This is a genomic window from Streptomyces sp. NPDC002564 (assembly GCF_042889645.1).
Taxonomy (GTDB): Bacteria; Actinomycetota; Actinomycetes; order Streptomycetales; family Streptomycetaceae; genus Streptomyces.
Genome location: NZ_JBIARE010000001.1, coordinates 903,210 through 1,128,285 on the forward strand (window position 1 = coordinate 903,210; position 225,076 = coordinate 1,128,285).

The following is a 225,076-nucleotide window of genomic DNA, read 5'->3' on the forward strand; positions in this document are numbered from 1 at the left end:
CAGGTGGGAGCGGGTCACCGACGAGCGGGAGGACGCCGAGCCCGAGCCGTCGGGAGAGTCGGCCGCCGAGGCCGCGACCGCCCCCGAGAGCGCCGCTCAGGGCGAGGGCGAGGGTGAGGGGCCCAAATGGGAGCGGGTCACCGACAAGGGCCTGCCCAAGCGGACGCCGAAGATTTCCGCGCCCGTGGCCGCGGCGCCCAAGCCGCGTTCCGGGTCCGTGGACGCCGAGGCCCTGCGCCGGCGTCTCGGCGGCTTCCACCGGGGCGCGATCAGCGGCCGCCGGGACGTGGAGGCCGAGATCGCCGGGGAGGAACCGGCGACACCGGCACGGGGAAACGAAGAGAACGCACGAGCCGCAGACGTAATGGGGGACCCAGTCGAGGAGGCAAGCAGTTGACTGCGCCCATGCGCACGCCCAGTTCTTCCGCCGAACCCGCCACGTACGGCCTGAGCAGCGAAGCCCGAAACCTGCACTGGCTCCTGACGAACCTGGTGGAGGAGGTGCCCGGGCTCCTCTCCGTCGCGGTCGTGTCCTCCGACGGGCTGCTGCTGCTCTCCTCCGACCCGGGCCGCAACGCCGAGGTCCCCGCGGACCGGCCCACCGGGCCCAAGGGGTCGAGCGCCGACCTGGCCACCATCGTGTCCGGGCTCGGTTCCCTCACCATCGGCGCCGCCAAGCTGATGGACGGCGGCGGGGTCAAGCAGACCGTCGTCGCCATGGAGGAGGGCAGCCTCTTCGTCATGGCGATCAGCGACGGCTCGCTGCTCGGCGTGCACGCCACCCCGGACTGCGACATGAGCGTCGTGGCATACCACATGGCGCTCTTCGTCGGCCGCGCCGGGCACGTCCTCACCCCCGAACTCCGCAGCGAGCTGCGCCAGTCGATGGAGAGCGCCCGATGAGCAGCAGCAGTGGGCCCGCGAAGCTGCCGCAGCGCGGCGGCGACAGAAAACCCGCCCGCGTCCGCCCCTATTCGCTGACCGGCGGCCGGACCCGGTTCGGGCACGTGCTGCTCGTCGAGACGTTCGTCGCCGCGCTCGAAGCGCCCGAGGAGCGCCTGGAGCTGCCCAAGGGCTCGCTGGCGCGGGTCATGCCGGAGATGCGGGCGATCGTCGAGATCTGCCGCCGCATGCGCACGGTGGCGGAGATCGCGGCCCTCCTCAAGATGCCGCTCGGCGTGGTCCGCGTGCTGCTCAGCGACCTCGCCGACCAGGGAAAGATCCGCGTGTACGGAACGGGCCACGGCCCGGGTCAGCCCGACCGCGCACTGCTGGAAAGGGTGCTGAGTGGACTCCGCCGTCTCTGAACTCCTCGAGGACGAGGGTCAGTTGCAGGCCTGGCAGACGGACAGGTCACGTGCTCCGATCGCCACGAAGATCGTGGTGGCGGGCGGTTTCGGCGTCGGCAAGACGACCTTGGTGACCGCCGTCTCCGAGATCACGCCCCTCCAGACGGAGGCGCTGATGACGCAGGCGAGCGCCGACACCGACGACCTCAGCGGCACCCCGGACAAGACGACCACGACGGTCGCGATGGACTTCGGCCGCATCACGCTCGACGACGACCTGGTCCTCTACCTGTTCGGCACGCCCGGCCAGCAGCGGTTCTGGTTCATGTGGGACGACCTGGTGCGCGGCGCGATAGGCGCCGTCGTGCTGGCCGACACCCGCCGCCTGTCCGACTGCTTCCCCGCGCTCGACTACTTCGAGAGCTGCGGCCTGCCGTACGTCGTGGCCGTCAACCACTTCGACGGCAGCACCGAGTTCGCGGCCGCCGACGTGCGCGAGGCCCTGACGGTGCCGCCGCACATCCCCGTGCTGATCATGGACGCGCGCCGGCGGATCTCGGTCGTCGAGTCGCTGCTCGCCCTGGTCGCGCACGCGCTGGACGTCACCCCCGAGTAGCCGACGCCACCCCCCACGGCATCCGCCCGTCAGAACGTACGTAGGAGAAGTGCCCCCATGCGGAAGATACTTGTCGTCGGAGCCGGCCAGTCCGGGCTCCAGATCGCCCTCGGACTCCAGGCACAGGGGTACGAGGTCACCCTGATGTCCAACCGCACCGCGGACGAGATCCGGTCCGGCCGGGTCATGTCCACGCAGTGCATGTTCCACACCGCGCTCCAGCACGAGCGCGACATCCAGGCCAACTTCTGGGAGTCGCAGGCCCCGCGGATCGAGGGCGTCGGCGTCTCGGTCGCGGGCCCGGACTCCTCCCGCGTCATCGACTGGGTCGGCAAGCTGGACGGGTACGCCCAGTCCGTCGACCAGCGCGTGAAGATGGCGGGCTGGATGGAGACGTTCGCGCAGCGCGGCGGCCAGCTGGTCATCCACGGCGCGGCGGTCTCCGACCTCGACTACTTCTCCCGCACCTACGACCTGGTCCTGGTCTCCGCGGGCAAGGGCGAGCTGGTCTCCATGTTCGAGCGCGACGCGGCCCGTTCGCCGTTCGCCGAGCCGCAGCGTGCTCTCTCGGTGGCGTACGTGCACGGCCTCGGCCCGCGCCCCGAGCACCCCGAGTTCGACGCGGTGCGCTGCAACCTCGTGCCCGGCGTCGGCGAGCTCTTCGTCATGCCGACGCTCACCACGTCCGGCCGCGCGGACATCCTCTTCTGGGAGGGCGTGCCCGGCGGCCCGCTCGACGCCTTCCAGGGCGTCAAGGACCCCTCGGAGCACCTGGCGCTGACGCTGGAGCTGCTGGAGAAGTTCCTGCCCTGGGAGTACGCGCGCGCCACCAAGGTCGAACTGACCGACGCGGGCGGCACGCTGGCGGGCCGCTACGCCCCGACCGTGCGCAAGCCGATCGGCCGGCTCCCCGGCGGCGGCCTGGTCCTGGGCGTCGCCGACGTCGTCGTCGCCAACGACCCGATCACCGGCCAGGGCTCCAACTCGGCGTCCAAGTGCGCCGCCTCGTACATCTCCTCCATCGTCGAGCACGGCGACGAGCCGTTCGACGAGGCGTGGATGCAGTCGGCGTTCGACCGCTACTGGGACACCGCGCAGTGGGTCACCAAGTGGACCAACGCGATGCTGGGTGCCCCGCCCGAGCACGTCCTGAACATCCTCGGGGCGGCGGGGCAGCTGCAGCCCGTCGCCGACCGGTTCGCCAACGGCTTCGACAACCCGGCCGACTTCGAGAACTTCTTCTACGACCCCGGGAAGGCCGCCGCCTACCTGGAGTCGGTCGCGCCCGGCGGCTGAGCCCTGCTGTACCCGAGGTCGCTGCCGGACGCGGCGCCCGCGGGCAGCTTCGGCGGGGTGTAGCCGGACATGGCCCGGCCCCCGGGGTCGGGCCGCACGGCGCCGAGCACCGGGTTCGCCGCGATGGGGGAGACCTTGACGCGCGACCCGGGGCGCGGCGCCTGGACGACCTTGCCGCCGCCCAGGTAGATCGCCACGTGCGTGGCCTTGGGGAAGTAGACGACCAGGTCGCCCGGGCGCAGCTTGGACAGCGGTACGCGGCGCAGCTCGGCCCACTGTTCCTGGCTGGTCCGCGGGATCTTGCGGCCGGCGTGCGCCCAGGCCCGTGAGGTGAGCCCCGAGCAGTCGAAGGCGTCCGGGCCCTCGGCACCCCACTCGTAGGGCCGCCCGATCTGCCGTACCGCGTAGTCGAGGGCCGCGTTGCCCTGCCGGGACGGGGGCCGGGTGGCCGGGCTGCCGCCGAGCGCGCCGGAGGACAGGAAGCGCCGCTGCGCCTCGGCGGTGCCCGCCTCCTCCGCCTGCCGCAGCGCGACGAGCTCGTCGACGCTCAGCGAGGAGAGCAGTTCCTCGACCTCCCTGAGGCCGCTGTCGGCCGCGTCCCGCTGCTTCTTCTGCCGGGCGGCCAGGGCCGTCTCGGTGGCCAGGGCCCGGCGGGCGGCGCCCGCGAGCACGCCCGCCCGCTTCTCGCCGCCGGTCAGCCGGCGCACGGTGGCGGCCCGGCCCGCGGCCACCCGCTGGATGACGTGGCCCTGGTCGAGGGCGCGCTGCGGGTCGCGGGCGAGCAGCAGGCGCATATAGGGGGAGAGCTCGCCGGCGCCCTGGTACTGCTGCCGGGCGAACCGTCCGGCGGCGCCCCGGCTGTCCCGCACCGAGGCGCGCGCCCTGGCCAGCTTCCGGTCCAGGTCCGCGGCGCTCGCCCGGTGGGTGCGCAGCTTCTCCGCGGTCGCCTTGTACGTCTCCGCGGCCTCCTCGGCCGACCGGTACCGGCGCTGAAGGTCCGTCAGGAGCTCGGAGACGGGGCGCTGTCCGGGGTCCGGCGCGGGCGCGGGGGCCGCGTGTGCCCCGGGAGCGGTCATGACCAGGGCACCCACGACGGCACCCGTACAGACCCACCGCAGCAACCTTCCTGACACGTGATCACCTCCGGTGCGGGACGGCCTCTCCGTCACGCACCGCGAGCATCGGCCCGCCCCGGCCGGTCCGCCTCCGGGCGGTGGGCGGTCGGCCCAATGAGGTCACTCGTCCAGGCGCCGCGCGGCGCGGGACGTTGCGCCGCGGCTCAGGATCGGCCCGGCTTCGACCACGGCCACTTCAGGCCGCCGCCCCGGTCGCCGTGGGCGTCGTACTCGTAGCGCCACTTCGGGGTCAGCGAGAGCCGCCTGCCGGTGTCGACGGCCACCCGGCGGTAGACCAGGACGGTCGGCGGGCCGCCCGCGTCGTCCGGGACGGGGACGCGGTACACCTTCGGCGGGTGCCCGGTCGGCCCGAGCAGCACCGGGAGTGACCGGCCGTCCAGGGGGCCGCCCACGAAGGGGGTCTCTTCGCTCTTCACGCCCCCAGTGTCACACCGGCACCGTCAGAGCAGGTGCGCCGCGTCGGCGACCACGGGCAGCACCTGGCGGGCGAGGTCCCCGACGGGCCCGTCCGGGGTCTCCAGGGTCAGGGCCCACCGCACGACGGCGGCGGTCTGCGGGTCGCGTCCGGCGGTCGCCACGAGCACCGCCATGAACTGCTGCACCAGCATGTCCCGCAGTTCGTCCAGCGGCGGCTGCTTGTCCTCGTCGAGCCAGATCAGCGAGGCCGCCTCGACCGCCGTGATCCACATCCGGACGGTCATCCGCAGCCGCGGCCCGGGGTCCGGCACGTCCAGGTGGCTGAGGATGTGCCGGGCGGCGGCCCTGCGCACGCCGTCCACGATGGCGGTCGTGCGCGAGGTCTCCACCACGCTGCCGCCCTGCAGCAGCGCGCTGAACCCCGCGTCGTGCTGGTCGACGAAGGCCAGGTAGCGGTCGAGGGCGCGGGAGAGGCGCTGGGTGAGGGGGCCCTGCGGGGGCTCGGCGAAGCACTGCTCCAGGTCGTCGGCGGCCGACCGCAGCGCGGCCTCGTACAGCTGCTGCTTGCCGCCGGGGAAGTAGCGGTAGACGAGGGGGCGCGAGACGCCGGCCGCCTCCGCGACGTCGTCGAGGTTGACCTCCTCGGGCGCGCGGTGCGCGAAGAGGGTGAGCGCGGAGTCGAGCAGCTGCCGCCGCCGCGCCTCGACGCTCAGGCGGCGGTACGCGGGTGTGGTGGCGGGCGAGGTCATGCCTCGCAGGGTAACTCGGCCCGCGCCCCGCCAGGGGAGCGGGGAACGGCCCGATCGGCCGCACACCGCCCGCCCGGTGCGGATGCTCAGGCCAGCAGCCCCGACGACCGCCACAGCCGCCGCCCGACGCCCTGCAGCACCCCGATGTCGTCCAGGAAGTCGGTGAGCCGCTTCGCCCCGGTCTGCATGACCTCGCGGCGGTGGCCGCTCGCCTGCACCTGGGCGACGGCCTCGCGGCGGTCCAGGCCGACGTTCGTGTAGACGTCGGGGTTGACGAAGGCGAGGGAGAAGACCCGGGCCGCCTCCCCGCAGCTGACCCGCGTCAGCGCCCGCTCCCAGCGGGGCGCGGTGACCATCTGGCGCCGCAACTCCTCACGGGCGTACCGCACATGGCGGGCCTCCTCGACGACGTGGATGCGGGTCACGCCGCGCACCAGCGTCTGGACGCGCTCGTCCGGGAACGTGAGGCGCTGCATCCAGTCGAGGATCTCCTCGCCGAGCAGCGTGCAGGCGAAGGAGCCGGGGGTGGTGGAGACCGTCTTCAGGATCCGCGCCAGGTTGTGGTTCAGGCGCGTGACCGGGTAGGTGGGGGCGCCGCCCTTCTCGATCATCCGCGCGAACATCATCGAGTGCCGGCACTCGTCGGCGATCTCGGTGAGCGCGTACCGCACGTGGTTGCTGGTCACCGACTTGTCGTAGATGTGCCGCACCAGCAGCTGCATCAGGATGATCTCGAACCAGATGCCGAGCGAGGCGAGCGAGGCGGCCTCGTGCCGGGCCAGGTCCAGGCGCTGCTCCTCGGACATCCGCTTCCACAGCGGGGTGTCGTAGAGGGAGACGAGCTCCGGCGGCCAGAACCACTTGCCCTCCTCGACCGGTGCGTCCCAGTCGAGTTCCCTGTCGGGGTCGAAGGAGTGCTTGGCGGACGACTCCAGGAGCCGGGCCGCCACCTGTTCCCGGTCCTTGAGCAGTCCGAGCGCGTCCCGCAGGCCCTCGAGCGAAACGTCTTCCGTCACGGTCGTCATGACTGTTCCTGCCTTGTCGCGGGTTACCGGCGGTCAAGTCTTATGAGACTGCTTGTCAGCAAGGCCGTCAATCCCTTGCGCACGACTTGTTGACCCCTTGTCCAGTAGCGTGTGAGCCTGCCGTCATGGCGACGCACGAGCTTTACACCAGTCCGCCGGCTGGACTCAACTGGCAAGTACCGTCAGCCAGTTCGGCCCGCTTCAGCTGGGAGTACGACGAAGGGCGCGACCGGCTCCTGGCCCTCTACCAGAAGGGCAAGGACAAGCAGTGGGACGGCGCCAAGCGCATCGACTGGGACCTGGAAGTCGATCCGTACGATCCGCTCGGCACCCCCGACGAGGCGATGACCCTCTACGGCACGCCCCACTGGGCGAAGATGACCGACAAGGACAAGGGCGAGCTGCGCAAGCACTACACCTCCTGGCAGTTCAGCCAGTTCCTGCACGGTGAACAGGGCGCCATGGTGTGCGCCGCCCGCATCGTCGAGTCGGTCCCCGACCTGGACGCGAAGTTCTACTCCGCGACCCAGACCATGGACGAGGCGCGGCACGCGGAGATCTACGGGCGCTTCCTGCACGAGAAGATCGGGATGCTGTACCCGATCAACGACAACCTGCAGTCGCTGCTCGGCGACACCCTGCGCGACTCGCGCTGGGACATGCCCTACCTGGGCATGCAGGTCCTCATCGAGGGCCTCGCGCTCGCCGCGTTCGGCATGCTCCGCGACACCACCGACAAGCCGCTGCCCAAGCAGATCCTCGCCTACGTCATGCAGGACGAGGCCCGGCACGTCGCGTTCGGGCGGATGGCGCTGCGCGACTACTACCAGCAGCTCTCGGACGCGGAACTGCGCGAGCGCGAGGAGTTCGTCATCGAGGGCTGCTACCTGATGCGCGACCGGCTGCGCGGCGTGGAGGTCCTGGAGAACTTCGGCATCCCCAAGAAGCAGGCCGAGGAGTACAGCGAGCAGTCCGAATTCCTGGCGCTCTTCCGCCAGTTGCTCTTCTCCCGGATCGTGCCCTGCGTCAAGGACATCGGCCTGTGGGGCAAGCGCCTGCAGGAGGCCTACGTCGACATGGGCGTCTTCGAGATGGGCAACGCCAACCTCGACCAGCTGATGGCCCAGGACGAGGAGATCGCCGAGAAGCTCGACGCGGAGCGCTTCGCGGCCGAGGAGCACGCGCGCGTGGCGGAGGTGTCGGACGCGATCGCGTCCGGCGAGTCGGTCTGACGGCCGGGACCGCCCGCCCCGGTCCCGCCCTCAGTGCGCCAGCGCCGCCTCCATCACGGCCTTCGCGATCGGGGCCGCGCTGCCGCCGCCGCTGATGTCCCCGCGGTCCGCCGACGCGTCCTCGACCACCACGGCGACCGCGACCGCGGGCTGCCCGGCGTCCTCGGCCTGCGCCCAGGAGATGAACCAGGCGTAGGGCGTCCCCGTGTTGTCGATGCCGTGCTGGGCGGTGCCGGTCTTGCCGCCGACCGTGGCGTCGGGGATCGCGGCGTTCGTGCCGGTGCCCTCCTCGACGACCTGCGTCATCATCTCGCGCAGCTGCATCGCCGTGCCCGGGTTCATCGCCTGGCGCGAGGTGGCGCCCTTCGTGTCGACCACGTCGCCGTCGTCCGTGGTCGTGCGGTCCACCAGGTGCGGCGACTCGACGATGCCGCCGTTCGCCACGGCCGCCGACACCATCGCCATCTGCAGCGGCGTCGCCCGGGTGTCGTACTGCCCGATCGCGGAGAGCGCGAGCTGCGCGCGGTCCATCGAGGTGTCGAAGTTGCTGGCCGCCACGGACGAGGGGATTTTCAGGCCGCGGTCGTTGAACCCGAAGCTCCGCGCGGTGCCGAGCATCGGGCCGAGGCCGGTGTCGGCGCCCAGCTTCGCGAAGACCGTGTTGCACGACCACTGGAAGGCGTACCGCAGCGAGGCGTCGGTGCAGCCGTCGACCTCGTTGGTCAGCTGGGTGCTGGTGCCCGGCAGCGTGAACGGGTTCGGCGACTTCGTCGGCGCGTCCAGGTCGGTCACCGCGCCGGAGTCCAGCGCCGCCGCGGCCGTCACCACCTTGAACGTCGAACCGGGCGGGTAGGTCTGGCGGATCGCCCGGTTCAGCATCGGCTTGCTCGCGTCGGAGTTCAGCTCCGCCCAGGAGTCCGCGACCGACCGGCGCGTCCCCGACAGCCGCTCCGGGTCGTACGAGGGGGCGCTGACCAGCGCGAGGATCTTCCCGCTCGACGGCTCGATCGCGGCGACCGCCCCCCGCTTGCCGCCCAGACCCGCGTACGCGGCCTGCTGCACGGCCGCCTTGATGGTGGTCTCGACCCGGCCGCCGGGGTTCTGCGCGCGGGTCAGGTCGTTCCACAGCGGGAGCGGGGCCAGCATCGGGTCGGTGCCGGACAGGATGCCGTCCTCGGCGCTCTCCAGGAAGGTCGTGCCGTACACCTGCGAGGCGAACCCGGTCACGGGGGCGTACAACGGCCCGTTCTTGTACGTCCGTTCGTAGCGGAGCTGCTCGCCGGTGTCCCGGGAGCCGGTGACCGGACGCCCGTCGACCAGGATGTCGCCGCGCGGCTGGTCGAAGCGGACGATGGCGCCCCGGCGGTTGGCGGGGTTGGCGTCGAGGGCGTCGGAGCGGACGACCTGCACGCGGGTGGCGTTCACCAGCAGCGCGAGCAGCAGCAGCGCGCAGAAGGCGGCGGCGTGCCGGATGTACCTGGTCACGCGCTCTCCCCGGGGACGGGCTGGCCGCGGGCCGAGTCGCTGAGCCGGATGAGCAGCGCGACGATGATCCAGTTGGTGACGACGGACGAACCGCCCTGCGCGAGGAACGGCATCGCCATGCCGGTGAGCGGGATGAGCCCGGTGACGCCGCCCGCGATGACGAAGACCTGCAGCGCGACGATCGAGGCGAGCCCGATGGCGAGCAGCCGCCCGAAGGGGTCGCGCAGCGCCAGCCCGGCCCGGAAGCCCCGCTCCACGAGCAGCGCGTAGAGCAGGAAGATCGCGCACAGGCCGGTGAGGCCGAGCTCCTCGCCCGCGGTGGCCAGGATGAAGTCGGACTTCGCGGCGAAGCCGATGAGGATGGAGTGCCCGAGCCCGAGCCCGGTGCCGAGCATCCCGCCGGCCGCGAACGCGAAGAGCGACTGGGCGAGCTGGTTGGGCCCCTGCCCCGCGTCGATGGAGGCGAAGGGGTGCAGCCAGTCCTGCACCCGGCCGTGCACGTGCGGCTCCAGCGAGCCGACCGCGAAGGCGCCGAACGCGGCGAGCACCAGACCCACCGCGATCCAGCCGATGCGTCCGGTGGCGACGTACAGCAGGATCACGAAGAGCCCGAAGAACAGCAGCGAGGTGCCGAGGTCGCGCTCCAGGACCAGGACGCCGACGCTCAGCAGCCAGATGGCGACGATGGGGCCGAGCACCCGGCCGGTGGGCAGCTGGAGGCGCGTGAACCGCCAGACGGTGCGGCCGGTGTAGGCGAGCGCGTTGCGGTTGGCCGCGAGGTAGCTGGCGAAGAAGACCGCGAGCAGGACCTTGGCGAACTCGCCGGGCTGGATGGAGAAGGCGCCGGCCCTGATCCAGATCCGGGCGCCGTTCACCGAGGGGAAGAAGATCGGCACGATCATCAGGATCAGCGCGGCGACGACGGAGAGGTAGGCGTAGCGCTGCAGCAGGCGGTGGTCGCGCAGCAGGAGGACGACGGCGACGCACAGGCCGACGCCGACGGTCGACCAGATCAGCTGGGCCGGCGCCGCCTCGTCGTGCGGGGTCTCCAGGTCGAGCCGGTAGATGAGCACCAGGCCCAGGCCGTTGAGGAGCACCGCGATGGGCAGCAGCAGCGGATCGGCGTACGGGGCGCGGAAGCGGACGGCGAGGTGCGCGAGGAGGGCGAGCGCACCGAGCCCGGCGCCGTAACCGGCGGCGCCGGGCGGGACGGTGCCGTTCTTGGCGAGACCGACGTCGCAGTAGCCGTACACCGAGAGCAGGACGGCGACGACGAGCAGGACGAGTTCGGTGCCACGGCGCCGGGGGACGCGCACAGCGGGGACCGCGGGGGGTGCGGTGCCCGTCCTCGTTCCGGCCATGACCGGAACGTAGCAAGCAATCGGAGGGAATTCCGCTTATGCCTGCTATGTCGGCCACGTGGCCTGAAGGGGCGTCAGCACCAGCGCGGCGCCTGCCCGATGTTCTGGATGTAGTACGCGGCGCCCCAGGCCCACGTGCCGTCGGTGAGCAGGTACCAGAGGTTGTTGTGGCCCACCCGGTCGCCGGTCGTCTTGCAGTAGATGGTGACGACCTTGCCGTAGGGCTCGCTGCGGATCACCCGGCTGCCCCGGGTCGGGGCGTCGCGGAGCAGGAGGCCGGACTTGGCGGTGACGCGGCCCTTGTAGACGGGCGGGTGGTTGTTGGCGTCGTCCAGGGCGACGGCGGGACCGGCCGCGGTGAGCGCGGCGAGGGCGCCGCCGGCGGCGAGTATGCCGAGCCGGATGGTGGTGGTCCGCAGGGACATGGGGGCCTCCTCGGGGAAGGGCGGATCGGATGGCCCTGACGCCTGGTCAAAGGCCGCATAGCACACTAAAAGCGGCCCGATGGGGAGGCGCAACCGGACGTCACACGGGCGGGCGCACCCCCGAACGGGGCACGGAGCACCTCCGAACGGAGCACGGAGCACCTCCGGACGGGGCACGGCGCACCCCCGACGGGGCACAACTCACCCCTCCCGACGGGGCACGGTGCCGCGCCGTCCGGGGTTCCGTCACCCGGCCGGACGGCGGGACGTGCGCGGCGGGTCCTGGCGCGGCTCGGCGCCGTCGCCGCCGCCCTCGGGCGTCTCCTCGAAGGGCAACCGCAGCGTCGCCACCGCCCCGCCGTCCGCCGCGTTGGCGAAGGTGAGCCGCGCCCCGAGGACCCGGGCCTGGCCGAGCGCGATCGTCAGCCCGAGGCCGTGCCCCTTGGTGGTGCCCTCGGTGCGGAACCGCTGCGGCCCGTGCTCCACGAGGTAGCCGGGGTAGCCCTCGCCGTGGTCCCGCACGGTGACGACGGGCCCGTCGACCGTCACGAGGATCGGCGGACGGCCGTGCTTGAGCGCGTTGCCGACGAGGTTGCCCAGCACCCGCTCCAGCCGCCGCCGGTCCGTCTCCACGCACACGTCGCGGACGACGGCGAGCTCGGCGGCGCCGCCCGAGGAGCGCACCACCCGCTCCGCCAATGGAGCGAGCCGGTGGGCGTCCAGGTCCACCCGCTCGCTCTTCGCGTCGAGCCGGGAGATCTCCAGGAGGTCCTCGGTCAGCGTGCGCAGCGCCGCCACCCGGTCGCGCACCAGCTCGGTCGGCCGGCCCGGCGGCAGCAGTTCCGCCGCCGCGTGCAGCCCGGTCAGCGGGGTGCGCAGCTCGTGCGCCACGTCCGCGGTGAACCGCTGCTCGCTCAGGAGCTTGCCCTGCAGCGTCGACGCCATGGTGTCCAGCGCCCCGGCGACCGCCGCCACCTCGTCCTGGTGGCGCGGCGCGCCCGTCGCGTCCGGCCCCGAGTGCGGGTCCTTCACCCGGGCGTCCAGGTCGCCCGCGCTGATCCGCCGGGCCACCTGTGCCGTCTGGTGCAGCCGCCGCGTCACGCGCGTCACGGCGAACGCGCCGACCAGCAGCGTCGCCCCGATCGCGAGCACCGAGGAGCCGAGGATCGCCCGGTCGAGCCCGTCGATGGTGCGGGCGCCCTGCGCGTAGTCGACCTGCACGGCGATGGCGCGGCCACCGTCGGCGGGCCCGGCGGCCCACATCGTCGGCCGGGTGTCGTGGGCGGCGACCATGGTGCCGCGCTCCCCGCTCGCCGCGAGCTCGCGCAGCCGCGGGGGCAGCCCGTCCGGGTCGATGCCCGCGCCGGGGCCGAGCCGGTCACCGGCCTCGTACCGTTCGGTGACCTCCTTGAGGTGGGAGAGCGCGCGCTCGCGGGCCTGGCCCACGGTCTGGTTGGTCACCGAGACGTGCACGAGCGCGCCGAGCAGCGCGGCGAGCGCGCAGCACATGACGGTGATGAAGACGGCGGCCTTCCACGTGAGGGTGGCCGTCCAGGCGGGCAGCCGCGGCCCGCGCGGCGTACGGCGGCTCACCGCGTGCCGTCCCCGGAGGGCGAGGCGCTGGCGGAGGGCGAGGCGCTGGCGGAGGGCCGGGCGGGGGAGGGGCGGGGCGACGCGGGCCGGGGCGCGTTGGCCGAGCGGACGATCTCGTCGCGGGTCGGCAGCATCGCCTTCTGGTGCGCGTCCCAGGACCAGACCGTGTGGTACTCGTACCCGGCGAGGCTGGAGATGGCCCGGATGATCAGGTCGCGCCCGGCCAGTTCGACGCCGAGCACGGCGTCGCTCATCTCCATGATCTGCGTCAGCTGCCGCTTCTCCTCGGCGTAGACGCGGATGTCGAGGTTGTCGTCGGGCGTGGAGACGCCGACGATCAGGTCGTCCCTGCCGTCACCGGTCAGGTCGCGGTAGTACGCCTTGAGGACCGGACACCGGCCGCTCTCGCCGGAGTTGTCGGCGGCGCAGTCCTTGAGCCGCGCGACGGTCTGCCGGTACGCGGAGTCCGAGCGCTCGTACGTCCCGGGGTTCTGGGTGAAGTCCGCGCGGACGACGTCGGCCGGGTCCACCTTGTGCAGGTCGCCGTCGGGCACCCGGACGCCGTCGACCTTGACGCTCTCTATGGCGCCGTAGTCCTCGGCGGGCGCCGAGGGGGAGGGCAGGTCGGGCCAGAGATGGGTGGGGCCCTCGGCGGTCGGCGTCGCGCCGGCGCCCCGCAGCCCGCCCGGGTCGCCGCACCCGGCGACCACGAGGGCGGCGAGCACGGCGAAGGCGGCGGCCGAGAGCCGGCTGCGGTTCACTGCACTCCTGCCCGCCGCGGAACGCGGCCTGTCGTGGCACCAGGCCTGTTGTCACGTCACCAGGTCGGCGTAGAGGATGATGTTGTCCGAGCGGTGACCGTCCACGATGGGGCCGCCGCAGGTCAGCAGGCGAAGTTCGGGCCGGTCGGTCGTCCCGTACACCTTATTGGTGGGGAAGTCCTTCTTGTCGACCTGCTGGATCTCCCGCACCTTGAACGTCGCCGTGCTGCCGTCCGCGCGCGGCACCTCGATGGTGTCACCCACCTTGACCTTCGCGACGTTCTTCATCAACGCGGGGCCGTTCGCCGTGTCGTAGTGCGCGACGATCACGGCCGCGCCCTTCTCGCCGGGCGTGACCCCGCCGGTCCACCAGCCGGGCTCGTCGGCCTTGTCGGCGGGCGGCACCTCCAGCTCGTCGTCCGCGCCGGTCCTGAGGTCGAGCATCGACTTCGCGTCGACGCCCGCCGCGGGGATGCGCAGGCCGGTCGGCTTCGACTTCTTCAGCGGGGCGACGGCCTGCTTGGCCTGAGCCGTGGCCGCGTTGTGCACCTTGACGTCGGGGGCCGGGTCGCCGTTGCCGCCCTGCCCGCAGGCGATCAGGCCGACGCCGAGGGCGACGGTGAGGGCCGCGGCGGCCGCGATGCGGGTGGTGCGGCGGCGCTGCCGGGCCGTGTCCTGCGTCTCGTCGGGGGCGTCGGGCTCGGGGCCGGTGGAGGTGCGCACGGGGAACTCCTGTGGGGGAGGGGAGGGACGGCAGGGCTGTGGCCGCCGGACGGTGAGGGCCGTCCGGCGGCCGGCGGAAGGGGCGGGAGCGGGCGCGGGGCCGGAGGTCAAGCGTCCGTGCGGCCGCGGCGCAGCATCGCGAAGCCGAGACCGGCCGCGCCGGCCGCGGCCATGCCGCCGCCCGCCACCAGGAACGCCGGGTCGCCCGCGCTCCGCACGTTCTCGGCACCGGCCTTGACGCCGCCCTTGGGGGTGACGGTCTTGTCGCCCGCGCCGCCGGTGTGCGGCTTCGGCTGCGGGGTGACCTTCTGGTCCTTCTTGCCGTGGTCCTTGTCGCCCTTGCCGTTCAGGTACGTGATCCCGATGTGCCCGTTGGAGGGGTGCAGCTCGTACTTCACGCCGCCCTGGGTGACCGTCGGGTGGGTGGCGGAGAGGGTTGCGATCTCCTTGCCCTTGAGGGAGATCGTCGCCACGTACGAGCCGCCGCGGTTCTGGATCCTCGCCTTTGCGCCGTTGCCGAGCGTGACCTCGTAGACCTCGCCCTTCTGCGGCTTGTGCGTCGGCTTCTCGGACGGCTTGCCGGAGGAGGCGTCGTCCGGCTTCGGCGGCTGGCTCTGCGACGCCGAGGCGTCGGGCGCCGGGGAGTCCGCGAAGGCGCCCGCGGCCGGGAGCAGCAGCGCTCCGCCGACGAGGGTGGAGACGGCGGCGGTACGGAGGAGGGTGTGGCGGCGGTGGGTGCTCACGGGGTGTTCCTTACCTTCGGTCGGCTGATCGCTCCGGCGTGATCGGGGGGACAGCTACGAAGTTAGATGTCCGCTATTGCGGCAATTCGTCGGCTATGTAACAGGGGTCCATAGCTGTGCGGGCGGTGCCGTTACGGGACCAGGGGGGCGTCCCGCCCGGACCGGGTGGACCCGGTGCGGAGCCGCATCGGCCCCGCTCCGCGGCGGCGGGCTTCTTGCCGGGGGCGCGTGCGGGCTGTTCCCATGGTCGAGGGGGTGGTGGCGCATGACCGGACTGCGCGTCGTACCGGCTTGGCAGCACGGCCGGGAGCGGCTGTACGTGTGCCTCGCGGACGGCAGGAGCGTCGCCTGGTACGACCGTGAGTCGTCCCGCGTCAACCTGCTGAGCGAGGACCACGAGGGCGACGTCCTGGACGCCCTCGCGCCCTTCCTGACCGGCCAGGTCACGGTGGGCCCGCCGCCCGCGCCCACCCCGGCCGAGCTCGCCCGCCTCGCCCTCCACCCGGACGACGACCTCGCCCCCAACCGCCCCGGCGAGGCCCTGGTGATCGCCCTGGACCGGGACCCGGCGCCCGCCCGCAGGCTGCGCGCCGACCCCCGGCACCGCGCGCTGGCCGCCGAACAGGGCGTCGGCGCGGCCCTGGACGCGCTGGAGGGCGCGGGCTGGCGGGTGCTGCACTCCGTGCCGCTGCCCGGCGGCGCCCGCATCCACCATCTGCTGATCGGCCCCGGCGGCCTGTTCTGCGTGGCGACCCTCGCGGTCCGCAAGCACCGGGTGCGCATCGCCGACCCGATGGTCGCCGTCGGCCGCGGCGAGCCGGTCCCGCTGCTCCGCACGGTCCGCGCCGACGCGGGCCGCGCCTCGTTCGCGCTGACGGCCGAGGTCCGCCCGGTGCTCGCGCTGGCCGGGACGGGCACCGCCGACCTGGCGGTGGCGGCACCGCCCCGTGACGTACGGGTGCTGCGCGAGGCGGACGTGCCGGGCCTCGCCCGGCTGGGCGGGGTGCTGAAACCGGCCGACGTGGAGGCCCTGCACGCGCTCGCCAGGGACCGCCGCACCTGGGAGCGGGTCTGACCCGCCGGGGCGGGCCGCCCCGGGCCGTCAGAGGTTGTCGCCCCAGCCCCCCTGGATCATGGTCTGGAAGGCCCAGGAGCCGCCCCGCCTGATCAGGATGTCGGCGTAGCGCAGGTGCTGCGTCTCGCCGCCCGTCGTCATCGCCGAGTCGGTGAAGACGACGGCCATCGCGGGGGAGAGGAAGACGGGCGTCCGCGTCGACTCGAAGCGGATGTCCTCGCTCCCGTCCCCCATCACGTGCGTCATCGTCCCCACGAACTGCTCCCGGTCCCACTGCGCCGACCGCCCGTCGCCCGCGGAGTCGTCGCTGACCAGGTTGAGCGGGAAGACGGCCAGGTCGGCCATGCGCTCCACGTCGCGCTGCGCGCTGTGCGCGTCGTACGCGGCGAACCAGGCGTCCAGGCTCGCGCGGTCCTCGGCGGTCGGGACGTATCCGGTGTCGGGAAGATCGGGAAGAGGGGTCACGCGGTCTCCTCTGCTCGTCGTGCGCCGGGCCTGCCGACTCATCAACTTTGACTACTGACGCAGAGGGTATGCCTCGTCCGCTCTCTGATCAAACTTGATTAGACGTGATACGGGTCACGGTCACCCGGCGGGCAGCGATCCCGCCCGGGCCGGATCCAGCAGCGGGGCGAGCAGATCGCCGTGCCGTGCCAGCCGCGGCGCGATGTCCCGTGCGGTGAGGGCCAACCGCGCCGCGTCGTCACACTCCTCGACCTCGGCCCACGTCACGGGCGCCGAGACGGTCGGCTCGGGGCGGGCCCGCAGGGTGTAGGGCGTGGCGGTGGTCTTGGCGGCCGCGTTCTGGCTGAAGTCGACGAAGACCTTGCCGGGGCGCAGGCTGCGCGTCATGCGGTGCACGACGAGGTCGGGCAGCTCGCGCTCGGCCTCGACGGCGAGGTCCTTGGCGTACGAGGTGACCCGTTCGGAGGGGGTCGGCTCCAGCGGCACGAGGAGGTGCAGGCCCTTGCTGCCGGACGTCTTCGCGTACGCGGTCAGACCGTCGGCCGCCAGCCGCTCCCGCAGCCAGCTCGCGGCCCGGCAGCACTCCACGACGGTGGCCGGCTCCCCGGGGTCCAGGTCGAACACCAGTCGGTCGGCCCGCCCCGGCGCCTCGTCCCGCCACTGCGGGGTGTGGAACTCGGTGACCAGGTTCGCCGCCCACATCAGCGAGGGCAGGTCCTGCACGACGACCTGGCGCGAGACGCCGGCGGAGCGCGGCACGTCCGCGGTGTGCACCCAGTCGGGTGTCCCCGGCGGCACGTTCTTGGTGAAGAACCGCTGCCCGTCCGGTCCGTCCGGGTAGCGCAGGAAGGAGACGGGCCGGTGCGCGAGGTGCGGGAGCAGGGCCTCGGCCGTGCTCGCGTAGTAGTGCAGCACCTCGCCCTTGGTGAAGCCGCTCGCGGGATACAGGACCTTGTCCAGATTGCTGAGCGTGAGCCGTCGCCCCTCCACCTCTGTGATCGGCGTCATAGGATGAGAGTCCCATAAAACGCTCATAACGCCATGAAGTGTCTGACGGATCCCCTGGTCCTTCTCCGGCTCCGGCCTTGTCTCTTCCTTACCTCCCTTCTCTTCCTCCTCCTTCTTCCCCATCCCTCCCCTTCGCGAGGTGTCGGACTGTGCGATCCATATGGAACGGCGCGATCTCCTTCGGCCTGGTCAGCATCCCGATCAAGGTCGTGAACGCCACCGAGAACCACTCGGTCTCCTTCCGGCAGGTCCACACCGAGGACGGCGGCCGCATCCGCTACCGCAAGGTGTGCGAGCTGGAGGACCGCGAGGTGCCGACGGCGGAGATCGGCAAGGGGTACGAGGACGCCGACGGCTCGATCGTCCCGGTCACCGACGAGGACCTGGCCGCGCTGCCCGTCCCGACGGCCAAGACCATCGAGATCGTCGCCTTCGTCCCGGTGGACCGGGTCGACCCGCTCCAGATGGACACCGCGTACTACCTGGAGGCGAACGGCGTCCCCGCGGCCAAGCCGTACACGCTGCTGCGCGAGGCGCTCAAGCGGAGCGAGAAGGTGGCCGTCGCCAGGTTCGCGCTGCGGGGCCGGGAGCGGCTCGGCATGCTGCGCGTGGTCGACGACGTGATCGCCCTGCACGGGCTGCTGTGGCCGGACGAGATCCGCGCGCCCGAAGGGGTGGCCCCCGAGGGGAAGGTCACCGTCCGCGAGGCCGAGCTGGATCTGGCGGACGCCTTGATGGACACCCTCGGCGAGGTCGACATCAGCACCCTGCACGACGACTACCGCGCGGCCGTCGAGGAACTCGTCGCCGCGAAGGCCGACGGCACGGCCCCGGCCGAGCCCGCCCCGGCGGACGAGGACGGCGGCAAGGTCATCGACCTGATGGCCGCGCTGGAGAACAGCGTCCGGGCGGCCCGCACGGCCGGGGGCGGCGGATCGAAGGGCGGCCGGGCCCCGGCCGGCGGCAAGAGCGGCAAGAGCGGCAAGGGTGCCAAGGGCGCCGACGGCGACAAGGACGAGGTCGCCGTGGTCACGCCGCTCGCGCGCCCGTCCTCCCGGGCGTCCCGGACGTCCCGGACGACGCCCAAGGAGGTGGGCGGCAAGAAGTCGACGTCGTCCGCGACGAAGAAGAAGTCCGAACCCGCCCGGAAGCGGGCGACCAAGGCGACGGCGCCCGCGAAGACCGCGACGAAGGCCACGGCGAAGACCGCGACGAAGACCGCGACGAAGACCGCTCCCAAGGCGACCGGCAGCAGGACCACGGCCAAGAAGGCGGCGACGGGCAAGAAGACCGCCGCGGCGAAGAAGACGACGGCCAAGCGCCGCAGCTCGGCGTGACGGGGGCCCTGGAAACAGCGCGCCTCTGGAGACAGCGGACCCCGAAACAGCGGCCCGCGGTAGCGGGGCGAGGCGCCGGGGGCCGAGGCCGGAGCTCGTACTCCCGCCCCCGCCCCCCTCAACCTGCCCCCGCCCCCACGCCCCTCAACCCGTCAAGGCGCCCCCGCCCGTCAAGGCGTCGCCCCGCTCCGGTCGCGCAGCGCGGAGGCGATGACCTCGGCGACGTACGGCAGATGACCGTCGAGGAAGAAGTGCCCGCCGGTCAGCACGTGGCAGGAGAAGTCGCCGCGCGTCTCCTGCTCCCAGAGCCGGGCGTTCTCGACCGTGACGCGCGGGTCGGCGTCACCGGTGAGGACCACGACCGGGCAGTCGAGGGGCGGACCGCTCCGGTGGACGTGCCCGTCCAGGAGCCGGTAGTCGGCGCGTACCGGCGGCAGGATGATCGGCAGCAGCTCCGGGGAGGACAGCAGTTCGTCGGCGGTGCCGGACAGCCTCCGCATCTCCTCGACGAGCTCGCGGTCGTTCATCTCGTGCACCGGCCGCACCAGGGCGGCGGGCCGCCAGGGCAGCGAGGGCGCCTGCCGGCCGGAGACGAACAGCGCCACCGGCGGCCGCCCCGCCGCGCTCATGCGGCGCGCCGTCTCGTACGCGAGGACCGCGCCCATGCTGTGCCCGAACAGCGCCGTCGGCTCACCCCTGTCCCACCCGGGCAGCGCGGCGAGCACGGCGTCGACGACCTCCTCCGAGCGCTCGGCGAACGGCTCGCCGAACCGCTCCTGACGACCGGGGTACTGCACGACCAGCGGGTCGACGACACCGCTGACGGCGGCCGACAGCGGGTGGTAGGCGCTGGCGGAACCGCCCGCGTGCGGGAAGCAGAGCAGACGGGTCCCGGCATCGGGTGCGGGGTGGAAGCAACGTATCCAGTCGCCCACGAGCGCGCCCTCCTTTCGCGTGCCGCGCGCGGCGGCGGTGTTCTGCGTACCCGTGCCGGGCACGGCGTACGGCGTTCGGTCTGCGGGGCGGCCGGCCGTGTCGGGACCGCCGCCGACCGCCAGCATGCCCGATGCCCGGGGACCCGCGGCACCGGGGACGGCAGGCCGCGGCCCCGCCTAGACTTGCCCGGTAACCAGCGGAGACGATCGGGAGGTCGGCAGGTGACGACGGGTGTCGGCGGCCACGGGGCCCACGGGGATCCGCCCGCCGAACTGCTCACGGAGGCGGCTGCGGCCTTCGGCCTGCTCGCCTCGACCGCGCGCCTGCACCTCGTGTGGGTCCTCGCCCAGGGCGAGAGCGACGTGAGCGGCCTCGCCGAGCGGGTGGGCGGTGCGCTGCCCGCCGTGAGCCAGCACCTGACCAAGCTGAAGCTCGCCGGGCTCGTCGGCGCGCGCCGCGAGGGCCGCCGCATGGTCTACTTCGTGGCCGACCCCGACGTCGTGACGGTCGTACGCCTGATGGTCACCCAGCTCGCGTCCCGGTCCGAGGCCGCCGCCCCGGCCGCGGGCCTGCGCGGAACCGGTGCCTGAGGGGCTCCGCCTCGTGCCCGACGGCCCGGCGTCCCCGGCGCCGAGGGCCGTCGCCGAAAGCGGCCCGGCACCGGCGCCGACCACCCTCCAGATCCTGCGCTCGCTGGACACCGGACCGCGCGGCCTCACCGACGAGGAGGCCGACCTCCGGCTCGCCCGGCACGGCGAGAACACGCTGCCCGCCCGGCGGACCCCGCCGTGGCCCGGCCGCTTCGTCCGCGGCCTGCGCGACCCCTTCACCGCCGTCCTGCTCTGCCTCGGCCTGGTCTCCGCCACCGTGTCGGCGTGGGGGACGGCCGGGGTGATCACACTCCTGGTGGCGGTCAGCTGCGCGCTCCGCGCCACCGGCGAACACCGCGCCGACCGCGCCATGGACGCCCTGCGCGACCTCGTGCCCACCACGGCGACGGTCGTGCGCCGCCCCGCCGCCGACGCGCCACCGGCTCCCCGCGAACTCCCCGTCGACCAGCTCGTGCCCGGCGACATCGTCCGCCTCGGCCCCGGCGACCTGGTCCCGGCCGACGTCCACCTCGTCGCGGCGCGGGGCCTGTACGTGAACCAGGCGCCGCTGACGGGGGAATCGGAACCGGTGCCCAAGCATCCGGTGCCCCCGCTCCCGCCCGCCTCCACCACCGCCCCGTCCGTACCCGTAGCGTCCGGCGAGTCCCACCGCTGCTTCCAGGGCAGCAGCGTCACGGCGGGCGGCGGCACGGCGGTGGTGACGGCGACGGGCGGGCGCACGCGCTTCGCGGCGGCGACGGGGGGCGTCGGGACGGCCGGTGCGGCCGGGACCGGAAGCCCTTTGCCCGGGGCCGGGAACCCTTTGCCTGGGACCGGAACCCCCTCACTCGGGACCGGAAGCCCTTTGCCCGGGGCCGGGAACCCCTTGCCTGGGACCGGGCCCCCCTCACTCGGGACCGGAAGCGCCTCATCCCGGACCGGGAACCCCTCACCCCGGACCGGAAGCGCCTCATCCCGGACCGGGAACCCCTCCCCCCGGACCGGGAACCCCTCCCCCCGGACGACCGGAACTCCCACACCCCGGACCGCAAAGGGCGCAAGCCCCGGTGCCCGGGCGGCAGGCTCCCGCCCCGCCGCCACCGCCTTCGACCCCGCTGCCACCGCCTTCGACCCCGCCGCCACCGCCTTCGACCGCTCCGTGCACGGCATCTCGTGGATCCTCATCCGCTTCATGCTGCTCACGCCCCCGCTGGTGCTCATGGCGGACGCCGCGCTGCGCGGTCGCGGCCTGGAGACGCTGCCCTTCGCCGTCGCGGTCGCGGTCGGGCTCACCCCGGAAATGCTGCCCGTCGTCGTCACCACGTGCCTCGCACGCGGCGCCGCCCGCCTGGCCCGGACCCACGGCGTGATCGTGCGGCGGCTGCCCGCCCTGCACGACCTGGGCGCGATGGACGTCCTGTGCGTCGACAAGACCGGCACGCTCACCCGGGACCGCCCGGTGGTGGAGCGCGGCGTGACCGCCGACGGCCACGACGCCCCCGAGGCCCTGCACTGGGCGGCCGTCAACGCCTGGTGGACGCTCCAACTGGCCGACCCGCCCGCCCCGGACGCGCTGGACGAGGCGATCCTCGACGCGGCCGGCGAGGACGCCCTCACCTCCTGCGAGGGCGTCACGGCGCTGCCCTTCGATCCGGTACGCCGCCTCGCCACCGCCGTCGTGCTGCGCCCCGGCGCCGGCCTCGGCGTGCACACCCTCGTGGTCAAGGGCGCCGTCGAGAACGTCCTGGAGCACTGCGCCCTGTCCGACGAGGAGCGCGCACCCCTGCACGACCGCGCGGCCCGCCTCGCCGCGGACGGCCTGCGGGTCCTCGCGGTCGCCACCGCCGACCGCCGCGCGCGCCACCGCGACTGGACCCCCGCGGACGTCCGCGGCCTCACCTTCCGCGGCTTCGTCACCCTGCGGGACGAGCTGGCACCGGCCGCCGGCCCGGCCCTGCGCGCCCTCGCGGATCGCGGGGTCACCGTCAAGCTGCTCACCGGCGACCACCCCGGCACGGCCGCCCGCGTCTGCCGCGACCTGGGCGTGGCCCTCGCCCCCGACGACGTCCGCACGGCGGCGGACATCGACGCGCTGACCCCCGCCGAACTGGCCGACGTGGCGCACCGCACCACCGTCTTCGCCCGCTGCACCCCCGCCCACAAGGCCCGCGTCGTCGAGGCCCTGCGCACCCGCGGCCACACCACCGGCTTCCTGGGCGACGGCGTCAACGACCTGCCCGCGCTGCGGACGGCGGACGTGGGCGTGGCGCCGCACGACGCGGTGCCGGTGGCGCGGGAGACGGCGGACGTGGTGCTGCCCGACAGCGGCACCGCGGGGACCCCCGGCCTCACGGCGATCGACCACGCCGTCACGGCGGGCCGGGGCAGCAGCGCGAACATCGCGACGTACCTGCGCATCACGCTCTCCTCCAACCTGGGCAACGTCATCGCGATGCTCACGGCGGGCCTCCTGCTGCCCTTCCTGCCGATGCTCCCCGCCCAGGTGCTGGCCCAGAACCTCTGCTTCGACGCGGCCCAGCTGGCCTTCGCGTACGAGCGTCCGGCCCGCGCCGCCCTGCGCCGCCCCACCGCGTTGCGCCCGCGCGCCCTCCTCCGCTTCATCACCGGGTTCGGCGTCCTCAACGCCGTGGCGGACCTGGCGACCTTCGCGGTCCTCGCCCTCGCGGTGCCCGGCCCGACGGGCACGGAGGACGAGTCGGTGTTCCACTCCGGCTGGTTCACCGAGAACCTGCTCACGCAGGCCCTGGTGATGCTGCTGCTGCGGACCGTCCGCGGCAGGTCCACCCCGGTCACGTGGGCGGCGGCGGCCCTCGCGGTCACGGGCCTGCTGCTCCCGCTGTCACCGCTGGGCCCCCTGCTGGCGATGACGGCGCTGCCGCCGCTGTACTACGGCCTGCTGGCGGCGGTGCTGGCGCTGTACGCGACGGCACTGTGGCTGCTGGGCCACCGCACCAGGCGGCGGCTCGAACGGTAGGAGGGCCGCGCCGTTCTCCGCGGAGGCCCGAGCCATGGGAGGGTCCGCACCGCTCCACGGCGGATCGATCCGCAGAAGGGGCAGGCCGCACCGCTCCACGGCGGTCTCAGCCGTAGGAGAGGTCGGAACAGGGCCCGTCATCGGCGGACCGGGCGTCCTCCCGACCGCCGCTCGCGGCCCCGCCCCCCTCCTGCCCTTCCCGCCCCATCTCCTTCCCCTTCCCCTCCTCCTTCTCCTTCTTCTTCTCGACATACGACTGCCCGAGGATCACGCTGACCCCGGACCGCCCACCGTCACCGCCACCATCGCCGTCCTTCGCGGCCCGGACATCGGCTCCGGGGAAGGCGCGGGCGACGGTCTCGGCCCGGGACTTCAGCCCGGGGGCGTACTCGACGACCGTGGTGGCGTACTCCCGACCGGTGACGGTGCCCGTGCCGGTGACGGTGAACCCGTGGGAGGAGAGGGACTTGGCGGCGTCGGCGGCGAGCCCGGCGACGGTGGTGCCGTTGTAGACGCCGACGGAGACGCCCTCACCGTACGAGGCACGGTCCGCGCGCCCCTTCTTGCCGCCGTCACCGTCACCGTCCCCGCCCACGGGCTCGTCGTTCTTGAGGGCGGTCCACAGTTCGGAGGCGTCGGGCTCGACGACGGCGACGCGGGCACCTTCGTAACGCCAGGGAATGGTGACGAACTTGGTGTTGTGCAGGTCGATGTCCTTCATGGACATCGCGAAGGAGATGAGTTTGTCGGCGGAGCCGAGCCCGGGGTCGACGGTCATGGAGCGCACGGCGGCGTCGGCGAGCGGGAACAGCTTGCCGGGGCTGAGACCGTCACTCTTGACCTTCTTCAACAGGGCGCTCACGAAGGCCTGTTGGCGCTTGATGCGCCCGATGTCGGAGCCGTCCCCGATGCCGTGCCGGATGCGGACGTAGTCGAGGGCGCGCTGCCCGGCGACCTCCTGGACGCCCTGCCGGAAGATCTGCTTGCCGCGGTCGGTGCGGTTCGGGTTCAGGTCCCGCTCGTACACGTCCTTGGGCAGGCAGACCTTGACGCCGCCCACGACGTCGGTGAGTTCGGAGAAACCCTTGAAGTCGACGACGACGGTGTGGTCGACCCGCAGCCCGCTCAGCTTCTCGACGGTGTTCTGCGTGCAGGCGGGGTTGCCCTTCGCGGTCTCCCCGACGGAGTACGCGGCGTTGAACATCGTCCGCTGCCGCGGCTCGGTCCACTTGCCGTCCGGGAGCTTGCAGGGCGGGATGTCGACGAGGGTGTCGCGGGGTATGGAGACGGCGACGGCGTGCCGCTGGTCGGCGTACACGTGCAGGAGGAAGGCGGTGTCCGACCGCCCGACGTCCTGGGCGTCGCCGCCGCCGAGGGCCTTGTTGCCGCCGGTACGGGCGTCCGAGCCGATGACGAGGATGTTCTGCCCGCCGGAGCTGCCGGCGGGCCGGTCCCCGGAGACGCCGTCGGCGCTGAACGTGTCGATGCTCCGGTCCAGCTTGAGATAGATCCACCCGCCGCCGCCCACACCGAGCACCACGAGGGCGCCCAGCACTCCCAGGCCGATCCGCCGTCCGCGCCGCCCGCGCCCGCGCTTCCGCCGGACCCCAGCCATCCCGCCCACCTCACTGCCGACCCCGCCACGGTTGTACAGTTGCGCAATATAGCAACTGTCGCGCAGCAGAAGAGACCCCCGAACCCACGAAAGGCGAGGCCCCCCATGATCCGCAACGCCCTGGAGCCCTGGCACCTACTGATCGTGGCGATCGTGGTGATCGCCCTGTTCGGCTCGAAGCGGCTGCCCGACGCGGCCCGCTCGGTGGGCAAGTCGATGCGCATCCTCAAGAGCGAGACGAGGGCACTGAAGGAGGAGGGCGCGCGGAGCCGTCCCACGGACGACTGAGCGCGCCCCGCCTCGGCCTGACCCGATCCGACCTGACCCGATGCAACCTGACCCGATCCAACCCGGCCCGATCCGGCCCGGCCCGATGCGCCCCGAGGCGATCCGCCCCAACCCGTGACGGCCGCGGAGGGCGTCGGAGCCGGTGCGTTACGCCGCGGGGGCGCCGGCGGCCCGCACGGCCGAAATGTCGAACTGCAGCCGGACCTTCTCGCTGACCATCGTGCCGCCGGTGGCGAGCCGCTGGTTGTAGACGAGCCCCCAGTCGGTGCGGTCGATGGTGGTGGTCCCGTCGAACCCGACCCGCTCGAACCCGAAGGGGTCGACGACCGACCCCAGGTAGTCGAGCTGCAGCTCGACGGGCCGGGTGACGTCACGGATGGTCAGGTCCCCGGCCATCCGGAAGCTCTCGCCGCCCTCGTGGACGGCGGAGGTGCTGCGGAACACCATGTCCGGGAACCGGCGCGCGTCGAAGAAGTCGGCCCCGACGAGATGCGCGTCGCGCTGCTCCACGCCGGTGTCGACGCTGCCGACACGGATGACGATCTCGGCCCGCGAGGCGGCGGGCCGCGCACCGTCGAAGTACAACGAACTCTCGTAGTCGGCGAAGGCCCCCCGCACGGTGGTGACCATCGCGTGCCGCACGGAGAACCCGATCCGGCTGTGCGGCCGGTCGATGGTCCACTGCCCGGTCAGATCACCGAGCGAGGGATCGAGCGCGACCCCACCCCCCGAGGGCCCGCCCGCCGGCGTCGGCTCGATGGTGGCGGTCTGCCGCCGACTGAAGATGCCCACGAGGTCGTCCCCTCCTCCGCATTGATCACTCCGTTTGACCGCCCTGTTCTATCCCGCCCCCCACCCCCACAACACACCGAGACGTCCCCCTCGTCCGTCTTCCATGGCATCGGCGACAAGGATGCACAGGATCAACAACTTGTGGATGTACGCGGGGAGGGGGCGGGGTCACGCAGAGTCATGACGGAGCGTCACTCCTGCGCCGAGAGGCGCTCGGCGCGGCAGACCCCTGAAGTCGAGCCGTGGGGGAGCGGGGCCTCCCTGATCAACTTGTAGCGACCCGCCCCCTGACGCCGGCTAGGTCTGCCGCAGCCCCAGATCTGCCCTGACGGCTTCCAGCACGCTCATGGCTGCCGTGCTGTCGATCTGGAGCACCTCAATGGCGCCGCGCACAGAATCTGAGACTTTTACGGACGTACTGGCAGAGGGCTCCGCATCCCATTCTCCGTTTGTCCGGCTGACCGCAAAATGGCTGCACAAGGTCGAGATGCAGGAAAGGTAAGTGGCTGCGTGCAAAGCCAACGGAAAGTCCTCCGGAGCCGCAGCTCGGATACGCCCCACTGCGTCGTCCAGCGCCGATACCAGCGCGCCTTCGTCGTCAGCTCTCCTGACCTCGACCAGTGATTCGATGACCACAGCGAGCAGTGCGCTGTGCGAATCTCTGACTTTCGCGCCGAGGGCTTCGACGACCGAGATCGCTTGCTGCTGCGTCACGGTCCACACAACTGTTTCCAGCGGGACGGCCCGATCGTCGGCTCGCCGCACACTTACACATTGCCGAGCGATTCTGATCAGATCGCGTGGCAGGCCACCGCTCATTGCGTGGCAGAACAGGATGAGCGGGAACGGAAATCCGACAACTCTCCTTTGGAGGAGATTCTCCGATTCGGCGATGGTGAAGCGTTTGACGGGAATGATCGCATCAAATGAAGAATCGAACGCATCTCGCAGGGGGACGCCCCGCAGTGAAAAATTGTGAAGAGCGTCCTCTGATACTGAAATCAGGAAGTGAACGCCATCGATGTGCAGCAGATCCTTCACGCTGTTGACGAAGGCGAGAGCGTCCTCTCCTGCCTCCATCTTGTCGAGCTCATCGAGGACCACGATGATTTCTCGCGGTGCATCTTGATAAGAGTATTCGAGCCGTGAGCGCGTATAGGCGGTGACAAATCCTTTGAACTTGGCCACCAGCTCGGGATGGGTCAGCTCCCGTTCGGCGCGCTCCACCTGGCTGGAGTCCTCCATACTGAACAGGTTCACGGTGAACGTGTTCTTGCTCGCCGTCTGCTGTGTGGTGGAGAATTCCAGGCTTTCCAGGACATTGATGGCCGAGACGGCCATTCCTTCTCTCCTCCGAGGGGACAGGGCATCGGAGACGAGTGACACCAGGAAGTTGCTGGATCTGATGGAGACGATCAGCGTCGCCACTCCTGTGAGGACGAGCAGCAGGCCGGGAACGTCGGAGGCCTCGAACGGTCCCACGCCCTTTGACCGGCCGATGGCGATCAGCCCCAGCCCGGCCAGGGCGAACAGGAGGCTGACGACGAGCCGGGTCAATTCGACTTTGAACATCTCCCGCCTACGTCGCTGGAACTGATAGTGCTCCGCTCCGTAGGAAGCAAGTACCGCCTCGGCCACCGCTCTGAACAGTACGCGGAAGAATTCGGGTGCCGAGTACTGCACCGGAATGGGAAGGTAAACGCTGAGGTATCGCTCGGGATCGCGCCGGCAAATCCAATGCATGAGAGTGGACTTGCCGATACCGCGAGTGCCGCTGATGCCGATCGCGGAGGTTCTGTGCTCCTTGATGAAGTCCATCACTTCACGAGCTGATGATGAAGGAACCGCATCCATGGTGTCGAGCTCCACCAGGATAGGCGCCTTCGTGCTGTCGAGAGTCGCCTGCTGGCTGCTGCCCCGTTCCCTGCGTTCATTGACAACGCTTGAAAGAGTGGCTTGAGCTTCGGTCCGAAGCGCTGCGGCGAGACGGTTCTCGTGGTCATCCACTTTCGTGGAAGCCCGACCGAGTTCCTCGAGCAGCGGGCGTCGGCGGGCCCCGAGGAAGGAAACGAGGAAGGCGGAGGCAATCAGAGCCAGAGCGCTTACCCACCAGTTCAGATACTCGGGTACCGGAAGGGTGATTTCCTCGAGTGTTGCCAGTAGGGAAGTGGCGAGGATCGCGACGGAAACAAAGAACCCGACGATGATCCGGATACTCTCGGGCCGTCTGCTCCTCAAGTCACGCTCGGCGGCTATCACGGCCAAGAAGGCGGAGCGCCAATTCGAATATTTCTCCAGGGCGGCCGATCCTTCCAATCTCGACCTTGCCGCAGCGCGATCACTTTCGGTAGGAAGGGGGAGCATCCCCTCTGCGGCCTCACTCAGTGCCCTGTCCAGCAGCTCATTCTCCTGCTCCTCGAATCGTTCCAGCTCCTGAGGTGTGAGCTGGGAGGAGGTGAGTGACGAAGTGACCAAGGCAGTTCCCCACGTCGAGTGACGGCAAAGTCAGCGCCATTATGCCGACGCAAGGAGATTGGCGTGGCGGCTTGGGCATATCCCCTGCGTTCCCTCCGGCCACGGGCTGACGTGAGCCACGAGACCCACGCCGCCCGCGGGCCGCAGGACCGGCCGGCCGAGATCAGGGACCTCTCCGCCCTGCCAGGTGTAACCACTCAGGACGTGGGGTGCTGCTGTGCACGACGAGTGCCGAAAGGGTTGTCGATGACGTACCGCCAACGGCCGTCCGGGCCGCGCCGGGCGACGTCGGTGGCGGTGCCCCCGATGTGCACGTCCCGGCCCTCCGGGTCGGTTCCGTCGATGGCCCAGTCGACTATGAGCAGCGCCAGGTCTCCGTTGCGGTACACGTGCCGCGGACGGACCGAGAGGGGAATTCCGAGCTTCTGCAGGCGGCTGTTGGCGGTGCGCAGGTCCGGGCCGGTCACCGGCGTTCCCGGCTGGGGGACCAGCACCGCGGCGTCTTCGTAGACCTGTGCCAACGCGGTGGCGTCACCGCTGTTGAACCGCTCGGCGAACACCGCGGGCATCTCTTCGGGCCGATCGGCCAGTTCTCGCATGATCGACGGACGTCCTTCCGGGCAGGGAGAATCGGGATGCCCACACGCTAGGAGGCGATCTCGTGACTCACCGAACGGTTGGCCACTCGGCAGGCCTCCCCGACGACCCGCGGGCGAACGTCACCGAGCCCACTCCCGAGTGCCCCGTCGAGATCGCGCTGGCAGCCCTGCGCGGTCGCTGGACGACGCTGGTGGTCCGCGAGCTGCTGCGCGGCGACCGCTCCTACAGCGAACTGCGAGAGGCCCTGCCCATGTTGTCGGACAAGGTGCTGTCCGACCGGCTGGCCCAGCTCGGCGAAGCCGGAGTCGTGGAGCGCGACCGTCGACGGGGCTGGCCGCCGCGAGTGCGCTACGCGCTCACCGCAAGTGGACACCGCCTCGGCCCGGTCCTCCAAGCGCTGTGGGACTGGGGGACGGAGGCCTCAACGCAGCACGGCGAGGCCAGGGCCGACCGCGCGACAACCTCTCCCCGCTGATGAACCGCCCCGCCCCCGCACTTGCTGCGACGCCCCAGAGGCCGTTCCACACCTCGTTCGCAGCCCCCCGGACCCACGCCCGCCCCCGAGCGACACACGCCCGCACATACGCAAAGACCCCGGCCTCAGCGTTTCCGCTGGTGACGGGGTCTTCGGGCACCTACTACAAGGTGCCCCCGGCAGGATTCGAACCTGCGCACACGGCTCCGGAGGCCAAAGGAGCCCGAGCGCTCGCACACCCTCTGACCTGTGCGGGGGAGTGCCTGCCGGGATCCACACTCCATGATCATTACGTCCCTATTACGCGGGCGGCCTGTCAGCCTCTGCCCGTGCCCCGTATGGTCGTTGGCATGATCTCGGGCAGCGACGGCGGCGACGATACGGGGTTCACGGCCGAGAGTACGGCCCGCATCCTCCGTGACGCCTGCCGCTCCGCCGGCCTCGACGCGACCGGCGCCGAACTCCTCCGCCTCGGCTCGAACGCCGTTTACCGCCTCGCCTCGGAACCGATCATTGTCCGCATCGCCCGGGACCCCTCCGTGCTCTCCGAGATGGAACGCGCCGTCGGCGTCGCCCACTGGCTGGAGCGCTCCGACTTCCCCGCGAACCGGGTCCCGCCGCATGCCACTCAACCAGCCGTGTTCGGCGGCCGTGTGGTCACCTTCTGGGAGAGCGTCCAGGACCACGAGGAGTACGCCACCGTAGGCGAGCTGGCTGACCTCCTGCGCCGCCTGCACTGGCTGGAGGAGCCCGAATCCCTCGGCCTCCCGTACTTCGACCCACACGCCAAGCTGGCCGCCTCCCTGGACGGCCTGGACGCCGTCTCGGACCAGGACCGGGAGTTTCTGGAGGAACGCGCGGCAAGGCTCGGCAAGGAGTACGAGCGTCTGGACTTCGTGCTCCCCTTCGGCCTGATCCACGGCGACGCCAATATCGGCAACATCCTCCGCCACCGCGACGGTCACGCGGTCCTGATCGACCTCGACGGCTTCGCTCTCGCTCCGCGTGAATGGGACCTGGTCCTCACCGCCATGTACTACGAGCGGTACGGCTGGCACACAGCGGAGGAGTACCGGGACTTCGTCTTCCGATACGGCTTCGACCTGATGAACTGGCCCGGCTACGAGACCCTTGCTGATCTCCGAGAACTCATGATGGTCGCGTGGGTTGGCCACCAGGCGAAGGACAGCGAGCGTTCGGCCGCCGAATTCCAGAAGCGCCTTCACTCCCTCAGGTCAGGCGAGGGTCGGAAGACCTGGGGCGCTTTCTGAGTACCCCGTAGAGCTGGAGCCAGTGCGCCTACGTGGACGAACGGGCCCCGCTCTCCGCAGTCACCCACAACCGGTGCTCGCGTACCTGCTCCGCGAACGCCCGTGACACGGCGTTGTCCCCGGCAGTGAGAAGGTCCGTCCGGAACTCCGCGAGGTAGCTCACGCACCGTGCCGACTTCAGGTTCTCCCCGAGATCGAGCGCGTCCACAGCCACCCGGCACGCCTCCTCGATGTCGCCGGCGCGAAGGTGGGCATCGGCCAGCACCATGGAGGCGAAGAAGTCGCTTCGCACGTGGCTGCCGCTCATCGCGTTCTCTGCGTGCGCGACGGCCTGGCGGGCGCTGTTCACATCCCGGAAGCAGTGCGCGGCCTCGGCGGCCAGTTCAGCGGCGTCGAAGTAGGTGATCCACTCCGGCTCGTCCTCCGCGTTGCAGCTCTCCAACGCACGCGTTGCGGCCGTCAACGCTGCTTCGCAACCTCGTACGTCGCCGGTCCTGGCAAGTGCGCGTGCCTCCATGGCGTGGAACTGAGCCCGAAGCGTCGGGGTGGCCACCGCCGAGATCCCCATGAGCGCGGCGCGGGCGAGAGTAGCCGCCTCCGTGTACCGACCGAGGAAGGTGGCTTGGTGGCTCATCGCCGACAGGATGCTTCCGGCAAGGCGCCGGTCGCTCCCGTCCTGGGCGAGCCGGAGGGCCTGGAGGAAGTAGCGTTGCGCGAGTCCGTGATGGCATGCGTCGTACGACATCCACCCGGCGAGAAGCGTCGCCTCCGCCACCGTGGAGTAGAGCGCACGTCCCACGGCGTCGCTGTAGCTGCCGCGCAGCAGGGGAACCACGTCCGTGCTGAGGTACTGGATCACGGAGCGCCGTGCGTGGTCGCCCCCGAACCGGTCGTCGAGTTGGGCGAACATGTCAGCCGTCGCCTTCACCGCGGCTACGTCACCGAGCCCCACCCGCACTGACCCCGGTCGCCCTGATCGGGGTGCGGGCCCTGGTGCGACCAGCCATCGCAAGGAAGCCTCGTTCCATGCGGGCTCGGCTGCTTCGGCCTGCAACAGCGGCTCGTACCGGTTCAGGTCCGCCGTCCAGAGCCGTTCTACGGTGCCGATCGCGGCATCGGGGCTGTCCGGATAGCCGGCGTCGAGAAGTACAGCGTCCTGGCTTCCGCCCTGCTCCAGCCCGAGTGCATCCGGCCCGAGCCCGAGCGCGTCACCAAGCAGCGCTCCGTAGAACGAGTCGGGTGTGCTGTGCCCGTTCTCCCAACTCGCGATTCGCCGCTTCACGCTCTCGTCGGAAGGGATTTGGTGTCCGCGTGCGGCGGCTACCCGCCGGATCTCACGCACCAGCCGGAGCTGGCTCCAGCCGCGTTCGGCTCGCGCACTGCGTAGACGTTCGTTGACCGGACCCATGGCTGACGTCTCCCCGCCCTCCTCGACGCATGGCAAAGGGTGGTGCGTGGTGCTTGTCCATCATGAACGTACGTGACGCAACAAGCCTGTTGGCACGGGCGAAGGGAATTGGATCGACTCCATTTGCGGATGACGCGGGGTGACGCTCCCTCGTCCCGTGCGTCACCCGACGTCGTCTCTCGTCATCTGCCCAGCTCAACGCCCACACCGGGAGTGTGGAACCACCGAGCCGCAGGAAAGTGCGACGGCGGAACCGAGGTGGGGAGATGACGTGCAGACGGTGACCAGGAGAGGCATCGAGTGGCTTTCCGCAAGCGCCGACGACCCGGTGACATGCCGTGCTCACTGGGCCTACGACCCGCGCCAGCCGACGATGCTTCGCACCGGACGCTTCTTCGACGTGGTGTCCGTCGGGCAACGCCTCGGCCTGGAGACCTTCAACCAGATGTGCCGCCAGGGGTTGCCCTGCGGCCCGGCGATGGTCGATCGCGCGGCCCAGCGCGTGGGCTTCTTCCTCGGCTCCAACAGCCGCGACTGGTTTGCGCACTTCGTGAACCGCGAGAGCACCAACCCCCTGGCCTACCGCTACCTCGGCGCGAACGCGGTAGTCGTAGTGCCGGGCCCCATGCCCTTGACCGGCGATCGCTACGAATGGCTCCGCGCACCGATCCGCCGGCCGGAAGCCAACCCCCTCCGACCGATCGCGTTGGCCATGCTCCTTGTTGCTTCCGCCGAGCTCCTGACCCGGGTCGACCACTACGGAGAGCGTTTCCGCTCTCCCGCCGATGCCCTCGCGGCCTATCCCGAGGAGCCGAGCACTAGTGCATGACGAACCGTCTGGCCGCGTCGATGCTGCCCGTTGGACACCACTGGACAGCGACGGCTGGTACGCCGCCCGCAACGCCACCATGGCCCTCCGGGACGCCCTGACCAGTGCTGGCCTCGACCACGACTTCCCGTACCTACGCGCCGACTTGAATGCCTTCGGCCACGGCCTGGTCGAACTGGGCCGTGTCTCGCCAAGCACGGCCGAGCACCTGGCCGAACTGCTGCGACTGGGCTTGTCGAGCCCTGCAGAATCCCGCCCAGACACCGCGACCGACCACACCCCGGGGGAGTGAGCCATGACCGACCGACACGGAGTCATCGCCCCGCGCGCCGAGAACCTGAACACCGGCGTGAACTACGTCCGCGGCTGGGCGGAGGGCCGGCGCAGCGCGGACAACCTAGCCCAGCAGCTCGCCGCCCTCGGCCTGGAATCCGACTTCCCCGGCCTCAGGGCGGACGTGAACGTGCGCGGCGACGGACTGGTCCGCCTCGGCACGATCCGCCCGGAAGCGGCGGAGCTGCTGGCGCAGCTCATCAGCGCGGGAGCAGAGGCGAAGGTCCGACAAGCAGCCTCGCCTGTCTCGGCTGTTCCCCGCTGAGCGCCCCTGCACCTCATCGCGATCACAAGCCAGGTGGCCTGCCGCCCGGCCGGGACCGGCGCCCCAGCGCCGCAGCCCGGACGGACGACAGGCCACCTTTTGTCGGCCGTATCTCAGTTCGGGAAGCGGGTGCCACTTTGCGCGGTGACCTCTTCGTTCCGAAGCAACTTGAGCGGGGATGCTGCCTTGGGCTGGTGTGCTTCTCACCTGCGCTGACCGTCCGCTGACGTTCGCGGTCGTCCGCTGTTGTCCGTCGGCGTTGTCACGCAGTTACACACTCACCTTCGCTGTTCTTGCGGTGCGGGAAACAACGGTGCGGGAGCGCTGACGGCTGTCCTACTATCATTCTGCCTGCGTCGGCCGGCGCGCTGTAGACCCGCAGCACCGGCCCGTTGTGGAGGGGGCCAGCCCGTTCGAGCCGGGCCAGGTGGGCTGACATCCGCTGGGTGGTCCGGCGCGTGGTTTGTATGTGCTGCAGCCGACGAAAGCCAGCCACGATGGCGGGTGCTCCGACCGATCAGGTGCGCGTGTGCCTCGCTGCACCCCCACTGGCCTCAGCCATGTTGCTTCTTGCTGCGGGCTGGCTGGTTGCTGAATGCCGCTTGCTCAGTACAGCCACAACTGATCACGGGCGGCCGTGACCTGCGGCCGCCTTATCGATCAACGTCCTGACCTGCTGCTGAGCTGTCAGCAGTTGTCGACGTTGGTCATCGTTGAGCGCCCTTCCACGGCCCGAGGACGGCCCGGGAGGGCGCTCGTGCGCTGACCGCCATGATCGCGGAAAATCGGGATACGGCCCCTTCCATGACCGATACCATCTGAGCCATGGGAGGAAAGAACAACACTTGGTGGCTGTGCACTGAGTTCAGTGCCAGCTTTTCAGACGAGGGCTCACGATTTGGCGCCGTCCTGAATCCTGCTTTGAAGCGCCAGGCTGATTCCTCCTTCGCGCACGCCGAATACAGGATTGCAAATCACGCAAGTGAGTTTGACTGTATTGATGCGATTCTCGCCCTCAAGAGGGCCATGCAAACTCGCCTTGATCACCTCGATGAGATATACAAATTTAACCAATACTCCGAGGCCAAGAATCTTGGGTGGCTGGGATTACTGGAGAGCTGGGGAGTGATTCGACAGCGCATGCTACGACGCATGAGGCAGCTGCGAAATGCCGTGGAACATGACGGCGCCGAACCTCCCAGCCTGGAAGAATGTCAAGACTATTGCGAGGTCGCCTGGTGGTTCCTCCGTGGCACCTCCCCACTCTTGATGCCGTTGACGGAAACAACCTTCATATTTGATGAAGGTCATGTGTCCTTCCGTTTCCGATACAGTCCGGTGACCATTTTGGCATCGGGAAGAGTGAATCCGGAGATGCTCTCTGATGCGGAAATAGCTGGCTGGACGAAAATCGAAATGGTTCCCGAGCGGCGAACAGGGGAGCCGAATCGGGAGACCCCTTACGGGAATCCTGAAGACGGTACATACCAGATTTCCTTCAGGGTTGCAGACCCGAGTTCGGTACACTCACTCCTGCGCATGGCTTTTAAGGAGCTTCTCTAAAAGCGTGCAGGTGCGCAACCATGAAGGTCGGCGGAGTCTCAATGGCTGAGTCAACAGGCCGGGCGCCGTCCATCGGCTAAGAACGGCGCCCCGGGTGGCCCTTTGGCCGAGCTACCCCTCGATGCGAACTGCGTGCGGGGCAGTCGTTGAGGTCTGCCGAGCACGTCGGCCGGTCGCCTGGGGATACCAGCGCTCGGTTGCGGCCGTGGCGGTTGCTGTACTTCCGTGCTGTACAGCCCCCGCCACTGAACACCGCTCTAGGAGTTCGATCGGGCCCGCTCCGACTGCTGATGTCGACTGATGCGATATCAGGGCTCGATAGTCGCTATGCGATCGGCACGTATTCGACGCGGTGGGTTCGGAATGCCTGCCTGTCAACCGGTTGCGCTCGCACTAATCTAGCCCTAGGAAATTCTCTTTCTCTGGATCCCATCGTGACCCGTAGATCTTAAAGAGCTTACACAGGTCCAGCCAGAAAGCGAGAAGTGAAATCTGTTTAATGAGGGCCTCGGTGAAAGTGTAATAAGGGACTTCCCTCCCCTTGTAGCTAATCATTCCGTCATGCATTGTATAATCAAATTCGGCGTGCGCGATACTATTGCGCACGTCTCTATTGAAGGCGGCATTCCAGTAGTAGCGAAGAAGGGTATGGCGATCTAGGTAAGCCTCCTTGGTTGCCGCCCTAGCCTTCGCATATTGGTTGAGGTTATTCACCTGGTCGCGTGGGTTAAGCGCCCTCGGCCCCCACCCTTGGGCATCGGCGGGGGCGCGGATGATTTCGGAATCCCGCCCCTCGGCAATATTCTGCATGCGAATCACCAAGGGAAGCATTTGGCAGCTTACCTCGAAATTCTGCCGGTAGGCATCTCGTAGTGAATCGATACGCCCAGCAGGGAATTGCCATCCTTGTGGAATCGGGGCGCCGATGGCGCGAAGATGGACGACCGTCAGGGCAGGTGTCCATTCTTGATTGCTGCGCAGAAGGTTCAAGAACTGCTCGGATGCTCTCTTATTGGCGGCAATGAACTCAGGTTTCGCGATAATTGAGTGAGCGCATTTTGCGAACTCTGCTTCCTTCTTGAATGTTCGCGACCATGTATCGCGTTTGCTCTTGGGGTATGCGCCCTCAGGATCTATGGAAGACACCAGCATATACAGGATCCGATGCAGCACGGTGTGACGGTCCAGTGCGGACGGACTGTCTGGCCACAAATCTTCGAAATTGCGCTTCATTACCGAATCTAGTAGATCCCACTTTTCTCCTAGATAGAATCCGTAGGCGTGCTCCAGTGGGTCGATCCGGTCTCCGAACCATCTAACGATGGATAGACATTGCATGTATCGCGTAAAGTAGTCACCGAATAGTTGGGATGCGGCAAGGAAGGATGAGAACTCTCCGCTTGCTGGATCGCTTGGCAGGTCCCCATAGGTTGTAACCGTGTGCCATTCTGTTCCCGCGCGTTCGGGATCGATTAGGGTGATGCCAGGGAGGGATAGGCGTGGAAGGCCGTCACTAGCTTCGTACGTTTCCCCTCTGATCGCGGAGTGGCAACTAGGGCACGACACAGTGACAAGCTGCCGTTCGCGTGCAATGCCGACTCGTAGAATAATTGCTGCCTGGCATGCCGGGCACTCGATGTAATTACGAAGGATCACTACTCGCCCCCCTGGTGTGAAGAATTGGCTGCCCTTATTCGTTAGATATTCGACCTGATGTGCGATGATCCCTTGTTGGGCTGCGCCAGTCTAGTGCTGCTGCTTTGGCTCGATGGGGCGATTGCGGCCCTTTACCCCGTCAGGTCGGTGGAGCGGCTTTGGGCTGGAGCTGCTTTGGGGCGAGTGATCATGGCCCCGTAAGCTTCCGGCGATTCGGGAAGTCTGTGGACCTGCCCGTTAAAGCACGACGTTGGGGCCATGATCTTCGAGGCTCGCCCCAAAGTGGCTGCCTAAAGCCGCGGAGCCGACCGCCCCAGCCACAACCGTATGAGCCTTGACCTCTGTCAGGTGAGGTTCTCAAGGCCGAGCTTGGCCAGTCGCGACCGGATGGCGCTGGGTTTCCGGCCGAACTGCTTCCCGAGGGCCTCGAAGTCACGTTCCCCTTGCTGGTAGAGCGCAAGGAGGTGGGCGTCGTCCTCTTGTGACCACGGGTGGCCCATCCGCGGAAAGCGAGCCCGTAGCTCTTCCGGCGTCTCACGCTTCCTGCCGGCATCGCTGTGAGGGCAGACGGACTCGATGATGTCGAGTGGGAACTCTCCGACGTGGGTGCCTGTGAGCCAGAGGTTCAGGTGGCCCTCGTCGAACGTTATCCGGTCGGCATGGACGGTCACTGCTCGCCGTAGTACGTCGCTGTCGTTCGGGTCCTGGTGGTAGTCGGTGAACGTCAGACGGAACGCAGTGCGCACGGTGGAATCCCCCATAGGGGCCATCCTGGCGTGCCCGCTGGGCATGCGGTAGATCGTTTCTCGTCCTTGCCCGGTGCACGCAGCGCGCCGCCGGGAGGGGCCGCCGCTGGCGAAGACAGGGCGGCAGCCCCGCCGACAAGGCGGCGCGCGCCCGCGCCGTGCGCGGGCTCTTGAAGAAGTAGAGAAAGTCTGAACCGTGCGCTGAATCTAGCGTGGCTCGCTATAGCCGGAACGCAAGCTCCAAGTCGTGCCCTGGAAGGTGGAACTCCTCTAGGGCTAGCGGCTTGTCCGTGGCCGTGAGCGTGACGCGGAGGATGTGCAGCATGGGTACGCCGTCGGCCAGGCGTAGGGCCTGAGCCTGGTCCGGGAGGGGCATGCGGGTGCGGACGTACTCCGTGAAGTGGAGTTCGTGGCCCAGCTCGGCGAGCGCGTTGTAGATGTGCGGGGCCGGTGGTGGGGGCTGCTCCTCGTACTTGGTGTCCAGGAGTACCGAGAACGGGATGTAGGTGCGGTGGAGTTGACGTAGGCGGCCCTGGTCGGCGGTCTGCAAGGCGTCGTAGGTGAACAGGGGCTCGCCCGGCGGGACGCGGAGTAGATCTGCCAGGGCGAGTGGGGCGTCAGTGCGCGTCGCCGTGGGCTCTTCGGCGTCGGTCCAGCGGATGCCGTCGGCCTCTGCGTATGTGCCGTCGGAGGCGCGGCGGACGCCTCGGGGGAGGGTGAGGCTCGGGCGGTTCTGGGGGGAGCGGGCGAACGTGCCTCGGCCCATGATGGCCTCGACCAGTCCGGACGCCCTTAGTTCGGTAAGGCCCTGACGGACAGTCGGACGCGTCACGCCGAACTGCTTGGCCAACGACTCCTCCGAGGGGAGCGGCTGGCCGGCGGGGAAAGTGCCGTCCAGGATGCCTTCGCGCAGGTAGTCGGCGATCTGCCGGTACTTCGGCTGCGTGTTCTTTGGCGGCATGCCCGGTCCTCCGTGGCCCTCGGCCTTCGCGGCTTGTGCGTTTCCGTAGACGAGCTGTCCACGAACGTGGACAGCTTCTCTTATCCCAACACGGTTGACAACCCGTACTACGGGTCGCCAATCTGGACTCACTCACCCGTACTACGGGTGGTCTAGCAATCCGCAGGGCTGGCCTGCGGGTGCCCATGAGAGGAGTGCAAGAAGTGGCAACCCTTCCGATCGAAACCGCCAAGTTCACGGGGATCATCTGTGCCGTGCCCCCGACTCCGCGGCTCGTCAGCCGTGAGTCCGGGCAGGTCCGGGTGGACCGGGACACCGGCAAGACGCTGTATCAGGTGGGCCTGTGCCTGATGGCCGGCACCTCGGCGGACGTGGTGAACGTGAGCGTTCCCGGTGAGCCGTCCGGCGTGCAGAACGGCACGCCTGTCTCCGTGCGCGACCTCGTCGCCATCCCTTGGGAGAACGAGGGTCGGCACGGGATCGCCTACCGCGCCGCCGAGATTCGACCTCTGCAGGCGGCCTCTGCCGCTAAGGGGGCCGGGCAGTGATGACCCTGGCGTCCTCCGACCCGGCGGCCGGGGCTACCTGGCCGAGTTGGGTCCTTGTGGTCGCCGCCGTCGTGGCGCTGGGCCTGTTGATAGCGGGCCCGGCGCTTCGCCGGAGGCATCCGGCCGCCTGGTGGCTGTTACTCGGCTACCCGGCCGCCGTTTCTCGTGTCGCCCGTACCTGGCGGGCGCTCATGGCAGGGTGCGGACTCGCCGTGAGTCGTCGCCCGGCGCTGACGGTGGTGGCCGGGCTCGTCGGTAACGGGGCTCCGCCGCCCCAACCCCGCGTTCCCCGTTACGGGTTCATCCGGCCCACGCCTACCGGCTTCGTCTTCCTGGCTCGCCTGCTCCCTGGGCAACTGCCCGAGGACTTCGTGAAGGCGGCTCCCGCCATGGCGGAGGACTGGCAGATCCACGCGGTCCGGGTCACGTCCCAGCGGCCCGGTGTCGTACGGATCAACGCCCTGTACGCCAACCCGCTCGCCGCGCCCCGGGCGCCCCGTACCCGCGCACCAGGGCGACTGCTGCGGGTGGTCGTCGGGACGCTGGAGACCGGGGCGGTCTGGGTCATCGACCTGCGCCGGATACCGCACTGGCTGATCGTCGGCGCCACACGCTCTGGCAAGTCCACGCTGATCAACGCCCTCGTCGCGGGCCTCGCGCCGCAACCGGTCGCCCTCGTCGGCATCGACTGCAAGGGCGGCATGGAGCTGTCGCTCTACGGGCCTCGTCTCTCCGCTCTCGCGACCAACCGGAGACAGGCGGTGCGGCTGCTGTCCGCGCTGGTGGATCTCACCCTGGACCGCATGACGATCTGCCGCGCGGCTGGCGTGCGCAACATCTGGGGCCTCGCGGAGAAGGAGCGTCCGGTTCCGGTCGTCGTGATCGTGGACGAGATCGCGGAACTCTTCCTCATCGCCGGGCGCCACGAGAAGGACGAAGCACACGCGGCTGGCACCGCGCTGATCCGGCTCGCTCAACTCGGCGCTGCGCTCGGGGTGTTCCTCGTCGTCGCCGGACAGCGCGTCGGCTCCGACCTCGGCCCCGGAGTGACCGCGCTCCGTGCCCAGCTCGGCGGCCGGGTCTGCCATCGGGTCGCCGACCCCGGAACGGCGGAAATGACCCTCGGCGACCTCAACCCCGACGCGCTCAAGGCTGCTCAGGCCATTGCCCCCGAAGAGGCCGGCACTGCCGTACTCGCCTCCGGCGACGGCTGGGAGCGCGGCCGGTCCCACCTGATCACCGAAGCGGAGGCCGAAGCCGTCGCCGCCGCCCACGCGCACCTGACACCCGCACTGCCCGAACTGTCCGTCGCCCTGGCCTGACAAGGAGAGTCACCGTGCTGGTCACCACATCGGCCGTGTTGCTGCTCGGCCTCGCGATCTGGTTCCTCCTGCGCATCCGGTACCTGCGCTGGCTGGACGTGCTGCTCTGCTGCGCCTTCGGCTTCCTGCTCTCCCGCACCGTCGCCGCGCCGCTTGTCTCGCAGCTGCTCTCCGGCATGAACGGAGTGCTCGCACAGATCCGGTTCTGAGCCCGGCGGCCCCAACGAACCCAACCACCCGAACAACTCAACGGAAGGCATCCGTGCGCATCCGACTGCATCCACCGCCTGCAACCGGCCCGCCGCTTTCCCTCTGCGTAACGGCACCCACCGCCCGATTCACGGGCTCCCGACGGGGCGCGAAGTCGCCAAACCCGACCCCGCCGGAAGCCCTCTCCCTTCGCCACATGAGCAGTGAAAGGAGCACTCACACTGTGTCCACCGCCCACCGTCCGCGCAAATCCCACGCGCCGGACTGCGACCTCCGGGCTCCTGACGACTATTCCGCTACCTGCGCGGGCCGCGAACAGGTCGTCCTGGTCGCCCTCGACGACACCGAACGCCGACTCTGCCCCGGCCACGCCGCTGCGGTCTGGCTGACCGACCCGACGTACCGCTTCAGCGCCAAGACCCCGCCGGATGCCATCGCTGCTGTGATGGGCCACGCCTTCGGCCCCGGGGGCGGTGGTCGGCGATGAACGCGCCGTCCGCACTCTCCCCGGGCGTTACCGCTCTCCTGGAGCGGGCAGTACAGCCGGACTTCCCCGGCTGGCGCCGCGCCATCGTCCGCCTCGGCGGCTGCACCAACCCCGTTCACCTCGTCGGCTCCAGCGTCCTGGTGGACACCGCGACGGGGGAGACCCTGGCCGGTGCCGAGGAGTCCAGCGGTCCGGCCAGCGCGCGGCGTCTGCTGACGGCCTGCGGGAACCGCCGGGCATCGGTCTGCCCTGCCTGCTCCCGCCTCTATCAAGCAGACACGTACCAGCTCGTACGCGCCGGCCTCGTCGGCGGCAAGGCCGTCCCGGAGACGGTGGACACGCACCCCCGGGTGTTCGCCACCCTCACCGCGCCAAGCTTCGGGGCGGTCCACACTCGCCGGGAGCAATCGGGCCGCGTACGCCCGTGCCGCCCCCGGCGGGGTGCCGCGGGCTGCCCGCACGGGCTGCCCCTCGGCTGCGCCCTGCGCCACGCTGCGGACGACCCTCGCCTTGGCGAACCGCTCTGCCCGCGCTGTTACGACTACGCCGGCGCCGTGCTCTGGCAGTCCTGCGCGGGCACGCTCTGGCACCGCTTCGGCATCGAGCTGCGGCGGGAGATCGCCCGCCAGGTCGGGGTGTCCCGTGGGGCGCTGGGAGAGGTGGCCCGGGTCTCGTACGCCAAGGTCGCCGAGTACCAGCGGCGCGGCCTGGTCCACTTCCATGCGGTCGTCCGCCTCGACGGCCCGGACGGACCGGGCTCCCTCCCGCCCGCCTGGGCAAGTACCGCTTTGCTTGCCGATGCCGTTCCGGTCGCAGCCTCCCGAGTGCGGCTGCGGCCGCTGGGTGGCTCGGTCGTCGGAACCCGAATGCTCCGCTTCGGCACGCAGATCGACGCACGCCCTGTCGACGCATCCGCCATGGGGGAGCGGCCGTCGTCGGGGGCTGTGGCCGGGTACATCGCCAAGTACGCCACCAAGGGCGCCGAGTCGGCTGGCGCGGTCGACGGACGTATCCGTTCCCCGCGGGAGTTGGTCCTTCTACCGGTGCGGGCGCACGTGCTGAGGATGATCGGTACGTGCTGGTGGCTCGGCGGCCTGCCCGCGTTCGCCGGTCTCGGCCTGCGCCGCTGGGCACACATGCTCGGCTACGGCGGGCACTTCTCCACGAAGTCCCGCCGCTACTCGACCACCCTCGGCGAACTCCGTCGCGCTCGCGCCGACCACCGGGCCGAGGAGCAGCGGGCAGCGCTCGGGTTCGCCGGCCGTCCCGTGGTCGTAGTCGGGCAGTGGCGATACGCCGGGCGCGGCTACTCCCCGGAAGGGGCGCTGCTCGCGGCCTCCGTACGGGAAGGCGGTGGTGGCCATGGCGCGTAACCGGCCATCGGCCGAACTCCTCACCGTTCGGCAGGTCCTGGAGGAGTTGGGAGGCGTCTCCCGCCGCACCTTCTACCGCTGGCGTGAACTCGAACTCGCCCCGACCTGCATCCGCCTCCCGAACGGCCAACTACGGGTGCGCCGCGACGTGCTCGACGCCTGGGTGGAGGAGCGAGCGGAGGACGTGTACGGGGGCGGCCGATGAAGTCGTACAAGGTCGTCATCTGGAAGTTGAGCGTGAACCGCTCCGCCAAGAAGCCGACGCATCTCGTGCGTTGGTCGGTGGAGGGCGAACCGTTCCACGACTCCTACAAGACCAAGCCGCTTGCCGACCGCTTCCGGGCCAAGCTCTTGCGTGCCACGGAGAGAGGCGAAGCCTTCGACACCGTGACGGGCCTTCCCGACTCCCTGCGGGGTGGAAAAGTCGCGCTGAGCTTCGTGGAACTGGCCGTTAAGTACACCGATGCTCGGTGGGCGGAGGCTTCGGCCAAGCAGCGCGACAGCGTGACCGATGCGCTGGCCACGGTCCTGCCGGTTCCCGTCAAGGCGCTGCGCGGGCGGCCCGAACCATCGGCCCTGCGTCGCGCACTGCGGTCGCACCTGCTGCCTCCGCCTCGTCGCGAACGGGAGCGACCCGAGGAGATCACCGATGCCCTGGCCTGGCTGTCGAAGGCATCTCTGCCGGTGGCCGAACTCTCGGAGGGGTCCCGCGCGCAGGACCTGGTCGATGCGCTCTCCCGGCTCCTCGACGGCAAACCGGCCGCCACGCAGACCTACCGGCGTCGCCGGGCGGTGGTTTTCAACCTCTTGCAGTACGCCGTCGAACTCGGCGCGCTGACCGTCAACCCGCTGACACAGGTACGCCGGACTCGGGGCAAGCGGGCAGTGCAAGAGGTCGACCGGCGCGTGGTGGTCAATCCACGGCAGGCGCGGGAGCTACTGACCGCGCTCACCTACGTCGGCGAGTACGGCCGGGCGAGCGGCCGGCGGCTCCGCGCCTTCTTCGGGTGCCTGTACTACGCGGCTGTGCGCCCCGGCGAAGCACTGGGCCTGCGTCGCACGGACTGCTTCCTCCCAGACAATGGCTGGGGTCGCATCGAGCTGGCGGAGACCCGGCCGACGGCCGGCAAAGCGTGGACCGATTCCGGTGAGGCGCACGATCGTCGCGGGCTCAAGCAGCGGGAAGCCGGTGAGATCCGGACCGTGCCCATCCCGCCCCCGCTGGTTCGACTGCTTCTCGACCACATCAAGGAGTTCGGTACGGCCCCGGATGGGCGCCTCTTCTCCAGTGAGAGAGGCAACGTCGTCGCGGCCTCGTCGTATTCGCGGGTCTGGAAGCAGGCACGGGAACTGGCGCTCCTGCCACACCAGGTCGGATCCGTCATGGCTGCCCGGCCGTACGACCTCCGGCACGCGGGAGTCTCGCAGTGGCTCAACTCCGGTGTTCCGGCGCCTGAGGTGGCCGCGCGCGCCGGGCATTCGGTCGACGTGCTGCTGAAGATCTACGCCAAGTGCATCGACGGGCAGGAAGCAGAGATGAACGACCGGATCATGCGCGGGCTGGGGGAGGGGGACGCCGAGATGTGAGCCCGATGGAGACCCGGTGAGAAAGGCCCTGGAGCCGTTATGCTCCGGGGCCTTCTCCGTGTCCGCGGCCGGACCCCGAAAACGCCCGCTCACCTGCACTGACGGCCGCCAAGATCATTACGTCGCCATTGCGTGATCACTGGCAAACGACTGCTTCCGCCCGCCTCCACCTGCACATACAAAAAGACCCCGTCGTCAGCTTCTCCGCTGATGACGGGGTCTTCAGGCACCTACTACAAGGTGCCCCCGGCAGGATTCGAACCTGCGCACACGGCTCCGGAGGCCGGAACGGTCCCACGCGTTTTCCCAGGTCAGAGCGTTACCTGACGCTTCGTTAGCGGCCTGGTCCCGCGCATGTCCCGCGGGTTGGAAATCGCCACATCCGCGACACATGTCCGATGTGCCGCATCCCGTGTGTCCCGCAGGACGACTCAGGCGACGCGGGGAAATAATCCGGCAACACCGAACGTTGGGCCTCCTCACTGTAGAGATCGGGAGGGGACGGTGTCGGGCCTGAAGCTGTTCAACACGAAAAACGGCATGACGGAGGTCATGCCGCGTCTGGCGGGTATCGAGGCGGATGTGCAGAGCCTCATCGAGGCGCACATGGAGACGATGCTCGGCGTGCGATTCCTCGCGAGCGAGTACGTCATCGGCTGCGTCGACGGCGGGCGGATCGACTCGCTCGGCATCGACGAGAACGGTGCACCGGTGATCGTCGAGTACAAGCGAGGTACTGATGCCGGTGTGATCAACCAGGGGCTGTATTACCTCTCGTGGCTGACCAGGCACCGGAGCGCCTTCGACGGCCTGGTCCGAGACCGGCTTGGGGTCACGGCCGCGTCCCAGATCCTGTGGAGCGCACCGAGGCTGATCTGCGTGGCCGGCGACTTCACCCGATACGACGCGCACGCTGTACACGAGCACCGACGCAGCATCGACTTGGTCCGCTACCGGTACTTCGGTAGTGACCACATCAGCCTGGAGACAATTGTCTCTGTCACCGGCCGGTCGAATGCTGTGAACCGTCGCACCCGGCGGCACGCACAGCCGGGCGCGCCCCGTGCGCTCCACGAGCACAAGGGCGCCATGACGGAACTGGCTGTGGCTGTCGACGAGACGCTCCGCGGCCTTGGAGACGGCATCACGCGAGTTCAGCGGAAGCAGTACGCCGCCTACCAGCGGCTGCGGAACTTCGCCTGCGTCATACCGCCCCAGCAGACGAAACTGCTCGTCTACTTGAAGGCGGACCCGAAAAGCGTCGATCTGGTGCCTGGATTCACGAGGGACGTGACAGGGCTCGGGCATCACGGCACTGGCGACCTGGAGGTACAGCTTCGTACTGAGCGGGACCTGGAGCGGGCCCAGGATCTCTTCCGGATCAGCTACGCCGCGGCGTGAAAGAGCAATGGCCCGCAGGGCCATGTGCGAAGGGCCGGTCGGATACTTGATCTGTCGTGATGCGTCCCTTCGACGTGCGGTCGGGTGGTGGCGGTGGAGCTATAAGTATTCGGCGGATCCCCGGTTTCGGTAACCGGGGATCCGCGGCTATAGTGCCGCCGTTTCTAGACGGCCCCCTATGGCCCGTTACCTTTCGCGTTCCTCTGCTGGGGTCGCCCTTCTGTGTCGGCCGCGGCCTTTCCCGAGCGCGAGGCGATCCCATTCGGTGGGTTTCCGCTCGGACGGCTGTGGTGGATACAGCACAGCCTTTGCCGCGTCGAGATCACGGACCAGGCCGACCGGCTCCCACTCGGTGCCGTTCCATTCTTGGATCACGCGTGGTGCGTGGGGTTGGACGTGTTGTCCACGGAGCTGTCCCTCGGCGAGCGGTATCGCGCGCCGTTTGCCCTTCGAAGCATCCCGACGTTCCTCTCGTCGGCGGACCCAGTCCTGCAGCGGCTCGTCTTCATCGTGCATTTCAGCATCGTGGCGCAGAGCCGGAGTCCGCTGCCACCGCCTTGCCCGGATCTCACCGCAGCCTTGACGACTGGGTGCGCGGTACAGGCTGCGCGCGGATTTCCGTACGGCTCGCCACATTCGATCCTCGGGGTTGGGCAGCCGCCGGCTTGGAGGTGAGCCCAGCGGTCAACTCGTAGGCGATGTCCTGTAGTACGGAGGCGGCAGTGTGGGGCGAGAAATGCAGCGTCCACCCCGGGGCGTCGGCGTTGCCCTCGCCCCACAAGGTCCAGACAGGCAGGTCGGACTGCCGAGAGGTTGCTGCGAAGGCGTCGAAGAGGATGCCTCTGGGACGATCGCCCGGTGCCTGCCAGCGGATGAAGCGGTTGTCGGTGTCGTGCTCCCAGCCAGCGTCGAACAATGGGTGTGTGGCCTCCCAGACGGTGGCTTCCGCGACTTTGCTGCCCGCCGCTATCTCGGCCGCATCTGTGGAATCGAGGCTGTCGAGGAGTGCTCGCATGATCGTCACGGGGACCGCGGTGCTTGCGGTGGCGTGCCACCGGCGTTCGCCGACTGGGCTCTCGTAGGCCGCGATCTTCCACTGGGTGTCGTCGGGTTCGGCTTCGTGGATGAACTCGACGCGCAGCACGAGGGATTCGTGGACGGCGTGTGTGGTGTCGTCGGACCAGGTGCGCCACTTTTCCCATGTTCCGTGGGATGCGAGGAAGTCGTTCAGGAGCGTCTCGTGGTCGTCTGCGCTTTTCGCTTCGCTCTCGGCGGTGTCGGCCGTGTCCTTGGGCGGATGGACGTCGGACTGAGTTTCGGGGGCCGGCGGGCGGCGTGCTTGCTCGGCTTCCCGTTCGGCGCCTGTGGCGGGTGCGGGTCCGGGGCGTACGGCGTTGCCGTAGAGGCGCTCGAACTCGGCGATAGCGGCGGCCGGGCTCTCGAATTGGAGGGATTCGACGCGGAGGTGGTTTTCGCCATGGAGGTGGATGCTCGGTCCGTCGCGGTAGGTGCCGACGGCGACGGTGGTCCAGCCGTCGTGGGCGTGCGCGTGGATGATCAGGCGGCCGGAGCGTATGTCGTCGTAGATCTTCTGGGCGTCGCCTGAGACCTCGCGGATCTCGTCTCGGGTGCACCAGGGCATGGGGTAGTTGGCCCAGGTCCATTCCGTGTCGATCTCTTCGCGGAGCAGTGGCGTGATGTCCACGGTGACGCCCTCGGCGCGCAGGGCGTGCGCGGCTTGGTCGGCGTAGTAGGGCTCCTCGCGATCGATGCGGGCCATGACCATCGTGGTGTCGTCGAGGGGCTCGAATCCGTGGAGGGCCAGCAGGGCCCGCACGGTGTGGCTGGGGGTGCCCGTGAGGGTGGCGGTGACGGCGCTTGGGCGACCGTTGAGCAGGTCGAGGCGGAGGCGCAGGTCTGCTGCGGGGGTGGGCAATCTGGTCCTCGTTTCACGGCTCCGGCCGGCGCGGGGCCGGTCGGAGCAGGTGGGGTCAGTGGAGTGCTCGGGTGGTGGGAGCTGTGGTGCGCGGCAGTGGGCCGGCGCGCGAGACGGTCGGCCCGCGGGGCGCGCGAGGGGCTGGCGGAGGGCTGCTGCTGCGTGTCCAGCGGGTGCGCAGGGTGGTGAGGTCGGCCAGGGCGCGGCGGCTGCCGGTGATCAGCTGGTGCGGGGTGTTGGCCGGGTCCTGGGCGTAGGCGACGATGCGCGTGCCGACATCGACGGCGCGTCCCAGCAGGGCGCGCTGGAGGACCCGCTCGCCCCAGTATTCGGCCGAGCCGACGGGCGTGGAGAGCAGGTCGATCAGGTCGCGGGGATCGAGGCCGTCGGCGAGGAGGCCGCGGTGCTGGGCTTCCCAGAGCACGGTGACGGCGTCCACGGGCTCCCCGTTGTGGACCAGGGCGGTCAGGCACTGCCAGAGCGCGGCGTGCAGCGGGAGGGCGAAGTCGTCGGGCTGGAGCCAGCGCATGTCGCTCAGGTCTGCCGGGTGTGCGGTGGCCGTGGCGAGGAGGAGCCGTTCCTCGTCGATGGCTTCCTCGCTGCGGTGCTGCGCCCGGGGAGCGGGTACGGCGGTGCGGGGCAGGGAGCCGGGGTGTGAGGCGAACTGCCCGGCGAGCGTGTCGAGGAACTGGCCGAGCGTGTCGGCCTGGGCCAGAGTGATGGCCGACGGGTTGGGCAGGGTGGTGTCCGTGGCGGTCTGGACGAGGCGTTCGGCGTGCGTGAGCACGGTGCGGCGGGCGTGGTCGGCCCGGATCATCCGCCCATACGTCGGCGCGTGCATGGGCCAGGGACAGACCTGGATGAGGGTGTGGAGGTAGGAAGCGGTGAGTCCGGGAGCGTGCGGACGGGCCGCATCGAGCACGGCGTTCAGCCAGGCGGGACTGGAGCGGTGCGTGTCCGGCTCGGGTGGCGGAAGATCGCGCATCGCCTGCCACAGGGCGCCGTGGGCGTGGTTGCTGAAGTGGCCAGTGTCCAGGTCGCTGATGTCGGGGAGCCGGTGGGGTTCGAGGAGGAGCGCGCCGAGCAGGGACTGCTCGGCGTAGTGCACGGGGCGCGGTGCATGCACGTCCTCCATGTCGTCCTCGTACGGGTCGGATCGGTGCTGGGCCATCAGGCGGCCAGGGTGAAGTCGTCGGGATGCAGGGCCTTGCCCAGGTGCGGGGCCAGGAGATGGGCGGCGAGCCGGGGCGGGACCGCGTTGCCGATCTGGGAGAACTGCTGGCCCTTGTTTCCGGCCCAGGGGTAGTCAGCAGGGAAGGTCTGGAGGACCCCGGCCTCGTTCGCCGTGATCCGAATGGACTGGGGCACCGGCTGCTGGTCCGTGGGATTGCTGGGCTCGGGTTCGGCGATCCAGACGCATTCGTTCGCGCGGTGGCCGAAGAAGAGGGTGCCGGCCGGTTCCTCGATGGAGCGGACGGTCGCGTTGGACTGGTTGTTGCTGCGCAACGACCACGACCACCGGTGTGCCTCCCCGGTGAACGTCGGCGCGGGCGCGTGGGCGGGCCGATCTTCCCTGGCCCCGTGACGCGCAGTCCACCCCGCTCCTTCGCGGCGAGACTGCAGGACCACGCTGCTCTGGGGCTTCCATGTTCCGCGGTCGCGCGCGTCGCTGAGGGTCTTGCGTGACCCGGACGGGAACGGTTCGGGCCCGCCGCCTGGCCCGCCGCCGGCGCACACGGTCGGCACGGGGCGGTCGGTGGCGCCCCAGCCGAGGGCTTCGGCCATGGACACCCACTGCCCGCGGCCCGGCCCGAACAACGACTCCGGCTCGGCGACCTTGGCATGGGTGGGCGGCGGCGGCTCGGCGGTGCGGGTGCGCGAGGCGAGCAGGATCGCCCGCCTCCTGGTCTGCGGCACCCCGTAATCGGCGGCGTTCAGGATGCCGGTCCACACCGAGAAGCCCCAGCTGCGCAGGATCGCGGCGTACTGGCGCCACAGCGGCAGCACGTCGGGGACCTCCTCCATGGCGATCCACTCGGGCTGGCCGTACTGGTGGAGAGCACGGAGGTAGCGCATGGGTTCGGCGGCCAGCAGGGAGCGCTCGTCCTGGCAGGCGGCCAGGAGCTTGGCGCGGGTGTCGCGGCCGGCGGCGAGGTCGGCGACGGCCTGGTGGACGAGGGGCTGGTCGAGGAGCCCGAGGCGTTTGCCGGCCATCGACCACGCCTGGCAGGGCGGGCTGGCGATGAGCCCGGTCGTCTTCCCGAGGAAGGGCCACACCGGATACATCGCGACGTCCGTGCGGATGGTCAACTGGCCTGCCGCGGCACGGGTTTTGCACGCCCACTCGTCCCATTCCAGGCCGACGTCGCGCACGCCGAGGACGGTCAGTGCGTGACTCCAGCCGCCCGGCCCGGCGAACAGGTCGAGCACGATCACGTGGCCAGCCCGAAGTCGTCGCGAGTCAGAGCGTCGGCGTCGCCGCGGCAGGCCCACGGCGAACATCCGTCGGCGACGCCGTCCTCCAACACCGTGGCGTCTTCGTCGCTGCCCAGTTCCTGCTGCAGGGCGGCCCACTCGGCGGCGGTGACGTGATCGATGGGGGCCTCGCTCAGGGGGATCCGTGAGCGGTGCAGGAAGGCTTGGCCGAGCAGGCGGTTGCCGCTCGCGTTCGCACGGGCGTTGCCCTGGCGGATGGCAGCATCGAAGGCGACGACGTCCGCCCATTCCTCGGGCGAGGTGTCGCGGATCCCGCGCCACTGTGCGTTGCCATGGAAGGGGCAGCCCAGGCACGACGACTTCGGGGTGTCGGCGAGGCCCAGCGACGTCAGGTAGCGGACGCAGTCGGCGCGGGACCAGCCCATGTCGATGAGCAGCGGGTGCCGGTTGCGCATGTACTTCACGTCCGCGTCCTTGGCGCGGTGGACCTCGTCGGTGGAGATGCCGACCCACTGCTCGACGAACACCTCCCGCGGGATGCGTGCGGGGTAGGGGTAGCCGAGAAGTTCGCGGACTTGTCGCTTTATCGGCTTTATCTTGTACTCGCCCGTGCACTGCCGTCGGGTCATCCCGGGTCGGCCGTCCTGGTTGAGGATGTAGAGCGGCATGGAGGCGAACCGGTGATCGGGGTCGAGGGCGTCGTCGCGGATGTTGCCGGTGGACACGCGCAGGACGGGGATGCCGGCCGGGGCGGCGATCTCGCGCTCCAGACGGTCGAGGTGCGCGTACACCGCGCGGGGTTCCCATCCGGTGTCGGCGAAGATCGCGAAGTCGACCTTGGGGAGGATCCCTTCGGCGGAGAGGGCGAGCAGGGTGCTGGACTGGACGCCCGCGCCAAGGGACAGGGCGCGGAACTGGGGCTGTTCGGTGATGGTCGGTCCTGAAGGGTGTGAGGTCTGGGGGCGCTTCAGCGCGTCGGCGGCGCGGGCACGGCGGGGAGCCCGTTGAGCAGGTCGGCGGCGGAGGCGATGAACTGCTGCGGGGTGGGGCGCAGGAGCACGGGCGGCGACGTCGTGGCGTTGCGCCGGCGGGATTCGTTTTCGACGGCGCGCGACAGCGCGGCGGTCAGCTCGGCGCTCGCGTCCTGGGCGGTCTTCGCGGTGCGTGCCAGATGGTCGAGGTGGAGCAGATGCTCCTGGTCGTGCGCCGCCTTCCGTTCCAGATCGAGGAAGAGGCGGAGTGCGGTGGCGGCGAGTGCCTGGGCCTCGACGATCCGGGCCGTCAGCATCCGGGCGCCGTCGGTGGGGGTGCGGCGCAGGCGCTGCCGCAGAGCGTGTGCGTCGGCCGCGATCTGATCGAGGGCCTCGTGATGGCCGGCGGAGTCAGGCATCTTGGGCCGTGCCGATCCGGGTCTGCAGGGCCTGGGCGAACGCTGCGGTCACGGCGGCGGCCGGGGCCGGATCCGGCAGCAGGGCCCGGACGATGGGCGTGCCGATGACGACGGCATCGACCAGAGGCGCCACGCGGGCCGCGAGGTCGGGGCTGGAGATGCCCACCCCGGAGACCACGGGCAACGGACTGGCCGCACGCAGTCGCTCGGTGAAGGCTGCGAGCGCCGCCAGATCGAGGGGCCCTTGGAAGCCGCTGAGGCCGTTGCTGGCGGGTGCGTAGAGCCACCCGGACGCGCTCTCGACCATGACGGGAAGGTCGGCGTCCGCAGCGGCGCGCGAGATGAGGTGGGACGTGCTCAGGCCGGCGTCGTGTGCGGCGTGGTGCCAGCGAAGTGCTCCGGTGTGGGGTAGGTCGATGACCATGACCCCCGCGGCGCCCGCGTCGGCGAGCAGACGGGCCAGGCGTTCGGGGCCGTGGCGGCGCACGGGCTCCCAGTACGTCATGACCACCGTCGGCCGCAGGGACGCGGCATGTGCGACGGCGCGGACGGTGCGGTCCAGGACGTTCCCCTTGACCAGGGCGCGCTGGTAGGCGGACCGGATGAGACGGCCGTCTAGGACCGGGTTCGCGCAGGGCAGCCCGATTTCGAACAGATCTGCTCCGGCGCGGGCGAGATGGTCGAGCTGGCGGTGCTGGACGTCCGGCTCGTGAACGCCGGCAGGGAGGAACACCCCCAGCGAGCAAGGGGGTTGTGCGAGAAGGCTGTCGAGGGGGTTGGCGGTGGCCAGGGCGTGTCCTTCGAGTGGAGAGGCGGACCGGTCAGCGGTGGCGCACGGCCGGTGCGGTGGGCGGTGCGACGACGCTGCTGGTCTCGGCGCGGGGAGGGGCAGGCCGGGAAGGTGAGGCGAGGGCGGCGGCCGGAGCGTCGGTGAAGGCGGGCCGGATGGTGTCGAGGCCGTCGGCGAGATCGCGCGTACGGTCGGTGGCGTCGCGCAGCCACTCCCAGGCCGGGGCGGGGAGTCGCCGCCAGTGGGCGTGGTTGCGGGCCCATTCGAGGATCTCCGTGGCGTTGCGGAGCTGTTCGGCGAGCTGCCCCAAAATCGCGGCCTGCTGTTCGGGGAGGTTGGTGCTGTGGGCTGCTTGGAGGAGTTCGTCCAGGGCCACCGGCGGGTCGTCGTTGTCTGCGGGCAGGCCGTAGAGCTGGGCGTGGATGGCTCGGGCGTAGACGGTGACGGGACCGCCTCGGGAGCGGTGGCCGTAGTCGGCCGCGACCTGGCGCCGGACGGTGAAGTGGACGCTCACATCGCGCGGTGGAGCACCGGGGATCTGGTCGGCCAGGGCGCAAGCGACGTCGTGGACGGTCGGGTGGTCGGAGGGCGTGAGGTCTCCCGGATGTGAGGGGCGGGCGGATTCAGCGCGTACGCCCGGCGGAAGCGGCGGCGGTGGGCCGAGCGATGGCGGGGCGTGTGGTGGCCAGGGCGGGCGTGCGGGGCCGGGCGAAGGAGGCCGCGAGGTCGGTGCACCCGGCCGCGGTGAGGTGCACGCGTTCGTCCGTGAGCCAGCGGGCGCACTCCTGGCGTGCGATCAGTCCGCGGGTTTCCAGGGAGCGGATCGTGCTGATGCTCACGCGGTCGTTGCGGAGGTTGGCCCGGCCGTCGGAGATGGTCACGTATCCGCGGGCGACGGCCAGCAGGGTGTCGCGCTGCGTGGGCGAGAGCGCAGAGGACTGGTGGTCGGGCAGGTATCCGCGCTTGGCGCGATCCGCGACGTAGAGTTCGGCGCTCGCGACGGCGTCGGTGGCACCCAGGGTGGTGAGTTCGAAGACGAGGGCCATGCGGCGTCCTGCCTCCTGGCGAGCTTCCTTCTCGCTGACGGACGCGATGAAACCGTCACCCGTTTCCACGGGAAGCCCTGCCTGTGCGCTGAGCAGGATGTCTTCGGCGGCGCCGAGGTGTTCGGCTGCGTCGCTGGCGAGGTGGGTCAGTTGGCGCACTCGGGCGTAGGCGGTGCGGATGTCGGGACTGTGGTACATCGACTGGGCGTTGAGCGACGTGAGGACGCCGAGTGCGTTGTGTGCCAGCTCCTCTGCCGCCTCCGTCTGCGGAATCAAGGCGGCTAGGGGGTCGTTGCTGAGGAGCCGGTGGCGCATGTGGGAGTCGCTGAAGCGCGTGAAGTCCGCGGCCAGAGCGAGGAGTTGTTCGGCCGGTTCGAGGGAGAAGGTCTTGTCGATCAGAGGGCATCTCCAGGAGCGGGATGAGGGTCAGCGACGCCTCATCGCGCGGTTGATCTGAGCGAGGGCGTGGTCCGTGTGCGGGTTGATCGAGGCGGGGCGGACTGGGGTCATCAGGTCGCTGTGCCCGTATCGGGTGTGGATGGGCACGTCCGCGACGGCGCGCTCGACCGGTGCCGTCGAGGCGAGGTAGGTGAAGAAGTTCCCGACGAGGCGATCGGGTACGTCGCGGGTGACCGTGGCCAGGGGCTCGTGCTCGAAGAAGGCGTGATGGACCCGCCAGGTGATGTCTTCGGCGTCTTCTGGTGTGCGGATCAGCTGGCAGTTCCAGTCGGGCGAGGTGATGACGGTGTCCTGGACGGTCCAGTCGTGCAGCGCGGCGAGCTGGCCCAAGGACTGGTCGGTGAGCGGGATCCGCTCGGCATGGCGGGCGTCGCCGAGGAGTTGCGGGAGGGCCTGGGTGACGGCGGCGACGGCCTCCAGGGGTGCCTGCCGACTGAAGGCGGCCTGCCAGTAGGGCTCGTGGTGGGAGACCGTGCACCACATGCCGTAGCGTTGCATCGGTGCGAAGTCAACGAAGAGACTTCCGTCCGGGCTGTCGACCTCGATCCGTCCGGTAGCCGCGTCCTGACGGTGCTGCCAGCCGAAGAGGCGGACGAGCGGGGCGAGGACGTCGGCGATCCGGTCCCCGGCGCCGGCCATGTAGCGCGGCGAGACCATCACGCGTTCGTCGAGCGCGTACTGGCTCATCGGCGCACCCCCGGCACCGGGGTGGTCGGCGGCACCGTGACCGCGGCTGTCGTCGGCGGCGAGCTGCTCGGCCTGGACTGGGTCAGTGCCCTACCTCCCTGCTCGGTGACGGTGACTTCCTGTCCGGTGAGCAGGGGTGTGCTGGTGTCCCGGTTGACGAGGCCGCGGTTGTTCAGGGCCCGGAAGGTGGCGATGGAGATCCGTGTCCCGTCGTCGGCGGCGACCCGGGTGACGCCCACGCCGCGTGCCGCGCTCTCAAAGAGCCGACCGCCCTTGGCCAGCGCGGCCAAGGCGTCGTACTGCGGGGCCGAGAGCGACGACACTGTCTGCTGCGTAGCCGACGCCGTCGGCTCGGAGGTGGCGTAGTCGTCGGTGATGCCGCTGGCGAGGTAGTGGCAGGCCGTGGCGCACAGATCGAGCTGGTGGGCGGCGTCGGCAAGGTGGCCGGTCATCTGCGGGATGGCTTCGGCATACCGCGTCCGTTTGATCGCTGCGCTGTCGGGCGGGTATCCGGCGAAGCCCTGCCCTTCCCAGGGGTTGGCGAGCAGGACGTGGGCGAGGTCGGTGCCGGCGAGGGCGGAGGAGGAGACGACCGAGGCCATCAGTTCCAGGCTGGCGCGACTGCCGGCGATATTCGTGTAGGAGCTGTGGTCGAGGGCTGTGAGCCGGGTGAGCGCGGTCGTGGTGAGGTCCTGTGCGCTCAGCAGGAGCGGACCGATGCGGTGCAGAACATCCGTGCCGGGCGTATATGAGACGTCCTGGACGCGGTCATGCAGGGTCTGGAAGTCGTCGGCGAGCTCGCGCAGTTGACGGATGCCTTCGAGCACGCCGGGCGGGGCGGTGGTGATTGAGGTTCTTCTCCAGGTTCAGCGGGAGCGGGCGGTGGCCTGAGCCGGGGACACGAGCGGGACACCGGTGACCTTCGGTGCGGTGCGTACGGGTTCGGGCCGGGTGAGGGCAGCGCCGAGCGCGGTGATGCCGGCGGGTGTCAGCTGGACGCGGTCCTGGAGCGGGCCGCCGACATAGGCGGGAAGGGCGGTGCCAGCGGTGCGGGAGACCAGGTGCTTGGCCTCCAGGCGGCGCAGCGTGCTCATCAGCACCTTGGAGCCGCTGGAGCGCGTGTACTCCCGGCCCAGGGTCGAGTTGGCCACGACGTGCCCGCGGGCGATCTCGGTCAGGGCCGATTTCTGGACCGCCGTCAGATCCGCGCCTGCTGCGTGATGGCCCTTGGAGTGGGCGCGCAGCGTCTCCTCGGCGACGATCATGGTGCTGTCCATCACGGTCTTGGTCGCCAGCGCGGTCAACTCACGTGCCGCGGCCGGCGGCTGGTCGGCCGACGACACGGTCAGGAAGACGAGTTGACGCAGGCGCACCTGGGCGCGCGTCAGGTCGTCACTGGGGTGGAGGCGCTGGTCCTGGATGGCCCGCAGGACCTTGAGTACGCCGCCGCCCAGGTCTCGCGCCGATGTGCTGTGAGCGGCGTCCGGCGCGGTGTTCTCGGCTCGCAGCGCGATGTCGAGGGCGTCGTTGTGCCGGGTGAACGCGCCAGCGAGTCGCAGCAGCTCGTCGACAGGGGTGGGCACCTCGAACAGTGCGGCGTCGGCGGACGGCATGGTTGGGTCTGCTGTCACGGCCGGCGGCGTTGCATCGGGGCGCGGGACGCCGGAGGCGGCGCAACCTCGTCGCGTGACACGGGTGCGCCGAGCGCTGCGGACACGTCATGGACGTGTCGGGTGCAGGCGAGGGCCTGCTGTTTCGTGGCGGGCTGGGTGATCGCCCGCAAGGTGACGTCGGGTTCGCTGTTTCCGCATTCCAGGCAGCAGCGGCCATCGACGGGCCAGTCGTCGGGAACATCGTGAAGGGTCGGCATGTACATCCAGGGGGGGGCAGAGCGGTGGGTGGGGGCGGAGCGGTAAAAGGGCCTGAGCGCGCGGCCGGAGCGAGCGGGCTGCTCAGGCGGCGGGGCCGTAGTCCGCCTTCGTGGGCGCGTGTTTGGCGACCGCGCGTTCGGTGATGCCCTGTGATGCGCGGGCGGAGGCGGCGGAGAGCACGGCGGCGCCGGGCTCGAGATACCAGGGGCGCAGGTCGAGCATGGCCGCGCGCATGCCGGTGGCGAACGCGAGGGCAGTGCCCTTGGGCAGGGCGCGGATGGCGTCGGCGGCCAGGATGCGTTCCTGCCGCATGGACACCGAGGTGGACTTGCCCGACTCCGAGGTTGAGGTGGAGGTCGTCTCGACGTCGTGGTCGCCGATCAGGCGGCTGAGCTTGTCCGCGAAGTCGGGGTCATCGATGCCGGAGCCGATGACCTTGATCGTGGAGGCGGACCACATGGCGTCCATGCCCGCGTCCCCCCAGACCTTCTGTCCCTGGCGGTAGGACTGGAGGATGGTGATCGGGATGATGCCGCGCGAGCCCAGGTGGCTGTACAGGTCCGGCAGGTCGCTGATCTTGCAGACGTTGGCGGCCTCGTCGAGGATCGCGAGCATGGGCGGGTCGAGGCGTCCGCCGGCGCGTTCGGCCTGGGCGGTCGCGGAGCGCATCACGCTGTCCGCGCACGCGGCGATCAGGGCGGAGGCTCCGCCGCCGCCGTCCTTCGACAGCAGGTAGAGCGTGTCGGTCGAGGTGACGAACGTGCTCGGCGTGAACTCCGGCACGTCCTTCTGGGGAGTCACCCAGGCGGCGATCTGCGTGTTCAGCAGCGCGGCAGCGTACTGCCGGGCGGTCTCGTAGATGCCGTCCCTGGTTTCCGGCGGGCCTTCGACGGTGCCCTTGAGCTGGGCGGCGACCGCGGCGAACTGGTGGTCGCGCAGGATGTCGAGGGGCGTGCGGTCGGCGGGGAAGGCGAGCCAGGCCATGACGTCGGTGATCGGCCGTTCGTCGAGGGCCGCTGCCAGGAACAGCTGGCTCAGGATGTTGCTGCCGGCCTTGGACCAGAAGTCGCCCTGCTGGGACGCGTCCACGCTCGCGGCGAGGAAGTGCCCGGCCAGCCGTCCTGCGCCGTCGAGGGTCTTGGCATCGGCCAGGGGGTTCCACCACATGGCTCGCTCAGCGTGGGCGATCTGCTGCGGGTCCATCGACCAGGTCCGGCCGACGGCGGCCCGCGCATCGAGGGTGGCGGTGTAGGCGTCACCGGCCGCTTTGTTCGAGGTGAGCAGGACAGGGCCGGGGGCATTGAGGATCGAGGGGATCGCCAGGCTGGTCGTCTTGCCGGATCGGGGCGCCATGATCGCGACGGCGACGTCCTCGTACCCCATGCGCACCTCGTGCTTGGTGCCCTGCAGGTTGCCGAGGAGGATGCCGGTGTCGGCCGCAGCGAGCTGCTTGGCGTCCTTCAGGCTCGGCCGAAGGGACCGCGCCTTGGCGGTGATCGCCTTGGACAGCAGCGGTTCGATGTCCTTCTGTTTGGCCATGCCGGTGACGCGCTTCTTGCGTCCGCCGCCGTCCCGGTGCCGCTTGTAGAGCACAGCGGCGGTGATGCCGAGGGAAATGAGCGCTGCGCCCGGCAGAATCCGTGCGCCGAGGAGGAGGGACGTTTCTCCAAGGCCGGGCCATAGCTGATCGGGATGCAGCAGGGCTTGCATCGGCTGGTACGGGGCGCCGGGTCCTGCATGGGTGGCCCAGGAGGTGAGATTGCCTCCGAGCCAGGCGAGGTTGGCCAGGGGCACCGCGACGGCGAGGACGATGCCGAGGACACGGAAGGCAAGGTCGTAGCCGTCGGTGGACGTGGAGTTGGGCTGAGGCAAGGGCTGTTCCAGGGACGGGGAAAGAAGAGGGGGCCGGTCGCGGTGGACCGGTCAGCGTGTGCGGCCTCGTGCCGGGCAGGGAGGCGAGGGTGCAACGCCGCTCGCGCGGCGGTGCCGCTCGGTGAGGGTGGCGATCCGCCGCTCCAGGGCGAACGCGACGTCGGCCGTGGCGACGTGACGGGTGTCTACGCTCAGGCGGTCGCGGGCTCAGCCCGGGATACGGTCAGGGGCACGCATAGCGGGCGCGAGATCGGCAAGAGCCTGTTGTGTCACCGCCGGGCCCTGGACGGCGCGGCGGCAGCCTGGTGTACGGGCCCCGTAGCGGCCAGGGTCGATGGGTGTGCGGTGGAGTTGCGCTGCGCCAGCGCGTGGACGGCGAAGAGCGCCTGTCCGTGGACGGCCCACTGGTCGAGGTAGGACCAGGCTTCCGCGTAGCTCTCGGCGAGCGGTTCCTCGTACGCCGCCGTGCCGGGCCGAGCGCTCTCGGGGAGCGCGGCTTCTACCGCGAGCCAGTCGTTGCGGACGGCGTAGAGGCCCTGTGTGGCATCCCGTAGTTCTCGGGCCTGCCAGGCGTAGCGCCGGGTCCGGGCGGTGGGCGACAGCTGGGCGAGCTGGCGTTCGGCGACATGGACGAGTTCGTCGGCGTGGTAGTACACGCGGCCGAATGCGGACAGGGTGTCTGCGTCACGCTTCTGCTGCCGCAGCCCGTACGCGTCCTCGTCGTGGGGCTGGAACGTATCGGGGTCGGAGTGCCGCTGGGAGTAGTGGTCCCAGGCGGCGAGGATCTGCCGGCTGTGCCGCAGGTAGTAGGCGAGCTGGTTCAGGTAGAGCCGGTGCGCCGGGCTCGCTGGTTCGAGGGAGAAGGTCAAGGAAACTCTCGGAGCAGGAGGCGTGAGGGACGGGGGCGTGGAGCGGCCGGGGCCGCTCCACACGATCAGCGATTTCGAGCCGCGGATCGGGTCGCCTCGGTGGTGGGTGCGGAGGCGGGGCGTGCGGCAGGTGGCGAGGAGCGGCGGGCTCTGCGGGCGGCGGCCCGTATGGCTTTGAGCCGCGCGTCGTGGGCGGCGGCGAGCTGCTCGCCCTGGGCGCCGCGTTCCACCTGCGTGACCAGGTGGGAGTGGGGGACGTCGTAGCGGCCCCGGGAGACGGGAGCCGGATCGATGAGGGCGGCGGCGAAGCCCGCGATCAGGTGGCGCGGGGTGCGGTCGTCGAAATAGGCGCTCCACAGCCTTTGGTGGCCGCCGAGTCCGGTGGGCAGCGCGACGTCGGCAGTCCACGCGAAGTGGTCGCTGGTCAGGTTGGCCCGCCGCTCCATGGTGGTGATGCCGTCCGGATGGCGTGCGTGCTCGTTGCCGCGGTCATCGCGTTCGTAGGTCCATCCGGCTGCTCGCAGCCTCGGCCAGATGTCCGGCTCGTCCGCGGGCGGGGTGTGCACGAGCGCGTCGGTGAATCCGGCGAGGATCTCGACGGGTGTGTTGCCGCCGAAGGAGGCGTGCCATCCGCCCCAGGGCGTCGAGGAGACGCGCCACCAGGAGCCGTACGTGTCCGGCGTGGGCTCCAGGACGAGCGTGTGCTGGTAGTCGGGGCTGGCCAGCACGACGTGGGGGAAATCGGGTTCACTCAGGTTCTTCCACCCGGCGGCCTGCAGGGCTTGGGTGACGTGGCGTGGGTCGCCGGGTCCGGCGAGGTGCCTGGGTGTGGTGTCGCACCACATACGCGACCACGGATCGTGGACTCGGCTAGGAATGTAGGGGCGCGTCATGTGGCCGGCGGCTACCCCACTGCCTCGAACGCGGTGTCGCGCAGGCGCTGCACGTCCCAGTGCAGGACGTGCCAGTCGGTGGCGTCCTGAGCGGCTTCTCGGAGGCCGGCAACGATCAGGTGGATCTTGTCGCTTTCCTCCTTCTCCTCCTTCGCCTCCTGGGCGACGAGGCGTGCGGCGTTGCGCAGGATGTCGCCGAGCAGGATGGGGACGCCGGTGTCCTCGTCGAGGAGTTCGGTGAGCAGCGGCAGCAGGTCGGCTACGGACGGATCGGTGTGGAGGTAGTTCTGGATCTGGGTCAGTGTGGCGGTCGCCTGTGCGACGTCGTCGGCGCTGGGCGCTGAAGGGTTGGGCATCGATGTCCTTGGTCGAGCGGGAGGGTGAGGTAGTGCGGGCACCGGGTCAGCGGCGCCGTTTGTGGCGCGCCGGGCCAGGAGGAGGTGGTGCTGGGGTGGGTGAGTCCGTGGCGGTGCGCTGAGCGGCTTCGATGCGTCGCAGGTGTTGCAGGCGGTGCTGTTCCGGTGTGACGGGGCTGCGGCGGGAGTCGAGGAAGCCGAAGGCGTGCTGCGGTTCCTGCCCCTCCCAGCGCAGCAGCGGGCTGGGGTCGGTGAGCGCGTCGATGAAGCCGGTGAGCGCTGCGGGCGGCGCGGCTTCGTCGATGGAGGCGTTCCAGATCCACCGGAGCCGGTTCTCGGTGTGTGGCACGGAGACCTGAACTGTCCAGCGGTGTACGGGGTTTTCGGCGAGCGACGATTCTCGGGCCAGGTAGGCGGTCCCGTCAGGAGACAGCGCGGCGCGTTGTCTGCCGGCCAGCTGCATGGCCCACCCGCGGCTGGCCGCGAGTCGCCACAGCTCGTCTTCTTCTGGCCGCGGACCGGTGCTGTGCAGGGCATCGGTGAAACCCGCGACGATCTCGACCGGGGTGTGGATGGCGAACTGAGCTGACCAGGAGCGCCCTTGGGCCGGGTGAACGCGCCAGGACGCCATGAACTCCTCCTGGGCGGGTTCGAGGGTGAGGTGCCACCGGTGGTCGGGGCTTTCCAGCAGAACGTGCGGATAGCCCGGGACCGAGTGGTTGCTCCAGCCGGACGCGAGCAGGTACTCGGTCACGTGCCGGGGATCGCCCCCACCGGCCAGGTGGCGCGGAGACATCTCGTCCAGCCAGCGGACCGCGTTGGCGCGGTGCAGGGTGGGCCCGTTGACGCGGGAATAGAAGCGTTCGTGGGTCACCGCATCCGCCCCGACTTGGCGTACGGGCGGGAGCCAGGGCCAGCAGGGCGCGCCCTGTTGGTGGCGAAGGTATTGCTGGCCCAGGTGGCAGCTCGGGCAGCGGTGATCCGGGCCTGCTGCCAGGCACTGAGCTGCGAGGGCAGCACGGACACCGAGGTCGTGCGGATTCTCTGCGACGGCGGGACGTGGCCCAGGGGGCGCATTGCCGGCTGCGGGTCGGCGAGCGCGGTGCTGAACGCTTCCACCAGGTGCATGGGCGTGGTCGGAGTGAACGTCGCCTGCCATACCGTGCCGTGCTCGTTGCGGGCGCCGGCCCACCAGTGCGCCTGTCCGGGAGCGTCCTGGTGGAAGCGGACGACGGCACCGTCGGGACTGCGGGCGGTGAAGTGCTGTCCGCGCTCGGTCTCCCAGCCCTGCGCCTCCAGCGGCGCCCACACGTTGGGGGCGTGGGCGGAGCGAGGGCGGGTCAGCGCGTCGGTGAGGCCGGCCACGATCTCGACGGGGACCTGCCGTCCGAGCGTGGCGTGCCATGCCTCCTGCGTCTTGGTCTGTTTCCCGCTGATGGCCCAGCCGCCGGGCTGGGTGAACGGGTCGTATCCGATGCGCATGGACTTGTCGGGGCTGTCGAAGACGACGGGGCCGCCGGGCTTGGACTTGTCCTTCCAGCCTGAGGCGCGCAGGTACTCGGTGACGTGGCGCAGGTCGCCGCCGCCGGCGAGGTGACGGGGCTCGACGAGGTAGTGCTGCAGGGCCTGCTGACCGGTGGGCCCCCAGCCGGACCACTGCTTGTTCTTCTTCACCGGCGCCGCCGGAGGACCATCGCCGAGGCGACCGGCACCGCGGCCGGTCTGCTGGACGGAGCCGTGGGCACCGCGACCTGCTTGATGGTGCCGGTGTGCTCGTTGAGGTCGACGCCCACGTCGTTGAGCTCGTTGGCGGCGCGGCCCAGCGCGAGCCAGACCTCGGGCGGCAGCACCCCGCGTTCGGAGTGGTCCCTGGCGAAGCGCGAGCCGGTTTCGACGAGGCCGGTGACCTCGCCGAGGAGCCCGGTGTCGTAGTCCAGGACCGTGGCGAGGATCTGGGCGGCTTCGTGGGGCGGCGCCTGGGCGAGGTGGCGGCGGAGCTGTCCGAGCTGGGCGGTGATGGCGCCCGCGAGTTGTATGGAGGGGAGGTTCGAGTCGGTCATGGGCCTCCTGAACAGGCCGGTTCGAGGTGCTAGTCGTGGTGGCGGACGCGGTGGCTGTCGACGAGGAGGAACATGTCGCGCCGGCGGGCTTCGTCGAGGGCTGCCTCGGGGCGCCCGCCGGCCAGTGGGATGGTGCGCTCCCGGCTGCCGGCGGTGACGGCGCGCAGGTAGCGGCGGAACAAGGCGGTGACCAGACGTGGTTTGCGGCTAGGGGTGATGGGCGGGGGCGTGCGGTCGGGCTCGTGAGTGACGGTGGGCTCCTGGTGAGGGTGGGGCCGGCATCGGTGGGCCGGGGCCAGCGAGGATCGTGAGGTCAGCGCGTACGGCGTGCGTGCGCGGCGGGTGACGGTGGCGGTCGATGTGCTGCCTGGTCGGCGAGCGCGGCGCGGTAGGCGGTCCCGCCGAAGAGGCCCGCGTCGATGTCGACCCGGTATCCGGCACGGGCCAGCAGAGGCACGGCCCGGTCGGTCATGGACTTCATGGCGATCTCGTCCATCGCGTCCGGGATCTGATGCCAGACGTCGTCCTCGACCTGGTGCCGGTCTAGGCCGATGCCGTCCAGCAGGGCCAGGAGATGCTCGGGGGCAGCGGCGCGAGTGTCGACGTAGATCGTTCCGTCGCTGTGGTAAACGGTGACGTCGACGTCGCGCTCGTCGGCGAGGGTCATCGAACCGAGCCGTGCAGGGCGGCTGCGGGGCGCAGGCGGGGCTGGGGCGCTGTGGTCGCGCAGGGCCGTGGCAGCGTCGGTGTAGGCGTCGGCGTCCCAGACGCCATCGTCGAGACGGACCACATATCCGGCCTTGTGCAGCCAGGGCACCGCATGGGTGGCGAGCTGCTTCTTCGCGTCCTCGCCGAGGTGGGCGGGTGCCTCGTGCCAGACGTAGACGGGCCCGGGGGTGGGCAGGGTCCGGCGCTCGAAGCCGAGGGTGTCGAGGAGGGCGAGCAGTTCCTCGGGCGCGCCGGTCGGGGTGTCGGCGTGCACGGTGTCGGTGAGGGGCTTGCGGTAGATCGTGACGTCGGTGCCTTCGTCGTCGGCACGGTTTCCCACGTGCGGATACTCCTGTGCGGGTCGGGTCTATCGCCGTCGCGCGGACGGCGAGGACGAGGTCGCGGGCGGCGCGACGGGGGTGGTGCCTGGGGCAGGTCGCGTCCGCGGATGACGCAGCACCGTGTCGATGCCCAGCGCGGACAGCCGTTCTTTGCTGGCTCGTACGGAGGCGGCCTGGTGGGCGGTGTCGTCGCCCGACAGGACGAGGACGGATCGCGCCGTGTCGAGGACGAAGCCGTGGTCGGTGAGTACCTGGGTGACGTCGGCACGGTCGGGCTCCTCGACCACGAGTGCACCGTCCGACCACGTCATGACCAGGTGTTCTGGAGCGGACGATGCCTCATTGAGGTGCTCGGCGTTCTTGACGACCTGGTGGGCTGCGACGTAATAGCGGGGCAGGAAGTCGACGGTGATGTGCTCGGACGCGCTGAACGGGTCGGCCTGGACGGCGATTCCGTCGGGTTCGCGTACGCCGCGGAATGCCTCAGCCGGTAGGTCGCGGGGCGCTAGTGCGGCGATGAGGTATCCCTCGGCGTGGCCGGGCTGTTCCGTGACGAACAGGCGTGTCCCGTCGTGCCGTTGCAGCACAGCGCAGTGGTGCACGGGGTGCTTGGCCAGGGCGTCGGCGACCTCGTTCATGTCCCAGACCGCGTCGGTGAGGACGTGGTGGACGTTGAGTTCGCCAAGGTCAGGGTGGTACGCGCTGGTCCAGCTGCCCGGCAGTTCGCCGGCGAGGACGGCAGCGAATGAGCCGAGGCTGGTGTCGGGGATGGGGTCGTGCATGGGCTCCTCGGAAGGGAAGGGGGAGATCAGCGCCGCGGGCGGGCCGGTGCGGCGACGGTGCTGGTGGGTAGGCGAGGCGGTGCTGGAGGGCAGCCGCAGACGGCGGAGGCTTCGCGTTCCTGCGGTCCGATTTCGGCGGTGCAGGCGAGGCGCTGGGGATGGTCCTGGTGCCGGTCGGCGAGGTCGTTGCGCAGGTGTGCGAGGTCGGACCACAGGACGCCGAGTTGGTGCTCGGCCAGGTCCTGCAACCGTTTTGCCGTGTGCGGATCCGATGGCTGGCCGAGGTCTTGATAGAAGCCGGCGGTGGCCGCGATGACCTCGCCGAGGGCGATCAGGACGCCGTCGTGGGAGGCCGTCAGTTCGGTCAGGACGTCGGCGACCTCGTCGCTGGTGCTGGCTTCGCGGATCTGCTCGGCGAGGTGGGCGACCTGGGAGCCGAGGGGGAGGTAGTGCGGCTCACGCAGCTCGGTGTCGAAGGCTTGGTCGGCCTTGACGTCGTAGTTGACGGCGCGAAGCCGGGCGACGGCGCGGGTGGCGAGACGTTTCTCCTCGGCCTTGTCGAGGCCGACGGGCAGGCGGTGATACGTCTCGTGGAGGCGGACGACGGGGACGAACCCGGTGCGTTCAAGGATGCTGTGGGCTTCGGGATCGCCGCCGCGAGCGAGGACTTCCCCGGAGTGCACATCGCGCCCCAGGGCCAGGTAACGATCGGCGAGGGCCAAGAAGGAGATGCTTTCTGACGGTCAGCGGGCGAGCCGGGTGGCGTTGGGCTGAGCGAGGGGCCCACCCGGCATGGCAGATGGTCTAGTTGGGCGAGATGATGTCTGGCCATTGGCTGGCAGCGTGCCGGCCAGGAAGTCGAGGTCCTGCTGGATTCCATGCAGGCGGCGGGCGATCAGTTCCAGCTGATGTGCGCGGTCGCGGCCGTGCGCACCGGGGAGGCGTTCGAGGCGGTGAGCCGCGTGCTCGACGAGGCCACGGACGGTGGACAGCGGACCGGCGTCCTCGTCGGCGAGTTGCCGCAAGAGTTCGGCGAGTTGCGCGGTGGCGGTCCATGACGGTCGTGCGCGTTGGGAGAACCGTGCGCCCTGCTGTGGATCCGGCCCGCCGACCGATGGCCGGATCAGCCCCAGCTCCGCTTCCAGGCGCCGGCTCTCGGCGGTCAGACGCGACGGGTTCGACCGGTGATCTGTCCATGTGCCGTCGGCTCGGATGAGGTTGGCGATCAGGTCGATGCGGCCGGGCTGCGCTTGTACGGCGATCCAGTGGCAGCCGCGTTCGTCTCCGGGGCGGTGGATGTCCGCGGTGCGGGCGATCCGGTGGGCGATCTCGGACCACTCCGGGCGGGTGAGGTCGCGGTCGTCCGGGTGCAGGCGCGCGGAGGCATGCCAGATGGCCCGGCGGTCGCCTTGTGGGCTGGCCGCGTGGCGGTGCTGCCAGGACGGGCCATTGAGGTGCTGGGCCCACTCGGCAGAAGCCCAGACGCGGTCCTCGTCGTCGAGGAAGTAGGCGTCCAGCCCCGACCAGTGGGCGACCACCGTGTGGTCGGTCAACCCCTCCTGGCGGCTGACGGGCCGGTCCAGGGCCTCGGCGAGGGCTTCGTTGGGATCGAGGCCGCGCGGGTGAATGCGAATGATCATGACGGGGTGGTGTTCCGGGTCGCGCGGGCGTGCTGCGTGAGGTCGTAGGCAAGGGCGATGAGCGCGTGCTCACGGACCAGGTCGGCGTGCACGGCCGGATCGCCGGGCGGCAGCAGGTCCAGGGCGTGCCCGATGGCGGTGAGCGCTTCGGGGTAGTGGCCCAGGCTGCGCCGGGCCGAGGCCATGCGGAACAGAGCGATGGGGTCGCGCAGCCCGCCCTCGGGGAGCAGGCCCACCAGGGCCAGCAGCATGGGAGCCCGGCCGGGAAGCAAGGTGCCCAGCCACACGCCGTGCAGCAGGACGTGCAGCGTCTTGGGGTGGTCGGGAGCGGCGACGAGGACCCGGTGCATGACGGCGAGGCCGTCGGAGCGTGACTGCCCCAACCGTGCGAAGGCGTATAGGGCTTCGCTGTACGGGTCCTCGTTCAGCACGCTCACCGGCACCGTGTTCATCAGGTCCTCGATGTCACGGCAGCGGAAGTCGTAGCGCAGCGTGCTGAGGTAGAGGTGCCGGTGCGTTCGCCAGCTCACCGGGTCCTGATCGGCGGCGGTGACGTGCTCGGGGGTGAGCACGGCCAGCGCGCTGTTGCCGGCGGCGCGGGCCTGCCAGGCGACGTCGGCGCACACTTCGGCCGACTCCTGCCACGTCGCCTCCGTCTCGCGCAAAGCCTCGGCGAGCAGCGTCGGCCACTCGCTCCCGGGGATCGCCTCGATGGCCGCCGAGGCCGCACCGTTCAGGGCCGTGGCGCGCTCCGACCTGAGTGTTCGGGTCACTGGCCGCCCCGCGCGTCGGCGACGTGCACCACCTGGTTGAGGTGGGTGAGCGAGTACCAGCCGCAGTCGACGTCCTCGTCGGCGCCGGTCAGGCGCGGGACCAGGTAACTGCGCAGCGCCTGCTGGTAGATGAGGCAGTCCGGGCACCGGCTGGAGAGGTGGACCAGGTAGCGCGGGTGCGCGGTGATGTACGAGCGTTCGCCGCCGGCCGGGTCGTACAGGCGCCAGCCGTCTTCGTCCGTCGGGGTGTGCCACGAGGGGGTGACGACCTTGTAGGCGTCGCCCCACAGTTCGCTGCCGGAGGTGCCCTTGAGGATCACGACCTGGTCACCGGGCCGGAAATGCTGGTGGGTGATGTCCCGGTCGGGGGTGACGATGTCACCGGGGGCGTGCGGATGGCGGGATGGGGGCACAGCGGGGTTCCTTCCACGAGGTGCGCGAGGAGGCGGTGGGAGGAACAAGGATCCGGACGATCCCCGGTTTCGGTAACCGGGGATCGTCGGGTATACAGCTGCGCGGCCTACCGGAAGGGGTTCTCCGTCCCGGTGTCCTCGGACGTGGCTGCGTCGAGGAGTTCGGGCAGGTCAGAGCCCTCGGCGTCCCGCTGGTCGATCCACCAGCCGGCGCGGGTGACGGTGCGGATCTTGTCTTCCAGGACGGTCCAGTCGGCTTCGTCCCAGGTGCCCTCGCTCACCAGCGTGCTGTACGCGGCGGTGACGAGCTGGTGGCGGGAGCGTCCACCCCAGTCCAGGGCACGCTCGGGTCCTTCGAGCGGCGGCATGTCGAACTGCTCGGCCCACTCGTGGGCGGCCTGCTGCTCCTCGGCGCGCTTGGCGGCGAGCCAGGCTTCTTTGGATTCCGTGTCGGAGTCGCGGGCGGCCTTCCAGCAGTCGGTGCAGTCGCGGCCTTCGAGCCAGCGCGCGTATCCGGCGCGCCGGTCGGCGGGGCGGTTGGACAGGTTGTGCGTCACTTCGTGTCCACAGCTGTGGATGATCTTCCAGGTCGTGCGTACTGCCACGTGGTTGGTCCTGCTTTCTGTCTTCTGGGTCGTCTCAGCGCGTTCTGCGGATGGCGTCTGTGGCCGCCTTGGCGATGGCGACGGGAGCGCTGGAGGGCTGGGGAAGGTGCAGCAAGGTGGTCCCCGGCAAGTGCTGGGATCGCGCGGTAAGGGTGAGTTGGAGCACGGCGCAGCCGGCGGTCGTCAGGCGCTTGACGCGGGTGACGGCTTGAGCGGTCTCGTCGGCGGTGTAGAGGGCGTCGGTGACGATCACGAGGAGGCGCCCGGCACCGGGGCGGCTGAGTTCGAGGCCGTGGTCGAGCGCGTCCAGGGCGTTGGCGAGGTTGTGACTGCGGCCGTTGGCGCCGAACGTTGTCACGCGCTCTGGTGCCCGGTGGGTGGGTCGGGTCAGTGCGGTCAGGTGCGTGTCGTAGGCGATGGTGGCGGTGCGGGAGTCGGGGTCGGTCAGGGCTGCTGCGCGGGCCACGATCCAGGCAGCGGATGCGACGGGCGCGCAGGCGGCATGCATGGAGCCGGAGACGTCCACCGCGATCCCCACCCGCAACGGCGGGGTGGGCGAGTTCCGGCGGCGTGTGTGGGTGAACGGTTCCGCGGTGGGGACCGACCCGGCCGCTCGCTGCGCGTCGCGGGCGAGGGCCTGGCGCATGTTGAGGCGGCCGGGCGGGGTGGGGCTGGTGGTCCGCTCCTCAGTCCGCTCGCGGTAGGCGGCGGCGCGCAGGGCACGGCTCAGTCGCGCGGCGGCCTTCTGCTCGGCGGTGGTGGGTCGGCGGCTGCCGGTGACCGGATTGTTGCGGGGCGCGGGTGTGCCGTCGGGATCGACGGTGGTGCCACGGGTGTTGAAGACCGACTTGGCGCTTGCGGCGGCTTTGCGTCGCTGGTCTGCCCGCTGGGCGCGGTCCTGAGCCTGCGCTGTGGACTTGGCGGCCATGGCGCTGGCCGCCGCTTCGTGTGCTGCGAGGTCGGCGGCGTCGGTAGCGGCCGTCCTGTCCATGACGACCCCCACGGCGCCGGACAGCAAGTCGGCGAGGTTCCCCGGCACTGGCAGGGCGGGAGCCGCGGCGTCCAGAGCGTCGCACCACTCTTGACCGCGCGCGAGCATGGTCGTGGCGTCGTGGTCGGCGCACTGGTGGGCGTCGCTCCAGATGCGGGTGAGGGTGGCCAACAGAGGGGCTCCCAGGACGTTTTCGCACAGATCGGCGACGGCCCGGGTCTCGCCGGCGTCCAGGATGCCGACGTCACGGCGGCCGAGGATCAGGGCCGCCACGGCGGCTGCCTGCTCGATGCCCTGGAAGGTGGGGTGGGCGATGTCGGGCATGACCAGGGTGCGGGCGCTGGTGCGCAGGTATGTGCGGTCCGTGGGCCGCGTGACCAGGTGTGCGCCTTCGACACGGCTCTCCTCCAGCAGGAGCGCGGCCTCGACGACCCGGGGGTCGGCTCCGGCAGGCTCTGTCCAGACGGAGTGGGCCGCGTGGGCGGCCTCGTGGACGAACACGCCCCACGCGGCCGGATAGTTCTGTTCGTCGCCCGCGATCCGCGGATGGATCTCGTGAGGCTTCAGCGGGGCGAACAGGCGGGCGTCGACCTCGACCTCGCCCAGCGCGGGGAAATAGGCGGCCGGTGCGCCGCTGCGCGTGCCGGGGCGGCAGATGACCAGGAGGTCCTGGCGGCCGGAGAGGGCGACCAGCCGGTCGCCGAGTTCGGCGCCCACGCGCAGCCATGCGTCCGGGGAGGTGCGGGGTTGCGCGGGCGGGGCGCCGTCATCGTCCCAGCGCGCGAGGTCGGCGTCGTCCTGGGTCGCGGGCGGCTGGACGTGGTGGTGAGCGCTCATCGCGAGCGGCTCCGGTGTGCGGAGGAGATGCTCGGGGGCTGCCGGACGGCTGAGGCGGGGAGCTGCTTGCCGAGGGCGAGGGGCGCGATCTTCTTGACGCCGACAGCCTTGATGACGGCGTCGGCGACGGCGTCGCGGTCCTCTTCAGGGGCGATGCCGACGAGGTTCGCGAGCGCGGCGTTGGTGCCCAGGACGGCCTCGGTCTTCTGGTAGCTGAGCAGCTCTCGCAGTTGGGGTGCCCAGCCCAGCTCGCCGATTTCGACCTGGCGGGCGAGGTTCCGGGCGACCCGGACCACCCGGGCATCGATCCGCAAGGCCAGGGCGAGGTCGTAGTCCGTGCCGATCTGGATCTGCACGCTGAACCGGGACGACAGCGCCTCCGTCAGAACCGCTCCGTGGACGCCCGGATTGTGGCCCGCCACCACGTAGAAGCCCGGCTCGGCCTTGATGGTCTCGCCCTTGTGGGCCTTGACCTGGATCTGCCGGCGCCCGTCCATCGCGGGATACAGCGCCGCCAGCACCTTCGGTGAGATCAGGGTGGCGTCATCGATCAGCAGGGCGCGGCCCTCGGTCATCGCGGTGACCAGCGGACCGTACTGAAATTCGTACCCCCCGCCATCGGCTTGCGTCCACCCGCCGATCAAGTCGCTGACCTCGGTGTCGCCGTCCCCGGCGACGGTGAGCAGGTCCGGGAACGCCGCCTCCACCAGTGAGGTCTTGCCGGTGCCCGGAGGGCCGTAGAGCAGCACCGGCACGTCGGCGTCGCGCAGGCGATTCAGTGCCTCGACGTCGGGCAGATCCGCCAGCTCGCGGGGGTGGTAGAGCTGGCCCCCCGCGCGGCGGATCGGGCCGGTCTGCTTCGGTGGGGCTGCTGCGGTAGTGGTCCTGCGGGCCGTGGTCGGCTGGGCGCGGGGAGCGTGGGTTCCCGGTGGGCTGATCACAGCGGTCTTCGCTGCTGCGGCGGTCTTCGCGTTCGCGCTGAACTGCGGCTGGCCGCTGCCGCTTTGGTTGGCTTCACCGCGTTGCACCAGAGTGTGGGCGGCGTTGCGGACGGCGCCGTGGGAGTGGCCCAGCTGCCTGGCCATGTCGCCGATGGTGAGCGCGTCCGCAGGCCGGTCGGCCAGCAGTCGGGCCACCTTGGCCCGTAGTTCGCCGCCTTTGGTCCGCGCTGGACTGGTAGGCGGTCCGGATGTGGTCACAACGAGGGTCCTTCAACAGGCTGCGGGGTGGGCGGGGTTGGCGAAGTGCTGGAGGGGCTGGCCGCTCTCGAAACGGATCACGGACTGTGCTGACATCAGCGACTGGGTCAGCCGGGGCGTGCTGTCGGCGCTCACCGGCCGGCCGAGGGCTCGGCCCAGGGACACGGGTCGGTCGACGACGAGCAGCTCGCTGGCTGCCGAGCAGGCCCGCGCGCCTGCTCCGTTCCGGGGCCCCTCGCCCGGCAGGTGCAGACGGGCGGCTCTTCGAAGCCGTCCTGGAGCAGGATCCGCCGGGCGGCCCGGTTGTAGGCGGTGGTCGTGATCTCACCGGTGAAGGCGTGCCGGATCGGCATGAACGGCTCCGGTGCTTCAGGCAAGGCGGATCTCCTATCGGTGGTGGCGGGAAGCGGAGGGTTCAGCGGGCTGCATGAGCCGGTGTGCGGCGGTGCCTGCCTTGGTGACGGGCGGTGGCGCCGGGGACGGCGAGGCGGCGGCGGGCGGCGAGCAGGATGGTGAGGGTGAGCGCGGCGCCGGCCGTGGGAAGGGCGGCGCCGATCGGCGGATGCTCGGCGAGCGCGCCAGCCAAGGCGGTCCCGGCGGCCTGGCCTGTGCCGACTGCGGCGATCAGCCAGGCGTACGCCTCCGTGGTGGTGCCGGTGGGGGCGAGGGCGTCCACGGTCAGGAAGGCGGAGGTGATCACGGCGGTGAGCAGCAGACCCGGCACTGCCGTCAGCATGACTGCGGAGGCGGGCCCGGTGACCGCCATCAGCGGCAGCCATCCGGCAGCGAATAGCAGGGCCGCTGAATGGAGTTGCGCGGTGAGCGTGCCCGGCCAGGCGCGCCGCCCGTACAGGAAGCCGCCGGCGAGGCTGCCGGTGGACAGCGCGGCGGGGATGAGCCCGGACAGCAGGCCGATGCCGAGGTCGTCGGCGAGGGCGACCGCCCAGACGTTCATCGCGCCCAGGGCGAAGCCGACGCCGCTCACCGCCACGAACAACCAGCGCAGCCCCGCGTGCGCGAGGGGCCCCAGGGCGCCGGCACGCTGGCCTTCGGGATCTGGGCGCCAGTGGCGGGAGGGCGCGGCGCTCAGCACGACGGCGGCGCCGAGCAGGCCGAGCACGGCGCTCACCACCATCGCGGTGCGCGGTCCCGTCGTCGTGGACAGTACGGCGACCAGCGGGGGCCCGGTGACGTAGATCAGTCCCTGGGCGCCAGTGTCGAGCGCGAGCGCGGCTCGGCGTTGCGCTTGGTCGGGCAGGACTGCGGGCCACAGCGCCCGCAGTCCTGCTTCCAGCGGCGGGGTGCTCAATCCGGCGAGCGCGACGAGCGCGACGGCCGGGCCCGGCCGTGCGGCGACCTCGACGACGGCCAGGGCCAGCAGGCAGACCGTGGTGAGCAGGACCGCCGTCGCGGTGATCAGGCTCTGTCCGCGCCGGTCGACCACCCGGCCCAGGACCGGCTGCCCGACGGCGGAGGCCAGTCCGTACAGCGCGCACAGCAGGCCGGCGCTCTTCAGAGATCCGCCCTGGTCTGCGACGAGCAGGAGGATCGCGACGGGCGCCATGCCGCCTGGCAGGCGGCCGACCAAGGTGCCGATCAGCAGGCGGGCAACGTGGCGTTGCGCGAGCAGCGGGCTGGAGCCGGTGGTGGGGGTCAACGCGTGCTTTCAAAGGTGAGGCGCCCCGGTGCGGGGGTGCTAGCGGCGGCGGGCGGTGCCGGGGGTGTGGGGCGCGGCCGGTCCGATGGGCGGTGTGGCCGGCGGGGCCGGGGGCGCGGGGGTGGTGTGGAACAGGGGGCGGGGGGTGCGGTGTGGTGGCAGGACGCCGGCACCCAGACCCTCGGCGACGGACTCGATCTCCTGCGTCAGCGCACCGAGCTGCCTGGCGAGGACGGACAGGCGGGCAGCAGATCGCTGGCCCTGCTTGGTCTCCAGTGCGTCGGTGAACTTCGCAGCCCGGTCCAGAAGTTCCGCCAGGCGGGGCAGTGGCCCGCGGGAGAAGCCGGAGTCGTCGATGGCGTCGAGCAGGGCCATATAGACGTCCCCGGTATGTCGCGCCTCGTCGACCTGCCGAACCAGCTTGGCGACCGGGGCCTCCGCTGCGGGAGCATGGGGCGCCAAGGGGGTGACGTCGGGATGCAGGACCCCGGCGGGAACCGCGGGCGGGGACGCTTCGACCGCCTGCTGCAGGGTGTCGTAGTGACCCAGTACCCGCATCTGCTCGCTGCCGACTTCGCCCGCCAACACCACCACGGTCTGCTCGCCGTGTTCGACGAGATACGCCAGGGTGATCAGGTCGTTGCTGGCGCTGTACCAGACATCGGTCGCGTCCAAGTCGCCGCGCTGCCATGCTGCTTGCGCGCGATCTTGCCAGAGCAGAAGTTCTTCACCGCGCAGAGGCGGGGCGGCCGGGCGGTGCTGTCCGGCGAGGTCGCCGATGATGAAGGCGCGCTCGGCCCAGGCCAGGACGTAGGGCCACAGCTGGAGGTGACGCACGCGGGAGGCGTCGGGGTCGTCTTGGCCCGTGGACGTGGAGCGGATGCGGTGGATCTGGTCGGCGGCGTGGACCAGGTCGTCGATCAGCTCGCGCCAGGCCGTATGGTGCCGGGCCGGCGGCATGGCGTCCACTGCGCTGCGCGCGGCGGCCAGCAGCGTGTCGGCGCGCGGCAGCACGTGGCGCTCGAACGCTTCGATGCCTTCCTGGCGCCTGCCGTGTGCGATGGCTGCGGCGGCGTGCGAGGCGTCTGCGGCATCTGCCGATCGGGCCCAGGCACGCTCGTAGCGCCCGCAGATGAGAGCGAACTGCGTTTGGAAGGTGTGCAGTTCATCGACGGCGGTGCTGAGTACATCGGTGGGGACGTCGGTGATGAGGTTCTCCGGAACGGGGCGTGGTCGCGGTGGTTGCGCGCGGGGTTCAGCGGCGCGGCCCGGTGGCTGCCGCTGCTGCCGGCGGGGGTATGGCGGCGGCCAGCGGCTTGGGCTTTGCCGGGGTGATGGCTGCAGGCGGTGTTGCGACGCGGGCCATCTCGATCAGTTCCTCGCCGTCGACGAGCCACACCGCCTCCGCCACGGCGAGGGCCTCGGGATCCGGATCGTCCAGATCGTCGAGAATCAGGACGTCCTCCATGCGATCGAGGAAGAAGACCTGCTCGGCCGAGAGCGTCGTCTTGTCGCGCAGGGTGGCGATGAACGTGATGGCGTGGGCGCGGAACCGGTACAGCGCCGCCTGTAGGTGCGTGGTGTCGTACGTACCGGGCTCACGATCCTGTGCCCAGCGCAGGTCCTCCTCCGCCTCGTTCAGGCGCGAGATGTGGACGGCCCGTTCGTAGTCGGGCAGCAGGCGTGTCTGAATAGACCGGGCGGCGAGCCGGGCGCTGGAGGCGATGACGCTGCGCGGAGCTGGGGCAGTCAGGTGGACGTCGTCAGGGCTCGGGGCCAGGGCGCCGACCAGGTAGGCGCCGTCCGAGGGCCGTTCAGCAAGCAGCAGCTCGGTGCCGCCGCCATCACGGAGGATCGCCGTGCAACCCAGCTGGTTCGTGTCCAGGAGGCGGTGGAGAGCGCCGGTTTCCCACACGAAGTCCCGCAGATGATGCTGGTCCTGCTGCTCTCGCAGCGGCTCGGTCTCCGCTGTCCAGTGGCCGGGCAGCGCCGCCACGATCATCTGGGCGATGTCGCCGAGGAAGGGTCGGGGGTGGGTGGTGACGGTGACCTGGCAGTCGCGGGCGGCTTGGTGGAGATGCGTAAGGGCTTGGCGGGCCTCGGACTGGTCGTCCAGCGCCAGGGTGTGGAGGCGGTCGTGGTTCTGGGTGAAACCGGCCAGGTCGAGGGCGGTCTCGGCCCACCTGCGGCCGGGCCCGCTCGGCAGGGCGATGATCTTGTCGTGGGTGCTGAGGTACAGCGTGATGTGGGCGGAGGAGGTCATGGTGCCTTAACTCGTGAGGAGTTCAGCGTCGGGGCCGCTGGATGGAGTTGGGTGCGGGCTGCGCTGTCATCGCTGCTCCGATGCGTGGCGGCCACCAGTTCACCGGAGCACTGTGCCCGGCGGCGGGGAGCAGGTTCGGGTCGAGGTCGACGTGGTAGCCCGCGGCGCTGAGCATCTGGGCGGCGTAGGTGGCCTTGTGGTTCTCGCGTTCTTGACCGGTGTCGAAGTGCAGCCGGATCCACACACCGCGCAGCGTCGGGCGGAAGATGAACCCCGCGCGGTCCAGGATCTTCGCGGCGAGCTCATCGACGGGGCCCTCGACGTCGACCTCGCCGCCTCGTTTGCGGGCGATGCGGATGGGGTCGGTGCTCATGCTCACCGTCCCCGTCCAGGCCCCGCGCCGGGCGCACGTCCGGCGAGGGGGACTGCGGCCGGTTGAGCCGCGCGCTGTGTCGGGGCGGTGGACAGCGCGGGCGCGCGCTGTGGCGAGGTGGCCGCGGCGGCCTGCGCGATGCGGGTGCGGCGTTCGGTGAGCCCGTCGCGCATGGCCGCGCGCGGCGGTGACGCGCTGCGGCCGGGGTCGAGGCTGTAGTCGGCCTGGACCTCGTAGCCGTGGCGTCGCAGGTCGTGAACGGCCTGGCGGGTGCGGCGCACTCCGTCCTGCTCGGGCTGGGTGAGCCGGTACAAGCCCGGGGTGCCGGGGACAGGCTCGAACTGCTCGCGTTCGAGGAACCAGTGGGCCAGGTGGGCGGGGATGTTCGCGGTGGCGGCGGCCACGAAGCCGTGGTCGGGGTGTGCGCCGAAGCGGAAGTGGTCAGACAGTGGCGAATCCTTCTCTCGTGAGTGGTCAGCGGTGCACTGTCGGCGCAGGCGCGGCGGGGGGTGGCACGGGGCGGGAGGTGAGGGCACGCTGACTGGAGGAGGCCAGAGTGGTCGGCCCGGCCGGCTGGGCCGCGCGGACCTGTCGCTCGAACGCCGCGCCGTCGGTGAGCCACGTCTCGATGGCCGGCAATGCGGAGAGGCCGAACTCGGCCCGCACATGGTGGTATTCGTGGGTGTGCAGCAGCCGACGGAGCGCGTGCAGATCGGTGTTGAGGGCGGTGTACTCCCGCATGGCCGCGTCGCTGTCGCCGAGGGCGCTGCGCAGCCGGACGACTGCCGCGTGGTCACCTGGCCAAGGGCTGGAAGCAGGGTCGCATCGGGCGATCAGATCAGGAGCTAGGTCGGCCACGGTGCGGAACTGGATCCAGGCGAGGTCGGCGAACGAACGTTCCAAGGCGTCCGTGATCCGGCTGGTCAACGGCACGCCATCGGCGTAGTGGCCGGATTCCTTCATCTGCTGTAGCCGCTCGTGCTCGCCCCGGATGCGCTCCAGCGCCGCCAGCACCGTGTTCAGGTCACGGTGATGCACGGCGCTTCGGTAAAGGGGCAGAAAGGTGCCGGCGATGATGGCGGCTGCCCGGTCGGGTTCGGCGGGCAGCACCATGGTGGTCGGCGTGGTGGGATCCTCGAGAACGTCTTCCTTCTCGTGGTCGGTGAGCGCGCCGAGAAGGTAGCCGCTGGGATGACCGGGCCTCTCCATCAGCAGCAGTTCGGTGCCCTGCCCGTCTTTGAGGATCGAGGCGAAGGGCACGTTGTGGTTCTGCAGAGCGGTATGAATCTCCCCCGCTTCCCAAAGCTGGTACCAGAGGTCGTCCTGCCACAGCGGGAGGCTGTAAATCTCCAGCTGAGCGCTCCAGTTGCCGGGAAGCTGGGCGGCGATCTCGGCGCCGACATCGCCGAGGTAGCGGCGGGTGCTGGTGACGAGAGCGAACCCGTGTTCGTGGGCGTGGGCTGCCAGGGCGCTGGCGGCACGCCGGGCTGCCTTCGGGTCGGTAAGCGGGACCGCATAGGCCCCGCCGGGCTGGCGGGTGAGACCGGCGGCTTCGATGGCCTGGTTGGCCTTCTGGTAGTTCTCGCCGACGGCGATCGCAACGAGGCCCAGGGTGGCGCTGGTGCTGAGGGCGATCTCGGTAGAGGGGGGTGTCATCAGGGTCCTGGTGGGTCGATCCAGCGAGCTAACGCGTCCGAACGGACGTGGCTCAGCGGGACTTCGGGGAGCGCTTGAACTGGTGGCCGGGTGCGGGGTCGGCGGATGAGGAGCGGGCAGAAGGGGGCCGAGGCGTCGGAACGTGTTCGATGGTCACCAGAGGAAGGACGGCCTTGGGGAACGGGAAGGCCGTGGTGCGCAGAATGGGACGGGGGTCGAGCGTCTTGGTGACGACCGCGTGCATGAGAAAGTCGGGCGCCTGCTGCGTGAACGAGATGTCCCACAGGTGACCGAGGTCGTCCGGGGAAGCGGCCACGTGCCAGGCGATGGACGCGTCGCCGTGGATCGGAGGCGCTGACGAGTCCGGTGGTCGGCCGATCACCGCGGCCTGCCCGTCACGCGAGATGAAGCCGGACAGCCCGGAGGCGTCGAACGGGTTCCAGGCGTCGATGTCGACCAGCAGCTCGAACGGGCCGGGTTCGGCGCCGATTCCGTAGACGACGTGATCCGGATCGGCGGCCAGCTCGGCCGCCAGAGTGCCGACGAGCGTGCAGACGAATTCGATCGGCGCGGCGCCGCTGACGCTGGTCCGCCAACGCTCGGCGGCGTCCTCGTCGCTGCGGGCCGAGATCACCAGGTGGGGGCCTCGTCCCACGCGCTCCTGCTCATGGCGGATGGTGACGCGTCGGCAGGGGCTGGTGGCGGTGAACGAGGAGCTGTCGGTGTGCGCATCCCACCCTGTCTCCTCGGCGAACACGTCCAGGAATTCGTGGTGGGTGGCAGGGAGGCTGGCGGCCAGGTACCGCGGAGAGATAAGGATCTTCTCCCGGGGGCGGTCCTGGGCCGGTGTATCAGGCATAGGTGCTTTCGGTGAGAGGCGTGTGGGGGCGAGCGGGCTGCCCCGGCTCTGCGGCGGCCGGGTCGGAGTCGCGCGGCGGCAGGCACGCGGCGCGCAAGCTGACGCCGAAACGGTGAGCGAACGACCTCGCCCGCGACTCCAGCTCGCCGTACGAGTCCTGCGCGGTCATCTGCCACGGACCCTTGCGGTAGCGGTAGACCGGCACGGGCAGCACGATGCCCGGGGCAAGGCAGGTGACGGCGAGCGCGCAGTAGTCCTCGCCTTGGACCAGGCCGCCCATGGGGGCTGCGCGCACTAGATCGGTGCGGGCCAGGAGGGTGGTCGGGCCGAGCGGGATTGTGTCGGCCGGGTCCTTCCAGTACCGCCACACGTCCCCGGCCTCGTGCCGGCCCGGCGGCGTCGGAGGTGTCCACAGGGTCGTGGTTCCGTCCGCGTGGAGGTCCTGGCTGTATCCGGCGCACCAGCCCACCCCGGTCTGCTCCAGGACGCGCAGCCGCACTTCCATCGCCTCGTCGGTGAACTCGTCATCGTCGTCGGCCCATTGCACGTACTCGGTGCGTACCTCGTCGAGGGAGAAGTTCCGGGCGCAGGCGGCGCCGACGGGGCGTCGCGGAAGGGCCAGAGTGCGAACACGGGGGTCAGCGGCGAGGGCGGCGGGCAGGTGGGCGGGGTCGGCATCGTCGAGGGCGACAATGGCCTCCCACGGCACGCTCTGACGGCACAGGCTGGCATGCATGGCCACCAGGAACGCGAGGCGCTCTGGGCGCAGTTGGGTGGCAATGACCACCGTGATCTTCGGGTGCGGGGGCAGGGGAATCTCCGGGCGGGGCGGCGGATGCTGGGGCTAGCGTCGGGCGGTCTTGCGGGGCGTCGGCGGCGCGGGCGACGAGGCCGTCGATGGGCGCCGCGGGGTGCGGGGCGGAATGACCGGAGCCCGGGAGCCCGGGGGCCAGGCGCCGGGATGGGCGTTGATACGGCTGCGCGGGTCGGTGTCCCACGCGACGACGGGGCCGCGGTCGTACACCTGCAGGGCGATCACTTCGATGCCGTGCGGGTGCAGGACGTATGCCCACTCCAGCTCGTCGGTGCCGTCCTGCGTGACCAGTAGACGGTCGGCGGTGTCGTCCGGGCCGATGACGATCACGTCGGTGATCTGGCGGCTGGGGTACTCATCGCCGCCGGTGAGGGAGCGGCGCAGGGCTTCGGGAGCGCCGTCGAGGAGATCGGTGCCCAGCTCGTCCCAGCCGTGGTCGACGTCATCGATCAGGTGTCGGGCCATCGCTTCCAGATCACCGTCGAACCGGTGCTGGTAGGCGGCCAGGAGCAGGGGCAGTTTGCTGTCGGGGTAGCCGTCGAAGTGGACGTACATGCCGGCGAAGCCGTCGGCGGTGGGACGGGCTATGACAGAGCGAGTGGACAGGTCGGTCTCCTGAAGAGCGAGCGGGAGGGGTCAGTGCGCGCGGGGGCGCGGCGCCGAAGTTGACACCGGCAGGGGCTGGGCGGGTGCCGTGCTGCGCGTGGTGGCCTGGGGTGGTGTGGTGCCGGGGATCGGCCGGCCGGGCTTCCACAGGCTGGGGGTGTCGCGGAACCGGACGTAGGGGTCGGTGTCCCACGCGACGATCGGACCGCGGGCCGTGCCGGGCGTGCTGATCACTTCGATGCCCTCCGGGTGGAGGACGTAGGCCCAGTTCAGCCGGGAGGCGCTCCGCTCGGTGATGACGAGGCGCTCGCTCGGCGAGCGCTCCGCGTAGCGGCGTCCGGCCTCGTGGTGGCCGCGAGGGAGGGTGTCGCGTAGATGGCCGGGGGCGTGGACCAGCAGGTCCGTGCCCAGGGACGACCAGCCTTCGGGTGCGTCGTCGATGAGGTACCGGGCCAGGGCCTCGGTGTCTTCGCCGAAGGTGTACTGGCGTGCGGCGAGCAGCAGCGGCAGGTGGTGGCTAGGGTGACCGTCCCAGTGCACGTACGTGCCGGTGTATCCGGTGCCGGTGGGGCGGGCGATGACGGATCGAGTGGACAGAGGATCTTCCTGTCGGTGGGGTCAGCGGGAGGAGCGGCGCACGGGCGCAGCCGGTGCGGCGGGAGCCACGGCCGGGGCGGGGGCAGCCCGTACGGCGGCGGGCCGGTTCGGGCGCGGGTAGGTGTTGGCCAGGTGGTCTTCGCTCAGGTAGGCGAGCTGGTCGCCCAGTTCAGACAGCTCGTCGGCGTGCTGCCGGTACCGCTCGGCGATGCGCGGCTCGTGGTGGCGCTCGCACCAGTCGGCCGCGGCTTGGAGGAACTGGTGCAGCTCGCCCAGGGCGCTGTGGCCGTCGCCGAGCACTGCGGACGTGACGGCCTCGAACTCCGCGGTGGTGCGCGCTTCGTGGAGCTTGTCGGCCCACGCGGTGACACCGTGTCCGGCGTCGGCGAGGGTGAACGACTTGGTGAACTGCCGCGCGTCGTAGGCAGCCCAGCGATGGAGGTCCTCGGCGGACGGCCGGGATTCGTGCGGAGGCAGGGGCATGGGGACGCTCCGCTCGCGCTAGGCGCGGTCCGTGGCCGCGGAGCCGACCGGCGGGCCGGAGGCGTCGGTGCGGGCGCAGGTATAGCCGATCAGCTGGGAGGGGGCGGCCTTCGCCGGGACGGTGGCGGCGTCGGAGCACACGAACGTGTAGGTCACCGAGGTGCGCGGGATGCCGTGCAGCCAGGCGTTCTCGTCCTTGTCCGGGTTGATCTGCAGTCCGGAGTGCGCGACGGCGTCGGTCTGGGTGTGGGTGTGGGCGAACAGCAGGAGTGCTCCGCCGTCGCGGGTCTTGAGCGCGTAGGCGTCCTTGAACCGGTTGCTGGCGCCGGCGAAGACGGTGGTGCCCAGCTTCCCGAACTTGCGGGTCGTCTCGTCGTGGACCTTGACCTGCTGCCGGCTGGCCTTGGTCGGCTTGAAGACCTTGGTGCCGGTGTTTGTCCCGCCGGTCGCGAAGTTGTCGATCACGGCGGTGCGCAGCAAATCCGAGTCGGCGGCGAGTTGCTTGTTGCCGGTGGCGTCGACTGCGGTGGCGTGGCCGTCCTTGTCGAGGGCGATGTCCGGCAGCGTCGTCGATTCGAGATCGACGACCGAGACCAGCTCCCACCGCTTGTCCTTCGGCTGCTCGGCGAAGACGGCGATGCGGCTCGGGTCCTTGCCCTTCTCGCTGGAGAGCGCGGCGGCGAACCAGCGATCCTGGCCGGTGGTGAAGCGCGGGATGTACAGCTTGGCGCTGGAGGTGTCGTACGACCACGGCTTGTACGGCTTGCGGTCTGCCTTGGGCCGGCCCTCGGTCTCGGTGTAGTCGGAGACGGACATGGCGTACACCGGGCCGTCTTCGACGGTGTCGAGCCGGGCACGGTCGCGCTCCTTGTTGGCCTCGTTGTTGGTCTTGGAGTAGGTGGTGATGACGGCGCGGGCCTGCGCGTCGCTGAGCGCCGGCGCCGATTTCGGCGCGGCAGGCGAGGGAGTGGTCTTCTTGTCGGCCGCCGTGTCGCCACCGCTGGTGCAGGCGGTGGCGGCTCCGGCGAGCAGCGCGGCGGAGACGAGCAGGGGAAGGGCGCGGGCAGCGTTGCGGATGAGGGTGCTCCAGGGGCTGGGGAAATGGGTCAGCGTGTGCGGGAGGCAGCTGAGCGGGGCAGAGGAACGGGGGCGGGGGCGGTGGCGCTCGCGCGCAGGCTGCGGGGAGCGGCGAGCCGGTCGGCCGCTTGGTGGAGTCGGGCACCCGCCTTGTTGAGTCGGCCGCGGGTGCTGTCGATCCGGGCGTGCAGCAGAGCGCGTGTGGACTCCATCGACGTGGTGCGCTGCGCCGAGCGGGGTGAGGCGGCGAACTGGTGCAGGGCGCCGGCGTGGGCGACGGCGTCACCGAGGTCCGCCAAGGCGTGCCCCAGGGCGCCGGCCGTGTGCGTGAGCTGGGTGACCGCGAGCCGAGTGATCTCCACCTCGGGGTCACGGCCGAGGCGGAGGGTGCGATCGGCGAAGGCCGCCGCGGTGGTGAGGTGCGTGATCAGTCCGGCGACGTCGCGGACGCGGTCGTCGAGATCGTCGAGGCTGTCGCTGCCGGAGTGCACCGCGTCGTTCAGCGGCAGTTCGTCGGCCGCGCTGTGAATGCGCTCGGCCAGCGAGTGCAGCTGACTGATCTGGTCGTAGAGGAAGGGCAGATGGACTCCAGGAAGTGTGCGGCAGTGCCGGCGCGATCAGCGGCTTCGAGGGCCTGGACGTCCTGCCGCGGGTGCGGCAGGAGCCGGTGTCCCTGCGGGCGCCGGAGCGGATACGGCACGTGTCCGGGGCGCAGCCTGGGAGGCTGTTCCTTCCCGGTAGGCGAGGATGGTCTCTCTGAGGTTGTCGACGGCATCGGACCGGCGAGCGGCGAGGATGTCGATCTGTGTGGCGCTGTTCTGCAGGACGCCGAGGCTGTTGATCGTCGTGTTTCCGACGGCGGCGCGCGTCAGGGTGTCGGCCGCCCTCGAAGCGGCGTCGACGAACTGCTGGTGCACGTGATCCAAGTGGCGCGCGGCCGTGTACAGAAGGTCGGCGAGCGCCGTCTCTGGCGCCCCGGCCTGGAGCCGAGCGATGACGTGAGGCGCGGCGCCGAGGGCTTCGTGCACCATCCGGGTGCCGGGGCCCGCAGACGGTGGGAGGCTGGTTGGGTTCTCGATGGGCATCCTCGGGATCGGGGGCGGCGGGCCCGGCTCGACAGGATCAATGCATACGTGCATCCGTGTCGAAAAGAGCCAATTCGTGCTGGTGCAAAAGGTGTTGAACGATGAATGATCTTCCCGCGACCTTCCACAGGCCGCGTCCGCGGTTGAGGTGGGAGATCGCGTCCGTCTCCACCGATGTGAGACCCAGCAACGCGGCGGCAGCGTGGAGTTGGTCGGTTTCCTGCCGGTAGATGATGCGGGTGGAGCAGTCGGCCAGCAGGCCCTCGGCCAGCGCGCGTCCGCGGGATCCGGCGTCTCCGGCGGTGAGCAGGTCGGACAGCCGGTGGATGACCATCAAGTTGGCGATGCCCAGGCCGCGGCTGAGCTTCCACTGGGACTGCATCCGCGCGAGGAGGCCGGGGTGGCGCATCAGCCGCCATGCCTCGTCGTAAACGATCCAGCGCCGACCGCCGTTCGGGTCGGAGAGCGCAGACTCCATCCACGCGGAGGCGCAGGTCATGGCGAGCACCAGAGCGGTGTCGTCGCCGGATCCGCCTAGGCGGGACAGGTCGATGGTGAGCATCGGCGAGTTGGGGTCGAACGCGACGGTGGAGGGTGCGTCGAACATGCCGGCCAGGTCGCCGTGGACCAGCCTGCGCATGGCGTGGGCCAGGTCGCGGGAGGCGTCGCCGAGGCGGCCGGACATGACGCCGCCGACTCGGTCGAGTTCGTCGCAGTTGTTGAGGGTGGCGGCGATGTCGCCGAGCAGGGGGGTGCGACCGCTCGCGGCGGCCTGGGCGACGACGGCGTCCAGGGCGACGTCGAGACCGGTGTGCTCCATCGGCAGGAGGTCCCGCCCGAGGACGGTACGGGCCAGGGAACCGAGCAGCAGCAGGCGGCGCTTGCGGATCTCGGACGCCCAGTCGGCCTCGGAGACGCTGTTGGGGCGCGGCGCGGCGTCCAGCGGATTGAGCTTTCCCGGCAGCCCTGGCCCGAGGGCGATGGAGGTGCCGCCCAACGCCTGCGCCACGGGCGTCCACTCGCCCTTCGGATCGCAAGGGACATAGACCCGGTAGCCGAAAGCGATCGACCGCAGCGCGAAGCTCTTGGCCAGCGCTGACTTGCCCTGCCCGATCACCCCGGCCAACAGCACGTTCGGGTTGGTGAAGCCTTCGATCTTTCCGTACAGCGCGAACGGATCGAAACAGAAGCTCGCTTCGGCGTGGACGTCGCGGCCGATGTAGATGCCCTCGGCGCCGAGGCCGCCCTCGGCGAGGAACGGGTACGCCCCAGAAGCGGTGGCGGTGGTCATACGGTGCGCGGGCAATTTGATCTTGCTGTAGCGGGAGGACGCGGGGCCGGGACGGCCGCCTGCGGGGAGGATCGGCGCCGGCATCTCCTGCTCCTCGGCCCCGGCGCCATGGGGGTGGGCGCCTGCTTCGGAGCGGGCCTTCGCGGCGGCCTCGGCGAGCTGGCGACGGGCCGCCTTGCGGGCGGCGCGATCGGTGCCGTGTGGGGTGAACAGGGGGCTGGCGCTGGCCCGGCGGGCGCGGCGGGCGGGCCGGTGGCTCATGACTCGTTGGCTTTCACGTGACGGCGATCAGGACGCAATGCCTACGGTCAGACGCGCGGGGAGGCGCTGAACAGAAGCGGCTTGCGGTAGCCCGCGCCGTCGCCCTTCCAGTCCAGCTCGATGTAGCCGTCCGCGAGGTACTGGTACTGGCCGCTCGCCTTCGTCTTGAGCGTCCCGGTCTCGTAACTCCCGTTGCCGTTGCCGCTGCTGTGTTCGAGCGCGTGCTCCAGGTACGTGTAGTTGGCGTACTTCACGACCGGGTCCGTGCCCGCGGTGGAGCGCTTGGTCTGCAGGTGGAAGCGCGCCTTGTTGAAGGTGAGGGTGCTGTGCTGGGTGCTTGCGTAGGGGCCGTCCCAGACGACCTTGGCCGTGGTGTAGATGTAGCTGCCGCTCCGCTTGGCGCAGAGCTGCACGTCGAAGTCCCAGTTGTCGGAGTCGGGGCCGGTGTAGCTCGGGTCGTCGACGGTGTAGCTGCTGGTCTTGCAGTGGTACGACGCGGCAGAGGCCGGCGCGGCGGTGGCGAGGGCGGCGGTTCCGGCGAGGGTGGCGACGATGACGGCGGTGGAGGTGGAGCGCTTCAGCTTGCGCATGCAGGGCCTTTCGGTGGTGGGGGCTACTGGCTGCAGGTGGTAGTGCGGCCGGGTGCCGGGGCGTTGAGGTCGGCCGGGGTGGTCTTGCGGCGTACGGCGTGGCCGGCGGCGAGGTGACGCTGGCAGATGGTCAGGACGGGCAGTCCCTCGGGAAAGCGCTCGGGGTGGCATTCGGTGCTCGCCGAGGTCTCCTCCGCTACGGGCAGGAGGTGGAAGGCGTCGTGGACGGCGGCGGTGGCCTGCCACAGCCGGGTATGAGCGGTGGCGAGCTGCCGGCCGGCGGCAGGATGCGCGGGCCGGATGACCTCGGCAAGCTGATCGAGGAGCTGGTGCAGCGCGGTGAGATGGGCGTGCAGCACGTCGAGGTGCACGCGGTCCGCGACCGAGGCCGGGTGTTGGGCGCGCGGGGCGAGGGTGCGCGCGTGATGGCGGATGCCGGCGCTGGCGGCCCGCAGGTACGGGTACGCGTCACCGACGGGAAGGGCAGAGGTCAAAGGGGAAAGGTTCCTTCCTGCCGCGGCGGCAGGACGTCGGCGGGGGCCAGGTGCGGGGTTACAGGGCGGTGCGGGCGAGCGGGAGGGCGCCGAGCGTGAACGCGTCGGGCTGCTGGAAGTTCAGGCGCCGCAGATCGACCTGGGCGGTGACGGCGGCGGTCTCGATCTGTGCGCAGGCGGCGTCGAGGAGGGCGTCGGTCTCGGCGGACACGGTGAGCAGGCCGGTCAGGGCGACGTCGGCGTGCCCGGCGATCAGCTGGCGCTCACGGGTTTTGACGTCCGCGTACTCGACGCTGTCGGCCTCGGAGTCGACCTGTCCACGCCGCGAGCGCTCGTTGGCATCGGCGATGATCGCGGCCTTCTTGCGCTGGACGTCGCGCATCGCTGACTCGAGCCCCTGGGGCACGTATATAAGGGAGAGGGTGCGACGCACCCCGGCGGTGAACATGAGTCCGTGCAGAAAGCCCGCCGAGGTTTCGGTGCGGGGCCAGTCCTCGACCCAGTAGGTGGCGTGCCGGGCGGAATCGGTGGCGAGCCGGTCGTACTCCTCGACTTGCACCACCGGGCCGGCGGCGGCCGGGTCGGCTTCGGCCCGCCCGGACTCTGACCACTGCTGCAGCGCGGAGAGCGCGCCCGGGTCGTAGGCGGTGCGGATGACGGCGGCGATTTCGCGCGCCGAGAGCCAGCCGGTCACCATCAGCCCGGCGCTGCGCGCGGCCTGCGCGATCGAGCTGGTGGTCTGCTCCAGCACCGTGAAGGCGGCGGGCAGCCCGCCGCCGGCCTGCGAGATGAGGCGCTTGGCCGCCTTCAGGTCGAGGCTGATGGCCAGGTATGCCTCGTGTGGGGCGGCGGCCGGACCGGCGGAGGTGACCAGGTCGCTGTAGACCTGCCCGGCTACCGGTGTCTCGGGTCGTCCTTGGTGGGCCCAGTGCCGGGCCAGGGTGTCACCGCTGTCAGGGACGGTGCGCTCCAGAACCTGCACGGTGGCCACGTGTCCGGTGCGGGCGATGCCCGCCAGGGCCCGTCCCCACCCGGTGACGTTGTGGTTCTGCGTCGCTGGGTCCAGCAGGGCGAAGGCGCGCGAGCTGACGCGGGCGATGGCGGTCAGTGTCTGCTGGTGCGGGTCGTGAATCGCGGAGGCGCCGTTGGCGGAGTCGCCGGGGGTGACCACCCGCAGAGAGGCCGCGGTGCCGGGCAGGTGCAGGACGCCGTCCTGGCGGGGACGGGTGACGGGCCGGGCGAGCCACAGAGTCTGCCCGGTGCGGCGCCGCCGCGCGAAGCGCAGCACGATCGGCGCCCAGTCGATCAGGGAGCGGCCGTGCCGGCGGATGGCGACCAAGGCGGCGACCACGGCCCACAGCGGTGTCAGGGCGATGGCACCGAGCAGCCCGGTGGACACCACCGTGATCAGCAGCAGCGCCAACGCGGCGGATACCAGGACGAGTTGCGGCAGGGAGAGGCCGAGCAGGATGCCGCGCTTCGACCTGTGGGGAAATTTGACGGTGAGCGGTTGGACGGTGAGATCAGACAAGGGCCGTTCCGGGGGTGCGCGGGGCGGTGGCCGGGGCGGCACGCGGCGATGGGGTGCGCGGCGCGCGTGCCGCCCCGGAGTCGGGCAGGGGCTACAGGCCGGTGGGCGGGGGCGGCGGTGCTCCGGTCCCGCCGGCGGCGTCGGCCGAGTCCGGTGCCGGCGGGGCGCCCTGCGGTGGCGGCGTGGAGCCGCCGGTGCCGGGTTGCGACATGAAGCCGCTACCGCCGAGGGGGGCCGAGGCGGAACCGCCGCCGCCTCCGGGCGCGCCTCCTACCTGGCCGCTGGTGTCATCGCCGGGGCTGGTCGGGGGCGGCTGGACCGCCTTCTCCAGACCGTTCTTGATCCCCTCGCCTCCGGAACCCTGGGAGCCTTGGCTCTCCTGGCCGCCGCCTCCGGTGGGGTTGGCGGCGATGTCGCCGGGGAATCCGCCGCCGGCCGCCTCGGGTCCTGCGGCGCCCGCTCCGGCTGCCGCGCCGCCCGTACCGGCGGTGGCGGCAGCGGCGACTGCCTTACGGCCCGCCTTCTCTGCGTGCTGGCGTGCGAGCTGCGCTCCGGCGCCACCGGCTCGGTGGATCGATTCTCCGTCCGTGCCTTCGGCCGCCCAGTGGACGAATTTGAAGACGGCGTACGGGCACAACAAGACCAACACCATGACCACGATGCCTGCCATGACGTCGGCGAGGGCGCCGAGGCCGTCCTTGGCCTCGGTCTTGCCCATGGCGGCGATACCGAGGACGAAGATCACGGTCATCAGGAGCTTGCTGACGACGAGGGTGGCGGTGGCTTCGATCCAGCCGCGCCGCCAGCGGCGGGCGACCTCCCAGCCTCCGCCGGCCCCGGCGAAGATCGCGAGCGTGACCATGACGAGGATGCCGACCTTGCGGACCATCATCACGCACCAGTACATGAACGCGCCGATGGCGGCGCCGAGCCCGGCGAACACGGCGACGAGCCATCCCAGACCGGCCAGTGAGGGGATCTGGGAGACCTTCACGATGCGGCGCACGGCCGTTTCGATGGACAGGTGTGATGCCTTGAACAGACCGGCCGACAATGCGTCGACCACCTCGATGGCGACGGTGGTCAGGGCGATGGCGGCGAACGCGAAGATCACGCCGCTGGCGGTGCCGGTGAACGCCTGGCTGAGAGCCTGCCCGTCACGTTTGACGGCGGCCCGGATGAGCTGCGCGCAGAACGTGCCGACGAGGATGACCAGGCCGATCGGCAGCAGCATCTCGTAGTTGTCGCGGAACCATTCGGCATTCAGGTCGACCTTGGTGGTGGCGTCGACTGCCTTGGCGGCCAGGTCGGCTGCTGCGGCGGCGAGTTCGCCGGCGGACTTGGCCATCCAGTCGCCGATGGCTTTGCCGGGATCGGAGGCGAAGTCGACGGCCTCGCCGACGGCGCAGAGTTTGTCCGCTACGGGAAAGTCGCAGAAACCCAAGGTGAGTTGACCTCCTTATCGGTCGGTGAGGTGGGTCACTGCGTGACGCTGGGAGCGATGGCGGCGAGGCGGCAGTCGTGGTTGGGCCGGCACTGCACGGCGAGGGTCACGGCGCGGTCTTCGGAGCCGCCGCCGCCCTTCTTCCACTCGATCTGCTGCTTGCCGTTGACGGTGACGACGTAGATGTACGCCTCGGTGATCGCGGACGGGTCCTCGGCGAGGGCCTGCTTGAATGCGCCGGGGTAGTGGCCTTCGGTGACCGTGCCGGTGGCGTGCTGGTCCTGGTCTGCCATGCGCGACCACAGCAGCGGGTCGGGCACCTGGCCGGAGACGGAGGCCCAGTCGGCGTACTTGGTCTCCTTGGTCATCCACGACCGCATACCGGCGAGTTGCTGGTCGCGGCTGGTGTCGCGGGTGTCGTAGGACCAGAGCATCGCTGCCGCGGCCTTGGCGAAGGCGACCGGTTCGGCGATCTGCGGAGGCTTGGGTACCGATCCCGACCCGGCCGCGGGCTTCGGTGCGGCTTCGGCGTGGGAGGAAGTGGACGCCTGCGACGGCGTGCTGCCGCTGTCGTGGTGTTCGCCGCGGCCGGTGAACCAGGCCGTGATCGCGGCGAGGGCGAGCAGCGCGGTGAGGACCAGGGCGACGATCGCGACGCGCCGGTTGGCCGACCAGGTCACGCCGTACCCGGCCAGGGAGGGGAATCGTTTCGGCATCAGTGGACCTGCGACCCCAGGCTGGAGAAGAACGCCACGACGCCGTTGGCGGCGCCGAGGCCGAGCGCGGCGCCGGCCGCGACGACCGCGCCCTTCTTGCCGTTGGCCTCGGCCTGGTGGCCACCGGTGTGGTGGCCCCAGGCCCACACGCCGAGGGACACGGCCAGGGCGCCGACGACGGCGATGATCCCGAACATGTTGATCGAGTTGACCACGTTCTTCAGCACGGACAGCCCGGGCAAACCGCCGCCCTTGGGCGAGATTCCTGGGTCGTAGGCGAGGAGGACGGCGGCGCGGTCTGCGAGAGGTATGGGCATAGGTGTGGCGGGACTCCTTGCGTGCGCGGGCCGTGCAGGGGCCGGCGGAAGGGAAGAAAGAGGGAGGGAGGAGTGCGCTCGCGGCGCGAGAAGGGGGCCCGGCAGGCACGGCCCGGCAGATGTCCGGGCGGTGCGCGGCGTCAGAGGACGCGGCGGGCGGCCAAAATGTCCCAGTCCTTGATCGGCGTGATCCGGACCGGTTTCGATGTGCGCGGCGCCTCGATGACGAGGCCCTCGCCCATGTACATCCCGACGTGTTCGGGCCGGGCGGCAGTGCCGCGGCTGAAGATCAGGTCACCGGGCTTCAGGTTCTTCGCCGAGACGGCCTTACCTTCGCTGACCTGCGTGTACGTGGTGCGAGTGAGCTTGATGCCGGCGTGTGCGTACGCCTGCTGCATCAGCGAGCTGCAGTCGCAGCGGCCCATCGGGTCGGGGCCGTGGGAGTCGGTGCACGAGCCGCCCCACTGGTACTGGGTGCCGAGCTGGTGCATGGCCCATTCGATGGCCTTGCGGGCCTTCGGGGCGGCGTCCTTGGGGATCTTGTAGCCCTTCGGGACGCTGCCCTCGGGGATCCGCCCGAAGGACGTGCCGTCCTTGTCCGGTGCACAACCGCGGGTGCTGGTCTCGGACTCCTCGTCCTTGCCCTTGGGCGTGTCCTTGACGGGCTTGCCCTTGCCGGCGTCCGGGAAGGTCTTGGCGATGGCCTTTTGGAGCGCGGTGGCGAGGTCTTCCCATTGCGCGTACGCGTCCGGGTAGCCAGATTTTTGGACGGCCTGGGCGGCTTGGGTGACCTTCATCTGCTGCCAGCCATCGACCTTCAGCAGGTGCTTGTAGAACTGCTCGGAGGCGTATACCGGATCGCGGATCTGCTGCGCGGTTCCCCACCCCTGGCTGGGGCGCTGCTGGAACAGGCCGAGGCTGTCACGGTCACCGGAGCCCAGGTTGCGCAGCCGCGATTCCTGCATCGCCGTGGCGAGCGCGATGATCTGGCCCTTCTTGGGCACGTCGAGGCTGATGCCTGTGGCCACGACGGTCTGGGCGTTGGGGACTTGCTCGGCGGGCAGGTCCAGGCCCTGGATGTGGACGTTCTTGCCGTCCGCGCCATCGAGGATGTCGGTGACCTGTTTGGCCACCGCGTCGGTGTCGATGTCGGTCAGGCAGCCGCTGAACGCCTTGGTCGTCGCGGCATCGCTGGAGGACGCCATCATCATGGCGGTGCCGGCGAGCAGGAGCGGAGAGAGGACGACGACGCCGATGCCGGCGGCTATGCCCTTCAATCCGGTCCGCCGCCCGGAAGGCGGTCACGGGCCGGTGGACGGATCGCGGGCAGGGGCGGGTAGAGCGATGTCACAGCGAGGTCCTTGGTGAAGTCCCGGCGGCGCGTGCGGCGTTGAGGAAAGGGCGCGACGTCCGGGTGGTGGGTAATTCGGGTGGCCCAGGTGCCTTAGCGAGTTGCCGCTCGCATCAGCACGGGGTGGCGGGTCAGGTGTGCCAGGACATGGGGATACCTCCACGAAGGCAGGGGCGGGGATGTGCCATCGGCGGTGTTCGCCGGGCAGTTCCAAAACAGTAGGGGCCGATCCCCGGTTGCCGAAATCCTTCGTGATCAAGGCTCTGTTTCGGGGTTTTCGGCGGCGATAGCTGCCAACCGGGGATCGTGCCCTACAGTTTTGCCTTCTCCCCTTGCCCCCTCGCGCAGCAGACCGCGGAGCCGTCGGCCCGCATTCGGTCCCGTGGGGTCATCCAGGCGAGCTGGAGCGTATCTCTCACACGACCCGAATTGGGGTATCTCTTTGCCTTTTTCCCTGCATCAGGGCGACGCGCTCGGCGTCCTTGCCGAACTGCCGGACAACTGCGTCGACTCCGTCATCACCGATCCGCCGTACAACTCGGGCGGGCGGACGGCGAAGGAGCGCACGAGCCGGTCCGCGAAGCAGAAGTACACCTCCGCCGATGCTGGCCACGAGCTGCCGGACTTCACCGGCGAGAACATGGACCAGCGCAGTTACGGCTTCTGGCTGACCCAGATCATGACGGAGGCGCACCGGCTGACCAAGGTCGGTGGCACCGCGTTGCTGTTCACCGACTGGCGGCAGCTGCCGGTCACCACGGACGCCATCCAGGCCGCGGGCTGGCTGTGGCGCGGCGTCCTGGCCTGGCACAAGCCGCAGGCCAGGCCACAGAAGGGCCGATTCACGCAGAACTGCGAGTTCATCGTCTGGGCCAGTAACGGGCCGATCGACGCCTCCCGCAATCCCGTCTACCTGCCGGGTCTGTATAGCGCCTCGCAGCCCAGCGGTAAGGCGCGCCAGCACATCACGCAGAAGCCGGTCTCGGTCATGCGCGAGCTGGTGCAGATCGCCCCGGAGGGCGGCACGGTGCTGGACTTCACGTGCGGATCCGGCTCGACCGGGGTCGCCGCGCTGCTGGAGGGACGGGATTTCATCGGTGTCGAGAAGACCAAGCAGTACGCCCGGGTCGCCTCCGACCGCCTGACCGAAACGCTGCAACAGACCCTTGCCCAGGATGATTTCACCCTCACCGTCTGAGGGTGAACCCGCGACGCGGGATGTGGCCTTGGGGCCAAATCTGCGTGTGCCGTGGCTACGCCGCGCGCGGCGTTATAGCAGCGAAGTCCCGGTTACCGAAACCGGGGATTGTCCGGATGGTTGGAGCCGCAATCAATGCCCTATGGCTGCGGCTCAAGGAGGCCCCTTTTCGTGCCTGAATCCATAAATCCCCCGGAGGACACGGGGGCGGAACCGGCCCACACGCCTGATTCCCACCCCCTTCCGGAGGAGGGAGAACTGGAGCCGGTCCGCGTGCCGGAGGCCGGTCTGGCGAGTATCCAGGCGGACGTCGCCAAGCTGACGGCCCGATTCGCAGATCACGACCGGCAGATCGACACCCTCTCCGCCGCACCGCCCCCCACGGACTCGCCCTTCGGCGCCTACGGATTGCCGGGGTTCGCGGGCCTGCCTGCATTGCCGGCTCCGCCCGAGCCCCGCCCGATCCTTGAGCTGGAGGACGAGGAGTACGAGGACGAACTCGATGCGCTGTCGGATTGGGTCGACGACTTCCTCGTCCGTGTCTACGGCGCGGAGGTCACCACCGCCGCGCCGTGGTGCGAGCAGTGGCAGGAGCACTCCGATGTCGTCGCCTGGCTTCATGCCCTGTGGCTCGCCTACCAGCAGCACAAGGACGCCGAAGCCGGACTGTCCGGCCTGTTCGTGTGGCACCGGGACTTTCTCACCCACGCCATGGCGACCGTCCGGGCGGCCGGCGGGCCGCTGTCGGCGTGCATGACCGATCCGGACCGGCCCGCCCACCGGGTGCTGCCCGGACCTCGTCCCTCGAACCGCACCACCAGCGCCGAGGAGCCCGAGGAGCCCGGCGAGCCGGGCCAGGCGAGCGGATGACCGGCCGCGAGGACCGGCCGCAGTACGGCTTGTCCTTCGATCCACGCGCCCTGACCGACCTCCTCCAGGCACCCGTCGACATCCGAGACCTGGCCCTCGCCCAGCTCCAGGACATCGTCAACGCCCGCCTGTCGGGAACCAAACTCACCCGCGACCTGGCCGGATACCGCAAGGTCTACGTCGATCACCGCAACGCCTGGCGGATCGTCTACGCCCAGCGGCCCGCGCCCACGAACTCCACGCACACCACCGAGATTCACGTCGTGGCCGTGCGCCCACGCGAGGCGCACGACGTGTACGACGCGGCCCGCGCACGCCTCGGCATCCGCCGTCGCCCGCTGAGCGAGCGCACCCATGCGGCACGCACCCGCTCGCCGCAGCTGGGCACGCGCCAGCCTGCCCCCAAACCGGGACCGCCGCCCTACGCGATGCCCGGCCTTCCCCAGCCTGCCCTGCCCCCGACCCTGAAGGGCCCCGTTCGTTGACGCAGTTCCCCACCCTGATCGACCAGGTCGCCGCCGCCGTACTGGCGCCGGCCCAGGTCACCGAGAACCCGCACCACCGCGCCCTCCTCGACGCCTTCACCGAGGTCCAGCAACTCGACCAGCAGCTGGTCGAGTTCACTGATGCCGAGCTTCCCGGTGTCCCTCCCGCCGAGCAGCTGACCACCCTCACCGACCTGCTGGTCGAACGGATGGCAGCCGGTGCCGAGCTGAGTGCGCTGCTGTCCACGGCCTGCTGCTGCGCCGCCGCGCACGAGCCCGTCCCCGAGGACGCGTACGAGCCGTGGGACGACGAGGCGCCCGACTTCGATCCCGACTTCGAAGGCATCGACGGATTCGACGAACCGGACGACCTGGACGATCTCCACGAGGACACGTGCGAGGAGTTCCTGTCCTGCCCCAGCAGCCCGCAGACGATCGTCCACGCATGCCTGACCGTGTTCGAAGACGAGGGCGCCCCGGAGTACGTGAGCACCGCGGAGCTGGTCAGGCGCCTGCGCGATCTGCCCGGCCAGGCCGATGGGCGCTGGCGCTACGCCGACCTCACCCCGCTACGGCTGGGCCTGCTCCTGCGCGGCTACGGGGTCCAGTCCCGCAAGCCGCGTGCGGGTGACGGCAGTCGCTACCGGGCCTACCGGCGCTCCGACCTGCTGGCCGCCCGCCCGACCTGCTCCTGCTGAGACACCCGGCCCTCGCGCAGAGCCGACGGGTGACGGAGGCGGACTGGGACCTGGTCGCTGCCTTCCACGCGCAGTGCTCCGAGCAGAACCTGCTGCGCCGCTGGGGCCGCACCCGCATCACCCCTCGCGACCTGTCCCGGCTGCTCGCCCACACGCAGTGCTGGGTCGGGCTCGGCGCGGACGAGCGGCCACTGGCCCTCGTCTGCGCCGGTCCGGTCAGCAGGGAGCCGGGCGTCTTCGATCTGGGACTGCAGGTCGTCGACCACCGTCACCGTCAGGGCATCGGCACGGCGGTGGCCCGGCAGGCCGCCCTCTTCGCCCGTACGCGAGGCGGCCACACCCTCGCCGCGTTTACGCACGCCTCCAACGCGCCCATGCTCCGACTGCTCGACCGGCTCGGGCCGACCCGGCACAGCCGAGAGGGGCCGTACGTCGAGGTCCGCGTCGCCCTGGACGCGCTCGCGCCGGGCCCAGAAATGGCACCGCCATGACCTCACCCCCGTTCAACCAGCACACACCCACCGCGCTCGACCTGCGCATCGAGACCGCCGTGGGGTACGGCGTCCAGGAGCTGCACCGGCACGGCGACGGTGGGCTCCTCACCGCAGCGCACGCCGCCTTGGCGGTCGCCCACCGCGACCTGGAGGCCGCCGAGCGGGACGTCGCCTTCCATCGCGTCCGCCTTGCGCGTCTCGCCTCCAGCGAACTGCCCGTGGACCAAGCGTTGTTCGCCAGAATCCGGCGCACCCTCGATCAGCTGGCGACGGCTGCCGCCGTCCGCGACGCGAAGCAGGCCGCGGCAACGGCCGTGCTGGAGCCCATCGAAGCCGCCGCTCCTCGGCAGGCGCCACCACAGGTCGCGACGAAGGACATTGCGGCCCTGCTTGCCATCGCCCAGGGCGCCAAGCTGCACGAACACCTCGTCACCCACCGCCTCGCGGTGGCGACTCACGCGCGTACCCGCATCTCCTACGCCCAGCTGCAGCACTTGGAGGCGCTGGGCCTGGTGGAGCGCGACACCTCGCACCCGGTGCAGGCCGGGCAGCCCGTCACCCTCACCGATGCCGGCCGCAGCGTGCTCACCGCACCCCGCCGCTCCGGCCCGCCCAGGATCACGCCCGCGCGAGTGCCGACGGCCGTCTCCGCTCCCCGCCGCTGAACGGCGCCTCCGTGCCTCGCGCCCGAAATCGCGCCACGACCGAAAGCACCGATGCCCAGCTACGAACCTGACTTCCGCCTCGACGGATACGAAGCCGTCAACGAGCACGTCGCCGACCAGTTCTGGGGGCACATCAGCATCGAGCAGGACATGATGACCGTCCTCGCCGAGCACCACAGCGACGACGCCGCGCACAGCTTCTACGTGATGCACAACCGCGCCGTCACGTGGGGAATCCCCGGCGAACCGCAGATCGTTGCCCTGCACCTCAAACGCGACCCGGCCGCGCGCAACTACCGGTTCGACCACAAGATGCTGCCGCTGCCGTCCATGGCCCAGTCCTGGCTGATTACCCGCGGCTGCCCCGAGGACAAGATCCTCCTGCCTGACGGCATGGGCACCGCCGCAGCGGACGAAGCCACCCGTGTCCTGGAACAGCGGCTACGCAGCGACGGCGATCACTTCGCTTACGGCGTCAGCTACACCGACGACTCCAGCGACCCGATGCAGACCACGGTGATGCTCCGCGCCATGGACGAGAAGGCGGCCATGCCCTACCGCGTGCTCCTCGAAGTCGCCGACACCACCGCGTGGACGCACACCCTGCGCGAGGGCGGATTCCGGACCTTCGAGGCCGCCACGCAGTGGTGGGAGGCGCACTGGAACGGCGATAAGCCGCCGCTGCCGACGGCCTCGCCGGCGACGCGGCACACCACCGCCCTCCCCAGCCTGCCGGCCCAACCCGCCCCGCCGAGCGGCCCCGGCCGCTGAACTCCCGCTACCGCAGCCGTATTTGCCTCACAGGCCCCGATGCAATTCCGCCTGCCGCGTGCGAGATGGCGTGGAATGTAGCACGCAATCCCCGGTTACCGAAACCGGGGATTCTCCGGATTCTTGTTCTCAGCCCGCACGGCATCTGCCCGGGGCTGTATCCGCATTCCCATTTCACGGCCCGGAGGTCAAATCCCCATGCGTGCACGCCGCATAGCGCTGTCCGCCGCTGTACTGGGCGCGCTCGCCCTCCCGATCGTCTCGGCCGGCGCTGCCAGCGCGGCCACCACCATCGCCAGCTGCCCGACCACCACCCTGCCGTACGCCGTGCACACCAAGGCGGTGACGATCCGCGCCAAGGCGACTACGAAGTCCGCCGCTGTCGGTCTGCTCTACCGGGACCACCACTTCACCGTCCACAAGAGCAGCGGGAAGTGGCGCTACATCACCGACAAGACCACGGGAATTGCGGGCTGGGTGTCCGGGACCTACGTCTACCGCGACGTCGCCATGTGCCTGGACTAACCCGCCCGAAAGCATTCCCGCATTCCGCGCCGGAGCTGCCGGTGCGGAAATCCCACTCCAGACGCAAATGAAAGGAGATTCTCCCATGCCCGATGCCAGCGACGACGTGATGGGCGTCATCACCGAGCGCATCGAGGAGCGATTCCAGATGCCCCTCGCCGATCTGCGCCGCGCCGTGACGGCCGCACCGGACGCCACCCCCGAGGCCACCGATGTCGTGCACTGGCACGGTCTGCTCGCCCAGGCGCAGCAGGCACTCGACACCGCGGAGGGCGCGCTCGTCCAGGCTCTGGGAGCCCAGCCGCCCGACGTACTCGGTGACTCCGTCATGGAGTTGGCCCACCAGGTCAACGCCGCCGTCGCCTCCCGCGACGGACGGGCCATGGTCGTGAACTACCTCCTGGACCCCAACGCACCCGGCAAACGCGGCCCCGGCGCGTGGCGCGGCGCCTCCGCTGCCGCACGTCGCGCACCGGCTCTCCCGACCGCCGCGCCCACGCTGCCCCGGACACCGGCTACCCCCGTACGCGGAGCCGTCCGGTGAGCGTCATAGACAAGTCCACCAGCCGCGATGCGGCACTGCAGGACGCTTTCGGCGCCGAAGTGGCCGAGCTGTACGCACAGGCAGCCCGGGGCGAGGCCAATGCCGCACTCCAGCGGGCGCTGGAACTGCGCAGCTTCCTCGCCGTCGCCGAGGAGCAGGTGGCCCGCGTCCGGGACCGCGTCCACACCGCGCCGGCCCCCGACGGGGACGTGGACGACCTCTGTGCCGAGGACCTGCGAGGGGACGCGGCCTGGCTGGAGGCGGCTCTGGCCGGCCGGGACAGCTACACCGCGGCGCTCGACGAGCTGCTGCGCACGCTGCCTGCCCCGACTCAAGCACCAGCTGCGGAAGTCCAGTTGCGGCCCAAGATCACCGCCACCGCTCCGCTAGCCCCGGCGGCATCCCGCGCCGCGGCAGTGCGGATGCGACGTCCCTGAAAGCCCGCCGATTGCCTCCATCCGAGACCCCGTCCCACGCCGCTTCCCAGCTCCTCGCCCAGCGGATCGAGGCGCTGTACGCACAGCCACTCGCCGACCTCGAAGTCCTCGCCGATGCCACGCCCGAGGCCAGCCTGCTCGCGGCCCTGACCGGCAACCACAGCGATCTGGCCCTGGCCGAACGCAACATCGACTTCCAGCTGGAGCGGCTTCGTGAACTCACCGCTCCTGAACGGGAGATCGGCCGGTTCGAGGCCGGCCACATCCTCGACTGCGCCCGGCGCATCGCCGAGTCCGTCGCCACCCGCGACGCCTACGCCAAGAGCACCAGCGCGGTCCTGGGCGGCCTGCGCCGAGTGACCGCCCCGGCCCCCCACTCGCCGGCCACGCCGATGCCCGCCGCTCCGACGGCGACCACCTCCCGTACCCGCTGACCCACCCGCACCGCTTGAGGAGCACTTCTCTTGGCCACCACCGCGCCGCCCCCTGCCACACCGCACGACCTCTTGGGCGTCACCAAGACCCTGGACCTGCTCGCTCCGCGCTGGAGCGTGTGGGTGCTGATGACCATCTCCTCCCAGCCGCTGCGCTACGCCGAGTTCAAGCCGCGGCTTCCGTGGCTGGCGGACGGCCAGCTTCACCCCCGGCTGCGCCACCTCACCAACGCGGGTGTGGTCGAACGCACGGAGTACGGCCCGCGCCACGTCACCTACGGCCTCACCAGCCGCGGCGTGGCGCTGCTGCCCGTCCTGGCTGTGATCGCGTCCTGGGGTGACACGTATCTGGAGAAGGACCTGGTCGCCAACAAGGACACCGGCGAGCTGGAGCCCGAGCGGATCGCGCCGGCCCAGAACATCGACGACACCGTCGCTCTGGTCGCTCCCCGGCACGCGGTCCCGATTCTGTTCTCGCTGCAGGCCCGGGGTGCCGCGACCGCGAAGACACTGGCGAGTGAGGCCATGCCCGGATACGGGCTGACCGCCGTCTACAAGCCCCTGGAACGCCTCGTCGACGACGGCCTGGTGGTAGCCAGCGGTACCGGCGGCTACCAGCTGACCGCCAGCGGCCAAGGGCTCATCCCCGTCTTCCAGGCCATCTCCGCATGGGCCACCGCCCCGTCCCTGGAAACCGAAGCTCGTCGGATCCGGGGCCAGGGCGCCGCCCCGTCGCAGAACCCCTCCGGCCCGTGGGCGACCACACCGACCCGCCTTCCGGCACCGGTCGTTCCGGCCGCGCCAGCAGCCCGCCCCGCCCTGGGCACCACGGCCCCCAACGGCCCGGCATGGCAGCCCGGCGACCTCTTCTCCCACCAGATACCCGCCCGCCCGATCTCCCCGGCAGGAGGCCCGCGCCGATGAACCGCTCCCGGCCCGAAACCCTCCTGCCCGAACGCCGCGCGATCCGCACCCTGACCCTGCCAAGTCTGATCCGCCTGATCACCGAGATCGACGACTACGGCCCCATCAGCCATCAGAAGGGCAGCCTGCAGGGCGCCTTCGGCGACCTCACCCCCGGGCAACTGCGCCACGCCATCGACATCGCCCGCGACCTCGGCCTGGTCCACGCCGACGAACAGGCACCGGATCGCTACCGGCTCACTGCGAGCGGCGAAGACCTCGCCGAGGTGTACGACACCGTGGCCCGCTGGGCCCGCGCCCGCCACTTCCCCGACACCACCGTCGACTTCGTCACCCGTGTCCAGCACACCCTCCAGCTGACCAGCCGCAGCCCGCAGACGGGCGTCTCGAATCTTGAGCCGTCGGCTCCGCACCAGGTCGTCACCGAGTTCCTGCAGGCACATCCCCGCGTCCTGAACCGTGCCGGCGTCGGCTCCTCACACGAAGAGGCGTTGGGAGCGGGGCGCGCTGCGTGAGATCCCGTGTCGGACCGCGGCATGCCCGCCGCCCGGTCCCCACAGTGCTGCGCGGCGTCTATCTGCCGCGCAGCACGGACGCCGCCGCGTTCGCCATGACGACGTACGGCATACCGCTGCTGGTCCTGGCCACCACCAACTCCGCCGCGCTCACCGGACTGGCGTTCGCGCTGGAATGGATCCCGCGCCTGGGGGCGTTCGCCGTCGCCGGGGCCCTGGTGGACCGCCACGGCACGACCACCGTGCTCCGCTTCGCCTCCGTGGCGCGGGCCCTGGTGGTCCTGGCCGCCGCGCTCCTCCTGCCAGCGCAGGAGGCGGGACTCGGGGCGACGGTCACGGTCATGGCGCTGGCTGCGTCCACCGGGATCCTCACCGAGTGCGCGTACATCGCGGCCGAGACCGCGGGCGGGGTCGCCAGCCGCGAGGCCGGCGACCGCGCGCACCAGGTGCAGTCGGTGCTGCTCGGCATCGACCAGGTCGCCACCCTGTGCGGCCCGGCGCTGGCCGGCCTGCTGCTGCAGTGGGCCGGTGCGAGCGGGATGCTGACGGTGATCGCCGTCTTCTCCCTGCTCACCAGCCTCCTCGCCCCACGTCAGTACCGCTGGGGGAAGGCCGCCGCGGTGCAGCCCGTCTCGAAGGGGCTGCGCACCGGCTGGTCCACGCTGCGGGCACTGCCGGCGCTGGGTTGGTTGGTCGCCGGATTGACGGTGTCCAACCTCGCCGTCGGCCTGTTGCAGGCCGCCGCCCCGGTGATCATCGTCAAGGAATTCGGCCACTCCACGGCCGACGTCGGATTCGTCTGGTCCATCGCCGCCGTCGCCTCACTCGGCGCCGTCGCCCTCTGCCGCCGGGCGATCGACCGCTTCGGCCTGTGGCCGGTCGGTGCCGTCTCCGCCACGATCGCCGCCACCGCCTGCCTGGCTGTCTCCTTCGCCAGCACCTACCACGCCTATCTCGCCCTGATCGCCGTCCTCATGGCCGGCGAGGGCGGCATGACCGTCGTGCTGCGCACCCTGCGCTCCCACCTCATCCCCGCCGAGGTATTCGGCGCCACCCTCTCCCTCACGATCTTGGTGCTGCTGCTGCCTTTCCCGCTCGCCGGCGTCCTCGTCGCTGTCGTACCGCCCGCCCAGCTCGGCCAGGTCATCACGCTCTGCGCGGTACTCCAGGCCGCGGGTCTGTTCACCGCCTTCGCCCGGCTGCGTGCGACCTCCGCTCTGCACAGCTCTTTCGCCTGACCTCCTTGTCACCCTGCTCACTCCAGGAGAACGCCCCATGCGCACGTCGCACGCCCCGGCCGACCAGCTGGTCCTGCCGATATCCCGACCCTCGTTTCGCGCAGGGGCGCGGCCCACGCTGATGGACCGCTTCCTCGCGTTCGACGCCGAGCACCCGTATGTCTACCGCGCGCTGGAGCGTCTGGCCGCCGACCGGATTGCCGCCGGAGCGACCCGGGTCGGGCTGAAGGCACTGTTTGAGGACCTGCGCTGGCAGCTGCCCGCGGGCGTGCGCGGCCTGAACAACAGCTTCACGTCCTTGTACGCCCGCAAGTTGATCGAGGACCACCCGCACTGGGCGTCAGCCTTCGAGCTGCGCCGACGCCGCACCCCCTGACGCGGATACCTGCCTCAACCACCATTGCCTGCCACTGTTTGGAGCCTTGTTGTCCTCTCGCCCTGTCGTCCTGGTTGTCGCAGCCGCCGACATGGAGGCACAGGCGTATCGGGGCTATTGCCTCGAAAACGTCCACGCCCACTACGACGTCGTCCTGATCTCCGGCGCCGAGCCGACCTGGGAGAAGGAGTTCCTCCTCGACTACGCGGTCGCCGACCCCACCGACCAGGCCGCACTGCATGCTGCCGGTCGCGACCTCGCCGAACGCTACGAGCTGGCCGGCGTGATGACGTGGACCGAGTGGTACCTCGTCCCCGTCGCCCGTCTCGCCCGCCAGCTCGGCCTGAACACCACCACCCCGGAAGCCCTCCAGGGCTGCCGCAACAAGCACACTTCGCGCACGCTGTTCGAACGTCACGGGGTGCCCTCGGCCGTATCCGTGGGCGTGCGCGCCGAGCAGGAGGCGGCCGATGCAGCCGCCCTGATCGGCTATCCCGTCGTTCTCAAGCCCGCCGCGCACGCCGCGAGCATGGGCGTCATCCGCGTCGACACCGCCCGTGAACTTGCCGCCGCGTACGCCTTCGCCGCGCAGACCGCCGGCCACGGAGTCGAGAGCACCCAGGTCCTGGTCGAGGAGTACCTCGACGGGGAGGAGGTGAGCGTCGAGTGCGTCACCTATCAGGGGCAGACCACCGTGGTCGCCGTCACCCGCAAGACCGTCGGGATGCCGCCCTTCTTCGAGGAGCTGGCCCACGTGGTCGACGCGGACGACCCGCTGCTCGCCGCCGTGGCGCCGGTCGCCGTCGCGGCCCTCGACGCCGTGGGCGTATCCGACAGCGTCAGCCACGTCGAAATGCGCATCGTCGACGGCCGCCCCCGATTGATCGAGGTCAACGCGCGCCTCGCCGGCGACATGATCGGCCACCTCGTCCACCTGGCCACCGGTGTCGACCTGGCCCGCGCCGCCGCCGACATTGCCTGCGGCGTACGGCCCGACCTCACCCCAACACGCAGTCAGGCCGCGGCAATCCGGCTGATCTACCCCGCCTACTCCGGCACCCTCACCGGGCGCCGGATGGACGCCGAGCTTCCCGAGCGCATCGACTGGCTCGAGCGCGTCACCTTCACCCGCGACGCCGGCGAGAAGCTCGTGCTGCCGCCGCACGGCGACATGTTCAGCGCCCGCATCGGCTACCTGATCACCACCGGTCCCAGCGCCAAGATCGCCCAGGCGCGCTCCACCGAGGCGTACCGGCACCTGTCCATCCAGGTCACCCCCGCCTAGACCTGCCGCGTGCACCCGCCCCGACCACATCCGGATGGCGCCCCTTGAACGACAAGGCCCAGCTCGTACCCGTCACGCCACCGCCGCCCCCGGTTCCCACGCCCTTCGACGCCCGGCGTACCGCACCCCGCAGGGCTCCTGCACTGACCACGCGCAGCGTGCCGCGCTGGAGCACCACGACCACCCCGTCGGCGGCCCTGCCCGCCCGCAGCTCTGGCCCCCGCCGCTGACCTCCCGCACCCCTGTCCCAGAAGGATCACGTGGCCCTGCACGCACAGCAGTTCTTCGACGACGTCCTCGAACTGCCCTTCCACCAGCACGCCATCGTCGGCAACGCCTTGTACGCGGCCCCGCAGCCGGACACGCCGCTGCGGCTCCGGATCGACTTCGCTCCGACCATCCGCCGCGACGAGTACGACGGACTACGCCTGCGCGTCGTCCACCCCGATCAAGGCGTCCTCGACACCGCCATCCTCCGCTTCGCCGACCACGGCACCTTCGAGCGCCGCGATGCTGCCCGGGGCCTGTCGGCTGGCCGCGACGGCTACGCCGTCATCCGCGACTGGCACAGCAGCGGGCCCGCGTGGCACGGCGCGGACGGCACGGGGCTGCGCACCGCGATCGAGCAGTACGCCCACCTGTGGTTTCCGCCGCCAAAGGCATCGCAACCGGCGCTCCCACCTGTCGCCCGGCCCACACCCATAGCCGGGGCGTCACCCCGTACCCGCTAACCATCCATCGCACCAGAGGAGTTCTGGATGCCACCGCCCCGCTGGCTCCCGTCCCACCGACGACCACCGCCTGCGACCACTCCGCTTCAGGCGCCCCCACCGCCGCCGGGCCCGAACGGCTTCTGGCTCACCGATCCGGACTTCCGCGACCGGCTGCACAGGGCCACGCTGACCCTCCTCGATGTCGTCGAGGACTGCCTCAACGACGGGGATCCGCTCACCGAACTCCTCGACGGCGCCCGCGACCATGCCGAGCAGCTTCTCGGCATCCCCAGCACCTACGGCATCCTCGCTGAAGCCGAGGCCGCCGCGCAGATCGTCCAAGCCGCCGGACTCGACGCAGGATCCCCCTTCGGTCTCGTCGTGGCCCAGGGCCTGGCCGGCGTGGAGCGGCTGCCCGTCGAGCAACAACAGCAGCTCGTACGCGCCGCCGCACGCCGCTATGCGATCACCGCACCGTCCCGCTCGACGCACCCGCCCACAGCCCCCGCAGGACCGGCGCCGCGGCGCTCCCGCTGAACCACCACCCACGCCACCCACCCGCACGCGCTCCGCGCGTTCTTCTCGGAGAGTCCCTACTTGCGCATCCGCTCCGCTCGCACCCTTCCGGCCGCTGTCGCCGTCGCCGCCACGGTGACCGGCAGCCTGTCCTGGGCTCCGACCGCCTCGGCCCAGAGCACCGATCCCAGCCCCTCCGCCTCCACGTCCGCAGCCCCGCGCAACGCAGCCGAGGCGGACACCGGCGGCGTGGCCATCGTGAAGAAGGACCCCGGCGGCGACGCGCTCTCCGGCGCCTCCTTCGCCCTCTTCGACTCTGCCGGCAAGGAGACCGCCAGCGGCAAGACCGATACCCAGGGGCAGCTCGCCTTCAAGGACCTCACACCGGGCGTCTACCGCCTCAAGGAGATCTCCAGCGGCAGCCCGCTGCACGACACGGTCGACGACCAGGACGTCATCGTCACCCCCGGCACGGACACGCCGCTCACGATCGTCGACCCGTTCAAGGACGCCTCGGTCAGCCTGAAGGCCAAGGACGACAAGACCGGAAAGCTGCTGCCCGGATCCACGGTCAACATCGGCAGCGGCACCGAGACCATCCTCACGCTGACCACGGGCCCCGACGGCACGGCCACCGGGAAGCTGCCCATCAACTCCCGAACCGGCACGGACTTTTGGGTCAAGCAGGTGAAGGCGCCCGAGGGCTACGACCTCTACAAGCCGTCGAAGACGTTCAAGGCCAAGCCGGGCGATCCGGTGACGGTGACCACGACCAACGCCAAGACCGCCACCACCCCCACGGAGAAGCCGACCGGAAAGCCTACCGGCAAGCCGAGCCACAAGCCCACCCCGGACAGGCCCGGCAAGGACGAGGACGCACCGACACCGTCGGCCTCGGGGACACCGGCCGCCTCGGAGACGCCGGCCGCCGACGAGACCACGTCGAGGACCGCCGCTCCCGCCCCCGAGGGCGCGCTCGCACACACCGGTGCTGACGCCACCCCGTGGCTGATCGGCGGCGCCGGCGTCTTGATCGCTGCTGGCGGAGGCGCCCTCTTCGCCGTCCGACGGCGTCGCACGGACGACCCGACCGACGAGAGCTAGCTCCTCCCGCACCTCTCCCAAAGGCCCCCGGAATCAACCGATTCCGGGGGCCTTCGCATGCGATCGGAGGAAAGGGCGGATCAGTGACGGCCCAGCGCCTCACTCAGGCTCGCTGCCTCGGCTCAGAAGCCGCCCACGCAGCTAGCGCGCCCGAAGGAGCAGCCCTAGGAGCCGTTCAGCACGCTCCCTGACCGGTGGCTCCGGGTGCGTCAGAGCCACGGCGAACAGCACCGTCAAGAGCGCCAGGAACGAACTGGAGAAGGCCGTGAAGTACAGATCAATCGATGTCATGTGCAGGAAGGTACCCGAACCGCCCCTGACCTGCGCTTTTAACTAATGTACCCAGAAAGTGGGACGAATCAAATTAATAGGGTCGAGCAGTAACTGCCGTGCAGGTCAGCCAAGTTGGCGACCGCCACAGTACGCATGCTCCCGATGCGCGCTATGTGACGCAGGTCATAACGCGACTGGCGTCCAGCCTGGCTGAGACGGCAGACTGTGGCGCCCCCGCAGCCCGACGAGCGTCTCGCTAGGCTTCGGCAGTGAATGAGCCTTCCTCACTGCCCGGTGACCCCTCTGAGCTGCACCTGCGCATCGTCTACGACGACGAGCTCTGGGACACCCCGCAAGCTGACACGCTGGAGCGGTGGAACGTCTCCGTCCTGCACCGCCGACGTCTGCATTTTGCTGCGCGGGACGCATCGGCCGATGAGGACTGCGCAGCCGCGGACTCCCCGTCCTGCACGACGGACGCCACCGTCGGGTCCATGACCTTCTACCGGGTCCATCTGGACCGCGGGCGCAACGCCTACTGGGCGATGGAGGAAGAGTCCGAGGAGCTGTACGAGATTGCCCAGGCGCTCCTCGACCCCGAGACCGGCTCCTTCACGAGGGAAGTCGGCGAGCGCCTGGACTATGTCGGCTCCGCGCTGCTCGTCATGGACCGGGTGACGCTAGATCCGGGGTGGCGCGGGTACGGACTGGCCGCCGTACTCGGCAGCGAGGTAATCCACCGCCTCATGGCCGGCTGCCGGGCTATCGCCTGCTCACCCGGCGTCTCCGACCTCAGCAGCCAGGAACTGAGGAACCGGACCGAGTGGGATCGCGTCAACGCCAAGATCGCCCGCGGGTGGGAGGGCCTCGGATTCCGCCTCTACCGCAATAACGTTTATCTCCTCTCGCCTGCCTCGGAGGTACTGGAGGAGCAGCGCGGCGTACTTCGTGGTCGGCTCGCGGAACTCGGCGCGTCCTGGCAGGCCGCGTCCCTCTGATGGGCCTCACCGCCAGCAGGTCGTGCCTACGATGGCGAGACGTGGTCGTGTGCCGCTATCCGCCGCCGGGAGGGGTGGGGGCGTTGTTCGCTGCGGGACTTTCCCGGGCGAAGACGATGCCCGTCAGGGCGCGCAGCCAGGCAAGGTTCCCGGTCGTGGTGAGCAGCGCGATCAGTGTCAGCAAAAACATCGAGAGCGGAGCGAAGACCAGGGCCGCATCAGTGGTGCCCAGCATGACCAGCACGGTCAGGGTGAGCATGGCTGCAAGTGCGGGAAGGACGAGCAGGCGCCGGGGGAACGGGCCGATCGGGGTGGCGGCGCCGGGATCAACGGGCAGTTCGGCGGCGGGAAGCAGGGAGCTGTGCTCGCTGCGGGCGTGGGCTACGGCGATGTTCGCGACGAAGCGGGCCAGGTTGCCAGCGGCAGCGGTTCGGTCGGAGGTCAGATGATCGGCTTCGGCGAGGAGCTTGATCCTTACCTTGCGGGTGTGGGCGATCACCTGGCGTCGGTTCGCCGTGAAGTGAGATATCCGGTTGGAGCGCCGGGCGCTCTTGGCCAGTGCGGTGTTCAGCGTCCTCAGCAGATGGTGCAAGGCGCCGAGTGCGGTGTGACGTTCGTGCCCGGCCGGCGCGCTGGCCACTTCAGCGCAGGCGGGCAGCACGGCGAGGGCAGCGGTAAGCACTTCGTCCTTCGCTACGGCCGGAACGCCCTGGCGGAGGTTGCTGACTCGCCGTGTCACCGGCCCTAACACGCTGGCCGCGGTCATCACCACGGTGAAGTAGGCGACTTGCACCCACTCGGCGCGCGTGGGCTGGTCGCGCCCCTCCTGCACCACATCCCAGCCGGTCATGGCCATCGCGAACCATCCGCTCACCAGCGCGGTGATGACGGCGACCACGAGGACCTCGCCGGCGAGGTCCCGGTATGAGGAGAGGACGGTGCGCGTCGGGCGCTGGTAGGCGGCGCGGATCGCGGCCCACTCCACGTCTGGCAGGTCCGGGAGGCGCTCCACGGCAGTCTGGCCCTTGGCTATGCGGTCCTCCACGGCCCGGTGGTGTGAATGACGCAAGAAGGCGCGGAGGCGGCCTGGAGTGACCGGTAACGGCACGGGTGTTCCCTTCCGAGAGTGGCGAATCTGCAGACGCACCGCGTGTCACGTGCGGTTCCCCGCCACATGGTCCCTAGTTCGCCGGTGGCAGACAAGGAAGATCGTCCAAAGGACTGGTGGACACCGCAACGCTATGTGAACCTGAACGACCTTCCGGAAGAAACCCCAGGTCAGAGAGGTGATTCTGTGGCGTTGGACGCGACGCAACCTGGATTTGCCACCACGGTCGCGGCCCTGCGGCTGCGCTCCTGGAGGCTCGGTGCCGGCCAGCCGATGGAGGTGATCGACCAGTTCCCGATTGCCGATTTCACCCACATCGTCGACGACCGTGCCGACGTGCACGTCAGCTCGCGCGACGGCCGCTTCTACCTCGGCTACTTCCCGACCGGCCGGCCCGGTGGCCCGGACGAGGACTGGGTGACGGGTGAAGGCTGGGTGATCGCGGTCACCGGCACCGCGAACGTCCCCGGCTACCGCATTGCCTTTGGCACGGACACTCCGGCGGAGATCGTCGCCGGTGTGGTGGCCAGCATCCTGTCCACCTCCCGCCCTGTGTGACGGGCACGTCCGCCCTCCCTATACATACGCACCGCGTACCCTGCCCCTGCTCGCGCGGCTTCGTCCGCCACCGCTAGGAGACCACCTTGGACCCGCACTCGCCCGAGATGACCGTCGGCGACATCATCGACGCACTGTCCGCCTTCGACCGCGACACGACGGCCCGCCTCGCCATCAACCCCTTCTTCCCCATGGCACACAGCCTGGGCGGTGTGGAGAAGTCGGTGGACGAGAACGGCCGGCCGGTGGTCTACATCGCCGAGTCGCCCGATGCCGAGCAGCACCCCCTGCCGCCCGCCGTGGCCGTCGCACTGACCTGGCAGGGCCCGGTCGAGGCACCCCCGCGCCGCCGACGCGGCGCAACCGGCCCGAACAACGGCCGCTAGCACAACCCCGAACTGACGGAGGCGCCCCTGTACCCGCACGACCCCACCGATTCCTCCCGCCCCCTCTCGCCGGACCCGATGTACTGGGTCACCCCGCGCCACCTGGCCGGCGATGACGGCGTCCTCGCCGAACGGATCGGCGACACCCTCACCGACCTCGGCTGGCGCATGTGGCCGACCTCCCGCAACACCCTGCTCTTCGTGAGCCCCGACGGCCTGCGCGGCGCCGAGTGGATCCTCGCCTCCTACCCCTTCGAGCTGGGCGGCTTGCCGGTGGCCTGGCAGATGTCGGCCCGCCCGCACCCGGCCTCGGCGTTGACCGAGTGGAATGCGTACTTCACCGCCGGCGTACCGCACGAGGCACTCACCGACTTCCTGCTCGCGCTCGACGCCAGCGAGACTCCCGAGGCCGGGCTCGAGAGCGCCGAGGCGGTGCTCACCGCCCTCAGCGCCCGCGGGTGGCTGCGCGACATGGACCGCCCGCGCACGACCGCCACCGATCCCGGCTTCTCCACGAACGTGTCGCTGGAGCTTCTGCCGCCGCTCATCCACGACGCCGACCCCCGCGATGACCTTCTGGGGTGGCAGGCGTGGGCGGAGCCCGTCCTCGGGGCCCCGTACCTGTGGTGTACGAGCTTCAGCGCGAGCGCCCCGCACGAACTGGTCGCCGCCTTCGCCTCCTCGCTCGCCGCACCCGGCCCGGTATCGCGGCGGGTACTGCCCGCGGGAGCGGAGGACCGTCTCACCGTCGTCCACCGCGGGTGACCGGCGTCGCGTAGCCCCTGTCCCCGGCGGGATCGACGGGCGCGATGCCTCCTTCTCCCAGGCCCGGTGGTACCGCTCCCTTCACGGGAGCGGTACCACCGGGCCTTCGTCGTACCCGCATCGCAGAAGCTGATATACCCCTGGAACCAAGATCAAGGCCGTACATAGGATCGTCGACGTGGCAGATAAATTGATCCGCATCGGGCCCTTGCGCGGTTACCTCCTGGAGGAGGTGCTGGCCTGGTTGTTGCGCTCCAGCGGCTTCGAAGTCCTCACGGCCGACGACGACCAGGACAAAGAACCGTGGAAGGTGCTGAAGGAGGACAAGAACGGTCTGCTGGTCCGAGGACGTGGCGCGTGGCATCAGGTAGACGCGCTCGGCCAGTTCCGGTATGTCCCGCCGTTCTCCCTTCCGGTGCGCTTGTTCGTCGAGGCGAAGTATCTGACCGCACGGGTCGGTCTTCCCACCGTCCGAAACGGCCACGGTGTGATCCACGACGTGAACGAGGCGGAGACCACCACCCTTACCGCACCCGGCACTGGCCGGCCGCGGACGCGTTACCGCTACAGCTACGCGATCTTCTCCACGTCCGGCTTCACTCCGGAGGCGCAGGACTATGCACTGGCCCACCAGATATCGCTGATCGACCTTTCTGCACCGGACTTTGATGGGCTGCGGAGTCTCGTAAGGACCACGGCCGACGCGATCCACGCAGTGCTCAAAGAGAGCCCGGCCAATGGGCGGCCGAAGATGCGCGAAATGCGCGCGTATCTACGCGGGCCGCTCCTGCAGATGGATCCGGGTGATCTGGAATTGCCCGCCGCGATTCGCCACCCCCTCGATTTCCTCGCGGACGGGTTGCACAGCCGGTCGCAGCTAGGTCTCGTTCTGGCCTTTCCGGCAGCGCCGTTCGTTCTGGGACTGGCCTCGGACGATCTGTACGCCTTCGTGGAATACGCGCGAGAGCACCCCACGCACGCGGTGCGTCTGCGACGCATCAACCAGGCAGCGAAACACCCCGTTTGGGAACTGCGCGCCGCCGAGCACCCCAATGCCTATGCGCTCCGGTTCGGGCTGCCGGAGCGGGTGGAGAAGTGGATCGTCGCGCAGGACGAAGGAATGCCCGCGCGCACCCGGTACGTCAAGCGCAGCATGCTGTCGACCATGACCCTGTACTGGATGCACGGCGAGTACGCCCAGACCTTCCAACTCCGTTATGAGCCCGGCGAACTCCGCCTCGACGGCTGATCGGCGCGAACGGCGAAGCCCCGGTGTCCGGGCCCGTCGGAAGAGCGGGCCCGGACACCGGGGCAGGCGCAGGAGGAGCGGACTAGCGTGCGGTGCGCGCCTTGGCGAGTGCCTTGTCCACGTGGGCGTCCACGAGGCCCGGCGAGCCGGAGACGAGGACCAGGACGTTGCCGGTGCGGATCGCCGTCTGCTTGACGACGCTGCGCTGCCCGCCGGCGGAGAAGGTGAGCCGCTGGCTCCACTGCTGGTCGCCGAGGTCCGGCGCGGCCGACTTCGCGGTGTCGATGTCGACGGCCGTGCTCCCCGAGGCCACCTGGTACGAGGGGCAGGAGAGCATCGCGTCGAAGACCTTCGAGATGCCCGTGGACAGCTTTGCCGGGCGATCGCTGTACAGCTCCTCGCTGACCTCGGAGGAGCTGCTGCCGGTGTAGGCGAAGGACGCCTTTGCCTTGCGGGCGAAGTCGAGGTTGGAGCCGGTGGCGGCACTGCTGCCGAGCTTCTCCAGGGCCGGGCAGCCGATGACGGTGACGTCGTCGTTGCGGCGGGGGGCCTCGGGCTTGCGGGTGTAGCCCTCGCCCAGGTCGCCGATGTTCAGCAGCCGCTGGTTCAGCTGGGCCGAGGACAGCGGCACGGACGCCGCCGCGGTACTGCCACCCCGGTGTGCGGAAGCGGTGGCGGAGGTGTCGGCGGGCTCGGCGTGGCCGGCGCAGCCGGTCAGGGCGAGGGCGGTGAAGACGGCGCCGAGGCCGAGGGCGGTCGTGGTGGAGCGGCGCATACGTGAAACCCCTTGGTGCGAGACGGATGATCTGACCGGATCGGCCCTCCGGGTGCCGATGAACGCAGGGGTGGGGGAAGGGGTTTCGCGTCGTCAGTGGCCGAGGTGGCGCAGGCCGTCTTCGAGGGTGGGGTGGAAGTGGTCGACCGGCCCGGAGTTGCGGTTGTACCAGGCGGTGTCCAGCCGGGTCTCGTGCACCTCGTGGCCGGCCTCGCAGCGCAGCCACACCGAGTCGTCGCGCATGTTGAAGACGATCCAGTTCCGGTACGCACCACAGTGGCAGGCGTGGACTTCGCCGTCGATGACGAGCGGCAGGTCCCAGCGCATCATGAACCCCCTGACGTCCTGGCGGCACGGCGCCCGGAACTCCGGCGGCAGGAAGTCGGGCACCACCGTGGTTTCGGCCGGCGCGGCCGGGGCCGGCGCGGCGACCGGGGCGGGAGCCTCGGGCCACTCGGTGTGCATGGCCAGCAGCGCCTGGCCGGCTCGCTGCGCTTCACGAAACTCTCGGTCCGCTCGGTTGCGTCGGAACATGCCGTCTCCATCTCTGTCGTCTCGCCTGCACGAGGAGAGTGCCGCAAGTCGCTGACCTGCTGCAACTCTAGAATTCGTGAAGTGTGACCGGCATTTCCGAGGGAGTGCCGAGACGAAGCGGACGTGACCGTGCCTCTCGTTACAAATGCATTGCGGCCCGTGCCGTCGGCAGGGACGCGGCGTTGTCCGAGTATGCCCAGCTCCCCTTCGCCAGCCGTCTCGCCGCAACTACGGGGCGCCTATTGGCTGGACTCGCCGTTCCTGCCGCATGCTCCGGGCTGTGCGTGCGACGGCACGCGAGACGATTCATCGCCGTCTGCTCCTCGTCGGGTGCCGGCCACGCGCACCGTGATGCTGTGCATCGCGGGAACCACCGTGGCCGCCGCGATGATCGCCGTCCTGAGCTGAACGCCTCCCTCAGCGCCGATGCTCACGTGTGCCTTCGGCCCCCGGCCCCGGCCTGCGAGAGGACGTCGCAGTGCGGGTCTGCCCGCGGCGGCTCGGCGCCGTAGTGGGCTTGTCCTGGGTGGGAGGCGTTGCGGAAGCGTCAGCGGGCAGATCTGCCATCCGCCGTAGCCGCCACACGAGCACGTCGCTGATCGACTCGGCGGTGCCCAGCTCCCGCCGCTCGGCGGCCTCGGCCAGAAGCGCCGCCGGGTCGTGCCCGGCGCGCTCGACGTCGGCGAGGGTGGACGCCAGGGCGTACCAGCCCGGCTCGGCTAGGACCTGCTCGGCCAGCTCCGGCACCGCCCGGCGCAGGTAGGCCGCCTGCTTGCGCTGCAGGGGCAGGGACATGCGCCGACCGCGGTCGCGCATGACGCCCAGATACCTCGGCGCTGCGGCCTGGTAGGCGGCGCGCAGGTGCTCGGCCGCCTGGCGGGCAGCAGCGGCCTGCTGGGCGTGCCCCTTCATCGCGTGCCACTGGGCGGCAGCGGTGACCAGGAAGAACACCATGTCGATCAGCATGGCGGTCGTGGCACCGTCCTCCACCCGCCCGAGTGCAGGCCCGCCTTGGACGAGGTCGCGGGCGGCCTTGCGCAGATTGCGGGCGTGCTGGCGCTCCGCCCGGACGTGCGAACGGCTCGCCCGCTCGAACACGAAGGCGGCGTCGCGCAGTTCACGCCGTGTGTTCAACGCCGAAGTCTTGGCCAGCGCGTCGAGGACCTCGCCGCCCGCGGCGATCAGGCCAGAAATCTGCCCGTCCTCCCCCTGGTCGATGATGAGTACGGCCTGCCACGACGCCGTCGTCGCTCGGCGGCGCGCGTCCGAGGGGCTGATGCGGTCCGATCCGGAGGAGCGGTCCGTGGTGGCGTCCTCGCCGGGCCCCGAGGCGTTGTTCGTCCAGCGTTCGCGGATGCGGGGCAGGGAGAGATCGGCGGCGAGGGTGGAGCCCGAATAGTAGATCGGCTGCTGGTCCTCGTTCCGGTCGTCGGACAGCGCGACCTTGTAGCCGAGCAGATCACCGGAGGGCGCGACACGCTGATCGACCAGAAGGCCGGCGGCGGTCAGACGGTCGAAGAACTCCTTCTCGCTGGCGACGCCGGCGGCGGCGCGGCGCACCGTCTCGCGCAGCTCCTCGCGTGGCGTGCGTTCCTTGCCCTGGCGGTTGGCTTTGTGGCGTTCGGCGCTGCTCGGGCGTTTGGCGGCGGTTCCGTCGCCGGTGTTCACCCGCCGTAGGCCGTAGTCGATTTCGATCTGCCGGGCTTCCGTCTGGGCGCGGGCGCCATCACGGCGGATGCGGGCCTGGCGGCCGTCGTGGCGGACGACGGTGGCGACGATGTGGATGTGGTCGTCGGCATGGCGGACGGCCGCCCAGCGGCAGGCGGCGTCGTCGCCATCGGGGGCGATCCCGGTGGCGGAGACCATGCGGCGGGCGATGTCCGCCCACTGCTCGTCGGTGAGGATCGGGTCTTCGGGGGCGGCGCGTACGGATAGGTGCCAGACGTGCTCGGAGGGCCTCTCGCCTTCGGGCAAGGCCATGACGGGCTGGTCGAGGAGGATCTGCAGGGCGCGCAGCGTCGCCTTACGGTCTGGGTGGCGGCCGGGGTCGGGAGCCAGGCTGTCCCACGCTGCGACAAGGTGGGGGTCGATGTGTTCCTCGGCCTTGCCAGGGCCGTACAGATACTTCAGCAGGCCATGGGTGTCGTCACCCATGTCGTTCACTGAGGGGATCATGCTGCCGGACGCTCGCTGTCCAGGTAGTGCTGGATGAACGCTTGCACCTCCAGGCGAACCTCGTCGACAGCGTCGAGGACCGCTCTGGCCTGCGGTGCCGGCTCGTCTCGGTTCAGGGCTGCCGCAACTTGGTTGAGGTTGTTGCCGATCCGGCTCAGCGCGGGGCCCAGGGCAAACAGTCGGCGTGTCATTTCGCGGTGGCCGGCGACCTCGGCTTCCGTGCGGGTGAGGTCGTGCGCGGCGCTGAGTGCGGCATGGGCGAGAAAGCCGGACGGCGTCATGGCGCACGCTGCCGCGGCATCCAGCACGGACTGCTTCTCAACGTCGTTGAAGCGGCTGGCGATCAGATGCTTGCGCTTGCTGGACTTGTTCTTCGGTGTGCGGTTACGCGCAGGCGGCTGGCTCTGCGGCGCACTCGCATGCTGGGCGCAGTGCGGGTTGTGGCACGGGTGAGTCGTCTCCTCCTTGGGATGCGAGCCGCCCTCGGTCGCATCCCCCCGGTCCAGTGCCCCCCGGCGCTGGACCGCCTCCGCCACCCCCGGGGCGGAGGACGCGAGAGTAATACTCCCAACGGGAGTATTACTCTCGCACCAACTTGCTCCCGCTGAGGTCGAGTTGGATTCCGGCTCATCGGGCGTGGGAGCGGGGTTTGTCGTCGGGTTCGTCATCGGGTGTCGTTCCTCGTGGTGCGGATGCGGTGCTGGATCTCGGCGGCCAGTTCGACCATGGCGGTCGCGCCGGCGAGGACCTGGACGGGCGATTCGGGGCGCTGCTGGACGAGCCACTGGCCGGTGGGGACCGGGACGGCTGTGTGCAGCAGCTGGTGGCGCACGAGCGCCTCCGCCCAGGCGCCGGCCTCGGCGATCGAGGGGGCGTGCGTACGTGGGTGGTGGGCAGGAATGACGGTCCCTCCGTGGCGGGGGCGGTGGCCGGGCCGAGACCGGGCCACCGCGCGGAATGAGGATCTAGGGCTTTGACCTGCGGTCTTGCAGGTGTCAGCCGCACTCGCGGCAGCGGGCGAGGTGTGTGTTCAGGGCTCGCGCCATGTTCCGTTTCACCGAGACGGCGTTCTTCGCGCTGGTCTTCGCCGCTGGCGATCCCAGATGTCGCTCGGCGTGCCCGCGCAGGAAGCTGACGTCCTTCTCGAAACCGGCCTTGATGCGGTCGAACCTGTGGCAGGTCTTCATCGGCTCGTGCTCCTTGCCGTGGTGGGGATCGTCTCGGACCTCAGCAGCTGCAGGAGCCGCGTGATGTTCGAGTTCCGGCCGCCCGCGAGGTTCAGGGCGCGGAGGATTTCCCGCAGCTGGGGACGGGTGATGACCTCGGTCCCGTCGCGCTCCAGCAGCGCGGGTATGTGAGGACGCACCAGGTCGGCCGTCTCTTCGGGACTCAGCGCCCTGCGCTGAGGACGCTTCGACTTCCCACCGCCCGGACGGCTCCGCTGCGCCTTCGCCTTGGGCTTCGGCTTCCGGCGCACGGGGACGGTGTGGGGACGGCCTTCTTCGGTCCCCGTCCCCGTCCCCGTCCCCGTCCCCGTTTCCGTGTCGGGGTGTTCGCCGTCCCCGTTGTCGTTGGGGACGGCGCGGGGACGGTCCCCTCCGGTCCCCGTCCCCGTTCCCATGTTGGGGTGTTCGCGGTCCCCGTCGCCCGTGGGGACGGCTGCTGGGGACGGTCCCACAGCGCTCTGAGCAGCAGCTTCGCTGCCCTCCGCGGTGCTGACGTCGATGTCGGCGTCGGCTGCCGCGCCCGTGTCCGGCGCGTCGCCTCGGTCCCCGAGCGCCGCAGCCATTTGCTCGCTTGGCAGGCCCGAGGCGGGTTCGTTGACGCCGTCCCCGACGTCGGTGGGGACGGCGTGGGGACCGTCCCCTTCGGCCTCTGTCCCCGTCCCCGATTCCGTACGGTCCCCGTCCCCACCGCTTTGGGACGCGTCGTTGGGGACCGCGCTCAGCCGTCGTCCCATCGGCTTCCCGTCCCCCAGGAGCACCGGCGGGGACGGGACGAGGGGGGACCGGGTTTCGCGCTCGGCGTCCCTGCCGTGCGTGGAGTGGACCCACGGCGAGGGCAGATCGATGGTCGCGAGAGTGGCCGCGTGCCGACGCGCGGCCAGCTCCTCCAAGAACGCTTGGCGCTGGCGAGGATCGGTGCCGACTTCGGCCCGAGTGAGCGCGGTCTGAAGCCGACGGGTGACCCGGGTGTCCTTCTCGCGATCTGCCACCGACATGCCGGCCAGGTGGGAGGCAAGGGCGACCGCTCGCCGAGACGCACGGTCTTTGGTGATCTGTGCGGCATCGCGGTTGCGCGTGGCGATGCCGAGGCGGGAGAGGAGCCGCTCTCGTGCTTCGCGTCCGAGCGTGGCCAGAAGCCCCTGCGAGGTGGCGTCCGGCTTGTGCAGCCGCAGCTCGATGCCCATGGCCAGGTGCCACAGCACGGCGGCCATGACCGGGCCGACGAAGGCTCGCACGGTTCCACCGACCGCGGCCGACTCGGCGTAGGCCGGGATGACCTGCACCCCGGTGATCACCCAGACCAGGGCGCCGGGCAGTCCGGGCGCCCCTTGGGTCTTCAGATTCTGCCGGGCCATCAGCGCGGTCGCGAACAGTGCGGCCTCGCCCGCGCTGAACATCATGGCGCGCTCCACCGTGCCGGCCATGTCGAGGTAGTCGGCGGCGAACCGCCAGCTGGTGTCGGCGGAGTAGACGGTGCAGTTGAGGGCGGCGAGAGCGGAGACCCAGACCGCGGGAGTGCCGACGCGCCTGCCGTCCACGCGGTTCCGGTTTCGCCGGAACGACCAGCCGGCCAGCGCGAGGGCGAGCAGCCCGAGGGCCGCGACCAGGTAGACGGGATCGATGCCGTAGGGCAAGGACATGGCGATGGGGTGAGTCATGCGGCCTTTCGGAGGGCGGCGATCAGGGAGTCGGTCTGCACCTGGCGAGGCACCTGTACCGACGAGCCGGCGTCGTCGTCCTCGGTGGTCTCGGAGTCGGCTGACTCGGCGTCGTCGGCCTGGTCCCAGTAGCGGTCGCGGTCGGCGACGGCGTGGGCGGCGTTACGCATCAGGTCGCGCGCCCAGTCGAGGTCGAGGCGCAGCGTGTACGCGAGGCGCTCGGGGCTCCAGCCGCGCACGTAGGCATGGCGGGTGACGGCGTCTCGCTCGGCGTCGCTGAGGTGGACGTCGCGCCCCTCGAAGGCGGCCTTCACCCGGCTGTAGTCCAGGCGCTTGTTGACCTTGGCGTGCCAGGGGCGGCGTTCGGCCTCGGTGAGCCCGCCCCAGATGCCCTGGCGGATCTCGTTGTCCAGGGCGTAGTCGAAGCACGCCTTCTTCACCGGGCACTGGCCGCAGATCGACTTGGCTTCGTCGATGGCTGCGCGGGCGCGGGCTCCGGGGAAGAACAGCTCGTCGATGTCCTTGGGCGAGAGGCTGTGGCACAGGCCGCGGGCCTGCCAGCTGTGGTCGGCGATGCCCCGCAGGATCGAGGTCGGGGTGTCGTTGGTGGTGATGTGGCGCAAGGCAGTCTCCGGAAGTCGCCTCGGTCGGCGCGGTCGCTCGGCACCTGGGTTGGCTGGGGTGCGGCGTGGGCGCTTCGTGGCGGGCTCGGGGTACGGCGGCGGGCCGTACGCAAGGCGGAACGTTTCTGTGGAGGAGTCGGCTGCGGTCAGGCGGCGGGTGCCTGGGCCTGCGCTGCCAGAGCCCGGTCGATGCGGCCGGGGTGCGCAGTGGCGCGGGGCGCGTTGCCCCGGGCGCTGCCGTCGAGGGTGACGCGCCGGCGGCGGCAGGGCTCGCCCGTGTCGGCGCGACACCACTCGCACGGCACGGCCAGGATGTCCGGGCCGCCGGCGGCGATGGCGGCTTCGCGGGCGGCGCGGGCCGGGCGGTAGGGCGCCAGCTCGGCGCGCACCGCGTCCGGGATGTACGAGCCGACGGTGGCCAGGTGGTCCTTCAGCCCCGGCCGGTGACGCCCCGCGGTAAGTTCGCAGTGCGGCGAGGGCGCGGCGTGTCCGGCGGCCACCGCGTCGCGCGCCGCCAGCAGCTCGGCCCGCCAGGCTTGCGGGTTGTCCGGGTCGGCCATCGGTGTCGGGTCGGTGTGCCGGGCCAGCCGATCGCGGCGGTGCGCGTGCCATTCACGGGCCACATCGGCCGGGAGAATCGGGTATGGCGAGGTCACGATGCGCTTGCGGACGGTCTCGCGCACGTCCCAGCCCTGACCCGTGGTCGGGGGTACATCGCTGAGCAGCTCGTGCCACGTGGCGAGCTGGTCGCGGGCTTCGCCCGCGTCGGTGCGGATGGTGCGCGGGTCCAGTTTGCCGACGTAGGCGATGACGGCAGCAACTTCACGGCGGTCCAAGGCAGTTACTCCGTTCCGGTCGGTTCGTCGACGGCGGCGAGCAGGGCGGCCATGTGCAGGTCGGCTTTGGTCATGCCGGCCTGCAGGGCGGGGCTGCCGCCGGGCAAGGCGTAGAGGTTGGGGCGCTGGGGTGTGGGGGTGTGCTCGCGGGCGATCCAGGACCGCCAGTCGGCAGACCAGGCGGCCGTGGAGCGAGGACTCCAGGCGGAGCGGTAGTGGCGCCACTTCGCGTCGGCGGCCTGCAGGCCCTGCTCGCCGAGGCGTTCCAGGTGTCCCTGCTGCTGGGCCCAGGCCAGGCTGGCGTCGTCGACCTGCCAGTCGGTGGCGGAGGTGACCTCGGCAGCACTACTGCTGCTGTACCTACGGTTCACCTTCGGTTCACTACAGTTCTGGGGGTCAGTTTCTGACCCGGAGGGGGGTCGGTTTCTGACCCTGCGGGGGGTCAGATTCTGACGAGCGGGCGCAGATTTTGACCCGGCCGGATTCTGGCGACGGGGGCCCGATTCTGACCCTGCGATGAACCAGATGCGGTGCTTGCGCAGCAGCTCCTTGTCCAGGTCCTTCAGGTCAGGAGCGGGGTCGGCGTCGGTCAGGGGTTCGACGTCCTCGACGCGCAGCTCGGGGGCGGCCTTCTGCGCCGCCGCGACCTTCGCGAGCCAGGCGGCGGGGCGCGGCATGCGGTAGACCGTGCTGTGCTGCGGGCCCTCGTACTCGTCGCAGATCTCCAGCTCACCGGCGTCCACCAGCAGAGCCAGCGAGGTACGCACGGCGTTACGACTCGCGCGCGTCCGCTCCATCAGATCGGTCACCGAGGCGTACGCGACGCACTGGGCGTCGGGGATCCGGTCGGCGATCGACAGCAGGACCAGGCGGGCGACGCCCTTGCTGGTGCTGCTCTCCCAGGCCCACTTCCGGGCCTGCCCGCTCATCGGGGCACCGCTATTTGGTGGGCGGAGGACGGGCGCGCGGGCAGGTAGGCAGGTGCTGCTGCCGCGCGAGCCGGGAGCACCGGCCTTTTGCGCAGGGCAGGCCGCATGTAAGACTCTCCTCGGTGAAGCCCGTGCCGGTGTGCCCCGTGGAAAGGGCCGGCGCGGTGAAGGTGGGTAAATCTCTGCCCTTGCCGGGGCAGGAGTGCCACTTGGTGTTCGGCGTCCGGGAGCTTGCTCCTCGGGCGCCTTCGCCATTTCCGGGCTAGATCACGGTGCTCGCTCGCGTTGCTGCATGACCCCTCCTCGGGCGGTGGCCGGGCGGGCTGCCCGGCGGGGACGACGAACATATGCACAGGTCGGGGCAAGATCCAGACCTTGCTAAAGGACTCTCTACAACTCGTGTCCGCAGGTGGCCTCGGCTCCCCTGGAGTCGGACGGCCGAGGTCGGCCAGGCTCGGGCACGCTATGAGACGCAGAGCACGCCAGTGCGAGGTGTAAGGCTGGCGTCGTGCGGAGAGAAGCTCCGTGCCCCGCCCGCGAGGCAGCGAGGTGCTGCTCGGGGTGGGAAGATGCGCCATTGGATGGCAAACTCATAAGGATCTCCGGCGACGGGGATTCACCACCCCGGCTTCCGGGGAGCGTGAGGGGCCTGCCGAGGGTGAGGAACTGGCAGCCCGGGGTCGACGACAGTGCGGCGACCTGCATCGATAGGTAAAGTTACGTTACGTGCTTCTGCCTATCAAGTGGGTGGGTGAAGTTTCCTCGTTGTCCGTTTTCGCAGGTCACGCAGCATTTGGAGTCGCATGTCCGCTCGTCAGTTCAGTGGTGCGCGCGTTCGTGCCCGGCGTAGAGAGCTTGACCTCACGCAGGCCGAACTCGGGGCACCGGTGGATGTGGACAGGGCATCCGTGGCCAAGTGGGAAGGCGACAAGTCGAACCCGCCCGCCCATAAGCTCCCGGCCATCGCCAAGGCGCTGCAGAGCCCGCTGGACGTGCTCTTCCCGCGGGACGGTGAGCCGGACCTGGCCGACCTACGCTGCGATGCCGGATACGCGCAGTCGGAAGTCGGACCGTTCATCGGCGCTCGCAGCCATATCCCGGTCTCGAAAGCCGAGCGCGGGATCGAGCGCCTCAAAGACGCTTACGTTGAGCCGCTGGCTGCCGCATACGGCGTGAGCAACCAGGACCTGCTGCGTGCGCAGAACCGGTCCTTCGGAGTCACTGAGACCGCAACGGTCAAGGCGGACGAGAATTCGTTGCCGCGGACCGTGGGCGAGAAGATCAACTATCTGTTGCAGGCCGGATACCTCACCCCCGCGCCCTCGGACGAAGAGATCGCCCGCACCGTGAACGAACGCGCAGGGCAGACGCTGCTCACGCTCGACGGCGTTCGGGCATTGCGCGCGGGCGACCAGGTGGCCGTTCCGCTGGCCGTGCGGGAGGGGCTGGGCGCTGCTCTGTCGATCGCCCCGGACGTCTTCGCCGATGACGCGGACTGGCAGGACATGCCCGCCGCGATCGATGCCCTCAAATTGATGCAGGGGTTCGCGAACGGGCAGATTCTCGGTCTGGCAGCGCGGGGTAATCAACAGGGCGCATCAACCGAGGCCGTCGCCACGATCAACAACCTGATCGCAGCCCTTCAGAAGCTGCCGGGGGCCCGGCCCGGCGGATGAGAACTGCGGCCACTCCCACCGCCCGCTCACGGCTTCTACGGGGATGAGCGGGGGTGTTGGGCCTGGCGCGTGGAGCACAGGCCCAACGCGGTGCATCCACAAGACGCCCGGCTCCAACCTAAGTCACCTGTAGCGCGTGGATGTGAAGGCGCGGCGACGCAGGCCAGCGCACCCGAGCGGAAGCGGGCGCATGCTGCGAGTGCGCCGTGTGCCTACATTGGCTCGGCGATTGCTTGTCCGACGCCCGCGAAGCGCCTGCCGGGCTACTGCGCGCGCCGGCCGCCGCGGCGCCGTCGACCGTGCGGTGGCGGCTCGGCCGGCTCTTCCTCGGCTGGATGGCCGAGGAAGGGGGGCGCAAGGAACAGTCCCTCCCACTGCGGCTTCGGGGCAGGCTGCCGTGGCGGGACGGGCACTGCGGCACGCTGGCGCTGGAATCGATCGTTCAACTTGTCACCTCATGCGGGATCGGCCCGTCCATCGGGAAGCCGGTGCGTGCTGAGGCCCTGGCCGGCGTCTTCGTGATCGGGGCGAACGACGTCTCAGGATCCGGTGAGAGGGATACCGAGCAGAGCCTCCAGCTGCGCGACCGTCTGCTGGGGATCGGTTGCGTGGACCGTCGAGAATCCGAGGTCGGCGGCGGGCTGGAGGTAGTCGGCGGTGTCGTCCACGAAGACGCTTCGGTCGGCCGGCGCATCGAGCTGCTTGAGGACGGCTTCGAAGATGGCCGGGTCGGGCTTGCGCAGACCGAGGTGCTCGGAGATCACGACGGCGTCGTACAGGGAGTCCAGGTCATAGCCGTCGTAGAGGTTCCACGGCGACAGGCCGACGCTGTTGGACAGAATGCCGACCTTGATCCCGGCCCGGCGTGCGGCTGCCGCGGCATGGATGAGGGCCGTCTCGGGTTGGAGGTCGGCGAAGATGCGGCCCATGAGGTTGTCGGCGGGCACGCCGAGTGCAGCTGCTGCGTGCTGGTTCCACTCGGCCTGGGTGATGGCTCCGCGCTCCAGGTCCCGGGTGCGGCGGACGCCCTCCTCGTTGAGGTAGAGCGCGGTGATGCACGCTCCCTCCGCGAGGCCCTCCCGCTGTTCGAAGGCGAGTACCGCGGGCAGCAGGGGCGTTGTCAGCACGCCTCCGAAGTCCAGGACGAGGCAGGTGGGGGGAGCGGGGTGGGACACGAGGTTGAACTCCATCGATCGTCTGTCTCTGCGCACGGTGCCTGTAGACCGAGCGGTCGCCGGCGCTGTACCGGATGACGTCGTCTTTCACGGTAACAGGGCGTTTGGTGGGGTTTGTGGCTGCCGGGATGCGCCTCTGGCTACGGGCGCATCAGCTCGCGGATCATGCGGGCGCTGGTGCGCGGTGCGCGGTGGGCGTCGAAGAGGCCGAAGGCGACGTTGTGTCCGTCGAGCCACTCGTAGTTGTCGATCGCTGTCCACAGGTGGATGCCGCGGACGTCGATTCCGTTGCCGATCGCGTCGTGTACCTGCGTGATGGCGTCGCGCAGGTAGGCGGATCGTGCGCCGTCGTCGTCGCCCCCGTAGCCGATCTCGGCGACGAGGAAGCGTTTGCCCGGCAGCTCCTGGTGGAGCCGGGCGAGCACTTCACCGAGTCCGGGTGCCCAGGCTACGTATCCCTGCGGACCGACCGGGGTGTGGGCTGGGTGCGGCAGGAGGTCGCCTGCTGCGTTGATCGCGGGGGAAAAGTAGTAGCTGAAGCCGTACAGGTCGAAGGCGTTCTCATAGCGGGGGTTGCGCACCAGGTTCAGCCAGGAGTCCCACACCACGGAGTCGATGAGGGCGGCGATGCCGGCGGTCTCGGAGCTGTCGTCGGTCGGGTGGAGCGTGAGCAGGGCCTCGTTGGTGGAGGTGGGCTTCCCGGTCTGGCGCAGGATGAGGGCGGCTTCGAAGTCGGCACGGTGGATGGCCTGGAGTGCGGTGAGGAACTCCTCCTGGGAGGTGTGGCCAGGTGGGAAGGTCCCGGTCAGGTATGCCTTCTGTGCGAAGGCGGTGGGGTTGTTGATCGGCATCCAGCCGTCGGCGAGGTCGGCGAACGTTTCTGCGACGAAGGCCACGTGCCGGGCCCAGGTCTCATCTGCCTGCGGGGAGAGGAAGCCGCCCTGGTCGGCGAACCACTGCGGGAGTGCGGTGTGCAGCAGGCAGACCCACATGGTCAGTCCGGCGTCGCGGCCCGCGGTGAGCATCGCGCGGTACAGCTCGACCGCATGCGGGTCGTGGCGGCCCGGCTCAGGCTCGAGCCGGGCCCAGTCCAGAGACATGCGGTAGTCGCTGAAGCCCCATTCGGAGAGCAGAGCGAAGTCTCCGGCATACCGGGTGCCGAAGGCGTTTCCGTCGCCGCTGCTGGGGACCCTGCCCGCTCGCTCCCACGTCCACCAGTTGTCCGCTGGTGTGGCGCCCTGGCTCTGGGTGGCGGAGCTTGCTGTGCCCCAGGAGAAGGACGCGGGGAAGGAAAGGCGGTCGGTGGGGGGATTCATCGTGGTGCGCTCCGGTGTCGCGGGCGGTCGGGCGACGGCGTTTGTGTGCGGGGTCGCCGAGCGGTATGTCGGGGGCCGCAGGTCAGGGGCTCAGGCGGCCTCTCCCTCGGCCAGGGTGAGCAGGCGCCGTGCCTGGGCTGCGGTGATCTCGGAGTATGCCGCGCGGACTCGCACCAGCCATGCTGACTCGGCGGTGGCGTCGGTGAACGGCTTGCTCTGCAACGGCAGCAGGGGGCGGTCGCTGGGCTCCCGGATTGCGGTGGCCTCGATACCTGCCTTGTACCAGTACGCCTCGGCGGCCGGCTCGGGGTCAGGGTGGGCGGAAACTGCTTCCTCGGCAACGAAGAGCAGCTCGGCCGGGACGACGTAGCGGATCTTGTCCGCGACGTCAGCGATGTCCTGAGTCCATCGGTCCAGGCGCACGTCGAAGGTGGAGAAGGAACGGGTGCACTCGCGCAGCCGGGAGCGCGGCGGGTACAGGCTGGTGCCGGGAAAGGCATCCATCAGGTCGCGCCACAGTGGATAGAGCTGATACAGCGCACGCCAGGTCCTCCAACGGGCGACGGCGGCCTGTGTGGTCGGGATGCTGGCGCCGAGCGCGACGATGAGGAAGAGGGCGTTCATCCAGATCGCGGTGCCGGTGACGCCTGCGTCCAGGGTGTCGGGAGCCAGAGGAGCGACGATGGCGGCCCAGATGATGGCGATCCGAGCTGCTACATAGATCAGGCCCATCCACATGGCGATGGCCATCAAGACCAGTCCCAGGCGCATGCTGGTGGACTCAGCCCGCCGTGAGGCGCGCGTCCACTGGTAGCCGCACACGGCGGTGGTCACCAGCGGGAAGAAGTAGAAGACCGTCATGTAAATGCCGGCGCCGAGCTCACCAGCATGGTCGGTCACGAAATCCGTGCTGTGGGTCGGTCGATCCACCACCGTGAAGAAAAGGATCGTCAGTACGGTGACGCCGACCATGCCGACCTTGTAGGCGACCCGCGCGATCCATCGGGACACGGCGACGTGGCGCGGAACCACCGATGCGGAACTTTTACCGTAACTGGTTGCTACGTAGGTCAAGGCGGCCAGAATTGCCGAAGTGGATGCGAAGTGTTTCAGCAGCGCGTCCAGGTCGACCACAGGTATCCGGGCGACAGCGTCCATCACCGCCCCGGTGCTCAACCAGAGAGCTGCAGCGAAACCGGCATAACCGCCCCAAAGGCTCCGTCGGTGGGCATCCCCGTACCGGACGGCCGGGGCGCGCCAAATCGAGACGAGGGTCATGACGGACGCGGCCAGGTATTCGAAGAAGGCGAGCATGCTCCTGCGCTCCTCAGGATTTCGTTCTGCCGCGGCGAGGCGGGGCGACGGGGTGGGACAGGGAGTGTTCGAGGAGAGTGACCATGTCGTCCCCACCGGCATCGACTGGCTGCCGTCGGCGCACCGATCGCTTGATCAAGTAGGCAGACAGCTCCGCCTGCTGCTCTTCCGGGGTGTCATAGTTGGCCCGTCCCTGCACCAGGGCGCCTGGGAATCGCTCCAACACGGTTTGTCTGATCCGGGCTGGAACAAAGCGCTCGATTTGTTCTCTCGTGAGGGTGGTGCCGTGGTCGAACCATTCGTGGGACAGCTCGTGCAGGATGACGTGATCAGTGTTGTGGCGGCTGGCGCGCTGTCGATACAGCACAAACGTCAGTTCCGGAGTCTTCACACGCAAACCACATGCCGTACTCGGTCCTGCTTCGTGATCGGCCAGCGGTATGAGGACGATTTGCCGCCCGAGTGCGTCCTGCATATTTCGCACGAGGCTTTCGATGTCGAAAGGCTCAGGCAAAGGCAGGTCGGTGAGGAGGCGTTCACACTCTTTTCGCAGAACGCTGCGATGGGTTTCATTGCGCTTGAGACGCCACCACATGCCTATTCCTCACACTCGTTGCTCTGCCTCGGCCCGCCGCAAGAGAAGGCGGAGGGGTGTCGGTCACTGGGGAAGAGCCGTCGATCGCTGCGTTCGACCTCACGGCGGGCCAAAAGATTGTTGAACTTGCGCGGTCAGGAGCGATTTAAGTCAAGTCGCGGCAGGGCGTCAACGGTCGCCATTTGTCCGTTTGGTTCCGTTAGGTCGGACCCGCGAGGCGCTGCCCAGCGCGCGCTAAAGGGAAGGCAACTCCCTTTCGTGGAGCGGGGGGTGGGTGGTCCCGACATGCCACATCGAATGCGGCTACTGGTGGTCCAGACCTGTAGTCACTGGATACGAACGAAAACCGGCAACATTTTGCCGATTCCACGTCACCGCCAAGCGCGAACGTAGCTACTCGCGGTGTGCGTGTGGGGCAGACCACACTCCCTCAAGATCATTCCTTGATTGCGTATGGTTTAAAGGGGAGGGGGCTCGGGCGTGGAGATGCCGCCTTTGCGCTGCGCATCTTCAGGGCGCCCGAGGCTAGGTGTTCCCTCGTGTGTAAGGCAGGTTTCGCGTGGTCGCGCAGCAAAAGGGTCGCGGTGTCAATGCCAGTGCGGCGAAAGGGAATTCGGAAACGGGCGGCATGCGCCTGGCCGGTCAGTACATGGGCTTTGGTGGCCTGCTCCGCGGGTGGCGCAAGGCGGCTCGTGTGAACCAGCCCCGGGCGGCCCGGGCTCTGGGGATCAGTGAGCGTACCTATCGCAAGATCGAGCACGGCGCGACGCCTCCCCGCCTCACCCCGGGGCAGTGCGAGTCGCTGGCCGACGCACTCGGCCTGGACACTGAGCAGCGTCACGTGCTCATGCTGCACAACATCGGCAGCAACCTGATCCCACCGCGCGGTGCCGCCCAGCCGCAGCTTCAGCGCGCACTGCGCCTGCTCATCGATCGACAGATGCCCAGCCCGGCCTACCTGTGCGATCAGCACTGGAACATCCTCGGCTTCAATTCGGCCATGGCGGAATGGTGGCCGTGGGTGATGGAGCCCGGGGCGAACCTGATCCGGTGGGCACTCACCTCGGCGGAGGCCCGCACCCAGTACCAGGACTGGGATCTGCACGCCCACGCTTACGTGAAGATGCTGAAGTTCGCCCAAGCGATCAGGCCCGATGACACAGACCTGCGCGAGCTGATCGAACAGATCAAGAAGGATCCGGACGCCCGACACGTCTGGAACACCGAGCGGGACATGGGCGAGACCCGCGACGGACACACATTCCGCATGAACGTCCCCGCGCTCGACTGGGACACCGTCGAAGTCGTCAGCCACGTCCTCTACCCGGCTTCCATGCCCGAAGCACGCTTCGTCGTGATCACCTGGGTCGAGGGTGGCGAGGAGGAGTGGGACGCGCTCGGAGACGTCCGCAACGCCTGGGCCGGCGCATCCGCGGACGCGGCAGACGTTGAGGCGGCGCAGCGCCACACCCAGGATCGCGTGGCCGAGGACGCCGCCACCCGCTGGCGGCGCGAGGTTGCGGCACTCGCCGCGCGCGGGGTGGTCAACACGGCCGACGAGGCGGCACTGCTGGCGGGTGACCACGCTGTCCCCATGCCCGCCGTCAGCAGGCTCATGGGCCCCGACGCGCACCTCACGCTGGACACCGCCCGCCGCACCGTCATCTGGGCGGTCGAGGAAGCTGCCGGCCTGTGGTCGGTCACCCGGGTATCACCCGCCACGGTGATCGCCCGAGTGCCACGGGACGCCATCACCGACGAGTGCCTCTCCGAGCTGCACCGCCTGGTCCGCGTCGCGCTGCCGACCGACGAGGGCGCGGCGATGTCCCGCATCACCCAGCTGCTCCACGATCGAGCCACGGAGCAGCGCGTCCTGCGTGAAGTCCAGGCCATGATCGCTAGCGGGCCCGCCAACCCTCCGGTGGCCGAGGAGCAGAGCTAGCACGACGCTCTCGTGCAGGGCCGGCGACCCGGCGGCTCTGCACCGCCCACAGCAATTCAGCAAGCCGCACAGGAAGACCCTCCATGCCTGCGTTTACGTACTCGCTTCCGCTGCGCTGGTCCGATCAGGACAGCTACGGACACATCAACAACAGCTGCTTCCTCACGTACCTCGAAGAGGCACGTACGAGGATGGTTCAGGAATTGCTGCCGACCGAGGAGGCCGAACGGCGACGGCACGCGTTCGTGGTCAAGCAGTCAGTGATCGAATACAACAGGCCGCTGGACTACCGAGAGCAGCCCGTGCACGTGGACGTCTGGGTCGTCACCTGCCGGGGAGCCAAGCTGGAGTTGGGGTACGCGATCAGGGACGGCGAGCACACGTACGCTGAGGCCACCACGAAGATGGCCGCCTACAACCTGGAGACGGGCGCCCTGCGCCGCATCTCGGAGGCTGAGAGCGAGTTCTTCGCCCGCTACACAGCAGTGTGATCAGCCTTGCGGCTCACGACATCGCGGCGCAGATCAGCCCAGGCCGGCCAAGACCCGCACCGTACTCGATGCTCACGGCCGTATTCGAGGCGTGCGGGCAGTGGCGCGTCGGTGTCCTCCAGGGGGTGATCAGAATCCGTCGATGCCGATCACGTTGCCGAACGGATCTTGCAGCTGTGCGATGCGGCGACCAGTGCCGTCACCGACGTCGAGGGGCCCGCGGTGGTGGGTGCACCCGGCATCGAGAAGGAGCTGGCGTGCGGCGTCGACGTCATCGACCGACCAGTACGGGACGGGGCCGCGTCGCCGGGCGGGAGTCGACGGGCTGCAATACCGCTGGAGGCTAGGGGCGTCGGACGAGCACGCGGTGGGCGGTGCGCAGTGCTTGCTGAAGCGTGCTGAGCAGTTCTTCGGGCAGTCGGCCCGCCCCGAGTGCGCACGCGTCGACGAGGTCGCGGCATCTGGATGTCTGCTGCTCGCTTAGGAGGTTCACGCATGCGGGATGGGCGAGGAGTTCGCGGGCCGCATAGCCGTCGTTAGCCGCGAACACGCGGGCTGCCAATTCGTGCGCGACGGCGTCGGCTGGGGCTTTGAGCTGGCAGGCGAGATCGAGGGCGGTGAGGCCGAGCCGTATGTCGAAGACGGTGCGGCCGGGTTCCTTGGCGGACTGGAGGTAGGCGGCGACAAGCGCCGTGGCGTCGGCCTGGTGTGCTGCGCCGCTCACGATCCTGACCGCGGTATTGAGGGCGTGCGTGATGCTGCCCTCCCAGGGTTCGCCGGGCTCGGTGTCGGTGATGAGCTGTGCGGCACGTTCGTGGTCGCCCTTGACCAGCGCGGCGATGACGGCGACTTGCCGTCCGTCGAGCATGCGCAGTCCGACCCCGCGGTGGCGCTCGATGTGCGCTTCGGCCTCGCTCCAGCGGCCGGTCGAGGTCAGTGTGCGGGTGCCGTCGGCGAGGAGTACGCGCCACAGCCAGGCCCGTACTTCCTGCCGGTCCTCAGCGGTGTCGACCAGGTTCGCGGGAACGGGGATGTGGCTGTAGTTGAGCGGCAGCCCTTCGCTGACCGCCGCGAACAGGCAGTCAAGCCGGCTCAGTCCTGAGTTCGCCTCTCCGGCGCGGATGTCCAGGCGAGCCAGGTTGACCAGCGGCTCCAGCCCGCGGATGGCGTCCATCGCCGACAGGGGGCCCACGGTCAGGTACGCCTCCGCGTGAGCGTGGCACATCTCGCGGGCGAGCTCGTTGAAGCCGACATCGGAGGCAAGGAGCGCCGCCTGGTTGCACACGGATGAGGCGGCGCCGTGGTCGTTGTCCCGCTCGCTCTGGTCGGCGAGGCGGTTGAGCGCCATGACGCGCTCCGGCAGGGGCAAGCATGCTGGTCTGACGCGTGCGATCAGCGGGAAGCGCCGGGCTATCGGGCTGGTGCCGTCCATCCGTCCTCCAGGGCAGGGGGCGTGTGCCCGGCCGCCGAGACGACCGGGCACACGAGCGAACTACCGACCGCTCACTGCCACTTGATGGCGATCTGGTTCAGCGGCGTGTCGATGGTGAAGTGCCCCGGATGGGGTGCGATGGGGGCCGCGTCGAGGGGGCGCAGCTCGAAGTCGGCCTCCCGGCCGCGGTAGTCGCGGTCCCATTCCTTCATCGCCTCGGCGACGCGGGCGGCCAGTTCGTCACCGCCGGGCCCGTGCCCGATCACGCCGAATTCCCACAGCTTCCCGCCTTCGGACGTCTTCTGGTCGCTCAGGCGGCGGGCCAGGTAGGTGAGCGCGCTCTTGTCGAAGACGGCGGTGGAGCTGGGGTACGGGTCGTCGGTGAGCAGCGTCCCGGCCGTCTTCGCCCGGTCGAAGGACATCCAGTTCAGGCCGCTGGGCAGGGCGAGGGTCAGCCAGAGCTCCATCCACTCGGGCGACTCCATGCCCCGGTACAGGACGCCGGTCCATTCCTGCACGGACGGCTGGTCCAGGACGTCGGCCAGGGCGGCGGCGTCGACCACCTGGTCGGTGTTGGTCTGGAGGTGCACGGTGCCGGTGGCGGTGACCGGGATCAGGGGCCGGTCGTCGTCGGCCACACCGCGCCTAAGCGGCATGAACGTGTTCATCTCGCTGCTGACGGAGATGAACTCGTCATCGCGGCGCTCGTAGGCGATGGACCGGTTGACGCTGCCGCGCAGCCGCTGGGGTACGAGGAGGCGTCCGCCGGGCGCCAGCTGCTCCAGCCAGGCGTGCGGGATGCCGTGCGCGCCGACCGTCGCGATGATCCGGTCGTAGGGCCCGCCCTCGGCATGCCCAAGGGCACCGTCACCGAGCACGACGGTGACGTTGTCGACTCCGGCCGCCGCCAGGTGCGCGCGGGCTCCGTCCACCAGGTCGTCGTCCACGTCGATGGTGGTGACGTGCCCTTCCTTGCCGACGAGGTGGGCCAGGAGCGCGGCGTTGTAGCCGGTGCCGGCGCCGAGCTCCAGGATCCGCTCGCCGGGCTGTGGCTCAAGCTGCTCCAGCATCAGCCCGACGACGCCCGGCTGCGAGGCGCAGCTGATCGACTGGCCGGCCTCGTTGTACTTGATGTGGACGGTCGTGTTCGCGTAGGCGTCCTCCAGCGGCGCCTCGGGCACGAACAGGTGGCGGGGCACGGTCCGCATCGCCTCCACGACGCGTGGCGTGTGGATGCGGCTCTCCGAGGTGATCTGGTCGACCAGGGCGTGACGGAGGCGTTCGGCGGTCTCGGTCGCTTCGATGGTGTGGCTGCTCACCCCGGCGAGGTTAGTGTCCTTGCCGCCGGCTGCCGGGGTGGACGCGGTGGTGTCACTCGATCCCATGACGATCTCTTTCGCTAGTGCTGACATGGCGCTTTGGTCCTCGGTGGAGAGGCCGGCGCGGTTGGCGTGGAAGACGAAGTGGTGGGCGATGACCGCGCGCAGGCCGCGTTCGAGCTGGCCCGCGCGGGCGAGGTAGGCCAGGGAGCGTCCGGCGTCCTCGAAGGCGTCAACCCAGTCGTGGTGGCCGATGAGCGGCCCGCTGTTCGACGGGTCGCAGAGCTTCGTGGCGTTGACGGTCATCAGGCGGCGCATCGCCGTGGAGGTCGCGGCGTTCCACGTCGGGCCGGACACCGGAGCAGGCCGCAGCTGGGCCACCTTGCCCCACACGTCGCCCTGCTCATACCAGTCGAGTCCGGCCGCGCGCATCATGGCGCTGCACAGCACGACGGCGGTTTCCCTGCGGCCCAGGTGGCCGAGGGCGACCGGGTAGGCGAGCAGGTTGCGGCTGTCGCGGTGAAAGAGCTGGTGGGCGGTGTGCATGGCGGCCTGCCCGCCGAAGGCGGCGGTCTCGGGCTCGTAGATGCCCGTGGTCCAGTCCTTGATCCGGTCGTCTGCGGCCAGCTGGTCGAGGAGGCGGGTGATGGTGTCGCGGGCGCGTTCATCGTGCCGGTACCGCAGTGGCCAGGGCTGCTTGTTCATGAACCACCAGGCGTGCAGCAGTCCGTCACGCTCGGCGGCGAGCAGCGCAGGGCCGATGCGTTGGGTGATCAGCTGCTGGCCGCTGTCGCGGTCGTGGAAGGTGATGTTGTGCTGGCACCAGGCGGACATGGCGCGCTCCTCACGGTGGGCGGCGGTCAGGAGATGAGCAGGCAGGCGTCCCATGCGGAGCGCGGCGGGCTGCCGCTGCCGGGCGCGAGGGTGGCCAGGGCCACTCCGGCGGCGCCGTCGAGCAGGCCGGGGCCTGCGTCGTCGGCGTTCATCAGCTCGGTGACGGAGTCGTCCGGATCGGCGCCGGGTGGCACCACGGCCGTGAGGAGCGCGGGGAGCAGGGCGCGGAGTTCACCGCCGGTGTTGGGCAGGGCGTCGTCGGCGATGCGGGATGCGACGTGGGCGAGTCCTGCGAAGCCGTGGCACAGGGCGATGTCCGTGGTCGCGGCGAGGTGCTGGCGGTCGGTGAGCGCGGCGATGGCTTCGCGTTCGGCGGTGAGCTGGCGTTCGCTGTCGCCGAGGGCGAGCGCGGCGAGCTGCTGAGCGCGGGCCAGGCCCGCGGTGCCGTAGCACCAGGACGGGCGCTGGGGGCCGGCGCGCCGCAAGAGGCCGGAGCGCAGCTCGGAGCGGGTGACCCAGTACGGCCAGGCGCTGTTCCGGCCGCTCGGGTCGTGCCAGCGGTCCAGCCAGTTGCAGATGCGCCGGATGGCATCCAGCTGTCCCGCGACGAGGCTGCGGCGTGCGGTGGCGAGCGACAGCAGGCACAGCACACCGCCGATGCCGTGTGCGACGGAGCTGTTGGCGTGCCCGCCGGGGAAGCGGTCGTCCGGCTCTCCGGAAGGTCCCGAAGGGGTCCACCAGCCCGGCAGCGTCATGCCGTCGTGGGTGACCGGGTCGGTCAGGCGCACGAGGTAGGAGAGGATTTCGGCCACGGCCGCGCCGTCGGGATCACGGCGCAGCAGGTAGGCGCCGTAGCCGGTGAGTCCTTGCAGGGCATCGAACTCAGCTAGCCGCGGAAGGTCGCCGCGGTCGATGCGGCGGTGGGCGGCGGACAGGCGCCGTCGGGTGTCGGCGGTGATGCTCTGGTCGATGCCGTCCAGGGTCCGTTTGTAGGCGCCGGGCAGCTGCTCGGTGGCGCAGGCCAGAGCGTGAGCGAGGGCGGGGGCCCCGTAGAAGGGGTGACTGTCCTGCCCGGTGGTGATCGGTGCGGCGGTGGTGGCCGACACCCAGTCGTGGACGCGCTGCCAGGGACGTTGCTCGTTGGCGGCAAGCTCGATGTGCAGCAGAGCTATGCCGGGTACGCCGTGCGCGAGCGACTGCCGCCACCATGGTGCGCTCTGCGACCGGCGCGGCGCCATGTCCGGGGAAGCCAGCGCGTCGGCGGTGCGCATGGCCAGGTTCGAGAGCGGCAGATGGCTCACGGAGTGCTCCCGGTGGTGCGGGCCGTCCACGCCAGGGCGGCGGCGCGTGCCAGGTAGAGGCAGACCGCCTCCTCGGGAAAGTCGACGGCGACGGCGCGGACGAAGTGCTGGTGGAGAAGCGAGCTGAGCACGGCGTCGTGGTCGATGCCCTGTCCGTCAGGTCCGTGCAGGTGTTCGCGGTACACGGACAGCGCCTGTTCCCGTTCCTGCCAGGCGTCCACGATGGCGCTGCCGCCGGGGGCGGCGGTCAGGGTCTGCCACTGGTGGCGGGGGTCGGCTACCTGGACGGCTTCGCGCAGCTCGTTGCGGGGGACGGGTTCGGGGGCCTGGGCCGGGATGTGGTCGATCAGCCAGCGCATCGCCATGGGGATGCTGCCGAGGAAGCCGGACGCGATGGCGATGGTGTGCGCGGCGACCAGAGCCCGGCGCGAGGGGCGTTGGGGTTGGCGCAGTTGGGTGAGCAGGGCCCGGGAGTCGGCGCGGAAGACGTCCTCGGCCGCGTGCCAGGCTGGGCCGGACCCCCATCGTCCGGTCTCCGGGTAGGAGGTGGGGTAGCGCACCTCGCGCAGGAGTCCCGCGCGGTGCAGGTCGTCGGCCCAGGCACTGACCTGCGCCGCGACGGCGCCGAAGGCGTCCGGGCGGGGCAGAGCGATCCGCAGACGCAGGTGCTGGTCGGGGTCGCGGAAGCGGACGTACCACCATGCAGGGCTGTCGAGCTGATCGAGCAGGTCGGGCAGATGCCGGGCCAGGACCGTGTCCTGGCGGCGGATGTCTCCGTACAGACCGGCGAGCAGCACGGTGGAGGCGGCGGGCGCGTCGTGGCGGTCTCGGCCGATGCTTCTCGCCTGGGTGGGGACGGGCAGGCTCGGCCACGCCGGCGGCCGGGTCGCCGTGAGCGGGATGACGACCTCGTGGGGGCGGTGCTCGCCCCATCCGGTGTCGTCGAGGACTTCGGTGAGCTCCGCAACCTTGCCGCGGTCCAGGTGCGAACGCAGCAGCACCCGGTGGCCGCTGTGCTCCAGGTCGAGGACGAGACGCCGGTCGCCTTCCGTCAGCGAGACCGTCGCGGGCAGATGCCGGCGTGCGCGCCAGCCGGCGAAGGCATCGTCCCAAGCCCGCCACGCCTGCGCCCGGCTCGGCAGTTCGGCGGGGTCCAGGCGCCAGCGGGCCGCCGCCAAGATCACACGCCCGTACCGCAGGCGGGGCAGGAACGGCATGGTCCGGGCGGCTCCCCAGTCGAACAGGGTGACGGTCGCGCTCTGGGCGCGGCTCAGCTCGATCAGGTAGCGGGCCAGGGGCGGGGTGTGGGTGCTCAGGCTCAGCGCGTGCATGCCGATCGCCTCGATGCGCCGCCCCCGGGCGGGAGCGGCGAGGTACATGCGGCGGCCGTCGCAGCCCACCGCGAGATCGTCGACGGTCAGGACGCCGTCGCTGGGGAGACGGTGTTCGTCCAGGCTGATCAGCGTGGGCAGGACCTGCGGGGCGCGGGCGACGTGAGCGGTCTCCGCGACCAGGGGCGGGAAGGAGAGCTGCGCGGGCATGGTGTGGCCGTCGGCGGTCGGCAGGTCTGCCAGCTCCGCCTTGAGGAGTCCACGCTGCCCGGGCTCAACGGTGTCGATAAAGCGACCCAGGCCGACACCTGCGCCGCGGGAGACGCTGACCACTTCCAGGTGGAAGTCTCCACGCTCCAGTTGCACGGTGCTGTGCGCGTGCACGCGCACGGACAGTTCCAGGTGCGGTGGGAGCCTGACGGGCTCGGGCCCCTGCGCCAGTTCGGCGATCAACTGGTCGTCGACGAGCACTTCGTGACGGCCGTCCAGAGCGGCTGCCTGCGCGAGCCGGACCAGTGCCTCGTCGCGCTCGGAGATCGGCCGCCGCTCCACGGCCGGCGTTCCGGGATAGCCCTCGGGGAAGCCGATTCCGCTGTCCGCGACGACGTCCTTGACCGGCACCATCGAGCCGATCCCGTACCGCTCGTAGAAGCGCATGTGGTGCGCCTTCCACTCGGCGGTCCCAAAGGGCGCGGCGCTCAGGCGGGCCAGGGCGAGAGCGGCGTGTTCGGCCTCGCGGGCCACCTGGTGGGGCAGCGTGAGTTCGGTTCCGGTCAGGCGCAGGTCCACAGCCAGGGGGTGCTGGCGCCCCGGCATCAGGTCGCCCATCTGCGCGGTGAGACGGGCCCGCCCGGCGCGGGCCTGCCCCAGGGGTTGTGTGCTGACGTGCAGGAGGTCGGCGTGGATCTCACGCAGGGACTGCACCAGGTCGCTGACCGGCGCCACGCGGTCGGCGTCGACCGCCGACAGCTGCTCCACCAGGTGCTTGAGCGCATCCGTCTCGGTGCTCGGCGCGCGCAGGCAGGTGATCAGTACGCCCCGCTCGATCAGTTCGCGGACCAAGGTGTCCACGTGCTCTGGACCGGCCTGCGGGAACTCCGCGCTCAGCTTCTCCTTCACCTCGCCGACGCGGGCCGGCGTCCAGGCAGCGACCAGGACGGTGGACAACGGCGCGGTGTGCGCGAGCGACACCTCCACGGCCCCGGTGCCGTCGTCTCTCGTGTGGGGCTGGTACGGCACGATCACCCGGTCTCCTCGCACCGACAGGGTGTTGTTGGCCATGACGGTCAGGCGGGCCAGCAGTTCGGGGCAGTGCTCTAGGCGCAGGATGATGTCGTCCAGCCAGGCGGCACCCGCGCGTACGACCGCCACGGGCTCTGTGCCCCAGTTCGCCTGTGCCCGCTCGCCGAAGGCCGCAGTCGTGACCCCGGCGAACAGGCCGAAGGGGGTCGGCCGGTGCCCGGCACGCACCAGGTAGCGGGCGACGGAGAGCGCCGCGCGCCGCACGTTCCGCCGATGGGGCCGATCGGCGGCGCACAAGGCGCGGACCTTGGTCATGAGGACGGGGCTGGCGTGGTGCAGTGCCTCTTCCAGCTCCGCGTTCTCAAGCACGGCGCGCAGCCAGACGAGTTGGTCTTGCCCGGCTGTCTTGCAGGACTCGGTCAGGTCGGGCCAGGAGGAGACGGCTGGCGTCGGCTGGGCGACCGCGCGCACGAGCGCCGTGTCACCGGATCGAAACGCGCGAGCGGCTGCGGCCATCGTTCTCCTCCAAGGACGGGGTGGTGGGGGTGGGCTGGTGCTGCCGCACGGGGGGTGTGCGGCAGCACCAGCCCTAGGGTTCAGCCGTGGTGAAGCGACGGCTCAGGCGACACCGGTGGTGCAGGCACCGCAGGTGCTGCCGCAGTTGTCGTTGGTGATGTTGACGAGGCTCGCCGAGTCGGCCACCTCCAGCAGGCTCACGTCCAGCTCGAAGCCGTCCGGAGTCGTCGTGGTGGGGCTCTGGGCGTGCAGTTGGGTGGCGCCGCGTTCGACGCCCGTGTTCATCGGAGCCATGTCCGGATCCTCCAATATGAGATGGGTCGGGTGGTGCCTTTCTGGCCGTTGCTGGGCCAGGGTCCGGGAGCGCCGCGTCCGTGTCGGCCGCGATCCCCCGACCGTTCCCAGCTGCCGCCGCCCGAGAACGTGGCTGCGCCGGCTGGGAGTTGAATCCGCTCAGGAGACCGGGAGCGAGTCGACCGGTTCCCGAGCGGGGTCTAGGTGAACGCCGCCCGCAGGGCCAGCGCCGCGCTGGTGCCGTTCAGGTCGTAGCGCAGGCTGTGGGCCCAGCCGTGGGCGACGTCGGCTATCTGTTCCTCGGTCATCCCTCCGGGCTGTGTGGTGTCCTCGCCGACGACGGGGATCACCGCGTACATGCGTCCTCCGGGGCGCAGCCAGAGGTCGCGGACGCGCCGGACCCAGGCCGTCGGCTCGTGGAGGAAGGGCAGGACCAGGCGGCACACCACCAGGTCGATGCCGTGGGCCGGGAGGCCGGGCGGGTCGCCCTGGGTGAGGTCGTGGTGGAGGTACTGCACGCCGGACAGCGGCGTGCGCCGGGCTGCGGTCAGGGCGCTGGTGGAGAAGTCCAGGCCGGTGACCTGGTAGCCGAAGCGGTGCAGCTGTCGGCTGAAGTGGCCGTTGCCGCAGCCGACGTCCACCGCGGTGTGCCCGTTGTGGAGGGGGAAGTGGAGAGCGAACCTCTCCAGCTCGGTGTCGGTGATGACCTGGAAGCCGCGCCCTTCGTCTTGCCACGCGTCCCAGGTCGTTGCGCTCGGCGCGCTCGCGGAGGTCATCGGGTTGCCTTCCCTGCCGGTTCGGCTTCGTCGTCGTGCAGGTTCCTTGCGGTGTCCTTCACGGCGAGGCCGGCGAAGGCGGCGGAGTGTATGGGCGGGTGGCGGCAAAACGGTCCGTCGTCGGACCACTGGGCGGTCGCGGCCAGTCCCAGCTCCCGATGGATGAAGTTCCCGAACAGTGCCGCGATTTGCTCCCGCGTCCGAGGACGTGCCCGGATGCCGTGCTTGCCGTAGACGGCCACGAGAGCGGACACCGTGGCGGGATCCCAGTGGCCCGTCAGGTGCGTGATGGACAAGGTGCTCCCCTCCGGCAGCCACGCGCGCAGCACCGCCAGCGCCTGCGCCACCTCGTCGTCGTCCTCGTTCCACGGCAGGCAGTCGTGGAGGATGGCCGCGACCGGCTGGGTGAGGTCGAGTGCGCGCGTCACCTCGGGCATGTGCAGGAGTTCCTGCATGTCCAGGAGGTCAGCGTGCACGGGGGTCACGCGGTGCGGGGGGCGTACATCGAGGTCGCACCTTGCGTACCCGTAGACGTGCGGGTCGTGGTCGACGTACACCACCGGGCAGCCTTGCTGGGTCTTGGCGATCATCTCGTGCAGGTCTGGGACTGCTGCCTGCGGCCCGGCCGGGAGCCCGCAGCCCAGGTCGAGGAACTGGCGGACACCCAGAGCAAGGGAGGTGTTGACGGACTGGCGTCCGAACTCACGGTTGATGAGCGCAGCCGTCCTGACCCAGTTCGCCACCCTGTAGAGCTCGACTGCGACGTCCTGATCGAAGCTGTAGGACGCGCTACCGTCCACCAGGAAGTCGTAGATGAACCCCGCCCGTGGGCTGAACAGGTACGTACGGAGTTCTTCACCGTCGGTCGGGATCCGATATCCGCTCATGCCGCGCTCCCCATGAACTCGACGGCTGTGGCCTCTGGGTGCGGGTCGTCGTCACCAGGGTCGTCGGCCGGTCCGGGGTGCGGCTGACGGACAAGGCGGCGACGCAGGGCTTCTTGCGCGGCGGCGAACGGGACAAGGCCGACGCTGGATCTGCGCGCGCCAAGCTGTGCCGGGTCATGGATCGGCAGGACTTCGGGCCCGCTGGGGCCCAGCCGGTACTGGGTGCCGTAGAGCTGGGGCGTGCCGGAGTTGACGCTGCACCGGTCGTGCAGGTGCGCCCACTGCTGAACGGTCGCCTCGCCTTGCTCCACGGCCGGAGCGATCAGGCGCAGCACGAGGCGCTGGAAGTCTGGGCGGTGATCGGCGCGCAGGACCAGCTGCCAGGCCGCGACGGACGCTTCTGCCCCGACGAGGCTGCGGCCCGGCCATCCGTGCTCGCTGACGACGCGGCGCAGGTACTGGGTGTTCGCGTGATCGCTGTGACGCCCCTGGTCGATCTCTGTGGCGCTGAGCAGTCCGCGCATGCGCCGGGTGTGCGCCTCGCGTGCGACGGCGGCGCGATCACGCAGGTTGCGGGCGATGTCGGGGCGCAGGGGCTCGGCGGTCACGATCAGGCTCCGAACTGGAGGGCCGATACGAGCCGCCGGGCGGTGCCCACCGTGACGGCGCCGAGGGTGATAGCGGGGTCCTGGTCGCATCGCTGGCAGTACGGATGCATGCGCATGTCCACGAACCCGCCACGGGTGGCCTGGGTGAGCACGACTTCCAGGCGGTTGAGGACCTCGTGTGCCTCCGGCCAGTCGGGAACATCCGACAGCTCCGGCTGAGGAGGAGCACCCAAGGCCACGGCGAGCCGGTCTGCGGCAGAGATCGAGAAGTCTCCGAGCTGGATGTCCGCGTTGTAGACCCACGGCTCGGGGGCGTCGCTCAGCCCATGCGCCCGCAGCGCGTCCTTCAACGCGGAGGCGACCTTGTAGGTGCGCCGCATCGCCTTATGGATCAGGCGGGACAGCTCGTTCGCGGTGACCGCGTCGATGTCGTTCAGGCTGATACGCGCTGGCTCTCCGTCCCGGACGAGACCAGAGCGCAGGTCACCGAGTCCGGCGGCGCGTAAAGCGCGGTCCAGATCCTGGGCGGCGTCTGCTGTCTCCTGGAGCGTGGCAGGCGGAGCGAAGAGTACTGCGGGGCGGGGCATGTGAACTCCGGGCGTTCGTTCGCGAGCAGAGGGGAAGACGGAGTCGCCGCGCTACGGGGGATCCCCGTTCGCGTGCGCGGCAGCGAACTGGCGGTGCGGGGAGGGTGCTCGGGGGCAGACGTCGATGACGGGCAGGACGGAGAGGGGGTAGACCCTCCACGTCCAGCGGCCATCCGCCACGGGAAGGGAGAAGGTGTAGGACCGCCCCCTCCTCAGCGCCCTGACGCCCATGGCGGACGCCTCGTGGTCGCCGAGCCACGCCCACGCCATGCCGAAGGTCGGGCGGTCGAGGCCGGCCAGCGAGTCCCGGACAGATTCACGCATCCAGCGGACGGCGCGTCCCGGCAGGGGGGTCGTGAGGTCCTGGGGTTCGCAGTGGTCGCGGCCCGGCCCGTCGAAGTCGCGGTGGCACCAGTAGGTGCGCGGCAGCAGGTTCATGCCCACCACCCGCGCGGTGCAGCGTCCTTGGGCTCGAAGTCCGGCGGAGGCTGGTGGTCTTCGACTGCCAGGCACTCGACCAGTTCGAGCATCGCCAGAGCGAGGTGGCGCAGATATACGAGGTCGACCGTGTCCTCGCTGACCTCGCGCGCACAGAGACGGTCAGCCTGCCGGACGGCTTCGCCGAGCTCGGGGCCGACCGGATCCCTGCGCTCCGCCATATCCACCAGGGTGGGGAGCGAACGCCGCATGTTGACGGCACGGCGGTACATGGCCGGGCGGTCCATGGGCGGCTGCCCGCCGGGCGTCTGCTTCTGTCGCGGGCGCTTGGGCCGTAAGAACTGCCTCAGCGACAGGGGGCGAAGCGGCGGACGGCTCCCGGCGATTCCGGTAGGTCCCGCGTCGGCGCCGAGCAAGTCGTCGATGTCGTCGTCCAGGAGGTCGTTGAGGTAGGGGGCGTGAAGTCCCGCCACGACCCTGGACATCGCCTCGACGCTGCGGTCAGCGGTGCCGGACTGAAGCGTTGGCGGACCGATCATGCGGCGACCTCCTCCGGTCGAAGTTCGACCCACACGTCCTTGCCGCTGTCGGTCGGGACGGCACCCCAGGCGGCAGCTGTCGAGTCGAGGAGGAACAGCCCTCGGCCGCACTCGCTGTCCCAGTCCGGTTCGGACATCACCGGGAGTTCCGGGCTGTCGTCGCTGACGACGATCCGCATACCGGACGGCGCCAACTCGACTTGCAGCACACAGTCGTTGGAGTCGGCGTGCTTCCGCACGTTCGTCAGCAGCTCCGTGATGCACAGGACCGCGGTGTCGACTATCGGAGCGCAGTCCCAGTACCGCATGTACGCGGCGACGATGCGCCGGACCCGGCCGAGCTGCCTCGGGTCGACGGTCATCTCTTGCCTGTAACGCTTCGTGCCTACCTCTGCCATGACGGTCATGGCTCCTCCAGCGCCTTGAGCAGCGCATAGCGATGGGCCGACGCTCTGTGACCCCCCAAGCGCCATGTGTAACGCACAACAGAGTGGACCCGCCTATGCTGTTATCGCAACCCGCTCAGACTACAAAGTTGCAGATTCTCGAAAAGCGCCTAACTCACTGGCATATGACGCCTGTTGGAGGGATCGTGTCCCCATACGACACACTGGTGCCCACCACGTCTGGGAGGGGAGCCAAAGTGCCTAGTCATCCACGGCCCACAGTCCGACGCCGCAGGCTCGGCAGCGAGCTCAGAAGGCTCCGCGAGGCCGCCAAGGTCTCAACCGAGAAGGCCGGCGAGCGGATCGGCGGGGACAAATCAAAGATCTCGCGTCAGGAGAACGGCCGTCAGGGCGTCAGCAAGCTGGAGATCGAGGCCCTGTTCGAGCTCTACGGCGTCAAGGACGACAAGCTCAAGACCGCACTCATCACCCTGGCACGCGAAGGTCGACGCAAGGGCTGGTGGGCGCAGTACAGCGACACGTTGCAGGAGATGTTCCAGGAGCAGCTGAGCATCGAGTCGGACGCTGTCCGAATGCTCATCTTCCAGCCCTTGCTCGTTCCCGGCCTCTTCCAGACACGCGAGTACGCTGAGGAATCGATCCGCGGAGTGGAGAAGACGGCTTCCGACGAGGAGATCGAGTCGTACGTCTCCGTCAGGATGGGGCGACAGGACATACTGCGGGAGAACTCGCCGCAGGTCGTCTGCGTGCTCGACGAGGCGGTGCTGCGACGCGTCATCGGCGGCCCGAAGACGATGGCAGGCCAGCTCCAGCGGCTGATCGAGCTGAACAACCCGCCCAGGCTCTCGATCCAGGTCATCCCGTTCAGTGAGGGCTGGCACGGTGGCCTCGATGGCGCCTTCAGCATCTTCAGCTACCCCGACCCCATGGACCTCGACGTGGTGAGAATGGAGTACCTCGACGGGGCTCTGTATCTGGAGGAAGATGGTCCTGTCGAGCGGTACCAGCTAGCTTTTGACCAACTCCGGGCATCAGCTCTACCGTCCCGGCAGTCCATGGACCTGATCTCGCGAGCGAAGCGAGATCTGAACAAGACTTAGAGGCAGGCACCAGATGATGCGGCACGACCTCCCGGAGGACATGTGGACGAAGTCCTCCTACAGCACCGACAACGGGGGGAACTGCTTGGAGAGGCAGACGACCGCCGACGGCCGCGTCGCCGCAGGCGACAGCAAGAACCGCGAGCTGGGCGCCCACACCTTCCGGCCGTCCGTGTGGCAGGAGTTCGTGACGGCCGCGGCGGAGGGCACCCTCTGAGATGAGCGCCGACTCTGCCGAGAAGATCACGCTCTACGCGCTCGACCTGAACGGGGTCGAGTGGCGGGGCGCTCCAGGCAGTGATCCCCGCGACCGCGTAGAGATCGCGTACCTACCCGACGGTGCGGTGGCCATGCGGAACGCGGCCTGCCCCGAGGACCCCCCACTCCGCTACACGGCGGATGAGTGGAGGGCCTTCACCCTCGGGGCTCGCGACGGCGAGTTCGACGTATAGCGCACCTGCTGAGCCCTCCGCCCATCGACGGCGGAGGGTCCTCGCATGCTCGGGCAGGTCAGCGCCTACGGATGGCGCGGGCCTCAGTCTGTGGGCGATTCCGCAGGGCTGAGCGTCCAGCGGTCGTCAGTATCCCGTCGCCCCACGGCGATGAGGCGATCCTGATCAAGGGCTAGCCCAAGCTCCTGAAAGGCCGGCCGGCCGTTAGCAGCCCAGCGGTCGAGTTCCCGTTCCACTTCTCCCCATAGGTCGCGAGGACCCCACTGGTGCACTGCGTGTGGGTGCTGGCAGAAGATCACGGCCCGAGAACGGGCCCCGTCGTCGAGGTGGATTCGGTCGGCGACGCCTCGCTCGAAGGAGTCTTTACGCGATCGGTGCTGCATCCGGATGCGGGGTAGCCGGAGCCCGACGTACGTCTGGGCTCCGCGGTTCTCTGCGATGAGGGCCGGGGCGTGTCCCGCCGTGCTCGTGCGAGCCGCCTCGCTCTCGTCGATTGCCAGGGACGGTCTTGCTGGACGGTTGCCCTGGAGCCACACGAAGTTGGCCGGCGCGCAGAAGGGGCCTTCAGCTGAGTTCCCGTCCTGCGAGACGGTCAAGACGGCTAGGCCGCAGTGGGCGAAGACCGTACGGAACGGCACCACGATGAGGCCGCCAGCCGCAGCCTGTTGGGCCCAGACCCAGGGGAACGAGTGAATGGAGCCGTTGACCAGGATGCGGTCAACGGGCGCGCGGCCGGGGGCGCCGTAGAGGCCATCAGCGCAGATGATCTCCGGGCGGTAGCCCTGGGCGGCAAGCAACCCCCGATGAACGTCAGCCATCTGCTGGTTGATCTCCACGGAGACCACGTTGCGGTCTCCTGCCATCTCGCAGAGCAGCGCGGTCGTCCAACCAGACCCGATCTCCAGCACGGTCATCCCCGGCTTGAGAGACAACAGATCAAGCTGAGTCGCCACGAGGGTCGGCTGCGAACATGTCGAGGTGACGTCGCCGGCCCCGCCACCCCTGCCGTCATCGAGCTGAGTGACGATCTGCTTGTCGGAGTGAACGAGGGGGTACCAGCGGCTTGGGTGCTGGTACCGATCGACCTTCCGCCACCGTCCGTCCCTCTGGTCCCAGATCTGCTGAGGTACGAACCGTTGCCGCGGGGCCTTTTCGAAGGCTGATCGCCACTGCTCGGTCAGGACCCCTTGACCGGACAGGTCGTCGAGCAGCTCCTCGTAGCCCATTCCATCTTCTCCTCGGCGCGGCATCGTGAGGCGATTCGCTTTATTGCCGCGAGAGTTCGGAAGCTAGACGTACGGGAGTGTGGTCGTCTACGAAATTGCGTTTCGTTGCACGGATTCACTCCAGGGCACGGATCGCGCGTCGTACGCGCTCTGTAGCGGCCGCGCCGAAGAGGGCGCTGGTAGCGAGTCGAGCGAAAGCGTCGAGATAGATGGCGATCTCGCCGGGAGTGGTGATGTTGACCTCCGCCGTGAGGTTCTCCACCGCAATCTGGCTGTGGTCGAAAGCGTAAAAGCTCTCTACCGGCCAGACGGTCCTTCGGATGCCAAAGGGCAGGACTCCAACGGATACCCTCTGCCGGCGCATCACCGCGAGTAGCCGGTGGAGCTGCTGGGCCATCGCATCGGGTGGGCAGACCAGGTGGTGGAGGACCGTCTCCTCCAGAAGCACCGCGAGGTTGCGTCGGCCGCGATAGACGACGCCCGAACGAGCGAGCCGCGCCTGGACGGCCTCGGGTACGTCGTCGGGGGTGTGCTGGAAGGCCGTGATCATCTGCAGCAGGCCAGTGGCGTACTCCTCGGTCTGGAGCATCCCTGGGAACACGGAAGAGCTGTACACCCGGAAGGTCCGCGTGCGCTCGTAGAGCGGCGTGGTTCGTTCGTGCACGTGCCGCAGCCCATGGTGATGCAGCCGCTGCCATTCCACGTACATCGTTTCGGCTGACAGCGCCTTGGCGATCAGATCGCCGGCACGCCTTGGTTGCCGGCAGGCATCGCACCAGACCTGAATGTCCCGGGCGCTCGGAAGTTGGAGCCCGCGAGCGATCCGGGACGTCTTACTCGTGCTCCAGCCGCAGCGGAGACTGAGTTCGACGTTGCTCAGCCCCTGCTGGTTCCGCATATCCGCGAGTGCCGCAGCGATGCTGTGACGCACGTCCTGGACGGTGGACAGAGGTGATGAGGACATCGAACGAGGGACGTGCGCTCAGACCGCGAAGCGGGCGTGCGGGATCGCGCGGTCCCAGACCGCCTCGAAGGCGGTACGGCACAGGAGAGCCGTCTCCGGATCGTCGGTCTGGTCGGTGCGCACCCAACGATCCTCGTCGTCAAAGACGTTGAACTGGACGATCTTGCCATCGAAGAGCCAGAAGTCGGTCTCGGGCAGAGCAAGCCCCGAGGCCCGCGGTCGCCGCAACCAACGGACTTCCTCGCCTGCCGCGATGTTCGTGAAGGTGCCGTCGAACAGGAAGCGGGTGTATTCGCTCGCCGGCCCGGAGATGATGCGGGCCCGGCGCATTGCCACACCGCGGCCGGTCACCTCCTGCACGAGGCCGAGCCAGGGCCTCCACCAGGACTCTCGGTCTTCTGGGTCGAGACGTTCTCCAGCGCGCCAGGCATCGAACGCCGCGTGCTCGTTGTCCATGGCGTACCTGTCACGCATCTCCAGGTGTACGGCGGAGTGCCGTGCGGAGCGGATCAGGGTGGCGAAGTCATCCAGCGTCTGCGACACGCAGGACCTCCCGGAGCAGGGGAATCATCCGCGGCGGGATCCGCACGATCGCCTCGTGGTCGGGAATCGGGCCGTCTGCGAGGCACGTCGCGCGAGTCAACTCGTCTGCGGCCCAGCCCTGGACGACGAGGTCGCGCGTGTCGGTGTCGAGCCACAGCGTGGGCGACCCGTGATCGCCGGACTCCGGATCTTTTCCGATCAGGTGCAGGTTCATGGCGTTCCCCCTCGGCGGAGACGAACGGTGATCGACGTGACTGTTCCGCGCCCTGGGGCAGCGCGTCAAGACGGCGCTGGCCCAGAGCGGGCTGAGCGCCGCTACTCCCAGGGCCGCCACGGCAAGAAGCCTGCTGCTGCAAGAAGGGACACCGCCAGTCGGAGGCGTTCGAACCAGGACGGCGTGTGGCAGGGGCAGGAACAGCAGCAGTCGTTCATGGTGGCGTCTCCCTCGTAGCTTGCAACAGCCCGCGCAGGGCCGTGAACTGGCCCGTTGTCGGTAGCCAGCAACCTCGTCCGCGTATCGCTGCAGCGCCAGAGAGCCTTCCCGGCTCGCGGACGAGAGAGCGACGGAGGGTTATCCCCTGCCACGCCGACTTGCTCCCGGCTCCCGTCCGGCGGGACGCGCGGGGCGTCACAAGAGGGCAAGGAGCGCAGGTAAAGTTGCAGCCCTCCGCCCGAGACGGGCTCCGGGCTGCCGCGGTCACAGGCAGCGCAGACTGTTCATAGCTCAGCCTGCAACGAGTCGCGCGGACCCTGACGTGTCCTGCTCTCGGTGGCGGAGCACTGACGGTCGCCCCCAGACATCCGACTCGGCGGCTCAGTCGGCCGCCGCCGGCCCCACCCGGCCGGAGCGCTTGCGAGGCCACCGTGACCGACCTTCCCCTTCCAAGCCGCACCATCATCGCCACCCGCTCCTCCACCATGGCCGTGGCCCAGACAGCCTCGGTCGCGGCTCTCCTCCGCCAGGCACACCCCGGCGTCGTGGCGCACTTCTCGCAGATCACGACCACCGCTGACCGGCACCACGGTTCCCTGGACACCGTCGGCGGCAAGAGCGCCTGGATCCGAGAACTCGACGCGGCCCTGGTCGACGGCCGAGCCGACCTCGCCGTCTCCTGCGCGAAGGACCTGCCGGGGCCCCATGAGCGGGGCACCGCAGTCGTCATCGGCGCGGTCCTGTCCCGGCAGGACGCCCGCGACGCCGTCGTACTGCCAGCCGGAGCCGACGCGACACCCCTCCACGAGCTGCGGCCGGGATCAGTGGTCGGCACCATCGCTCCCCGCCGAGCAGCCCAGCTCCGTACCCGATTTCCCCAGCTCACCGTCCGCCCGCTGCGGGGCAACCTCGACACGAGGATCAAACGGCTGGACGAAGGCCACGCAGGGCTCGATGCCCTCGTGGTGTCCTTCGCCGGCCTGCAACGCATCGGCCTCCCCGACCGTGCTGTCGAAGTACTTCCCACCAACGTCCTCATGCCCGCCACCGGAGCCGGATTCGTGATCGTCGAACACCGAGCCGGCGACTCCATTGCCGCTCGCCTACTCGACCCCATCAACGACCCGACCGCCCAGCGCCTGCTGCATATCGAGCGCGGCGTGCTGGGCGAGCTACGCGGCGACTGCCACACGGCCTGCTCGGTACACGCTGCCTACGACGAAGCAAGGAGCCAAGTGCTGGTCACGGCATCGGTGTTTGCCCCGGACAACGGAGCCAATGCGAACGTGAGCGCTAGTCGACCCGTCGGCGATGACCAGGCCCTGATCGACGAGGTGGTGCAGCTGCTCCGCGCTGAAGGCGCTGGCTCCCTCCTCCCACCGCGATAGCCGAGGCGCGCCTGCCTGCGGGCCCGAGGACAGATTCGCCCACGGCAGACGTGAAAGAGCCCCCAAGGGACTGGAACCACACCGGAGACCATGTCAACGTACAACCTTCCCGGAAAGCACCAGGTCAGAGACGCCTTCCGATGCGGTTCCCCGCGCCGGCTTTCGTCTCCCGTCTCACGCCCTGGTCCCTAGCAAGGAGGCCCTCCTGCCAAAAGCCGCACTGCGATCGGCCCGCGTCACCGCTCCGATCCTCCTGGCGCTCGGCGCCATGAACGCATGGACCGCCCAGACGAACGCCGACTACGCAGCGCTCTCCACAGCCCTGTGCCTCTGTGTCTGCGCCGCCGGCCTTTTCGGAGAGGACCTTGTGCAGCGCGAACAACGCCAAGACCTTTTGGTGCTCGCGCACATCGCGGCCCACCCGGGTGCGGAGGCCCGAGGCATCGCCCGAGCCGTCGGCACTCCCGAACGCGTCGTGGCTCGCAACCTCAGCCGACTTACCGAGAACGGGCTCGTGGTCCTGGTTGAAGATGACGAGCACCCCGCGCTCAAGTCCTACCGGCTCACCTCTTAGCCCTCGGTTGCGCGGCGGAATATAGGCCACGATCCCCGGTTACCGAAACCGGGGATCGTCTGGAGCATTGATGTTGTTCGTATCGGCTGCTTGGCGGTGGACCGGTGCGACAGCAATTCGACGTGCCCCAGATCAGAATCGGCTACTCCCTGGGGAATGTAAGACGCACCCGAAAGGAAGAGCCGTCCCCAGTTCGCTGGATCCTGCGCCCCAGCGATGCCCAGTTCGCCTATAAGGAACCCCGCGTGCACCCTTCCGTGATCCGCCCTGCTCTGAAACAGGGGCCTCTTGGTGTGAAGTCGATTGAGATCCCTTTGCAACCCGCTGCGATCATCCGGCGTTTGCGAGGCATGTTGCGATGCACCTTCGCCGAGGTGGCTGTATGAGAGTCGGCGATAGGCGAGATGAACTGATGACCGTCCCCGAAGTGCTAGCCGAGCTGAAAGGGACGTCGCGCCGCACTTTTTACCGATGGCGTGAACTGGGAACGGGCCCATCCGTGCTTAAGCTGCCCAATGGTGAACTGCGGGTCTGGCGCAGCGTTTTCGTGGCATGGCTGCAAGAAAGAGAGGAAGCGGCTTGAAAACGACCGACGTTCGAATATGGGACGTCCGCAAGAAAACCCGTCGAGGCAAAGACACCTACGAGGTTCGGTGGGTTGTCGCTGGACGTGAAGTCTCGCGTTCCCGGCGAACGGTGGGGCTCGCCAACAAGCTGCGCGCTAAACTGCTCATGGCGCAAGAGCAGGGGGAACAATTCGACACCGAGACGGGTTTCCCGCCCTCGATGGAGGAGAAGGCCGCTGCCCGAACCTGGTACAGCTTCGCCCTCGACTACACCCGCATGAAATGGCCGCACGCCTCGCCTAACTATCGGGACGAGATCAGCGAGGGCCTCACCTGGGTGACCAAGGCGCTTATGCCGCAGCGTCCCGGACGCCCTTCGGAGCAGGCGCTCCACCGTGCACTGCGCGACTGGGCGTTCCTCCTGCCGGGGCCGGGTGACCGCGACCTTCCGCCGGAGGCCAGGGCTGCGCTCGACTGGGTAGAACGCAACACGCCTCCGCTGAGTGACCTGAACGATCCAGCCGTCATGCGGACGGTTTTGGACGCCTTGAAGCTGAAACTCGACGGACAAGCTGCTGCCGGTGAGACGGTTAGGCGTAAGCGAAAGACCTTCGTAAATGCTTTGCGGTACGCCACGGAGCTGGGTGAGTTCGATGAAGTGCCCACGAATAGGGTCACCTGGCAAAAGCCTTCGAAGGTCGTGGAAGTCGACCCGCGCGTTGTATGCAACCCGAAGCAGGCGGCGAACCTGCTCGGATCCGTCTCGTACGTCGGCGGATACCACCGGGCGCGAGGCCGCCGACTGGTCGGGATGTTCGCGGGCATGTATTACGCGGGAATGCGCCCAGCCGAGACAGTCGGTGTGACGCTGCAGGACTGCCACCTTCCCGAAAAGGGCTGGGGCCTCGCGAACCTGCACCGAACTCGGCCGGCGGCGGGCAAGAAATGGACGAAGACTGGTGCGGTTCACGATGATCGCGGCCTGAAGAACCGTGAGCCCGAGGAAGTCCGGCCCACCCCGCTGCCGCCGCAGCTCGTCGCCATCTGGCGTGACGGCATCGACACCTTCGGGACTGCTGATGACGGTCGACTGTTCTTCAACGAGCGTGGGGGTTTGGTGGGTTCGTCCACCTACTCCCGGGTTTGGGGCGAAGCGCGGGAGTTCGGTCTTCCCCCCGAGCTTGTCAAGAGTCCGCTCGCCGATCGGCCGTATGACCTACGACACTCTGCGCTTTCCACGTGGCTGAACGCAGGGGTGGACCCGACGGAAGTGGCTGCGCGCGCGGGCAACACCGTGGAGGTGCTGCTAGCCCGGTACGCCAAGTGCCTACACGGCCGACACGCCGTCGCCAACAAGCGAATCGACGATCTCCTTCTTGAATACGTGTGATCATGATCACACCTAACGCCCCGAGGCTTCCGCCTCGGGGCGTTAGCTATATCCGGGTTGTGCCGATACGTAGCGCAGTGTCCGGTCCCGCGTATGTCCCGCGAGGGCTGTCATAAGGCTGCTTCCGCTGGCACTTGGCTGCACATAGCAGCAGACCCTCTGATCTGGCGTATGGCCTGATCAGAGGGTCTAAGTGGCACCTGAACTGCGGTGCCCCCGGCAGGATTCGAACCTGCGCACACGGCTCCGGAGGCCGTTGCTCTATCCCCTGAGCTACGGGGGCGTATCGACCCGCTTGCGCGGCGACGGGTAGAACCCTACCAGCTCTGTGGGGGTCTCCATGAACAGGTATTTCGCGGCCCGCGCCGGGGGTGGGGCGGGGGCCGTGGCGGGGCCTCGGGGTGCCGCCGGCCGGAGGGGGCCGACGGCAAGCCGTGGGGGTGGAAGTGGGGAAAACCGGGACGCGGCGGTGGGGGCGGACCTACTCTCGAGTTGTGTCAGGCGTGCCCGGCCGCGTGCTTGTTGTGGACGACAACAAGGTCATCCGGCAACTGATCAGGGTCAACCTCGAGCTGGAGGGCTTCGAGGTCGTGACCGCGGCCGATGGTGTCGAATGCCTGGACGTCGTGGAGCAGGTCCAGCCCGATCTGATCACCCTCGACGTCGTGATGCCCCGGCTCGACGGCCTGCGTACCGCCGCGCACCTCCGCTCCGACGCCCGTACGCGGGACCTGCCCATCGTCGTCATCAGCGCCTGCACCCAGTACGAGGTCGAGGGCGGGCTTGAGGTCGGCGTCGACGCCTTCCTCGCCAAGCCCTTCGAGCCCAGTGAACTGGTCGGTGTCGTACGGCAGTTGGTCGAGCGGAGTGGGCAGGTCGTCGCTCGCGATCAGAATCAGAATCAGAGTCAGAACCAGAGCCAGAGCCAGAGCCAGCATCAGAACGGGAACAGCTTCGGGTACGGGTACGCGCGTGATCGCGGGGCCGTCGGGAGCGAGTGCCGGACCGGTGGGGCCGCGGGATCCGGTGGGCCCGGAGCACCCGGAGGAAGCTAGCGCGCCGGGCGCCCCGGCGGCGGACTCCACCCCGTCCACATCCCGGACCATCCGCCCATCCAAGTCGCCTTCCCACCCCCCTCCTCCCCTACGCTTGTGCCGTGACCCCCGTCGAGCTCTCCCGCACCGTGCTGCGCGCCATGCGTCGTGCCGTCGATGCCGGGGAGCTGCAGCTGGATCTCGCGGGGGCGCGTGAGCCCAGGGTCGAGCGGCCGGGGCCCGGAGGGTGCGGGGACTACGCCACCGGTGTCGCCCTGCAGCTCGCCCGCGCCGCCGGGCGGTCGCCGCGGCAGGTCGCCGACGTGCTGTCGCCGCGGCTCGCCGCCGAGCCGGGGATCGCCGGGGTCGACATCACCGGGCCCGGTTTCCTGAACATCACCCTCGCGGGCGCCCGCTCCGAGACCCTCGTCCGCGAGGTCCTGGCGCGCGGCGGCTGCTACGGACACGTCCACCCGGACACGGGCGCCCTCGCCCAGCTCCACGTGCCCCGCGAGGTCCGCGCCGTCGTCCTCGCCGACAGTGTCCGCCGCATCCTGCGCAGCCAGGGCACCCTGGTCCGCGTCACCTGCGACGAGGCCCCGGACCCCGCCTGGGTGGACGCGCTCGGCGTACGGATCGACGCGTACGGGCGGCCTCCCGAGCCGCTCCCGGTCCTGCGCCCCGTGCCCGCCGGCGCGGACCCGCTGGCTCTCGGCAGGGACGCCGCCCGCTGGGCCCTGCTCCACCCCGCGGCCCACGACCACCCCCGCATCACCCCCGAGCAGGGCGGTGACGCGCACCTGGCGCAGCGCGAGAGCAACCCGCTCTTCCGCGTCCGGTACGCCCACGCCCGCTGCCGCGCCCTCAGCCGCAACGCCGCCGACCTCGGCTTCGACAGCGCCCCGGGCCCCCTCGGATCCGACGCGAGCCGACCCCTGCCCGAGCAGCCCCCCGGCGACGGCTCCGCCCCCCACGAGCCCGCCCCAAGGGCCGACAGGCCCCCGGCCCACCCCGGCCCCGCCCCAAGGGCCGAAAACACCCCGGCCCACCCCGCCCTCGCCCCAACGCCCTCCCTGCCCCCGGCCCCCGCCGCCGAGCAGGCCCTGCTCGACGTCCTGGCCGACCACCCCGCCGTCCTCGCGGGCGCCGCGCGCCACCACGCGCCGGACCGGCTCGCCCGGCACCTCGTCACCACCGCCGACGCCTTCCTCTCCTTCCAGAGCGCCCCGGACGCCGGCGTGCTGCCGCTCGGTGACGAGAAACCCTCGGCCACCCACCGCGCCCGGCTCGCCCTCGCCGAAGCCGCCGGGACGGTGCTTGCCGGTGGCCTGTCCCTGCTCGGCATCGGCGCCCCCGAATTCCTGTGACATCCATGAACGACGCCGTACGAGACGACGTGACGGATGTGACGGACGTGACATACCTGAGAGACGAGACCACAGAGCCATGAGCCGTTCCGCACACCCCGCAGGCCCCCGCCACGCCGACGTGCTCCCCGAGGGCCACTACAGCGCGCCGCCCGCCGACCTGAACGCCCTGGACCCCAAGGTCTGGGCGCGCACCGTCACCCGTACGCCCGAGGGCGCGGTCGCCGTGGGCGGCATCGAGGTGACCCGGCTCGCCGAGGAGTTCGGCACGCCCGCGTACTTCGTCGACGAGGCCGACTTCCGGGCCCGCTGCCAGGACTGGCGGGACGCCTTCGGCCCCGACGCCGACGTCTTCTACGCGGGCAAGGCGTTCCTGTCCCGGGCCGTCGTGCGCTGGCTGCACGAGGAGGGGCTCAACCTCGACGTGTGCAGCGGCGGCGAGCTCGCCACCGCCCTCGCCGCGGGCATGCCCGCCGAGCGCATCGCCTTCCACGGGAACAACAAGACCGTGGAGGAGATCGAGCGCGCCGTCGAGGCGGGCGTCGGCCGCATCGTGCTGGACTCCTTCCAGGAGATCGTGCGCGTCGCGCACATCGCGGAGCGGCACGGCAAGCGCCAGCGCGTGCAGATCCGGGTGACCGTGGGCGTCGAGGCGCACACCCACGAGTTCATCGCCACCGCGCACGAGGACCAGAAGTTCGGCATCGCGCTCGCGGGCGGCCAGGCCGCCGAGGCCGTGCGGCGCGCCCTGAAGCTGGACGGGCTCGAACTCATCGGCATCCACTCGCACATCGGCTCGCAGATCTTCGACATGGCCGGGTTCGAGGTCTCCGCCCGCCGCGTCGTCCAGCTGCTCGCCGAGGTGCGCGACGAGCACGGCGTCGAGCTGCCCGAGATCGACCTCGGCGGCGGCCTCGGCATCGCCTACACCTCCGACGACGACCCGCGCGAGCCGCGCGAGATCGCCGCGGCGCTGCACGAGATCGTCACGCGCGAGTGCGCGGCCGCGAAGCTCGCGACGCCGCGGATCTCCGTCGAGCCCGGCCGCGCCATCGTCGGCCCGACCGCCTTCACGCTCTACGAGGTCGGCACCATCAAGCCGCTCGAAGGGCTGCGCACGTACGTCTCCGTGGACGGCGGCATGTCCGACAACATCCGCACCGCGCTGTACGACGCCGAGTACAGCGTCGCCCTGGTCTCCCGCTCCTCCGACGCGGACCCGGTCCTGGTGCGCGTCGTCGGCAAGCACTGCGAGAGTGGGGACATCGTCGTGCGGGACGCGTTCCTGCCGGCCGACCTGGCGCCCGGCGACCTGATCGCCGTGCCCGCGACCGGTGCGTACTGCCGCTCGATGGCGAGCAACTACAACCACGCGCTGCGCCCGCCCGTCGTCGCCGTCGGGGACGGTGCGGCGCGGGTGATCGTCCGGCGCGAGACGGAGGAAGATCTCCTGCGTCTCGACGTCGGATAATGAAATAACCGTCTCAGGATCCGGACAATGGACAGAAAGTCCGTTCCGGTGGGTGAGACTGGTCCCACCCTAGATGTATGAGAAGTGAGGTCGGATGATGCGTACGCGTCCGCTGAAGGTGGCGCTGCTGGGCTGTGGGGTTGTCGGCTCAGAGGTGGCGCGCATCATGACGACGCACGCCGACGACCTCACAGCCAGGATCGGCGCCCCGGTGGAGCTCGCCGGGGTCGCCGTCCGCCGCCCCTCCAAGGTGCGTGAGGGCATCGACCCCTCCCTGATCACCACCGACGCGACGGCCCTGGTCAAGCGCGGGGACATCGACGTCATCGTCGAGGTGATCGGCGGCATCGAGCCCGCGCGGACGCTCATCACCACCGCCTTCGAGCACGGCGCGTCCGTCGTCTCGGCGAACAAGGCCCTGATCGCGCAGGACGGCGCCGCGCTGCACGCCGCCGCCGTCGAGCACGGCCGCGACCTGTACTACGAGGCCGCCGTCGCCGGCGCCATCCCGCTGATCAGGCCGCTGCGCGAGTCCCTCGCCGGCGACAAGGTCAACCGCGTTCTCGGGATCGTGAACGGGACGACCAACTTCATCCTCGATGCCATGGACACCACCGGTGCCGGGTACCAGGAGGCGCTCGACGAGGCCACCGCGCTCGGGTACGCCGAGGCCGACCCGACCGCCGACGTCGAGGGCTTCGACGCCGCCGCCAAGGCCGCGATCCTCGCGGGCATCGCCTTCCACACGCGCGTGCGCCTCGACGACGTGTACCGCGAGGGCATGACTGAGGTCACCGCCGCCGACTTCGCCTCCGCCAAACGCATGGGCTGCACCATCAAGCTGCTCGCCATCTGCGAGCGGGCCGCCGACGGCGGGTCCGTCACCGCGCGCGTGCACCCCGCGATGATCCCGCTCAGCCACCCGCTGGCCTCGGTCCGCGGCGCGTACAACGCCGTCTTCGTCGAGGCGGAGGCCGCGGGACAGCTGATGTTCTACGGCCCCGGCGCCGGTGGCTCGCCCACCGCGTCCGCGGTCCTCGGCGACCTCGTGGCGGTCTGCCGCAACAAGCTCGCCGAGTCCACCGGACCCGGCGAATCCGCGTACACCCAGCTGCCCGTGAGCTCCATGGGCGAGGTCGTCACGCGCTACCACATCAGCCTCGACGTGGCCGACAAGCCGGGCGTCCTCGCCCAGGTCGCGACGGTCTTCGCCGAGCACGGCGTATCGATCGATACGGTCCGTCAGACGGGGAAGGACGGCGAGGCCTCCCTCGTCGTCGTCACCCACCGCGCGCCCGACGCCGCCCTCACCGGCACCGTCGAGGCGCTGCGCAATCTCGACACCGTGCGTGGTGTCGCGAGCATCATGCGGGTTGAAGGGGAGTAAGCAGCAATGACCCACCAGTGGCGCGGAATCATCGAGGAGTACCGGGACCGTCTTCCGGTCTCCGACACCACGCCGGTCGTGACGCTCCGCGAGGGCGGCACGCCGCTCGTGCCCGCGCAGGTGCTCTCCGAGCGCACGGGCTGCGAGGTCCACCTCAAGGTCGAGGGCGCCAACCCCACGGGGTCCTTCAAGGACCGCGGCATGACCATGGCGATCACCAAGGCCAAGGAGGAGGGCGCGAAGGCCGTCATCTGCGCCTCCACCGGCAACACCTCGGCGTCCGCGGCCGCCTACGCCGTGCGCGCCGGAATGGTCTGCGCGGTCCTCGTGCCGCAGGGCAAGATCGCGCTCGGCAAGATGGGCCAGGCGCTCGTCTACGGCTCGAAGATCCTCCAGGTCGACGGCAACTTCGACGACTGCTTGAACCTCGCTCGAAGCCTGTCGGAGAACTACCCGGTGGCGCTGGTCAATTCGGTGAACCCGTTCCGCATCGAGGGCCAGAAGACCGCGTCGTTCGAGATCGTCGACGCGCTCGGCGACGCGCCCGACCTGCACGTCCTGCCCGTCGGCAACGCAGGCAACATCACCGCCTACTGGAAGGGCTACAAGGAGTACGCGGCCGACGCGGTGTCGACCCGTACCCCCCGGATGTGGGGCTTCCAGGCCTCCGGCTCGGCGCCCATCGTGCGCGGCGAGGTCGTCAAGGACCCCTCGACGATCGCCACCGCGATTCGCATCGGCAACCCCGCGTCCTGGCAGCACGCGCTCGCCGCGCGCGACGAGTCGGGCGGCCTCATCGACGAGGTGACGGACCGTGAGATCCTGCGCGCCTACAAGCTGTTGGCGTCCCAGGAGGGTGTCTTCGTCGAGCCCGCGTCGGCCGCGTCCGTCGCCGGTCTGCTGAAGGCCGCCGAGCAGGGCAAGGTCGACAAGGGCCAGAAGATCGTCTGCACCGTGACGGGCAACGGCCTCAAGGACCCGGACTGGGCCGTCGCGGGCGCTCCGCAGCCGGTCACCGTGCCGGTCGACGCGGCCGCCGCCGCCGAGCGCCTGGGCCTCGCGTAACCGCAGGCAGAACCCGCGACTCCGCACAGGGGGTGGCACAGGGGGCTTACGACACGCATCGTGCGCCTCCTGTGCGCCCTATGTCGCCACAGAACCTTCCTTCGATAGGCTGTACCGAACCCGCCCCGCCGCATATGCCGCGGTGCCGCCGTCGTTCGCGGCCTTCGGGTGTTCCGTACATGTGGCACGTACGAAAATTACGCAGCCTCAAAAACACGCAGCTCAAGGAGAGTCATCGAGCGATGGCCGGTCCCGCGTTCCGCGCCGCCGCCGTCCGGGTGCGCGTCCCCGCCACCAGCGCCAACCTCGGCCCGGGCTTCGACAGCCTCGGCCTGTCGCTGGGTCTGTACGACGACGTGGTCGTCCGGGTGGCCGACTCCGGGCTGAACATCGACATCGCCGGAGAGGGCGAAGAGACCCTCCCGCGCGACGAGTCGCACCTGCTCGTCCGTTCCCTGCGCACCGCCTTCGACCTGCTCGGCGGACAGCCGCGCGGACTCGAGATCGTGTGCGCCAACCGCATTCCGCACGGCCGTGGCCTCGGCTCGTCGTCCGCCGCCATCTGCGCCGGCATCGTCGCCGCGCGCGCCGTGACCATAGGCGGCGAGGCCCGTCTCGACGACGCCGCGCTCCTGGAGCTGGCCACCGAGATCGAGGGCCACCCGGACAACGTCGCCGCGTGTCTGCTCGGCGGTTTCACGCTCTCCTGGATGGACGGGGGGACGGCGCGGGCGATCAGGATGGACCCCGCCGATTCCATCGTTCCGGTGGTTTTCGTCCCCGGGAAACCCGTCCTCACCGAGACGGCCCGCGGCCTGCTCCCGCGCACCGTCCCGCACGTCGACGCGGCCGCCAACGCGGGCCGGGCGGCCCTGCTCGTCGAGGCCCTGACCAGGCGCCCCGAGCTGCTGCTGCCCGCCACCGAGGACCGGCTGCACCAGGAGTACCGCGCCCCGGCCATGCCGGAGAGCGCCGCCCTGGTGGAGCGGCTGCGCGCCGACGGCGTGCCCGCGGTGATCTCCGGCGCGGGCCCCACGGTCCTCGCGCTGGCCGAGGACAGTGCGGCCGACAAGGTCGCCCGTTTGGCGGGAGAGGGCTGGGCGGCCAATCGCCTGGCGCTCGACGCCGGGGGAGCGAGCGTGCTGCCGCTTGCGCCCTGACGCAGTGACCACAGGGATTTCGGGGTGTCCCGATCCTGAGAGGGGGAATGTTTGTTGGATCCGGTAGTGTTAATCTCAAGTCCGCACCCGACCTCACCATGGCGAGGTGCTTTGTGTCCCCGTCCGGGACAACCATTCTTCCGGGAGCCTCCCAAACTGCTTCGTGCCCTGCACTGAGCGGTGCCGAGCACGCTCCGGAACCGGCGTGACCGAGCCGAGTGACACCGCACCTCAGTGGCACCGCGCAGGGAATCGCCATCACCAATGAATTCTTCCGCCGCGTTGGCGGACCACCGCCCCGGCACGGTCCATGGAAAGCACGGACCGACCGCCGGACAGCACAACCGGTCGCCGAGCCAGACAGGCCGACGTCCGCTCCAGGGAAGGACCCTTCGTGAGCGACACCACCGATCTGATGGGCGTGACTGCCGACACGCCCGCCACGGACGCCTCCGCGGCGCCTGCCACCGGTGCTTCGGCCGGGTCCCGGCGGCGCCGCGGCACCGGCCTCGAGGGCATGGTGCTGGCGGAACTGCAGCAGGTCGCATCGGGCCTTGGGATCAAGGGCACCGGGCGCATGCGCAAGAGCCAGCTGATCGAGGTCATCAAGGAGGCGCAGGCAGGGGGCGGAGCCCCGGCGAAGACCGCCGCGGCCTCCGGTGAGACCACCGAGACCAAGCCCAAGCGCCGCGCCACCTCGAAGGCCCGTACGGGCGAGGAGGCCGCCGAGCCCGCCAAGGCGAGCGCTTCGGCGAAGTCCGAGGGCAAGGCCGACAAGGCCACCGCCCAGCAGCAGATCGACATCCCCGGCCAGCCGGCCGGCGGCCCCGCCCGCGCGAGCGAGGAGCGGGGCGACGACCAGCCGGCCGGCGAGCGCCGCCGGCGCCGGGCCACCGCCGACGCGGGCAGCCCCGAGACGGTCACCGCCGAGGCCAAGGCCGAGTCGAAGTCCGACGCCAAGGGCGACGCGTCCGAGGCCAGGGGCGACAAGGGCGGCGACGGCTCCGGCGACGGCGACGGCCGCCGCGACCGCCGTGACCGTCAGGGCCGCGGCCGGGACCGCGACCGCCGCGGCAACAAGGGCGACGACCAGCAGGGCGGCGGCGGTGGCGGTCGTCAGGACCGCCAGGACCGCCAGCAGCAGGGCGGCGGCGGTGGCCGTCAGGACCGCCAGGACCGTCAGGACCGCCAGCGGGACAACGGTCCGCAGGACGACGACGACTTCGAGGGCGGCCGTCGTGGCCGTCGCGGGCGCTACCGCGACCGCCGGGGCCGTCGCGGCCGTGACGAGGGCTTCGGCAACGAGCCGCAGGTCTCCGAGGACGACGTCCTGATCCCCGTCGCGGGCATCCTCGACATCCTCGACAACTACGCGTTCATCCGTACGTCGGGCTACCTCCCCGGCCCCAACGACGTGTACGTCTCGCTGGCCCAGGTCCGCAAGAACGGCCTGCGCAAGGGCGACCACGTCACCGGCGCGGTGCGCCAGCCCAAGGACGGCGAGCGCCGCGAGAAGTTCAACGCGCTGGTCCGCCTGGACTCGCAGAACGGCATGGCGCCCGAATCCGGGCGCGGGCGCCCGGAGTTCAACAAGCTGACGCCCCTTTACCCGCAGGACCGGCTCCGCCTGGAGACCGACCCGGGCGTGCTCACCACCCGCATCATCGACCTCGTCGCGCCCATCGGTAAGGGACAGCGCGGTCTGATCGTGGCCCCGCCGAAGACCGGCAAGACCATGATCATGCAGGCGATCGCCAACGCGATCACGCACAACAACCCCGAGTGCCACCTGATGGTCGTCCTGGTCGACGAGCGTCCGGAAGAGGTCACCGACATGCAGCGGTCGGTCAAGGGCGAGGTCATCTCCTCGACCTTCGACCGCCCGGCCGAGGACCACACCACCGTCGCCGAGCTCGCCATCGAGCGCGCCAAGCGGCTGGTGGAGCTGGGCCACGACGTCGTCGTGCTGCTCGACTCGATCACGCGTCTGGGCCGTGCCTACAACCTCGCGGCCCCGGCCTCCGGGCGCATCCTGTCCGGTGGTGTCGACTCGACGGCGCTGTACCCGCCCAAGCGCTTCTTCGGCGCCGCGCGCAACATCGAGGACGGCGGTTCGCTGACCATCCTCGCCACCGCGCTCGTCGACACGGGTTCGCGCATGGACGAGGTGATCTTCGAGGAGTTCAAGGGCACCGGCAACGCCGAGCTCAAGCTCGACCGCAAGCTCGCCGACAAGCGCATCTTCCCGGCGGTGGACGTGGACGCGTCCGGCACCCGCAAGGAAGAGATCCTGCTCGGCAGCGACGAGCTCGCCATCACCTGGAAGCTGCGCCGCGTGCTGCACGCGCTCGACCAGCAGCAGGCGATCGAGCTGCTCCTGGACAAGATGAAGCAGACGAAGTCGAACGCCGAGTTCCTGCTGCAGATCCAGAAGACGACCCCGACGCCGGGCAACGGCAACGACTAGTCGTCCACCGCGGTCCCCGGCCGTCAGCGGCCACCGAAGGGCCGTCCCGTCACAGCTGTGACGGGACGGCCCTTCGGTGGTGTTCCGGTGTGCGTTCCGGTGGGTGCTCCGGTCCGTGTTCCGGCGCGTGCGGTGACCGGGGCGAGACCTTGGCCACACGCATAAGAGATTCTCACGGTCACGGGCAGTAGCCCGGTGGCAGAAAAAACCGCAGGTGAGGGGCTGAAATCGAGGGGGAGGGGTACACGGTCGGTCACGAGTGCGCGCCGGGGCGCGCACGGGTCGCTGTGCAACCCTTCAAACGGTTTTGCCGTCTCACAAGTACGACAAACCGCGCCTGACCCTGGAAGCAGGGGATATCCGACCGACGAGGACTGAGGAGCACATGACCGAGGAGAGCACTCCGGCGGACGCGACCGGTGAGAAGCCGAAGCGCCCGCGCGGCGGAGGCGGCCGACGTCGCAAGCCCCGCAAGCGCAGCAAGGTGCTCGTCGTCACGGCGTGGACCGCGGCTTCGGTGGTGGTCCTCGGCGGAGCCGGTCTCGGCTTCCTGTACTTCAAGCTCAACGGCAACATCAAGGGCGTCGACATCAACGCCGCGCTCGGCACGGACCGCCCGATGGACGTCGACAACGGCTCCCAGGACATCCTCGTCCTCGGCTCCGACTCGCGCTCCGGCGACAACGCCAAGTACGGCAAGGACGAGGGCGCGGCCCGGTCGGACACCGCGATGATCGTCCACGTCTACAAGGGCCACAAGAAGGCCAGCGTCGTCTCCATACCCCGCGACACCCTGATATCCCGGCCCGAGTGCGCGACGGACGACGGCAAGACCGACCCCGGCGGGCAGCGGCAGATGTTCAACACGGCGTACGAGGTCGGCGGGCCCGCCTGCGCCGTCAAGACCGTCGAGAAGATGTCCGGCATCAGGATGGACCACTACGTCGAGGTCGACTTCACGGGCTTCAAGAAGCTCATCGACACCCTCGGCGGCGTCGACATCACCACCAAGAAGGACATCCGCGACAAGGACAGCCACCTCGACCTGGACGCCGGCACCCACACCCTGAACGGCGAGCAGGCCCTCGGCCTGGTCCGCACCCGGCACGGCGTCGGCGACGGCAGCGACCTGGGCCGCATCCAGCTCCAGCAGGCCTTCATCAAGGCCCTGCTCAACCAGGTCAAGGACGTCGGCGTCTTCAGCAACCCGAAGAAGCTGTACGACCTGGCGAACGACGCGACCAGCGCCGTCACCACCGACTCCGACCTGAACGACGTCAAGTCGCTGGCGAGCTTCGCCAACGGCCTCAAGGGCATCGGCGCGGGCGACATGAAGATGGTCACGCTGCCCATCCAGTACGACCCCGCCGACCCCAACCGCGTCCTGCCGCTGGAGAAGGCCGACCAGGAGGTCTGGGACGCGCTCAGGGCCGACAAGCCCATCCCCAAGTCCGCCACCGAGAAGTCGGCCGGCGACAAGGGCGACGCGGGCGACGTGGTCGACAGCCACTGATCCCGGCGGACCCCGGACCCGAAATCCCCGGCCCCGGGATCCCCGCCCCAGGGCCCGGCCCCGGACCTCCGGGGAATAGATCGGCACGCACCCCGGTTTTGGGAGATACGGCCGGTCCTGGCAGACTGGTACGTCGGCCCCGGTTCACGTACGAGCAATCCGCGCGTACGACCCGGTGCCCTCCCGAAACTAGGAGACACCTTGAAGCGCGACATCCACCCCGAGTACGTCGAGACGCAGGTCAGCTGCACCTGTGGCGCGTCGTTCACCACCCGCAGCACGATCTCCAACGGCACCGTCCGTGCCGAGGTCTGCTCCGAGTGCCACCCGTTCTACACGGGCAAGCAGAAGATCCTCGACACCGGTGGCCGTGTGGCCCGCTTCGAGGCCCGCTTCGGCAAGGCTGCAGGCTCCGCCAAGAAGTAGCGAGCCACTGCGCCGGTCATCGGCCGCCCTCGCGAGGGGGTGGCCGGGACCGGCGCTTTTGCCGTCCCGCAGCCAATTCGCGTAGAACCACCGCGTAGAAAACCAGGAGCCCCCGATGTTCGAGGCGGTCGAGGAACTGATCGGCGAGCACGCCGATCTGGAGCAGAAGCTCGCGGACCCGTCGGTCCACGCCGACCAGGCCAACGCGCGCAAGCTGAACAAGCGCTACGCCGAGCTGACCCCGATCGTCGCGACGTACCGCTCCTGGAAGCAGACCGGGGAGGACATCGGGACGGCGCGCGAGTTCGCCGCCGACGACCCCGACTTCGCCGCCGAGGTCAAGGACCTGGAGCGGCAGCGCGAGGACCTCACCGAGAAGCTGCGGCTGCTGCTCGTGCCCCGGGACCCGTCCGACGACAAGGACGTCATCCTGGAGATCAAGGCGGGTGCGGGCGGCGACGAGTCGGCGCTGTTCGCCGGTGACCTGCTGCGCATGTACCTGCGGTACGCGGAGCGCATCGGCTGGAAGACCGAGATCATCGACTCCACCGAGTCCGAGCTCGGCGGCTACAAGGACGTCCAGGTCGCCGTGAAGACCAAGGGCGGCAACGGCGCGACCGAGCCCGGCCAGGGCGTCTGGGCGCGCCTGAAGTACGAGGGCGGCGTGCACCGCGTGCAGCGCGTGCCCTCCACCGAGTCCCAGGGCCGCATCCACACCTCCGCGGCCGGCGTCCTGGTGACGCCCGAGGCCGAGGAGATCGACGTCGAGATCCACGCGAACGACCTGCGGATCGACGTCTACCGCTCCTCCGGGCCCGGCGGCCAGTCCGTCAACACCACCGACTCCGCCGTGCGCATCACGCACATTCCCACCGGAGTCGTCGCTTCCTGCCAGAACGAGAAGAGCCAGCTCCAGAACAAGGAGCAGGCCATGCGTATTCTGCGTTCCAGGCTCCTCGCGGCGGCCCAGGAGGAAGCGGAGAAGGAGGCCGCGGACGCCCGCCGCAGCCAGGTCCGCACCGTCGACCGCTCCGAGAAGATCCGGACGTACAACTTCCCGGAAAACCGGATCTCGGACCACCGGGTCGGCTTCAAGGCGTACAACTTGGACCAGGTGCTCGACGGTGACCTCGACGCGGTCATCCAGGCCTGCGTCGACGCGGACTCCGCCGCCAAGCTCGCCGCCGCGTAAGGCACCCCCCGTAAGACCCTTGACGACCCGCCCCGGAGGACCAGCGTGAACCTGCTGCTCGCGGAAGTGGCCCAGGCCACCCAGCGGCTGGCCGACGCCGGCGTGCCCTCGCCGCGCAACGACGCGGAGGAGCTCGCCGCCTTCGTGCACGGCGTGAAGCGGGGCGAGCTGCACTCCGTCAAGGACTCCGACTTCGACGCCCGCTACTGGGAGACCGTCGCCCGGCGCGAGGCCCGTGAGCCGCTGCAGCACATCACCGGGCGGGCCTTCTTCCGCTACCTGGAGCTGCAGGTCGGGCCCGGCGTCTTCGTGCCCCGCCCCGAGACCGAGTCCGTCGTCGGCTGGGCCATAGACGCCGTCCGCGCGATGGACGTCGTCGAGCCGCTCATCGTCGACCTGTGCACCGGCTCCGGCGCCATCGCCCTGGCCATGGCCCAGGAGGTCCCGCGCTCCCGCGTGCACGCCGTGGAGCTGTCCGAGGACGCCCTGAAGTGGACGCGGAAGAACGTCGAGGGGTCCAGGGTCAAACTCCGCCAGGGAGACGCCAGGGACGCCTTCCAGGAGCTCGACGGCCAGGTCGACCTCGTCATCTCCAACCCGCCGTACATCCCGCTCACCGAATGGGAGTACGTCGCCCCGGAAGCCCGCGACTACGACCCCGACCTCGCCCTCTTCTCCGGCGAGGACGGCCTCGACCTGATCCGCGGCATCGAGCGCACCGCCCACCGGCTGCTGCGCCCCGGGGGAGTCGTCGTGATCGAGCACGCGGACACCCAGGGCGGCCAGGTCCCGTGGATCTTCACCGAGGAGCGGGGCTGGGCCGACGCGGCCGACCACCCCGACCTCAACAACCGCCCCCGCTTCGCGACCGCCCGCAAGGCGATGCCGTGAGGACCAAGACCTCAAGTCAGCAGTACGTTTCAGTGAGGAGTCCGGACTAATGGCACGGCGATACGACACCAACGACGCGACCGACCGTACGACCGGTCTGCGCGAGGCCGCGTCCGCCGTCCGCCGTGGCGAGCTGGTCGTGCTGCCCACCGACACCGTCTACGGCATCGGTGCGGACGCCTTCTCCCCGGAGGCGTGCGCGGACCTGCTCGACGCCAAGGGCCGCGGGCGCAACATGCCCACCCCCGTCCTGATCGGCTCGCCGAACACGCTGCACGGCCTGGTCACCGACTTCTCCGAGATGGCCTGGGAGCTCGTCGACGCCTTCTGGCCGGGCGCCCTGACCCTGATCGCCAAGCAGCAGCCGTCCCTGCAGTGGGACCTTGGCGACACCCGCGGCACGGTCGCCATCCGGATGCCGCTGCACCCCGTCGCCATCGAGCTGCTCACCGAGGTCGGCCCGATGGCCGTCTCATCGGCCAACCTCACCGGCCACCCGGCCCCCGAGGACTGCGACGCCGCCCAGGAGATGCTCGGCGACTCCGTCTCCGTGTACCTGGACGGCGGCCCGACCCCCGGCATCGTCCCGTCGTCGATCGTCGACGTCACGGGCAAGGTGCCGGTGCTGCTGCGCGCGGGCGCCCTTGACGCGGACGAGCTGCGCAAGGTGGTACCCGACCTCGAGGTGGCGAATTGACAGCCCCTGAGACGGGGCGTGGCATAGCGGGCTTCCCGGGCTCTGCGGACGCCTTCCGCATCCTCCACGTCAGCACCGGCAACGTCTGCCGCTCGCCGATCACCGAGCGGCTGACCCGGCATGCCCTGGCCGACCGCCTCGGCGACCCCCTGACCGGCGGTCTGATCGTGGAGAGCGCGGGCACCTGGGGCCACGAGGGCGCGCCGATGGAGACCAACGCCGAGACGGTCCTCGCGGACTTCGGCGCGGACGCCAGCGGCTTCATGGGCCGCGAGCTCCTGGACGACCACGTCATCCGGGCCGACCTCGTGCTGACCGCGACGCGCGACCACCGCGCGCAGGTCATCTCGATGGGGCATTCGGCGGGCCTGCGCACCTTCACGCTGAAGGAGTTCACCCGGCTCGTGCGGGCGATAGACCCGACGACCCTGCCCGACCCCGACGGGGAGGGCGTGGTCGAGCGTGCCCGCGCGCTGGTGCGGGCCGCCGCGGCCCTGCGCGGCTGGCTCCTCGCGCCGAACGTGGAGGCCGACGAGGTGTACGACCCGTACGGGGCGCCGCTGCCGTTCTTCCGCTCGGTGGGCGACGAGATCAACCAGGCGCTCGACCCCGTGGTGACGGCGCTGACCGGGGTGCCCGCGCACATGTAGCGGCGGGCCCGCGCGGACCGGACCGCGCAGGCCTACATTGGATCTGAGGTCACCCCTGCGAGGCCCCGGAGCCCACGATGACGGTCAGCACGGCACCCGCCGCCCCCGCGGCGTACACGGATCTCGACGCGCTGCGCCGCCAGGACCCCGAGCTCGCCGACATCCTCATCGGCGAGGCGGCCCGGCAGGCCGACGCCCTCCAGCTGATCGCCGCGGAGAACTTCACCTCGTCCGCCGTCCTCACCGCCCTCGGCTCGCCGCTGGCCAACAAGTACGCCGAGGGCTACCCCGGCGCCCGGCACCACGGCGGCTGCGAGCTGGTCGACGCCGCCGAGCGGATCGCCGTCGAGCGCGCCAAGGCCCTGTTCGGCGCCGAGCACGCCAACGTGCAGCCGCACTCCGGATCCTCCGCCGTGCTCGCCGCGTACGCCGCGCTGCTGCGGCCCGGCGACACGGTCCTCGCGATGGGGCTGCCGCACGGCGGTCACCTCACGCACGGCTCGCCCGCGAACTTCTCCGGCCGCTGGTTCGACTTCGTCGGCTACGGCGTGGACGCCGAGAGCGGCCTGATCGACTACGACCAGGTGCACGCCCTCGCCCGCAAGCACCGGCCCAAGGCACTCGTCTGCGGTTCGATCTCCTACCCGCGGCACATCGACTACGCCGCCTTCCGGGAGATCGCCGACGACGTGGGCGCCTACCTCATCGCCGACGCCGCGCACCCCATGGGCCTGGTGGCCGGGGGAGCGGCACCCAGTCCGGTGCCGCACGCCGACGTGGTCTGCGCCACCACGCACAAGGTGCTGCGCGGCCCGCGGGGCGGCCTGCTGCTGTGCGGGGCGGACCTCGCCGAACGGATCGACCGGGCCGTCTTCCCGTTCACCCAGGGCGGCGCCCAGATGAACACGATCGCCGCCAAGGCCGTGGCGTTCGGCGAGGCGGCGACACCGGCCTTCACGGCGTACGCCCATCAGGTGGTCGCGAACGCGCGGATCCTCGCCGAGGCGATGGCCGCCGCGGGCTTCGCCCCGGCCACCGGCGGCACGGACACCCATCTGGTTCTGGCCGATCCTGCGCCCCTCGACGTGGACGCGCACACCGCCCGCGGCAGGCTCGCCGCGGCCGGCATCGTGCTGGACACCTGCGCCCTGCCGCTGGGCACCGCCCGCGGCCTGCGGCTCGGCACCGCCGCCGTCACGACCCAGGGCATGGGCGGCCCGGAGATGGTGCGCATCGCCGCACTCCTGGCCGGCGCGGTGCGCGAGGACCCGGTCGTACGGGAAGAGGTACGCGAACTGGTGGGAAGATTTACGCCGTATCCGGGGTAGGACGGGGCGGTCGCGTCAGGGACGCACAGCTACTCGTGCAACCATCGTCGCTACCCGGAAGTCCCCAACCGTATGCGCGCAAAGCTAGGGTGTGGGGCTGAGATGGCCAGCGAGACCTGTGGGGAAGCCCGTGCGTGAATACCTGCTGACGCTCTGCATCACGGCCGCGGTGACCTACCTGCTGACCGGCCCGGTGCGGAAGTTCGCGATCGTGGCCGGCGCCATGCCGGAGATCCGCGCTCGTGACGTGCACCGGGAACCGACACCCCGGCTCGGCGGGATCGCGATGTTCTTCGGTCTGTGCGCGGGCCTGCTGGTCGCCGACCACCTGCCGAACCTGAACACCGTCTTCGAGAACAGCAACGAGCCGCGCGCGCTGCTCTCCGGGGCGGCGCTGATCTGGCTGATCGGTGTCCTCGACGACAAGTTCGAGATCGACGCGCTGATCAAGCTCGGCGGCCAGATGATCGCCGCGGGCGTCATGGTCATGCAGGGTCTGACGATCCTGTGGATCCCGGTCCCCGGCGTCGGCACGGTCTCGCTCACCTCCGGGCAGGGCACGCTGCTCACCGTGGCGCTCGTCGTCATCACGATCAACGCGGTGAACTTCGTGGACGGCCTCGACGGCCTCGCGGCGGGCATGGTCTGCATCGCGTCGGCGGCGTCCTTCATGTACGCCTACCGGATCTGGTACGGCTACGGCATCGAGGCCGCGGCGCCCGCCACCCTCTTCGCCGCCATCCTCATGGGCATGTGCCTGGGCTTCCTGCCGCACAACATGCACCCCGCCCGGATCTTCATGGGCGACTCCGGCTCGATGCTGATCGGCCTCGTGCTCGCGGCGGGCGCGATCTCGGTGACCGGCCAGGTGGACCCGGCCGCGATGAAGCTGAACTTCGGCGGCGGCCGCGACGCCACCCACGCGATGCTGCCGGTCTTCATCCCGCTCCTGATGCCGCTGACGATCATCGCGATCCCCTTCGCCGACCTGGTCCTCGCGATCGTGCGGCGCACCTGGAACGGCAAGTCGCCGTTCGCCGCGGACCGCGGACACCTGCACCACCGGCTCCTGGAGATCGGCCACTCGCACAGCCGCGCGGTGCTGATCATGTACTTCTGGTCGGCGCTCATCGCCTTCGGCACGGTCGCGTACTCGGTGCACTCGACGAGCGTGTGGATCCTGCTGCTGATCGTCGCGTTCAGCGCGCTCGGCCTGGTGCTGCTCCTGCTGCCGCGCTTCACGCCGCGCACCCCGCGCTGGGCCGAGGCCTTCGTGCCGCCGCGCTACCGGCGCCGCCGGGCCACCGTGGCGCAGGACGCGCAGGAGGCCGCGGACGCGACGCATGACGCGGAGCGTGAAGGGCAGGAGCACGGCGGCCCGGAGGACAAGACTCCGGTGACCGCGGGCGTCAACGGAGCGACTGCCATCGGGGGTCGTTCGCGCTTCCAAGAACGACGGGAAGCCGGAACGTCACGTTGACGCCGGGTTCGAAAACGCTCCAATACCAGACAAGTTGCCCCTGCGGATGCACAGACGCGCGGATTACCTCTCATGTGTGACAGTCAGCACACCAAGCAGGTAAAGACCTCATCAAATAGTTTGTGATACGGTTCACGAGATCCCGGGATAGAGCCGAAGGACCGTAGTGCGACGGTCCATTGGCCCGAGGGACCCTCTCGACCCGGGTCTACGCTCGTCCATGACGACACCCTGCCCCCATCAGTAAGCGGAGCTGCCGCCATGCCGTCTCAAGACGCCCGAAATCTCCTTCAGTCCGCCGTGCCCACGGCCGCCGTCGGCGCGATCGTCGCCGCGGTCAGCGCCGTGCTTGCGGGCGGCAAGGGAGCCATCGGCGCCGTCGTCGGCACGCTGGTCGTCATCGCGTTCATGGGGCTCGGTCTGTACGTCCTGCAGAAGACGGCAAAATCGCTTCCGCAGCTGTTCCAGGCGATGGGGCTGATGCTCTACGTCGCCCAACTCCTGCTGCTGCTCTTCTTCGTGGCCCTGTTCAAGGACACGACTCTGTTCAACCCGAAGGCGTTCGCCGTCGGGCTTGTGGTGGCCACCGTCGCGTGGATGGCCTCGCAGGCCCGCGCGCACATGAAGGCCAAGATCCTTTATGTCGACCCCGACTCCGTCAGCGACTCCGAGAAGAAGGACAAGCCGGAGAAGTCGGGGTCGTCGTCGTGAAGGGTAGGGGCGGGATAAATGGCCGTTCGAGATGCTGCTATCGTCCGGTGCCAACTGCGGCACTGCGGGCGCGGGCATCTGAGCTGACGCCTGCACGATCGCGAGGCTCGATGCCTGATTGCCGCTCACACTTCCGAAACACCAGTCCGGTGCCGACCCGCGGCCATGCGCCGCGCCGACACGACAACGAGGTTGCCGTACCTATGCGTCACGCCGAAGGAGCCCGCGGTGAGTGCTGACCAAACTGAGCTCGCCTTTGACTGGAGCTGTCGGATCATGTCCGACAACGGCTGTGGCTTCCCGGCTCCGGGCCTGCACTCGTTCCTCTTCCAGCCGATGTTCACCGTCGGCGGGTTCGAGTTCAACAAGGTCATGCTGCTCGCCCTGCTCACCACGCTCGTCGTGGTCGCCTTCTTCTACACCGCGTTCGGCAAGGCCAAGGTGGTCCCGGGCAAGCTGCAGATGATCGGTGAGGCCGGCTACGACTTCGTACGCCGCGGGATCGTCTACGAGACGATGGGCAAGAAGGAGGGCGAGAAGTATGTCCCCCTGATGGTCTCCATCTTCTTCTTCGTCTGGATCATGAACATCTGGTCCGTGATCCCGCTCGCCCAGTTCCCGGTCTCGTCGGTCATCGCGTACCCGATCGTGCTCGCGGTCCTGGTCTACGTGCTCTGGGTGTCCCTGACCTTCAAGCGCCACGGTTTCGTGGGCGGTTGGAAGAACATCACCGGCTACGACAACTCGCTCGGCCCGATCAAGTGGCTCGTGTCGTTCATCGAGTTCTTCTCGAACCTGCTGGTGCGCCCCTTCACGCACGCCGTGCGACTCTTCGCGAACATGTTCGCCGGTCACCTGATGCTGGTGATGTTCACCGTCGCCTCCTGGTACCTGCTGAACAGCTACATGATCCCGGCCGCCGGTGTCTCCTTCGTGATGACCGTGGTCATGATCCTCTTCGAACTCTTCGTCCAGGCCGTCCAGGCGTACGTCTTCGTACTCCTCGCCTGCACGTACATCCAGGGCGCTCTCGCCGAGCACCACTGAGCAGCCCGCCCTCCCAACCCCCAGATCGTCCGGTGGCCAACCCCCACCGGCCCATGAAAGAGAAGGAAGTAACGGCATGTCCGCGACCCTCGAACTCGCCGCTGGCGTCTCCGGCTCCCTCGGTTCCATCGGCTACGGCCTCGCGGCCATCGGCCCCGGCATCGGCGTCGGCATCGTCTTCGGTAACGGCACGCAGGCCCTGGCCCGTCAGCCCGAGGCTGCCGGCCTGATCCGCGCCAACCAGATCCTCGGCTTCGCCTTCTGTGAGGCGCTCGCCCTCATCGGCATCGTTATGCCGTTCGTGTTCGGTAAGTAAGCACTTCTTACTGACACTTTTCGACGAAAGGCACTGATGTGATCGCCAACCTGGTTCAGCTGGCGGCCGAGGAAGAGCAGAACCCGCTCGTCCCGCCGGGTCCTGAGCTGCTCGTCGGCGCACTCGCTTTCGCCATCGTCTTCTTCTTCTTCTGGAAGAAGCTCCTCCCGAACATCAACAAGGTTCTGGACGAGCGCCGGGAGGCGATCGAAGGCGGTATCGAGAAGGCCGAGGCCGCTCAGACCGAGGCCCAGAGCGTTCTTGAGCAGTACAAGGCTCAGCTCGCCGAGGCCCGGCACGAGGCCGCGCGTCTGCGCCAGGAGGCGCAGGAGCAGGGCGCCACGCTCATCGCGGAGATGCGGGCCGAGGGCCAGCGTCAGCGCGAGGAGATCGTCGCCGCCGGTCACGCCCAGATCGAGGCCGACCGCAAGGCCGCCGCGCAGTCGCTGCGTCAGGACGTCGGCCAGCTGGCCACCGACCTGGCCGGCAAGCTCGTCGGCGAGTCCCTCGAGGACCACGCCCGGCAGAGCCGCACGATCGACCGTTTCCTCGACGAGCTCGAGGAGAAGGCCGAGGCTGCTCGATGACAGCGCACGGAGCGAGCCGCGAGGCCCTGGCCGCCGCGCGCGAGCGCCTCGACGCGCTGACGGACAGCACCTCGGTCGACGCCAAGCGGCTCGCGGACGAGCTGGCCGCCGTCACGGCGCTGTTCGCCCGCGAGGTCTCGCTGCGTCGGGTCCTGACCGACCCGGCGCAGTCCGGTGAGGCCAAGGCCGAACTCGCCGCGCGTCTGCTGACCGGCCAGGTGGGCGGCGAGACCGCCGACCTGGTGGCCGGCATGGTCCGCTCGCGCTGGTCCGCCTCGCGCGACCTGGTGGACGCCCTCGAGGAGCTCGCCAACCTCGCCGACCTGACCGGCGCGCAGAAGACCGGCGCCCTGGACAACGTCGAGGACGAGCTCTTCCGGTTCAGCCGGATCGTCTCCTCGAACACCGGTCTGCGCGCCGCGCTGACCGACCGCGCCGCCACCGGCACGGCCAAGAGCGAGCTGCTGCGCAGCCTGCTCGGCGGCCGCGCGGAGGACGTCACGGAGCGTCTCGTCGAGCGTCTCGTGACCGCGCCGCGTGGACGTAGCCTGGAAGAGGGACTCGAGTCCCTCTCCAAGCTGGCCGCGGACCGCCGCAACCGGATGGTCGCCGTCGTCACTTCCGCCGTGCCCCTCTCGGACCGGCAGAAGGAGCGCCTCGGCGCCGCCCTGGCCAAGGTGTACGGACGCCCGATGCACCTCAACCTCGACGTGGACCCCACGGTCCTCGGCGGGATCACGGTGCAGGTGGGCGACGAGGTCATCAACGGCAGCATCGCGGACCGCATCGAGGAAGCCGGCCGCCGCGTGGCCGGCCAGTAACGCAACAAGCACGACCTACGGCCCTAGTTGGGCCGTGCAGAGGATTCCTGGGGGCTGACCCCAGACCCCCCAAGAAAACTTCGGGCCCAACAAGGAGAGCAGGGAACCCAGATGGCGGAGCTCACGATCCGGCCGGAGGAGATCCGGGACGCGCTGGAGAACTTTGTCCAGGCGTACAAGCCGGACGCGGCCTCGCGCGAGGAGGTCGGTACGGTCACCCTTGCCGGCGACGGCATCGCGAAGGTCGAGGGCCTGCCCTCGGCCATGGCCAACGAGCTGCTGAAGTTCGAGGACGGGACCCTCGGTCTCGCGCTGAACCTGGAAGAGCGCGAGATCGGTTCGATCGTCCTCGGTGAGTTCAGCGGTATCGAGGAGGGCCAGTCGGTCAGCCGTACCGGCGAGGTGCTGTCGGTCGCCGTGGGCGAGGGTTACCTCGGCCGCGTCGTCGACCCGCTCGGCAACCCGATCGACGGCCTCGGCGAGATCGAGACCAGCGGGCGTCGCGCCCTTGAGCTGCAGGCCCCCACGGTCATGCAGCGCAAGTCGGTGCACGAGCCGATGGAGACCGGCTACAAGGCCGTCGACGCGATGACCCCGATCGGCCGTGGCCAGCGTCAGCTGATCATCGGTGACCGCCAGACCGGCAAGACCGCCCTGGCCGTCGACACGATCATCAACCAGCGCGACAACTGGCGCTCGGGCGACGTGAACAAGCAGGTGCGCTGCATCTACGTCGCCGTCGGTCAGAAGGGCTCCACCATCGCCTCCGTGCGCGGTGCCCTCGAAGAGGCCGGTGCGCTGGAGTACACGACCATCGTCGCCGCCCCGGCGTCCGACCCGGCGGGCTTCAAGTACCTGGCGCCCTACACCGGCTCGGCCATCGGCCAGCAGTGGATGTACGAGGGCAAGCACGTCCTCATCGTCTTCGACGATCTCTCGAAGCAGGCCGACGCCTACCGCGCCGTGTCCCTGCTGCTCCGCCGCCCGCCGGGGCGCGAGGCCTACCCGGGTGACGTCTTCTACCTGCACTCGCGTCTGCTCGAGCGCTGCGCGAAGCTCTCGGACGAGCTGGGCAAGGGCTCGATGACCGGTCTGCCGATCGTCGAGACCAAGGCGAACGACGTGTCGGCGTTCATTCCGACCAACGTCATCTCCATCACCGACGGCCAGTGCTTCCTGGAGTCGGACCTCTTCAACGCCGGTCAGCGCCCCGCGCTGAACGTCGGTATCTCCGTCTCGCGAGTCGGTGGTTCCGCGCAGCACAAGGCGATGAAGCAGGTCTCGGGCCGTCTGCGCGTGGACCTCGCCCAGTTCCGTGAGCTGGAGGCGTTCGCCGCCTTCGGTTCCGACCTGGACGCCGCGTCGAAGGCGCAGCTGGAGCGCGGTCAGCGCATGGTGGAGCTGCTCAAGCAGCCCCAGTACGAGCCGATGGCCACCGAGGACCAGGTCGTCTCCGTGTGGGCCGGTACCACCGGTCGCATGGACGAGGTCCCCGTGGGCGACATCCGTCGCTTCGAGCGGGAGCTCCTGGAGTACCTGCACCGCAGCGAGCAGGGCCTCATGACCTCCATCAAGGAGGGCGGCAAGATGTCGGACGACACCCTGCAGGCCGTCGGCGACGCCATCGCGCAGTTCAAGAAGCAGTTCGAGACCTCGGACGGGAAGCTTCTCGGCGAGGACGCTCCGGCCGCTGCCAAGTGACGTAAGGAAGGGACCTGACTCATGGGAGCCCAGCTCCGGGTCTACAAGCGTCGCATCCGATCCGTCACCGCGACCAAGAAGATCACCAAGGCGATGGAGATGATCGCCGCCTCGCGCGTCGTCAAGGCGCAGCGCAAGGTGGCGGCCTCCACGCCGTACGCGACCGAGCTCACCCGCGCGGTCACGGCGGTCGGCACTGGCTCGAACACGAAGCACCCGCTGACGACCGAGGCGGAGACGGCGACCCGTTCCGCGGTGCTGCTCCTCACGAGCGACCGCGGACTGGCCGGCGCCTTCAACTCCAACGCCATCAAGGCCGCGGAGCAGCTCACCGAGCGCCTCGTGGCCGAGGGCAAGGAGGTCGACACGTACATCGTCGGCCGCCGCGGTCTGGCCCACTACAACTTCCGCGAGCGCAAGGTCGTGGAGTCGTGGTCGGGCTTCACCGACGAGCCCACGTACGCGGACGCCAAGAAGGTCGCGGTGCCGCTGATCGAGGCCATCGAGAAGGAGACGGCGGAGGGCGGCGTGGATGAACTCCACATCGTCTACACCGAGTTCATCTCGATGATGACGCAGACGGCCATCGACGGCCGGCTGCTGCCGCTCAGCCTCGAAGAGGTCGCGGAGGAGTCGTCCACCAAGGGCGAGATCCTTCCGCTGTACGACTTCGAGCCGTCGGCGGAGGACGTCCTCGACGCCCTGCTGCCGCGCTACGTCGAGAGCCGTATCTACAACGCGATGCTCCAGTCGGCTGCCTCCAAGCACGCCGCCACGCGCCGCGCGATGAAGTCGGCCACCGACAACGCCGGGGATCTGATCAACAGCCTCTCCCGGCTTGCCAACGCGGCCCGCCAGGCCGAAATCACCCAGGAAATCAGCGAGATCGTCGGCGGCACAGCAGCGCTGGCCGACGCGACCGCGGGGAGTGACAAGTAATGACGACCACTGTTGAGACGGCCGTTGCCACGGGCCGCGTCGCCCGGGTGATCGGCCCGGTCGTCGACGTGGAGTTCCCCGTCGACGCGATGCCGGAGATCTACAACGCCCTGCACGTCCAGGTCGACGACCCGTCGACCGAGGGTGCGAAGAAGACGCTGACCCTCGAGGTCGCCCAGCACCTGGGTGACGGCGTGGTCCGCGCGATCTCGATGCAGCCCACCGACGGCCTGGTCCGCCAGGCGCCCGTCACCGACACCGGCAAGGGCATCTCGGTGCCGGTCGGCGACGTGACCAAGGGCCGCGTGTTCAACACCCTCGGCGAGGTCCTGAACGACGACCCGTCCACGGTCGCCGACGCCGAGCGCTGGACGATCCACCGCAAGGCCCCGGCCTTCGACCAGCTCGAGTCCAAGACCGAGATGTTCGAGACCGGCCTGAAGGTCGTCGACCTTCTCACCCCGTACGTCAAGGGTGGAAAGATCGGTCTGTTCGGTGGTGCCGGTGTCGGCAAGACCGTGCTGATCCAGGAAATGATCGTCCGTGTGGCCAAGCTGCACGACGGTGTCTCCGTCTTCGCCGGTGTCGGCGAGCGCACCCGTGAGGGCAACGACCTCATGGTCGAGATGGAGGAGGCCGGCGTTCTCGACAAGACCGCGCTGGTCTTCGGCCAGATGGACGAGCCGCCGGGCACGCGTCTGCGCGTCGCCCTGGCCGGTCTGACCATGGCGGAGTACTTCCGCGATGTGCAGAAGCAGGACGTGCTGTTCTTCATCGACAACATCTTCCGCTTCACGCAGGCCGGTTCCGAGGTCTCGACCCTGCTCGGCCGCATGCCCTCCGCGGTGGGCTACCAGCCGAACCTGGCCGACGAGATGGGTCTCCTCCAGGAGCGCATCACCTCGACCCGTGGTCACTCGATCACCTCGATGCAGGCGATCTACGTCCCCGCGGACGACCTGACCGACCCGGCCCCGGCGACCACGTTCGCCCACCTCGACGCGACGACGGTGCTCTCCCGTCCGATCTCCGAGAAGGGCATCTACCCGGCCGTGGACCCGCTGGACTCCACGTCCCGGATCCTGGACCCGCGCTACATCGCGCAGGACCACTACAACTGCGCCATGCGCGTCAAGGGGATCCTGCAGAAGTACAAGGACCTCCAGGACATCATCGCGATCCTCGGTATCGACGAGCTCAGCGAAGAGGACAAGCTCGTCGTCGCCCGTGCCCGTCGCGTGGAGCGCTTCCTGTCGCAGAACACCCACGCCGCCAAGCAGTTCACCGGCGTGGACGGCTCGGACGTGTCCCTCGAGGAGTCGATCGCGGCGTTCAACGCGATCTGCGACGGCGAGTACGACCACTTCCCCGAGCAGGCCTTCTTCATGTGTGGTGGTCTTGAGGACCTCAAGAAGAACGCCAAGGAGCTCGGCGTCTCCTGAGCCCCGTAGCTCATGTCGGAGAGGGGCGGGTTGCACCCCGCACAGGGGCCGTGTCCCGCCCCTCTTCGTACGCCCACTAGAATTTGACCCAACACCCGGCTGAACCGCCGGGTGGTGACCCGAGGAGCCACCCTTGGCTGCTGAGCTGCATGTCGAGCTGGTCGCAGCGGACCGCAGTGTCTGGTCCGGTGAGGCCACCCTGGTCGTCGCGCGCACCACGTCCGGCGACATCGGCGTCATGCCCGGTCACCAGCCGCTGCTCGGTGTGCTGGAGTCGGGCCCGGTGACCATCCGTACGAGTGACGGCGGCACGATCGTGGCCGCGGTCCACGGAGGATTCATCTCCTTCGCGGACGACAAGCTGTCGCTGCTGGCCGAGATCGCGGAGCTGTCCGACGAGATCGACGTCCAGCGTGCGGAGCGGGCGCTGGAGCGCGCGAAGTCGGAGGCGGACGCCTCCGCCGAGCGGCGCGCCGACGTCCGACTGCGTGCGGCGACGCGCTGACCCCAGCGCGCGCGGCGTAACGTGACTCAGCCGCGGCCGGGTCCGGGAAGGTTCCGGACCGGGTCGCGGCTGAGGCAATGCGGGTGCGATGTATTGGTCCGTTGTCGGTCGGTCGGCCGACGGTAGAGGCGAGGAGGTCGGTGCCGATGATCCTCACTCTGCTCGTGTGCGGACTTGCTGTGATCGTGCTGGTGTTGCTGGGGCTCTTCGTCTTCGGACTGCGGCGCCGGCTGATCCAGCGTTCCGGTGGCACCTTCGACTGCAGCCTGCGGTGGAACGCGCCGGAGAAGGGCGACACCTCCGGCAAGGGCTGGGGATACGGCGTCGCCCGCTACAACGGCGACCGGGTCGAGTGGTTCCGCGTCTTCTCGTACGCGCCCCGGCCCCGCCGGGTCCTTGAGCGCTCCGCCATCGAGGTCGTGGACCGGCGCGCGCCGGACGGCGAGGAGGAGCTCGCGCTGCTCTCCGACGCCATCGTCCTCGGCTGCCTGCACCGCGGCTCCCGCCTTGAGCTGGCGATGAGCGAGGACGCGCTGACGGGTTTCCTCGCGTGGCTGGAGGCGGCGCCCCCCGGCCAGCGGGTGAACGTGGCCTAGCCGGAGCTTCCGCGGGAGCACCGCGCGCCGGCCACGCACGGTCTGCCGTCGTACGACGTGAGAAGCCGGGAAGACACGTGAGAAGCCGGGAAGACAAGGGGCGATCTTGTCTTCCCGGCTTCGTTCTTGGGGCGGCCCCGGGTGTTACTTCAGGCCGTCGTTGATGGCGCTCACCAGCTCACCGTTGCTGGTGTCCCCGCTGAACTCCCAGAAGAACGCTCCGCCCAGGCCCTGCTGCTTGGCCCAGCCCATCTTGGCGCGGACGGTCTCGGGGGTGTCGTACGACCACCAGTTGCTGCCGCAGTGGGCGTAGGCGGTGCCGGCGACGGTGCCGTTGGACGGGCAGGAGTTCTTGAGGACCTTGTAGTCCTCGATGCCCTGCTCGTAGGTGCCGGGCGCGGGCCCGGTGGCCGTGCCGCCCGGCTCCTTCTGGGTGACGCCGGTCCAGCCGCGGCCGTAGAAGCCGATGCCGAGCAGGAGCTTGGCCGAGGGCACGCCCTTGGCCTTCAGCTTGGCGATGGCGGCGGCCGAGTTGAAGCCGTCCTTCGGGATGCCGGCGTAGGACGTGAGCGGCGAGTGCGGTGCCGTCGGTCCCTTGGCGTCCCAGGCGCCGAAGAAGTCGTACGTCATGACGTTGTACCAGTCGGCGTACTGCGAGGCGCCGCCGTAGTCGGCCGCGTCGATCTTGCCGCCGTTGGTGCCGTCCGCGGTGATGGCGGCCGTGACCAGGTTCTTGGAGCCGAACTCGTTGCGGAAGGCCTGCATCATGGTCTTGAAGACGGCCGGGCCGCTGGTGTCGCAGGACAGGCCGCAGGCGTTCGGGTACTCCCAGTCCAGGTCGACGCCGTCGAAGACGTCGGCCCAGCGCGGGTCCTCGACCAGGTCGTGGCAGGACTTGGCGAAGGCCGCCGGGTTCTTCATGGCGTCACCGAAGCCGCCGGACCAGGTCCAGCCGCCGAAGGACCACAGGATCTTGATGTTCGGGTACTTGGCCTTCAGCTTGCGGAGCTGGTTGAAGTTGCCGCGCAGGGGCTGGTCCCAGGTGTCGGCGACGCCGTCGACGCTCTGGTCGGCGGTGTAGGCCTTGTCGATCGCCGCGTAGGAGTCGCCCATGGTGCACTTGCCGCCCTGGACGTTGCCGAAGCTGTAGTTGATGTGGGTGATCTTGCCGGCCGAGCCCGAGGTCGCGATGTTCTTGGCGTGGTAGTTGCGCTGGTAGACGCCCCACTCGGTGAAGTAGCCGAGCTTGACCTTGTCGCCGGGCTCGGGGTCGGGGCCGCCGCCCCCGGTGGTGCGGACCTTGACGGCGCCGCTCGCGGGACCGGTCTGGTCGGCGGTGTCGCGGGCTTGGACGGTGTAGGAGTAGTCGGTGCCCGCGGTCAGGCCGGAGTCGGTGTAGCTGGTGCCGGTGACCGTGGCGACCTTCGCGCCGTCGCGCAGCACGTCGTAGTTCTTGACGCCCTTGTCGTCGGTGGCGGCCGACCAGTCGAGCTTGACCCCGGTGTTCGTGATGCCGGAGGCGGTCGGGGTGCCGGGGGCGCTCGGCGGGTTGTCGCCGGGGACGCTGCCGCCGTCACAGCTCGCGCCGTTGAGCGAACACTTGGAGGGGGCGCCGGAGCCGGTGCCGTTGAACCCGAAGGAGACCGAGGCGCCGGGGGCGAGCGTCCCGTTCCAGCCGAGGTTCTTGCCGGTCCAGCGGGTGCCGGAGTTGGTGACGGTGGCGTCCCACGCCGAGGTCACCTTGGTGTCGGCGGGGAAGTCCCACTGGACGTTCCAGGAGCTGAGGGTGGTGGTGCCGGTGTTCTTGATCGTCCACTTGCCCTCGAAGCCGCTGCCCCAGTCCTGGGTCTTGGCGTACGTGGCGGTGGCCTCGGGGGCGGCTTCCGGGGCCGCCTCGGCGGAGCCGCCGAGCGCGACCAGGGTGGCGAGCGGAAGGAGCAGTGTGGTCACTCCCGCCACAGCTCTGTGCCTGAACCTCAGTCTGGGGCGGGTGGTGCTCTTCTTGAAGCGCACGAGGTGCTCCTCGGGTGAGTTCCGGGGGTCTTAGGGGTTGAACCCTGCGCCGCCCGTGAGCACGTGGACACGTGGGGGAGTGCTCACCGCAGTGCGGTGAGAATAGAAAGGTCTGGACCAGCGGTCAAGAGGTCTGAACCATTGGCCGGATCGCGACCGTCCGCCGCCCGGCCCCCGGGGTCAGACCCCCAACTCCTGTGCCAGTACCGCGGCTTGGACCCGGCTGCGCAGCTCCAGCTTGCCGAGCAGGCGGCTGACGTGGGTCTTCACCGTGGCCTCCGCCATCGCGAGGCGGCCCGCGATCTCCGCGTTCGACAGGCCATCGCCGATGCAGGAGAGCACCTCCCGCTCGCGGCGCGTGAGGCTGTCGAGCACGGCCGGGTCCGGCGCGTTCCCGCCCCGCGCCGCCGTGGCGGGGGCGGCGAACTCGGCGATCAGCCGGCGGGTCACGGCGGGCGCGATGAGACCCTCGCCGCGCGCGACCGTGCGGACGGCCGCCAGGAGGTCCTTCGCCTCGGTGTTCTTCAGCAGGAAGCCCGCCGCGCCCGCGCGCAGCGCCCCGAACACGTACTCGTCGAGGTCGAAGGTGGTCAGGACCAGGACGTCCGCGAGCCCCTCGGCGACGACCTGCCGGGTCGCCGACACCCCGTCCAGGCGCGGCATCTGGACGTCCATCAGGACCAGGTCGGGGCGCAGCTCGCGGGCGCGCGCGACGGCCTCCTCGCCGTCCGCCGCCTCGCCGACCACCTCGATGTCGGCCGCGCTGCGCAGGATCAGGACGAGTCCCGAACGCACGGCGGCCTGGTCCTCGGCGACCAATACTCGGATCATGCGTCCGCTCCTTCGTCCGCGGGGGCGACGGGCAGGGTCGCGGAGACGTTCCAGACCTTGCCGTCGGGGCTGCTCTCGGGGCCGGACCCGAAGGTGCCGCCGAGCAGTTCGGTGCGCTCGCGCATGCCGACGAGTCCGGCGCCCGAGCCGGGGGCACGGGGCCCGGAGGGATCGCCGTACGGGCTGGTCACCCGGACGGTGAGGGCGCGGGGCCGCTGGGTGAGGGACACCGTGACGCGGCCCGGCGATGCGTGCTTGAGGGCGTTGGTCAGGGACTCCTGCACGATGCGGTACGCGGCGAGCTCCACCGGGGCGGGCAGCTTCGGCCCGTCGGGGGAGCGGGTGTCGTCGAGCGTCACGTCCAGGCCGTTCGTACGGGCGTTCTCGATCAGGGTGGACAGGGCGGCCAGGGTGGGGGCGGCCGAGGGTTCCAGGTCGCCGGTCTGGTCGCGCAGGAGGCCGATGAGGCGGCGCATCTCGGCCAGGCCCTCGACGCTGTTCTCGCGGATCACGGCGAGGGCGTCCTTGCTCGTCGCCGGGTCGTCGAGGGAGAGCGCGGCCGTGGAGTGGATGGCGATCGCCGAGAGGTGGTTGGCGACCATGTCGTGCAGCTCGCGGGCCATCCGGGCGCGCTCGGCGGACACGGCCTGGACCCGGTCCATCTCGGCCAGCAGCGCGGTCTGCTCGGCGCGCAGCCGCGCCGCCTCCGCGGCCTCGCGGTGGTTGCGCACCAGGACGCCGGTGGTGGCGGGCGCGAAGGAGATCACACCGGTGAGGACGCCGATGAGGACCGCCTCCGGCTTCTGGAACCAGGCCAGGAAGCCGATGGTGACCGCGACCGTCACCAGGCCGGTGGTGACCGGGATGCGGCGGGCCGCGGCGGGGGAGCCGTACACGACGGCCGCGTACACGATGTCCGTGTACATCATGATCGACGCGAGGTTGCCGTTCGTGAACTGGTCGGCGGCCAGGGCGAGCGTGCCGACGCACAGGGCGAACCGCGGGGCCGTGCGGCGCACCAGGGACAGGCACGCGAGGACGGACAGCGGGATCAGCGCCCAGGTGCTGCTCAGCAGCCGGTCCGTCTGCGCGTGCAGCCCGAGCGCCCACAGGCCCAGCCCGCAGAGCAGGCTGACCGAGGCGATGAGGACATCGACGCGGTGCGGACGGGCGAGGGGCAGGGCCATGCCTCCATCCAACACGGTCGACCGGGGCCCTGGCCTGGTCCTGAGGGAGGAGCCGCGCCGGTGGCGGCTCCATCGAACTGCGTACTGCGGCGGGCGCGGCGGCGCCGCTACATCGAAGGATGCAGTCCCACTTCGTCACTGGTGACGATGAACGGGGGCCGGTGCGACGGGAGGCTCGAAGGGTGAGCGGGGAACCGAGCCGGAGGAGCACGCCGTGATCGTCACACTGATCGTCATCTGCGAGATCGGCTTCTGGGTGCTGCTGGCCGCGGGCCTCGCCACCCGCTACCTGCTGCGGATGCCGCGCCTGGGGGTCGCGATCCTGCTGTGCGAGCCGCTGCTGGAGGTCCTGCTCCTGGTGGTGACCGCGGTCGACCTCAAGAACGGCGCCGACCCGAGCTGGAAGCACGGTCTCGCCGCGGTCTACATCGGCTACACCGTCGGCCACGGCCACCGCACGGTGCGGTGGCTCGACGGCCACGCCGCGCACCGCCTGCGGGGCACGCCGCTGCCGCGCCCGCCGCGCTACGGCCGCCCCCGCGCCCGGCACGAGGCGAAGGTCTGGCTCGGCACCGTCGTGGCGGCCGCGGTGGCGAGCGCCCTGCTGCTGATCGCCATGTGGTACGTCGACGACCCGGACGGCACGGCGTCCCTGCGCGGCTGGATGTACACGGCCTGGCGCGCGGCCGGCATCCACGGCCTCATCGCGCTCAGCTACACCCTGTTCCCGAAGAAGGCCCCGCCCGGCACGTCGGACGGGCCGGCCCGGGACCGCGAGAAGCACCTGACCGGGCGCTGAGCGCTAGCGCTCGCCGCCCGGGACCCACAGCACGTCGCCGACCTCCTTGTTCGCCGTACGGGCCAGGATGAACAGGAGGTCGGAGAGGCGGTTGAGGTAGGTGGCGGTCAGGGGGTTCATGAGGTCGCCGTGGGTCTCGAAGGCCGCCCAGGTCGACCGCTCGGCCCGCCGCACCACCGTGCACGCCTGGTGCAGCAGCGCCGCGCCCGGGGTGCCGCCCGGCAGGATGAAGCTGCGGAGCTTCTCCAGGTCCGCCAGGAAGCGGTCGCAGTCCGCCTCCAGCTTGTCGATGTAGGCCTGCTCGACGCGCAGCGGCGGGTACTTGGGGTCCTCGACGACGGGGGTGGAGAGGTCGGCGCCCACGTCGAAGAGGTCGTTCTGGACCCGGACCAGGACCTCGACGACCTCCGGCGCGAGCTGTCCGAGGGCGACGGCCGTGCCGATCGCGGCGTTGGCCTCGTTGGCGTCGGCGTACGCCGCGATCCGCAGATCGGTCTTGGCGGTGCGGCTCATGTCCCCGAGGGCCGTCGTGCCCTGGTCGCCGGTCCTGGTGTAGATGCGCGTCAGATTGACCATGCGGCCAGCGTAGTTAGGCTCCGGCCCGCCGGAAGACACGTGTGCCCACCGTCACGGACAGCAGCACGAATCCGAGGGCCGCCAGGACGCCGTACAGCATGGCCGTGGACGCGTACTGGCCGACGTATCCCGCCCGTACCGCGTCGACGAGATAGCGGAACGGCATGAAGTGGGAGAGCACGTCCAGCCAGGCGGGGGCGAGCGCCATCGGCAGCATCAGGCCGGAGAGCAGCATCGAGGGCAGGCTCACCGCGTTCACGGCGGGGCCGAACTCGTGCGGCTTGTCGACCTTCAGGGCCAGCGCGTACGAGAGGGAGGCGAGCCCCGCGGTCAGCAGCGCCACGAACGCGAAGCCGATGAGGATGCCGCCGAGCGGTGCCCGCAGGCCCATGACCAGCGCGGCGAGCACCAGCAGCACGGCCTGGAAGACGAAGAGCGCCGCGTCGCGCAGGATCCGTCCGAGCAGCAGCGCGAGGCGGCTGACGGGCGTCACCCGCATTCGCTCGACCACCCCGAACTGTTTCTCGATGATGAGCGCGAAGCCGCTGAACGTGGCGCCGAACAGGCCGAGCTGGAGCAGCAGGCCGGGCACGAGCACCTGCCAGGAGTCGCCCCGCGAGCCGAGCGGCAGACCGGTGAGCAGCGGGCCGAAGAAGAGCAGGTAGAGCAGGGGCGTCAGGACGCCGAAGAGGATCTGGAAGGTGGAGCGCAGGGTCTGCCGGGCGTACCGCCCGAAGATCAGCGCGGTGTCGGAGAGCAGTGCGGGCATGACGGGGTCCCGGGTTCGAGAGGGGCGGCTGGGGCGGGTCAGACGGCGACCGGGGGAGTGTGCGCGGGAGTGATGGCGCGGCCGGTGATGGCGAGGAAGGCGTCCTGCAGCGTCGCGTCGGGCGAGCCGCCGTGGCGGAGCTTGAGCGCGCTCGGCGTGCCCTCGGCGACCACCTCGCCCCGGTCGACGACGACCAGGCGGTCGCAGAGCGCGTCGGCCTCGTCGAGGTAGTGCGTGGTGAGGACGACCGTCGTGCCGTGCTCGTCGCGCAGTGCGCGCACCAGGCGCCACAGGTCGGCGCGGCTGCCCGGGTCCAGACCGGTGGTCGGCTCGTCGAGCAGGAGCAGCGCGGGCCGGTGGGTGAGGCCCAGGGCGAGGTCGAGCCGCCTGCGCTGGCCGCCGGAGAGCGCCGCGCAGGGCCGCTCCAGGAGCTCGGTCAGGCCGAGGTCACGGGCCAGTTCCCCGGCGCGGGCGACGGCCTCGGCCTTCGGCAGGCGGTAGAGCCGGCCCTGGGTGACCAGCTCCTCGCGTACGGACATGCTCAGGTCGACGCCGCCGGACTGGGCGACGTACCCGATGCGGCGCCGGACGCCCGCGGGGTCCCGGGTGAGGTCGTGGCCCGCGACGGTGGCGGCGCCGCCGGTGGGCGGGAGCAGCGTGGTCAGCATGCGCAGGGTGGTGGTCTTGCCCGCGCCGTTCGGCCCGAGGAGGCCGACGATCTCGCCGGGTTCGACGCGCAGGTCGATGCCGCGGACGGCCTCGACGGGACCGCTCTTGGTCGGGAAGGTCCGGGCGAGCCCGGCGGTGCTGATGATGGCCATGGCGACCACAAAAACAGAGTCTCTGAAATTTTGCAATGCCACCAAGTTTTGAAGTGGAGCGAACTTTTGGCGTGGCACCAAGTTGTGGTGTGGAGCCAAGTTTTCAGGCGTCCTAGGGAGCGGCCTACGATGAGGCCATGGCTGAGGGGCTCAGAGAGCGCAAGAAACGGCAGACCAAGCAGCGGATCTCGGACATCGCGACCGGGCTCTTCCTCGAGCACGGCTTCGTCACGGTGACCGTCGCGGAGGTCGCCGACGCCGCGGACGTCTCGGTCAACACGGTCTACAACTACTTCCCGGCCAAGGAGGACCTCTTCCTCGACCGGGGCGGCGACGTCGTCGACCGCCTCGCCCGTCATGTGCGCGGGCGCCGCGAGGGCGAGTCCGCCGCCGACGCCGTCCTGCGCGAACTGCGCGCCGACGTGGAGGCCGTCTCGCCGACCGTCGGGCTCTTCCCCGGCTGGGCCGACTTCATGAAGGTCATCACCGACGCGCACGCCCTGCGCTCCCGCCTCTGGGCGATCCAGCAGGAGGCCCTGGACCGGCTCACCGTCACCCTCGCCGAGGAGACCGGCGCGGCCGACGGCGATCCGCTGCCCGGACTGATGGCGGGCCAGCTCTCCTGGGTGCACAGCACGCTCATGGCGTGGATCGGCACCGAGATGTCCCGGCGCCGCGAACCCGCCGAGGTCTCCCGGGAGGCCCTGGCGCTGCTCGACGAGATGGAGGAGCTGCTGAGCCGGAAGGTCCTCAACTACGCGGTGCGCGCCGCCGGATGACGCCCGCCGGTGTGATGTCCGTCATTGGGGACGGCACTTCGGCCCCAAAGCCCCTCGTCGCGGGGCGGTACCCGGGTGACGGGCGGGCGTGACGCGCATCTCTTCACCGCCACAGGTGCGGCCCCGGGCGCTAACGTGCGCCGAAGAGGCATACGTAAACAGCGTGTAAGCCAAGCTTGAACACCGGCAGGGGAGTCGTAACAGTGGCACGGAAGCTCGCCGTCATCGGAGCCGGACTCATGGGGTCCGGCATCGCTCAGGTCTCCGCCCAGGCGGGCTGGGACGTCGTCCTGCGCGACGTCACCGACGAGGCGCTGACCCGTGGCACCGACGGCATCAAGGCGTCGTACGACAAGTTCGTCGGCAAGGGCAAGCTCGCCGCCGACGACGCCGAAGCCGCGCTCGCCCGCATCACCACGACCACCGACCTGGACGCCGTCGCCGACGCCGACATCGTCGTCGAGGCCGTCTTCGAGAAGCTCGAGGTCAAGCACGAGATCTTCCGCACGCTCGACAAGCTCGTGCGCGACGACGCCGTCCTCGCCTCCAACACCTCCGCCATCCCGATCACCAAGATCGCGGCCGTCACGGAGCACCCGGAGCGCGTCGTCGGCGCCCACTTCTTCTCGCCGGTCCCGATGATGCAGCTCTGCGAACTCGTGCGCGGCTACAAGACCAGCGACGAAACGCTCGCCCGCACCCGCGAGTTCGCCGAGTCCGTCGGCAAGACCTGCATCGTCGTCAACCGCGACGTCGCCGGCTTCGTGACGACCCGTCTGATCTCCGCGCTCGTCGTCGAGGCCGCCAAGCTCTACGAGTCCGGCGTCGCCACCGCCGAGGACATCGACATCGCCTGCAAGCTCGGCTTCGGCCACGCCATGGGCCCGCTCGCGACCGCCGACCTGACGGGCGTCGACATCCTGCTGCACGCCACGAGCAACATCTACACGGAGTCCCAGGACGAGAAGTTCGCGCCGCCGGAGCTGATGCGCCGGATGGTTGACGCCGGTGACATCGGACGCAAGAGCGGGCAGGGGTTCTACAAGCACTGAACCAGCACTGACGTACGCCGTCTGACGACCCGTCGGGCTCTTTGGCGCCCTACGGGTCACCCCTCGGAGTGAATTCGGTATCGGTTCGCTTACAGACGGCAACTTCCTTGCCCATGCGGCAGTCAGTTGCAGTGACATACGCAGACGCCTTACGTATCGGGCGCCACAGTCGACACAGCACTCTCGGGGAGCGCATATGCACATCAGGGGCGACCAGGCCCAGCTGGTCGTCGGGGGACGCCTCGACGTACGCAGCGCGGCGGACGCCCGCACGGTCCTGCACTCGGCCGTCGACGACGGCGTCGGCGACCTGGTGCTCGACCTGTCCGAACTCGACTCGTGGGACGCCACGGGCCTCGGCGTGATCATGGGCGCGCACCGGCGCGCCGGGCGGTGCGGACGCAGACTCGTCCTGCGCCACGTGCCGCCGCAGATGCAGCGCCTCCTCGTGGCGACCCGGCTCCACCGGATCCTCGCCATCGAAGGCGGCATCGGTGTCGAATCGCTCCCCCGAGTATGAAGAGTCCGAATCGCACCTCGCGCACAATCCTCACGAACCTGTGACGTCTCGGACGGGGCCGCACCCCGCCCTCTCGTAGATACTGAGCGAAGGTCTAGGGTTCGGTCGCCCACCGATATGACGAACCCGCACGGGCACCGGACCAGAAGCGACAGCGCAGTGTGCACGAAGGCCGGAGGGGGCTCTGCACGCGACGCATCTGGGGGGCTAAGACCATGGACCCGACGAACCGGGGACCCGAAGAGTACGGCCACGACCACCGTGGCGACGATCCCGACACCCCGGCGCGACCGCAGCGCCCGCGCGATCCGCTGACCCCGGACTACGGCCAGCCCGCGCCCGCCCTGGCCCGCACCGTGCAGCTCGTCTCCGGCGACTTCCTGCTCACCGTCAACCCCGTCGACGGCAGCGAGATCGAACCCTGCCCGCCCGGCGAGCGGCCCGGCCCGCCCCCCAAGCGCACCGCCGACCGGCGCGCCGAGCTGCGCCGCGCCGCGATGCCGCCCGTGCCGCCCGGCCCCGCGCTGCCCAGGCTGCCGCTCCTGGAGCGCCAGGAGGAGCGCGAGCGCCTCGTACGGCTCCTCGCGCGCGGTCGCTCCGTACGCCTGACCGGACCCGCGGGATCGGGCCGCACCTCGCTCCTGAACGCCGTCGCCGACGACTGCGCGGACCTCGCGCCCGACGGCGTCGTCCGCCTCTCCGGCTACCGCAGGACCCCCACCGAACTGCTCCACGACCTCTGCGCGGCCGTCCACGACGCGCCGCTGCACCGCCCCGAGCGCGGCCGGCTGCTCGACCTCGTCCACGAGATCGGCGCCGTCGTCGTCCTGGACGACCTGGAGTTCGGCGGCACCGGCCTCGACGAACTGCTCGACGCGACGCCCGAGTGCGCGTTCCTCATCGCCACGACCCCCGACGTCGCGGCCCCCTCCGCCGACTCCCACCTCGAAGAGCTCTTCCTCGGCGGACTCGGCCGCAACGGCAGCCTGGAGCTCCTGGAGCGCGCCGTCGGCCGCGTCCTCGACGACGAGGAGGCCAACTGGGCGGGCGACCTCTGGTTCGAGTCCGAGGGGCTGCCGCTGCGCTTCGTCCAGGCCGGCGCCCTGCTCCGCCAGCGCGACCAGCTGCGCGCCGACCCGCACGCCTTCGAGGAGCACGGCTACTTCGGCGACCTCCCGGCCGACGCGTCCTTCGACGCCGACGGGCACGACGTGCCGCTGCCCTCGCTCGCCGACGGCGCCGCGCCCGCCGAGCTGCTCGCCGCCCGGCTGAGCCCGTCCGCCCGCGCCACCCTGAAGTTCGCCGTCGCCCTCGGCGGCGAACTGCCCCACCAGGCCCACCTGCCCGCCCTCGTCGGCGACACCCACGCCGACGCCGCCCTCGCCGAGCTGGTCGGCTGCGCCCTGGTCACCGCGGTCGGCGCGCACTACCGCCTGGCCGCCGGGGTCCGCGCCCAGCTGGACGCCGCCGGGTACGCGGACCAGGCCCCCGAGCACGCCCTGGCCGCCGCCCAGCACTACGCCTGGTGGGCCGGACACCCCTCCGTGACCCCCGAGCGGGTCGCCGCCGAGGCCGCCGCCGTCCAGGCCGCCCTCGCCTCCCTCGTCGCCACGGAGAGCGGCGCCGCCGTACTGCTCGCCCGCACCGCCGCGCCCGCCTTCGCCGGGGGACTCGACTGGGGCGCCTGGGAACGCGCCCTGCGCTCCGGCCAGGAGGCGGCACGCAACGCCGGCGAGGTCGCCGAGGAGGCGTACTTCCACCACGAGCTCGGCATCCTCGCGCTCTGCGGCGGACGGCTCGACCGGGCCCGCGCCGAGCTGGAGGCCTCCATCGGGCTGCGCGGCGCCCTCGCCGACAAGCGCGGCATGATCTCCGGGCGCCGGGCCCTCGCGCTGGTCGCCGACCGCTCGGGCGGCGCGCTGCCCACCGGTCACACGGCCGCGGGCGAAGAGGTGCCCGACGCCCGCCACGAGGAGTCCGCGTCGCCTCCCGGCGGTGTCCCGGCCGCCTTCGCGCTGCCCGTGCCGCCCCCGGAGCCGGACACGCTCGTCGCCGGCCCGGCCACCCCCCTCGCACAGGGCCCCGCGCCCGGCCGCCGCTCCCTCGTCAACGGCACCCGGCGCAACCTCGTCGCGGCGGGCGCGGGCGCGCTGCTCGCCGCCGTCCTCGGCACCGTCGTCACGCTCGGCGCCACGTCCGACGGCAACGACCCGCCGAACGACAAGGTCACGACCGAGCACTCGGCGACGGACGACCAGGGCGACGACGACCTGACCGCCGACGAGCCGCGCCAGGACACCACGAGCCGCGCCGACGACGGCGTCCCCGACACCGCGGACGACCCGGCGCCCGGCGACAGCGCCACCCCCTCGGGCACGCCGAGCGGCAGCGAGGAGCCGTCGGACAAGCCGTCCGCCACGCCCACCGAGCCCTCCGGCAAGCCGACGAAGCCGAGCGAGAAGCCCACCGAGCCCACCGACAAGCCGACGAAGCCCTCGTCGAAGCCGCCGACCGACCCGCCGACCTCGCCGCCCACGACGACCCCGTCGACGTCGCCGTCGAGCGAGGCCCCGACCGACCCGGACAGCTCCGAACTGGTGAGCCGCCCGGCGAACTCCCCGAGCGGGTCGGACGAGGCACCCGCGGCCTGACACCGAACGCCGGGAACGGGACGTACGCACACGGCGGAGGGCCGGGTCCACCGGGACCCGGCCCTCCGCCGTCTTTCCGTGCCGTGTTGCCGCCCACGGGGCCGTGCGCCCCGTACGGGCGTCAGAACAGCCGCAGCTTGTCGTCCTCGATGCCGCGCAGCGCGTTGTAGTCCAGGACGGCGCAGCCGATGCCCCGGTCCGTGGCGAGGACCCGCGCCTGCGGCTTGATCTCCTGGGCGGCGAAGATGCCCCTGACGGGCGCCAGGTGCGGATCGCGGTTCAACAGTTCGAGGTAACGCGTGAGTTGCTCGACGCCGTCGATCTCCCCGCGCCGCTTGATCTCGACGGCGACGGTCTGGCCGTCCGCGTCCCGGCAGAGGATGTCCACCGGGCCGATCGCCGTCATGTACTCGCGCCGGATGAGGGAGTAGCCCTCGCCGAGCGTCTCGATCCGGTCGGCGAGCAGCTCCTGGAGGTGTGCTTCCACGCCGTCCTTGATGAGGCCGGGGTCCACGCCCAGCTCGTGCGAGGAGTCGTGCAGGATCTCCTCCATCGTGATGATGAGCTTCTCGCCCCCCTTGTTCACGACGGTCCACACACCGGCGTCGTCCCCCGAGCCCTCCTTCAAGGTGCACGGCGGAGACATCCAGTTGAGCGGTTTGTAAGCCCTGTCGTCCGCGTGGATGGAGACGCTGCCGTCCGCCTTCACGAGGATCAGGCGGGGGGCCGACGGGAGATGGGCGGTGAGCCGGCCCGCGTAGTCCACGGAGCATCGGGCAATGACGAGACGCATGGGGCGCAACGCTACTCGACTCGGGGCGGTGCACGCGATTCGCCCGCCCCGCCGGGGCGACCGGCCCCGGTGTGCCGGGGGTCGTCCCGCGGGAGGGCCCGCGCCGCGTGTGACTTGTCCGTCGATGAGCCTGTTCGATCCTGGCCGGTTATGCGCCAAACCTTCTGGTGCGGTCCCCGCCCGGTGCCTACCGTAGAAGACAAGAGGTCGTCATCCGTGCACGCTGCGTAGGCGGACTCCATCCCTGTCCGTACGCCCCCGTTCCGCGGGGGTGCGAGAGGAGAACCCATGTCGCTCGACGTCTCACCGGCACTGTTGGAACAGGCCGAGCGAGGCGAGGTCGACGAAGCAGCTTTCGTCGACTGCGTCCGGACCTCCCTGCCTTACGCATGGGAGATGATCAGCTCCCTGGTGGCTCAGCTGAAGGTCGACGGCGGCGAGTTCGCCGACAACCAGACCCCGCCGCCGGACGAGCAGGCACGTGGCCAGCTGCTGCGCGCGCTCGCGAGTGACGCGATTCGCGGTGCGCTGCAGCGGCACTTCGGTGTGCGTCTGGCTTTCCAGAACTGCCACCGCGTGGCGGTGTTCCCGCTTGATGCGTCCGTGGACGACCGGCTCGCACGCTTCACCTCGATCCGGGGGCAGCTGCTGAACCAGTCGCCCGAACTGCGGGACTGCTGACGTTTGTTGCTGCCGCTCCGTACGCGGGAGGTGTTTCAGTCCGGAGCGGCAGCTCCAGCTCCGCAGGACGACAGCGGGTCTCAGCCGAGCTGGGGCAGCACTTCGGCGCCCAGCCTGCGTACGTTCTCCTCCGTGGCCGCGAGGTCGCCCGAGCCCTCCACGAGCAGCGCGAACCGCGTGATGCCGGTGCGCTCCGAGGTGGCGGCGAGCCGGTCGGCGCACATCTGCGGGGTCCCCACGGGGTGCAGCCCGCAGAGCAGTTCGGTGTAGGCCAGCGGATCCCGCATGGCGCGATGCCGGCCGTCGACGGTGACATGGGCGTCCAACCCCTGCTTCAGCCAGCCCGGCATGGCCTTCTGCAGCGTCTCCGCGGCCTCCAGGCGGCGGTCGGCGACCTGGGCGACGCCGGCCGAGACGTGCGGGGCGGTGGCGACGGCCTCGGGCGGATGGCCCGACGCACGCGCGTGGCGATTCCACAAGGCCACCATTTCGGCCTTCTCCTCGTCGCCCACATGCATGCCCAGCAGCATCGGCAGACCCCGCTGCGCGGCGAGCCGCACACTGGACGGCGAGGTGCAGGCGACGACGACCTCGGGACCGCTGTCGCCCCCGCCGTTCAGGGCCTCCTGCGGGCGCGGCACGACCGCCACCTCGCGGAAGGCGAACCGCTCGCCCCGGCCCGCGACCCGGGGCTCGGTCAGCCACCGCAGCAGCAGGTCGAGGGATTCGGGGAACCCCTTCTCGTACGCCTCCAGGCCGGCCCCGAAGACCTCCAGGTCCACCCACGGGCCGCCGCGGCCGACGCCCAGCGAGAACCGGCCGCCGGACGTCAGGTGCAGCAGGGCGGCCTGCTCGCCGAGCGCCACGGGGTGCGCGCTCGGGAGTACGCTCACGGCTGTGCCGACCCGGATCCGCCGCGTCCGCCCGAGGATCAGTGCCGCGAGGGTCACCGCCGACGGGCACGTGCCGTACGGCACGAAGTGGTGCTCGGCGAGCCAGACCGCATCGAGACCCGCCTCCTCGGCCACCTCGGCGGACCGCACCGCACGGTGCAGTGCCTCCCCCTGCCCCTGTCCGGGGAACTGGGCGGCCAGTACAAAACTTCCTACACGCATCGAACTCCTGCCTCCTTGGCGCGACGCAGGCACTCCCCTACGGGCAATAACGCGTGACACGTGCCAAAGGCACGGCCTGGCATGAAGATTGTTGGATTTTCCGTGCGGTCGACGGGGGCCGGGCGGCACCGGGAGGGGACGAGTACCCCGCGGCGCGGCGCGTAGGCTGGTCGCACCCCTGACCGCCGTACAGCCCGTGAGGTGTTTCCGTGTCCCCGCGTCGCAACCGCCCCAAGGGCGCCGGAGAGTCGAAGGCGTCCGAGGGCGCGGAACCGTCCGGCCGTTACGGCGGGTTCCAGAGCGCCGAGACCTGGCAGGGCGAGCAGTGGAGCGTGCGCCATGTCGCGGGCGCGAGCGCGGCGGGCAAGCGCTACCGCTGCCCGGGCTGCGACCAGGAGATCCCCTCCGGGCTCGCGCACGTCGTGGCCTGGCCCGAGCACTCGGGCGTCGACGAGCGCAGGCACTGGCACAAGGCCTGCTGGAACGCGAAGGACCGCCGCACCACGCGGGTGCAGCGGTCCCGTAACGCGCCCAGGCACTGAGGCCGGTCAGACGTCGCGCTTCTCCAGGAGCGCGAACGCGCCGGCCACCGCGGCGGCCGTGACGACGGCGAGCAGTGCCAGCTGCGAGCCGCCGCCGCCACCGGTGTCGTCGGCGCCGAAGACCTTGGCCAGCGCGGTGATGGCGTTGTAGTCGTTCATCTTGTCGCCGAGCGGCTGCGTGCTCTCCCAGATCATCAGGAACGCGGGCAGGATCGCGGGGACCAGGACGACGCCGAGCATCGCGGTGATGGCGCCCGCGGAGTGCCGCAGCATGGAGCCGACGGCGAGCGCGAGGACACCGAGCAGCGAGACGTACAGACCGCCCTTGAAGACCGTGCCCATCCAGGGCTCGTCGCCCGCCTCCGGGCCGCTGTTGGCGCCCGAGGCCGCCAGGCCCACCAGCAGGATGGCGCCGGCGGACACGACGAAGGCGACCACGAAGAAGATGATGATCTTCGCGGTGAGCACCCGGTGGCGCTGCGGCGACGCGGTGAACGTCGTACGGATCATGCCCGTGCCGTACTCGGACGAGGTGACGAGCACGCCGAGCGTGATCAGGCAGATCTGGCCCAGCATCAGGCCGAAGAAGGCCGGGACGGTGAAGGGCATGTCCGCGTAGTCGCGCGGCTCGGTGTTCGCCACCGCCAGCAGGCCGATGCCGACGACCAGGAGCAGGAAGATGCCCAGCGTCCACATCGTCGAACGGACCGACTTGATCTTCGTCCACTCGGAGGAGAGGGCGTTGCCGAGGTGGGTCTTCCTGACCGGGATCGGCGAGGTGTAGGCGTTGGCCATGGCCTGCTGCCAGGCGGAGGGCGGCGCGGGGGCGGCGGGCGCGGGCGCCACCGGAGCCCCCGGCATCGGAGCGGGCGCACCGGGCACGGGACCGCTCTGCATCGGGGCGCCCACCGGTGCGTACGCCTGCTGGGGCTGCGCCTGCGGCTGCTGCTGCGGAGTCTCAGGCGTGGTCATCAGGAGTCCTCGCTGTCGCGCTTGGTCATGTCGGGGGCGGGGGCCGCGGGAGCCGCGGGGGCTGCTGCCGGGGCCTGCTGGGGGGCGGTGGCGTACGGGTTCGGCGTGCCGGGCGCGCCGTGCGGCTGCGGCATCGCGAACGGCTGTCCGCCGGGCTGGGGCGGCGGCGGGGCGTACCAGCCGTGCTGGCCCTGGCCGGGCACCGGGGGCTGGCCCTGCGGCAGCGCGCCGGGCGGCAGCGGCTGCTCGAAGCCCGCGCGCTGGTCGACCGTGGAGCGGTAGTCGACGGCGCCCTGCGTCATCCGCATGTACGCCTCCTCCAGCGAGGCCTGGTGCGGGGAGAGCTCCCACAGGCGGACGTCGGCGCCGTGCGCCACGTCGCTGATGCGGGGGAGCGGCAGGCCGGTGACGCGCAGCGCGCCGTCCTGCTCGGGCAGCACCTGGCCGCCCGCCTCGGTCAGCGCGGCGAGCAGCTTCTCGCGCTGCTGCGGGTCGGTGTCCGGGGTCCGCACCCGCGCGAAGTCCGCGGAGTTGTGCGAGATGAAGTCCTTGACGCTCATGTCCGCGAGGAGCTGGCCGCGGCCGATCACGACGAGGTGCTCGGCGGTCAGCGCCATCTCGCTCATCAGGTGGGACGACACGAAGACCGTGCGTCCCTCGGCGGCGAGCGACTTCATCAGGTTGCGGACCCAGAGGATGCCTTCCGGGTCGAGGCCGTTGACCGGCTCGTCGAAGAGCAGCACCTGCGGGTCGCCCAGGAGCGCCGCCGCGATGCCCAGCCGCTGGCCCATGCCGAGCGAGAAGCCCTTGGAGCGCTTCTTCGCCACGTCCTGCAGGCCCACGACGCCCAGCACCTCGTCGACCCGGCGGGCCGGGATGCCGGAGAGCTGCGCGAGGCAGAGCAGGTGGTTGCGCGCGTGCCGGCCGCCGTGCACGGCCTTGGCGTCCAGGAGCGCACCCACCTGGCGCGGCGCGTTCGGCAGCTTGCGGTACGGGTAGCCGCCGATCGTCACCTGCCCGGAGGTCGGCGCGTCGAGCCCCAGGATCATGCGCATCGTCGTCGACTTGCCCGAGCCGTTCGGCCCGAGGAAGCCCGTGACGGTACCCGGTCGCACCTGGAAGGAAAGGTTGTACACGGCTGTCTTGTCGCCGTAGCGCTTCGTCAGGCCGACTGCCTCGATCATTCTCCGCACCCATCGAATGGTTCAGGACGTCGGGGCACACGCCCCCGTAAGGGTTAGGAGGATAACGGGGAGCTGACGGTTCCAGCCAAGAGCGGGTAAAAGGCCCCGGGGGGTCATCCGGGCGGCAGCGGCAGCTCCGTCCACGGCAGCACCCAGCCCTCCTCGGCGAACAGGAGGGTGCCCCGCGCGCGCAGTTCGGCGTCGGCGGCGGCCCGCCGGACCCAGCTCGCCGCGTCGGGGCCGAGGAGCTCGCGCAGCCGCGGGGAGGCGTCGAGCAGTACGTCGAGGAGCGCCGCCTGGTCGCCGCCGCCGGGCCGGGGCAGGCCGGTGAGCGGGTCGGCGAGGACACCCCGCGCGCTGACGTAGACATACGCCCCGAAGAGCCGCTCGCCGGAGGGCAGGGTCATCCCGTAGGCGTCGCCGGGCAGCAGCACGCGCCGGTAGTTGGGCAGCTCGGTGGCGTCGACCGCGGCGAGCTGGGTGGCGTCGAGCCAGGAGACGACGAGCGTGGCGCGGGTCGCGGGGGCGGGGTAGGGGGCGGCGGCCACGTAACCCGCCCGGCCGATGTGCGCGGAGCAGCCCACGCCGATCCCCGAGAGCCGCACGGGCACCATCGGGACGGCGCTGGGCAGGCCCAGGCGGGTGAGCTTGTACGCGAGCTGGCCGGGGGAGGCGTTCGAGCCGACGGCGATCACGGGTCTGCGCCCGGCGACGGGCGGCTGTCCGAGCCGGCCGAGGACGGCGTCCAGCGGGTCCCCGGCCGTGATCCCGTCCACCGTCCAGGCGCCGAGCCCGCCCGGGCGCGCGTGCAGCGGCAGCAGTTCGGCGCCGGTCAGCAGCGAGGGCGCGGTGACCGGCAGGCCCGGATAGGTGAGGGGCTGCAGGGCGGGCACGCCGTCGAGGCCGAGCGCCGCGAGTCCGCGGTCCTGCGTCGTCACACGTCCCCCTGCGTCCTGCGGGTCAGGTCCCCGGGGACACCGCCGTCACGCGTCCCGCTTCTTCAGCAGTACGTACCCACCGATCAGCACCACCACGACCCAGGCCACCATGATCCCGAGCCCGCCCCACGGCCCGTAGGGGGTGTCGTCGTCGAACGGCGACTTGACCTGCATGATCTTGCTGCCGGCCTGGTCGGGCAGGAAGCGGCCGATCTTCTTGGTGGCCGAGACGTTGCCGAGGATGTTGGAGATCAGGAAGAAGAACGGCATCAGGATGCCCAGCGAGAGCATCGGGCTGCGCAGCATCGCCGCGACGCCCATCGAGAACATCGCGATCAGCGTCATGTACAGCGCACCGCCGATGACCGCGCGCAGCACGCCGGGGTCGCCGATCTGCGCCTTGTACTGGCCGAGCATCGCCTGCCCGACGAAGAACGTGATGAAGCTGGTCACCAGGCCGACCACGAACGCGAGCAGGGTGGCGACGGCGATCTTGCCGAACAGGAAGGTGGCGCGCTGCGGGACCGCGGCGAGCGAGGTGCGGATCATGCCGGTGCTGTACTCGTTCGAGACGACGAGCACCCCGAAGACGATCATCGCGAGCTGGCCGAGCGACATCCCCGCGAAGCTGATGTACGTCGGGTCGAAGGTCAGCCGGTCCTCGGTGCTCAGGCTGCCGTAGTCGTTCTTGGACAGGATGCTGATCAGCATGCCGAGCGCGATCGTGACGACCACGGCGAGGCCGAGCGTCCAGACGGTCGACGAGACCGAGCGGATCTTGGTCCACTCCGACCTCAGAACCTGCGTCGCGGCCATCGCTCAGGACTCCTTCCGCTGCTGCCAGCCTTCGCCCCAGCCCGCCGCGGGACCGCCCGGAGCCGGGCCTCCCGGAGCCGGGCCCCCCGGCACGGGCGGCGGCGCGGCGCCGTCGTGGTCGGTGTGCGCGTGGTACTCGACCGACTCGGCGGTCAGCTGCATGAAGGCCTCCTCCAGTGACGCCTGCTGGGGGCTCAGTTCGTGCAGCACGAGCTGGTGGCCCGCGGCGAGCTCGCCGAGCTCCTCGGCCGGGGTGCCGTCCACCTCCAGCGTGCCGTTGCCGGCCTCGACGGCGGTGATGCCCGCCCCGTGCAGCACGTCGAGCAGCCGCTCGCGCTGCGGGGAGCGCAGCCGCACGTACGACCGGGAGTTCTGCCGGATGAAGTCCGACATCGAGGTGTCGGCGAGCAGCCGGCCCTGGCCGATGACGACCAAGTGGTCGGCGGTGAGGGCCATCTCGCTCATCAGGTGCGAGGAGACGAAGACCGTGCGCCCCTGGGCGGCGAGGGACTTCATCAGGTTCCGGATCCAGTGGATGCCCTCGGGGTCGAGACCGTTGACCGGCTCGTCGAACATCAGGATCTCGGGGTCGCCGAGCAGCGCGCCCGCGATGCCCAGGCGCTGGCCCATGCCGAGCGAGAAGCCCTTGGCCTTCTTCTTCGCGACGGCGGTCAGACCGACGGTGTCGAGGACCTCGGTGACGCGGGCGCGCGGGATGCCGTTGCTCTGCGCGAGGCAGAGCAGGTGGTTGAAGGCGCTGCGGCCGCCGTGCATCGCCTTGGCGTCGAGGAGCGCGCCGATGTACTTCAGCGGGTCCTTCAGCTGCGCGTACTGCTTGCCGTCGATGCGGACCGCGCCCGCCGACGGGTTGTCGAGCCCGAGCAGCATGCGCATGGTCGTGGACTTCCCCGCGCCGTTGGGGCCGAGGAAGCCGGTGACGATGCCGGGGCGCACGGTGAACGTCAGGTTGTTGACGGCCACCTTCTCGCCGTACCGCTTGGTCAGCCCCTCGAGCTCGATCATGCAGCAACGCTAAAACGGGACAAAGCCCCCTGCCACCGGAGCGGCAAGGGGCCGGGTGCCCGCGGAGGGGCACGGGGAACCGCGCGGTCGGCCTCGGCCGACCGGCAGCAGCCCTACGAGCTCAGCGGGTCTGCTGCGCGGGGACGCCGCGCGAGACCGGCTCGTCGTCGGCGGGCGTACCGGCGGCGGCCACGGCCGCACCGGTGAGCGTCGCCAGCATCTCGCGCACGTTGGTGAGCTGCGCGTTGATGGAGTCGCGGCGGTTCGTCAGAGCCGCGAGCTCGCGCTCGGACTCCGAGCGGATGCGGTCCGCCTTGGCGTTCGCGTCCGCGACGATGTCCTCGGCCTGACGCTGGGCCGTCTCCACCGTCTGGCGGGCACGGCGCTCGGCGTCGGTGCGCAGCTTCTCCGCCTCCAGGCGCAGCTGCTCCGCACGGTGCTCGATCTCCGCGAGGCGCTTCTCCGCCTTGGCCTGACGCGACGCCAGGTCGCGCTCGGACTGCTCGCGGCGCTTGGCGAGGTTCGTCTCGAAGTCCGCGGCGGCCTGGGCGGCCTTGGCGCGGGTCTCCTCGAAGAGGGCGTCGGCCTCCTCGCGCTTGGACTGCGCGTCCTTCTGGGCCTCGGCCCGCAGCGCGTTCGCCTCGCCCTTGGCCTTCTCGACGATCCGGACGCCCTCGTCCTCGGCCTTGGCCTTGCGCTCGGACGCGAACGACTCGGCGTCGTTGCGCACCTGCTGGGCGGCGGACTCGGCGAGCTCGCGGTGCTGCTCGGCCGCGCGACGGGCCTCCTCGCGCAGGTCCTTCGCCTCCTCCTCGGCGAGGCGGAGGATCTTCTCGACGCGGGCACCGAGACCGGCGTACGACGGCTCGGCGTCGGCGACCTGGGCCTGGGCGTTCTGCGTCTCGAGGTGCAGCTCCTCGATGCGCTTTTCCAGAGCAGTGATACGGGCAAGAGCGCTGTCACGGTCGGAGACGAGCTTGGAGATACGTTCGTCCACCTGAGCGCGGTCGTACCCACGCCGCACAAGCTCGAAGCCGTAGGGGGAAGTGTCGCTCATGGGGTTCCTGTCGAATGAGACCGGTGAGGTGATAGAGGGAATCCTAGGGGTCCAAGCGGCGTGTCATCGAGCAGATGCCCGTTTGATCTGGAGAATGACACCCCTTTTGAGTGGCTAACCGCTGGAGTGCTTGCCAGCGACAGGGCCAAAGGTCCTTGTAGAGCACGGCACATGCTCTTTGGCTACCCCTCCGACTGCTTGCCACTCGAACGAGTCGACCCAGCCGCGGCCCCGGTCTTGACGCCGCCCGCGGACGAGCCGCCGTTGGCCCCGGTCTTCGCGCCGCCGGACGGGGCCTCGAAAGACTCCAACGCCTCCAGCACGTCCTGGACACGGGAGATTTCCGTATTGATGTCCTTGCGGCGCCGGACCAGCACCTCCAGCTCGTGCTTGCCCTCCTCGACGACCCGGGTCGCCTCCTCCTGGGCCTCGGACCGGATCCGCTCGGCCTCGCGCGTCAGCTCGGCCTTCTTCGCCTCGGCCTCCTTCAGGAGCCCCTCGGCCTTCTTCACCGCCGAGATACGGACCTTGCCCGCCTCGGAGTTGGCGTCGGAGACCAGCTCCTTCGCCTTCGCCTGGGCCTCGGCCAGCTGCTCCTCCGCGGCCTTGACCAGCGCGTCGCAGCGCTCGCCCGCGGACTTCATCGCCTCGGCCGACTCGCGGCGGGCCCGGTCGTGCAGCTCCTCGATCTCCGCGGTCAGCCGGTCGCGCTGCTCCTCCGAGCGCTCCCTTATGGCCGTCGCGTCCCGGCGCGCGCCGATCAGCAGCTCGTCCGCGTCCGTACGGGCCTTCTCCACCAGCGAGTTGCCCTCGACCGTCGCCTCGGCGACCAGCCGGTCGGCCTCCTTGCGGGCCGCGCCGACCATCGTGTCGGCCTGCGCCTCGGCGTCCGTGGTCGCCTTGAGCGCCTTCTCCTGGGCGTCGGCGGTCAGCTTCTCGGCCTCGGACGCGGCCTCCGTGATGAGCGTGTCGACCTGCTCCGCGGCCTCCTGGCGGCGCTTGTTGGCCGCCTGGCGGGCCTCGTCGAGGGTGCGCTCCGACTCCTCGCGCGCCTCGGACGTGAGCCGCTCGGCCTCCCGGGCGGCGTCCGCCTTGACGCGCTCGGAGTCGCTGCGGATCCGCTCGGCGTGCTGCTGCGCGGAGTTGACCGTCTCGGAGGCCTCGGCGCGCAGCCGCTCCGCGTCGCCCGAGGCGTCCGCGATGAGCTTCTCGGCCTTCGCCACCGACTCGGCGCGGACCCGCTCGGCCTCCGTGCCGGTCTCGGTCCGCAGGCGCTCGGCCTCGGCCGCCGCCTCCGCGCGGACCCGCTCGGCCTCCGTCGTGGACTCCAGGTGCAGCCGCTCGGCCTCTTCCAGGGCCTCGGTGCGGACCCGGTCGGCCTCGGTCGTGGACTCCACCCGCAGCCGCTCGGCCTCCGTGGCGGTGTCGGTCTGCAGCTTCTCGGCCTCGCTGCGCGCCTCGCCGATCAGCTGGTCGGCCTGGCCCGCGGCGTCGCTGCGGATGCGGTTGGCGTCCTCGCGGGCGTCGGCACGGGTGCGGGACGCGTCCTGCTCGGCCGACGCGATGGTGTCGGAGGCCTCCGTGCGCACCCGCTGGGCGTGCTCCGCGGCGTCCGAGCGCAGCCGCTCCGCCTCGCTGATGGCCTCGGAAACGGTGTGCTCGGCCAGCGACTTCGCGGCCTCCGAGGCCTCCGAGGCCTCGCGCCGGGTGCGGTTGGCGTCCTCGGTGGCCCGCTCCCGCTCGGCGTAGGCGTCGGCGCGGACCCGGTCGGCCTCCTCCTGCGCCTCCGTCCTGGTCCGCTCGGCGGCGTGCTCGGCGGCCGAGCGCAGGCCGGCGACCTCCTCCTGCGCGCTCTCGTGCAGACCGGCCACGGAGTCCCGTACGGACTGGGCGTGCTGCTCGGCGGCCGAGACCATCTCGGTGGCCCGCCGGTCCGCCTCCTCGACGAGACGGACGGCCTCGGCCTGCGCCTCCTCGACGCGCTTGCGGGCGGACGCGAGGAGCTCCTCGCTCTGCTCGCGGGCCCGCTCGCGCTCCTGGTCGGCCTCCGCCCGCGCGGAACCCAGCGTCTCCTCGGCCTCGCGGCGGCGCCGTGCGGCCTCCTCCTGGGCGGCGGACAGCGCCTCCGCGGCCTCCGCGGCGACCCGCTCGGCGGCGGCCGCGGCCTCCGCGCGCACGCGGTCGGCGGACTCCTGCGCCTCGGTCTTGAGCCGCTCGGCCTCGGCGGCGGCCTCCGAACGCAGCCGCACGGCGACGTTCTCGCCCTCCGCGCGGGCCTGCGAGGCATCGGCGGCGGCCTCGGTGCGCAGCCGCTCCGCCTCCGTCTCGGCCTGCGACTGGAGCGCGCGGATCCGCTCGGCGGACTCGGCGCGCAGCCGGTCCGTCTCGTCCGTGGCCTCCTTGCGGATGCGCTCCGCCTGCGCGCGCGCGTCGGTCAGCGCCTGCTCGGCGGCGGCCAGGCGCTCCTCGGCCTCCGCGTGCAGCCGGGCCAGCTCCTCGGCGGCCTCGCTCTGCCGTGCCGCTACGGCCCGCTCGGTCTCCTCACGCAGCGCCGTAGCGGCGTCCTGCGCCTCGGACCGGGTCGTCTCGGCCTGCTCGGCGGCCTCCTCGCGGTGCCGGTCGGCCTCCGCGCGGGTGCGCTCCAGGGTCTCCTCGGCCTGCGTGCGCAGCGACGTGGCGCGCTCGACGGCCTCGGCGCGGACCCGCTCGCTCTCCGTCGTCGCGGCCGTGCGCAGCTCGTCGGCGTCCGCCTTCGCCTTGGCGAGCAGCTCCTCGGCGGACTTGGCCGCCTCCTCGATCTGCTGGACCGCCTCACGCCGCGCCTCGCCGCGGATCCGCTCGCCCTCGGAGACCGCGTCGGCCCGCAGCTGCTCGGCCTCGCCGCGCAGCCTGCGCGCCTCCTCCTGCAGCTCGACGGTCTTGGCGCGGTACTCCTTGGTGTCGTCCTTGGCCGCGCCCTTGAGCTCCTCGGCGATGTCGTGCGCCTCGGCGCGCAGCCGGTCGGCCTCCGACTCGGCCTCGGTGCGGATCCGCTCGGCCTCCTCGGTGGCCGCCCTGGTGGTCTCCTTGGCGTCCTTGGAGGCCTTGTCCAGGACCTCCTCGGCGGTCCTCGCGGCCTTCGCGAGCTGACCCGCGGTCTCCTCGGCGGTGATCGTGCGCGCCTTCTCGGCGGCGTCCGAGATCAGCTTCTCGGCCTCCGCGCGGGCGTCGGCGACCTGCTGCTCGGCCTCGGACCGGGTGGCCTCGGCCTCCTTGGTGGCCTCACTGACCAGCCGGGCGACCTGCTCCTTGGCGGTGCGGGTGCGCTGCTCGTTGGCCGCCTCGGCGGCCGAGAGCTGCTTGGAGGCGGTGTCCTTGGCCTCGGCGAGCACCTTCTCGGCCTCGCCGCGCGCCTCGCGCAGCGCCGCCTCGGCCTCGGTCATGCGCTGCTCGGCGGCGCGGCTTGCCTCGGTGGCCCGGCGGCGGGCCTGCTCGGACTCGGTGGCCGTGGTGGTCCGCAGCTGCTCGGCGTGGTCGGTGGCCTCCTGGGCCTGCGTCGACGCGGCGTTCAGCAGGCGCTCGGCGTCGGCGCGGGCGCGGCGCAGCGTCGCCTCGGCCTCGGCGCGGGCGGCCTCGGCGTCACCGGCCAGGCGCTGGCGGGCCTCCTCGGCGACGCGGGCGGCCTCCGCGCGGGCGGCGGCCAGCGCCTGGTCGGCCTCGGCGCGCGACTCGTCCAGGAGACGGCGGGCCTGCTGCTCCGTACGGGCCCTGAGCTGCTCGGCCCAGGCCACGTTCTCGTTGACGTGCGACTCGACGGTCTGGCGGCGCTCGGCCAGCTCCTGGTCGAGCTGCTGGCGGCGGGAGACGGCCTCGGCGTGCAGCTCGGACTGCAGCCGGGCCTGCTGCTCGGCGTGCTCCTGGAGGATGCGCTGGGTCTGCGCGCGGGTGTCGCGCAGCTCGCGCTCCGCGTCGGCCCGCAGCTGGTCGGCCTGGATCTGGGCATTGCGGAGCATCTGCTCGGCCTGATACCCGATGTCCGCGCTGTCGTAGGCAGGGCGGGACGCGAGGTTGCGGCGCGCCTCGTGCAGCTTGGCGCGCAACACCTCGACCTGGTAGCCGAGGTCCTCGGCGTGCTGGACGGCCTTCTCCCGCTCGGTCTTCAGCCGGTCCATCTCGGCCTCGAACCGCGACAGACTGTCGGTCTCAGCCCGCGAGTTCTCTTGGCGTTCGTAGCCCCGCACTGCGCGGTCCCATCCTTCCCCAGGCTCTCCGAGCAGGGGATACCCCAACCCTGGTCGCACGTCTCTCCAACGAGCCCCGCCCATCCGCCGAACGGGGCCCCCGGGGGAATGGTGTCAGATCAACAGCGGAGCATGGGCTGCTGCCCCGACGCTCGTCCCCCGAAACCCGGACCCCGGCACGTGGCCGCCCCTGAACTGAGGACGCCCGCCACTCACCCTACCGGCCCAGATATACGGAGGTCAGTGCTCCAGTGACTCGGAAGGTGCCGAAGTGACGAGTTCCGTCAGGACACCGTGGCAGTCCTTGGGGTGCAGGAAGGTGATCCGCGAGCCCATGGAGCCGATCCGGGGCTCGTCGTAGAGGACGCGGACGCCCTTGTCCTTGACGGCCGCGGCGTCGCCGTCCACGTCGGCGGTGCCGAAGGCGATGTGGTGCACGCCCTCGCCGTTCTTGGCCAGCCACTTGCCCACCGCGGAGTCGTCCCGGGTCGGTTCGAGGAGCTGCAGGTAGGAGGCACCTCCGTCGTCCGTCCCGTTGATCTTGAGCATGGCCTCGCGCACGCCCTGCTCCTCGTTGACCTCGGTGTGGAACACCTCGAATCCGTACGTCGCGCGGTAGAACTCGACGGTCTTGTCGAGGTCGAAACAGGCGATCCCGATGTGATCGATTCGCGTCAGCATGGTTCAAGTGCAGCGCTAGTCGCAGTGATTACGCAACGTGCGCGCGATCACACCTGCCGCCCGGTGACGGCAGGGGTACTGCTCAGTACATTCAGATAAACCCTCGTTAACTCCTCTCCTCCCAAGGGGTCGTCGCACATGGCTGGAACGACCGGCACCACCTCAGTGATCGTCGCGGGCGCGCGCACGCCCATGGGCCGTCTCCTCGGCTCGCTGAAGTCCTTCTCGGGTGCGGACCTGGGGGGCTTCGCGATCAAGGCCGCGCTGGACCGCGCGGGCATCGGAGGCGACCAGGTCCAGTACGTGATCATGGGCCAGGTGCTCCAGGCCGGGACAGGGCAGATCCCGGCACGCCAGGCCGCCGTCAAGGCGGGCATCCCCATGAACGTCCCGGCACTCACCGTGAACAAGGTGTGCCTGTCGGGGCTCGACGCCATCGCGCTGGCCGACCAGCTGATCCGCGCCGGCGAGTTCGACGTCGTGGTGGCGGGCGGTCAGGAGTCCATGACCAACGCCCCCCACCTGCTCCCCAAATCCCGTGAGGGCCACAAGTACGGTGCGATCGAGATGCTCGACGCGATGGCGCACGACGGCCTGACCGACTCCTTCGACGGCGTCGCGATGGGCGAGTCCACCGAGAAGCACAACACCCGCCTCGGCATCGGCCGCGCCGAGCAGGACGAGATCGCCGCCCTCTCCCACCAGCGCGCCGCCGCCGCGGACAAGAACGGCCTCTTCGAGGCCGAGATCACCCCGGTGGAGATCCCGCAGCGCAAGGGCGACCCGATCCTGCTGGCCAAGGACGAGGGCATCCGCCCGCAGACCACCGTCGAGTCCCTCGGCAAGCTCCGCCCGGCCTTCGCCAAGGACGGCACGATCACCGCGGGCACGTCCTCGCAGATCTCCGACGGCGCGGCCGCGGTCGTGGTCATGTCCAAGACCAAGGCCCAGGAGCTCGGCCTGACCTGGATCGCCGAGATCGGCGCGCACGGCAATGTCGCGGGCCCCGACAACTCGCTCCAGTCGCAGCCCTCGAACGCGATCCGGCACGCCCTGAAGAAGGAGGGCCTGGAGGCCTCGGACCTCGACCTGATCGAGATCAACGAGGCCTTCGCCGCCGTCGCGGTGCAGTCAATGAAGGACCTCGGGGTGTCCTCGGAAAAGGTGAACGTCAACGGCGGTGCCATTGCCCTGGGTCACCCGATCGGGATGTCCGGCGCCCGCCTCGTGCTCCACCTGGCCCTGGAGCTGAAGCGGCGCGGCGGCGGTGTCGGCGCGGCCGCGCTGTGCGGTGGCGGCGGCCAGGGCGACGCCCTGATCGTGAAGGTGGCCAAGGCCTGACCCGCTCGTCGGCCCCTTCCGTACGGGGTGAAGTCCCCTGCGGAGTGAAGTCCCGTACGTAGTGAACGGAGCTGTGATGCAGGACGTCCCCTCCCTGGTGGCGCAGGCCCGCGAGGGCAGGCCGCGGGCCGTGGCCCGGCTGATCTCACTGGTCGAGGGGGCGTCACCGCAGCTGCGGGAAGTGATGGCGGCGCTGGCGCCGCTGGCCGGTCATGCCTACGTGGTCGGCCTCACCGGATCGCCCGGTGTCGGCAAGTCGACATCGACGTCCGCCCTGGTCAGCGCCTACCGGCGGACCGGCAAGCGGGTCGGCGTGCTCGCCGTGGACCCGTCCTCGCCGTTCTCCGGCGGCGCGCTGCTCGGCGACCGGGTGCGGATGTCGGACCACGCGTCCGACCCCGGCGTCTACATCCGCTCGATGGCCACCCGCGGCCACCTCGGCGGGCTCGCCTGGGCCGCGCCGCAGGCCATCCGCGTCCTGGACGCGGCGGGCTGCGACGTGATCCTCGTCGAGACCGTCGGCGTCGGCCAGTCCGAGGTGGAGATCGCCTCGCAGGCCGACACCTCGGTGGTGCTCCTCGCGCCCGGCATGGGCGACGGCATCCAGGCGGCGAAGGCCGGCATCCTGGAGATCGGCGACCTGTACGTCGTCAACAAGGCGGACCGCGACGGCGCCGACGCCACCGCGCGCGAGCTGAACCACATGCTGGGCCTCGGCGAGTCCCGCGGCCCCGGTGACTGGCGGCCGCCGATCGTGAAGACGGTCGCGGCGCGCGGCGAGGGCATCGACGAGGTCGTCGAGGCCCTGGAGAAGCACCGGGCGTGGATGGAGGAGCGCGGGGTGCTCCAGGAGCGCAGGGCCGCCCGCGCCGCCCGCGAGGTGGAGACCATCGCGGTCACCGCGCTGCGGGAGCGGATCGGCTCCCTGCACGGCGACCGCCGCCTGTCCGCCCTCGCCGAACGGATCGTCGCCGGTGAGCTCGACCCGTACACGGCCGCCGACGAACTGGTCGAGGGCCTGACGGAGGGCTGAGGCCCGCCGGGACGACGACGGACGACAGGGGTGGGGGCCGGGCCCCCGGGGGGGGGGCGCCCCCCCCGGGGGGGGGGGCCCCCGGGGGGGCGGGGGGGGGCGGGGCCCCCGCCCCCCCCCCCGGGGCCGGGGGGGGGGCCCCCCCCCCCCCCCCCCCCCCCCCCCCACCCCTGTCGTCGTGCACCCGCGGCGGTCGCGGCATTCTCGGCGGCTGTCAGTCGTCGGAGCCGTCGTCGTCGTGGCCGTCACGGTCGTCACGCCCGTCGTGGTCGTCGTGGTCGGCGTGGTCCGCGTGGTCGTCGTCGCGGTCGTCCGAGCGGTCGGCGGTCACCTTGCCGGTCTTCAGGTCGACGTTCCACTCGGACTCGGCGCCCTTGGCGCCGGTCGTCTCGACGCTCCAGGCGGTCGCCGTGCCGTCGTCGTCCAGGTCCACGGAGGTGACGGTGCCCTTCCCGGCGGTGGCCCGGGCGGCGTCCTCGGCGCTGGTGGACGCACCCTTCAGCGCGGAGTTCACCCGGGCGGTGTCGGCGGCGTCGTCCCCGTCGTCGTCCTTGTCGACCCAGGAGCCGAGCACCTTGCCGTTGCCCGGGTCGACGTCCACGTTGTGCCACGTCTTGCCGTTCAGGACGTCGACCTCCCAGACCAGGCGGCCGTCCTCGTCGTCGAGGTCCGCGGAGACGGCCGTGCCCTTGGTGTCGGCGAGCGCCGCCTTGATGGCGTCCGCGGCCGTCAGCTTGGCGGCCTTGGCCTCGGCGGTGTTCTCCGCGGCGTCGTCCCGGTCCTCACGGGCGTCGTCGCGGTCGTCGTCCCGGTCGTGGTCCTTGAGCTGGACGCTCGACTTCTGCGCGCCGGACCCGTCGTCGCCGGTGACCGCGAGGGCGGTGGCGGTGCCCCCTCCCACGAGGGTCAGGGCGGCGACGGTGGCGATGACGATGTTGCGCTTCATGAGGGGTTCCTCCCGAGTCGTTCGGCTCTGGTGCCGAAGGGGGCCGGCGCTGCGGCCGTTCCCTTTCGACGAGGACCAATCTGGCCGAGCGATCCTGAACCCACGCTGAAGCGGCCTGAAGAACTCTTCAGCTTCGCTCTGCGACCCTGAACGCATGCGCCCACCCGTCTCCCACCACCGCCCTACCGGAGGCGCTACGCGCCACACCTCCCCTTCCGTCTCCCACCACCACCCCGCCGGAGGCGCCACGCGCCACACTTTTCGACTCCTGATCGTGGAGGACGAGAAGCGGCTTGCCCTGTCGCTGGCCAAGGGCCTCACCGCCGAAGGCTACGCCGTCGACGTCGTCCACGACGGCGTCGACGGACTGCACCGGGCGAGCGAGGGCACGTACGACCTGGTCGTCCTCGACATCATGCTGCCCGGCATGAACGGCTACCGCGTCTGCTCCGCGCTGCGCGCGGCCGGCCACGACGTGCCGATCCTGATGCTCACGGCCAAGGACGGCGAGTACGACGAGGCCGAGGGCCTGGACACGGGCGCCGACGACTACCTCACCAAGCCCTTCTCGTACGTGGTGCTCGTCGCCCGCGTGAAGGCGCTGCTGCGCCGCCGGGGCGCCGCCGGGCCCTCCCCGATCCACACCCTGGGGAACCTGAAGGTCGACACCGCCGCGCGCCGGGTCTTCCGCGACGACGACGAGATCACCCTCACCGCCAAGGAGTTCGCGGTCCTGGAGCAGCTGGTGCTGCGGACCGGCGAGGTCGTCTCCAAGGGCGACATCCTGGAGCACGTGTGGGACTTCGCGTACGAGGGCGATCCCAACATCGTCGAGGTGTACGTGAGCACGCTGCGGCGCAAGCTCGGCGCGGCCCTCATCACGACGGTGCGCGGCGCCGGATACCGTCTGGAGGACCCGCGATGAGGAAGCTGTTCGGCTCGGTGCGGGCCAGGGCGACGCTCGGCGCGAGCCTGGTCGTCGCGCTCGCGCTGGTCGCCGCGGGGGCGGCCGTGCTGCTCGCGCTGCGGGCCAACCTGACCGACCAGGCGGAGTCCCGGGCCAACTCGGCGGCCCGCGAGGTCGCCTCGCAGCTCGCGGCGGGCCGGGCGTACGCCGATCTCGACCTGCCGGACGACGAGGACGCGCCCGTCCAGGTCGTCGACGACAAGGGCAGGCTGGTCGCGGCGAGCGACGACCTGGAGAAGATCACCGGCACCGGCGTCGACGCGGTCGAGCCGGACCGCGGGAAGGCCGGGCGGCAGGCGGGCGGCGAGAAGGGCGGGGGAAGCGGGGGAAGAAGCGAGGGAAGAAGCGGGGGAAAGGGAGAGGGCGCCGAGGACGCGAAGGAGGACGCGGCCGAGGACGCGGCCGAGGGGCGCGGCGACGACCTCGGTGAGATCGACGACGACCCCACCTACACCGGCGGCACCGCCACCGTCGACGGCGAGACGTCCGACTACCGCTTCGCCGCCGTCGAGGTGAGCACCGATGCCCGGGGCGATCTGACCGTGTACGCGGGCGGCTCGCTCTCCGGTGAACAGAGCGCGCTCTCCACCGCGTTGACGTCCATGCTGATCGGTTTCCCGGTGCTGCTCGCGGTGGTCGCGGGCGTCACCTGGCTGGTGACGCGGCGCGCGCTGCGACCGGTGGCCGCGATCACCGCGGAGATGTCCGCGATCACCGCGTCGGAGGACCTCGCGCGCCGTGTGCCCGAGCCGGACACGCACGACGAGATCGCCCGCCTCGCCCGCACGACGAACGAGACGCTCACCGCACTGCAGACCTCCGTGGAGCGCCAGCGCCGCTTCGTGGCGGACGCCTCGCACGAGCTGCGCAGCCCGATCGCCTCGCTGCGCACCCAGCTCGAAGTGGGAGCCGCGCACCCCGAGTTGCTGGACGTGGACGGCGCGGTGGAGGACACCGTGCGGCTCCAGGAACTCGCCGCGGACCTGCTGCTGCTCGCGCGTCTCGACGCGGGGGAGAAGCCGGCGGGCGGGCGGGTCGACCTGGCGGCCCTCGTCCGCGAGGAGCTCTCGCAGCGCACCCGGGACCACGTCGAGGTGGACGCGGACCTGAAGAGCGTCGAAGTCGTGGGCTCGCGGGGGCAGTTGGCGCGGGTGCTCGGCAATCTCGTCAACAACGCCCAGCGGCACGCGCGCTCCCGCGTCACGGTCACCACCCGGAGCGAGGGTGGCTGGGCGGTCCTTGAGGTGGCCGATGACGGGAGCGGCGTGCCGGAGGACGAGCGGGAGCGGATCTTCGAGCGGTTCGTGCGGCTCGACGACGCGCGGACCCGCGACGAGGGCGGGGCCGGTCTGGGCCTCGCCATCGCCCGGGACGTGGCGGTACGGCACGGCGGCACACTGGTGGTGCGCCGGGCACCGTCGGGTGGTGCGCTCTTCGAACTCCGGCTGCCCAGCCCTCAGTCGTCGGCGGAGTGAGGGACGGCGGCGCCGGTCGTGGCGGTGCTCGGTGGCGGTGCTAGGGCTTGCCGCGCTGGGCGCGCAGGTGTTCCGCGATCGGGGTCAGAGCCTTGCGCAGGTCCTCGAGGGCCTCGGCGGAGATGAGGTCGACGAAGTGCCGCCGCACGGAGGCGACGTGGTGGGGTGCCACCTTCTGCATGGTCTCCATGCCTTCGTCGGTGAGGACGGTGTAGAGGCCTCGCCGGTCGGACTCGCAGTTCTCACGGCGCACCAGGCCCGCGTTCTCCATGCGGGTGATCTGGTGGGACAGGCGACTCTTGGACTGCAGGGTGGCGGACGCAAGATCGCTCATGCGCATCCGCAGCTCTTCCGATTCGGAGAGATACACGAGAATGTCGTAGTCGTTCATGGTCAGGTTGAACGGCTGAAGGTCCTTTTCGAGCTGATATGTCAGCATCCTGTTGACCTCCACGTGGGTGCGCCAGGCGCACTGTTCCTCGTCGGTCAGCCACTGCGGGGCCGTCTCGGTCTCCATGGAATCGATTCTACCTAAGAAGTTGAAAGGTGAACGAATGGTGGGATGTGACGCGCCTCGCACCCCGAGCCCTCTCGGAGGGGCACAGGCGTTCGCCGTCACACTCCGCAGACTACCGCTCACAGCCCGAAGCGACGCTGGAGGTCCCCCAGTTGTCCGGGAAGGCGCGGTGCGCCTGGCTGGTGACCCGGTTGCCCCGGAGTGCCCCGTCCGCCGGGTACGCCCGCCTGCTGCGGCACCTGTCCGGCGGCCTGCTCCGGCATCAGCGCCTCGGTCGACTGGAGCAGCACCGTGCCGGCGCCCACGAACTCGAACTGGTGCTCCTCGCCGGACGTCCCGCCGATGCCGGTCAGTGCCCGCACGCCCCCGATCACACCGGTGAGGTAGCCGTGGTCGTAGTGGTGGCAGGGTGAGGGGCAGTCCGCCCAGCCCACCAGCGCCTGTGGATCCACCCGGATCGGCGGCTCCATGAAGACCACCGGGCCGTTGGACGCGGCGACGAACTTGCCCGTGCCGATGAGCGTCAGAAAGCCCGGAACGATCGATTGCTTCAGCGCGAGACTTGGCTGAAAAGCGAGGAGGTTGCCCGAGCGAATGGTCAGGTTGCCCTCGTCGAGATCGTACGAATTCACGTCGAAGGCCCGGTCGGCGAGGAGCATCTTGCCCTGGCCGTTCGCCACGACCCAGTCGCTTGCGTGCAGCGGCGAATGAAAACTGGTCCGGACCAGACGGTCCAGGCGGCCGTGCCCGATGCCGTTGAACTCGATCTGCCCGTAGTAGGCGATCATCTTCCCCTTCTGCAGGAACCACTGGCTCCCCTTGAGCTCCACGCAGAAGGTGTACGCATTGACGCTGTCGTCGCTCGGCAGCGTCATGGGGTCGAAGACGGCGGGGGCGCCGGCCGGGGTCGACACGTTCGGATTCACAGCTTCTCCTCCGAGGCCTGGACGTAGACCGCGCCGCTTCCCGACAACTCCAGCTGGAAGGCCTCGCCGGAGCCGCGGCCCACCATGTCGCGCCAGCCGAGCGCGGTGGAGAGTTTGTTGCGCACGTCGCCGTGGTGCGCCACGTAGGCCTGGGGGTCGACGTGGACGGGGCGCTGCGGGGTGATGGGGACCTCGATGACGCCGCCGTGCGCCATGACGGCGACCGCGCCGTGTCCCTTCAGGGTGGTGGTGAACAGGCCCTGGCCGCTGACCTGGCCGCGCACCATGCCCATGACGCCGCCCTGCGAGCCCAGGAACATCGTGCCCTGCTGGAGGGTGCCGTCGAAGGCGAGGAGCCGGTCGGCCTCCACGAAGAGGGTGTCCCCGGAGAGGCCGATCACCTGGATGTGGTGGCCGCCGTGCCCGAACAGGACCGTGCCGCTGCCCTCGACGGTCATCAGCGGGGTGGCCTCGCCCGCGACGCGGCGCCCGATCATGGACGCGAGACCGCCCTGGCCGCCCTGGAGGTTGGGGGTGAAGGAGACGTCTCCCTTGTAGGCGAGCATGGCGCCGCGCTGGCTGAAGATCTTGGCGCCCGGCTGGACCGTGGCCTCGACCATCTTCGAATTGATCTCCCGGAAGGGCATCTCAGACGTCTCCCGCGATCGTCGTGCGCTCACTGGGCTGGACGTAGACCAAGCCGTCGCCCTCGAAGCGGATCTGGAAGGCCTCGCCGCCGCCCTCGCCCATCAGGGTGCGGAAGGTGACGCCCGACTGGAAGCTCTGGCGGACATCTCCCTGGTGGGCGATGTACGCCCCCGGGTCGACCGTCAGCGGATACTGCCGGGACACGCGCAGGACCACCGCGGGGCCGTCCGAGACGATGGCGGCCTGGCCGGTGCCCTCGACGGTCGTCGTGAACAGGCCGTTGCCCTGGGTGGCGCCGCGCAGGCCGGTGAAGCTGGTGCCGGTGCGCAGCCCCGCGTCGGTGCACAGCAGATTGCTCGCCTCGACGTACAGCTTGTCGCCCTCCAGTCGGACCAGGTTGATCTCCGTGGCACGGTCGGCGAACCAGCAGGTGCCGTGCCCCTTCACCTCCATCACCGTCATCTGCTCGCCGGTGACGCGGCGGGTCACCATGCCCCGGATGCCCTCACCGCCGCCGGTCATCTTCTTGAAGGCCATCTGGCCGTCGTACGCGACCATCGAGCCGTTCTTCGCCTTCACGGCGTCGCCCGTCATGTCGACGGCGAGCACTCTGCTCCCTTGGAGCCGGAACGTAGCCACGAATCGACGGTAGCCCCCGCGTACCCGCCCAGAACAGGGTGAAGGGCCCTGAGCGAACCCCGAGAACACCCCGATGTCACAATGGGGGTCGCTTGTGCGTCCGTTCACAAGATCGATGCCGCCGAGCGCCGACCCCTGCCGACGCCCCACCCCACCGAAGGTGACCCGTGGACATCAAGACCGCTTCCGCACTCCGCCGCCTCCGCCTGGTCTCGGCCCCCGAGGCCGTCTCCTTCCTGCTGCTGCTCGTCTGCTCGGTGCTCAAGCGGACCACGGATTTCAACGCCGTGCCGGCGATGGGCATGATCCACGGCGTGCTCTTCGTGCTCTACGTGGTGTTCTGGCTGGACGCCTGGAACCGCACGAAGTGGGACCTCAAGACCGGCGCCCTGTACTTCGTCCTCTCCGTCCTGCCGACCGGCGGCTTCTTCGCCGAACGCAAGCTCAAGCGCGAGGCCGAGTCCGCGGTGATCGCCTCCCGCGCCCGCAAGGAAGGGGTCGTGAACGCATGATCGTCGCCTTTTCCGTGACCCCGCTCGGGGTCGGCGAGGACGTCGGGGAGTACGTCGCCGACGCGGTCCGCGTGGTCCGTGAGTCCGGACTGCCCCACCGGACCGACGCGATGTTCACGTCCGTCGAGGGCGAGTGGGACGAGGTCATGGACGTCGTCAAGCGCGCCGTCGCCGTGGTCGAGGCGCGGGCCCCGCGCGTCTCCGTCGTCATGAAGGCGGACATCCGCCCCGGTGTGACGGACGGCCTCACCGCCAAGGTGGCCACCGTGGAGCGTCACCTCTCCGCCTAATAGCACCGGCACCGCCGGACGAAGCCCCTGCCCTTCCGGGCGGGGGCTTTTCCGTGTCCGGGAGATCCAGCTCACCCCAACCCCATCTTGAGCGAGTGCTCAAAAATGCGTATCTTCTGTTTGAGCACTCGCTCAAATAGACGCTGACGTGGGGGTTTACCGTGAGCCTGTACATCGAGGCGCGGATCCATGCCGAACTCGACGACCTCTGGGCACGCACCCAGGAACCCGGCGCGCACCAGCGCTGGGACCTGCGCTTCACCGCGATCGACTACCTCCCGTGCCAGGAGGGCGAGCCGCAGCACTTCCGGTACGCCACGCGCGTGCTGCCCTTCCTGACCGTCGCCGGGACCGGCGTCTCCGCGGGGGAGAAGCGGCGGCCCGACGGCACCAGGACCTCCGCCCTGCGCTTCGCGTCCCCGCACCCGCTCTCCCTCCTCGCGGAGGGCAGCGGCTACTGGCGCTACGTACCCGGCGAGGACGGCATCCGCTTCGTCACCGGCTACGACTACCTGCCGCGCTGGGGCCGGCTCGGACGGCTCGCCGACCGCGTGCTCTTCCGCCCCCTCATGGGCTGGGCCACCGCCTGGTCCTTCGACCGCCTCCGGCTCTGGCTGGAGCGCGGCATCACCCCCGAGCGCGCCCGGTGGCACGCGATCGCGGAGGCCGTCGCCCGCCTCCTCTGCGTCGCCGCCGCGGTCACCTTCGTCCCCCTGCTGGCCCTGGCCACGGCGGCCCTGATGCTCGTCCTGCCGCCGCTGCCCACGACCCCGGCGGCCCGCCGCTGTCTGCGCACCCCGCCGAAACCCGCGCGCGCCCCGCGCATCCTCGACACCCTCGCCCGCCGTACGGCACCCGCGACCCGGACCCCTCTCGCCAAGGAGCACCCGTGAACCAGCCCGCGTCCATCTTCCGCACCGTCCTGGGCGCCGACTTCGACCGGCTGCACCCGCAGCTGCGGCGGCGGTTCTCCGTCGGCCTCGCGAGCGGCGAGGCGTGCACCGGCCGCGGCGTCATGGACCGCATCTGGCACGGCCGCGGCTTCGTCAAGCCGTTCCTCGCGGTCGGCGGCACCCGCAACATCCTCGTCCCGCGCCAGGGCAGGAACGTGCCCTTCGTCATCGAGAACGTGCCGTACGCCGACACGTACGGGCGTGAGACGGTGAGCTTCGTGCGCACCTTCGACCTGCCCGGCGGACCCCGCCGCTTCGACGCCCAGATGGTCCTGAGCCCCCAAGGCGACCGCGTGCTCGACTACCTCGGCACGCACCAGCACCTCGCCAGCGACCTGCACCTGCGGGCCGAGCCCGACGGCTCGCTGCTCATCCGCTCCGGGACGCACCGCTTCCGGGAGGGCCCGGTGGACTGCCGCGTCCCCGGCCTGATCGGCGGCGACGCCGAGGTGCGCGAGTCCTACGACGACGCGACGGGCCGCTTCCGCATCCGGGTGCGGGTCACCAACCGGCACTTCGGGCCGCTCTTCGGGTACGAGGGGTCCTTCAGGGCGACGTACAACGACGTCCGCGCCTGCGGCGTCCGGCCCGGACTGCGCCCGGTCCGCGAGGAGGCCCGCGCGTGAGTGCGGCCAAGGACCCCGCCAAGAGCCGGGAGACGCGGACCAAGCTGCTCGACGGGGCGCTGCGCACGCTCACCGAGCAGGGCATCGCCAAGGCGTCGGCGCGGAGCATCGCCGCGGCGGCGGGGGTCAACCAGGCCCTCGTCTTCTACCACTTCGGCTCCGTCGACGAGCTGCTCGCGGAGGCGTGCCGGCACGGGACGGAGCAGCGGGTCTCCCTCTACGGGGAGCGGCTCGCCGGGATCGGGTCCCTGTCCGAACTGCTCGCCTTCGGGCGGGAGATGCACGAGGCGGAGCGCGAGGCCGGGCACGTGGCCGTGCTCGGGCAGCTGCTCGCCGGGGCGCAGACGCAGCCCCGGCTCGCCGCGGCGACGGCGGCCGGGCTCGCCCTCTGGATCGAGGAGATCGAGAAGGTCCTGGTCCGGGTGCTGTCCGGGTCGCCGCTCGGGGAGTTCGTGGATCCCGAGGGGCTCGCCAGGGCGGTGGCGGCGTCCTTCGTGGGGATGGAGCTGTACGAGGGGGTCGATGCGGAGGGTACGGAGCGGGCGCTCGCTGCGCTGGACCAGCTGTCGGTCCTCGTCACGGCCGTCGAGGACCTCGGGCCTCTCGCGCAGCGGGCCGTCCGCCATCGGCTGCGCCGGGCTGGGGCGTAGGCCTCGCGCCGTCTCCCTCATGGCCCCGGGGGCGGGCGGGGGTTTCTCCCCGGTCCCGTCTGCGGGCTCGAACAGCCCCGCCGCTGCGCGGCGGATCTCTCCCACCCACCCACCCGTTCACCCCGAACCGCCCTGCGGGAGTAGGAGCAGGTCTCTCCCACCCACCCACCCGTTTGCCCCGCGCCGTGCGGCGTGAGTAGGAGCGGGTGGGTCCCGCCTCACGACGGGCGGGGACGGGGGCGGGGGGAGTACTGCGCTCGTGCCGGGCGGGGGGGGAGGTGGATGGGGCTCGCCTCGTACCGGGCGGGGGGTGCTACCTCATGCCGGGTGGGTGGGCCTGCCCTCGTGCCGGACGGGGGCGGGTACTGGCCTCGTGTTCGGCGTGGGGGCGGTGGGGCTCGCCTCGTGCCGGGTGGGTACTGCCTCATGCCGGGCGGGGGATGCGGAGGGGCTCACCTCGTGCCGGGAGCGGGAGCGGGGGCGGATGGGCATGGCCCCATGCTGGGTGGGGGCGGGTGGGTGGGGAAATCCCCCCACCCCTCCGGTCGAGGGGACTTACGGGGGACAGCCCCCACCGGGCCGCACCCGCACGCGAGACGCGAGGGGACGTGGGGGTATGTGCGCACGGAGCACCGAGCGCACCATGGCGTCTTTGTTCGTGCAGCGGGGCGCAGGGATAGCGAGTACGCACATACCCCCGCGGCCCCGCCCCACGAACCGAGCCGGGGCGCCCCGCCCAAGGCGCCCCCGCCCGCAACCCCGGCAAATCCGCCCACCATAAAACCCCTCGCACGGGCGAACCCCGTTCGACACGCCGACAAATCTCCCTTTTTGTATGGGTATCGGCTCGTTCGATCACCAGAACCTGGAGGGCGCTGTGCGGCAGCCGGACGGCTACGACTACGAGACCCACAGCACGCTCGCCGGACCGCTCACAGAGCCGGACGGCGAAGGCGGCAGTGGCGCGGGAACGTCGGGAACGTACCGCGTCCAGTACCGCAAGCTCCTCTCCGGCGAGCCCCACCGAATACGCGCCGTACTCCTGATGACCCTGGCCCCCGTGCTCACGGGCATCCTGCTCGTCTACCTCGTCTGGCCCACCCACTGGACCGAACGCGAGGGCGCCGACCGCTGGCTGATCGGCCTGGACATCACGATGCTCGTGGCGATCGGCCTGATCGAGCTCTTCATGCTCGTCAACGTCATATCGATCGCCCACGCCACGATGGTGGCGAGGGACCCGATCCCCGTCTTCCCCGAGGCCGGCACCCGCGTCGCCTTCCTCACCACGTACGTGCCCGGCAAGGAGCCCCTCTCCATGGTCCGGGCGACCCTCGAGGGCGCCGTCCGGATACACCACCCGGGCCCCCTGGACGTCTGGCTCCTGGACGAGGGGGACGGCCCCGAGGCGAAGGCCCTCTGCGAGGAGCTCGGGGTGCGGCACTTCACCCGCAACGGCATCGCCGAGTGGAACCGCAAGAAGGGCCCGCACAAGGCCCGCACCAAGCACGGCAACTACAACGCCTGGCTGGCGATGCACCACGCGGACTACGACTTCTTCGCGTCCGTCGACACCGACCACGTCCCGCTCCCCAACTTCCTGGAGCGGATGATGGGTTACTTCCGCGACCCGGACGTCGCCTTCGTCGTGGGACCGCAGGTCTACGGCAACTACACGACCCCGGTCACCAAGGCGGCCGAGTCGCAGCAGTTCCTCTTCCACGCGCTGATCCAGCGCGCGGGCAACCGCTACCGCGCCCCCATGTTCGTGGGCACGAACAACGTCGTACGGATCAGCGCGCTGACCCAGATCGGCGGCCTGCACGACTCGATCACCGAGGACATGGCGACGGGCTTCGAGCTGCACCGCCACCGCAACCCCGCGACCAGGCGGCACTGGCGCTCGGTCTACACCCCGGACGTGCTGGCCGTCGGCGAGGGCCCGGCCTCCTGGACGGACTTCTTCACCCAGCAGATGCGCTGGTCGCGCGGCACCTACGAGACGCTGTTCAAGCAGTATTGGAAGGCACCGTTCACGATGCCGCCCGGCCGCCTCTTCTCGTACTCGCTGATGCTCGTGTACTACCCGATGACGGCGGTGAACTGGCTGCTCGGCATCCTGAGCTGCGTCCTGTTCCTGTGGTTCGGGGCCAGCGGCACGCAGGTCGCCGCATCCGTGTGGCTGATGCTCTACAGCGACGCGGCGGCCCTCCAGGTCGGCCTCTACCTCTGGAACCGGCGGCACAACGTGTCCCCGCACGAGCCGGAGGGCTCCGGAGGCCTCGCGGGCATGGGGATGTCGGCGCTCTCCGCGCCGATCTACGCCAAGTCGCTCGGCGCGGCCCTCCTGCGCCGCCCCAGCCGCTTCGTGGTCACGCCCAAGGGCGGCGACGCGAGCCCCGACCGGCTCCTGACCTTCCGCATCCACCTGTTCTGGGCGGCGGTGCTGATCAGCTCGCTGGTCGCCTCCTTCGTCCTGGGCCACACGCACGTGGCGATGCGCACCTGGGCGGTCCTCGCGCTGGTCATCTCGCTGGCACCGGTGGCCATCTGGAGCGGCACGCTGGTCAGGGAGCGCAAGGCGCGCAAGACGGCCCGGCGGGAGACGGCGGGGCTGCGGGGCGCGGAGGGCGAGAGCGGAGCCCACGGCGGAAGCGGTGGAAACGGCGGAAACGGCGGAGACGGCAAGAGCACAGAGGGCGAGCCCGCGCCCGCCTTCGCCACCGGCACGACGACAGGAGGGAACTGACCCATGGCCTACCGCCCCTCGAAGCGCACCAGGAAGACCCTCTTCGGAGTCGGCGCCGGCGTCCTCCTCGTGGGACTCAACGCGCCCGCCGCGCTCTCCTTCGCCGAGGAGCAGTACTACGCGTACAAGATCTCGCGGCCCGGCTACAAGGCCAAGTACGGCTCCTGGAAGCAGATCGACATCCCCGAGGAGTTCCGTACCAACGCCATCCACGCCGCGCTGCTGCACACCGGCAAGGTGCTGATCGTCGCCGGATCGGGCAACGAGCAGAAGAAGTTCGACGCCGGGTCGTTCGACACCGTCCTGTGGGACCCGGCCAAGAACACCTTCAAGAAGATCGCCACGCCCGAGGACTTCTTCTGTTCCGGGCATGCCCAACTCCCCGACGGACGCCTTCTCGTGGCGGGCGGGACCGCGCGCTACGAGCTCCTCGACGGCGAGGTGGACCGGGCCGGCGGCGGCATGCGGGTGAAGAACGAGAACCCGGACAAGCCGGTGGTCCTCAAGAAGGGCACCACGTTCCGCTCGCCGTCCGGGATCGAGTACCGCAGCAAGTTCGACGTCGAAGTGCCCCGCGCCAAGCGGGACTTCGAGATCACGTACTCCAAGTCCGGTGTGATGCAGCCCTGGAAGACGAAGGTCAAGGCGAGCGAGATGCGCGTCTTCGTCGAGGCGGTCGAGCCGGGCGAGCAGTCGGTCACCGAGAAGTCCGCGCAGTACGAGATCGAGGGCCTGACCGGTGAGGAGGCCGACAACACGTACGGCATCGCCGAGAAGATCGACATGGAGAAGCAGGACTTCCAGGGGATCAAGGCGGCGTACGAGTTCGACCCGAAGGCCGAGAAGTACGTCCCCGTCGACCCGATGGCGAAGGCCCGCTGGTACCCGACGCTCGTCGGCCTGGCGGACGGCAAGGTGCTCGCGGTGTCCGGTCTGGACGACGTGGGTGTCATCGACCCGGGCGACAACGAGATCTACGACCCGAAGACGAAGAAGTGGACGGACGGTCCCAAGCGGTACTTCCCGACCTATCCCGCGCTCTTCCTCACCAAGGGCGGCAAGCTCTTCTACCCGGCCTCGAACGCGGGTTACGGACCGGCCGACAAGGGCCGCGAGCCGGGTCTGTGGGATCTGAAGACGAACAAGTTCGACAAGGTCCCGGGTCTGGAGGACCTCGACCAGACCGAGACGTCCGCGTCCGTGCTGCTGCCGCCCGCGCAGGACCAGAAGGTGATGATCATGGGTGGCGGGGGAGTGGGCGAGTCCGAGAAGGCGACCCGGCGCACGGCCGTGATCGACCTCAAGGAGGACAGCCCCTCATTCAAGACCGGGCCCGAACTCCCGCAGGGCACGCGCTACCTGAACAGCGTGCTGATGCCGGACGACTCGGTGTTCACCGCCAACGGCTCCGGCGACTACCGGGGGCGCAGTTCCAGCAACATCCTCAAGGCGCAGTTCTACGACCCCAAGAGCAACGCCTTCCGGGACGCGGCCTCGCCCAAGGTGGGCCGCAACTACCACTCCGAGGCGCTGCTGCTGCCCGACGGCCGGGTCGCCACCTTCGGCTCCGACCCGCTCTACGACAACGAGCAGAACACCAAGCTCGGCCATTTCGAGCAGCGCATGGAGATCTTCACGCCGCCCGCACTGCACAAGGGCGGTGCACGGCGCCCGGTGCTCGGCGAGGGTCCCGAGCGGATCCCGGCGAACGGCCGCGCGACGTTCCGCACCGACGACCCCGGGAGCATCGCGTCGGCCCGCCTGATGCGGCCGAGCGCGGTGACGCACACGACCGACGTCGAGCAGCGCTCGATCGCCCTGGGGGTCAGCAAGGGCAAGGGGTCGGTGACGGTGGACGTGCCGCGCGGCGACGCGGCGCTGGTGCCGCCCGGCTGGTACATGCTGTTCGTCACGGACCGGGACGGCACGTCGTCCGAGGCGAAGTGGGTCCACGTCGGCGAGGGCGGCTGACCGGCGCGCGCACGCCCGGGCCGCCCCCGCCCGCGGTCAGGCGGCCCGGGCGTTGCGGGCGAGGCCCAGCGCGTAGTCGGGCCACCACTGCCCGGCCGCCGGGCCGCCCCGGCACGGGCCGTCCGAGTCGCCGGGCCGCTTGATCCACAGGACGGCGTCGAGCAGCGGGTCGCCCGTGCGGTCGGTGGGCGGGGTGCCGAGGCCGCGTCCCGGCGGGTTGCACCAGGCGTCCTGGCGGTCGCCGGCCAGCGGGCCCTTGCCGTTGCGGCTGGTGTCCATGACGAAGTGCTTGCCGCCGACCGTGCCGGCCAGCGTGCGGCCGTACGCCTTGGTCGTCCCGTCGCTCTGGAAGTTGGAGACGTTCAGCGAGAAGCCGTCGGCCTGTGCGACGCCCGCCTTCTGGAGCGGCTCGGTGAGCTTGCCGGCGTCGGAGATCCAGCCGGGGTTGCCGGCGTCGAGGTAGACCTTGACCTTCGGCTGCTGCTTGAGCCGCTGGATCGCCTCGGAGAGCAGTTGGTAGCGGTCCGCGTGGTACTCGGCCGGGGTGCAGCCGTCCACGATGTGCGGGATCGCGTCGGGCTCCAGGACGACCAGGGCGGGCGCGTCACCGATGGCCCGCGCGAAGGCGTCCACCCAGTTCCGGTAGGAGTCGGCGCTGCCCGCGCCGCCCGCGGAGTGCTGGCCGCAGTCGCGGTGCGGGATGTTGTAGGCGACGAGGACCGCGGTGCGGCCCGCCTTCGCCGCGCCCCCGGTGGCCTCGTCGATGTCGGGGGCCGGGTCGTCCCCGGCCGGCCACACCGCCATGGGCTGTTCGGAGATGCGCTTGAGCGCCTGGGCGTCCCCTTCCCTGCCCTGCTCCTGCCACTGCCTGACCTGGCGGGCGGCGGGGCTGTCGGGGTCGACCCAGAAGGCGCCCCGGGGCGGCGGGGTGGCGTCGGTGGAGGGGCCGCGCACGGCGGACGTGTCCGTGGTGCCGGACCCGGAGTCCGAGGAGCAGCCCGTCGGGAGCCCGAGGGCGGCGAGGGCCGCGAGGGCCGTGAACGTGCGGAGCAGCCGGTGCATCCAGCCCCCTTGGGCGACGGTGACGGTGACGGTGGTGACAGTGACGGTCAGTCAGCCCGGCAATCGTTACATAAAGGACTAATCGCGCCCTTGTGCCACACCGCCCCCGGTGCCGAGCGCGATGCCCAGCGGCGTGCACTCGTAGAACACCTGGTGTCCGTAGCGCCGCGACACCAGCAGGCCCGCGTCCCGCAGCGCCCCCAGGTGCGCCGACACCGAGGACGGCGCGAGCCCGAGCCGGTGCGCGAGCCCCGTGGTGGTGGCGGGCGCGTCGAGCGCGGCGAGGACGCCGGCCCGGCCGCGGCCGAGGAGCCGTACGAGCGCCTCGGGGGCACGGTCGCCCGGCTCGGCCCACAGGCCCGCGATGCCCCGCACCGGATAGGCGATCGTCGGCTGCCACGGCGGGTCGAAGCCGCTGATCACGTCCGGCCAGGAGAAGACGCTCGGGATCAGGACGAGCCCCTGCCCCGACAGGTGCCGCACGTGCTCGTCCCGCCACTCGACGGTCAGCGTCCCCGCGTCCCACGTCAGCCGGTGGTCGAGCTCGGGGAGCAGCCCGCCGAGGCCCACCTGGGCGAGCCGCCGCGAGTGGAAGGCGACGTCGGCCTCCAGGAGGGCGCGCAGCCGCGGCCAGTCCGGTTCGATCAGGGCGTGCCAGGCCGCGGTCATGTCGTCCGCGAGGTCCTGGACGGCGGCGGCCGGGTCGGCGAGCAGGGCGCGGCCCTTCGGGGACTCGGCGGCGCCCGGGGTGCAGGCGAGCGCCCGCGCCATGTCGTCCGCCGCGGCGGCGGGGTCGGACGCCCGGACGGCCGCGATCTCCTCGTCGAAGCGGGCCGCGGGACCGATCGGCGGCGGCCCGAGGAAGTCGGGGGAGTGGCCGCGCCGGGGCATCAGGAGCCACAGCCCGGAGAGGTCGAGGCCGCGGCTCGCCGCACGGATCCGGCGCAGCCACCGCGGGTGGTAGGCGTGGCGCTCGGGCCGCTTGAGGGTGCGGACGGCCTCCTGGGTCTCCCACAGCGGCGACACCGCGAACCGGCAGCGCAGCAGGTCGTCCTGCCCGAAGTGGATATGAAACGGCACGGGCCCTCCGGGAGCGGGCGGCGAAGATTCGGCTGGGCCCGAAACTTTAGGGCGCCGCCCCGTCCCGCGCCAGGCTCCCCCCATGCCCGCCACGAACCCCATGCCCGCCACGAACCCCATGCCCGCCACGGACCCAGCGCCCGCCGACCCCACCGGATACACCCGCGTCTTCGCCGTGCGCGAGTTCCGCGCCGTCTTCGCCGCGCACTCGCTCTCGCTGCTCGGCGTCGTCGTCAGCGAGATCGCGCTGACCGTGCTGGTCTACGGGCTCACCGGGTCGCCGCTGCTCAGCGCCCTGACCTTCGCGCTCGGCATGCTCCCGTACCTGGTGGGCGGGACCCTCCTGGCGGGCATCGCGGACCGGTACCCGCCCCGGCGGGTGCTCGTCGTCTGCGACGTGGTGTGCGCCGGGTGCGCGGGACTCATGGCGCTGCCCGCCACCCCCGTCGCCGGACTGCTCGCGCTGCGCTGCGCCATCGCGCTCGTCGCGCCGGTCTTCAACGGCACGCGGATGGCGACCCTCACCGACATCCTCGGCGACGGCGACCTGTTCGTGCTCGGCCGCTCCCTGCTGCGGATCGTCTCGCAGAGCTCCGTGCTGGTGGGCTTCGGCCTCGGCGGGGTGCTGCTCACCGTCGTGAGCCCGCGCGGGGCGCTGGTCATCACCGTCTGCACGTTCGCGGTGTCGGCGGTGCTGCTGCGGTGCGGGACGCGGCGGCGGCCCGCGCGCGGGGGCGGGGGCGGCGCGCTGGTGCGGTACTCGCTGGGCGGCGCCCGGCAGGTCCTGGGCGACCGGCGGGTGCGGGCCCTGCTGCTGCTCTTCTGGGTGCCCCCGATGTTCCTGGTCGCCCCGGAGGTGCTCGCCGCGCCCTACGCGGACGAGATCGGCGTCGGCGTCGCGGGGGTCGGCCTGCTCATGTGCGCCCTGCCGGTGGGCACCATCGCGGGTGAGCTGTACGCGGGCTCGGCGCTGTCCGCGCACGGCCGCGCCCGCATCGTGCTGCCGCTCGCCTGCCTCACCCTGGTGCCGCTCCTGGCGTACGCGCTCACGCCGGGCCTGCTCCTCGCGCCGGCCGTCCTCGCGCTGGCCGGCGCCGGATCCGCGTACACGCTGGGCCTGGACCGCTGGTTCGTCGACGCCGTGCCCGACGGGCTGCGGGGGCGCGCGATGACCGTGCACACGGCGGGCCTGATGACGCTCCAGGGCGTCGGCATGGCGCTGGCCGGACTGGCCGCCGAGTTCTTCGCGGTGAGCACGGTCGTCACGGGCGCCGGGGCCCTCGGCACGGTGTGCTGTCTGCTCCTCGCGCGGGAGGTGCGGCGCACGCGGGTCCCGGCCGGGGGCGCCCGGGTCCGTACCGGAAAGCGCCGGAGGGAACGTACGCCCGAATTGCGAGACGGGGCTGACCAGCATATGACCGGCGGGTAAGGTCGATGCCGTGCCGAAGCCGCTCAGCCTCCCCTTCGATCCGATCGCCCGCGCCGACGAGCTCTGGAAGCAGCGCTGGGGGTCGGTCCCGGCCATGGGAGCGATCACCTCGATCATGCGCGCGCACCAGATCCTGCTCGCCGAGGTCGACGCGGTCGTCAAGCCGTACGGACTGACCTTCGCGCGCTACGAGGCGCTGGTGCTGCTGACGTTCTCGCAGGCCGGCGAGTTGCCGATGTCGAAGATCGGCGAGCGTCTGATGGTGCACCCGACGTCGGTCACCAACACCGTGGACCGCCTGGTGAAATCCGGCCTGGTCGCCAAGCGCCCGAATCCGAACGACGGGCGCGGCACGCTCGCCTCCATCACCGGGAAGGGCCGCGAGGTCGTCGAGGCGGCCACCCGCGAGCTGATGGCGATGGACTTCGGGCTCGGGGTGTACGACGCCGAGGAGTGCGCGGAGATCTTCGCGATGCTCCGGCCGCTGCGGGTGGCCGCGGAGGACTTCGAGGACCAGGGCTGAGGCCCGGCGCCGCGGGCCGAGGCGTGCGTCACGCCGCCCCGGGGCCGTGTCCGCGGGGGTTCGCGGGACGGTTACGCTCGTAGCCATGAAATCCAGCGTCCTGACCCGCTACCGGGTGATGGCCTACGTCACCGCCGTCATGCTCCTGATCCTGTGCGCCTGCATGGTGGCCAAGTACGGCTTCGAGAAGGGCGAGGGCCTGACGCTCGTCGTCTCGCAGGTCCACGGCGTGCTGTACATCATCTACCTGATCTTCGCCTTCGACCTGGGGTCCAAGGCGAAGTGGCCCTTCGGCAAGCTCCTGTGGGTGCTGGTCTCCGGCACGATCCCGACGGCCGCGTTCTTCGTCGAGCGCAAGGTCGTCCGCGAGGTCGAGCCGCTGATCGCCGACGGCGCCCCGGCCGCGGCCAAGGCGTAACACCCGCCGCCACGGGCAAGCCCGTGGCGGTTTCCCATCGACAGTTACTAGGACGTCCTAGTAAATTCGACAACATGGACGCTGACGCGATCGAGGAAGGCCGCCGCCGCTGGCAGGCCCGTTACGACAAGGCCCGCAAGCGCGATGCGGACTTCACCACGCTCTCCGGCGATCCGGTCGAGCCCGTCTACGGGCCCCGGCCCGGCGACTCGTACGACGGCTTCGAGCGGATCGGCTGGCCCGGGGAGTACCCCTTCACGCGCGGGCTCTACCCGACCGGCTACCGCGGCCGGACCTGGACCATCCGCCAGTTCGCGGGCTTCGGCAACGCCGAGCAGACCAACGAGCGCTACAAGATGATCCTGGCCAACGGCGGCGGCGGCCTCTCCGTCGCCTTCGACATGCCGACCCTCATGGGCCGCGACTCCGACGACCCGCGCTCGCTCGGCGAGGTCGGGCACTGCGGCGTCGCCATCGACTCCGCCGCCGACATGGAGGTCCTCTTCAAGGACATCCCGCTCGGCGACGTGACGACGTCCATGACGATCAGCGGGCCCGCCGTGCCGGCCTTCTGCATGTACCTCGTCGCCGCCGAGCGCCAGGGCGTCGACCCGGGCGTCCTGAACGGCACGCTGCAGACGGACATCTTCAAGGAGTACATCGCCCAGAAGGAGTGGCTCTTCCAGCCCGAGCCGCACCTGCGCCTCATCGGCGACCTCATGGAGCATTGCGCGCGCGACATCCCCGCGTACAAGCCGCTCTCCGTCTCCGGCTACCACATCCGGGAAGCCGGGGCGACGGCCGCGCAGGAGCTCGCCTACACCCTCGCGGACGGCTTCGGGTACGTGGAGCTCGGCCTCTCGCGCGGGCTCGACGTCGACGTCTTCGCGCCGGGGCTCTCCTTCTTCTTCGACGCGCACCTCGACTTCTTCGAGGAGATCGCCAAGTTCCGCGCCGCCCGCCGCATCTGGGCGCGCTGGCTGCGCGACGTCTACGGCGCGCGGACCGACAAGGCGCAGTGGCTGCGCTTCCACACCCAGACCGCCGGCGTCTCGCTCACCGCGCAGCAGCCCTACAACAACGTCGTGCGCACCGCGGTCGAGGCGCTCTCCGCGGTCCTCGGCGGCACCAACTCCCTGCACACCAACGCCCTCGACGAGACCCTCGCGCTGCCCAGCGAGCAGGCCGCCGAGATCGCGCTGCGCACCCAGCAGGTGCTCATGGAGGAGACCGGCGTCGCCAACGTGGCCGACCCGTTGGGCGGTTCCTGGTACGTCGAGCAGCTCACCGACCGCATCGAGGCGGACGCCGAGAAGATCTTCGAGCAGATCAAGGAGCGCGGCCGGCGCGCCCACCCGGACGGGCAGCACCCGATCGGCCCGATCACCTCGGGCATCCTGCGGGGCATCGAGGACGGCTGGTTCACCGGCGAGATCGCCGAGTCCGCCTTCCAGTACCAGCAGTCCTTGGAGAAGGGCGACAAGCGGGTCGTCGGCGTCAACGTCCACCACGGCTCGGTCACCGGCGACCTGGAGATCCTCCGCGTCAGCCACGAGGTCGAGCGCGAGCAGGTGCGCGAGCTCGGCGGGCGCAAGGAGCGGCGCGACGACGCGCGCGTGCGGTCCTCGCTCGACGCGATGCTGGCCGCCGCCCGCGACGGGTCCAACATGATCGGACCGATGCTGGAGGCCGTGCGCGCCGAGGCGACCCTCGGCGAGATCTGCGGAGTCCTGCGGGACGAATGGGGCGTATACACCGAACCGCCCGGCTTCTGACGGCGGCCGAAAAAGACAGGTGTGATTCCCCGGGGGCTGGGTAGGCGCGGCCGGTCAGCCGCCCCAGCCCCTGGAGTCACCCTTGAGCTCGACCGGCCACGCCCGTACCGCCGCCATCGCCATCGGAGCCGCGACCGTCACCGTCCTCGGTGCGTTGTTCGTCGCCGACGGCGAGAGCAGCGCGAGCCCCCCGACCGAGCCCAAGGTCCAGGACACGTTCGACTCGCTGGGCGCCGAGGTGCGTGCCGCCGAGCTGTCCGACGGGCGGACCGCGCACTACTCCGACACCGGCAACAAGCACGGCAAGCCCGTCCTGTTCATCGGCGGCACCGGCACCAGCGCCCGCGCCTCGCACATGACGGACTTCTTCCGCACCACCCGCGAGGACCTCGGCCTGCGGTTCATCTCCGTGGAGCGCAACGGCTTCGGCGACACCGCGTACGACAAGAACCTCGGCAAGGCCGACTACGCGAAGGACACCCTGGAGGTCCTCGACCGGCTCGGCGTCGACGACGTCTCCGTGATCGCGATATCCGGCGGCGGCCCCTACGCCGCCGAGCTCGCCGCGAAGGCCCCCGGGCGCATCTCCCAGCTCCACCTCGCCGCCGCCCTGCCGCCGGTCGGTCCCCGGCCCGAGTACTGCGGCCTCTCCGACGACGCGCTGACCGCCGCCGTCAAGGACCAGATCAAGGACCCGCGCACCTGGTGGGCCTTCCCCGACGACAGCCCCGTCAAGTCGATCCCGGGCTTCGCCGACACCGCGTACGAAGAGGGCGCGCGCACCTACAACCAGCGCGGCCAGCAGGCCGACCCGGCACCCCAGGTGCACGAGCAGCGGCTGTACTGCGAGCGCCCCGGCCCCGACCTCTCCGGCCTCGACGCGCCCGTCTACCTCTACGGCGGCAAGAAGGACACCACCGTGCCGCCCGCCACCCTCAAGACGTGGCAGGACGCGCTGCCCGGCAAGGAGAAGGTCCGCACGTACGCCGACTCCGGGCACGACGTGCAGTACCGGCACTGGGACCAGATCCTGGTCGACCTGGCCGGGCACGGCGACCGCACGGTGATCTGCAAGGGCGGCACGACGCGCGTCCTGGCCGCGGGCGAGGCCGACCGGCTCCTGGCCAAGGGCAAGGCCACGCTCGGCAGCTGCGCCTGGAAGAAGAAGTAGCGCCCCCGTCGCGCACGGCGGCGCCCCCGCCGCGCGCGGCCGTGGTCAGGGCGCGGGCAGCGTGAGGCGGAACTGCGCGCCGCCGCCCGGCGCCCGCTCCGCCGTCAGCTCCGCCTTGTGCGCGTGCGCGATCTGCCGGGCCATCGCGAGACCCAGGCCCGAGCCCGGCAGGGCGCGGGCCTTCTCCGCGCGGTAGAACCGGTCGAAGACGTACGGCAGGTCCTCCTCCGCGATGCCGGGCCCGTGGTCGCGCACGGTCAGCGCGGCGCCGGTCAGCGAGACCTCGACGGGCGCGCCCGCCGGGCTGAACTTGGCCGCGTTGTCCAGGAGGTTGGTGAGCAGCCGGGACAGCCGTGCCGGTACGCCGGGGACGCTGAGGTCCACCGCCTCCGGCGCCACCCGCAGCGCGAACGGCACGGCCGGCCAGTGCTCGCGCGCCGCGTCCACCGCGTGGGCGGTCAGCGGGGCGAGGCGCACCTCCTCCAGGAGCGGCTGCGGCTCCTCGTCCCTGGCCAGCTCGATCAAGTCGTTGACCAGACCGGTGACTTCGCGCAGCTGACGGCCCAGCGCCCCGGACGCCCGCTCGCGCTGCGCGTCCGTCAACCGGTCCGCCCTGGCCAGGAGTTCGGCGTTCGTGCGCAGCGCCGTCAGCGGCGTGCGCAGCTCGTGCGACGCGTCGGCGACCAGCCTGCGGCGGGCCGCCACCGACTCCTCGAGCTCGGCGAGCATCGTGTTGAACGTCGTGGCCAGGCGCGTGACCTCGTCCTGGTGACCGGCCCGCCCCGGCGGCTCCGGCGGCAGCTCGATGCGGTGGCGGGCGTCCCGGGTCGCCGCGATGCGCTCGGCCGTCGCGGTCAGCCGCGTGATCGGCGCGAGCCCGGTGCGCGAGACCCAGTAGCCGCCGACCGCGGAGAGCAGCACACCGGCGCCGCCCACCGCCGAGAGCAGCGACGCGGCCTGGCTGACCCCGCGCTCGGCGATGTCGGCGCGCAGCGCGACCTGGACGGCGTCCCCGTCGCCGTACGACGTCGTGTACATCCGCGTCGGCTTCCCGTGCAGCGTCAGGCTCGTGTAGTACGGGGCCGCCTGCCGGGCGGCGACCTTGCGGGTCTCCCCGGTCACCGGCAGCAGATAGGGCTC

General features: G+C 70.5%; 235 protein-coding genes, 2 tRNA genes and 1 pseudogene (1 of these 238 running past the window's edge). 107 read left to right on the forward strand and 131 right to left on the reverse strand.

Going from position 1 to position 225,076, the window contains the following annotated elements; translation table 11 throughout:
• The 5 genes and pseudogenes from ACFYXE_RS04105 to ACFYXE_RS04125 all read left to right on the forward strand — a co-directional run.
• Positions 1–397 (forward strand): annotated as a pseudogene (locus ACFYXE_RS04105) (histidine kinase); the annotation flags it as partial.
• 8 nt (positions 398–405) lie between these two features.
• Positions 406–903, forward strand: coding sequence for a roadblock/LC7 domain-containing protein (locus tag ACFYXE_RS04110; RefSeq protein WP_361167459.1), 498 nt, complete (start codon positions 406–408; stop codon positions 901–903).
• The gene (locus ACFYXE_RS04115) at positions 900–1,307 is read left to right on the forward strand and encodes a DUF742 domain-containing protein (protein ID WP_361167456.1); all 408 of its coding nucleotides are present in this window, start codon (positions 900–902) and stop codon (positions 1,305–1,307) included. The genes ACFYXE_RS04110 and ACFYXE_RS04115 overlap by 4 nt, the downstream gene beginning before the upstream one ends.
• Positions 1,288–1,905, forward strand: a complete 618-nt coding sequence (locus tag ACFYXE_RS04120) for an ATP/GTP-binding protein (protein WP_361167453.1) — start codon at positions 1,288–1,290, stop codon at positions 1,903–1,905. The genes ACFYXE_RS04115 and ACFYXE_RS04120 overlap by 20 nt, the downstream gene beginning before the upstream one ends.
• 57 nt (positions 1,906–1,962) lie before the next feature.
• Entirely contained in the window at positions 1,963–3,201 is a 1,239-nt protein-coding gene (locus ACFYXE_RS04125) for a styrene monooxygenase/indole monooxygenase family protein (protein WP_389308597.1), read from the forward strand.
• Here ACFYXE_RS04125 and ACFYXE_RS04130 read toward each other — a convergent pair.
• The 4 genes from ACFYXE_RS04130 to ACFYXE_RS04145 all read right to left on the reverse strand — a co-directional run bounded on the left by ACFYXE_RS04130 (position 3,171) and on the right by ACFYXE_RS04145 (position 6,528).
• Positions 3,171–4,334, reverse strand: coding sequence for a C40 family peptidase (locus ACFYXE_RS04130; RefSeq protein WP_389308599.1), 1,164 nt, complete (start codon positions 4,332–4,334; stop codon positions 3,171–3,173). The two genes, ACFYXE_RS04125 and ACFYXE_RS04130, sit on opposite strands and share 31 nt — an antisense overlap.
• 146 nt (positions 4,335–4,480) lie before the next feature.
• The gene (locus ACFYXE_RS04135; RefSeq protein ID WP_389308601.1) at positions 4,481–4,753 is read right to left on the reverse strand and encodes a hypothetical protein; all 273 of its coding nucleotides are present in this window, start codon (positions 4,751–4,753) and stop codon (positions 4,481–4,483) included.
• Positions 4,754–4,777: 24 nt separating this feature from the next.
• The gene (locus tag ACFYXE_RS04140) at positions 4,778–5,503 is read right to left on the reverse strand and encodes a TetR/AcrR family transcriptional regulator (RefSeq protein WP_389308603.1); all 726 of its coding nucleotides are present in this window, start codon (positions 5,501–5,503) and stop codon (positions 4,778–4,780) included.
• Positions 5,504–5,589: 86 nt separating this feature from the next.
• Complete coding sequence (locus tag ACFYXE_RS04145) at positions 5,590–6,528, reverse strand: diiron oxygenase (RefSeq protein ID WP_361167439.1); 939 nt, start codon at positions 6,526–6,528, stop codon at positions 5,590–5,592.
• A gap of 125 nt (positions 6,529–6,653) precedes the next feature.
• Here ACFYXE_RS04145 and ACFYXE_RS04150 point away from each other — a divergent pair, with 125 nt between their 5' ends.
• Positions 6,654–7,760 (forward strand): ferritin-like domain-containing protein, encoded by a 1,107-nt coding sequence (locus tag ACFYXE_RS04150; protein ID WP_361167436.1) that lies wholly within the window; start codon positions 6,654–6,656, stop codon positions 7,758–7,760.
• Between the two features lie 30 nt (positions 7,761–7,790).
• Here ACFYXE_RS04150 and ACFYXE_RS04155 read toward each other — a convergent pair whose 3' ends face one another.
• The 7 genes from ACFYXE_RS04155 to ACFYXE_RS04185 form a co-directional block, all read right to left on the reverse strand.
• On the reverse strand, positions 7,791–9,245 hold the full coding sequence (locus tag ACFYXE_RS04155) for a penicillin-binding transpeptidase domain-containing protein (protein ID WP_389308606.1): 1,455 nt from the start codon (positions 9,243–9,245) through the stop codon (positions 7,791–7,793).
• Positions 9,242–10,606, reverse strand: coding sequence for an FtsW/RodA/SpoVE family cell cycle protein (locus ACFYXE_RS04160; RefSeq protein WP_389308608.1), 1,365 nt, complete (start codon positions 10,604–10,606; stop codon positions 9,242–9,244). The genes ACFYXE_RS04155 and ACFYXE_RS04160 overlap by 4 nt, the downstream gene beginning before the upstream one ends.
• A 74-nt stretch (positions 10,607–10,680) precedes the next feature.
• Positions 10,681–11,031: an SH3 domain-containing protein gene (locus ACFYXE_RS04165; RefSeq protein ID WP_361167427.1), complete on the reverse strand. Its 351-nt coding sequence runs from the start codon at positions 11,029–11,031 to the stop codon at positions 10,681–10,683.
• A gap of 246 nt (positions 11,032–11,277) precedes the next feature.
• Positions 11,278–12,624 carry an ATP-binding protein gene (locus tag ACFYXE_RS04170; RefSeq protein ID WP_389308611.1) on the reverse strand — a complete coding sequence of 449 codons (1,347 nt, stop codon included), beginning with the start codon at positions 12,622–12,624 and terminating at the stop codon, positions 11,278–11,280.
• Entirely contained in the window at positions 12,621–13,385 is a 765-nt protein-coding gene (locus tag ACFYXE_RS04175) for a hypothetical protein (RefSeq protein WP_389308613.1), read from the reverse strand. Before ACFYXE_RS04175 ends, ACFYXE_RS04170 begins: the two co-directional genes overlap by 4 nt.
• A 51-nt stretch (positions 13,386–13,436) precedes the next feature.
• Positions 13,437–14,027 carry a class F sortase gene (locus ACFYXE_RS04180; protein WP_389309517.1) on the reverse strand — a complete coding sequence of 197 codons (591 nt, stop codon included), beginning with the start codon at positions 14,025–14,027 and terminating at the stop codon, positions 13,437–13,439.
• A 188-nt stretch (positions 14,028–14,215) separates the two neighbouring features.
• Positions 14,216–14,851 carry a hypothetical protein gene (locus tag ACFYXE_RS04185; RefSeq protein WP_389308615.1) on the reverse strand — a complete coding sequence of 212 codons (636 nt, stop codon included), beginning with the start codon at positions 14,849–14,851 and terminating at the stop codon, positions 14,216–14,218.
• A 265-nt stretch (positions 14,852–15,116) separates the two neighbouring features.
• On the opposite strand from ACFYXE_RS04185, the gene ACFYXE_RS04190 reads away from it, so the two are divergent.
• Complete coding sequence (locus ACFYXE_RS04190) at positions 15,117–15,926, forward strand: nuclease-related domain-containing protein (RefSeq protein WP_389308617.1); 810 nt, start codon at positions 15,117–15,119, stop codon at positions 15,924–15,926.
• Between the two features lie 27 nt (positions 15,927–15,953).
• Here ACFYXE_RS04190 and ACFYXE_RS04195 read toward each other — a convergent pair whose 3' ends face one another.
• Both ACFYXE_RS04195 and ligD read right to left on the reverse strand, forming a co-directional pair.
• Positions 15,954–16,391: a nuclear transport factor 2 family protein gene (locus tag ACFYXE_RS04195; RefSeq protein WP_389308619.1), complete on the reverse strand. Its 438-nt coding sequence runs from the start codon at positions 16,389–16,391 to the stop codon at positions 15,954–15,956.
• A 120-nt stretch (positions 16,392–16,511) separates the two neighbouring features.
• Positions 16,512–17,399: a non-homologous end-joining DNA ligase gene (gene ligD / locus ACFYXE_RS04200; RefSeq protein ID WP_389308621.1), complete on the reverse strand. Its 888-nt coding sequence runs from the start codon at positions 17,397–17,399 to the stop codon at positions 16,512–16,514.
• Positions 17,400–17,548: 149 nt separating this feature from the next.
• On the opposite strand from ligD, the gene ACFYXE_RS04205 reads away from it, so the two are divergent.
• Positions 17,549–18,736, forward strand: coding sequence for a Ku protein (locus ACFYXE_RS04205; RefSeq protein ID WP_389308623.1), 1,188 nt, complete (start codon positions 17,549–17,551; stop codon positions 18,734–18,736).
• Positions 18,737–18,906: 170 nt separating this feature from the next.
• Here the strand turns inward: ACFYXE_RS04205 and ACFYXE_RS04210 are convergent, their stop codons facing one another.
• Complete coding sequence (locus ACFYXE_RS04210) at positions 18,907–19,671, reverse strand: alpha/beta fold hydrolase (RefSeq protein ID WP_361167400.1); 765 nt, start codon at positions 19,669–19,671, stop codon at positions 18,907–18,909.
• Between the two features lie 222 nt (positions 19,672–19,893).
• On the opposite strand from ACFYXE_RS04210, the gene ACFYXE_RS04215 reads away from it, so the two are divergent.
• Positions 19,894–20,262: an ArsR/SmtB family transcription factor gene (locus ACFYXE_RS04215; protein WP_389308626.1), complete on the forward strand. Its 369-nt coding sequence runs from the start codon at positions 19,894–19,896 to the stop codon at positions 20,260–20,262.
• A gap of 13 nt (positions 20,263–20,275) precedes the next feature.
• Positions 20,276–23,257: an HAD-IC family P-type ATPase gene (locus ACFYXE_RS04220; protein WP_389308628.1), complete on the forward strand. Its 2,982-nt coding sequence runs from the start codon at positions 20,276–20,278 to the stop codon at positions 23,255–23,257.
• Between the two features lie 106 nt (positions 23,258–23,363).
• Here the strand turns inward: ACFYXE_RS04220 and ACFYXE_RS04225 are convergent, their stop codons facing one another.
• Positions 23,364–24,872, reverse strand: a complete 1,509-nt coding sequence (locus ACFYXE_RS04225; protein ID WP_389308630.1) for an LCP family protein — start codon at positions 24,870–24,872, stop codon at positions 23,364–23,366.
• A gap of 105 nt (positions 24,873–24,977) precedes the next feature.
• Here ACFYXE_RS04225 and tatA point away from each other — a divergent pair, with 105 nt between their 5' ends.
• Positions 24,978–25,160, forward strand: a complete 183-nt coding sequence (gene tatA / locus ACFYXE_RS04230) for a Sec-independent protein translocase subunit TatA (RefSeq protein WP_389308632.1) — start codon at positions 24,978–24,980, stop codon at positions 25,158–25,160.
• A gap of 147 nt (positions 25,161–25,307) precedes the next feature.
• Here tatA and ACFYXE_RS04235 read toward each other — a convergent pair whose 3' ends face one another.
• The 3 genes from ACFYXE_RS04235 to ACFYXE_RS04245 form a co-directional block, all read right to left on the reverse strand.
• Positions 25,308–25,952 (reverse strand): YceI family protein, encoded by a 645-nt coding sequence (locus ACFYXE_RS04235; protein ID WP_389308634.1) that lies wholly within the window; start codon positions 25,950–25,952, stop codon positions 25,308–25,310.
• Between the two features lie 297 nt (positions 25,953–26,249).
• On the reverse strand, positions 26,250–28,427 hold the full coding sequence (locus ACFYXE_RS04240) for a P-loop NTPase fold protein (RefSeq protein WP_389308636.1): 2,178 nt from the start codon (positions 28,425–28,427) through the stop codon (positions 26,250–26,252).
• Between the two features lie 197 nt (positions 28,428–28,624).
• The gene (locus tag ACFYXE_RS04245; protein ID WP_389308638.1) at positions 28,625–29,026 is read right to left on the reverse strand and encodes a YybH family protein; all 402 of its coding nucleotides are present in this window, start codon (positions 29,024–29,026) and stop codon (positions 28,625–28,627) included.
• Positions 29,027–29,088: 62 nt separating this feature from the next.
• Here ACFYXE_RS04245 and ACFYXE_RS04250 point away from each other — a divergent pair, with 62 nt between their 5' ends.
• On the forward strand, positions 29,089–29,502 hold the full coding sequence (locus tag ACFYXE_RS04250; RefSeq protein ID WP_389308640.1) for a winged helix-turn-helix transcriptional regulator: 414 nt from the start codon (positions 29,089–29,091) through the stop codon (positions 29,500–29,502).
• A gap of 350 nt (positions 29,503–29,852) precedes the next feature.
• Entirely contained in the window at positions 29,853–30,773 is a 921-nt protein-coding gene (locus tag ACFYXE_RS04255; RefSeq protein ID WP_389308642.1) for a phosphotransferase family protein, read from the forward strand.
• Between the two features lie 28 nt (positions 30,774–30,801).
• Here ACFYXE_RS04255 and ACFYXE_RS04260 read toward each other — a convergent pair whose 3' ends face one another.
• Positions 30,802–32,055, reverse strand: coding sequence for a hypothetical protein (locus ACFYXE_RS04260; RefSeq protein ID WP_389309520.1), 1,254 nt, complete (start codon positions 32,053–32,055; stop codon positions 30,802–30,804).
• Positions 32,056–32,452: 397 nt separating this feature from the next.
• On the opposite strand from ACFYXE_RS04260, the gene ACFYXE_RS04265 reads away from it, so the two are divergent.
• The 4 genes from ACFYXE_RS04265 (at position 32,453) to ACFYXE_RS04280 (ending at position 35,171) form a co-directional block, all read left to right on the forward strand.
• Complete coding sequence (locus ACFYXE_RS04265) at positions 32,453–33,010, forward strand: bifunctional DNA primase/polymerase (protein WP_389308644.1); 558 nt, start codon at positions 32,453–32,455, stop codon at positions 33,008–33,010.
• Complete coding sequence (locus ACFYXE_RS04270; protein ID WP_362364790.1) at positions 33,003–33,302, forward strand: hypothetical protein; 300 nt, start codon at positions 33,003–33,005, stop codon at positions 33,300–33,302. Before ACFYXE_RS04265 ends, ACFYXE_RS04270 begins: the two co-directional genes overlap by 8 nt.
• 3 nt (positions 33,303–33,305) lie before the next feature.
• Positions 33,306–33,608: a hypothetical protein gene (locus tag ACFYXE_RS04275; RefSeq protein WP_389308647.1), complete on the forward strand. Its 303-nt coding sequence runs from the start codon at positions 33,306–33,308 to the stop codon at positions 33,606–33,608.
• An 825-nt stretch (positions 33,609–34,433) separates the two neighbouring features.
• Positions 34,434–35,171, forward strand: a complete 738-nt coding sequence (locus ACFYXE_RS04280) for a hypothetical protein (RefSeq protein WP_389308649.1) — start codon at positions 34,434–34,436, stop codon at positions 35,169–35,171.
• 393 nt (positions 35,172–35,564) lie between these two features.
• Here ACFYXE_RS04280 and ACFYXE_RS04285 read toward each other — a convergent pair whose 3' ends face one another.
• The 3 genes from ACFYXE_RS04285 to ACFYXE_RS04295 form a co-directional block, all read right to left on the reverse strand.
• Positions 35,565–36,404: a hypothetical protein gene (locus ACFYXE_RS04285; protein ID WP_389308651.1), complete on the reverse strand. Its 840-nt coding sequence runs from the start codon at positions 36,402–36,404 to the stop codon at positions 35,565–35,567.
• Positions 36,405–37,171: 767 nt separating this feature from the next.
• Positions 37,172–37,573 carry a hypothetical protein gene (locus ACFYXE_RS04290; RefSeq protein ID WP_389308653.1) on the reverse strand — a complete coding sequence of 134 codons (402 nt, stop codon included), beginning with the start codon at positions 37,571–37,573 and terminating at the stop codon, positions 37,172–37,174.
• A gap of 220 nt (positions 37,574–37,793) precedes the next feature.
• Complete coding sequence (locus ACFYXE_RS04295) at positions 37,794–38,534, reverse strand: GntR family transcriptional regulator (protein WP_389308655.1); 741 nt, start codon at positions 38,532–38,534, stop codon at positions 37,794–37,796.
• Positions 38,535–38,737: 203 nt separating this feature from the next.
• Between ACFYXE_RS04295 and ACFYXE_RS04300 the strand changes: the two genes are divergently transcribed.
• The 7 genes from ACFYXE_RS04300 to ACFYXE_RS04330 all read left to right on the forward strand — a co-directional run bounded on the left by ACFYXE_RS04300 (position 38,738) and on the right by ACFYXE_RS04330 (position 44,061).
• Complete coding sequence (locus ACFYXE_RS04300) at positions 38,738–39,082, forward strand: hypothetical protein (RefSeq protein WP_389308657.1); 345 nt, start codon at positions 38,738–38,740, stop codon at positions 39,080–39,082.
• Positions 39,082–40,404, forward strand: coding sequence for an FtsK/SpoIIIE domain-containing protein (locus ACFYXE_RS04305; RefSeq protein ID WP_389308659.1), 1,323 nt, complete (start codon positions 39,082–39,084; stop codon positions 40,402–40,404). The genes ACFYXE_RS04300 and ACFYXE_RS04305 overlap by 1 nt, the downstream gene beginning before the upstream one ends.
• Positions 40,405–40,418: 14 nt before the next feature.
• A complete protein-coding gene (locus ACFYXE_RS04310) occupies positions 40,419–40,613 on the forward strand; it encodes a hypothetical protein (RefSeq protein ID WP_389308661.1) in 195 nt (64 codons plus the stop codon).
• A gap of 224 nt (positions 40,614–40,837) precedes the next feature.
• Positions 40,838–41,101, forward strand: coding sequence for a hypothetical protein (locus ACFYXE_RS04315; RefSeq protein WP_389308663.1), 264 nt, complete (start codon positions 40,838–40,840; stop codon positions 41,099–41,101).
• Entirely contained in the window at positions 41,098–42,474 is a 1,377-nt protein-coding gene (locus ACFYXE_RS04320) for a replication initiator (RefSeq protein WP_389308665.1), read from the forward strand. Before ACFYXE_RS04315 ends, ACFYXE_RS04320 begins: the two co-directional genes overlap by 4 nt.
• Positions 42,464–42,679 (forward strand): helix-turn-helix transcriptional regulator, encoded by a 216-nt coding sequence (locus tag ACFYXE_RS04325; protein WP_389308668.1) that lies wholly within the window; start codon positions 42,464–42,466, stop codon positions 42,677–42,679. The genes ACFYXE_RS04320 and ACFYXE_RS04325 overlap by 11 nt, the downstream gene beginning before the upstream one ends.
• Positions 42,676–44,061 (forward strand): tyrosine-type recombinase/integrase, encoded by a 1,386-nt coding sequence (locus ACFYXE_RS04330; protein ID WP_389308670.1) that lies wholly within the window; start codon positions 42,676–42,678, stop codon positions 44,059–44,061. Before ACFYXE_RS04325 ends, ACFYXE_RS04330 begins: the two co-directional genes overlap by 4 nt.
• A gap of 244 nt (positions 44,062–44,305) precedes the next feature.
• Here the strand turns inward: ACFYXE_RS04330 and ACFYXE_RS04335 are convergent.
• Positions 44,306–44,384 (reverse strand) — tRNA-Arg (locus ACFYXE_RS04335).
• A gap of 181 nt (positions 44,385–44,565) precedes the next feature.
• Between ACFYXE_RS04335 and ACFYXE_RS04340 the strand changes: the two genes are divergently transcribed.
• On the forward strand, positions 44,566–45,462 hold the full coding sequence (locus ACFYXE_RS04340; RefSeq protein ID WP_389308672.1) for an endonuclease NucS domain-containing protein: 897 nt from the start codon (positions 44,566–44,568) through the stop codon (positions 45,460–45,462).
• Between the two features lie 186 nt (positions 45,463–45,648).
• On the opposite strand, the gene ACFYXE_RS04345 is transcribed toward ACFYXE_RS04340, so the two are convergent.
• The 52 genes from ACFYXE_RS04345 to ACFYXE_RS04600 all read right to left on the reverse strand — a co-directional run bounded on the left by ACFYXE_RS04345 (position 45,649) and on the right by ACFYXE_RS04600 (position 89,807).
• The gene (locus ACFYXE_RS04345; RefSeq protein WP_389308674.1) at positions 45,649–46,098 is read right to left on the reverse strand and encodes a DUF6087 family protein; all 450 of its coding nucleotides are present in this window, start codon (positions 46,096–46,098) and stop codon (positions 45,649–45,651) included.
• A complete protein-coding gene (locus tag ACFYXE_RS04350; protein ID WP_389308676.1) occupies positions 46,031–47,398 on the reverse strand; it encodes a DUF317 domain-containing protein in 1,368 nt (455 codons plus the stop codon). Before ACFYXE_RS04350 ends, ACFYXE_RS04345 begins: the two co-directional genes overlap by 68 nt.
• Before the next feature lie 55 nt (positions 47,399–47,453).
• On the reverse strand, positions 47,454–48,569 hold the full coding sequence (locus ACFYXE_RS04355) for a DnaB-like helicase N-terminal domain-containing protein (RefSeq protein WP_389308678.1): 1,116 nt from the start codon (positions 48,567–48,569) through the stop codon (positions 47,454–47,456).
• On the reverse strand, positions 48,569–49,831 hold the full coding sequence (locus ACFYXE_RS04360; RefSeq protein WP_389309523.1) for a DNA cytosine methyltransferase: 1,263 nt from the start codon (positions 49,829–49,831) through the stop codon (positions 48,569–48,571). Before ACFYXE_RS04360 ends, ACFYXE_RS04355 begins: the two co-directional genes overlap by 1 nt.
• On the reverse strand, positions 49,831–50,706 hold the full coding sequence (locus ACFYXE_RS04365; RefSeq protein WP_389309526.1) for a hypothetical protein: 876 nt from the start codon (positions 50,704–50,706) through the stop codon (positions 49,831–49,833). Before ACFYXE_RS04365 ends, ACFYXE_RS04360 begins: the two co-directional genes overlap by 1 nt.
• A 95-nt stretch (positions 50,707–50,801) precedes the next feature.
• On the reverse strand, positions 50,802–51,224 hold the full coding sequence (locus ACFYXE_RS04370) for a hypothetical protein (RefSeq protein WP_389308680.1): 423 nt from the start codon (positions 51,222–51,224) through the stop codon (positions 50,802–50,804).
• A complete protein-coding gene (gene trpA / locus ACFYXE_RS04375) occupies positions 51,217–51,957 on the reverse strand; it encodes a tryptophan synthase subunit alpha (protein ID WP_389308682.1) in 741 nt (246 codons plus the stop codon). The genes ACFYXE_RS04370 and trpA overlap by 8 nt, the downstream gene beginning before the upstream one ends.
• 88 nt (positions 51,958–52,045) lie before the next feature.
• Positions 52,046–52,528, reverse strand: a complete 483-nt coding sequence (locus ACFYXE_RS04380; protein ID WP_389308684.1) for a hypothetical protein — start codon at positions 52,526–52,528, stop codon at positions 52,046–52,048.
• Between the two features lie 109 nt (positions 52,529–52,637).
• Positions 52,638–53,375, reverse strand: a complete 738-nt coding sequence (locus ACFYXE_RS04385; protein ID WP_389308686.1) for a hypothetical protein — start codon at positions 53,373–53,375, stop codon at positions 52,638–52,640.
• Positions 53,376–53,486: 111 nt separating this feature from the next.
• The gene (locus ACFYXE_RS04390) at positions 53,487–54,206 is read right to left on the reverse strand and encodes a DUF317 domain-containing protein (RefSeq protein ID WP_389308688.1); all 720 of its coding nucleotides are present in this window, start codon (positions 54,204–54,206) and stop codon (positions 53,487–53,489) included.
• Positions 54,203–55,033, reverse strand: coding sequence for a hypothetical protein (locus ACFYXE_RS04395; RefSeq protein ID WP_389308690.1), 831 nt, complete (start codon positions 55,031–55,033; stop codon positions 54,203–54,205). The genes ACFYXE_RS04390 and ACFYXE_RS04395 overlap by 4 nt, the downstream gene beginning before the upstream one ends.
• 39 nt (positions 55,034–55,072) lie before the next feature.
• Complete coding sequence (locus ACFYXE_RS04400) at positions 55,073–55,837, reverse strand: hypothetical protein (protein ID WP_389308692.1); 765 nt, start codon at positions 55,835–55,837, stop codon at positions 55,073–55,075.
• Positions 55,838–56,158: 321 nt separating this feature from the next.
• The gene (locus tag ACFYXE_RS04405) at positions 56,159–57,949 is read right to left on the reverse strand and encodes a type IV secretory system conjugative DNA transfer family protein (RefSeq protein ID WP_389308694.1); all 1,791 of its coding nucleotides are present in this window, start codon (positions 57,947–57,949) and stop codon (positions 56,159–56,161) included.
• Between the two features lie 269 nt (positions 57,950–58,218).
• Entirely contained in the window at positions 58,219–58,818 is a 600-nt protein-coding gene (locus ACFYXE_RS04410; RefSeq protein ID WP_389308696.1) for a hypothetical protein, read from the reverse strand.
• Between the two features lie 65 nt (positions 58,819–58,883).
• A complete protein-coding gene (locus tag ACFYXE_RS04415; protein WP_389308698.1) occupies positions 58,884–59,546 on the reverse strand; it encodes a DUF317 domain-containing protein in 663 nt (220 codons plus the stop codon).
• Positions 59,547–59,722: 176 nt separating this feature from the next.
• Positions 59,723–60,067: a hypothetical protein gene (locus ACFYXE_RS04420; protein WP_389308700.1), complete on the reverse strand. Its 345-nt coding sequence runs from the start codon at positions 60,065–60,067 to the stop codon at positions 59,723–59,725.
• Positions 60,068–60,113: 46 nt separating this feature from the next.
• Positions 60,114–60,941, reverse strand: a complete 828-nt coding sequence (locus ACFYXE_RS04425; RefSeq protein WP_389308702.1) for a DUF317 domain-containing protein — start codon at positions 60,939–60,941, stop codon at positions 60,114–60,116.
• Positions 60,938–61,741: a DUF317 domain-containing protein gene (locus ACFYXE_RS04430; RefSeq protein ID WP_389308704.1), complete on the reverse strand. Its 804-nt coding sequence runs from the start codon at positions 61,739–61,741 to the stop codon at positions 60,938–60,940. Before ACFYXE_RS04430 ends, ACFYXE_RS04425 begins: the two co-directional genes overlap by 4 nt.
• Complete coding sequence (locus ACFYXE_RS04435; RefSeq protein ID WP_389308706.1) at positions 61,738–62,127, reverse strand: hypothetical protein; 390 nt, start codon at positions 62,125–62,127, stop codon at positions 61,738–61,740. Before ACFYXE_RS04435 ends, ACFYXE_RS04430 begins: the two co-directional genes overlap by 4 nt.
• A gap of 29 nt (positions 62,128–62,156) precedes the next feature.
• Positions 62,157–62,309, reverse strand: a complete 153-nt coding sequence (locus ACFYXE_RS04440; RefSeq protein ID WP_389308708.1) for a hypothetical protein — start codon at positions 62,307–62,309, stop codon at positions 62,157–62,159.
• Between the two features lie 131 nt (positions 62,310–62,440).
• Positions 62,441–63,175 (reverse strand): hypothetical protein, encoded by a 735-nt coding sequence (locus tag ACFYXE_RS04445; protein WP_389308710.1) that lies wholly within the window; start codon positions 63,173–63,175, stop codon positions 62,441–62,443.
• Positions 63,176–63,202: 27 nt separating this feature from the next.
• Positions 63,203–63,958, reverse strand: coding sequence for a hypothetical protein (locus ACFYXE_RS04450; protein ID WP_389308712.1), 756 nt, complete (start codon positions 63,956–63,958; stop codon positions 63,203–63,205).
• A gap of 26 nt (positions 63,959–63,984) precedes the next feature.
• Positions 63,985–64,680 (reverse strand): hypothetical protein, encoded by a 696-nt coding sequence (locus ACFYXE_RS04455; protein ID WP_389308714.1) that lies wholly within the window; start codon positions 64,678–64,680, stop codon positions 63,985–63,987.
• A 21-nt stretch (positions 64,681–64,701) separates the two neighbouring features.
• Positions 64,702–65,598, reverse strand: a complete 897-nt coding sequence (locus tag ACFYXE_RS04460; RefSeq protein ID WP_389308716.1) for a hypothetical protein — start codon at positions 65,596–65,598, stop codon at positions 64,702–64,704.
• Entirely contained in the window at positions 65,595–66,371 is a 777-nt protein-coding gene (locus ACFYXE_RS04465) for a hypothetical protein (protein ID WP_389308718.1), read from the reverse strand. Before ACFYXE_RS04465 ends, ACFYXE_RS04460 begins: the two co-directional genes overlap by 4 nt.
• Positions 66,368–66,784 carry a hypothetical protein gene (locus ACFYXE_RS04470; RefSeq protein WP_389308720.1) on the reverse strand — a complete coding sequence of 139 codons (417 nt, stop codon included), beginning with the start codon at positions 66,782–66,784 and terminating at the stop codon, positions 66,368–66,370. The genes ACFYXE_RS04465 and ACFYXE_RS04470 overlap by 4 nt, the downstream gene beginning before the upstream one ends.
• A gap of 107 nt (positions 66,785–66,891) precedes the next feature.
• Positions 66,892–67,341, reverse strand: coding sequence for a hypothetical protein (locus tag ACFYXE_RS04475; RefSeq protein WP_389309529.1), 450 nt, complete (start codon positions 67,339–67,341; stop codon positions 66,892–66,894).
• A gap of 82 nt (positions 67,342–67,423) precedes the next feature.
• The gene (locus tag ACFYXE_RS04480; protein ID WP_389308722.1) at positions 67,424–69,217 is read right to left on the reverse strand and encodes a hypothetical protein; all 1,794 of its coding nucleotides are present in this window, start codon (positions 69,215–69,217) and stop codon (positions 67,424–67,426) included.
• Positions 69,214–70,353 carry an AAA family ATPase gene (locus tag ACFYXE_RS04485; protein ID WP_389309531.1) on the reverse strand — a complete coding sequence of 380 codons (1,140 nt, stop codon included), beginning with the start codon at positions 70,351–70,353 and terminating at the stop codon, positions 69,214–69,216. Before ACFYXE_RS04485 ends, ACFYXE_RS04480 begins: the two co-directional genes overlap by 4 nt.
• 194 nt (positions 70,354–70,547) lie before the next feature.
• Complete coding sequence (locus tag ACFYXE_RS04490) at positions 70,548–70,769, reverse strand: hypothetical protein (RefSeq protein WP_389309534.1); 222 nt, start codon at positions 70,767–70,769, stop codon at positions 70,548–70,550.
• Positions 70,770–70,831: 62 nt separating this feature from the next.
• Positions 70,832–72,073, reverse strand: coding sequence for an MFS transporter (locus ACFYXE_RS04495; RefSeq protein ID WP_389308724.1), 1,242 nt, complete (start codon positions 72,071–72,073; stop codon positions 70,832–70,834).
• Between the two features lie 39 nt (positions 72,074–72,112).
• Positions 72,113–73,033, reverse strand: a complete 921-nt coding sequence (locus ACFYXE_RS04500; RefSeq protein ID WP_389308726.1) for a hypothetical protein — start codon at positions 73,031–73,033, stop codon at positions 72,113–72,115.
• Between the two features lie 295 nt (positions 73,034–73,328).
• Positions 73,329–74,336 (reverse strand): hypothetical protein, encoded by a 1,008-nt coding sequence (locus ACFYXE_RS04505; RefSeq protein WP_389308728.1) that lies wholly within the window; start codon positions 74,334–74,336, stop codon positions 73,329–73,331.
• 22 nt (positions 74,337–74,358) lie between these two features.
• On the reverse strand, positions 74,359–74,709 hold the full coding sequence (locus tag ACFYXE_RS04510; protein ID WP_389308730.1) for a hypothetical protein: 351 nt from the start codon (positions 74,707–74,709) through the stop codon (positions 74,359–74,361).
• Positions 74,710–74,711: 2 nt separating this feature from the next.
• A complete protein-coding gene (locus tag ACFYXE_RS04515; RefSeq protein ID WP_389308732.1) occupies positions 74,712–75,113 on the reverse strand; it encodes a hypothetical protein in 402 nt (133 codons plus the stop codon).
• Positions 75,114–75,183: 70 nt separating this feature from the next.
• Positions 75,184–76,365 (reverse strand): hypothetical protein, encoded by a 1,182-nt coding sequence (locus ACFYXE_RS04520; RefSeq protein WP_389308734.1) that lies wholly within the window; start codon positions 76,363–76,365, stop codon positions 75,184–75,186.
• Between the two features lie 52 nt (positions 76,366–76,417).
• A complete protein-coding gene (locus ACFYXE_RS04525) occupies positions 76,418–77,224 on the reverse strand; it encodes a DUF317 domain-containing protein (protein ID WP_389308736.1) in 807 nt (268 codons plus the stop codon).
• Positions 77,217–78,011, reverse strand: a complete 795-nt coding sequence (locus tag ACFYXE_RS04530) for a glycosyltransferase (protein WP_389308738.1) — start codon at positions 78,009–78,011, stop codon at positions 77,217–77,219. Before ACFYXE_RS04530 ends, ACFYXE_RS04525 begins: the two co-directional genes overlap by 8 nt.
• 57 nt (positions 78,012–78,068) lie before the next feature.
• On the reverse strand, positions 78,069–78,593 hold the full coding sequence (locus ACFYXE_RS04535; protein WP_389308740.1) for a hypothetical protein: 525 nt from the start codon (positions 78,591–78,593) through the stop codon (positions 78,069–78,071).
• Positions 78,594–78,674: 81 nt separating this feature from the next.
• Positions 78,675–79,184 (reverse strand): hypothetical protein, encoded by a 510-nt coding sequence (locus ACFYXE_RS04540; RefSeq protein WP_389308742.1) that lies wholly within the window; start codon positions 79,182–79,184, stop codon positions 78,675–78,677.
• A 78-nt stretch (positions 79,185–79,262) separates the two neighbouring features.
• Complete coding sequence (locus ACFYXE_RS04545; RefSeq protein WP_389308744.1) at positions 79,263–79,724, reverse strand: hypothetical protein; 462 nt, start codon at positions 79,722–79,724, stop codon at positions 79,263–79,265.
• An 18-nt stretch (positions 79,725–79,742) separates the two neighbouring features.
• On the reverse strand, positions 79,743–80,540 hold the full coding sequence (locus ACFYXE_RS04550) for a hypothetical protein (protein ID WP_389308746.1): 798 nt from the start codon (positions 80,538–80,540) through the stop codon (positions 79,743–79,745).
• A 290-nt stretch (positions 80,541–80,830) separates the two neighbouring features.
• Complete coding sequence (locus ACFYXE_RS04555; protein WP_389308748.1) at positions 80,831–81,292, reverse strand: hypothetical protein; 462 nt, start codon at positions 81,290–81,292, stop codon at positions 80,831–80,833.
• Positions 81,293–81,418: 126 nt separating this feature from the next.
• Positions 81,419–81,886, reverse strand: coding sequence for a hypothetical protein (locus tag ACFYXE_RS04560; RefSeq protein ID WP_389308750.1), 468 nt, complete (start codon positions 81,884–81,886; stop codon positions 81,419–81,421).
• A 37-nt stretch (positions 81,887–81,923) separates the two neighbouring features.
• Positions 81,924–83,438 carry an ATP-binding protein gene (locus ACFYXE_RS04565; protein WP_389308752.1) on the reverse strand — a complete coding sequence of 505 codons (1,515 nt, stop codon included), beginning with the start codon at positions 83,436–83,438 and terminating at the stop codon, positions 81,924–81,926.
• A gap of 47 nt (positions 83,439–83,485) precedes the next feature.
• On the reverse strand, positions 83,486–84,028 hold the full coding sequence (locus tag ACFYXE_RS04570) for a hypothetical protein (protein WP_389308754.1): 543 nt from the start codon (positions 84,026–84,028) through the stop codon (positions 83,486–83,488).
• 23 nt (positions 84,029–84,051) lie between these two features.
• Positions 84,052–84,522 carry a DUF6238 family protein gene (locus ACFYXE_RS04575; RefSeq protein WP_389308756.1) on the reverse strand — a complete coding sequence of 157 codons (471 nt, stop codon included), beginning with the start codon at positions 84,520–84,522 and terminating at the stop codon, positions 84,052–84,054.
• 58 nt (positions 84,523–84,580) lie between these two features.
• Positions 84,581–86,053, reverse strand: a complete 1,473-nt coding sequence (locus ACFYXE_RS04580; RefSeq protein WP_389308758.1) for an SCO6880 family protein — start codon at positions 86,051–86,053, stop codon at positions 84,581–84,583.
• Between the two features lie 91 nt (positions 86,054–86,144).
• Positions 86,145–87,497 carry an ATP-binding protein gene (locus tag ACFYXE_RS04585; protein ID WP_389308760.1) on the reverse strand — a complete coding sequence of 451 codons (1,353 nt, stop codon included), beginning with the start codon at positions 87,495–87,497 and terminating at the stop codon, positions 86,145–86,147.
• A gap of 35 nt (positions 87,498–87,532) precedes the next feature.
• Positions 87,533–88,213: a hypothetical protein gene (locus ACFYXE_RS04590; RefSeq protein WP_389308762.1), complete on the reverse strand. Its 681-nt coding sequence runs from the start codon at positions 88,211–88,213 to the stop codon at positions 87,533–87,535.
• On the reverse strand, positions 88,213–88,530 hold the full coding sequence (locus tag ACFYXE_RS04595) for a DUF6112 family protein (RefSeq protein WP_389308764.1): 318 nt from the start codon (positions 88,528–88,530) through the stop codon (positions 88,213–88,215). The genes ACFYXE_RS04590 and ACFYXE_RS04595 overlap by 1 nt, the downstream gene beginning before the upstream one ends.
• A gap of 140 nt (positions 88,531–88,670) precedes the next feature.
• A complete protein-coding gene (locus ACFYXE_RS04600; protein WP_389308766.1) occupies positions 88,671–89,807 on the reverse strand; it encodes a C40 family peptidase in 1,137 nt (378 codons plus the stop codon).
• Between the two features lie 516 nt (positions 89,808–90,323).
• Between ACFYXE_RS04600 and ACFYXE_RS04605 the strand changes: the two genes are divergently transcribed.
• The 20 genes from ACFYXE_RS04605 (at position 90,324) to ACFYXE_RS04700 (ending at position 104,944) form a co-directional block, all read left to right on the forward strand.
• Positions 90,324–91,079: a DNA-methyltransferase gene (locus tag ACFYXE_RS04605; RefSeq protein WP_389308768.1), complete on the forward strand. Its 756-nt coding sequence runs from the start codon at positions 90,324–90,326 to the stop codon at positions 91,077–91,079.
• A gap of 171 nt (positions 91,080–91,250) precedes the next feature.
• On the forward strand, positions 91,251–91,949 hold the full coding sequence (locus ACFYXE_RS04610; protein WP_389308770.1) for a DUF4913 domain-containing protein: 699 nt from the start codon (positions 91,251–91,253) through the stop codon (positions 91,947–91,949).
• Entirely contained in the window at positions 91,946–92,434 is a 489-nt protein-coding gene (locus ACFYXE_RS04615; RefSeq protein WP_389308772.1) for a hypothetical protein, read from the forward strand. Before ACFYXE_RS04610 ends, ACFYXE_RS04615 begins: the two co-directional genes overlap by 4 nt.
• On the forward strand, positions 92,431–93,132 hold the full coding sequence (locus ACFYXE_RS04620; RefSeq protein WP_389308774.1) for a DUF3631 domain-containing protein: 702 nt from the start codon (positions 92,431–92,433) through the stop codon (positions 93,130–93,132). The genes ACFYXE_RS04615 and ACFYXE_RS04620 overlap by 4 nt, the downstream gene beginning before the upstream one ends.
• A gap of 29 nt (positions 93,133–93,161) precedes the next feature.
• Positions 93,162–93,623, forward strand: a complete 462-nt coding sequence (locus ACFYXE_RS04625) for a GNAT family N-acetyltransferase (RefSeq protein WP_389308776.1) — start codon at positions 93,162–93,164, stop codon at positions 93,621–93,623.
• A complete protein-coding gene (locus tag ACFYXE_RS04630; protein ID WP_389308779.1) occupies positions 93,620–94,291 on the forward strand; it encodes a hypothetical protein in 672 nt (223 codons plus the stop codon). Before ACFYXE_RS04625 ends, ACFYXE_RS04630 begins: the two co-directional genes overlap by 4 nt.
• A 51-nt stretch (positions 94,292–94,342) precedes the next feature.
• A complete protein-coding gene (locus ACFYXE_RS04635) occupies positions 94,343–95,062 on the forward strand; it encodes a hypothetical protein (RefSeq protein ID WP_389308781.1) in 720 nt (239 codons plus the stop codon).
• A gap of 198 nt (positions 95,063–95,260) precedes the next feature.
• Positions 95,261–95,587 (forward strand): SH3 domain-containing protein, encoded by a 327-nt coding sequence (locus ACFYXE_RS04640; protein WP_389308783.1) that lies wholly within the window; start codon positions 95,261–95,263, stop codon positions 95,585–95,587.
• 85 nt (positions 95,588–95,672) lie between these two features.
• Complete coding sequence (locus ACFYXE_RS04645; RefSeq protein WP_389308785.1) at positions 95,673–96,131, forward strand: hypothetical protein; 459 nt, start codon at positions 95,673–95,675, stop codon at positions 96,129–96,131.
• Positions 96,128–96,568, forward strand: coding sequence for a hypothetical protein (locus ACFYXE_RS04650; RefSeq protein ID WP_389308787.1), 441 nt, complete (start codon positions 96,128–96,130; stop codon positions 96,566–96,568). Before ACFYXE_RS04645 ends, ACFYXE_RS04650 begins: the two co-directional genes overlap by 4 nt.
• A gap of 11 nt (positions 96,569–96,579) precedes the next feature.
• Positions 96,580–97,002 carry a hypothetical protein gene (locus ACFYXE_RS04655; protein WP_389308789.1) on the forward strand — a complete coding sequence of 141 codons (423 nt, stop codon included), beginning with the start codon at positions 96,580–96,582 and terminating at the stop codon, positions 97,000–97,002.
• A 30-nt stretch (positions 97,003–97,032) separates the two neighbouring features.
• The gene (locus ACFYXE_RS04660) at positions 97,033–97,926 is read left to right on the forward strand and encodes a winged helix-turn-helix transcriptional regulator (protein WP_389308791.1); all 894 of its coding nucleotides are present in this window, start codon (positions 97,033–97,035) and stop codon (positions 97,924–97,926) included.
• On the forward strand, positions 97,923–98,441 hold the full coding sequence (locus tag ACFYXE_RS04665) for a hypothetical protein (protein ID WP_389308793.1): 519 nt from the start codon (positions 97,923–97,925) through the stop codon (positions 98,439–98,441). Before ACFYXE_RS04660 ends, ACFYXE_RS04665 begins: the two co-directional genes overlap by 4 nt.
• The gene (locus ACFYXE_RS04670) at positions 98,438–99,679 is read left to right on the forward strand and encodes an MFS transporter (protein ID WP_389308795.1); all 1,242 of its coding nucleotides are present in this window, start codon (positions 98,438–98,440) and stop codon (positions 99,677–99,679) included. Before ACFYXE_RS04665 ends, ACFYXE_RS04670 begins: the two co-directional genes overlap by 4 nt.
• A 37-nt stretch (positions 99,680–99,716) precedes the next feature.
• Positions 99,717–100,055 carry a hypothetical protein gene (locus tag ACFYXE_RS04675; RefSeq protein ID WP_389308797.1) on the forward strand — a complete coding sequence of 113 codons (339 nt, stop codon included), beginning with the start codon at positions 99,717–99,719 and terminating at the stop codon, positions 100,053–100,055.
• 91 nt (positions 100,056–100,146) lie between these two features.
• Positions 100,147–101,340 (forward strand): ATP-grasp domain-containing protein, encoded by a 1,194-nt coding sequence (locus tag ACFYXE_RS04680; RefSeq protein ID WP_389309537.1) that lies wholly within the window; start codon positions 100,147–100,149, stop codon positions 101,338–101,340.
• Positions 101,341–101,600: 260 nt separating this feature from the next.
• A complete protein-coding gene (locus ACFYXE_RS04685) occupies positions 101,601–102,071 on the forward strand; it encodes a hypothetical protein (RefSeq protein WP_389308799.1) in 471 nt (156 codons plus the stop codon).
• Positions 102,072–102,098: 27 nt separating this feature from the next.
• On the forward strand, positions 102,099–102,590 hold the full coding sequence (locus ACFYXE_RS04690) for a hypothetical protein (protein WP_389308801.1): 492 nt from the start codon (positions 102,099–102,101) through the stop codon (positions 102,588–102,590).
• 60 nt (positions 102,591–102,650) lie between these two features.
• Complete coding sequence (locus ACFYXE_RS04695; RefSeq protein WP_389308803.1) at positions 102,651–103,673, forward strand: SpaA isopeptide-forming pilin-related protein; 1,023 nt, start codon at positions 102,651–102,653, stop codon at positions 103,671–103,673.
• A 542-nt stretch (positions 103,674–104,215) separates the two neighbouring features.
• Positions 104,216–104,944, forward strand: a complete 729-nt coding sequence (locus tag ACFYXE_RS04700) for a hypothetical protein (RefSeq protein ID WP_389308805.1) — start codon at positions 104,216–104,218, stop codon at positions 104,942–104,944.
• Between the two features lie 55 nt (positions 104,945–104,999).
• On the opposite strand, the gene ACFYXE_RS04705 is transcribed toward ACFYXE_RS04700, so the two are convergent.
• On the reverse strand, positions 105,000–105,989 hold the full coding sequence (locus ACFYXE_RS04705; protein ID WP_389308807.1) for a hypothetical protein: 990 nt from the start codon (positions 105,987–105,989) through the stop codon (positions 105,000–105,002).
• A gap of 249 nt (positions 105,990–106,238) precedes the next feature.
• Between ACFYXE_RS04705 and ACFYXE_RS04710 the strand changes: the two genes are divergently transcribed.
• The 4 genes from ACFYXE_RS04710 to ACFYXE_RS04725 all read left to right on the forward strand — a co-directional run bounded on the left by ACFYXE_RS04710 (position 106,239) and on the right by ACFYXE_RS04725 (position 109,010).
• Positions 106,239–106,610 carry a DUF317 domain-containing protein gene (locus ACFYXE_RS04710; protein WP_389309540.1) on the forward strand — a complete coding sequence of 124 codons (372 nt, stop codon included), beginning with the start codon at positions 106,239–106,241 and terminating at the stop codon, positions 106,608–106,610.
• A 107-nt stretch (positions 106,611–106,717) separates the two neighbouring features.
• Positions 106,718–106,996, forward strand: a complete 279-nt coding sequence (locus ACFYXE_RS04715) for a hypothetical protein (RefSeq protein ID WP_389309542.1) — start codon at positions 106,718–106,720, stop codon at positions 106,994–106,996.
• 78 nt (positions 106,997–107,074) lie between these two features.
• Positions 107,075–107,761, forward strand: a complete 687-nt coding sequence (locus ACFYXE_RS04720; protein WP_389308809.1) for a DUF317 domain-containing protein — start codon at positions 107,075–107,077, stop codon at positions 107,759–107,761.
• Between the two features lie 178 nt (positions 107,762–107,939).
• Positions 107,940–109,010, forward strand: a complete 1,071-nt coding sequence (locus ACFYXE_RS04725; RefSeq protein WP_389308811.1) for a hypothetical protein — start codon at positions 107,940–107,942, stop codon at positions 109,008–109,010.
• A gap of 82 nt (positions 109,011–109,092) precedes the next feature.
• Here ACFYXE_RS04725 and ACFYXE_RS04730 read toward each other — a convergent pair whose 3' ends face one another.
• The 10 genes from ACFYXE_RS04730 to ACFYXE_RS04775 form a co-directional block, all read right to left on the reverse strand.
• A complete protein-coding gene (locus ACFYXE_RS04730; protein WP_389308813.1) occupies positions 109,093–109,785 on the reverse strand; it encodes a hypothetical protein in 693 nt (230 codons plus the stop codon).
• A 93-nt stretch (positions 109,786–109,878) separates the two neighbouring features.
• A complete protein-coding gene (locus tag ACFYXE_RS04735) occupies positions 109,879–110,319 on the reverse strand; it encodes a hypothetical protein (RefSeq protein WP_389308815.1) in 441 nt (146 codons plus the stop codon).
• Between the two features lie 417 nt (positions 110,320–110,736).
• On the reverse strand, positions 110,737–112,494 hold the full coding sequence (locus tag ACFYXE_RS04740) for a relaxase/mobilization nuclease domain-containing protein (protein WP_389308817.1): 1,758 nt from the start codon (positions 112,492–112,494) through the stop codon (positions 110,737–110,739).
• Entirely contained in the window at positions 112,491–113,030 is a 540-nt protein-coding gene (gene mobC, locus ACFYXE_RS04745; protein ID WP_389308819.1) for a plasmid mobilization relaxosome protein MobC, read from the reverse strand. The genes ACFYXE_RS04740 and mobC overlap by 4 nt, the downstream gene beginning before the upstream one ends.
• 128 nt (positions 113,031–113,158) lie before the next feature.
• Complete coding sequence (locus tag ACFYXE_RS04750; RefSeq protein WP_389308821.1) at positions 113,159–113,326, reverse strand: hypothetical protein; 168 nt, start codon at positions 113,324–113,326, stop codon at positions 113,159–113,161.
• A gap of 163 nt (positions 113,327–113,489) precedes the next feature.
• Complete coding sequence (locus tag ACFYXE_RS04755; protein WP_389308823.1) at positions 113,490–113,681, reverse strand: hypothetical protein; 192 nt, start codon at positions 113,679–113,681, stop codon at positions 113,490–113,492.
• Positions 113,678–115,378: a hypothetical protein gene (locus tag ACFYXE_RS04760; RefSeq protein ID WP_389308825.1), complete on the reverse strand. Its 1,701-nt coding sequence runs from the start codon at positions 115,376–115,378 to the stop codon at positions 113,678–113,680. The genes ACFYXE_RS04755 and ACFYXE_RS04760 overlap by 4 nt, the downstream gene beginning before the upstream one ends.
• Positions 115,375–116,001: a WhiB family transcriptional regulator gene (locus ACFYXE_RS04765; protein ID WP_389308827.1), complete on the reverse strand. Its 627-nt coding sequence runs from the start codon at positions 115,999–116,001 to the stop codon at positions 115,375–115,377. The genes ACFYXE_RS04760 and ACFYXE_RS04765 overlap by 4 nt, the downstream gene beginning before the upstream one ends.
• 146 nt (positions 116,002–116,147) lie before the next feature.
• Positions 116,148–116,837, reverse strand: coding sequence for a hypothetical protein (locus ACFYXE_RS04770; protein WP_389308829.1), 690 nt, complete (start codon positions 116,835–116,837; stop codon positions 116,148–116,150).
• A gap of 5 nt (positions 116,838–116,842) precedes the next feature.
• Positions 116,843–117,766: a helix-turn-helix domain-containing protein gene (locus tag ACFYXE_RS04775; RefSeq protein ID WP_389308831.1), complete on the reverse strand. Its 924-nt coding sequence runs from the start codon at positions 117,764–117,766 to the stop codon at positions 116,843–116,845.
• An 803-nt stretch (positions 117,767–118,569) separates the two neighbouring features.
• On the opposite strand from ACFYXE_RS04775, the gene ACFYXE_RS04780 reads away from it, so the two are divergent.
• On the forward strand, positions 118,570–119,442 hold the full coding sequence (locus tag ACFYXE_RS04780) for a helix-turn-helix domain-containing protein (protein WP_389308833.1): 873 nt from the start codon (positions 118,570–118,572) through the stop codon (positions 119,440–119,442).
• A 539-nt stretch (positions 119,443–119,981) separates the two neighbouring features.
• Here the strand turns inward: ACFYXE_RS04780 and ACFYXE_RS04785 are convergent.
• From ACFYXE_RS04785 to ACFYXE_RS04800, 4 genes are all read right to left on the reverse strand, one after another.
• Positions 119,982–120,632, reverse strand: coding sequence for an HAD-IA family hydrolase (locus ACFYXE_RS04785; protein ID WP_389308835.1), 651 nt, complete (start codon positions 120,630–120,632; stop codon positions 119,982–119,984).
• Between the two features lie 125 nt (positions 120,633–120,757).
• Positions 120,758–121,933 (reverse strand): family 1 glycosylhydrolase, encoded by a 1,176-nt coding sequence (locus ACFYXE_RS04790; RefSeq protein ID WP_389308837.1) that lies wholly within the window; start codon positions 121,931–121,933, stop codon positions 120,758–120,760.
• Between the two features lie 90 nt (positions 121,934–122,023).
• Positions 122,024–123,247, reverse strand: a complete 1,224-nt coding sequence (locus ACFYXE_RS04795) for an MAB_1171c family putative transporter (protein WP_389308839.1) — start codon at positions 123,245–123,247, stop codon at positions 122,024–122,026.
• 13 nt (positions 123,248–123,260) lie between these two features.
• The gene (locus ACFYXE_RS04800) at positions 123,261–123,842 is read right to left on the reverse strand and encodes a hypothetical protein (RefSeq protein ID WP_389308841.1); all 582 of its coding nucleotides are present in this window, start codon (positions 123,840–123,842) and stop codon (positions 123,261–123,263) included.
• A 559-nt stretch (positions 123,843–124,401) separates the two neighbouring features.
• On the opposite strand from ACFYXE_RS04800, the gene ACFYXE_RS04805 reads away from it, so the two are divergent.
• A complete protein-coding gene (locus ACFYXE_RS04805) occupies positions 124,402–125,784 on the forward strand; it encodes a helix-turn-helix domain-containing protein (protein WP_389308843.1) in 1,383 nt (460 codons plus the stop codon).
• An 83-nt stretch (positions 125,785–125,867) separates the two neighbouring features.
• A complete protein-coding gene (locus ACFYXE_RS04810; RefSeq protein ID WP_389308845.1) occupies positions 125,868–126,275 on the forward strand; it encodes an acyl-CoA thioesterase in 408 nt (135 codons plus the stop codon).
• A 343-nt stretch (positions 126,276–126,618) separates the two neighbouring features.
• Here ACFYXE_RS04810 and ACFYXE_RS04815 read toward each other — a convergent pair whose 3' ends face one another.
• The 12 genes from ACFYXE_RS04815 to ACFYXE_RS04870 all read right to left on the reverse strand — a co-directional run bounded on the left by ACFYXE_RS04815 (position 126,619) and on the right by ACFYXE_RS04870 (position 138,741).
• The gene (locus ACFYXE_RS04815; RefSeq protein ID WP_389308847.1) at positions 126,619–127,623 is read right to left on the reverse strand and encodes a hypothetical protein; all 1,005 of its coding nucleotides are present in this window, start codon (positions 127,621–127,623) and stop codon (positions 126,619–126,621) included.
• Positions 127,624–127,778: 155 nt separating this feature from the next.
• Positions 127,779–129,860: a methyltransferase, FxLD system gene (gene fxlM / locus ACFYXE_RS04820; RefSeq protein WP_389308849.1), complete on the reverse strand. Its 2,082-nt coding sequence runs from the start codon at positions 129,858–129,860 to the stop codon at positions 127,779–127,781.
• A 26-nt stretch (positions 129,861–129,886) separates the two neighbouring features.
• On the reverse strand, positions 129,887–131,161 hold the full coding sequence (locus ACFYXE_RS04825) for a lanthionine synthetase C family protein (protein WP_389308851.1): 1,275 nt from the start codon (positions 131,159–131,161) through the stop codon (positions 129,887–129,889).
• Entirely contained in the window at positions 131,158–134,250 is a 3,093-nt protein-coding gene (locus tag ACFYXE_RS04830) for a lantibiotic dehydratase (RefSeq protein ID WP_389308853.1), read from the reverse strand. Before ACFYXE_RS04830 ends, ACFYXE_RS04825 begins: the two co-directional genes overlap by 4 nt.
• 102 nt (positions 134,251–134,352) lie before the next feature.
• Entirely contained in the window at positions 134,353–134,535 is a 183-nt protein-coding gene (locus ACFYXE_RS04835; RefSeq protein ID WP_389309545.1) for an FxLD family lanthipeptide, read from the reverse strand.
• A gap of 209 nt (positions 134,536–134,744) precedes the next feature.
• The gene (locus tag ACFYXE_RS04840; RefSeq protein WP_389308855.1) at positions 134,745–135,320 is read right to left on the reverse strand and encodes a class I SAM-dependent methyltransferase; all 576 of its coding nucleotides are present in this window, start codon (positions 135,318–135,320) and stop codon (positions 134,745–134,747) included.
• Positions 135,317–136,207, reverse strand: a complete 891-nt coding sequence (locus tag ACFYXE_RS04845; protein WP_389308857.1) for an SAM-dependent methyltransferase — start codon at positions 136,205–136,207, stop codon at positions 135,317–135,319. The genes ACFYXE_RS04840 and ACFYXE_RS04845 overlap by 4 nt, the downstream gene beginning before the upstream one ends.
• Positions 136,204–136,815 carry a DUF6624 domain-containing protein gene (locus tag ACFYXE_RS04850; RefSeq protein WP_389308859.1) on the reverse strand — a complete coding sequence of 204 codons (612 nt, stop codon included), beginning with the start codon at positions 136,813–136,815 and terminating at the stop codon, positions 136,204–136,206. The genes ACFYXE_RS04845 and ACFYXE_RS04850 overlap by 4 nt, the downstream gene beginning before the upstream one ends.
• Positions 136,816–136,817: 2 nt before the next feature.
• Entirely contained in the window at positions 136,818–137,402 is a 585-nt protein-coding gene (locus ACFYXE_RS04855; protein ID WP_389308861.1) for a hypothetical protein, read from the reverse strand.
• A 51-nt stretch (positions 137,403–137,453) separates the two neighbouring features.
• Positions 137,454–137,840 carry a hypothetical protein gene (locus tag ACFYXE_RS04860; protein WP_389308863.1) on the reverse strand — a complete coding sequence of 129 codons (387 nt, stop codon included), beginning with the start codon at positions 137,838–137,840 and terminating at the stop codon, positions 137,454–137,456.
• The gene (locus ACFYXE_RS04865) at positions 137,837–138,379 is read right to left on the reverse strand and encodes a hypothetical protein (RefSeq protein ID WP_389308865.1); all 543 of its coding nucleotides are present in this window, start codon (positions 138,377–138,379) and stop codon (positions 137,837–137,839) included. The genes ACFYXE_RS04860 and ACFYXE_RS04865 overlap by 4 nt, the downstream gene beginning before the upstream one ends.
• A complete protein-coding gene (locus ACFYXE_RS04870; protein ID WP_389308867.1) occupies positions 138,376–138,741 on the reverse strand; it encodes an ATP-binding protein in 366 nt (121 codons plus the stop codon). Before ACFYXE_RS04870 ends, ACFYXE_RS04865 begins: the two co-directional genes overlap by 4 nt.
• A 173-nt stretch (positions 138,742–138,914) precedes the next feature.
• Between ACFYXE_RS04870 and ACFYXE_RS04875 the strand changes: the two genes are divergently transcribed.
• From ACFYXE_RS04875 to ACFYXE_RS04885, 3 genes are all read left to right on the forward strand, one after another.
• Positions 138,915–139,886 (forward strand): helix-turn-helix domain-containing protein, encoded by a 972-nt coding sequence (locus tag ACFYXE_RS04875; protein ID WP_389308869.1) that lies wholly within the window; start codon positions 138,915–138,917, stop codon positions 139,884–139,886.
• Positions 139,887–139,971: 85 nt separating this feature from the next.
• The gene (locus tag ACFYXE_RS04880) at positions 139,972–140,103 is read left to right on the forward strand and encodes a DUF397 domain-containing protein (protein WP_389308871.1); all 132 of its coding nucleotides are present in this window, start codon (positions 139,972–139,974) and stop codon (positions 140,101–140,103) included.
• Position 140,104: 1 nt separating this feature from the next.
• Entirely contained in the window at positions 140,105–140,338 is a 234-nt protein-coding gene (locus tag ACFYXE_RS04885; protein WP_389308873.1) for a DUF397 domain-containing protein, read from the forward strand.
• 83 nt (positions 140,339–140,421) lie between these two features.
• Here ACFYXE_RS04885 and ACFYXE_RS04890 read toward each other — a convergent pair whose 3' ends face one another.
• The 4 genes from ACFYXE_RS04890 to ACFYXE_RS04905 all read right to left on the reverse strand — a co-directional run bounded on the left by ACFYXE_RS04890 (position 140,422) and on the right by ACFYXE_RS04905 (position 143,285).
• Positions 140,422–141,564 carry a protein-L-isoaspartate O-methyltransferase gene (locus tag ACFYXE_RS04890; protein ID WP_389308875.1) on the reverse strand — a complete coding sequence of 381 codons (1,143 nt, stop codon included), beginning with the start codon at positions 141,562–141,564 and terminating at the stop codon, positions 140,422–140,424.
• Between the two features lie 115 nt (positions 141,565–141,679).
• Positions 141,680–142,495 carry a helix-turn-helix domain-containing protein gene (locus ACFYXE_RS04895; protein WP_389308877.1) on the reverse strand — a complete coding sequence of 272 codons (816 nt, stop codon included), beginning with the start codon at positions 142,493–142,495 and terminating at the stop codon, positions 141,680–141,682.
• 51 nt (positions 142,496–142,546) lie between these two features.
• Entirely contained in the window at positions 142,547–143,071 is a 525-nt protein-coding gene (locus ACFYXE_RS04900; RefSeq protein WP_389308879.1) for a DUF6879 family protein, read from the reverse strand.
• Entirely contained in the window at positions 143,052–143,285 is a 234-nt protein-coding gene (locus ACFYXE_RS04905) for a hypothetical protein (RefSeq protein WP_389308881.1), read from the reverse strand. Before ACFYXE_RS04905 ends, ACFYXE_RS04900 begins: the two co-directional genes overlap by 20 nt.
• Positions 143,286–143,935: 650 nt before the next feature.
• Here ACFYXE_RS04905 and hemC point away from each other — a divergent pair.
• From hemC to ACFYXE_RS04925, 4 genes are all read left to right on the forward strand, one after another.
• Positions 143,936–144,892 carry a hydroxymethylbilane synthase gene (hemC, locus tag ACFYXE_RS04910; RefSeq protein WP_389308883.1) on the forward strand — a complete coding sequence of 319 codons (957 nt, stop codon included), beginning with the start codon at positions 143,936–143,938 and terminating at the stop codon, positions 144,890–144,892.
• A gap of 268 nt (positions 144,893–145,160) precedes the next feature.
• Positions 145,161–145,466 carry a MarR family transcriptional regulator gene (locus ACFYXE_RS04915; RefSeq protein ID WP_389308885.1) on the forward strand — a complete coding sequence of 102 codons (306 nt, stop codon included), beginning with the start codon at positions 145,161–145,163 and terminating at the stop codon, positions 145,464–145,466.
• Between the two features lie 412 nt (positions 145,467–145,878).
• Positions 145,879–146,049, forward strand: a complete 171-nt coding sequence (locus ACFYXE_RS04920; RefSeq protein WP_389308887.1) for a helix-turn-helix transcriptional regulator — start codon at positions 145,879–145,881, stop codon at positions 146,047–146,049.
• Positions 146,046–147,422, forward strand: a complete 1,377-nt coding sequence (locus ACFYXE_RS04925; RefSeq protein WP_389308889.1) for a tyrosine-type recombinase/integrase — start codon at positions 146,046–146,048, stop codon at positions 147,420–147,422. The genes ACFYXE_RS04920 and ACFYXE_RS04925 overlap by 4 nt, the downstream gene beginning before the upstream one ends.
• Positions 147,423–147,633: 211 nt before the next feature.
• On the opposite strand, the gene ACFYXE_RS04930 is transcribed toward ACFYXE_RS04925, so the two are convergent.
• A tRNA-Arg gene (locus ACFYXE_RS04930) sits at positions 147,634–147,705 on the reverse strand.
• A 211-nt stretch (positions 147,706–147,916) separates the two neighbouring features.
• On the opposite strand from ACFYXE_RS04930, the gene ACFYXE_RS04935 reads away from it, so the two are divergent.
• The 25 genes from ACFYXE_RS04935 to ACFYXE_RS05055 all read left to right on the forward strand — a co-directional run bounded on the left by ACFYXE_RS04935 (position 147,917) and on the right by ACFYXE_RS05055 (position 174,215).
• Positions 147,917–148,477, forward strand: coding sequence for a response regulator (locus tag ACFYXE_RS04935; protein ID WP_389308891.1), 561 nt, complete (start codon positions 147,917–147,919; stop codon positions 148,475–148,477).
• A gap of 101 nt (positions 148,478–148,578) precedes the next feature.
• A complete protein-coding gene (gene nrtL, locus ACFYXE_RS04940) occupies positions 148,579–149,823 on the forward strand; it encodes an ArgS-related anticodon-binding protein NrtL (protein WP_389308893.1) in 1,245 nt (414 codons plus the stop codon).
• Between the two features lie 79 nt (positions 149,824–149,902).
• Positions 149,903–151,294 carry a diaminopimelate decarboxylase gene (lysA, locus tag ACFYXE_RS04945; RefSeq protein WP_361167371.1) on the forward strand — a complete coding sequence of 464 codons (1,392 nt, stop codon included), beginning with the start codon at positions 149,903–149,905 and terminating at the stop codon, positions 151,292–151,294.
• Between the two features lie 94 nt (positions 151,295–151,388).
• Positions 151,389–152,681, forward strand: coding sequence for a homoserine dehydrogenase (locus ACFYXE_RS04950; protein ID WP_361167368.1), 1,293 nt, complete (start codon positions 151,389–151,391; stop codon positions 152,679–152,681).
• Between the two features lie 6 nt (positions 152,682–152,687).
• Positions 152,688–153,746 carry a threonine synthase gene (gene thrC / locus ACFYXE_RS04955; RefSeq protein ID WP_389308895.1) on the forward strand — a complete coding sequence of 353 codons (1,059 nt, stop codon included), beginning with the start codon at positions 152,688–152,690 and terminating at the stop codon, positions 153,744–153,746.
• Positions 153,747–153,988: 242 nt separating this feature from the next.
• Positions 153,989–154,906 (forward strand): homoserine kinase, encoded by a 918-nt coding sequence (gene thrB, locus ACFYXE_RS04960; protein ID WP_389308897.1) that lies wholly within the window; start codon positions 153,989–153,991, stop codon positions 154,904–154,906.
• 394 nt (positions 154,907–155,300) lie between these two features.
• The gene (gene rho / locus ACFYXE_RS04965; RefSeq protein WP_389308899.1) at positions 155,301–157,373 is read left to right on the forward strand and encodes a transcription termination factor Rho; all 2,073 of its coding nucleotides are present in this window, start codon (positions 155,301–155,303) and stop codon (positions 157,371–157,373) included.
• 385 nt (positions 157,374–157,758) lie between these two features.
• Positions 157,759–158,886: an LCP family protein gene (locus tag ACFYXE_RS04970; protein WP_389308901.1), complete on the forward strand. Its 1,128-nt coding sequence runs from the start codon at positions 157,759–157,761 to the stop codon at positions 158,884–158,886.
• A 201-nt stretch (positions 158,887–159,087) separates the two neighbouring features.
• Positions 159,088–159,312 carry a 50S ribosomal protein L31 gene (gene rpmE / locus ACFYXE_RS04975; protein WP_361167352.1) on the forward strand — a complete coding sequence of 75 codons (225 nt, stop codon included), beginning with the start codon at positions 159,088–159,090 and terminating at the stop codon, positions 159,310–159,312.
• Positions 159,313–159,427: 115 nt separating this feature from the next.
• Positions 159,428–160,504, forward strand: coding sequence for a peptide chain release factor 1 (gene prfA / locus ACFYXE_RS04980; RefSeq protein ID WP_361167350.1), 1,077 nt, complete (start codon positions 159,428–159,430; stop codon positions 160,502–160,504).
• A 45-nt stretch (positions 160,505–160,549) separates the two neighbouring features.
• A complete protein-coding gene (gene prmC / locus ACFYXE_RS04985; RefSeq protein WP_361167347.1) occupies positions 160,550–161,395 on the forward strand; it encodes a peptide chain release factor N(5)-glutamine methyltransferase in 846 nt (281 codons plus the stop codon).
• A gap of 49 nt (positions 161,396–161,444) precedes the next feature.
• Positions 161,445–162,092 carry an L-threonylcarbamoyladenylate synthase gene (locus ACFYXE_RS04990; protein WP_150172252.1) on the forward strand — a complete coding sequence of 216 codons (648 nt, stop codon included), beginning with the start codon at positions 161,445–161,447 and terminating at the stop codon, positions 162,090–162,092.
• Positions 162,089–162,742, forward strand: coding sequence for a protein-tyrosine-phosphatase (locus tag ACFYXE_RS04995; protein WP_389308905.1), 654 nt, complete (start codon positions 162,089–162,091; stop codon positions 162,740–162,742). The genes ACFYXE_RS04990 and ACFYXE_RS04995 overlap by 4 nt, the downstream gene beginning before the upstream one ends.
• A gap of 77 nt (positions 162,743–162,819) precedes the next feature.
• Positions 162,820–164,070, forward strand: a complete 1,251-nt coding sequence (glyA, locus tag ACFYXE_RS05000; RefSeq protein ID WP_389308907.1) for a serine hydroxymethyltransferase — start codon at positions 162,820–162,822, stop codon at positions 164,068–164,070.
• A gap of 130 nt (positions 164,071–164,200) precedes the next feature.
• Positions 164,201–165,550 (forward strand): MraY family glycosyltransferase, encoded by a 1,350-nt coding sequence (locus ACFYXE_RS05005; RefSeq protein WP_389308909.1) that lies wholly within the window; start codon positions 164,201–164,203, stop codon positions 165,548–165,550.
• A 261-nt stretch (positions 165,551–165,811) separates the two neighbouring features.
• Positions 165,812–166,261, forward strand: a complete 450-nt coding sequence (locus ACFYXE_RS05010; protein WP_361167335.1) for a hypothetical protein — start codon at positions 165,812–165,814, stop codon at positions 166,259–166,261.
• A 276-nt stretch (positions 166,262–166,537) separates the two neighbouring features.
• Positions 166,538–167,308 carry a F0F1 ATP synthase subunit A gene (atpB, locus tag ACFYXE_RS05015; RefSeq protein WP_361167482.1) on the forward strand — a complete coding sequence of 257 codons (771 nt, stop codon included), beginning with the start codon at positions 166,538–166,540 and terminating at the stop codon, positions 167,306–167,308.
• A 76-nt stretch (positions 167,309–167,384) separates the two neighbouring features.
• The gene (atpE, locus tag ACFYXE_RS05020; RefSeq protein ID WP_055564408.1) at positions 167,385–167,624 is read left to right on the forward strand and encodes an ATP synthase F0 subunit C; all 240 of its coding nucleotides are present in this window, start codon (positions 167,385–167,387) and stop codon (positions 167,622–167,624) included.
• Positions 167,625–167,662: 38 nt separating this feature from the next.
• Positions 167,663–168,211, forward strand: coding sequence for a F0F1 ATP synthase subunit B (locus ACFYXE_RS05025; protein ID WP_361167332.1), 549 nt, complete (start codon positions 167,663–167,665; stop codon positions 168,209–168,211).
• Positions 168,208–169,032 (forward strand): F0F1 ATP synthase subunit delta, encoded by an 825-nt coding sequence (locus ACFYXE_RS05030; protein WP_361167329.1) that lies wholly within the window; start codon positions 168,208–168,210, stop codon positions 169,030–169,032. The genes ACFYXE_RS05025 and ACFYXE_RS05030 overlap by 4 nt, the downstream gene beginning before the upstream one ends.
• A 111-nt stretch (positions 169,033–169,143) precedes the next feature.
• A complete protein-coding gene (gene atpA / locus ACFYXE_RS05035; RefSeq protein ID WP_361167326.1) occupies positions 169,144–170,733 on the forward strand; it encodes a F0F1 ATP synthase subunit alpha in 1,590 nt (529 codons plus the stop codon).
• A gap of 21 nt (positions 170,734–170,754) precedes the next feature.
• Positions 170,755–171,672: a F0F1 ATP synthase subunit gamma gene (locus ACFYXE_RS05040; protein ID WP_361167323.1), complete on the forward strand. Its 918-nt coding sequence runs from the start codon at positions 170,755–170,757 to the stop codon at positions 171,670–171,672.
• On the forward strand, positions 171,672–173,114 hold the full coding sequence (gene atpD, locus ACFYXE_RS05045; RefSeq protein ID WP_361167320.1) for a F0F1 ATP synthase subunit beta: 1,443 nt from the start codon (positions 171,672–171,674) through the stop codon (positions 173,112–173,114). The genes ACFYXE_RS05040 and atpD overlap by 1 nt, the downstream gene beginning before the upstream one ends.
• Before the next feature lie 133 nt (positions 173,115–173,247).
• Positions 173,248–173,619: a F0F1 ATP synthase subunit epsilon gene (locus ACFYXE_RS05050; RefSeq protein WP_361167317.1), complete on the forward strand. Its 372-nt coding sequence runs from the start codon at positions 173,248–173,250 to the stop codon at positions 173,617–173,619.
• A gap of 146 nt (positions 173,620–173,765) precedes the next feature.
• Positions 173,766–174,215: a DUF2550 domain-containing protein gene (locus ACFYXE_RS05055; RefSeq protein WP_361167314.1), complete on the forward strand. Its 450-nt coding sequence runs from the start codon at positions 173,766–173,768 to the stop codon at positions 174,213–174,215.
• Positions 174,216–174,359: 144 nt separating this feature from the next.
• On the opposite strand, the gene ACFYXE_RS05060 is transcribed toward ACFYXE_RS05055, so the two are convergent.
• From ACFYXE_RS05060 to ACFYXE_RS05070, 3 genes are all read right to left on the reverse strand, one after another.
• Complete coding sequence (locus tag ACFYXE_RS05060; protein ID WP_389309547.1) at positions 174,360–176,195, reverse strand: glycosyl hydrolase family 18 protein; 1,836 nt, start codon at positions 176,193–176,195, stop codon at positions 174,360–174,362.
• Between the two features lie 213 nt (positions 176,196–176,408).
• Complete coding sequence (locus tag ACFYXE_RS05065) at positions 176,409–177,059, reverse strand: response regulator (RefSeq protein ID WP_389308915.1); 651 nt, start codon at positions 177,057–177,059, stop codon at positions 176,409–176,411.
• A complete protein-coding gene (locus tag ACFYXE_RS05070; protein ID WP_389308916.1) occupies positions 177,056–178,246 on the reverse strand; it encodes a sensor histidine kinase in 1,191 nt (396 codons plus the stop codon). Before ACFYXE_RS05070 ends, ACFYXE_RS05065 begins: the two co-directional genes overlap by 4 nt.
• A 214-nt stretch (positions 178,247–178,460) precedes the next feature.
• On the opposite strand from ACFYXE_RS05070, the gene ACFYXE_RS05075 reads away from it, so the two are divergent.
• A complete protein-coding gene (locus ACFYXE_RS05075; RefSeq protein WP_389308917.1) occupies positions 178,461–179,045 on the forward strand; it encodes a hypothetical protein in 585 nt (194 codons plus the stop codon).
• A 3-nt stretch (positions 179,046–179,048) separates the two neighbouring features.
• Here ACFYXE_RS05075 and ACFYXE_RS05080 read toward each other — a convergent pair whose 3' ends face one another.
• From ACFYXE_RS05080 to ACFYXE_RS05090, 3 genes are read right to left on the reverse strand one after another with little or no spacing between them, the layout of a single operon-like run.
• Positions 179,049–179,621: a cob(I)yrinic acid a,c-diamide adenosyltransferase gene (locus ACFYXE_RS05080; protein WP_389308919.1), complete on the reverse strand. Its 573-nt coding sequence runs from the start codon at positions 179,619–179,621 to the stop codon at positions 179,049–179,051.
• A gap of 13 nt (positions 179,622–179,634) precedes the next feature.
• The gene (locus ACFYXE_RS05085) at positions 179,635–180,390 is read right to left on the reverse strand and encodes an ABC transporter permease (RefSeq protein WP_361181310.1); all 756 of its coding nucleotides are present in this window, start codon (positions 180,388–180,390) and stop codon (positions 179,635–179,637) included.
• Positions 180,391–180,428: 38 nt separating this feature from the next.
• Positions 180,429–181,211, reverse strand: coding sequence for an ABC transporter ATP-binding protein (locus ACFYXE_RS05090; protein WP_389308921.1), 783 nt, complete (start codon positions 181,209–181,211; stop codon positions 180,429–180,431).
• A gap of 137 nt (positions 181,212–181,348) precedes the next feature.
• Between ACFYXE_RS05090 and ACFYXE_RS05095 the strand changes: the two genes are divergently transcribed.
• From ACFYXE_RS05095 to ACFYXE_RS05110, 4 genes are all read left to right on the forward strand, one after another.
• Positions 181,349–181,990, forward strand: coding sequence for a TetR/AcrR family transcriptional regulator (locus ACFYXE_RS05095; protein ID WP_389308924.1), 642 nt, complete (start codon positions 181,349–181,351; stop codon positions 181,988–181,990).
• Positions 181,991–182,193: 203 nt separating this feature from the next.
• Positions 182,194–183,042 (forward strand): 3-hydroxyacyl-CoA dehydrogenase family protein, encoded by an 849-nt coding sequence (locus ACFYXE_RS05100; protein ID WP_389308926.1) that lies wholly within the window; start codon positions 182,194–182,196, stop codon positions 183,040–183,042.
• 196 nt (positions 183,043–183,238) lie between these two features.
• On the forward strand, positions 183,239–183,562 hold the full coding sequence (locus ACFYXE_RS05105; RefSeq protein WP_150172293.1) for an STAS domain-containing protein: 324 nt from the start codon (positions 183,239–183,241) through the stop codon (positions 183,560–183,562).
• A gap of 215 nt (positions 183,563–183,777) precedes the next feature.
• Positions 183,778–186,213, forward strand: coding sequence for an ATP-binding protein (locus ACFYXE_RS05110; RefSeq protein ID WP_389308929.1), 2,436 nt, complete (start codon positions 183,778–183,780; stop codon positions 186,211–186,213).
• Between the two features lie 121 nt (positions 186,214–186,334).
• Here the strand turns inward: ACFYXE_RS05110 and nucS are convergent, their stop codons facing one another.
• Positions 186,335–187,006 (reverse strand): endonuclease NucS, encoded by a 672-nt coding sequence (nucS, locus tag ACFYXE_RS05115; protein WP_361180533.1) that lies wholly within the window; start codon positions 187,004–187,006, stop codon positions 186,335–186,337.
• 288 nt (positions 187,007–187,294) lie between these two features.
• Here nucS and ACFYXE_RS05120 point away from each other — a divergent pair, with 288 nt between their 5' ends.
• Positions 187,295–187,687, forward strand: coding sequence for an SCO5389 family protein (locus ACFYXE_RS05120; RefSeq protein WP_361180531.1), 393 nt, complete (start codon positions 187,295–187,297; stop codon positions 187,685–187,687).
• A gap of 80 nt (positions 187,688–187,767) precedes the next feature.
• Here ACFYXE_RS05120 and ACFYXE_RS05125 read toward each other — a convergent pair whose 3' ends face one another.
• Positions 187,768–188,802, reverse strand: coding sequence for an LLM class flavin-dependent oxidoreductase (locus tag ACFYXE_RS05125; protein WP_389308932.1), 1,035 nt, complete (start codon positions 188,800–188,802; stop codon positions 187,768–187,770).
• Between the two features lie 209 nt (positions 188,803–189,011).
• Here ACFYXE_RS05125 and ACFYXE_RS05130 point away from each other — a divergent pair, with 209 nt between their 5' ends.
• Positions 189,012–189,344, forward strand: coding sequence for an ATP/GTP-binding protein (locus ACFYXE_RS05130; RefSeq protein WP_361180528.1), 333 nt, complete (start codon positions 189,012–189,014; stop codon positions 189,342–189,344).
• Between the two features lie 6 nt (positions 189,345–189,350).
• Here ACFYXE_RS05130 and ACFYXE_RS05135 read toward each other — a convergent pair whose 3' ends face one another.
• The 8 genes from ACFYXE_RS05135 to mce form a co-directional block, all read right to left on the reverse strand.
• A complete protein-coding gene (locus tag ACFYXE_RS05135; RefSeq protein ID WP_389309550.1) occupies positions 189,351–190,205 on the reverse strand; it encodes an ABC transporter permease in 855 nt (284 codons plus the stop codon).
• A 110-nt stretch (positions 190,206–190,315) separates the two neighbouring features.
• Positions 190,316–191,500 carry an ABC transporter ATP-binding protein gene (locus ACFYXE_RS05140; protein WP_389308934.1) on the reverse strand — a complete coding sequence of 395 codons (1,185 nt, stop codon included), beginning with the start codon at positions 191,498–191,500 and terminating at the stop codon, positions 190,316–190,318.
• 113 nt (positions 191,501–191,613) lie between these two features.
• The gene (locus ACFYXE_RS05145) at positions 191,614–192,438 is read right to left on the reverse strand and encodes a hypothetical protein (RefSeq protein ID WP_389308936.1); all 825 of its coding nucleotides are present in this window, start codon (positions 192,436–192,438) and stop codon (positions 191,614–191,616) included.
• Positions 192,439–192,483: 45 nt separating this feature from the next.
• Positions 192,484–193,254 carry an ABC transporter permease subunit gene (locus ACFYXE_RS05150; RefSeq protein WP_389308938.1) on the reverse strand — a complete coding sequence of 257 codons (771 nt, stop codon included), beginning with the start codon at positions 193,252–193,254 and terminating at the stop codon, positions 192,484–192,486.
• A 3-nt stretch (positions 193,255–193,257) separates the two neighbouring features.
• Positions 193,258–194,277: an ABC transporter ATP-binding protein gene (locus tag ACFYXE_RS05155; protein ID WP_389308940.1), complete on the reverse strand. Its 1,020-nt coding sequence runs from the start codon at positions 194,275–194,277 to the stop codon at positions 193,258–193,260.
• 121 nt (positions 194,278–194,398) lie between these two features.
• Positions 194,399–195,334: a cellulose-binding protein gene (locus tag ACFYXE_RS05160; RefSeq protein ID WP_030789382.1), complete on the reverse strand. Its 936-nt coding sequence runs from the start codon at positions 195,332–195,334 to the stop codon at positions 194,399–194,401.
• Between the two features lie 182 nt (positions 195,335–195,516).
• The gene (gene scy / locus ACFYXE_RS05165; RefSeq protein ID WP_389308942.1) at positions 195,517–199,554 is read right to left on the reverse strand and encodes a polarized growth protein Scy; all 4,038 of its coding nucleotides are present in this window, start codon (positions 199,552–199,554) and stop codon (positions 195,517–195,519) included.
• Between the two features lie 240 nt (positions 199,555–199,794).
• Positions 199,795–200,235, reverse strand: a complete 441-nt coding sequence (gene mce / locus ACFYXE_RS05170; RefSeq protein WP_389308944.1) for a methylmalonyl-CoA epimerase — start codon at positions 200,233–200,235, stop codon at positions 199,795–199,797.
• 138 nt (positions 200,236–200,373) lie between these two features.
• On the opposite strand from mce, the gene ACFYXE_RS05175 reads away from it, so the two are divergent.
• Both ACFYXE_RS05175 and meaB read left to right on the forward strand, forming a co-directional pair.
• Entirely contained in the window at positions 200,374–201,576 is a 1,203-nt protein-coding gene (locus ACFYXE_RS05175) for an acetyl-CoA C-acetyltransferase (protein WP_389308946.1), read from the forward strand.
• A gap of 76 nt (positions 201,577–201,652) precedes the next feature.
• Entirely contained in the window at positions 201,653–202,609 is a 957-nt protein-coding gene (gene meaB / locus ACFYXE_RS05180) for a methylmalonyl Co-A mutase-associated GTPase MeaB (RefSeq protein ID WP_361181508.1), read from the forward strand.
• Between the two features lie 214 nt (positions 202,610–202,823).
• Here meaB and ACFYXE_RS05185 read toward each other — a convergent pair whose 3' ends face one another.
• A complete protein-coding gene (locus tag ACFYXE_RS05185; protein ID WP_389308949.1) occupies positions 202,824–203,555 on the reverse strand; it encodes a PepSY domain-containing protein in 732 nt (243 codons plus the stop codon).
• A 268-nt stretch (positions 203,556–203,823) separates the two neighbouring features.
• On the opposite strand from ACFYXE_RS05185, the gene ACFYXE_RS05190 reads away from it, so the two are divergent.
• Entirely contained in the window at positions 203,824–204,480 is a 657-nt protein-coding gene (locus tag ACFYXE_RS05190) for a response regulator transcription factor (protein ID WP_389309553.1), read from the forward strand.
• Positions 204,477–205,997 carry an ATP-binding protein gene (locus ACFYXE_RS05195; RefSeq protein ID WP_389308951.1) on the forward strand — a complete coding sequence of 507 codons (1,521 nt, stop codon included), beginning with the start codon at positions 204,477–204,479 and terminating at the stop codon, positions 205,995–205,997. The genes ACFYXE_RS05190 and ACFYXE_RS05195 overlap by 4 nt, the downstream gene beginning before the upstream one ends.
• A 40-nt stretch (positions 205,998–206,037) precedes the next feature.
• On the opposite strand, the gene ACFYXE_RS05200 is transcribed toward ACFYXE_RS05195, so the two are convergent.
• The 4 genes from ACFYXE_RS05200 to ACFYXE_RS05215 form a co-directional block, all read right to left on the reverse strand.
• Positions 206,038–206,514: a MarR family transcriptional regulator gene (locus tag ACFYXE_RS05200; RefSeq protein ID WP_361180956.1), complete on the reverse strand. Its 477-nt coding sequence runs from the start codon at positions 206,512–206,514 to the stop codon at positions 206,038–206,040.
• A gap of 119 nt (positions 206,515–206,633) precedes the next feature.
• Positions 206,634–207,389: an AIM24 family protein gene (locus ACFYXE_RS05205; protein ID WP_389309556.1), complete on the reverse strand. Its 756-nt coding sequence runs from the start codon at positions 207,387–207,389 to the stop codon at positions 206,634–206,636.
• Positions 207,390–207,436: 47 nt separating this feature from the next.
• Positions 207,437–208,087 (reverse strand): AIM24 family protein, encoded by a 651-nt coding sequence (locus tag ACFYXE_RS05210; protein WP_361180957.1) that lies wholly within the window; start codon positions 208,085–208,087, stop codon positions 207,437–207,439.
• 1 nt (position 208,088) lies between these two features.
• Entirely contained in the window at positions 208,089–208,727 is a 639-nt protein-coding gene (locus tag ACFYXE_RS05215; protein ID WP_389308954.1) for an AIM24 family protein, read from the reverse strand.
• A 167-nt stretch (positions 208,728–208,894) separates the two neighbouring features.
• Here ACFYXE_RS05215 and ACFYXE_RS05220 point away from each other — a divergent pair, with 167 nt between their 5' ends.
• The 7 genes from ACFYXE_RS05220 to ACFYXE_RS05250 all read left to right on the forward strand — a co-directional run bounded on the left by ACFYXE_RS05220 (position 208,895) and on the right by ACFYXE_RS05250 (position 216,478).
• Entirely contained in the window at positions 208,895–209,239 is a 345-nt protein-coding gene (locus ACFYXE_RS05220; protein WP_361180959.1) for a DUF3817 domain-containing protein, read from the forward strand.
• Entirely contained in the window at positions 209,236–209,529 is a 294-nt protein-coding gene (locus ACFYXE_RS05225) for an MTH1187 family thiamine-binding protein (protein ID WP_389308957.1), read from the forward strand. The genes ACFYXE_RS05220 and ACFYXE_RS05225 overlap by 4 nt, the downstream gene beginning before the upstream one ends.
• 161 nt (positions 209,530–209,690) lie before the next feature.
• Positions 209,691–210,422 carry a hypothetical protein gene (locus tag ACFYXE_RS05230; protein ID WP_389308959.1) on the forward strand — a complete coding sequence of 244 codons (732 nt, stop codon included), beginning with the start codon at positions 209,691–209,693 and terminating at the stop codon, positions 210,420–210,422.
• Entirely contained in the window at positions 210,419–211,108 is a 690-nt protein-coding gene (locus tag ACFYXE_RS05235) for a DUF4166 domain-containing protein (protein WP_389308961.1), read from the forward strand. The genes ACFYXE_RS05230 and ACFYXE_RS05235 overlap by 4 nt, the downstream gene beginning before the upstream one ends.
• Complete coding sequence (locus ACFYXE_RS05240) at positions 211,105–211,758, forward strand: TetR/AcrR family transcriptional regulator (RefSeq protein WP_361180963.1); 654 nt, start codon at positions 211,105–211,107, stop codon at positions 211,756–211,758. Before ACFYXE_RS05235 ends, ACFYXE_RS05240 begins: the two co-directional genes overlap by 4 nt.
• Before the next feature lie 835 nt (positions 211,759–212,593).
• Positions 212,594–214,507, forward strand: a complete 1,914-nt coding sequence (locus ACFYXE_RS05245; protein WP_389308964.1) for a glycosyltransferase family 2 protein — start codon at positions 212,594–212,596, stop codon at positions 214,505–214,507.
• A 3-nt stretch (positions 214,508–214,510) separates the two neighbouring features.
• Entirely contained in the window at positions 214,511–216,478 is a 1,968-nt protein-coding gene (locus ACFYXE_RS05250; RefSeq protein WP_389308966.1) for a galactose oxidase-like domain-containing protein, read from the forward strand.
• Positions 216,479–216,514: 36 nt separating this feature from the next.
• On the opposite strand, the gene ACFYXE_RS05255 is transcribed toward ACFYXE_RS05250, so the two are convergent.
• Positions 216,515–217,540 (reverse strand): glycoside hydrolase family 6 protein, encoded by a 1,026-nt coding sequence (locus ACFYXE_RS05255; RefSeq protein ID WP_389308968.1) that lies wholly within the window; start codon positions 217,538–217,540, stop codon positions 216,515–216,517.
• A gap of 78 nt (positions 217,541–217,618) precedes the next feature.
• Positions 217,619–218,620: a DUF5937 family protein gene (locus ACFYXE_RS05260; RefSeq protein WP_389308970.1), complete on the reverse strand. Its 1,002-nt coding sequence runs from the start codon at positions 218,618–218,620 to the stop codon at positions 217,619–217,621.
• A gap of 82 nt (positions 218,621–218,702) precedes the next feature.
• Between ACFYXE_RS05260 and ACFYXE_RS05265 the strand changes: the two genes are divergently transcribed.
• The 5 genes from ACFYXE_RS05265 (at position 218,703) to ACFYXE_RS05285 (ending at position 223,936) form a co-directional block, all read left to right on the forward strand.
• The gene (locus ACFYXE_RS05265; RefSeq protein ID WP_389308972.1) at positions 218,703–220,049 is read left to right on the forward strand and encodes an MFS transporter; all 1,347 of its coding nucleotides are present in this window, start codon (positions 218,703–218,705) and stop codon (positions 220,047–220,049) included.
• 10 nt (positions 220,050–220,059) lie between these two features.
• Positions 220,060–220,572 carry a MarR family transcriptional regulator gene (locus ACFYXE_RS05270; protein ID WP_361177939.1) on the forward strand — a complete coding sequence of 171 codons (513 nt, stop codon included), beginning with the start codon at positions 220,060–220,062 and terminating at the stop codon, positions 220,570–220,572.
• A gap of 85 nt (positions 220,573–220,657) precedes the next feature.
• Positions 220,658–220,990 carry a DUF3817 domain-containing protein gene (locus ACFYXE_RS05275; protein WP_361177941.1) on the forward strand — a complete coding sequence of 111 codons (333 nt, stop codon included), beginning with the start codon at positions 220,658–220,660 and terminating at the stop codon, positions 220,988–220,990.
• A gap of 74 nt (positions 220,991–221,064) precedes the next feature.
• The gene (locus ACFYXE_RS05280; RefSeq protein WP_389308976.1) at positions 221,065–222,765 is read left to right on the forward strand and encodes a methylmalonyl-CoA mutase; all 1,701 of its coding nucleotides are present in this window, start codon (positions 221,065–221,067) and stop codon (positions 222,763–222,765) included.
• A gap of 82 nt (positions 222,766–222,847) precedes the next feature.
• A complete protein-coding gene (locus tag ACFYXE_RS05285; RefSeq protein WP_389308978.1) occupies positions 222,848–223,936 on the forward strand; it encodes an alpha/beta fold hydrolase in 1,089 nt (362 codons plus the stop codon).
• Between the two features lie 45 nt (positions 223,937–223,981).
• Here ACFYXE_RS05285 and ACFYXE_RS05290 read toward each other — a convergent pair whose 3' ends face one another.
• Positions 223,982–225,076, reverse strand: the 3' portion of a protein-coding gene (locus ACFYXE_RS05290) for a sensor histidine kinase (RefSeq protein WP_389308980.1). 303 nt of this gene lie beyond the right edge of the window; 1,095 of the gene's 1,398 nt are visible here — the last part of the coding sequence; its start codon lies off the right edge, out of view; the stop codon is at positions 223,982–223,984.

Bases quoted from the DNA above. Each gene is read 5' to 3' on its own strand.
- ACFYXE_RS04505 (WP_389308728.1), bottom strand. From the start codon at position 74,336: ATGACCTCCTCCGCCCACATCACGCTGTACCTCAGCACCCACGACAAG.
- ACFYXE_RS05195 (WP_389308951.1), top strand. From the start codon at position 204,477: ATGAGGAAGCTGTTCGGCTCGGTGCGGGCCAGGGCGACGCTCGGCGCG.
- ACFYXE_RS04830 (WP_389308853.1), bottom strand. From the start codon at position 134,250: ATGGCCGCAGCCGCTCGCGCGTTTCGATCCGGTGACACGGCGCTCGTG.
- ACFYXE_RS04190 (WP_389308617.1), top strand. From the start codon at position 15,117: ATGACCGGACTGCGCGTCGTACCGGCTTGGCAGCACGGCCGGGAGCGG.
- ACFYXE_RS05175 (WP_389308946.1), top strand. From the start codon at position 200,374: ATGGCTGGAACGACCGGCACCACCTCAGTGATCGTCGCGGGCGCGCGC.
- thrB (WP_389308897.1), top strand. From the start codon at position 153,989: ATGGCCGGTCCCGCGTTCCGCGCCGCCGCCGTCCGGGTGCGCGTCCCC.
- ACFYXE_RS04665 (WP_389308793.1), top strand. From the start codon at position 97,923: ATGAACCGCTCCCGGCCCGAAACCCTCCTGCCCGAACGCCGCGCGATC.
- ACFYXE_RS05125 (WP_389308932.1), bottom strand. From the start codon at position 188,802: ATGCGTGTAGGAAGTTTTGTACTGGCCGCCCAGTTCCCCGGACAGGGG.
- glyA (WP_389308907.1), top strand. From the start codon at position 162,820: ATGACGGTCAGCACGGCACCCGCCGCCCCCGCGGCGTACACGGATCTC.
- ACFYXE_RS04885 (WP_389308873.1), top strand. From the start codon at position 140,105: ATGAGCGCCGACTCTGCCGAGAAGATCACGCTCTACGCGCTCGACCTG.
- ACFYXE_RS04110 (WP_361167459.1), top strand. From the start codon at position 406: ATGCGCACGCCCAGTTCTTCCGCCGAACCCGCCACGTACGGCCTGAGC.
- ACFYXE_RS04740 (WP_389308817.1), bottom strand. From the start codon at position 112,494: ATGATCCCCTCAGTGAACGACATGGGTGACGACACCCATGGCCTGCTG.
- ACFYXE_RS05155 (WP_389308940.1), bottom strand. From the start codon at position 194,277: ATGATCGAGCTCGAGGGGCTGACCAAGCGGTACGGCGAGAAGGTGGCC.
- ACFYXE_RS04305 (WP_389308659.1), top strand. From the start codon at position 39,082: ATGACCCTGGCGTCCTCCGACCCGGCGGCCGGGGCTACCTGGCCGAGT.
- ACFYXE_RS04795 (WP_389308839.1), bottom strand. From the start codon at position 123,247: ATGCTCGCCTTCTTCGAATACCTGGCCGCGTCCGTCATGACCCTCGTC.
- ACFYXE_RS04450 (WP_389308712.1), bottom strand. From the start codon at position 63,958: ATGCACGACCCCATCCCCGACACCAGCCTCGGCTCATTCGCTGCCGTC.
- ACFYXE_RS04775 (WP_389308831.1), bottom strand. From the start codon at position 117,766: ATGAGCGGGCAGGCCCGGAAGTGGGCCTGGGAGAGCAGCACCAGCAAG.
- prfA (WP_361167350.1), top strand. From the start codon at position 159,428: ATGTTCGAGGCGGTCGAGGAACTGATCGGCGAGCACGCCGATCTGGAG.
- ACFYXE_RS05065 (WP_389308915.1), bottom strand. From the start codon at position 177,059: ATGATCCGAGTATTGGTCGCCGAGGACCAGGCCGCCGTGCGTTCGGGA.
- ACFYXE_RS04545 (WP_389308744.1), bottom strand. From the start codon at position 79,724: ATGCCCCTGCCTCCGCACGAATCCCGGCCGTCCGCCGAGGACCTCCAT.
- ACFYXE_RS04690 (WP_389308801.1), top strand. From the start codon at position 102,099: ATGCCACCGCCCCGCTGGCTCCCGTCCCACCGACGACCACCGCCTGCG.
- ACFYXE_RS05275 (WP_361177941.1), top strand. From the start codon at position 220,658: ATGAAATCCAGCGTCCTGACCCGCTACCGGGTGATGGCCTACGTCACC.
- ACFYXE_RS04490 (WP_389309534.1), bottom strand. From the start codon at position 70,769: ATGCCGATCCGGCACGCCTTCACCGGTGAGATCACGACCACCGCCTAC.
- ACFYXE_RS04675 (WP_389308797.1), top strand. From the start codon at position 99,717: ATGCGCACGTCGCACGCCCCGGCCGACCAGCTGGTCCTGCCGATATCC.
- ACFYXE_RS05080 (WP_389308919.1), bottom strand. From the start codon at position 179,621: ATGGTCAATCTGACGCGCATCTACACCAGGACCGGCGACCAGGGCACG.
- ACFYXE_RS04790 (WP_389308837.1), bottom strand. From the start codon at position 121,933: ATGAATCCCCCCACCGACCGCCTTTCCTTCCCCGCGTCCTTCTCCTGG.
- ACFYXE_RS04905 (WP_389308881.1), bottom strand. From the start codon at position 143,285: ATGAACCTGCACCTGATCGGAAAAGATCCGGAGTCCGGCGATCACGGG.
- ACFYXE_RS04815 (WP_389308847.1), bottom strand. From the start codon at position 127,623: ATGGCGCTCAACCGCCTCGCCGACCAGAGCGAGCGGGACAACGACCAC.
- ACFYXE_RS04855 (WP_389308861.1), bottom strand. From the start codon at position 137,402: ATGCCCCGCCCCGCAGTACTCTTCGCTCCGCCTGCCACGCTCCAGGAG.
- ACFYXE_RS04520 (WP_389308734.1), bottom strand. From the start codon at position 76,365: ATGACACCCCCCTCTACCGAGATCGCCCTCAGCACCAGCGCCACCCTG.
- thrC (WP_389308895.1), top strand. From the start codon at position 152,688: ATGACCCACCAGTGGCGCGGAATCATCGAGGAGTACCGGGACCGTCTT.
- ACFYXE_RS04640 (WP_389308783.1), top strand. From the start codon at position 95,261: ATGCGTGCACGCCGCATAGCGCTGTCCGCCGCTGTACTGGGCGCGCTC.
- ACFYXE_RS04615 (WP_389308772.1), top strand. From the start codon at position 91,946: ATGACCGGCCGCGAGGACCGGCCGCAGTACGGCTTGTCCTTCGATCCA.
- ACFYXE_RS04760 (WP_389308825.1), bottom strand. From the start codon at position 115,378: ATGACTCACCCCATCGCCATGTCCTTGCCCTACGGCATCGATCCCGTC.
- ACFYXE_RS05030 (WP_361167329.1), top strand. From the start codon at position 168,208: ATGACAGCGCACGGAGCGAGCCGCGAGGCCCTGGCCGCCGCGCGCGAG.
- ACFYXE_RS04680 (WP_389309537.1), top strand. From the start codon at position 100,147: ATGGAGGCACAGGCGTATCGGGGCTATTGCCTCGAAAACGTCCACGCC.
- ACFYXE_RS04145 (WP_361167439.1), bottom strand. From the start codon at position 6,528: ATGACGACCGTGACGGAAGACGTTTCGCTCGAGGGCCTGCGGGACGCG.
- ACFYXE_RS05090 (WP_389308921.1), bottom strand. From the start codon at position 181,211: ATGGCCATCATCAGCACCGCCGGGCTCGCCCGGACCTTCCCGACCAAG.
- ACFYXE_RS04115 (WP_361167456.1), top strand. From the start codon at position 900: ATGAGCAGCAGCAGTGGGCCCGCGAAGCTGCCGCAGCGCGGCGGCGAC.
- ACFYXE_RS05185 (WP_389308949.1), bottom strand. From the start codon at position 203,555: ATGAAGCGCAACATCGTCATCGCCACCGTCGCCGCCCTGACCCTCGTG.
- ACFYXE_RS04845 (WP_389308857.1), bottom strand. From the start codon at position 136,207: ATGAGCGGATATCGGATCCCGACCGACGGTGAAGAACTCCGTACGTAC.
- ACFYXE_RS04735 (WP_389308815.1), bottom strand. From the start codon at position 110,319: ATGTTCCGACGCAACCGAGCGGACCGAGAGTTTCGTGAAGCGCAGCGA.
- ACFYXE_RS04840 (WP_389308855.1), bottom strand. From the start codon at position 135,320: ATGACCTCCGCGAGCGCGCCGAGCGCAACGACCTGGGACGCGTGGCAA.
- ACFYXE_RS04150 (WP_361167436.1), top strand. From the start codon at position 6,654: ATGGCGACGCACGAGCTTTACACCAGTCCGCCGGCTGGACTCAACTGG.
- ACFYXE_RS05205 (WP_389309556.1), bottom strand. From the start codon at position 207,389: ATGACGCTGCCGAGCGACGACAGCGTCAATGCGTACACCTTCTGCGTG.
- ACFYXE_RS04325 (WP_389308668.1), top strand. From the start codon at position 42,464: ATGGCGCGTAACCGGCCATCGGCCGAACTCCTCACCGTTCGGCAGGTC.
- ACFYXE_RS04990 (WP_150172252.1), top strand. From the start codon at position 161,445: ATGGCACGGCGATACGACACCAACGACGCGACCGACCGTACGACCGGT.
- atpA (WP_361167326.1), top strand. From the start codon at position 169,144: ATGGCGGAGCTCACGATCCGGCCGGAGGAGATCCGGGACGCGCTGGAG.
- ACFYXE_RS04500 (WP_389308726.1), bottom strand. From the start codon at position 73,033: ATGCCGCCGGCCCGGCACCATACGGCCTGGCGCGAGCTGATCGACGAC.
- atpD (WP_361167320.1), top strand. From the start codon at position 171,672: ATGACGACCACTGTTGAGACGGCCGTTGCCACGGGCCGCGTCGCCCGG.
- ACFYXE_RS05135 (WP_389309550.1), bottom strand. From the start codon at position 190,205: ATGCCGGGGGCTCCGGTGGCGCCCGCGCCCGCCGCCCCCGCGCCGCCC.
- ACFYXE_RS05110 (WP_389308929.1), top strand. From the start codon at position 183,778: ATGGACCCGACGAACCGGGGACCCGAAGAGTACGGCCACGACCACCGT.
- ACFYXE_RS05200 (WP_361180956.1), bottom strand. From the start codon at position 206,514: ATGGAGACCGAGACGGCCCCGCAGTGGCTGACCGACGAGGAACAGTGC.
- atpB (WP_361167482.1), top strand. From the start codon at position 166,538: ATGTCCGACAACGGCTGTGGCTTCCCGGCTCCGGGCCTGCACTCGTTC.
- ACFYXE_RS04420 (WP_389308700.1), bottom strand. From the start codon at position 60,067: ATGCCCAACCCTTCAGCGCCCAGCGCCGACGACGTCGCACAGGCGACC.
- ACFYXE_RS04630 (WP_389308779.1), top strand. From the start codon at position 93,620: ATGACCTCACCCCCGTTCAACCAGCACACACCCACCGCGCTCGACCTG.
- ACFYXE_RS04385 (WP_389308686.1), bottom strand. From the start codon at position 53,375: ATGCGCCACCGGCTCCTCAGCAACGACCCCCTAGCCGCCTTGATTCCG.
- nucS (WP_361180533.1), bottom strand. From the start codon at position 187,006: ATGCGTCTCGTCATTGCCCGATGCTCCGTGGACTACGCGGGCCGGCTC.
- ACFYXE_RS05055 (WP_361167314.1), top strand. From the start codon at position 173,766: ATGATCCTCACTCTGCTCGTGTGCGGACTTGCTGTGATCGTGCTGGTG.
- ACFYXE_RS05085 (WP_361181310.1), bottom strand. From the start codon at position 180,390: ATGCCCGCACTGCTCTCCGACACCGCGCTGATCTTCGGGCGGTACGCC.
- ACFYXE_RS04595 (WP_389308764.1), bottom strand. From the start codon at position 88,530: ATGCCCATACCTCTCGCAGACCGCGCCGCCGTCCTCCTCGCCTACGAC.
- ACFYXE_RS05040 (WP_361167323.1), top strand. From the start codon at position 170,755: ATGGGAGCCCAGCTCCGGGTCTACAAGCGTCGCATCCGATCCGTCACC.
- ACFYXE_RS05095 (WP_389308924.1), top strand. From the start codon at position 181,349: ATGGCTGAGGGGCTCAGAGAGCGCAAGAAACGGCAGACCAAGCAGCGG.
- ACFYXE_RS04570 (WP_389308754.1), bottom strand. From the start codon at position 84,028: ATGCGCAAGCTGAAGCGCTCCACCTCCACCGCCGTCATCGTCGCCACC.
- ACFYXE_RS04275 (WP_389308647.1), top strand. From the start codon at position 33,306: ATGACCGACCGACACGGAGTCATCGCCCCGCGCGCCGAGAACCTGAAC.
- ACFYXE_RS04785 (WP_389308835.1), bottom strand. From the start codon at position 120,632: ATGGAGTTCAACCTCGTGTCCCACCCCGCTCCCCCCACCTGCCTCGTC.
- ACFYXE_RS04890 (WP_389308875.1), bottom strand. From the start codon at position 141,564: ATGGGCTACGAGGAGCTGCTCGACGACCTGTCCGGTCAAGGGGTCCTG.
- ACFYXE_RS04635 (WP_389308781.1), top strand. From the start codon at position 94,343: ATGCCCAGCTACGAACCTGACTTCCGCCTCGACGGATACGAAGCCGTC.
- ACFYXE_RS05250 (WP_389308966.1), top strand. From the start codon at position 214,511: ATGGCCTACCGCCCCTCGAAGCGCACCAGGAAGACCCTCTTCGGAGTC.
- ACFYXE_RS05010 (WP_361167335.1), top strand. From the start codon at position 165,812: ATGCCGTCTCAAGACGCCCGAAATCTCCTTCAGTCCGCCGTGCCCACG.
- ACFYXE_RS04280 (WP_389308649.1), top strand. From the start codon at position 34,434: ATGGGAGGAAAGAACAACACTTGGTGGCTGTGCACTGAGTTCAGTGCC.
- fxlM (WP_389308849.1), bottom strand. From the start codon at position 129,860: ATGTCCGCCTGGTGCCAGCACAACATCACCTTCCACGACCGCGACAGC.
- ACFYXE_RS04140 (WP_389308603.1), bottom strand. From the start codon at position 5,503: ATGACCTCGCCCGCCACCACACCCGCGTACCGCCGCCTGAGCGTCGAG.
- ACFYXE_RS04295 (WP_389308655.1), bottom strand. From the start codon at position 38,534: ATGCCGCCAAAGAACACGCAGCCGAAGTACCGGCAGATCGCCGACTAC.
- ACFYXE_RS04510 (WP_389308730.1), bottom strand. From the start codon at position 74,709: ATGAGCACCGACCCCATCCGCATCGCCCGCAAACGAGGCGGCGAGGTC.
- ACFYXE_RS04870 (WP_389308867.1), bottom strand. From the start codon at position 138,741: ATGACCGTCGACCCGAGGCAGCTCGGCCGGGTCCGGCGCATCGTCGCC.
- ligD (WP_389308621.1), bottom strand. From the start codon at position 17,399: ATGACGCCGATCACAGAGGTGGAGGGGCGACGGCTCACGCTCAGCAAT.
- ACFYXE_RS04835 (WP_389309545.1), bottom strand. From the start codon at position 134,535: ATGAACACGGGCGTCGAACGCGGCGCCACCCAACTGCACGCCCAGAGC.
- ACFYXE_RS05160 (WP_030789382.1), bottom strand. From the start codon at position 195,334: ATGAGCGACACTTCCCCCTACGGCTTCGAGCTTGTGCGGCGTGGGTAC.
- ACFYXE_RS04860 (WP_389308863.1), bottom strand. From the start codon at position 137,840: ATGAACCTGCTGCCGCGCACCTACTGGTGCCACCGCGACTTCGACGGG.
- ACFYXE_RS04525 (WP_389308736.1), bottom strand. From the start codon at position 77,224: ATGCCTGATACACCGGCCCAGGACCGCCCCCGGGAGAAGATCCTTATC.
- ACFYXE_RS04550 (WP_389308746.1), bottom strand. From the start codon at position 80,540: ATGTCCGTCTCCGACTACACCGAGACCGAGGGCCGGCCCAAGGCAGAC.
- ACFYXE_RS04970 (WP_389308901.1), top strand. From the start codon at position 157,759: ATGACCGAGGAGAGCACTCCGGCGGACGCGACCGGTGAGAAGCCGAAG.
- ACFYXE_RS04565 (WP_389308752.1), bottom strand. From the start codon at position 83,438: ATGAGCCACCGGCCCGCCCGCCGCGCCCGCCGGGCCAGCGCCAGCCCC.
- ACFYXE_RS05245 (WP_389308964.1), top strand. From the start codon at position 212,594: ATGGGTATCGGCTCGTTCGATCACCAGAACCTGGAGGGCGCTGTGCGG.
- ACFYXE_RS04560 (WP_389308750.1), bottom strand. From the start codon at position 81,886: ATGCCCATCGAGAACCCAACCAGCCTCCCACCGTCTGCGGGCCCCGGC.
- ACFYXE_RS04535 (WP_389308740.1), bottom strand. From the start codon at position 78,593: ATGTACGTCCACTTCGACGGCTACCCCGACAGCAAACTGCCCCTGCTC.
- ACFYXE_RS04370 (WP_389308680.1), bottom strand. From the start codon at position 51,224: ATGCCTGACTCCGCCGGCCATCACGAGGCCCTCGATCAGATCGCGGCC.
- ACFYXE_RS04460 (WP_389308716.1), bottom strand. From the start codon at position 65,598: ATGATCATTCGCATTCACCCGCGCGGCCTCGATCCCAACGAAGCCCTC.
- ACFYXE_RS05105 (WP_150172293.1), top strand. From the start codon at position 183,239: ATGCACATCAGGGGCGACCAGGCCCAGCTGGTCGTCGGGGGACGCCTC.
- ACFYXE_RS04285 (WP_389308651.1), bottom strand. From the start codon at position 36,404: ATGAAGCGCAATTTCGAAGATTTGTGGCCAGACAGTCCGTCCGCACTG.
- ACFYXE_RS04255 (WP_389308642.1), top strand. From the start codon at position 29,853: ATGATCTCGGGCAGCGACGGCGGCGACGATACGGGGTTCACGGCCGAG.
- ACFYXE_RS04715 (WP_389309542.1), top strand. From the start codon at position 106,718: ATGACCGTCGGCGACATCATCGACGCACTGTCCGCCTTCGACCGCGAC.
- ACFYXE_RS05225 (WP_389308957.1), top strand. From the start codon at position 209,236: ATGATCGTCGCCTTTTCCGTGACCCCGCTCGGGGTCGGCGAGGACGTC.
- ACFYXE_RS05120 (WP_361180531.1), top strand. From the start codon at position 187,295: ATGTCGCTCGACGTCTCACCGGCACTGTTGGAACAGGCCGAGCGAGGC.
- ACFYXE_RS04865 (WP_389308865.1), bottom strand. From the start codon at position 138,379: ATGATCGGTCCGCCAACGCTTCAGTCCGGCACCGCTGACCGCAGCGTC.
- ACFYXE_RS05150 (WP_389308938.1), bottom strand. From the start codon at position 193,254: ATGGCCGCGACGCAGGTTCTGAGGTCGGAGTGGACCAAGATCCGCTCG.
- ACFYXE_RS04225 (WP_389308630.1), bottom strand. From the start codon at position 24,872: ATGGCTGGGGTCCGGCGGAAGCGCGGGCGCGGGCGGCGCGGACGGCGG.
- ACFYXE_RS05255 (WP_389308968.1), bottom strand. From the start codon at position 217,540: ATGCACCGGCTGCTCCGCACGTTCACGGCCCTCGCGGCCCTCGCCGCC.
- ACFYXE_RS04915 (WP_389308885.1), top strand. From the start codon at position 145,161: ATGAACGCATGGACCGCCCAGACGAACGCCGACTACGCAGCGCTCTCC.
- ACFYXE_RS04160 (WP_389308608.1), bottom strand. From the start codon at position 10,606: ATGGCCGGAACGAGGACGGGCACCGCACCCCCCGCGGTCCCCGCTGTG.
- meaB (WP_361181508.1), top strand. From the start codon at position 201,653: ATGCAGGACGTCCCCTCCCTGGTGGCGCAGGCCCGCGAGGGCAGGCCG.
- ACFYXE_RS04800 (WP_389308841.1), bottom strand. From the start codon at position 123,842: ATGTGGTGGCGTCTCAAGCGCAATGAAACCCATCGCAGCGTTCTGCGA.
- ACFYXE_RS04330 (WP_389308670.1), top strand. From the start codon at position 42,676: ATGAAGTCGTACAAGGTCGTCATCTGGAAGTTGAGCGTGAACCGCTCC.
- mce (WP_389308944.1), bottom strand. From the start codon at position 200,235: ATGCTGACGCGAATCGATCACATCGGGATCGCCTGTTTCGACCTCGAC.
- ACFYXE_RS04645 (WP_389308785.1), top strand. From the start codon at position 95,673: ATGCCCGATGCCAGCGACGACGTGATGGGCGTCATCACCGAGCGCATC.
- ACFYXE_RS04435 (WP_389308706.1), bottom strand. From the start codon at position 62,127: ATGACCGACTCGAACCTCCCCTCCATACAACTCGCGGGCGCCATCACC.
- ACFYXE_RS04480 (WP_389308722.1), bottom strand. From the start codon at position 69,217: ATGAGCGCTCACCACCACGTCCAGCCGCCCGCGACCCAGGACGACGCC.
- ACFYXE_RS04590 (WP_389308762.1), bottom strand. From the start codon at position 88,213: ATGCCGAAACGATTCCCCTCCCTGGCCGGGTACGGCGTGACCTGGTCG.
- ACFYXE_RS04125 (WP_389308597.1), top strand. From the start codon at position 1,963: ATGCGGAAGATACTTGTCGTCGGAGCCGGCCAGTCCGGGCTCCAGATC.
- ACFYXE_RS04355 (WP_389308678.1), bottom strand. From the start codon at position 48,569: ATGGCCCAGCACCGATCCGACCCGTACGAGGACGACATGGAGGACGTG.
- ACFYXE_RS04920 (WP_389308887.1), top strand. From the start codon at position 145,879: ATGACCGTCCCCGAAGTGCTAGCCGAGCTGAAAGGGACGTCGCGCCGC.
- atpE (WP_055564408.1), top strand. From the start codon at position 167,385: ATGTCCGCGACCCTCGAACTCGCCGCTGGCGTCTCCGGCTCCCTCGGT.
- ACFYXE_RS05140 (WP_389308934.1), bottom strand. From the start codon at position 191,500: ATGATCGAGGCAGTCGGCCTGACGAAGCGCTACGGCGACAAGACAGCC.
- ACFYXE_RS04780 (WP_389308833.1), top strand. From the start codon at position 118,570: ATGTCCGCTCGTCAGTTCAGTGGTGCGCGCGTTCGTGCCCGGCGTAGA.
- ACFYXE_RS05280 (WP_389308976.1), top strand. From the start codon at position 221,065: ATGGACGCTGACGCGATCGAGGAAGGCCGCCGCCGCTGGCAGGCCCGT.
- ACFYXE_RS04390 (WP_389308688.1), bottom strand. From the start codon at position 54,206: ATGAGCCAGTACGCGCTCGACGAACGCGTGATGGTCTCGCCGCGCTAC.
- ACFYXE_RS04720 (WP_389308809.1), top strand. From the start codon at position 107,075: ATGTACTGGGTCACCCCGCGCCACCTGGCCGGCGATGACGGCGTCCTC.
- ACFYXE_RS04950 (WP_361167368.1), top strand. From the start codon at position 151,389: ATGATGCGTACGCGTCCGCTGAAGGTGGCGCTGCTGGGCTGTGGGGTT.
- ACFYXE_RS04245 (WP_389308638.1), bottom strand. From the start codon at position 29,026: ATGCGAGAACTGGCCGATCGGCCCGAAGAGATGCCCGCGGTGTTCGCC.
- ACFYXE_RS04730 (WP_389308813.1), bottom strand. From the start codon at position 109,785: ATGCGCCGCTCCACCACGACCGCCCTCGGCCTCGGCGCCGTCTTCACC.
- ACFYXE_RS04165 (WP_361167427.1), bottom strand. From the start codon at position 11,031: ATGTCCCTGCGGACCACCACCATCCGGCTCGGCATACTCGCCGCCGGC.
- lysA (WP_361167371.1), top strand. From the start codon at position 149,903: ATGAGCCGTTCCGCACACCCCGCAGGCCCCCGCCACGCCGACGTGCTC.
- ACFYXE_RS05210 (WP_361180957.1), bottom strand. From the start codon at position 208,087: ATGCCCTTCCGGGAGATCAATTCGAAGATGGTCGAGGCCACGGTCCAG.
- tatA (WP_389308632.1), top strand. From the start codon at position 24,978: ATGATCCGCAACGCCCTGGAGCCCTGGCACCTACTGATCGTGGCGATC.
- ACFYXE_RS05070 (WP_389308916.1), bottom strand. From the start codon at position 178,246: ATGGCCCTGCCCCTCGCCCGTCCGCACCGCGTCGATGTCCTCATCGCC.
- ACFYXE_RS05265 (WP_389308972.1), top strand. From the start codon at position 218,703: ATGCCCGCCACGAACCCCATGCCCGCCACGAACCCCATGCCCGCCACG.
- ACFYXE_RS04810 (WP_389308845.1), top strand. From the start codon at position 125,868: ATGCCTGCGTTTACGTACTCGCTTCCGCTGCGCTGGTCCGATCAGGAC.
- ACFYXE_RS04345 (WP_389308674.1), bottom strand. From the start codon at position 46,098: ATGTGGCGAGCCGTACGGAAATCCGCGCGCAGCCTGTACCGCGCACCC.
- ACFYXE_RS04320 (WP_389308665.1), top strand. From the start codon at position 41,098: ATGAACGCGCCGTCCGCACTCTCCCCGGGCGTTACCGCTCTCCTGGAG.
- ACFYXE_RS04755 (WP_389308823.1), bottom strand. From the start codon at position 113,681: ATGAAGACCTGCCACAGGTTCGACCGCATCAAGGCCGGTTTCGAGAAG.